188 protein-coding genes, 5 pseudogenes and 1 riboswitch (1 of these 194 running past the window's edge) are annotated in these 230686 nt (G+C 56.7%); of the genes and pseudogenes, 69 read left to right on the top strand and 124 right to left on the bottom strand.

Translation table 11 applies throughout. The features are described 5' to 3' along the window. Positions 1 to 576, bottom strand: partial view of a non-ribosomal peptide synthetase gene (locus tag LY284_RS29805; RefSeq protein ID WP_233389707.1) — the beginning only. The gene continues 8931 nt to the left of window position 1, outside the view; 576 of the gene's 9507 nt are visible here — the first part of the coding sequence; its start codon is at positions 574 to 576; the stop codon falls past the left edge of the window. Between the two features lie 219 nt (positions 577 to 795). Between LY284_RS29805 and LY284_RS29800 the strand changes: the two genes are divergently transcribed. Further along, on the top strand, positions 796 to 2544 hold the full coding sequence (locus tag LY284_RS29800) for a cyclic peptide export ABC transporter (protein WP_233389706.1): 1749 nt from the start codon (positions 796 to 798) through the stop codon (positions 2542 to 2544). A gap of 61 nt (positions 2545 to 2605) precedes the next feature. Here the strand turns inward: LY284_RS29800 and garD are convergent, their stop codons facing one another. Then, positions 2606 to 4198, bottom strand: a complete 1593-nt coding sequence (garD, locus tag LY284_RS29795) for a galactarate dehydratase (protein WP_014252709.1) — start codon at positions 4196 to 4198, stop codon at positions 2606 to 2608. A 203-nt stretch (positions 4199 to 4401) separates the two neighbouring features. Between garD and kdgD the strand changes: the two genes are divergently transcribed. Next, the gene (gene kdgD, locus LY284_RS29790; protein ID WP_014252710.1) at positions 4402 to 5319 is read left to right on the top strand and encodes a 5-dehydro-4-deoxyglucarate dehydratase; all 918 of its coding nucleotides are present in this window, start codon (positions 4402 to 4404) and stop codon (positions 5317 to 5319) included. Between the two features lie 55 nt (positions 5320 to 5374). Further along, positions 5375 to 6775, top strand: a pseudogene (locus LY284_RS29785) (MFS transporter); the annotation flags it as partial. A 62-nt stretch (positions 6776 to 6837) separates the two neighbouring features. On the opposite strand, the gene LY284_RS29780 reads toward LY284_RS29785, so the two are convergent. Continuing rightward, on the bottom strand, positions 6838 to 7170 hold the full coding sequence (locus LY284_RS29780) for a DUF2322 family protein (protein ID WP_233389701.1): 333 nt from the start codon (positions 7168 to 7170) through the stop codon (positions 6838 to 6840). A gap of 161 nt (positions 7171 to 7331) precedes the next feature. Here LY284_RS29780 and LY284_RS29775 point away from each other — a divergent pair, with 161 nt between their 5' ends. Next, the gene (locus tag LY284_RS29775) at positions 7332 to 8171 is read left to right on the top strand and encodes a MetQ/NlpA family lipoprotein (protein ID WP_045461467.1); all 840 of its coding nucleotides are present in this window, start codon (positions 7332 to 7334) and stop codon (positions 8169 to 8171) included. A gap of 6 nt (positions 8172 to 8177) precedes the next feature. Here the strand turns inward: LY284_RS29775 and LY284_RS29770 are convergent, their stop codons facing one another. The 3 genes from LY284_RS29770 to lhpH form a co-directional block, all read right to left on the bottom strand. Beyond that, positions 8178 to 8669 (bottom strand): MOSC domain-containing protein, encoded by a 492-nt coding sequence (locus LY284_RS29770; protein WP_233389699.1) that lies wholly within the window; start codon positions 8667 to 8669, stop codon positions 8178 to 8180. A gap of 13 nt (positions 8670 to 8682) precedes the next feature. Further along, positions 8683 to 8976 (bottom strand): DUF1330 domain-containing protein, encoded by a 294-nt coding sequence (locus LY284_RS29765; RefSeq protein WP_233389697.1) that lies wholly within the window; start codon positions 8974 to 8976, stop codon positions 8683 to 8685. A gap of 167 nt (positions 8977 to 9143) precedes the next feature. Then, positions 9144 to 10151 carry a trans-3-hydroxy-L-proline dehydratase gene (gene lhpH / locus LY284_RS29760; RefSeq protein WP_233389695.1) on the bottom strand — a complete coding sequence of 336 codons (1008 nt, stop codon included), beginning with the start codon at positions 10149 to 10151 and terminating at the stop codon, positions 9144 to 9146. A 219-nt stretch (positions 10152 to 10370) separates the two neighbouring features. Here lhpH and LY284_RS29755 point away from each other — a divergent pair, with 219 nt between their 5' ends. Together LY284_RS29755 and LY284_RS29750 are read left to right on the top strand one after the other, a co-directional pair. Then, complete coding sequence (locus LY284_RS29755; RefSeq protein ID WP_233389693.1) at positions 10371 to 10832, top strand: GNAT family N-acetyltransferase; 462 nt, start codon at positions 10371 to 10373, stop codon at positions 10830 to 10832. Then, the gene (locus LY284_RS29750; RefSeq protein ID WP_233389691.1) at positions 10829 to 11443 is read left to right on the top strand and encodes an FMN-dependent NADH-azoreductase; all 615 of its coding nucleotides are present in this window, start codon (positions 10829 to 10831) and stop codon (positions 11441 to 11443) included. The genes LY284_RS29755 and LY284_RS29750 overlap by 4 nt, the downstream gene beginning before the upstream one ends. Here the strand turns inward: LY284_RS29750 and LY284_RS29745 are convergent. Next, the gene (locus LY284_RS29745; protein WP_233389690.1) at positions 11440 to 12909 is read right to left on the bottom strand and encodes a PLP-dependent aminotransferase family protein; all 1470 of its coding nucleotides are present in this window, start codon (positions 12907 to 12909) and stop codon (positions 11440 to 11442) included. The two genes, LY284_RS29750 and LY284_RS29745, sit on opposite strands and share 4 nt — an antisense overlap. Before the next feature lie 104 nt (positions 12910 to 13013). On the opposite strand from LY284_RS29745, the gene LY284_RS29740 reads away from it, so the two are divergent. Beyond that, complete coding sequence (locus LY284_RS29740; RefSeq protein WP_233389688.1) at positions 13014 to 13763, top strand: SDR family oxidoreductase; 750 nt, start codon at positions 13014 to 13016, stop codon at positions 13761 to 13763. Between the two features lie 58 nt (positions 13764 to 13821). Here LY284_RS29740 and LY284_RS29735 read toward each other — a convergent pair whose 3' ends face one another. Further along, on the bottom strand, positions 13822 to 14823 hold the full coding sequence (locus tag LY284_RS29735) for a cation diffusion facilitator family transporter (protein WP_233389686.1): 1002 nt from the start codon (positions 14821 to 14823) through the stop codon (positions 13822 to 13824). Positions 14824 to 14909: 86 nt separating this feature from the next. Continuing rightward, complete coding sequence (locus LY284_RS29730; protein ID WP_375294304.1) at positions 14910 to 17204, bottom strand: heavy metal translocating P-type ATPase; 2295 nt, start codon at positions 17202 to 17204, stop codon at positions 14910 to 14912. An 87-nt stretch (positions 17205 to 17291) separates the two neighbouring features. Here LY284_RS29730 and cadR point away from each other — a divergent pair, with 87 nt between their 5' ends. Together cadR and LY284_RS29720 are read left to right on the top strand one after the other, a co-directional pair. Then, positions 17292 to 17723, top strand: a complete 432-nt coding sequence (gene cadR, locus LY284_RS29725) for a Cd(II)/Pb(II)-responsive transcriptional regulator (protein WP_014252723.1) — start codon at positions 17292 to 17294, stop codon at positions 17721 to 17723. Positions 17724 to 17896: 173 nt separating this feature from the next. Continuing rightward, positions 17897 to 18112 carry a hypothetical protein gene (locus LY284_RS29720; RefSeq protein ID WP_041733473.1) on the top strand — a complete coding sequence of 72 codons (216 nt, stop codon included), beginning with the start codon at positions 17897 to 17899 and terminating at the stop codon, positions 18110 to 18112. Positions 18113 to 18259: 147 nt separating this feature from the next. On the opposite strand, the gene LY284_RS29715 is transcribed toward LY284_RS29720, so the two are convergent. The 4 genes from LY284_RS29715 to LY284_RS29700 all read right to left on the bottom strand — a co-directional run bounded on the left by LY284_RS29715 (position 18260) and on the right by LY284_RS29700 (position 24421). Beyond that, on the bottom strand, positions 18260 to 20236 hold the full coding sequence (locus LY284_RS29715; RefSeq protein WP_233389684.1) for a PhoX family phosphatase: 1977 nt from the start codon (positions 20234 to 20236) through the stop codon (positions 18260 to 18262). 250 nt (positions 20237 to 20486) lie between these two features. Beyond that, on the bottom strand, positions 20487 to 21506 hold the full coding sequence (locus LY284_RS29710; RefSeq protein ID WP_233389682.1) for an alpha/beta fold hydrolase: 1020 nt from the start codon (positions 21504 to 21506) through the stop codon (positions 20487 to 20489). A gap of 61 nt (positions 21507 to 21567) precedes the next feature. Continuing rightward, positions 21568 to 23073, bottom strand: a complete 1506-nt coding sequence (locus tag LY284_RS29705; protein ID WP_233389680.1) for a M81 family metallopeptidase — start codon at positions 23071 to 23073, stop codon at positions 21568 to 21570. A gap of 34 nt (positions 23074 to 23107) precedes the next feature. Then, complete coding sequence (locus LY284_RS29700; RefSeq protein WP_233389678.1) at positions 23108 to 24421, bottom strand: MFS transporter; 1314 nt, start codon at positions 24419 to 24421, stop codon at positions 23108 to 23110. A 127-nt stretch (positions 24422 to 24548) separates the two neighbouring features. Between LY284_RS29700 and LY284_RS29695 the strand changes: the two genes are divergently transcribed. Beyond that, on the top strand, positions 24549 to 25523 hold the full coding sequence (locus LY284_RS29695; protein WP_041733477.1) for a LysR family transcriptional regulator: 975 nt from the start codon (positions 24549 to 24551) through the stop codon (positions 25521 to 25523). Here LY284_RS29695 and LY284_RS29690 read toward each other — a convergent pair. The 8 genes from LY284_RS29690 to LY284_RS29655 form a co-directional block, all read right to left on the bottom strand. Then, positions 25465 to 26682: an MFS transporter gene (locus LY284_RS29690; protein WP_233389676.1), complete on the bottom strand. Its 1218-nt coding sequence runs from the start codon at positions 26680 to 26682 to the stop codon at positions 25465 to 25467. The genes LY284_RS29695 and LY284_RS29690 overlap by 59 nt on opposite strands. A gap of 180 nt (positions 26683 to 26862) precedes the next feature. Beyond that, a complete protein-coding gene (locus tag LY284_RS29685; protein WP_014252730.1) occupies positions 26863 to 27504 on the bottom strand; it encodes a hypothetical protein in 642 nt (213 codons plus the stop codon). 41 nt (positions 27505 to 27545) lie between these two features. After that, the gene (locus LY284_RS29680) at positions 27546 to 29825 is read right to left on the bottom strand and encodes an EAL domain-containing protein (RefSeq protein WP_233389674.1); all 2280 of its coding nucleotides are present in this window, start codon (positions 29823 to 29825) and stop codon (positions 27546 to 27548) included. Between the two features lie 68 nt (positions 29826 to 29893). After that, complete coding sequence (locus tag LY284_RS29675; RefSeq protein WP_014252732.1) at positions 29894 to 30532, bottom strand: DUF5074 domain-containing protein; 639 nt, start codon at positions 30530 to 30532, stop codon at positions 29894 to 29896. A gap of 34 nt (positions 30533 to 30566) precedes the next feature. Then, positions 30567 to 31787: a helix-turn-helix domain-containing protein gene (locus LY284_RS29670; RefSeq protein WP_233389673.1), complete on the bottom strand. Its 1221-nt coding sequence runs from the start codon at positions 31785 to 31787 to the stop codon at positions 30567 to 30569. 618 nt (positions 31788 to 32405) lie between these two features. After that, positions 32406 to 33053, bottom strand: coding sequence for a M35 family metallo-endopeptidase (locus tag LY284_RS29665; protein ID WP_233389671.1), 648 nt, complete (start codon positions 33051 to 33053; stop codon positions 32406 to 32408). After that, positions 33054 to 33608 (bottom strand): PAAR domain-containing protein, encoded by a 555-nt coding sequence (locus LY284_RS29660; protein ID WP_233389669.1) that lies wholly within the window; start codon positions 33606 to 33608, stop codon positions 33054 to 33056. A 184-nt stretch (positions 33609 to 33792) separates the two neighbouring features. Next, the gene (locus LY284_RS29655) at positions 33793 to 34794 is read right to left on the bottom strand and encodes an FUSC family protein (RefSeq protein WP_233389666.1); all 1002 of its coding nucleotides are present in this window, start codon (positions 34792 to 34794) and stop codon (positions 33793 to 33795) included. Between the two features lie 200 nt (positions 34795 to 34994). Between LY284_RS29655 and LY284_RS29650 the strand changes: the two genes are divergently transcribed. Together LY284_RS29650 and LY284_RS29645 are read left to right on the top strand one after the other, a co-directional pair. Next, the gene (locus LY284_RS29650) at positions 34995 to 36554 is read left to right on the top strand and encodes a methyl-accepting chemotaxis protein (RefSeq protein WP_255724901.1); all 1560 of its coding nucleotides are present in this window, start codon (positions 34995 to 34997) and stop codon (positions 36552 to 36554) included. Positions 36555 to 36798: 244 nt separating this feature from the next. After that, entirely contained in the window at positions 36799 to 37719 is a 921-nt protein-coding gene (locus tag LY284_RS29645) for a dihydrodipicolinate synthase family protein (RefSeq protein WP_077161159.1), read from the top strand. On the opposite strand, the gene LY284_RS29640 is transcribed toward LY284_RS29645, so the two are convergent. Next, on the bottom strand, positions 37720 to 38646 hold the full coding sequence (locus LY284_RS29640) for a LysR family transcriptional regulator (protein WP_233391059.1): 927 nt from the start codon (positions 38644 to 38646) through the stop codon (positions 37720 to 37722). A gap of 93 nt (positions 38647 to 38739) precedes the next feature. Between LY284_RS29640 and LY284_RS29635 the strand changes: the two genes are divergently transcribed. Further along, positions 38740 to 39840, top strand: coding sequence for an NADH:flavin oxidoreductase/NADH oxidase (locus LY284_RS29635; RefSeq protein ID WP_233389661.1), 1101 nt, complete (start codon positions 38740 to 38742; stop codon positions 39838 to 39840). Positions 39841 to 39877: 37 nt separating this feature from the next. Here the strand turns inward: LY284_RS29635 and LY284_RS29630 are convergent, their stop codons facing one another. From LY284_RS29630 to LY284_RS29605, 6 genes are all read right to left on the bottom strand, one after another. Next, positions 39878 to 40570: a substrate-binding domain-containing protein gene (locus tag LY284_RS29630; protein WP_233389660.1), complete on the bottom strand. Its 693-nt coding sequence runs from the start codon at positions 40568 to 40570 to the stop codon at positions 39878 to 39880. Continuing rightward, positions 40570 to 41253 carry a 4-carboxy-4-hydroxy-2-oxoadipate aldolase/oxaloacetate decarboxylase gene (ligK, locus tag LY284_RS29625; protein WP_233389658.1) on the bottom strand — a complete coding sequence of 228 codons (684 nt, stop codon included), beginning with the start codon at positions 41251 to 41253 and terminating at the stop codon, positions 40570 to 40572. Before ligK ends, LY284_RS29630 begins: the two co-directional genes overlap by 1 nt. A 1-nt stretch (position 41254) precedes the next feature. Then, a complete protein-coding gene (locus tag LY284_RS29620; protein WP_233389656.1) occupies positions 41255 to 42280 on the bottom strand; it encodes an amidohydrolase family protein in 1026 nt (341 codons plus the stop codon). Positions 42281 to 42935: 655 nt separating this feature from the next. Further along, positions 42936 to 44288 (bottom strand): aromatic acid/H+ symport family MFS transporter, encoded by a 1353-nt coding sequence (locus tag LY284_RS29615; protein ID WP_233389654.1) that lies wholly within the window; start codon positions 44286 to 44288, stop codon positions 42936 to 42938. Between the two features lie 33 nt (positions 44289 to 44321). Further along, complete coding sequence (locus LY284_RS29610) at positions 44322 to 45623, bottom strand: gallate dioxygenase (RefSeq protein ID WP_233389652.1); 1302 nt, start codon at positions 45621 to 45623, stop codon at positions 44322 to 44324. A 1075-nt stretch (positions 45624 to 46698) separates the two neighbouring features. After that, the gene (locus tag LY284_RS29605) at positions 46699 to 47205 is read right to left on the bottom strand and encodes a hypothetical protein (RefSeq protein ID WP_008348618.1); all 507 of its coding nucleotides are present in this window, start codon (positions 47203 to 47205) and stop codon (positions 46699 to 46701) included. Between the two features lie 415 nt (positions 47206 to 47620). On the opposite strand from LY284_RS29605, the gene LY284_RS29600 reads away from it, so the two are divergent. From LY284_RS29600 to LY284_RS29590, 3 genes are all read left to right on the top strand, one after another. Further along, positions 47621 to 48535, top strand: a complete 915-nt coding sequence (locus LY284_RS29600; protein ID WP_033536240.1) for a hypothetical protein — start codon at positions 47621 to 47623, stop codon at positions 48533 to 48535. A gap of 198 nt (positions 48536 to 48733) precedes the next feature. Next, positions 48734 to 49057 carry a hypothetical protein gene (locus LY284_RS29595; RefSeq protein WP_008348621.1) on the top strand — a complete coding sequence of 108 codons (324 nt, stop codon included), beginning with the start codon at positions 48734 to 48736 and terminating at the stop codon, positions 49055 to 49057. A 1007-nt stretch (positions 49058 to 50064) separates the two neighbouring features. Beyond that, positions 50065 to 51144 carry a hypothetical protein gene (locus LY284_RS29590; RefSeq protein WP_008348624.1) on the top strand — a complete coding sequence of 360 codons (1080 nt, stop codon included), beginning with the start codon at positions 50065 to 50067 and terminating at the stop codon, positions 51142 to 51144. Between the two features lie 412 nt (positions 51145 to 51556). On the opposite strand, the gene LY284_RS29585 is transcribed toward LY284_RS29590, so the two are convergent. The 6 genes from LY284_RS29585 to LY284_RS29560 all read right to left on the bottom strand — a co-directional run bounded on the left by LY284_RS29585 (position 51557) and on the right by LY284_RS29560 (position 57485). Further along, positions 51557 to 51955 (bottom strand): hypothetical protein, encoded by a 399-nt coding sequence (locus tag LY284_RS29585; RefSeq protein ID WP_233389650.1) that lies wholly within the window; start codon positions 51953 to 51955, stop codon positions 51557 to 51559. Between the two features lie 543 nt (positions 51956 to 52498). Next, on the bottom strand, positions 52499 to 52879 hold the full coding sequence (locus tag LY284_RS29580) for a hypothetical protein (RefSeq protein ID WP_233389648.1): 381 nt from the start codon (positions 52877 to 52879) through the stop codon (positions 52499 to 52501). Positions 52880 to 53103: 224 nt separating this feature from the next. Next, entirely contained in the window at positions 53104 to 54717 is a 1614-nt protein-coding gene (locus LY284_RS29575; RefSeq protein ID WP_008348625.1) for an IS200/IS605 family element transposase accessory protein TnpB, read from the bottom strand. Further along, positions 54717 to 55313 carry an IS607 family transposase gene (locus LY284_RS29570; protein ID WP_008348627.1) on the bottom strand — a complete coding sequence of 199 codons (597 nt, stop codon included), beginning with the start codon at positions 55311 to 55313 and terminating at the stop codon, positions 54717 to 54719. The genes LY284_RS29575 and LY284_RS29570 overlap by 1 nt, the downstream gene beginning before the upstream one ends. A gap of 520 nt (positions 55314 to 55833) precedes the next feature. After that, positions 55834 to 56058 (bottom strand): hypothetical protein, encoded by a 225-nt coding sequence (locus tag LY284_RS29565; RefSeq protein ID WP_008348628.1) that lies wholly within the window; start codon positions 56056 to 56058, stop codon positions 55834 to 55836. A 602-nt stretch (positions 56059 to 56660) separates the two neighbouring features. After that, positions 56661 to 57485 carry a 3-keto-5-aminohexanoate cleavage protein gene (locus tag LY284_RS29560; protein ID WP_008348635.1) on the bottom strand — a complete coding sequence of 275 codons (825 nt, stop codon included), beginning with the start codon at positions 57483 to 57485 and terminating at the stop codon, positions 56661 to 56663. 760 nt (positions 57486 to 58245) lie between these two features. Between LY284_RS29560 and LY284_RS29555 the strand changes: the two genes are divergently transcribed. Beyond that, complete coding sequence (locus LY284_RS29555; RefSeq protein WP_008348637.1) at positions 58246 to 59157, top strand: hypothetical protein; 912 nt, start codon at positions 58246 to 58248, stop codon at positions 59155 to 59157. 108 nt (positions 59158 to 59265) lie between these two features. On the opposite strand, the gene LY284_RS29550 is transcribed toward LY284_RS29555, so the two are convergent. From LY284_RS29550 to LY284_RS29540, 3 genes are all read right to left on the bottom strand, one after another. Beyond that, positions 59266 to 60738, bottom strand: a complete 1473-nt coding sequence (locus tag LY284_RS29550) for an HNH endonuclease (protein WP_008348638.1) — start codon at positions 60736 to 60738, stop codon at positions 59266 to 59268. Positions 60739 to 60986: 248 nt separating this feature from the next. Further along, a complete protein-coding gene (locus tag LY284_RS29545) occupies positions 60987 to 61892 on the bottom strand; it encodes a HEPN domain-containing protein (protein WP_035473599.1) in 906 nt (301 codons plus the stop codon). Between the two features lie 228 nt (positions 61893 to 62120). Continuing rightward, a complete protein-coding gene (locus LY284_RS29540; protein WP_008348641.1) occupies positions 62121 to 63065 on the bottom strand; it encodes a TIR domain-containing protein in 945 nt (314 codons plus the stop codon). 161 nt (positions 63066 to 63226) lie between these two features. Between LY284_RS29540 and LY284_RS29535 the strand changes: the two genes are divergently transcribed. Continuing rightward, a complete protein-coding gene (locus LY284_RS29535; protein ID WP_233389645.1) occupies positions 63227 to 67300 on the top strand; it encodes a helix-turn-helix domain-containing protein in 4074 nt (1357 codons plus the stop codon). Between the two features lie 276 nt (positions 67301 to 67576). Here the strand turns inward: LY284_RS29535 and LY284_RS29530 are convergent, their stop codons facing one another. The 3 genes from LY284_RS29530 to LY284_RS29520 form a co-directional block, all read right to left on the bottom strand. Next, entirely contained in the window at positions 67577 to 69151 is a 1575-nt protein-coding gene (locus LY284_RS29530) for an IS66 family transposase (protein WP_041730090.1), read from the bottom strand. A 65-nt stretch (positions 69152 to 69216) separates the two neighbouring features. Continuing rightward, on the bottom strand, positions 69217 to 69585 hold the full coding sequence (gene tnpB, locus LY284_RS29525) for an IS66 family insertion sequence element accessory protein TnpB (protein ID WP_014194149.1): 369 nt from the start codon (positions 69583 to 69585) through the stop codon (positions 69217 to 69219). Continuing rightward, positions 69552 to 69938 carry a transposase gene (locus LY284_RS29520; RefSeq protein WP_014194150.1) on the bottom strand — a complete coding sequence of 129 codons (387 nt, stop codon included), beginning with the start codon at positions 69936 to 69938 and terminating at the stop codon, positions 69552 to 69554. The genes tnpB (LY284_RS29525) and LY284_RS29520 overlap by 34 nt, the downstream gene beginning before the upstream one ends. Before the next feature lie 135 nt (positions 69939 to 70073). On the opposite strand from LY284_RS29520, the gene LY284_RS29515 reads away from it, so the two are divergent. Continuing rightward, positions 70074 to 71249: a beta-propeller fold lactonase family protein gene (locus LY284_RS29515; RefSeq protein ID WP_008348645.1), complete on the top strand. Its 1176-nt coding sequence runs from the start codon at positions 70074 to 70076 to the stop codon at positions 71247 to 71249. Positions 71250 to 71377: 128 nt separating this feature from the next. Here LY284_RS29515 and LY284_RS29510 read toward each other — a convergent pair whose 3' ends face one another. Together LY284_RS29510 and LY284_RS29505 are read right to left on the bottom strand one after the other, a co-directional pair. Then, complete coding sequence (locus LY284_RS29510; RefSeq protein WP_008348647.1) at positions 71378 to 71875, bottom strand: 6,7-dimethyl-8-ribityllumazine synthase; 498 nt, start codon at positions 71873 to 71875, stop codon at positions 71378 to 71380. 100 nt (positions 71876 to 71975) lie between these two features. Then, positions 71976 to 72141: riboswitch (FMN riboswitch) on the bottom strand. Between the two features lie 363 nt (positions 72142 to 72504). Next, on the bottom strand, positions 72505 to 73068 hold the full coding sequence (locus tag LY284_RS29505; RefSeq protein ID WP_033536355.1) for an acyloxyacyl hydrolase: 564 nt from the start codon (positions 73066 to 73068) through the stop codon (positions 72505 to 72507). A 499-nt stretch (positions 73069 to 73567) separates the two neighbouring features. On the opposite strand from LY284_RS29505, the gene LY284_RS29500 reads away from it, so the two are divergent. Next, entirely contained in the window at positions 73568 to 73936 is a 369-nt protein-coding gene (locus LY284_RS29500) for a hypothetical protein (protein WP_008348650.1), read from the top strand. Between the two features lie 69 nt (positions 73937 to 74005). Here LY284_RS29500 and LY284_RS29495 read toward each other — a convergent pair whose 3' ends face one another. Then, positions 74006 to 75406: a sensor domain-containing diguanylate cyclase gene (locus LY284_RS29495; RefSeq protein WP_233389643.1), complete on the bottom strand. Its 1401-nt coding sequence runs from the start codon at positions 75404 to 75406 to the stop codon at positions 74006 to 74008. 407 nt (positions 75407 to 75813) lie between these two features. Between LY284_RS29495 and LY284_RS29490 the strand changes: the two genes are divergently transcribed. The 4 genes from LY284_RS29490 (at position 75814) to LY284_RS29475 (ending at position 79591) form a co-directional block, all read left to right on the top strand. After that, positions 75814 to 76095 carry a hypothetical protein gene (locus LY284_RS29490; protein WP_233389641.1) on the top strand — a complete coding sequence of 94 codons (282 nt, stop codon included), beginning with the start codon at positions 75814 to 75816 and terminating at the stop codon, positions 76093 to 76095. A 565-nt stretch (positions 76096 to 76660) separates the two neighbouring features. Next, positions 76661 to 76825: a carboxymuconolactone decarboxylase family protein gene (locus tag LY284_RS29485; RefSeq protein ID WP_080443024.1), complete on the top strand. Its 165-nt coding sequence runs from the start codon at positions 76661 to 76663 to the stop codon at positions 76823 to 76825. Between the two features lie 609 nt (positions 76826 to 77434). Next, positions 77435 to 77533: a LysR family transcriptional regulator gene (locus tag LY284_RS29480; protein WP_083909437.1), complete on the top strand. Its 99-nt coding sequence runs from the start codon at positions 77435 to 77437 to the stop codon at positions 77531 to 77533. Between the two features lie 1047 nt (positions 77534 to 78580). Then, positions 78581 to 79591: a hypothetical protein gene (locus LY284_RS29475; protein ID WP_140401997.1), complete on the top strand. Its 1011-nt coding sequence runs from the start codon at positions 78581 to 78583 to the stop codon at positions 79589 to 79591. Between the two features lie 325 nt (positions 79592 to 79916). Here the strand turns inward: LY284_RS29475 and LY284_RS29470 are convergent, their stop codons facing one another. The 4 genes from LY284_RS29470 to LY284_RS29455 all read right to left on the bottom strand — a co-directional run bounded on the left by LY284_RS29470 (position 79917) and on the right by LY284_RS29455 (position 83823). Further along, on the bottom strand, positions 79917 to 80558 hold the full coding sequence (locus tag LY284_RS29470; RefSeq protein WP_008348654.1) for a DUF1109 domain-containing protein: 642 nt from the start codon (positions 80556 to 80558) through the stop codon (positions 79917 to 79919). Next, the gene (locus LY284_RS29465) at positions 80555 to 81103 is read right to left on the bottom strand and encodes a sigma-70 family RNA polymerase sigma factor (protein WP_035473605.1); all 549 of its coding nucleotides are present in this window, start codon (positions 81101 to 81103) and stop codon (positions 80555 to 80557) included. Before LY284_RS29465 ends, LY284_RS29470 begins: the two co-directional genes overlap by 4 nt. A gap of 294 nt (positions 81104 to 81397) precedes the next feature. Then, positions 81398 to 82669 carry a nucleotide disphospho-sugar-binding domain-containing protein gene (locus LY284_RS29460; protein ID WP_008348656.1) on the bottom strand — a complete coding sequence of 424 codons (1272 nt, stop codon included), beginning with the start codon at positions 82667 to 82669 and terminating at the stop codon, positions 81398 to 81400. Positions 82670 to 82827: 158 nt separating this feature from the next. Beyond that, entirely contained in the window at positions 82828 to 83823 is a 996-nt protein-coding gene (locus tag LY284_RS29455; RefSeq protein ID WP_008348657.1) for a YiiX/YebB-like N1pC/P60 family cysteine hydrolase, read from the bottom strand. Positions 83824 to 84488: 665 nt separating this feature from the next. Here LY284_RS29455 and LY284_RS29450 point away from each other — a divergent pair. Further along, the gene (locus LY284_RS29450) at positions 84489 to 85628 is read left to right on the top strand and encodes a porin (RefSeq protein WP_008348659.1); all 1140 of its coding nucleotides are present in this window, start codon (positions 84489 to 84491) and stop codon (positions 85626 to 85628) included. Between the two features lie 204 nt (positions 85629 to 85832). Here LY284_RS29450 and LY284_RS29445 read toward each other — a convergent pair whose 3' ends face one another. From LY284_RS29445 to LY284_RS29430, 4 genes are read right to left on the bottom strand one after another with little or no spacing between them, the layout of a single operon-like run. After that, positions 85833 to 87386, bottom strand: a complete 1554-nt coding sequence (locus LY284_RS29445; protein WP_008343403.1) for an IS66 family transposase — start codon at positions 87384 to 87386, stop codon at positions 85833 to 85835. Positions 87387 to 87416: 30 nt separating this feature from the next. Continuing rightward, positions 87417 to 87761, bottom strand: a complete 345-nt coding sequence (tnpB, locus tag LY284_RS29440; RefSeq protein WP_008343402.1) for an IS66 family insertion sequence element accessory protein TnpB — start codon at positions 87759 to 87761, stop codon at positions 87417 to 87419. Continuing rightward, a complete protein-coding gene (locus LY284_RS29435) occupies positions 87758 to 88183 on the bottom strand; it encodes a transposase (RefSeq protein ID WP_008343400.1) in 426 nt (141 codons plus the stop codon). The genes tnpB (LY284_RS29440) and LY284_RS29435 overlap by 4 nt, the downstream gene beginning before the upstream one ends. Next, positions 88122 to 89090, bottom strand: a complete 969-nt coding sequence (locus LY284_RS29430; RefSeq protein WP_233389638.1) for a LysR family transcriptional regulator — start codon at positions 89088 to 89090, stop codon at positions 88122 to 88124. The genes LY284_RS29435 and LY284_RS29430 overlap by 62 nt, the downstream gene beginning before the upstream one ends. 333 nt (positions 89091 to 89423) lie before the next feature. Here LY284_RS29430 and LY284_RS29425 point away from each other — a divergent pair, with 333 nt between their 5' ends. The 4 genes from LY284_RS29425 (at position 89424) to LY284_RS29410 (ending at position 94657) form a co-directional block, all read left to right on the top strand. Then, positions 89424 to 90611, top strand: a complete 1188-nt coding sequence (locus tag LY284_RS29425; protein ID WP_008348663.1) for a M20 aminoacylase family protein — start codon at positions 89424 to 89426, stop codon at positions 90609 to 90611. Positions 90612 to 90654: 43 nt separating this feature from the next. Further along, positions 90655 to 91959 carry an MFS transporter gene (locus LY284_RS29420; protein ID WP_008348664.1) on the top strand — a complete coding sequence of 435 codons (1305 nt, stop codon included), beginning with the start codon at positions 90655 to 90657 and terminating at the stop codon, positions 91957 to 91959. A 124-nt stretch (positions 91960 to 92083) separates the two neighbouring features. Next, positions 92084 to 93337 carry an alpha/beta fold hydrolase gene (locus tag LY284_RS29415; RefSeq protein ID WP_008348676.1) on the top strand — a complete coding sequence of 418 codons (1254 nt, stop codon included), beginning with the start codon at positions 92084 to 92086 and terminating at the stop codon, positions 93335 to 93337. 279 nt (positions 93338 to 93616) lie between these two features. Further along, positions 93617 to 94657 (top strand): alpha/beta fold hydrolase, encoded by a 1041-nt coding sequence (locus LY284_RS29410; RefSeq protein ID WP_233389637.1) that lies wholly within the window; start codon positions 93617 to 93619, stop codon positions 94655 to 94657. Positions 94658 to 94700: 43 nt separating this feature from the next. Here the strand turns inward: LY284_RS29410 and LY284_RS29405 are convergent, their stop codons facing one another. From LY284_RS29405 to LY284_RS29395, 3 genes are read right to left on the bottom strand one after another with little or no spacing between them, the layout of a single operon-like run. Next, positions 94701 to 95669, bottom strand: coding sequence for a LysR family transcriptional regulator (locus LY284_RS29405; protein WP_008348678.1), 969 nt, complete (start codon positions 95667 to 95669; stop codon positions 94701 to 94703). A gap of 51 nt (positions 95670 to 95720) precedes the next feature. After that, positions 95721 to 97244, bottom strand: coding sequence for a mechanosensitive ion channel domain-containing protein (locus LY284_RS29400; RefSeq protein WP_233389635.1), 1524 nt, complete (start codon positions 97242 to 97244; stop codon positions 95721 to 95723). Then, a complete protein-coding gene (locus LY284_RS29395; RefSeq protein ID WP_255725017.1) occupies positions 97213 to 97863 on the bottom strand; it encodes an FUSC family protein in 651 nt (216 codons plus the stop codon). Before LY284_RS29395 ends, LY284_RS29400 begins: the two co-directional genes overlap by 32 nt. A gap of 47 nt (positions 97864 to 97910) precedes the next feature. On the opposite strand from LY284_RS29395, the gene LY284_RS29390 reads away from it, so the two are divergent. After that, entirely contained in the window at positions 97911 to 99008 is a 1098-nt protein-coding gene (locus tag LY284_RS29390) for an IS5 family transposase (protein ID WP_008348681.1), read from the top strand. 144 nt (positions 99009 to 99152) lie between these two features. On the opposite strand, the gene LY284_RS29385 is transcribed toward LY284_RS29390, so the two are convergent. The 4 genes from LY284_RS29385 to LY284_RS29370 form a co-directional block, all read right to left on the bottom strand. Beyond that, the gene (locus LY284_RS29385) at positions 99153 to 100604 is read right to left on the bottom strand and encodes an FUSC family protein (RefSeq protein WP_255724905.1); all 1452 of its coding nucleotides are present in this window, start codon (positions 100602 to 100604) and stop codon (positions 99153 to 99155) included. Between the two features lie 303 nt (positions 100605 to 100907). Then, the gene (locus tag LY284_RS29380) at positions 100908 to 101666 is read right to left on the bottom strand and encodes a S9 family peptidase (protein WP_008348683.1); all 759 of its coding nucleotides are present in this window, start codon (positions 101664 to 101666) and stop codon (positions 100908 to 100910) included. An 86-nt stretch (positions 101667 to 101752) separates the two neighbouring features. Next, entirely contained in the window at positions 101753 to 102136 is a 384-nt protein-coding gene (locus LY284_RS29375) for a DUF3331 domain-containing protein (protein ID WP_008348685.1), read from the bottom strand. A gap of 720 nt (positions 102137 to 102856) precedes the next feature. Then, positions 102857 to 103456 carry an isoprenylcysteine carboxylmethyltransferase family protein gene (locus LY284_RS29370; RefSeq protein WP_083909439.1) on the bottom strand — a complete coding sequence of 200 codons (600 nt, stop codon included), beginning with the start codon at positions 103454 to 103456 and terminating at the stop codon, positions 102857 to 102859. A 1055-nt stretch (positions 103457 to 104511) separates the two neighbouring features. Between LY284_RS29370 and sdhC the strand changes: the two genes are divergently transcribed. From sdhC to LY284_RS29350, 4 genes are read left to right on the top strand one after another with little or no spacing between them, the layout of a single operon-like run. After that, entirely contained in the window at positions 104512 to 104922 is a 411-nt protein-coding gene (gene sdhC / locus LY284_RS29365) for a succinate dehydrogenase, cytochrome b556 subunit (protein ID WP_035473608.1), read from the top strand. Between the two features lie 4 nt (positions 104923 to 104926). Beyond that, positions 104927 to 105295 (top strand): succinate dehydrogenase, hydrophobic membrane anchor protein, encoded by a 369-nt coding sequence (gene sdhD / locus LY284_RS29360; RefSeq protein WP_008348689.1) that lies wholly within the window; start codon positions 104927 to 104929, stop codon positions 105293 to 105295. A 5-nt stretch (positions 105296 to 105300) separates the two neighbouring features. Beyond that, on the top strand, positions 105301 to 107076 hold the full coding sequence (sdhA, locus tag LY284_RS29355; RefSeq protein ID WP_008348691.1) for a succinate dehydrogenase flavoprotein subunit: 1776 nt from the start codon (positions 105301 to 105303) through the stop codon (positions 107074 to 107076). Positions 107077 to 107094: 18 nt separating this feature from the next. After that, positions 107095 to 107796, top strand: a complete 702-nt coding sequence (locus LY284_RS29350) for a succinate dehydrogenase iron-sulfur subunit (RefSeq protein ID WP_008348693.1) — start codon at positions 107095 to 107097, stop codon at positions 107794 to 107796. A 317-nt stretch (positions 107797 to 108113) separates the two neighbouring features. Here the strand turns inward: LY284_RS29350 and LY284_RS29345 are convergent, their stop codons facing one another. The 9 genes from LY284_RS29345 to LY284_RS29305 all read right to left on the bottom strand — a co-directional run bounded on the left by LY284_RS29345 (position 108114) and on the right by LY284_RS29305 (position 121387). After that, on the bottom strand, positions 108114 to 110687 hold the full coding sequence (locus tag LY284_RS29345; protein ID WP_008348694.1) for a hypothetical protein: 2574 nt from the start codon (positions 110685 to 110687) through the stop codon (positions 108114 to 108116). A 996-nt stretch (positions 110688 to 111683) separates the two neighbouring features. Beyond that, positions 111684 to 112838 (bottom strand): porin, encoded by a 1155-nt coding sequence (locus LY284_RS29340; RefSeq protein WP_008348695.1) that lies wholly within the window; start codon positions 112836 to 112838, stop codon positions 111684 to 111686. Positions 112839 to 113158: 320 nt separating this feature from the next. Continuing rightward, positions 113159 to 114526 carry an MFS transporter gene (locus LY284_RS29335; RefSeq protein ID WP_008348696.1) on the bottom strand — a complete coding sequence of 456 codons (1368 nt, stop codon included), beginning with the start codon at positions 114524 to 114526 and terminating at the stop codon, positions 113159 to 113161. Positions 114527 to 115208: 682 nt separating this feature from the next. Further along, entirely contained in the window at positions 115209 to 116183 is a 975-nt protein-coding gene (locus LY284_RS29330; protein ID WP_035473615.1) for a LysR substrate-binding domain-containing protein, read from the bottom strand. Continuing rightward, a complete protein-coding gene (locus LY284_RS29325) occupies positions 116180 to 116968 on the bottom strand; it encodes a gamma-glutamyl-gamma-aminobutyrate hydrolase family protein (protein ID WP_035473617.1) in 789 nt (262 codons plus the stop codon). Before LY284_RS29325 ends, LY284_RS29330 begins: the two co-directional genes overlap by 4 nt. Next, a complete protein-coding gene (locus LY284_RS29320) occupies positions 116968 to 118224 on the bottom strand; it encodes an NAD(P)/FAD-dependent oxidoreductase (RefSeq protein ID WP_008348706.1) in 1257 nt (418 codons plus the stop codon). Before LY284_RS29320 ends, LY284_RS29325 begins: the two co-directional genes overlap by 1 nt. A 4-nt stretch (positions 118225 to 118228) precedes the next feature. Further along, positions 118229 to 118552 (bottom strand): 2Fe-2S iron-sulfur cluster-binding protein, encoded by a 324-nt coding sequence (locus LY284_RS29315; RefSeq protein ID WP_008348707.1) that lies wholly within the window; start codon positions 118550 to 118552, stop codon positions 118229 to 118231. A gap of 23 nt (positions 118553 to 118575) precedes the next feature. After that, positions 118576 to 120012 carry a glutamine synthetase family protein gene (locus LY284_RS29310; RefSeq protein ID WP_008348708.1) on the bottom strand — a complete coding sequence of 479 codons (1437 nt, stop codon included), beginning with the start codon at positions 120010 to 120012 and terminating at the stop codon, positions 118576 to 118578. Positions 120013 to 120067: 55 nt separating this feature from the next. Continuing rightward, positions 120068 to 121387 carry an aromatic ring-hydroxylating dioxygenase subunit alpha gene (locus tag LY284_RS29305; RefSeq protein WP_008348709.1) on the bottom strand — a complete coding sequence of 440 codons (1320 nt, stop codon included), beginning with the start codon at positions 121385 to 121387 and terminating at the stop codon, positions 120068 to 120070. Positions 121388 to 121752: 365 nt separating this feature from the next. Between LY284_RS29305 and LY284_RS29300 the strand changes: the two genes are divergently transcribed. Beyond that, a complete protein-coding gene (locus LY284_RS29300; RefSeq protein WP_008348710.1) occupies positions 121753 to 122484 on the top strand; it encodes a GntR family transcriptional regulator in 732 nt (243 codons plus the stop codon). Between the two features lie 48 nt (positions 122485 to 122532). On the opposite strand, the gene LY284_RS29295 is transcribed toward LY284_RS29300, so the two are convergent. The 3 genes from LY284_RS29295 to LY284_RS29285 form a co-directional block, all read right to left on the bottom strand. Continuing rightward, the gene (locus LY284_RS29295; RefSeq protein ID WP_008348712.1) at positions 122533 to 124248 is read right to left on the bottom strand and encodes a GMC family oxidoreductase; all 1716 of its coding nucleotides are present in this window, start codon (positions 124246 to 124248) and stop codon (positions 122533 to 122535) included. 83 nt (positions 124249 to 124331) lie between these two features. Then, on the bottom strand, positions 124332 to 125795 hold the full coding sequence (locus LY284_RS29290; protein WP_008348713.1) for a benzaldehyde dehydrogenase: 1464 nt from the start codon (positions 125793 to 125795) through the stop codon (positions 124332 to 124334). Positions 125796 to 125958: 163 nt separating this feature from the next. Then, the gene (locus tag LY284_RS29285; RefSeq protein ID WP_008348716.1) at positions 125959 to 126921 is read right to left on the bottom strand and encodes a helix-turn-helix domain-containing protein; all 963 of its coding nucleotides are present in this window, start codon (positions 126919 to 126921) and stop codon (positions 125959 to 125961) included. 277 nt (positions 126922 to 127198) lie between these two features. Here LY284_RS29285 and LY284_RS29280 point away from each other — a divergent pair, with 277 nt between their 5' ends. Beyond that, positions 127199 to 127756 (top strand): DUF4863 family protein, encoded by a 558-nt coding sequence (locus LY284_RS29280; protein WP_008348718.1) that lies wholly within the window; start codon positions 127199 to 127201, stop codon positions 127754 to 127756. A gap of 39 nt (positions 127757 to 127795) precedes the next feature. On the opposite strand, the gene LY284_RS29275 is transcribed toward LY284_RS29280, so the two are convergent. Continuing rightward, positions 127796 to 128593 (bottom strand): nitroreductase, encoded by a 798-nt coding sequence (locus LY284_RS29275; protein ID WP_309243223.1) that lies wholly within the window; start codon positions 128591 to 128593, stop codon positions 127796 to 127798. A gap of 312 nt (positions 128594 to 128905) precedes the next feature. Between LY284_RS29275 and LY284_RS29265 the strand changes: the two are divergent. Beyond that, positions 128906 to 129486 (top strand): annotated as a pseudogene (locus LY284_RS29265) (NADPH-dependent FMN reductase). Positions 129487 to 129733: 247 nt separating this feature from the next. Here the strand turns inward: LY284_RS29265 and LY284_RS29260 are convergent. From LY284_RS29260 to LY284_RS39115, 6 genes are all read right to left on the bottom strand, one after another. Beyond that, positions 129734 to 129985 carry a hypothetical protein gene (locus tag LY284_RS29260; RefSeq protein ID WP_233389633.1) on the bottom strand — a complete coding sequence of 84 codons (252 nt, stop codon included), beginning with the start codon at positions 129983 to 129985 and terminating at the stop codon, positions 129734 to 129736. A 437-nt stretch (positions 129986 to 130422) separates the two neighbouring features. After that, positions 130423 to 131976 carry an IS66 family transposase gene (locus LY284_RS29255; protein ID WP_008348724.1) on the bottom strand — a complete coding sequence of 518 codons (1554 nt, stop codon included), beginning with the start codon at positions 131974 to 131976 and terminating at the stop codon, positions 130423 to 130425. Positions 131977 to 132005: 29 nt separating this feature from the next. Beyond that, the gene (tnpB, locus tag LY284_RS29250; RefSeq protein WP_008348726.1) at positions 132006 to 132377 is read right to left on the bottom strand and encodes an IS66 family insertion sequence element accessory protein TnpB; all 372 of its coding nucleotides are present in this window, start codon (positions 132375 to 132377) and stop codon (positions 132006 to 132008) included. Beyond that, positions 132374 to 132760, bottom strand: coding sequence for a transposase (locus tag LY284_RS29245; RefSeq protein WP_233389630.1), 387 nt, complete (start codon positions 132758 to 132760; stop codon positions 132374 to 132376). Before LY284_RS29245 ends, tnpB (LY284_RS29250) begins: the two co-directional genes overlap by 4 nt. A 79-nt stretch (positions 132761 to 132839) precedes the next feature. Further along, positions 132840 to 133760, bottom strand: a complete 921-nt coding sequence (locus tag LY284_RS29240) for an SDR family NAD(P)-dependent oxidoreductase (protein ID WP_008348729.1) — start codon at positions 133758 to 133760, stop codon at positions 132840 to 132842. 80 nt (positions 133761 to 133840) lie between these two features. Further along, a complete protein-coding gene (locus LY284_RS39115) occupies positions 133841 to 134779 on the bottom strand; it encodes an AraC family transcriptional regulator (RefSeq protein ID WP_008348731.1) in 939 nt (312 codons plus the stop codon). Between the two features lie 1683 nt (positions 134780 to 136462). Here LY284_RS39115 and LY284_RS29230 point away from each other — a divergent pair. The 3 genes from LY284_RS29230 (at position 136463) to LY284_RS29220 (ending at position 141472) form a co-directional block, all read left to right on the top strand. Further along, positions 136463 to 137293, top strand: a complete 831-nt coding sequence (locus LY284_RS29230; protein ID WP_008348736.1) for a polysaccharide deacetylase — start codon at positions 136463 to 136465, stop codon at positions 137291 to 137293. 304 nt (positions 137294 to 137597) lie between these two features. Then, positions 137598 to 140012 carry a hypothetical protein gene (locus LY284_RS29225; protein ID WP_233389628.1) on the top strand — a complete coding sequence of 805 codons (2415 nt, stop codon included), beginning with the start codon at positions 137598 to 137600 and terminating at the stop codon, positions 140010 to 140012. 5 nt (positions 140013 to 140017) lie between these two features. Further along, the gene (locus LY284_RS29220) at positions 140018 to 141472 is read left to right on the top strand and encodes a triacylglycerol lipase (RefSeq protein ID WP_233389626.1); all 1455 of its coding nucleotides are present in this window, start codon (positions 140018 to 140020) and stop codon (positions 141470 to 141472) included. 104 nt (positions 141473 to 141576) lie between these two features. Here the strand turns inward: LY284_RS29220 and LY284_RS29215 are convergent. Continuing rightward, a pseudogene (locus LY284_RS29215) lies at positions 141577 to 141678 on the bottom strand (lipid A hydroxylase LpxO); the annotation flags it as partial. A gap of 116 nt (positions 141679 to 141794) precedes the next feature. Here LY284_RS29215 and LY284_RS29210 point away from each other — a divergent pair. Next, positions 141795 to 143075 carry an IS256 family transposase gene (locus LY284_RS29210; protein WP_008343776.1) on the top strand — a complete coding sequence of 427 codons (1281 nt, stop codon included), beginning with the start codon at positions 141795 to 141797 and terminating at the stop codon, positions 143073 to 143075. On the opposite strand, the gene LY284_RS29205 is transcribed toward LY284_RS29210, so the two are convergent. The 4 genes from LY284_RS29205 to LY284_RS29190 form a co-directional block, all read right to left on the bottom strand. Next, complete coding sequence (locus tag LY284_RS29205; protein ID WP_309243222.1) at positions 143057 to 143926, bottom strand: aspartyl/asparaginyl beta-hydroxylase domain-containing protein; 870 nt, start codon at positions 143924 to 143926, stop codon at positions 143057 to 143059. The two genes, LY284_RS29210 and LY284_RS29205, sit on opposite strands and share 19 nt — an antisense overlap. A gap of 444 nt (positions 143927 to 144370) precedes the next feature. Beyond that, the gene (locus tag LY284_RS29200) at positions 144371 to 145429 is read right to left on the bottom strand and encodes a phenylacetaldoxime dehydratase family protein (RefSeq protein ID WP_008348740.1); all 1059 of its coding nucleotides are present in this window, start codon (positions 145427 to 145429) and stop codon (positions 144371 to 144373) included. Continuing rightward, entirely contained in the window at positions 145426 to 146388 is a 963-nt protein-coding gene (locus tag LY284_RS29195) for a carbon-nitrogen hydrolase family protein (protein WP_083909440.1), read from the bottom strand. The genes LY284_RS29200 and LY284_RS29195 overlap by 4 nt, the downstream gene beginning before the upstream one ends. A 15-nt stretch (positions 146389 to 146403) precedes the next feature. Then, positions 146404 to 148041, bottom strand: a complete 1638-nt coding sequence (locus LY284_RS29190) for an MFS transporter (protein ID WP_008348742.1) — start codon at positions 148039 to 148041, stop codon at positions 146404 to 146406. Between the two features lie 620 nt (positions 148042 to 148661). Between LY284_RS29190 and LY284_RS29185 the strand changes: the two genes are divergently transcribed. Continuing rightward, complete coding sequence (locus LY284_RS29185; protein ID WP_233389624.1) at positions 148662 to 149354, top strand: pirin family protein; 693 nt, start codon at positions 148662 to 148664, stop codon at positions 149352 to 149354. A gap of 1 nt (position 149355) precedes the next feature. Here the strand turns inward: LY284_RS29185 and LY284_RS29180 are convergent, their stop codons facing one another. Next, complete coding sequence (locus tag LY284_RS29180) at positions 149356 to 150666, bottom strand: IS256 family transposase (protein WP_008345072.1); 1311 nt, start codon at positions 150664 to 150666, stop codon at positions 149356 to 149358. 836 nt (positions 150667 to 151502) lie between these two features. Here LY284_RS29180 and LY284_RS29175 point away from each other — a divergent pair. Next, positions 151503 to 153308, top strand: a complete 1806-nt coding sequence (locus LY284_RS29175) for a methyl-accepting chemotaxis protein (protein ID WP_008348746.1) — start codon at positions 151503 to 151505, stop codon at positions 153306 to 153308. A 146-nt stretch (positions 153309 to 153454) separates the two neighbouring features. On the opposite strand, the gene LY284_RS29170 is transcribed toward LY284_RS29175, so the two are convergent. After that, positions 153455 to 153922, bottom strand: coding sequence for a MarR family winged helix-turn-helix transcriptional regulator (locus tag LY284_RS29170; RefSeq protein WP_233389621.1), 468 nt, complete (start codon positions 153920 to 153922; stop codon positions 153455 to 153457). Between the two features lie 411 nt (positions 153923 to 154333). Here LY284_RS29170 and LY284_RS29165 point away from each other — a divergent pair, with 411 nt between their 5' ends. Beyond that, positions 154334 to 155107: a TrmB family transcriptional regulator gene (locus tag LY284_RS29165; protein WP_035473633.1), complete on the top strand. Its 774-nt coding sequence runs from the start codon at positions 154334 to 154336 to the stop codon at positions 155105 to 155107. Positions 155108 to 155298: 191 nt separating this feature from the next. Here LY284_RS29165 and LY284_RS29160 read toward each other — a convergent pair whose 3' ends face one another. The 8 genes from LY284_RS29160 to LY284_RS29125 form a co-directional block, all read right to left on the bottom strand. Beyond that, positions 155299 to 156048 (bottom strand): glutathione S-transferase family protein, encoded by a 750-nt coding sequence (locus LY284_RS29160; protein WP_255724913.1) that lies wholly within the window; start codon positions 156046 to 156048, stop codon positions 155299 to 155301. Between the two features lie 381 nt (positions 156049 to 156429). Further along, on the bottom strand, positions 156430 to 157359 hold the full coding sequence (locus tag LY284_RS29155) for a LysR family transcriptional regulator (protein WP_233389619.1): 930 nt from the start codon (positions 157357 to 157359) through the stop codon (positions 156430 to 156432). Positions 157360 to 157801: 442 nt separating this feature from the next. Beyond that, positions 157802 to 158890: an HPP family protein gene (locus LY284_RS29150; protein WP_008348755.1), complete on the bottom strand. Its 1089-nt coding sequence runs from the start codon at positions 158888 to 158890 to the stop codon at positions 157802 to 157804. A gap of 245 nt (positions 158891 to 159135) precedes the next feature. After that, on the bottom strand, positions 159136 to 159801 hold the full coding sequence (locus LY284_RS29145) for a TetR family transcriptional regulator (RefSeq protein WP_035473726.1): 666 nt from the start codon (positions 159799 to 159801) through the stop codon (positions 159136 to 159138). A 68-nt stretch (positions 159802 to 159869) separates the two neighbouring features. Beyond that, positions 159870 to 161792, bottom strand: coding sequence for a potassium transporter Kup (locus LY284_RS29140; RefSeq protein WP_008348758.1), 1923 nt, complete (start codon positions 161790 to 161792; stop codon positions 159870 to 159872). A 465-nt stretch (positions 161793 to 162257) separates the two neighbouring features. After that, positions 162258 to 163832 (bottom strand): efflux transporter outer membrane subunit, encoded by a 1575-nt coding sequence (locus LY284_RS29135; RefSeq protein ID WP_008348760.1) that lies wholly within the window; start codon positions 163830 to 163832, stop codon positions 162258 to 162260. After that, positions 163829 to 164872, bottom strand: a complete 1044-nt coding sequence (locus LY284_RS29130; RefSeq protein WP_008348762.1) for an HlyD family secretion protein — start codon at positions 164870 to 164872, stop codon at positions 163829 to 163831. The genes LY284_RS29135 and LY284_RS29130 overlap by 4 nt, the downstream gene beginning before the upstream one ends. Positions 164873 to 164880: 8 nt before the next feature. Then, positions 164881 to 166512: an MFS transporter gene (locus LY284_RS29125; RefSeq protein WP_051079019.1), complete on the bottom strand. Its 1632-nt coding sequence runs from the start codon at positions 166510 to 166512 to the stop codon at positions 164881 to 164883. 225 nt (positions 166513 to 166737) lie between these two features. On the opposite strand from LY284_RS29125, the gene LY284_RS39110 reads away from it, so the two are divergent. From LY284_RS39110 to LY284_RS29110, 3 genes are all read left to right on the top strand, one after another. Then, on the top strand, positions 166738 to 167511 hold the full coding sequence (locus LY284_RS39110; RefSeq protein WP_008348765.1) for an IclR family transcriptional regulator: 774 nt from the start codon (positions 166738 to 166740) through the stop codon (positions 167509 to 167511). Positions 167512 to 168081: 570 nt separating this feature from the next. Further along, entirely contained in the window at positions 168082 to 169338 is a 1257-nt protein-coding gene (locus tag LY284_RS29115; protein WP_008348767.1) for an MFS transporter, read from the top strand. A gap of 691 nt (positions 169339 to 170029) precedes the next feature. Next, a complete protein-coding gene (locus LY284_RS29110) occupies positions 170030 to 171109 on the top strand; it encodes a porin (protein WP_008348768.1) in 1080 nt (359 codons plus the stop codon). A 155-nt stretch (positions 171110 to 171264) separates the two neighbouring features. On the opposite strand, the gene LY284_RS29105 is transcribed toward LY284_RS29110, so the two are convergent. The 11 genes from LY284_RS29105 to LY284_RS29055 all read right to left on the bottom strand — a co-directional run bounded on the left by LY284_RS29105 (position 171265) and on the right by LY284_RS29055 (position 182893). Further along, positions 171265 to 171474, bottom strand: coding sequence for a dodecin (locus tag LY284_RS29105; protein WP_008348770.1), 210 nt, complete (start codon positions 171472 to 171474; stop codon positions 171265 to 171267). 187 nt (positions 171475 to 171661) lie between these two features. Next, the gene (locus tag LY284_RS29100) at positions 171662 to 172048 is read right to left on the bottom strand and encodes a Rieske 2Fe-2S domain-containing protein (RefSeq protein ID WP_008348772.1); all 387 of its coding nucleotides are present in this window, start codon (positions 172046 to 172048) and stop codon (positions 171662 to 171664) included. 12 nt (positions 172049 to 172060) lie between these two features. After that, positions 172061 to 172957 carry an intradiol ring-cleavage dioxygenase gene (locus LY284_RS29095; RefSeq protein ID WP_051078996.1) on the bottom strand — a complete coding sequence of 299 codons (897 nt, stop codon included), beginning with the start codon at positions 172955 to 172957 and terminating at the stop codon, positions 172061 to 172063. Positions 172958 to 173222: 265 nt separating this feature from the next. Next, complete coding sequence (locus LY284_RS29090) at positions 173223 to 174281, bottom strand: maleylacetate reductase (protein ID WP_008348776.1); 1059 nt, start codon at positions 174279 to 174281, stop codon at positions 173223 to 173225. 22 nt (positions 174282 to 174303) lie between these two features. Next, the gene (locus LY284_RS29085; RefSeq protein WP_008348778.1) at positions 174304 to 175767 is read right to left on the bottom strand and encodes an aldehyde dehydrogenase family protein; all 1464 of its coding nucleotides are present in this window, start codon (positions 175765 to 175767) and stop codon (positions 174304 to 174306) included. Positions 175768 to 175874: 107 nt separating this feature from the next. After that, a complete protein-coding gene (locus tag LY284_RS29080; RefSeq protein WP_008348779.1) occupies positions 175875 to 176870 on the bottom strand; it encodes a hypothetical protein in 996 nt (331 codons plus the stop codon). A gap of 34 nt (positions 176871 to 176904) precedes the next feature. Next, positions 176905 to 177396 (bottom strand): hypothetical protein, encoded by a 492-nt coding sequence (locus LY284_RS29075; RefSeq protein WP_008348781.1) that lies wholly within the window; start codon positions 177394 to 177396, stop codon positions 176905 to 176907. 319 nt (positions 177397 to 177715) lie between these two features. Next, positions 177716 to 179059 carry an NAD(P)/FAD-dependent oxidoreductase gene (locus tag LY284_RS29070; protein ID WP_233389617.1) on the bottom strand — a complete coding sequence of 448 codons (1344 nt, stop codon included), beginning with the start codon at positions 179057 to 179059 and terminating at the stop codon, positions 177716 to 177718. A 426-nt stretch (positions 179060 to 179485) separates the two neighbouring features. Further along, on the bottom strand, positions 179486 to 180112 hold the full coding sequence (gene wrbA, locus LY284_RS29065; RefSeq protein WP_008348785.1) for an NAD(P)H:quinone oxidoreductase: 627 nt from the start codon (positions 180110 to 180112) through the stop codon (positions 179486 to 179488). A 460-nt stretch (positions 180113 to 180572) separates the two neighbouring features. Further along, positions 180573 to 181787: an FAD-dependent monooxygenase gene (locus LY284_RS29060; protein ID WP_008348787.1), complete on the bottom strand. Its 1215-nt coding sequence runs from the start codon at positions 181785 to 181787 to the stop codon at positions 180573 to 180575. Positions 181788 to 182416: 629 nt separating this feature from the next. Then, positions 182417 to 182893 (bottom strand): heme-binding protein, encoded by a 477-nt coding sequence (locus tag LY284_RS29055; protein ID WP_008348789.1) that lies wholly within the window; start codon positions 182891 to 182893, stop codon positions 182417 to 182419. A 581-nt stretch (positions 182894 to 183474) separates the two neighbouring features. On the opposite strand from LY284_RS29055, the gene LY284_RS29050 reads away from it, so the two are divergent. The 4 genes from LY284_RS29050 to LY284_RS29035 all read left to right on the top strand — a co-directional run bounded on the left by LY284_RS29050 (position 183475) and on the right by LY284_RS29035 (position 186013). Then, positions 183475 to 183786 (top strand): DUF2282 domain-containing protein, encoded by a 312-nt coding sequence (locus LY284_RS29050; protein WP_008348792.1) that lies wholly within the window; start codon positions 183475 to 183477, stop codon positions 183784 to 183786. 75 nt (positions 183787 to 183861) lie between these two features. Beyond that, positions 183862 to 184725: a DUF692 domain-containing protein gene (locus tag LY284_RS29045; protein WP_008348794.1), complete on the top strand. Its 864-nt coding sequence runs from the start codon at positions 183862 to 183864 to the stop codon at positions 184723 to 184725. Continuing rightward, a complete protein-coding gene (locus LY284_RS29040; RefSeq protein WP_008348796.1) occupies positions 184722 to 185510 on the top strand; it encodes a DNA-binding domain-containing protein in 789 nt (262 codons plus the stop codon). The genes LY284_RS29045 and LY284_RS29040 overlap by 4 nt, the downstream gene beginning before the upstream one ends. Beyond that, positions 185507 to 186013: a DoxX family protein gene (locus tag LY284_RS29035; protein WP_083909441.1), complete on the top strand. Its 507-nt coding sequence runs from the start codon at positions 185507 to 185509 to the stop codon at positions 186011 to 186013. The genes LY284_RS29040 and LY284_RS29035 overlap by 4 nt, the downstream gene beginning before the upstream one ends. Before the next feature lie 269 nt (positions 186014 to 186282). On the opposite strand, the pseudogene LY284_RS29030 reads toward LY284_RS29035, so the two are convergent. Continuing rightward, positions 186283 to 186828: pseudogene (locus LY284_RS29030) on the bottom strand (ABC transporter ATP-binding protein); the annotation flags it as partial. 272 nt (positions 186829 to 187100) lie between these two features. Between LY284_RS29030 and LY284_RS38830 the strand changes: the two are divergent. Then, on the top strand, positions 187101 to 187223 hold the full coding sequence (locus tag LY284_RS38830) for a hypothetical protein (RefSeq protein ID WP_255727874.1): 123 nt from the start codon (positions 187101 to 187103) through the stop codon (positions 187221 to 187223). 224 nt (positions 187224 to 187447) lie between these two features. On the opposite strand, the gene LY284_RS29025 is transcribed toward LY284_RS38830, so the two are convergent. Together LY284_RS29025 and LY284_RS29020 are read right to left on the bottom strand one after the other, a co-directional pair. Continuing rightward, the gene (locus LY284_RS29025) at positions 187448 to 188821 is read right to left on the bottom strand and encodes a phosphoribosyltransferase (protein WP_008348801.1); all 1374 of its coding nucleotides are present in this window, start codon (positions 188819 to 188821) and stop codon (positions 187448 to 187450) included. 611 nt (positions 188822 to 189432) lie between these two features. Continuing rightward, positions 189433 to 189623: pseudogene (locus tag LY284_RS29020) on the bottom strand (tyrosine-type recombinase/integrase); the annotation flags it as partial. Positions 189624 to 189672: 49 nt separating this feature from the next. Between LY284_RS29020 and LY284_RS29015 the strand changes: the two are divergent. From LY284_RS29015 to LY284_RS29005, 3 genes are all read left to right on the top strand, one after another. Next, on the top strand, positions 189673 to 190188 hold the full coding sequence (locus LY284_RS29015) for a transposase (protein WP_080443120.1): 516 nt from the start codon (positions 189673 to 189675) through the stop codon (positions 190186 to 190188). Continuing rightward, a complete protein-coding gene (tnpB, locus tag LY284_RS29010; RefSeq protein WP_012250655.1) occupies positions 190169 to 190519 on the top strand; it encodes an IS66 family insertion sequence element accessory protein TnpB in 351 nt (116 codons plus the stop codon). Before LY284_RS29015 ends, tnpB (LY284_RS29010) begins: the two co-directional genes overlap by 20 nt. Before the next feature lie 96 nt (positions 190520 to 190615). Further along, complete coding sequence (locus tag LY284_RS29005) at positions 190616 to 192202, top strand: IS66 family transposase (RefSeq protein WP_060734303.1); 1587 nt, start codon at positions 190616 to 190618, stop codon at positions 192200 to 192202. Here the strand turns inward: LY284_RS29005 and LY284_RS29000 are convergent. The 8 genes from LY284_RS29000 to LY284_RS28960 form a co-directional block, all read right to left on the bottom strand. Then, positions 192145 to 192543 (bottom strand): phage integrase N-terminal SAM-like domain-containing protein, encoded by a 399-nt coding sequence (locus tag LY284_RS29000; RefSeq protein ID WP_309243219.1) that lies wholly within the window; start codon positions 192541 to 192543, stop codon positions 192145 to 192147. The genes LY284_RS29005 and LY284_RS29000 overlap by 58 nt on opposite strands. 220 nt (positions 192544 to 192763) lie before the next feature. Next, the gene (locus tag LY284_RS28995; RefSeq protein WP_008348805.1) at positions 192764 to 195616 is read right to left on the bottom strand and encodes a bifunctional diguanylate cyclase/phosphodiesterase; all 2853 of its coding nucleotides are present in this window, start codon (positions 195614 to 195616) and stop codon (positions 192764 to 192766) included. A gap of 158 nt (positions 195617 to 195774) precedes the next feature. After that, positions 195775 to 196071, bottom strand: a complete 297-nt coding sequence (locus LY284_RS28990; protein ID WP_008348807.1) for a hypothetical protein — start codon at positions 196069 to 196071, stop codon at positions 195775 to 195777. A gap of 13 nt (positions 196072 to 196084) precedes the next feature. Continuing rightward, a complete protein-coding gene (locus tag LY284_RS38985) occupies positions 196085 to 197899 on the bottom strand; it encodes a methyl-accepting chemotaxis protein (protein WP_304503017.1) in 1815 nt (604 codons plus the stop codon). Between the two features lie 368 nt (positions 197900 to 198267). Then, positions 198268 to 200091 (bottom strand): reverse transcriptase domain-containing protein, encoded by a 1824-nt coding sequence (locus LY284_RS28975; protein ID WP_233389615.1) that lies wholly within the window; start codon positions 200089 to 200091, stop codon positions 198268 to 198270. Positions 200092 to 200267: 176 nt separating this feature from the next. Beyond that, positions 200268 to 200570, bottom strand: a complete 303-nt coding sequence (locus LY284_RS28970) for a Dabb family protein (protein ID WP_008348813.1) — start codon at positions 200568 to 200570, stop codon at positions 200268 to 200270. Positions 200571 to 200972: 402 nt separating this feature from the next. Continuing rightward, positions 200973 to 201272 carry an H-NS histone family protein gene (locus tag LY284_RS28965; RefSeq protein WP_008348816.1) on the bottom strand — a complete coding sequence of 100 codons (300 nt, stop codon included), beginning with the start codon at positions 201270 to 201272 and terminating at the stop codon, positions 200973 to 200975. Between the two features lie 30 nt (positions 201273 to 201302). Continuing rightward, complete coding sequence (locus LY284_RS28960; protein ID WP_233389613.1) at positions 201303 to 201992, bottom strand: hypothetical protein; 690 nt, start codon at positions 201990 to 201992, stop codon at positions 201303 to 201305. Between the two features lie 347 nt (positions 201993 to 202339). On the opposite strand from LY284_RS28960, the gene LY284_RS28955 reads away from it, so the two are divergent. From LY284_RS28955 to LY284_RS28940, 4 genes are all read left to right on the top strand, one after another. After that, entirely contained in the window at positions 202340 to 202975 is a 636-nt protein-coding gene (locus tag LY284_RS28955; RefSeq protein ID WP_233389611.1) for a hypothetical protein, read from the top strand. 188 nt (positions 202976 to 203163) lie between these two features. Continuing rightward, positions 203164 to 203475: a hypothetical protein gene (locus LY284_RS28950; protein WP_083909448.1), complete on the top strand. Its 312-nt coding sequence runs from the start codon at positions 203164 to 203166 to the stop codon at positions 203473 to 203475. A gap of 2 nt (positions 203476 to 203477) precedes the next feature. Beyond that, positions 203478 to 204002 (top strand): AlpA family transcriptional regulator, encoded by a 525-nt coding sequence (locus LY284_RS28945; RefSeq protein WP_008348818.1) that lies wholly within the window; start codon positions 203478 to 203480, stop codon positions 204000 to 204002. Positions 204003 to 204135: 133 nt separating this feature from the next. Next, positions 204136 to 204690 (top strand): hypothetical protein, encoded by a 555-nt coding sequence (locus tag LY284_RS28940; RefSeq protein ID WP_008348819.1) that lies wholly within the window; start codon positions 204136 to 204138, stop codon positions 204688 to 204690. 847 nt (positions 204691 to 205537) lie between these two features. Here LY284_RS28940 and LY284_RS28935 read toward each other — a convergent pair. Continuing rightward, positions 205538 to 205777 (bottom strand): transposase, encoded by a 240-nt coding sequence (locus LY284_RS28935; RefSeq protein WP_075583636.1) that lies wholly within the window; start codon positions 205775 to 205777, stop codon positions 205538 to 205540. 1349 nt (positions 205778 to 207126) lie between these two features. Further along, positions 207127 to 207987, bottom strand: coding sequence for an H-NS family nucleoid-associated regulatory protein (locus tag LY284_RS28930; protein WP_083909442.1), 861 nt, complete (start codon positions 207985 to 207987; stop codon positions 207127 to 207129). Between the two features lie 605 nt (positions 207988 to 208592). Here LY284_RS28930 and LY284_RS28925 point away from each other — a divergent pair. The 4 genes from LY284_RS28925 to LY284_RS28910 all read left to right on the top strand — a co-directional run bounded on the left by LY284_RS28925 (position 208593) and on the right by LY284_RS28910 (position 211834). Next, positions 208593 to 209303 (top strand): DNA cytosine methyltransferase, encoded by a 711-nt coding sequence (locus LY284_RS28925; protein ID WP_085955303.1) that lies wholly within the window; start codon positions 208593 to 208595, stop codon positions 209301 to 209303. Positions 209304 to 209345: 42 nt separating this feature from the next. After that, positions 209346 to 209813: a transposase gene (locus LY284_RS28920; RefSeq protein ID WP_083909450.1), complete on the top strand. Its 468-nt coding sequence runs from the start codon at positions 209346 to 209348 to the stop codon at positions 209811 to 209813. Next, positions 209813 to 210166 carry an IS66 family insertion sequence element accessory protein TnpB gene (gene tnpB / locus LY284_RS28915; RefSeq protein WP_008348826.1) on the top strand — a complete coding sequence of 118 codons (354 nt, stop codon included), beginning with the start codon at positions 209813 to 209815 and terminating at the stop codon, positions 210164 to 210166. Before LY284_RS28920 ends, tnpB (LY284_RS28915) begins: the two co-directional genes overlap by 1 nt. 90 nt (positions 210167 to 210256) lie before the next feature. Further along, the gene (locus LY284_RS28910; RefSeq protein WP_035473649.1) at positions 210257 to 211834 is read left to right on the top strand and encodes an IS66 family transposase; all 1578 of its coding nucleotides are present in this window, start codon (positions 210257 to 210259) and stop codon (positions 211832 to 211834) included. 836 nt (positions 211835 to 212670) lie between these two features. Here the strand turns inward: LY284_RS28910 and LY284_RS28905 are convergent. Beyond that, entirely contained in the window at positions 212671 to 213858 is a 1188-nt protein-coding gene (locus LY284_RS28905) for a VWD domain-containing protein (protein WP_233389609.1), read from the bottom strand. A gap of 1616 nt (positions 213859 to 215474) precedes the next feature. Between LY284_RS28905 and LY284_RS28900 the strand changes: the two genes are divergently transcribed. Then, positions 215475 to 216905 carry an SIR2 family protein gene (locus LY284_RS28900; protein ID WP_008348829.1) on the top strand — a complete coding sequence of 477 codons (1431 nt, stop codon included), beginning with the start codon at positions 215475 to 215477 and terminating at the stop codon, positions 216903 to 216905. A gap of 1 nt (position 216906) precedes the next feature. Next, positions 216907 to 217395, top strand: coding sequence for a TIR domain-containing protein (locus tag LY284_RS28895; RefSeq protein WP_008348830.1), 489 nt, complete (start codon positions 216907 to 216909; stop codon positions 217393 to 217395). 292 nt (positions 217396 to 217687) lie between these two features. On the opposite strand, the gene LY284_RS28890 is transcribed toward LY284_RS28895, so the two are convergent. From LY284_RS28890 to LY284_RS28860, 7 genes are all read right to left on the bottom strand, one after another. Next, complete coding sequence (locus tag LY284_RS28890) at positions 217688 to 218311, bottom strand: hypothetical protein (protein WP_233389607.1); 624 nt, start codon at positions 218309 to 218311, stop codon at positions 217688 to 217690. A gap of 152 nt (positions 218312 to 218463) precedes the next feature. After that, positions 218464 to 218664, bottom strand: coding sequence for a hypothetical protein (locus tag LY284_RS28885; RefSeq protein WP_233389606.1), 201 nt, complete (start codon positions 218662 to 218664; stop codon positions 218464 to 218466). A gap of 854 nt (positions 218665 to 219518) precedes the next feature. Next, positions 219519 to 221465 carry a methyl-accepting chemotaxis protein gene (locus tag LY284_RS28880; RefSeq protein ID WP_008348832.1) on the bottom strand — a complete coding sequence of 649 codons (1947 nt, stop codon included), beginning with the start codon at positions 221463 to 221465 and terminating at the stop codon, positions 219519 to 219521. A 431-nt stretch (positions 221466 to 221896) separates the two neighbouring features. Continuing rightward, positions 221897 to 222439 (bottom strand): GNAT family N-acetyltransferase, encoded by a 543-nt coding sequence (locus LY284_RS28875; RefSeq protein WP_008348833.1) that lies wholly within the window; start codon positions 222437 to 222439, stop codon positions 221897 to 221899. 52 nt (positions 222440 to 222491) lie between these two features. Continuing rightward, a complete protein-coding gene (locus LY284_RS28870; protein ID WP_233389603.1) occupies positions 222492 to 223418 on the bottom strand; it encodes a hypothetical protein in 927 nt (308 codons plus the stop codon). Positions 223419 to 223560: 142 nt separating this feature from the next. Further along, positions 223561 to 224637, bottom strand: a complete 1077-nt coding sequence (locus LY284_RS28865) for a PepSY domain-containing protein (RefSeq protein WP_233389602.1) — start codon at positions 224635 to 224637, stop codon at positions 223561 to 223563. Between the two features lie 34 nt (positions 224638 to 224671). Further along, positions 224672 to 226822 (bottom strand): TonB-dependent siderophore receptor, encoded by a 2151-nt coding sequence (locus LY284_RS28860; RefSeq protein ID WP_083909443.1) that lies wholly within the window; start codon positions 226820 to 226822, stop codon positions 224672 to 224674. Positions 226823 to 227213: 391 nt separating this feature from the next. On the opposite strand from LY284_RS28860, the gene LY284_RS28855 reads away from it, so the two are divergent. From LY284_RS28855 to LY284_RS28840, 4 genes are all read left to right on the top strand, one after another. Beyond that, a complete protein-coding gene (locus LY284_RS28855) occupies positions 227214 to 227549 on the top strand; it encodes a hypothetical protein (RefSeq protein ID WP_008348837.1) in 336 nt (111 codons plus the stop codon). A 265-nt stretch (positions 227550 to 227814) separates the two neighbouring features. Further along, positions 227815 to 228855, top strand: a complete 1041-nt coding sequence (locus tag LY284_RS28850) for a hypothetical protein (RefSeq protein ID WP_051078998.1) — start codon at positions 227815 to 227817, stop codon at positions 228853 to 228855. 229 nt (positions 228856 to 229084) lie between these two features. After that, positions 229085 to 230161 (top strand): hypothetical protein, encoded by a 1077-nt coding sequence (locus LY284_RS28845; RefSeq protein ID WP_008348839.1) that lies wholly within the window; start codon positions 229085 to 229087, stop codon positions 230159 to 230161. 109 nt (positions 230162 to 230270) lie between these two features. Continuing rightward, entirely contained in the window at positions 230271 to 230540 is a 270-nt protein-coding gene (locus LY284_RS28840) for a DsbA family protein (protein ID WP_083909444.1), read from the top strand. Positions 230541 to 230686 lie beyond the last annotated feature (146 nt).

Here is a 230686-nt window from a genome sequence, read left to right as displayed (position 1 = left end):
GCTATCGCCTTCGCCGATGCCGAGCGCCTGCGCGAGCGCATCGCAATGCGCGGCGAGCGGACCGTGCTCGACCACGACGGCTTTCGGCGTGCCGGTCGATCCCGACGTGTAGATCATGTACGCGGCCGCGCGCGGATGCACGGGCGTGTCGCGATCGAGCGCGGGGGCATCGGCGCGGTCGTCCTGCACGTCGAAGCATCGCGCGAACCGCGCGCGCATCGCCTCGCCGGCGTGTTCATCGACGATACCGTGCACGAGGCCCGCATCCTTCGCGATCCAGTCGAGCCGCGCAGCGGGATGATGCGGATCGAGCGGCACGAACACGCCGCCCGCCTTCAGCACGGCGAGGAGCGCGACGAACAGTTCGCAGGAACGCTCGACGCACACGCCCACGCGCACTTCAGCGCCGACGCCCGACGCACGCAGCCGCGCCGCGAGACGGGACGCGCGGGCATCGAGTTCGCCGCGCGAAAGACGCGCGTCGTCGTGGGCATTGAACGCGAGCGCGGGCGCATCGGGTTGAACGCGTGCGAGCGCTTGAATACGAAGATGAAGCGCGGTCGGGAAACTCGTCATCGGCATGAATTCCTTGGGTTCTGTCCGCATCGGCAATTGCTGCGGCATGAACGGGGCGCCGCTCAAAATGCGGCTTCACTCGGGATGACGAATCGCGCGAAAGAATTTTTACCGCGCAGTTTTTATGCGCTCCATCCGCTAAAGATTCGCCGCGCTGAAACGTCTCTATGTAGAGGCGCATTCCAGCGCCGCCTTTCTTACTTCAGCGATGCCTTGCCAATGACCGCCATACACGAGCCTTCAAGTTCTTCCGCGACGCAAAAGCCCGCCGCGCGCCTGATCCTCGCGCTGCTCAAGCGCTCGCGCGGCGCATTCGGAGTCGCGCTCGTCGCGTGCGTGCTGAACGGCATCGCGAGCGTGATGCTCGTCGCGACGCTCAATCGCGCGCTATCGACGACCGCATCCGCCGATGCCTCACTCGCATGGCGCTTTGCGTTGTGCGCGGTGGTTGCGCTGATTACGCGCGTGATCTCGGGCGTGCTCTTCGCGCGGCTCTCGCAGGACACGATGGCGCAACTGCGCGAGCATGTCGCGCGGCGCGTGGCGGCAGCCGAATTGCGCGATGTCGAGCGTATCGGCGCGGCGCCCGTGCAATCCGTTCTGACCGACGACGCCACCAATGTATCGATGCTATTCTTCGCGCTGCCGAACATCGTCATGCACGGCTCGATCGTGTTCGGATGCCTCGGCTATCTCGCGTGGCTCTCGTGGCCGGTGTGCCTGCTCGCGCTCGCGGCAATCATCACGGGTTCGCTCGGCTATCACCTGGGCGACAGGCGCGCGATCGCGTCGCTCGAAGCCGCGGGGCAATCGCAGGACAAGCTCTTCGGCTATCTCGGTTCGCTCTTTGCGGGCGCGAAGGAGCTGAAGCTGCATCGCGCGCGCTCGCAGCAGTTCGTCGACGGGCAGCTTGGCGCGGCGATCGGTGAAGTGCGCGATCATCGCCGGCGTGCGTTCAGCGCGTATGCGGTCGGCGTCGGCTGGATCATCTTTCTGTTCTATGGCTTTCTCGGCGCGGCCGCGTTCTGGCCATCGCTCGGCGTGCGCGCCGATGCCGCCGCGACCGCGGGCTATGTCGTCGTGTTTCTCTTCATGCTCGTGCCGCTCGACGGCCTGCTCAACAACATTCCGACGCTGAACGCTGCGCGCGTGTCGCTCGGGCGCATCGAGAAGGTGATGGCGGAGTTCGGCAGCGTGCGCGTGCAGGCCGCGCCGGTTTCATCGGCGAAGGACGCGGCCTTCGAAACGCTCAGCATGCGCGGCGTCACGCATTCGTATTTTCATGAGCGCGACGAGCGCATGTTCCGTATTGGCCCCGTCGATCTGACGTTCAGGCCGGGCGAGCTCGTGTTCATCGTCGGCGGCAACGGCAGCGGCAAGACCACGCTCGCCAAGGTGCTGACGGGCCTCTACGAGCCGGAGTCCGGCGTGATCGAAGTCGATGGCAAGCCGGTGGCCGAACACGCGCGCGCGGCGTATCGCGAGCGCTTCACGGCGGTGTTCAACGATTTCCATCTGTTCGATGCGCTGCTCGGCATCGTCGATCCGAACGATGCGTCGCGCGCGGCGGCGGATGCGCGCGCCAATGCGCTCGTCGCCAGGCTCGCGCTGGATCACAAGGTGAAGGTGATCGACGGCGCGTTCTCGACGCGCTCGCTTTCCACGGGGCAGCGCAAGCGGCTGGCGCTCGTCGTCGCTTATCTGGAAGACCGCCCGCTCTATCTCTTCGATGAATGGGCGGCGGACCAGGACCCCGCGTTCAAGGCGGTGTTTTACGAGCAATTGCTGCCGGAGTTGCGCGCGCGCGGCAAGACGGTGATCGTCGTGACGCACGACGACCGGTACTTCCCGATCGCGGATCGCGTGCTCAAGCTGGAAAACGGCATGGTGGTGAACGAGACGCGCGGCGGCGGCGTGCGGGCCGCGGCGGTGGATGACGTGCCACAAGGAAACGGCACGGAGGGGTAAGCGAACACGAAAAGGGCCGCGCGAAGCGGCCCTTTTTGCATGCGCGACGTCCAGCGGCGGATTAGGTCACCGGCGCCGGATTGAACAGCACGAGCGCGTTATGCAGCTTGAGCGCCTCGGCCTTCGTCTGCTTCCTGCCGCTCGCCACATCGAGCATCAGCCGGAACAGCTCCCAGCCCACATCGGCGATGGTCGCCTCGCCCGTCGCGATGGTGCCCGCGTTCACGTCCATGAGATCGTGCCAGCGGCGCGCCAGATCGGAGCGCGTCGCGACCTTGAGCACCGGCACTTCGGCGAGGCTGTACGGCGTGCCGCGCCCCGTCGTGAAGACATGCAGGTTGATGCCCGCCGCCAGTTGCAGCGTGCCGCAGATGAAATCGCTCGCAGGCGTCGACGCGTAGATCAGGCCCTTCTGCTTCACCTTCTCGCCCGGCGACAGCACGCCGGAAATCGCCGAGCTGCCCGATTTGACGATGGACCCCATCGCCTTCTCGACGATGTTCGACAGCCCGCCCTTCTTGTTGCCCGGCGTCGTGTTGGCGCTGCGGTCCGCGCCGCCGCGCTTCAGATAGTCGTCGTACCACTGCATTTCGCGGATGATCGCCTGCGCCACTTCGCCGTTTGCCGCGCGCGCCGTCAGTTGCGCGACGCCATCGCGCACTTCGGTCACTTCCGAGAACATCACGGTCGCGCCCGCGCGCACCAGCAGATCGGTCGCGAAGCCCACGGCCGGATTCGCCGTCAGGCCGGAAAACGCATCGCTGCCGCCGCACTGCACCCCGACAACCAGATCCGCCGCCGGACACGTCTCGCGGCGGCGATTGTTCAGGCGCTTCAGATGCGTGTCGGCCATGCGCATGATCGACTCGATCATCGAGGCGAAGCCGACATGCGCCTCGTCCTGCAGCACGACCGTGCCGCCGTTGTCGTCGTGCGTGTTGTCGCCGATATCCGCGACGTCTTCGATTTGCGCCGACGCCGCCGCGATCGGAATCGTGCCCGGCGGCATCAGGCGCTCGGGCTGAAGCTTTTCGCAGCCGAGCGACACCATCATCACTTCGCCGCCGAAGTTCGGGTTCAGCGCGATGTTGCGCACTGTGCGGATCGGCACCATCGCATCGGGCGCGTCGATGGCGACGCCGCAGCCGTAGGTATGGCCGAGGCTCACGACATCGTCGACGTTCGGATACCGCGGCAGCAGTTCCGCCTTGATGCGCGTGACCGCGTGCTGCACGACGTCCGCGACGCACTGCACGGTCGTCGTGATCGCGAGGATGTTGCGCGTGCCGACGGACCCGTCCGCGTTGCGATAGCCCTCGAACGTGAAGCCTTCCAGCGGCGATTCGTCCGGCGCCTTGATCGTCGCCATCGGCAGATCGTGCAGTTCGGGCGAAGCCGGCATGCGGGTGACATGCTCGTTGATCCAGCTTCCCTTCGGCAGCGCTTTCGTCGCATAGCCGATCACCACGTTGTAGCGCATCACCGCGTCGCCTTCCGCGAGATCCTTCAGCGCGACCTTGTGGCCCTGCGGCACGCGCTCGCGCAGCACGAGGCCGTCGGCGAACGTGGCGCCTTCGCCGAGACCGCCGTCGTTCACGACGATCGCGACGTTGTCGTCCGGATGGACACGGATATAGAGGGGAGACTGATTCATTCTGACGAATCCTTGAGCAAACACACCGCGTGGCTGCGGCTGGAGTTATGTCATCCTACAACATAGATGGTCACAATTGGTTAGTATTTACCCGGATTCATTGATTTCAAAGCGTTAAATCGGTTGTCCGACGACGGTCTATGTTGTACGATGACTTACGAGATCGGCCATCGCCGGTCGCCGACCATCGAGACTTCATCACCATGACGACACCGCAAGAACTGAAGCAAATCGTTTCCGAAGGCCTGCTTTCCTTCCCCGTGACGGATTTCGACAGCCAGGGCAACTTCCGCGCGGACACGTACGCCGAGCGCCTCGAATGGCTGGCTCCGTACGGTGCTTCGGCGTTGTTCGTCGCGGGCGGCACGGGCGAGTTCTTTTCGCTGACGCAACCCGAATATTCGCAGATCGTGAAGACGGCCACCGAAGTGTGCCGCGGCAAGGTGCCGATTCTCGCGGGCGCGGGCGGCCCGACGCGCACGGCGATCGCCTTCGCGCAGGAAGCCGAACGCCAGGGCGCGCAAGGCGTGCTGCTCATGCCGCATTACCTGACGGAAGCCTCCCAGGACGGCATCCGCAATCACGCGGAAGAAGTGTGCAAGGCCGTGCCGAACATGGGCGTCATCATCTATAACCGCGCGAACTCGAAGCTCAACGCCGACATGCTGGAACAGCTCGCGGAAAGCTGCCCGAACCTGATCGGCTTCAAGGACGGCGTCGGCGAAATCGAGAACATGGTGACGATCCGCCGCCGTCTCGGCGATCGCTTCTCGTACCTCGGCGGCCTGCCGACGGCGGAAGTCTATGCCGCCGCCTACAAGGCGCTGGGCGTGCCGGTGTATTCGTCGGCGGTGTTCAACTTCATCCCGAAGACGGCGATGGAGTTCTACCGCGCGATCGCCGCGGAAGATCACGCGACCACGGGCCGCCTGATCGACGAATTCTTCCTGCCGTACCTGAAGATCCGCAACCGCAAGGCCGGTTACGCCGTGTCGATCGTCAAGGCGGGCGCGAAGCTCGTCGGCCACGACGCGGGCCCGGTGCGCGCACCGCTGACCGATCTGACCGGCGAAGAAATGGAACAGCTCGACGCGCTCATCAAGAAGCTCGGCGCGCAGTAAGCGTCACCAGCCGGAGACACGGGAAGCGCTTTGTGGCGCTTCTCGGACAAAGGGCCGCCATATGCGGCCCTTGATGTATCGAGAGTCAAGGAGAAAGGCCATGTCGATGAGCCGCGCCGCGAATCCCGCGGAGGTCATGAAGCGCACGCGCGTGCGCTATCTCATTCTGTTGCTGATCTTCGTGATCACGACGTTCAACTACGCGGACCGCGCGACCTTGTCCGTGACCGGCTCCGCGATGCGCGCCGAATTCGGTTTCGACGCGATCCGCATGGGCTACATCTTCTCGGCGTTCAGCTGGGCGTATGTGCTCTCGCAAGTGCCCGCGGGCTGGCTGCTCGACCGCTTCGGCGCGCGGCGCGTGTATGCGGCGAGCATTTTCCTGTGGTCGCTCTTCACGCTGCTGCAAAGCTCGATCGGCCTGCTCGGCAGCGCGGCGACCGCGGTGACGGCGCTTTTCGTGCTGCGTTTCGCGATGGGCGCGGCCGAAGCGCCGGCGTTTCCGGCCAACGCGAAAGTCGTGGCAAGCTGGTTCCCGACGCAGGAACGCGGCACCGCATCGGCGATCTTCAACTCCGCGCAGTATTTCGCCGCTGTCGTCTTCACGCCATTGATGGCGTGGCTCACACACGCGTTCGGCTGGCATCACGTGTATATCGTGATGGGCGTCGCGGGTCTCGCGCTCGCGCTCACGTGGCTCTCCGTGATGAAGAATCCGGTGGACCATCCGCGCGTGAACAAGCAGGAACTCGACCATATCGAGGAAGGCGGCGGCCTGGTGCGCGGGCATCAGCGCGCGGGAACGGGCGCGCGCGCGAAGTCGAACACGGTCGGCTGGCCGGTCGTGAAGCAACTGCTCACCAACCGCATGCTGCTCGGCGTGTATCTCGCGCAATACTGCATCAACGTGCTCACGTACTTCTTCCTGACGTGGTTCCCGATCTATCTCGTGCAGGCGCGTCACATGACGATCCTGCAGGCGGGATTCGTCGCCTCGCTGCCCGCGATCTGCGGCTTCACGGGCGGCGTGCTCGGCGGCGTGATTTCCGATGGCCTGATCCGCCGCGGCAAGTCGCTGACCTTCGCACGCAAGCTGCCGATCGTCGGCGGCATGCTGCTTTCGTCGTGCATCATCGGCTGCAACTATGTCGATACGGACTGGGTCGTGGTCGCGCTGATGTCGCTCGCGTTCTTCGGCAAGGGTATCGGCGCATTGGGCTGGGCCGTGGTCGCGGATACGTCGCCGAAAGAAGCCATCGGGCTGTCGGGCTCGATCTTCAACATGTTCGGCAACGTGGCGGGCATCGTGACGCCGATCGTGATCGGCTATCTCGTCGCGCAGTCGGGCTCGTTCAACGGCGCGCTGGCGTTCGTCGGCATCAACGCGCTGATCACGGTGTTCAGCTATCTCGTGATCGTGAAGGAAATCAAACGCGTGGAACTGCGGCCGGTCTGAGCGCCGCATTTTCTCTGATCGAAGAGGCAACCTTTGCGGGTTGCCTTTTTGTCTTTTTGGCTTTAGCTCGCGCGAATCACGTCGATGCGCAGCGGCTCGCCGCCATTGGCGATGTCGAGCAGGCGATCCACGTTCGGATGCGCGCCCGGCCGGTTGCGTGCATCGGCGGTATGTTCGGCGAACACGGCGAGACCATGCGCGGCGGCTTTGGCGTCGAGCGTGCCGAACGCCTGCTGCAGATAATGATAGACCGCGAGCGAGCCTTGCTTGCCCGGCTTGTTCTCGATGCTCGCGACGACTTCGCCTTTGCCATCGACCAGATCGATGCGCTCGATGCCTTCGATGGCGGGCATCTGGGCCAGGTTGTCCTTGAATACGTCGTTCGGCTGGATCACGGAAAGCTCCATGTTATGAGTGATGATTCGGGGCGCCGTATCTTAGCCGATCGCGGGAAGATCATTCGTCGAACGCTCATATCGATAGCGCTCGATATTATTTGGCGCGCCGCGCGCAGACCTCTAGCATCGGGGCTCTTTCCACTGCCGAAGTCCGCATCATGAAGCTCTCCACGCCAATCAAATCCGCACTGCTTTCCATGCTGCTCGCATGCGGTGTCGCCAGCATGCTGCCCGCCAATGCCGCCGACAAGACGGTTCGGGTCGGCATCATGTCGGGCGAAGACGAAGACGTATGGCGCGCGGTCGCGGCGAACGCGGCGAAGCACGGCATCACGGTCAAGGTCACGACTTTCGCGGACTACACGCAACCCAACGAAGCGCTCGCGCAACACGATCTCGACGCCAATTCGTTCCAGCACAAACCCTATCTCGACGCGCAGATTCAGGCACGCCATTACGACATCGTGCCTGTCGGCTATACGTATGTGCAGCCTATCGGCCTGTACTCGCGCAAGGTGAAATCCGTGGCGGATCTGCCGCAGAACGCGGCCATCGGCGTGCCGAACGATCCGAGCAACGAAGGCCGCGCGCTCCTGCTGCTTCAGGCGAACGGCATCATCAAGCTGCGCGACAACGTCGGCCTCTTGCCGACCGCGCGCGATATCGCGAGCAACCCGAAGCATGTGCAGATCAAGGAGCTCGATGCGGGCATCGTCGGGCGCGCGATCGGCGATCTCGACGCGGCCGTGGTCAACACGGACTGGGCGATCAAGGCGGGCATCAAGATTCCGCAGGAACGCATTGCGCAGGAGAAGGTGCCGGGCAATCCGTATCGCAACTTCATTGCCGTCAATGCGAAAGATGCGCAGGCGCCGTGGGTGAAGACGCTCGTCGAAAGCTATCAGCAGGCGAATGTCGCCTCGGCGATTCTGACCGTTTATCACGGCGCGACATTGCCCGCATGGGAAGGCGCGCCGCAGATCGCGTCAGGCAAATAAGCTCACTCAGCACGGCACGATCGCGTTCGCGAGCGCGATCGTGCCGCCTTCGATGACGCGCGCCGTGATGCCGCCAAAACCGCGCACCGCGTTATAGCCGCCCACGCCGAAGGTCTCTTCCATGCGCGAGCAGGGATGACACTCCCCGCTCGCTTCGAGCACCGCATCGCCGATGCGAAAGCGCCGGTCTTTCAGCGCGTTCAGATTGATGCCCGACGTGACGATATTGCGGCGCAGACCGCCGGGCGATACCTCGTCGAGCCCGAGATGGCTGGCGATCGCGCGCAGGCTTTCCGCCTGAATCAACGTGACCTGCCTGCTGCCCTCCTTGCGGCTGTAGTGATCGCCGTCGAGTCCCGCGCCCGCCAATGCCAGCGCCGATTCGACCACCTGCAACGGCGCGCGCCGCGACACGCGCAACCCGATCCAGATGACACGGCCCGGCTTTACCGGCGCATTCATGAGTCGTGCAAGCGGCGAATCGGGATTGAGCGGCATGGCGTCTCAACGGCTATGCAAGCTCGCCCGCGACGATGAGCAATTCGCGCTTCGAAGCCTGCAAAGCGAACTGCTTCGCTTCCTGATACGCGGGGTCTTCGTAACACGCGACCGCCGCTTCGTGAGACGGAAACTCGACGACGAGCACGCGCTGCGCATCGCGCGCCTCTCTCAGCACGGAAGACGCATCGACGGTCTTGAGCTTCGCCTGATACTTTTGCGCAATCGGCGCCCATAACGCGCCGTATGTCTTCTGCGCCTCCTGATCCGTGACGCTGGTGCCGAGAATGATCCAATAGCCTTTCATGCGATGTGCTCCGGAAAGAGATCGTCGAGTCGCTTCGCGCAAGATAAAGGGTTCCGCGATGCATGGCAACTTTCCATCAGCAATACAACGCCCGCCGATATTGTCGATCGCGAATCGTGATGAAGCGGGCCAATTCTTCGCGTCGGACTAAGGTCGCTCGATGAAGCCTATCGGACGAGAAAACCGTACGTCAGCGGATCGCGCTCGTCCACGATCCAGTTGGCGAAGCCGCACACATAGGCGTTGCCTTCGACTTCGGGAATCACCGCCTCGAAGTCGCCGACCGTCGTCTCGCCGAGCACCCGTCCCTTGAACACCGTGCCGATGATCGATTCGTTCACGAGCGTCTCGCCCTTGCGCAGTTCGCCGCGCAGATAAAGCTGCGCGACGCGCCCGCCGGTGCCCGAGCCTGTCGGCGAGCGGTCCACTTCCCGGTCGGCGAACACGCAGCAATTCGCCTGCGTGGACCCTTCATGCCGCGGCGCGCCGGCAATGATGGTGCCGTAGATGTGGTTGATCTCCGGAATGTCGGGATGCTCGACCGGATAGGCCTTGTTGGCGGCTTCCTTGACCTCGGCGCCGAAACGGATGAGCGCTTCGACGGACGACTCGCGAACTTCCAGACCGTGCGGTGCGCCATCGGTATAGAAGTAAAACGCGCCGCCGAACGCAATGTCGCCTTTCACCGTGCCGAAGGAAGGCGTTTCGACGGCGACATCCCGCTTCCAGATGAACGACGGCACGTTGACGAAGCGCACGTTGCCCGCATGCTCGCCGTCCCATTGCACGAACGCTTCGATAAAGCCGCACGGCGCATCGATGCCGATGCGCGTCTCGGGAATCTGCCGCTGAACCCAGCCCAGTTCGACCGCCGCGGTGGACAGTGCGATCACGCCATGGCCACAGTGATCGCTATATCCTTCGTTGTGAAGGAAGATGATGCCAAAGTCCGCGCCCGGCGTGACCGGCTCGGTGAGATAGCCGCCGTACATATCGGCGTGGCCGCGCGGCTCGAACATCAACGCTTTGCGGATCTCGTCGGCGTTCTCCTTGAGCCATGCGCGGCGCTTCACGATCGTGTCGCCCGGCAAACGCGGAAGCCCGCTCGTCACGATGCGGAACGCCTCGCCTCCGGTATGGACTTCGACGGTGGAAATGGTGCGTGAAATTTTCATGCGAGTTCCGTGGTTGCGGGGCAGATAGCATCGACCCTAAACGAGCTGGCGCTACGAAGTCAATCGTCGATCGGTTCGAGCAGCCGCCCTTCTTCTTTCATGACGACGAGGTCCGCCACCGCGAGCCGCATCTTGGCCCAGTCCGACGCTCGATTCTTGGCTCTTCAGCCTGTGTCATCGCGCCGCTATCGTATGTGATATGCAACGCGGAGAACACGCATGGACTCATCGATTACCTACCGGCATCTCGACACGCCCGACGACTGGACGCGCGCCTTCGACGTCATGAAGGAGCTGCGCCCGCACCTCACGGACGCGAACGCGTTCTGCGCGCAGATGCGCCGTCAACGCGAAGAGAGTTATCGTCTGCTCGCGGCCTGCGACGAAGACGGCGCGATTCTCGGCCTCGCCGGCTATCGCACGCAAACGAATACGCTGTACGGACGTTTCGTGTATGTCGACGATCTCGTCGTCACGTCGCGGCTGCAGCGCGGGGGTATCGGCGCGGGCCTGCTCGACCGCGTGCGCGAGATCGCGCGCCATTCGCGCTGCGCGCATTTCGTGCTCGACACCGGCCTGCACATGGCGCTTGCGCAGCGCTTCTACTATCGCAACGGCCTGCTCGCGAAAGGCATGCATTTCGTCGAACCCCTCGCTCAGCACGGGGAGAACGCGTCATGAAAGTGCTCTTCGTCAACGCCAGCCCGCACGGCGAGAACAGCCACGGTTATCGCCTCGCGCGCGAGATGCTCGGTGCGCTGGGCAAGAGCGCGCGCGCGGAAACCGTCGAACGCGATCTCGCCGCCATGCCGCTGCCGCCGCTCACGCAGGACTATGCGCGTGCCGTCATCTCGCGCGAACCGGATACGCGCTCGTTCGACGTGTCCGAGCAGTTGATCCGCGAGATCGAAACCACCGATGCGCTCATCATCAACACGCCGATGCATAACTTCACCGTGCCCGCCGCGTTGAAGCTATGGATCGACTACGTGCTGCGGATTCATCGCACGTTCGCGGCGACGCCCGAAGGCAAGGTCGGCCTCATGCGCGACCGGCCCACGTTCGTGATCGTCGGCTCGGGCGGTTTCCATTGCGGCGAGAACGCGCGGCAGCGGGATTTCCTCACGCCGTATCTGCGTTATGCGCTCGGTTCCATCGGCTTGCACAGCCTGCATTTTCTGCTGCTGCAAGGGCTGATTCGCGGCGACGATGCGGCGGAGCAAGCGCTGGACGCCGCGCGCGGCGAGATCGCGCGTCACGCCTTGTTCGCATCGGACGCCCTCGCGATCTAACCGTCGTATGCGCGCCGTAGCATGCGCGAAAGACGCGCGGCTTCGTCGGCATCGGCGACATTCGCGAAGCCGACGACGATCCCGCGCAACGTGTGCCGCGCGCGCGCATTCAGATACCACGCCGATAGCGCGAGCACCGCGAGCCCTGCTTCGCGTGCGCGCGCGGCCATCGCCATGTCGTCGACAGGCCCGTTGCGCCCCGCCCGGAAGATCGCGACGAGATGCATGCCGCCGGTCGGAAGGTCGATGCTCACTCTATCGCCGAACGCCTTTCTGATTGCATCCGCGAGCAGCATGCGCCGCTCGGCATAGAGCGCGCGCATGCGCTTCAGATGCCGCGCGAAATGCCCTTGCGCGATGAAGTCCGCTACCGCCGCCTGATAGAGATGCGGGGAGCCCGCGTTCATGTTCTTCGTGAGCTGGTCGAAGCGCGCGGCGGCCCGCTCCGGCGCGACCACGTAGGAAAGCCGCAGGCCCGGAAACAGCACTTTGCTGAAGGTGCCGCAATAGATCACGCGATCGTCGCGGTCGAGGCTCTTCAGCGCGGGCAGCGGCCGGCCCACGTAGCGGAACTCGCTGTCGTAATCGTCTTCGACGATCCAGCTTCCCGCGCGGCTCGCCCAGTCGAGCAGCTTCATGCGCCGCGCGAGCGACAGCGTCACGCCGAGCGGACTCTGATGCGAAGGCGTGACGAACGCGAAACGCGCTTCGTTACAGAGCGCGATGCCCGCATCGACGTCGAGCCCTTCGTGATCGATAGGGACCGGCGCGAGGTGCATGGCCGCATCGGCGAGAAAGTTACGCGCGAGCAGATAGCCTGGCTCTTCGAACCACGCGCGATCCTCCGGCTTCGCGAGACTGCGCAAGATGAGTTCGAGCGAGGCGCGATAGCCGTTCGTCACGAAGACCTGCTCCGGCACGCACTCGACGCCGCGCGACAGGCCGAGATACGTCGCGATGCGCTCCCTCAGCGGGCGATAGCCGGATGGATCGGGATACGTGAGCGTTGCGAGGTCGCCGCTTTTTGCGCGAGCTGAAACGAGCCGGCTCCAGACCTTGCGCGGAAAGGCATCGAGCGCGGGCAATCCGGGCCGCAGCGGCTTCGCGTCGTTGCCGATATCGGCGGTGGGCGCGGGCCGCCTGATGCGCGGCGCATGCGTGCGCTCGCGAGTCTTGCGCGCCGCACCCGCCGTAACCGCGCCCGGCAGCGACGACGACACGAACGTGCCCGCCGCGCCGCGCATCTGCAAATAACCCTCATCGACGAGAATGTTATAGGCCATTTCGACTGTGCCGCGCGCAGTATTCAGTTGCGTCGCGAGGCCGCGCAAGGCGGGCACCCGATCGCCCGGCTTCAGATGGCCGGCCGAGATCGCTGCTTTGAAGCGTTCGCATATCTGCAGATAAATGGGCGACGCCTCGTGCCGGTCGATTTCGATCGTCAGCGTGATTTCGGCTTTGGACATGGCGCGGTTCATGGACTAGTGCGATCGATGATTCTTGTCCCTTCTTGCTAAGCCATGATTCTCGCACAATGGCATCACTTTCACTTTTCTGAGCGAGGTGCATCATGAAGGTTGTCGTGATCGGCGGTTCGGGTTTGATCGGCGCTAAAGTCGTTGCGATTCTGCGTGAGAAGGGTCATGAGGCCATCGCCGCATCGCCGCGCAGCGGCGTAAATTCGGTGACGGGCGAAGGACTGGGCGAAGCGCTGCGCGGCGCGCAAGTGGTGGTCGATGTCGCGAACGCGCCTTCGTGGGCGCCGGACGACGTGCTGGCGTTCTTCCGCGCCTCGACCACGAATCTCGTGAAGGCCGAAGCCGAAGCGGGCGTCGCGCATCATGTCGCGCTGTCGATCGTCGGCACGGACCGCATGCCGGACAACGGCTACTTCGTCGCGAAAGTCGCGCAGGAAAAGCTCATCGAGACATCGGGCGTGCCGTATTCCATTGTCCGCGCGACGCAGTTCATGGAGTTCCTCGGCGGCATTGCCGATGCGGGCATGCAGGACGGCAAGGTGCATCTCTCGACGGGACAGTTCCAGCCGATCGCGGCGGACGATGTCGCGGCCATCGTGGCGGATGTCGCGCTCGAAGCGCCGTTGAACGGCATCGTCGATATCGCCGGGCCGGACCGTGCGCCGCTGCATCAGATCGTCGGCCGGTATCTGAAGGCGCAGGGCGATACGCGCGAGATCGTTCCCGATCCGAAGGCGACCTACTTCGGTGGCACGGTCGAGGAAGAGTCGCTCGTGCCGACGGGCATTGCGCGCCGTGGCAAGATCGCGCTGGCCGACTGGCTCGGCCGCGCGGGTTCGTAAGTCATGCCCTCTAACGCCTCGCCTCGCGCGAGGCGTTAAGCGCAGTCGGCCTAAACGCTCAGACGACCCTCGACGTATCGTTGCCATGACGCGTCGTCGAATGTTCGTCGACGCATTCGTCGTGTTCCACCTGAACCGTGACATGCTGAATGTTGAACTGCACCGCCAGTCTCCGCTGAACCGAAAGCACCACTTCGCGCGCATTCGTGCCCGCTGCCGGATGAACGTGCAAGGTCACCATGTGCTGCTCTCCGGTGATCGACCACGCGTGGATGTGGTGAGCGTTCTCCACTTCGGGCACGTTGCTCTCCAGATCGGTCTTGATGTCGATCAGATTCACGCCTTCCGGCGTACCTTCCAGCAGAATGTGCGCGGACGATTTAACGATGCCCCACGCGCTCTTGAGAATGATCACGGCGACGAAGATGGACAGCAGCGGATCGATAGGCGTCCAGCCTGTCCACAGAATCACGACCGCCGCGACGATGGCCGCCACGGAGCCCAGCATATCGCCGAGCACATGAAGCCACGCGCCACGCAGATTCAGGTTCTCCCGGTTCCCGCCATGCAGCACGGCGAATGCCGCGATATTGGCGAGCAGCCCGGCTATCGCAACAATCAGCATCGTCTTGCCGATGACCGGCACGGGTGAAGCGAAACGCTGAGCGGCTTCGATCACGATCCACGCGGCAATCACGAACAGCGCGCAACCGTTGACGAACGCCGCGAGAATCTCGAGGCGTTTGTAGCCGAACGAAAGTTGTTCAGTCGCGGGCCGTTTCCCATAGTGAATCGCGGTCCAGCTAAAACCCAGCGCCGCGGCGTCGCTCACCATGTGACCCGCATCCGCCAGCAGCGCCAGCGAACCGGAAATCACGCCGCCGGCAACTTCGACCAGCATGAATATCGCAATGATCACGAAGGCCCAGCCGATGCGCCGCTGGTCGCTCACGCCATGCAGATGGTTATGGCCGGCATGACCATGACCATGACCGTGCTCATGGTCATGGCCCTCGTGGCGATGGTCGTGTCCGTCCTCGTGCGTGTGTTGGGATGCCATTGGCGCGTTCCTTGAGCAAGCTCGAATCGATATTCTAGTTCGATCAGGAAGCGGCAACCGATCCGATTAAATCAATGCAGGCCGTTCTATTTCCGAAGCAATCGCAGTCCATTGGCGACGACCAGCAGACTCGCGCCGACATCGGCGAACACGGCCATCCACATGGTGCCCAAACCGGCGATGGTCAACGCGAGGAACACCGCCTTGATCCCCAGCGCCAGCGTGATGTTCTGCACGAGAATGCCGTGTGTCGCCCTCGACAGCCGGATGAACGTCGGTATCTTGCGCAGGTCGTCGTCCATCAGCGCGACGTCGGCGGTTTCGATGGCGGTATCCGTTCCCATCGCGCCCATCGCGAAGCCGATATCGGCTTGCGCAAGCGCCGGCGCATCGTTGATGCCGTCGCCGACCATGCCCACCATCGCGCCGCGGTTCGATAGCGTCTTCACGACGGCGAGCTTGTCCTCGGGAAGCTGATTGCCTTCCGCGCGATCGATGCCGACCTGCGCCGCGATCGCCGCCGCCGTGTGGGGATTGTCGCCGGTCAGCATCGCCGTGCGAACGCCGAGCGCGTGCAGACCGGCGATGGCGTCCTTGCTGCTGTCCTTCACGGTATCGGCCACCGCGAAGAGACCGAGCACGCGTGTCTGGTCGATCAGCATCACGACCGTCTTGCCCTCGCGCTCCAGCGCATCCAGACGGGCTTCGAGCTCGGTCGAGCAACGGCCGGACTCTTCGACGAGCCGATGATTGCCGAGCGCATAGCGCCGTCCATTCACGACGCCCGCGACGCCCCGGCCCGCAATGGCCTCGAACGCATCGACTTCCAGCCGGGCGACGCCCTGCGCAGCCGCCGCCCGCGCGATTGCCGACGACACCGGATGATCCGAGCGGCCCGCGAGACTCGCCGCAATCGAGCGTACTGTCGCGCTGTCGATATCGGTTGCGCGCAGTTCGAATTCGGTCTGCACGGGCTTGCCGTGCGTGATCGTGCCGGTCTTGTCGAGCGCCAGCCAGGCGAGCTTGCGGCCCTGTTCGAGATACGTGCCGCCCTTTACCAGAATGCCGTGACGCGCCGCGGCGGCAAGGCCGCTGACAATGGTGACGGGCGTGGAAATCACCAGCGCGCACGGGCAGGCGATCACGAGCAGCACCAGCGCCTTGTAGATCCAGTCGAACCACGCGCCCGCGAAGAACAGCGGCGGAATGACGGCAACGCCCACCGCCAGCATGAAAACGATCGGCGTATAGACGCGCGCAAACCGGTCGACGAAGCGTTGCGTCGGCGCCTTCGCGCCCTGCGCTTCCTCGACCGCGTGGATGATGCGCGCGAGCGTCGTGTTGTTGGCCGCCGCCGTCACTCGATATTCGAACGAACCTGCCTCGTTGATGGTGCCGGCGAACACGGCATCGCCCTCCGCCTTGTCGACGGGCAGGCTCTCGCCGGTGATCGGCGCCTGATTCACGGTCGAGCGGCCGCTCACGATCTCCCCGTCAAGCCCGATCCGCTCGCCCGGCTTGACGCGCACGAGCGCACCGGGCGCAATCGTCGACGCTTCGACCTCGATCCACGCGCCATCGGCCTGTTTCACGGTGGCTTTTTCGGGGGCGAGGCGCATGAGTCCCTGAATCGCATTGCGCGCACGGTCCAGCGACTTCGCCTCGATGAGTTCGGCGATGGTGAAAAGCACCATCACCATCGCGGCCTCGGGCCATTGGCCGAGCAGCAGCGCGCCCGTCACGGCGATGCTCATCAGCGCATTGATGTTGAGGTTGCGGTTCCGGACGGCGATCCAGCCTTTCTTGTAGGTGCCGAGCCCCGAACAGGCGACGGCCGCGAGCGCGAGCGCCGCGACGGCCCAGACGGGCGCGCCCGCCCAACTGGCGGCCTCGGAACCGACGGCGGCCACGACTGCCGTCGCGAGCGGCCACCAGGGCTTGCGGACTTCCGGCGCGGCCTGCGGCGCGTCGCCGAGCTCCGGCTTGAACCCGAGCGTGCCGAGCGCCTTGACGATGGCATCCAGCCCGTCGGGCTGGTGCACCACCGTCAAGACCCGCTGCATCAGATTGAACTCAAGCTCGGCGACTTCCGGCATGCCGCCCAGCTTTTTGCGGATGAGCGCTTCCTCGGTCGGGCAGTCCATCTGCAGGATGCGCATCTGGGTGCGAACCGAAGCGCCGACGGCAACGGTTCCGGCAAGCGCCTCGAAGGAGGCTGGCGCCGCGCCACCGCACTTATCGTCGTGACCGTGGCCATGCGAATCGTGCGAATGATCGTGGCCGTGATGATCGTGCGCGCCGTGCTCGTGCCGTTCGGCCGCGCCGCAGCACGCGGTTTCGCCGCACGCGTCTTGCCCCATCGTCTTGTCTTCGTGTGTCATGGCCGTATCCTTATTCTGCTGTATGCTCGCAGTACACACCTTGAAGTTGCTTCAAGGTCAAGGACTTTTTAAGGAAGGACGCCAACCATGAGAATCGGGGAACTCGCGAAACTGGCGAACTGCACGACCGAGACCATCCGTTTCTACGAGAAGGAAGGGCTGCTGGCTCCGCCCGAGCGAAACGGCGCGAACTATCGCAGTTACACCGCAAGCCACGTCGACCGGCTTCGTTTCATCCGGAATTGCCGCGCGCTCGACATGACGCACGACGAAGTGCGGGCGCTGCTGGTCGCATCCGACGACCCGTCCGGCACTTGCGAGAGCGTGAACGCGCTCGTGGACGATCACATCGTGCACGTGGATGAGCGGATCGCCGAGCTCACGCATCTGCGCCAGCAACTGACGTCGCTCAGGCAGCGATGCGGCGGCGGCGCGGCCGTCGAGCAGTGCGGCATCGTGCAAGGTCTGACATCGATGGAAACGATCGCGCCGAAGCCGCGCACGACTCATCTGGGCTAACCGCGCCAAAAATCATACGAAAACCCGCGTAAGTGTTCCCTGTAAAGAAACATTTGCCGATGCCGATAACTCGGAAACAGAAGGGGCCGGACGATCGTCCGGGTCTTCATCGACATCCGGGAAAGCGTTTTGCGCCGCCCGGCGCGCGCCGGTCACAATCGACAGAGAGAGCAATGGTTTTCAGCTACAGGGACATGATGGTCACGCCCGCAGCGGTTCGTCACGGCGACAGTTTCGCCGCGACGGCGCGCATTCAGGACTTGAACGGAATGGAGCGGTCCGTGAGACTGCCTGGCCACTTCCCCAACGTCGAGGAAGCGATCCGCTTTGCGATTGCCGCGGGCACCGAGTTCATCGATTTCGAGCAGGGATGCCGGGCTTTCGCATAGCGCGCCGGGCGCGTTTCGATCGGGTTAAATGGCGACGCCGCGACTACTGTTCGCGGCGTTTCTTTTTTCAGCGACGATCGAAAAGTACGCATTGAGGCTGCATCGGCCAAGCGAGGCGCGATGCCTCGCTGCCGCTGCGCCGCCTCGTCAGGCGAGCCTGATCGACGTCAAATCCGCCGTCAGATACCCCACCGCCGCGCCAAAGCGATCCTTGTAGTTCGCGCGGATGAGCGGATCGAGCGTCGCCTGCACCTTGCCATGCAGCGCGGCTTCCCAGTCGCCCGCGTGCTGGAAGTTGCTCATGATGTAGGTCCAGCCGTTGATCTCGTCGACCGCGTGCAGGCCCGTCGATTCCGCGCCCGACGGCGTCGACAGAATGCGCGTCAGCGACTTGGTATCGACGTTGTACGCCCACAGGAAGTTGTTGACGTGACGGCCGCTGTCCTCGCCGATGAAGAGCGTGCGCAGCTTCTCCGAGAACTTCAGGTTGTCGGGATTCGCGATGCGCTCCGGGTTCGACAGATTGCCGAGCGCATCGGCGGAAGCGAGATCCTCGCCGACGAGCGCGGCGGGCGCGGCCATGTCCACCGGCACCCATTCGCTGTCGATCGCGGCGCCCGCGAGATCGCGCTGGCCGCCCTTCAGGTTGAGCGCATACACGGCGCCCGCGTTGATGGCCTTGTCGAGCGCGATATCCACCGAATGCGCGTTGCCCTTGATCATCGACGAAACGATCTGCGACATGGCCGTGTAGACGACCTTGCTCTTCGCATCGACCGTCGTGCCTTCGAGCTTCGTGAAGCTCATGCTCGCGCCGCGCAGCGCGGCGTAGCGGTGCGTTTCCAGGAACGCGGCCGCCTTCTCCATGCCCGGTTTGATGCGAATCCAGTTGTACTTGCCGCTGAAGTGGATGCGCGTGTAGCTCGCATCCAGCGTCGCGCCGACTTTCTCGTCGGTGACGACATCCATGATATCGGCGATGGTCAGCGTGTTGGCGAGATTCTCGATCTCGTCGCTCGTCGCGTGACCGAGGTTCATCCACGTCAGCGTGGCCGAGCCCGCGCCCGCCGACGAGGTCTGCGCGCACTTCGCGACGTAAAGCGTGCCCGCGGAAAGATCCGCTTGGCGGTCCGCGACGAACATGAAGACGCCGCCGTTGGTGGCGTCGTCGCCCATCATCACGGTGCGCTGGTCGGGCATCACCTGAATCAGTTCGTGCGAAATGCGCCCGAGACAATAGTGCTTCTTGATCGTGCCCGTGCCGTCCGGATGCACGGTGACTTCGGGCACGTGGCCATAGTGATACGGACGCGCTTTGGTTTCGTCGCCATAGAGGTTCTTGCTGTAGGCCTTGAACTGAGCATCGGTCGAGGCGAGCGCGGCGTCCGGCTCGTACTCTTCGCTCGAAAGATGCGTGTTCCACGGCGAGAGGCTCGCGCCGCACGTGATCCACAGGCCGTGCGCCTTCGACGTGTCGACGTTCGCGTAGCTCACGAGCGTGAGCTTGCCCGTCGACGGATCCTGGTCGAGCGTGAGCACGGCGATCGGCGACGGCAGGCGGCCGTACATGCTGGCCGTGCTCTGGTCGCGCGTGGCGTATTCGAACTGCACGACCGCGAACACGGCGTTGCCCTTCACGCCTTTCACCGTCGCGTTGTCGATCTTGATGAGCGAGGTGCCGTCCGGGCAGTCCGAGAAGAACTGACGCTCCTTGCCCGCCGCCGAGCGGTCGATGATCGGCTGATTGGCGATATCGAAGTAGCCGCCCGCGACGATCGTGCCGCCCGCCGTGTTCGGCACGGTATCGCCCGTCATGAAGAACGGCTGATACGCGAGCTTGTACGCGCGGTTGCTGCCGTCGCTGAAGTTCACGGTCATCGTCGAGGCGACCGTGGTTTTCGCCATCGCGGCGGGATCGGCCAGCGAAGGTGCCGCCATGCCGGTGAACGTGGCCGTGGTGAACGCGGCGTTCGACACGGGCGCGGGCGTGGCGGCGTTGCTGTCGCTGCCGCCGCACGCGGCCGTGAGCAGCGCCGCGGTGGCCGCGCCGCCGAGCGGCAGCATCGGCGCGCCGGCGAGAATCTTCAGGGCTTTGCGGCGGGAAAGGTCGAGTGACTGCGCCATGTGTGGTTTCATTTCCTTGATTGTGGTTTGTGTACCGGCGATGAACGTCTTTCTTTCGGGCCGTTGCGGCCCGACGTGCCGGTTGACGCGCTACTGTAGGAAATGAATGTGAAAATCGTTTGACAGGCTGACGTAATAGTTCTGTTTATGGCCTGAAAGGGCTGCGCATCGGCTGCCCTGTCTTCAGTTCGCGAAGACGCGCAAGCCGAAGGCGAACAAAATCGCACTTCGGCTGACGTTTTGTGCTGGCTTACATGCGGTCCGCGTCGATCACCGCATCGGCGAATGCCTTGGGCGCTTCTTGCGGCAGGTTGTGTCCGATCCCGCCCGCGACGTTCCGATGCATGTACTTCCCCGTGAACTTCTTCGCATACGCCGCGGGATCGGGATGCGGCGCGCCGTTGGCGTCGCCTTCCATCGTGATCGTGGGCACGCCGATTGTCGGCGCGGTCGCAAGACGCTGCTCGAGCGCGTCGTATTGCGCTTCGCCCTGCGCGAGCCCGAGCCGCCAGCGATAGTTGTGAATCACCACGGCGACATGATCCGGATTCTCGAACGACTTCGCCGAACGGTCATAGGTCGCGTCGTCGAAGTTCCATTTCGGCGAGGCGAGTTGCCAGATCAGCTTGTTGAAATCGTGGCGATTCGCCTCGTAACCCGCCTGGCCGCGCTCGGTCGCGAAGTAGAACTGATACCACCACGCGAACTCGGCCTTCGGCGGCAAGGGCGCGCGATTCGCCTGCTGGCTGCCGATCAGATAGCCGCTCACCGACACCATCGAGCGGACGCGCTCGGGCCACAGGGCCGCGATGATGTTCGCCGTGCGCGCGCCCCAGTCGAACGCGCCGAACGCGGCCTTCTGGATCTTCAGCGCATCCATGAGCGCGATGATATCGACCGCGACCACCGCCTGCTGCCCGTTGCGCGGCGTGTCGGCGGAGAGAAAGCGCGTCGTGCCGTAGCCGCGCAGATACGGCACGATCACGCGATAACCCTGCGCCGCGAGCATCGGCGCGACTTCGGCGAAGCTGTAGATGTCGTAAGGCCAGCCGTGCAGCAGGATCACCGCGGGACCGTTCGCCGGCCCGGCTTCCGCATAGCCGACGTTCAGCGTGCCCGCGTCGATCTGGCGAAGCGGCGCGAAGTCGGCCTTCGCGGGCCGCGTGGTCTGCGCGCGCACGAGATCGCTGAAACCGAGCTGCATCGCGCCGACGCTCGCGATCGTCGTGCCGATGAAGCGGCGGCGCCACGCGTTGATCTGATCCGTCATATCGCATTTCTCCTTTTTGATGTTGTTCAGTTGGCGGGAAAGCACGTCACCTCACGTCACGTTATGCAGCCGATGCCCGCAGCGCCGCGAGCGTCGGTCCCATCGGGCGCACGCGCATGCGCGCATCGAGATTGCGCCACGGCAGATCGGCCGGATCGGCGGCCATCGGGCCGGGCGCTTTCGCCACGAGAATGCGCTCGGCGATCGGCTCGAAGTCCGCGCGAAAATGCACCGAGCTCTTGTTGACGAGAATCTTCATGCGCTCGGGCTCGATACCCGCAACGCGAAAGAGATTGCGGTCGAACACCTGCATCTTGATGCTGCTCACGGCGATGCGCACGCCGTCGATACGCAGGCACGCCGTCGGCCCGAGCTCGCCCGACATGCCGTTGAGCATCGGGCCGTCGAAGCGGAAGTGCCCGTCGGACAGATACTCGACTTCGAACTCGCCTTCGAGCGGTGAGTCGCCCGGCACGTTCGAGCCCCCGCCGAGCGCAAGCGCGATGCGCGCGCCGACGCCCGCACGATGCGCCGCCCGCGCCGCGCGCTCGTCCCAGATCACGCCGACTGCCGCGTCGCGCGCGCCGTTGCGCAGGAGCGCGCGGACCATGCCCATGGTGTTCGAATCGCCGCCGACGCCGGGATTGTCCTGCGTGTCCGCGATGATCACGGGCTTCGTCGCGGCGCGGCTCGCCTCGATGGCTTCGCGCGCGGCTTCGTCGGGCGAGAGGAACGGCACGTCCCAGCGTGCTTCGTTGTCCACGAGTTGCGTATACAGCGCGTCCACCGCACGTTCCGCCGCATCCTGATCGAGCGCGTAGCCCCAGAACACCGGGCCGCATTCATCGAAATCGGATGCCGGAAAACCCGGCGCGAACGAGAGCGACACCACGTCTTTTTCGAGCGCTTCGAGCATGCCGTACATGCCGCGCGCCGGCTCGACGAGCGTGCACATGCCGTTCACCGGAATCAGGAAGGGAATGCGGCGCATCGCACTCGCGAAGCGCTTGCCATGCTCGATCCGCTGCGCCAGCAGATGCGCGGCGCGCAAGCCCGTCTCGGCCATATCCACATGCGGATACGTGCGATACGCGACCAGCGCATCGGCCAGTTCCACCATGCGCGCGGTGACGTTCGCGTGAAGATCGAGCGAGACGACGAGCGGCATGTCGTCGCCGACGATGCCGCGCACACGCGAGAGCAGCTCGCCTTCGCCGTCGTCGAGATGCTCGGCGACCATCGCGCCGTGCAGATCGAGATAGATCGCATCGAAGCCGCCCGCCCGCACACGTTCCACGATCGCGCCCGCGATGCGTTCATAGGCGTCTTCCGTCACATGCGCCGAGGCGCTCGCGCCCGCCCAGATCACCGGAATGAGTTCGTGACCTTGCGCTTCGGCCCATTGAATGAAGCCGCCGATCGGCACGTTCACGTCGCGCAGCTTGAGCACATCGTCGCCGTGCGCCATCGGCGGGAAGCCTTCGCCCTGAATGAAGCTCTGATAGCTCGCCTTGGTCGGCGCAAAGGTGTTCGTCTCGTGCTGGAAACCTGCGATGAGGATCTTCATGGTGAGTGTCGTTTTCCGGTTCGATTGAATGATGTCAGGCCGTGCGGGTTTCCGCAGCAGCCCCCCTGCGCTTGTTCGCGAGGATCAGCACGCACGAGAGCGCGGCCATGCACGCCATCACGAGCAATCCGCCGTGCGTGCTGCCCGTTGCGGACTTGACCCAGCCGAACACGGCCGGACCCCAGAAGCCGCCCGACAGGCCGATCGTGTTGATGAGCGCAATGCCGCCCGCGGCAGCCGGACCGGAGATGGTCTCGGAGGGAATCGCCCAGAAGACCGTATAGGCCATCCACATGCAGGCGGTGGCGAGCGTGAGCAGCGTGAGCGTGGCGGCGAGATTGCCGGATGCGTACGGCGTCAGCGTCAGCAGCACGGCCGCGCCGAGCGCAGGCAGCGCGCTGTGATAGCGGCGCTCGCCGACGCGGTCGGAACGGCGGCCCGCGGCGTACATCGCGACGGCGGCCGCGACATACGGAATCGCGACATACCAGCCGAGGCGCAGCGTGTCGCTCACGCCCTGCTCCTTGACGAGCGTCGGCAGCCAGAAGCTGATCGCGTAGATCGGGAAGATGATGCAGAAGTACGCAAGCGCCAGCACATAGATGCGCGGATTCTTCGCGATTTCCGCGAACGATTCGATGCGATGCGACGCGTTGCCATGACCGCCGACTTCCACTTCGACGAGACGCTTTTCGTCCTGCGTGAGCCAGCGTGCATCGGCGGGACGGTTCGCCAGCTTGAACCACACGAGCGCGCCGAGCGCGAGGCACGGCAGCCCTTCGACGAGGAACATCCATTGCCAGCCGGCCAGCCCGCCGACTCCCGAGAGCGACGAAATCAGCCAAGCCGAAAGCGGCCCGCCGACCACGCCGCCGAGCGGCCCCGCGACGAACACGAGCGCGATCGCGCGCGCCATGCGCTTCGGTCCGTACCAGTTCGAGAGGTAGTAGATCATGCCCGGCGCGAAGCCCGCTTCGAACACGCCGAGCAGGAAGCGCATCGCGTAGAACGCGGGCACGTTGTGCACGAAGAGCATGCACGCCGACGTGATGCCCCACAGCACGAGAATGCGGCTGAAGGTGAGACGCGCGCCGATCTTCGGCAGCATCAGATTGCTGGGAATCTCGAAGAGCACGTAACCGATGAAGAAAATGCCCGCGCCGACGCCGTACGCCGCGTCGGAGAAGCCGAGATCGCTTTGCATCTGAAGCTTCGCGAAGCCCACGTTCACGCGGTCCAGATAAGCGAACATGTAACACGCGATCAGGAGCGGCAGGAGCCGCCAGTTGATTCTGCTGTAGAGCGCCGAAACGGCATCGCCGCCTCGCAGGGTCTGAATCGTCGACATCTGCGTCTCCTTGATTGTCTCCCCCGTTTTTCGGGTGAGACCATGTTGAGCGCGTGCGAGTATGTGAGCAAGAGCAACTAAGTTCACGTATCGTTGCTCTGTGAGCAACACACGGGATTCATCGACCATGCGCGAAATCAATCAGCAACGCCTGCGTTACTTTCACGAAGTGCTGGCGCACGGCACGATCCGCGGCGCCGCGGATCATCTGAACACCTCGCCTTCCGTAATCGCGCGGCAAATCAGGCTGCTGGAGGACGAACTCGACACGACGCTCTTCGAGCGCGAGGCGCGCGGCGTGCGGCCGACCGAAGCGGCGTTTCATTTGCTGGAGTTCTGGCGAGGCTATCGGTCGCAGCAGGAAAAGCTCGAAGACCAGTTGCACGCGCTGAAGGGATTGCAGCAGGGCGAGATTCGCCTCGCGGTGAGCGAGGGCTATGTCGATACGCTCGTCGATGACGTGCTCGCGCCCTTCTGCGCGCGTTACCCGCGTCTGGAGATCGACGTGCAGATGCTCGCCGTCGACGATCTGCTCGAAGAAGTCGCGCAAAGCCGCGCGCATATCGGGCTTGCGTACAATCCGCCGCCGCATGCGCGTATCGAGGTGCGCGCGAGTTCGCCGCAGCCGGTCGTGCTGCTCGCGCGGCGCGATCATCCGTTGGCGACGCGCGGCGGCGTCGCGCGGATCGGCGATCTGCTCGACTATCCGCTCGCGCTGATGCCGCCTACGTTCGGCATCGGCCATGTCGTGAAGATGCTGGAAACCACCGACAACCTCGCGATCCGCCCGACGCTCACGACGAATTCGCTCGGCGCGCTGAAACGCTTCGTCGCGGCGGAGAACTTCATGACGCTGATCGGCGAATTCGCCGCGTATCGCGAGCTGGCGAGCGGCGAGCTGACCACGGTGCCGATCGCGCATCCGCTTTTCGAAAGCGCGCAGGCGAAGCTGCTCGTGAAGACGGGGCGTCCACTCGCGGCCGGGCCGCAGGAATTGCTCGACTGGATTCTGAGCCGAATGCCGATGTTCGCGCGCGCGCCCGTCAAACCACCGCGCAATCGGGCACGTCGGCGAGGCGCGCCGCCGGCGACATCGAAATGATCCACGCCTGCACGGCGAACGCGAGCGCCGCCGCGACGAGGCACGGCCCCATGCCGAAGCGCGCGCTGATCGCCGCGCCCGCGAGCGCGCCGAGCGGCCGCGCGCCGTAGGTCGCCGTGCCGTTGAGCGCCGATACGCGGCCCAGCATGTGCGCGGGCGTGATGGCCTGGCGCAGCGTCGTCGAGCCGACGGTCCACAGGATCGGCCCCGCGCCGAGCAGAAAGAAGCTCGATGCGGCGAGCCAGAACGACGGCACAGCGAGCGTCGCGACCATCACGAGCGATGCGGCCAGCCCGCAGAACGGCCCGACCAGCAGCATGCGGCCGAATGCCATGCGCCGCGCGACCGCGGGCGCGGCGAGCGCGCCGCACACCATGCCGGCGCCGTATGCGCCGAGCGTCACGCCGACCGCCGATGCGCTCAGGCCCAGGCGCTGCACCGCATACGGCACGTACATCGACTGCAAGGTGAAGAAGCCGATGTTGAAGAACACGGCGGTGGCGAGCATCGGGCGCAGCAGCGCATCGCCGGCGACGAAACGCGCGCCTTCGCGCAGTTCCGTCAGAAAGCGCCGCGCGACGGCCGGACGGCGCGGCGGTTCGCGCAATCCCGCGAGCAGCATCGCCGCCGATGCCGACAAGCCCGCCGCGCAGCCATACGCCCAGCCTGCGCCGATCCATCCGACGATGAGCCCGCCCAAGGCCGGCCCCGCCGAATACGCGACGCTGCGCGCGAGCTCGATGCGCCCGTTCGCGGCGGGCAGCGCGGCGCGTTCGACCAGCGCCGGGACGAGCGCGGGCGCGGCGACGTTGTAGGCGACGGTGCCGGTCGCGCCGATAAAGCCCAGCAGCGCGAGCAGCGGCAGCGTCAACGCGTGCGACAGCGCGAGCATCAGCACGCAGGCCATGGCGAGCGCGCGGGCGCATTCGGCGGCGGTCATCAGCGCGCGGCGCGAGCGGCGATCGGCGAGCACGCCGAGGGGCATCGAGAGCAACAGAAACGGCAGCGTCTGGGCGCTTTGCAGCAGGCCGATGTCGGCGGCAGACGCGCCGAGCGCGAACACGGCGGCGAGCGGCGCGGCGGCGAGGCCGATCTGCTCCGCCGATTGCGCGAGCAGGTTCGACCAGGCGAGGCGTTGGAAAGCGGCGGGAAAGCGCATCGGGCGTGCTCCGTGGCGGGATCGGATGGCTTCATCGTCACGGATGCGCCGTGCGCCCGCACCCCAGTTCTTGCGCTGTGATTCGCGCGCGGGGTGGCGCTTGCTGCCTTATGTGATGAACCGCGAGCCGTCAGATGCCGTGGAGCGCGAGCACTTCGGAGGCTTGAACGAAGCGGCGCGTCACTGCGCGCCGCTTTCCATCTTGGTCTTTTGCGCCGCGATTTCGTCCGCGATCGCGCTTGCGAGCGCATCGAGCGATGAAATGGCTTCGGTCTTGTGGATGACGAAACGCGCCGCCGCGCCGTAGGGCTTGGGCGCCGCCGCCGATTTCTGTCCTTTGAGCTGGCTGCTGGTATCGATTTGCGAAAGCGGCGCGTCGGGGCTCGCCGCGAGATTCGCGAGCTGCACGGTGACGTGCGTGTTGGGCGATTTGTCCGACGAACCCATCGACGGCAAGGCGCCGCCGAATCCCGACGACAGCGTTTCGTCGAACTCGCCGGTCACGAGCCAGCCCGATGCGGGCGGCGCGGACGATCCGGCTTGCGCCGTCAGGTGGCACGCCGCGATGCCCTTCGCATTGAGCGCCCTGACGATGCCTTCGGCCAGCGCCGATGCGTTTTGTTCGATCTGCATCGTATTGCGCGCGGCGCGCAGCCGCGAGCCGGGGAAATGCGACGTACTGCCCGAAGAAACCGCGGTGAAATCGCGCACCTGAACGGACGTGCTCGCGCCCGTACACGGCGGCGCGGATTGCGCGAGCGCGAGCGCGCTGACCATCAAGCCGGACAATCCGAGCGCAACACGCAACGATACGGTTTTCATCGCTTTTCTCCGTAATGCGGCGATGATAACGCCGCGCGGCTTCAGCGCGCGAGCGCGATGTCCTGCTCCTCGGCCTGCGTCATCAACCTGTCCAGCGGCACGGGACGGCTCAGCAGGAATCCCTGCACCTTGTCGCAACGCACCGCGCGCAGCGCGTCGAGCTGCTCGCGCGTCTCGACGCCTTCCGCGACCACCGTCACGCCGAGCTTGTGCGCGAGATCGATCACGCCTTCCACGACCGTGCGCGCCATCGTGTCGGTCGCGATGTTATCGACGAAAGTCTTGTCGAGCTTCAGCACGTCCGGCCGGAAGCGCGCCAGATAGCTGAGGCTCGAATACCCCGTACCGAAATCGTCGATGGCGATACGCACGCCCATCGCCCGGACGTTCGACAACACTTCCTGCGCGTCGTCGACGTTGTCGATCAGCGCCGACTCGGTGATCTCCAGCGTAATGCGGTGCGACGCGATGGAGCCGCGCTTGATCGCAGCCTTGAGCACGGACACGAGACGCGGGTCGCGGAACTGCTTCGGCGACACGTTGACCGCGACCGAACGCACCTCGGGCAGCGCGAGCGTGAGGCGCGCCGCCGCCAGCACGGCCTCGCGGATCACCCAATGCCCCGCCTCGACAATCAGCGTGCTCTCTTCCAGCACCGGCACGAACGCGCCGGGCGCAAGTAGCCCCAACTGCGGATGATCCCAGCGCAGCAAGGCCTCCACGCCGACGAGCGCACCCGACTCCACGACATATTGCGGCTGATAGTGCAGCACGAACTGATTCTCGCGAATCGCGCCGTGCAATTCCGCTTCGAGATGCGCGCGCGCGAGATCGTCCTTTTCGCGGTCGCCGAACACGCGGAAGGTGTTGCGGCCCGCGCGTTTCGCGGCGTACATCGCCATGTCGGCGCCGATGAAAAGCGCTTCGGGCGTGCGCCCATGTTCCGGATACAGCGCGACGCCGATCGAGCAGGTCATCGTCAGGCTCTTGCAGTCGATGGCGATCGGACGATGGCACGCGAGCGACAGCCTGCGGCACGCGCGCGCGATGCTCTCCTGCTCGAACGCGCCGGGCAGGATCACCGTGAACTCGTCGCCGCCCGGACGCGCGGCCACGGCGCCGTCGGGCAGCGTCTCCTGGATGCGCCGCGCGATGGTGCGCAACACGGCGTCGCCCGCGATATGCCCCGCCGTATCGTTGATGGACTTGAAGCGGTCGATATCGACGAACAGATACGCGAACGGCGTCTCCGATTCGCAGCGCTTCACGAGCGCGTCCATCATCGCGTTGCGATTGGAGAGGCCCGTGAGGCTGTCGGTATTCGCGAGCCGATGCAATTCCTGAAGGCGCTGACGCTCGTCGGTGGCGTCGACGCACACGCTCACGACCCGCGAGACCGCGCCGTCTTCGGTGACCGGATAGATGTCCGCGCGCACCCAGCGCGTGCGGTCATGCGGCAGGCACAGGCGGAAATAGCTCTGCCTCGCCGCGCCCGTGTTCACGGCTGTGCGCATTTCGTCGCGCAAGGCGGGCAGATCGTCGGCATGCACGCGCTGCGACCACGCGGTCTGATCGGCTTCGAGCGCGGACACCGGCATTTCCCACATGCGCTCGAAGGCCGAGCTCACGTGCAGCAGTTCGCGGAAATCGTGCGTCGCGGTCCAGAAGACGGCATCGACGTGATCTTCCATGTCCTTTTGCACGCGCGCGTTGCCGCGCAGTTCGTCGATGAGCTTCACTTCCGCGGTGATGTCGCGCGACTTGCACAGCACGGCCGTGACCTGGCCGTGCTCGCCATAGACCGGCGCGAAGTTCGACGTCCACCATTTCAGCTTGCCGTTCAGCGTGCGGCACGCGCCGGAAAACGAAGTCGATTCGCCCGCCTTCGCGCGCTCGAACGCATGCCGCGCGTCGGGGCCGTCCCAGAGCGCGAGCCAGTCGACGCCGACGAGATCATCGGCGCAATCCGCTTCGATGAGACGCCGGCCGACCTCCGAAATGCACATGATGCGGCCTTCGAGCGAGATCAGCTTGAGGCAGTCCTCCGCGATGGACAGCAGGCCGTGCGCGACCTGACGCGCGACGAAGACGTCGCGTTTGGCCACCTGCATGCGATGCACGGCGAGCGCCATGCAGATGACCAGCGCGGCGAGCGCCACGTTCCACGGCAGCGGCACGAAAAAGGTGCCGCATGCGGCGATGAGCACGGCGAGCGACAACGGGCCGAGCGCATCGAAACGGCGCGCAAGTCCGATGGCTGGCAGGTTCCTGGCGACGTTCTCGCCAATGGTCCCGAGAAAATCGGTCGCTCTCGTCTGCACTGCTTTCGCCCTGTTCCGCTTGGTTCAATGCGTGTTTATCGGCGGAACGGGGAAAGTCTTTAGTAAGCTCAGCCGCGCTTGGGCTTGCGCACGGCGCGCACTTTGCCGGTGCGTCCGCCGCCGCAGAAAAAGCGCTCGTGTCCGTCCGATTCGAGCCCCGACACGCCGACGCCTTCGGGCATGTCCAGCCGCTCGATCACCTCGCCCGATTGCGGATCGATACGGCGCAGCTCGCTTTCGTCGCCTTCCCACGTGGCATGCCACAGTTCGCCCTCGACCCACGTGACGCCCGTGACGAAGCGATTCGACTCGATGGTGCGCAGGATCGCGCCGTTCTCCGGATCGATCTGATGAATCTTGCGCTCGTTGTACTGGCCGACCCAGAGCGTGCCTTCGGCCCACGCGAGACCGGAATCGGCGCCGCCGCCCGGCGCGGGAATCGTCGACAGCACGCGGCCCGTTTTCGGATCGATCTTCTGGATGCGGTCCTCGGCGATCTGGAACAGATGCTCGCCGTCGAACGCCGTGCCCGCATGCGCGGCGACCTTCAGCGAGCGCGCCTGCTCGCCGCTCTCCGGATCGAACGCATTGAGCGTGTCGCCGGCGGCGAACCACACGCGCTCTCCGTCGAAAGTCACGCCATGCACGCCTTCGATATCCGCAAAAGGCCCGTATTCGCGGATGATTTCCGCCTTCGCGCGTTTCATGTTCCCGTCCTCCGTGGTTGACCGTGCCTTCATGCTAGTCGCCCGCGAACTCGACGGGGAGTAACAAGGCCGTCGTGAAACCCGGCATCGGCGGCGTGGTCCAGCGGCGCGCGCGGCCGCGCCCGAACGATTGCACCTTGCCGCTTTGCGCGAGCGCATCGAGCGAACGCTGCACGGTGCGCTGGCTCGCGCCGAGCGCGATCGCGAGCGCGGAGCTCGACCACGATTCGCCATCGGCGAGACACGCGAGCAGCGGCGCGTATTCGTCCTCGACGGGCGGCGTGAGCACGGCGACCTCGCGTGCATGGTGCGGCGCCAGCCTGAAGCCGCGCGGCGTCGCATCGATGCGCGCGTGGGCGCTCAACATCGTGCGCAACCGGCCGATTTCGACGCGCAATCGCGCCCGATGCGTCTCGTCCGCTTCCCGTAGGCGAAACGCGCGCAGGATCAGCGCATCGCGTGGCGCATCGCCGGGCCATGCCTGCGCGAGCAGGCGCGCGAGCGTGAAAAGCACGGGCCGTGTGGCGAGCGCGATCGTCGCGCCGTTTTCACGCACGCATAGACGGCACGCATCCACGACGAATGCATGCGATGCGAGCAGCGCTTCCACTTCGTCGAGCAGAAGGGTGCGCTCTCTTCCATCCGCGATGAGACGCGCTGCGGGCGCGTGAAGGATGCGCCATGCGTTATCGACCTCGGCGGCCAATGGGGGAATGCGCGCCTCGCGGGCGGCGTGGGTCGCGCGTTCGAGCGCGGCGCGCGCTGTCCTCGTGTGAAGACGCCGCATCGCGATGCCTGCCGACATGAGTTCGTGCGCGGTGCGTAGTGTGGCGGGCAACGTGTCCGGATCGAGTTCGGCGAGCATGCGATCGGCGGCGTCGAGCCGTCCGATGAGGAGCGCGCGGCGCACATCCAGATAGCGCGCATGCGCGGCGTTCACGCGATCGCCATGCGCTTCGAGTGTGGCGCGCGCGTGATCGAGCGCCTTGGCGGGCCAGGCGAGATCGCGCGACGCCAGCGCGATCTCCGCTTCCGCGACGATGCAGCGCGAGCGGGCCAGTGTGGCTTTCGCGCCGAACGCGCGCGTCGCGGCTTTGAGGAGCGCGCGGGCGCGTGGGAAGTCGCCGAGTTGCGCCATCGCGATGCCGCGCAATGCGAGCGCGCTCGCGTCCTCGCGCAAGGCGATGCGGTTCAGCGCGCCGAGGGGATCGCCGGCGGCGAGGGCGTGGGCTGCGGCGGTGATCAGGGAGTCCATTGGGGCGTGGTCATCGCTTTCTGGCAGAGCGGATCGTCAGCTCGGGTTGTCTTCGAATTATGTGGTCTTGGTGATTTTTTGGCGTACGCTCATTCGACGCGAACCCACACTTTCGACTCCCAATTTTCCTTGAATGAAAAGGCCCGCACCGGCGGGCCGAGTATGTCACTCGATGCGAACGCATCGGAGCGCTACTTCGTCTCTTCGAGAGGATTCGAATTAGCAGGGCAGCATACGTTCGGACACGCGGGCAAAAACGATATCTCCACGCGCTTTCCGTCTACCAGTTTTGTATGCTCGTATATGTGTATATCGCTTTCCACTTCCCCTCTCAGAAACCCGAGTTGCTCCAGCAACCTTTTGCCAGCGACTAAGCGAGCTTCCGCCAGCTTTTGTGGATCATGTTCGGTTGTTTCCGCATGCCCGCTTACCTCCGTTATCTCCTTTGTGACGTGATTTGCATAAGCGGCCTGTTGTTTTGCTACCCAATTCGCGAGGCGGATAACTTCGTCCACGGGAATCTCGGCGCTGTTGCTCTTAAAGTAGATATCGAAATTCTCGCTGGGAACGCACGCGACCGCACCGGCCGATAGCAACACGAAAAGGCCCGAAATGAACTTACATACTGTAGATGACATAGCCCGCGACGCTGTCCGCGTTATCAATTGCTTGTTCCGGGTTTTCTTCGGCAAGCGGAAGGCACTCGCGCATGAAGTACTTCCAGTCTTTTGTCGCCATGGTGTCTTCGAAGTGACTTGCTTCATGGATCAGTGTCGAAACCATCGAATCTTTAGCATATGACATCGGACGCATATCGCAAAAGGCCTCACGTATCGCGATCGTGTGCGTCTCCGTATCAGGGGCGCAGACCTCGGCTACAGCGCCGACTGCGTTGCGCGTGTTCGGCGTGCATGAAATGTGCGTTGCGCGCGTCGGATCCCATCTTACGAAGTTATGGGCATTCAAACCTCGAAGAACGCGGGCGATCGCCGTCAGCCCTTTAATCAGCTTTCCGCGCGTAAACTCGTCACTTCGGCCGAACCAGACCTCAACCCGCACCTTGTCGACTTGCGACCAACGCATGAGGTCTGTTAGCCTCACATCGATCAATCGAGCGGCTTCGTCCCGGCAACTGAGGACCACCTCCCTGAACTTTGCATTAGTCATATTTGGACATATGCGTTCCATGTTCACGTCGACGATCACCGATGAACCTTCGATCGCATTGGTCATCGACGAATGAACTTCAAAAAGCTCTCTTGCCATTTATTCGGCTTCCCCTATCCTCACGGTGATCCTCTCGGCCGCGCTTGTCTTGATGCGCTGGGTCTTCCCTGATCGATCGGTCACACCTTCCACTACTGTTCCCCTGGTGCTCACTAAGCGATAAGCAACGTTCTCGAGCAGCTTGCCGGTTGCCCGGTCGCGCAGCACGTATGTTTCATCGAATTCGCAGCCAAGCGACGCCGCCGTCGCAGCACTGCGGCTCATCGTCTCGCGAAGGCTGACTGTTCCGAGTGTCTCAGCTAGATCGTCATACCAGGCTTCGCCCGCGAGAGTGGCGACAACGCGCGGATGTTCGGGGCACCCGCAGACCATCAAGTCCTGATCCAATGCAATTTCGCTACTGCCAAGCGTCATGCGACGCGGCCCGCCGTCCTTGGCGATGTAGCCCGTCGTCTTGCAGACCGGACAGTAAGCAGCGGCGTCGATGAGCGCAACCTGACGCCCTGCACTGCCGATCGTGAACATCATCCCTGTGTAATGGCAGACTTCGCCGTCGTTACTGAGCTTGTCGCCGACAACCGCAATTCGACGCATCACAAGCGACCCCGGTCATTAATTTCGTTATGCTTGCTTTTTGGCATATAACACAACTCCTTAGTTGGAACGAGCCAGCAAGGATACGAGCGCAGCAGGAACGCGCAAGCAGTCAATGACAGAGAAGCGGCGGGGTCGACAAATTTTGACTACGTCGGCGTTGCTTGCTTCGGTAGGCGCCCCCTCACCTCCCCACCCGCCCCACCACCGCATGCATCCCCAACACGCACGCAATCCCGATCACCCCGCCCGCGAGCACATGCGTGAGCCGCTCGAACGCTTCGGCGACGGACTGATTCGCCAGCATGATCGCGAGCGCCACGAACAGGCAGCGGAAGAAATAGCCGACGACATAGCGCTGAAACGCGACGAGCGTGAGGAACCCGGCGAGCGTCGCGAGCGTGACGGCCATGCCCGAATGCGGCAGAAGGTATCGCCCGAGCACAATGCCGATCGGCACCCCCGCCATCACGCCGATCGCGCGGTTCTGCAACTTGGCGCGTGCCGTATCCACCGCGCCGGTCACGATGCTGGCCGCGCCCCAGATCACCCATTGCGCATTCTCCATGCGCCAGTAGACGACCATCACCCCGGCGATGCCGACGCTCGCGAGCATCGCCGCGAGATCTTCGCCTAACGGCGTGCGCGCCCCGAAATCGTCGAGATTGGACCAGCGCGCCGCGGGCTTGCCGCGCGAGCGCAGATACGCCGATATCACCCCAGGCATGAGCGCCACGAGCAGATAAGGCAGATATGCGGGCGTCGCGCGCAACAACGCCTCGACCGTGCGCCCGCCATGCAGTTCGTTCGCGAGAATGAGCACCGGAACGAAGGTCCAGGTGCCGATCGTACGCAATCGCTCGCCGCGCGACGCGAGCAGAATCACGCCCGCCGCCAGCAGCATGCACGCAATGATGAAAAACGCCGGCACCAGCTCGGCAAGCAGCAGCAAATACGTTCCCGCGATGATCGCAAGTCCGTGCGCCGCCACGCCCACCGGCCGCAACGCGAGCCGGTCTTCCGCGATCACGGTGGAAATCGCCAGCAGCGACGCCTTCATCCACAGCGCATTGCCGGTCACGAGCGCGAGCACGACGAACGGCGACAGCGCCGCAAGCGCGCGCGAAAGCGGCCAGACCTTGATTTCGCTCGTCAGACGAAATTGCTGCGGCGCGTCAGCGGACATGCGCGGAAACCCTTTCTCGTGAGACGGATGAAGTGTAGGACGGTTTTCGGCGCGCGATTCCCAAGTTTTGGGCCGCCCCTAAAGGCCATCGCCGCACGGTCGTTATACAGGCCACCCGACGGGATTCGCCGGAGGCGCGCAGGCGGTGCATCGTCGCCGGCGCGCACGCGCACTTGCGATGCAGCCACCTTGAGAGAGCTATGTTTTCGACAATCAAAGGCCGACTGGCCTTGGCCATGATGCTGCTGAGCGCGCTTCTGATCGCCATCGGCCTGGTCGGACTGATCGGCATGAGCCGGTCCAACTCGGTCACTTACGACCTGTTTACGAATGAAATGCCGAGCGCGGTGTCGATCGGCAATGCGGAAATGTTCATGGCGCGCGAGCGTCTGAGCTTCGACCGCGCGGCGCTCAACGTGGGCACGCCGTCCGCCGCCGAAGACGCGATCGGCCGCGGCGCGCTGATGCGCAAAACCTCCGACGACGCATGGGCGAAGTACAACGCCCTGCCGCAAGGCCCCGGCGAAAAGCAGATCGCCGACAAGTTCAACGAGCAGCGTCTCGCCTTGCAAAAGCTGATCGATCAAGGCTATGCCGACGTGCGCGCGCAGGATCAGGCGAAGATCGTCGCCGATGCGGGCGCGATGCAGGCGGCCTTCAACGAGTTCGCGAAATCGGGCGCCGCAGTGCGCAAGCTGCAGTTCGAATCGGCCCAAACGGCCTACGACGAAGGCCAGGCGAGCTTCGCCCTGTTCCGCACCGGCAGCATCGTTGCGATCCTGGTCGGCGTGGCGGCCGCGTTCTACACGTGGATTTCGCTGCGCAGCCGTATTGCGCGCCCGCTCGATGCGGCGCTCGCCCAGTTCGACGCCATCGCGGCCGGCGATCTGCGCAGCAACGTGAAGGTCACGTCGAACGATGAAATGGGCCAATTGTTGCGCGGGCTGTCGACGATGCAGGCCAGCCTCATCGATACGGTGCGCACCGTTCGCAGCGGCAGCGAATCGATTGCCTCGGCGACCAAGCAGATCGCGGCGGGCAACGTGGATCTTTCGTCGCGCACGGAGCAGCAGGCGTCGGCCTTGCAGGAAACCGCGTCGAGCATGGACGAGCTCACGGGCACCGTCAAGCAGAACGCCGACAACGCGCGTCAGGCGAGCGTGCTTGCCGCCAATGCTTCGGAGATCGCGGGCAAGGGCAGCCAGGTCGTGTCGCAAGTCGTGACGACGATGGGCGAGATCAACCATAGCTCGTCGAAGATCGCCGACATCATCACGATCATCGAGGGCATTGCGTTTCAGACGAACATTCTCGCCTTGAATGCGGCGGTGGAAGCGGCGCGCGCCGGCGAGGAAGGTCGCGGCTTCGCGGTCGTGGCGGGCGAAGTGCGCTCGCTGGCGCAGCGCTCGTCGGCGGCGGCGAAGGAAATCAAGGAACTGATCGACAACTCGGTGGAACGCGTGCAATCGGGCACGGCGCTCGTCGACGAAGCGGGCCGCACGATGACGGAAATCAGCACGGCGGTGCAGCGCGTGACCGACATCATGGGCGAGATCGCGGCGGCATCGGAAGAGCAGAGCAGCGGCATCGACCAGGTGGCGCGCGCCGTCACGCAGATGGACGAAGTCACGCAGCAGAACGCGGCGCTCGTCGAGGAAGCGGCGGCGGCGGCGCAATCGCTCGAAGATCAGGCGGGCGCGCTGCGCACGGCGGTGGAGACGTTCCGTCTTCATGACGAGGGCATGCGCGCGGTGGCGTAAAGCTGAACGGTTGCAGGATGATGCGCGGCTCGCGTGCCTTCGGGACGCGAGCCGTTTTGCTTTCGTGACGGGCATCGGGTTCGAGTCGAATCGCGAATGCGCCGGCGGCGCTATCATGCGAGCGATAACCGCAGGAAATAGGGTGATGCAAATAATTCAATGGTCAGTTGTCGCGGAGTCTCGCACACTTCACGACGCGCGCCAGCGCTATCGCCTATAAACCGATCGAAGGAGACATACATCGATGGCTGCACCGACTTATCGCGGCGTATTTCCCGTTGCGCCGACCATCTTCGACGAGCAAGGCAAGCTCGATCTCGAAGGCCAGAAGCGTGCGATCGATTTCATGATCGACGCCGGTTCGAACGGCGTGTGCATACTCGCGAATTTCTCCGAGCAGTTCGCGCTGTCCGACGCCGAGCGCGATACCGTTCAGCGCACCGTGCTGGAGCATGTCGCGGGCCGCGTGCCCGTGATCGTCACCACGACGCACTTCAGCTCGCGTGTCTGCGCCGAGCGCAGCCGTGCCGCGCAGGACGCGGGCGCGGCGATGGTCATGATCATGCCGCCCTATCACGGTGCGACCATTCGTGTGGGCGAGCGCGGCATTCACGAGTTCTATCGCGAAGTATCGGATGCCATCGACATCCCTATCATGATTCAGGACGCGCCCGTCGCGGGAACGCCGCTGTCCGCGTCTTTTCTCGCGAAGCTCGCGCGCGATATCGAACACGTCTCGTACTTCAAGATCGAAACGGCGCAGGCGGCGTCGAAGCTGCGCGAGCTGATCGAACTCGGCGGCGAGGCGATCGTCGGTCCGTGGGATGGCGAGGAAGCCATCACGCTGATTCCGGACTTCGATGCGGGCGCGAACGGCGCGATGACGGGCGGCGGCTATCCGGACGGCATCCGCAAGATCGTCGACGCGTATTTCGCCGGCGATACCGACAAGGCCGCGGACCTTTATCAGCAATGGCTTCCGCTCATCAACTACGAGAACCGTCAGTGCGGTCTCGCGGCGTGCAAGACGCTGATGAAGGAAGGCGGCGTGATTCGTTCGGACGCGGTGCGTCATCCGCTCGCGCCGATGCTGCCCGCCGTGCGCGAAGGGCTGTTGAAGGTCGCGCGCAAGCTCGATCCGCTGGTGCTGCGCTGGGGGCATTGACTAGCGTTTCGTCCTGACCGGCCGCTTCTTTTTCGCCTCGGCCTTGATGACGGGGGGAGCGCTCACCCGTTCCCGCAGATACTCCACGGTCCGCGCGCAACGCGCGGGCAGCGGCCATTCCGCGCGGCGAATGAGCCACAGCGTATCGATCACGGGCACACCGCATTCGACGACGCCCACCGCATCCGACTTGCCGAACGCGATGCGCGCATAGCGCGGAATCACGGTGAAACCGAGCCCGCGCGCGACGAATTCCGGAATGAGGCTGATCTGGTTGCTGAAGCCCTGCCGCCGCAGGCTGCCCACGCCCGGATTGCCCGGAAACCGGCGGCTCAGCAAACGGCTCGCGGTGACGTGCGCTTCCGGATAGTCGATGAAACCGAGCCGCTCCAGATCGCTCCAGTCATGCACATCCGCGTTCGCGGGCACGACGAGTTCGAGCGGCTCTTCGATGAACTTGCTCGCGGCAAGACGCGGATCGTCGGGCTTCAGCGCAACGATGCCCAGATCGTAGCGGCTCTCCAATACGGCTTCGAGCACTTCCGAATCCGGCGCGAAACGATGACGCATCTTCCATTCGGGACGCTGCTGCTGCAGGTCGAGCAACAGCGGAAACAGCACGAGCCCGATGCTGCCCGGCGTGATCAATCCGATCTCACCCGCTTCGTCTTCGCTGTCCGACAAACGCGAAGTGAGGCGCTTGCCGGCAAGCTCCATCTCTTCGCAATAGTCGATCAGCGCGCGGCCCGCAGGCGTCAGTTCGATGCCGCGCGAACGGCGAATCACGAGCAGCCCGAGTTCGTCTTCAAGATGGCGCAGATGCTGGCTCACGGCGGCCTGCGTCAGATCGAGCCGCTCGGCCGCACGCGTGAAGTTGCCGAGATCGACGAGCGCGAGAAAGGTGCGCAGCCATTGCGGATTGAGTATCACAGAATTTTATCGAAACGATAACGGGCAGATAGTTTTCATTATGACACTGAACGGTTAATCTCGAAGCCTCAATTCAACAGAGATTCCCAGATGTCTGCACTCTTCACTCCGTTCAAACTGAAGGACGTCACGCTGCGCAACCGCATCGCCATTCCGCCGATGTGTCAGTACAGCGCTATCGATGGCTTCGTCAACGACTGGCACCTGAGCCATTACACGAGCCTTGCGCGCGGCGGCGCGGGCCTCGTGATCGTCGAGGCGACGGGCGTGTCGCCGGAAGGCCGCATCACGCCGGGCTGCACGGGCCTCTGGAACGATGCGCAGATCGAAGGCATGAAAAACATCGCCACGGCGATCAAGGCGGCGGGCGCGGTACCCGGTATCCAGATCGCGCATGCGGGGCGCAAGGCGAGCGCGAACCGTCCGTGGGAAGGCGACGACCACATCGCCGACGCCGACGCGCGCGGCTGGGACACGCTCGCGCCTTCGGCGGTCGCGTTCGGCGGCGGTCTGCCGAAAGTGCCCAAGGCCATGACGCTGGAAGAAATCGAGCGCGTGAAGGCGGACTTCGCGGCGGCTGCGCGCCGTGCGCTTGAAGCGGGCTTCGAATGGCTCGAACTGCACTTCGCGCACGGCTATCTCGCGCAGAGCTTTTTCTCGGTCGAAGCGAACCAGCGCGACGATCAATACGGCGGCGATCTCGCGGGGCGCAGCCGCTTCCTCGTCGAGACCTTCGATGCGGTGCGTGAAGTGTGGCCGCGGAACCTGCCGCTGACGGCGCGCTTCGGTGTCATCGAATACGATGGCCGCGATGAAGCCACGCTGAAGGAATCGATCGAACTCACGAAGACGCTGCGTCGCAGAGGCCTCGATTTGATGAGCGTGAGCGTCGGCTTTTCGACGCCCGATGCGCGCATTCCGTGGGGGCCGGCGTTCCTTGGCCCGATCGCGGAGCGCGTGCGCCGCGAAGCGGAGATTCCCGTTGCGTCGGCATGGGGATTCGATTCGCCGCCCAACGCCGAGCATGCGGTCCAGTCGGGGCAACTCGATCTCGTGATGGTCGGGCGCGCGCACCTGTCGAATCCGCATTGGCCGTATCAGGCGGCGAAGCAGTTGAAGGTCGAGCGGCCGTCGTGGGCGTTGCCCGCGCCGTATGCGCACTGGCTCGAACGGTACGCCGTGGCGGAGTGATGTTCTGATGCAGGAAAGCGCTCGGCGAGCGCTTTCCTTATCGTACCGATTCCATGCCGTGGCGCGTTTTGGTAGCGTCCGCGTCGGATGAAGTTGCGAACTTGAGAAAGTCGCGCGCAAGTCCCGCCGCGCTCGCGTTCGCGCATACCGCACCTTCGAACACCGTCAGCGCCTGAATCGCGGACGGCAACATGCCGAGCACGTCGATGCCCGCAACGCCGGTCATCTCGCTCATCTGCTGAAAGCCCAGCTCGACCTCGCCTTGCGCGATCAGCGTGCCCACCGCGACGCCCGGCGGCGCCTGCACGATGCGCGACGCAACGCGCGCTCCAATGCCCCAGCGCTCGAACAGACGCATGAGATGCGCGCCGCTCGGCCCCGTCGAATAGCCGATGCTGCGCGCCGCGAGTACCGCTTCGCGCACGGCGGCTTCGTCGTCGATGGAAGGATGCGGCGCGCCGCACGCCACCGCGATCGCGATACCCGAGCGCGCGATGCGCACGCGGCTATGCGCATCGACGCGCCCGCTTGCCGCGAGACGCGCGATCGCATCGGAGGCCAGCACGACGATATCGAAGGCCTCGCCTTCTTCGACACGCTTGAACGCCGCGACGCCGCCCGTCGATTCGAACGCCACGCGCTGCCCCGATCGCGCTTCGTAAGCGGAAGCGAGATCGTTGAGCACCTGGCGCGTGGCCATCGAGGAGATGCCGTTGATAGTCATCGGCATCAGTCGATATAGCGCAGGCCGGCCTTTTCGAGCGGCTCGCGCATCTTGTACATATCGAGGCCCAGCACACCGCTCGCGAGCTTCGCGCGCTTCTCTTCTTCGAGCGCCTCGCGCGCGATCGCCTTGTCGAGCACGTGCTGCGCGGCTGCCGAAGGCACGACGACGACTCCATCGTCGTCCGCGACGATCACATCGCCCGGCGTCACCCACGCGCCCGCGCACACGACGGGAATGTTCACCGAGCCGAGCGTGGCCTTCACCGTGCCTTTCGCGGAGATGGCCTTGCTCCAGACCGGGAAGTTCATCTCCGTCAGCACGCGCACGTCGCGCACGCCGCCATCGATGATGAGCGCCCGCGCGCCGCGCGCCTTGAAGCTCGTCGCGAGCAGGTCGCCGAAGAAACCGTCGGTGTTATCCGTCGTGCATGCCGCGACGACAATATCGCCTGGTCTGATCTGTTCGGCCGCGACGTGCAGCATCCAGTTGTCGCCCGGCTGCAGCAGCACCGTGACCGCGGTGCCGCTCGCCTGCGCGCCGGTGTAGATGGGCCGCATGTAGGTCTTCATCAGGCCGACACGGCCCATTGCTTCATGCACCGTGGCCGAGCCGAGCGCGCCGAGCTTCTCGGCAGCTTGCGCATCCGCGCGATCGATGTTGCGATATACCACTCCGAGTTCGTACATATCAGCGTCCCTTTGCCTTGAGCGCCGCATCCAGTCGCGGATACACGCGGCGCGCATTGCCTTCGTAAATCTTGTAGCGCGCTTCGGGCTCGATTTTCGCCGCCTCGACATAGCGCTTCGTGTCGTCGAAATAGTGGCCCGTTTCGGGATCGATGCCGCGCACCGCGCCGATCGTCTCGCTCGCGAACAGAATGTTGTCGACGGGAATCACGCGCGTCAGCAGATCGATACCGGGCTGGTGATACACGCAGGTATCGAAGAATATGTTCTGCAGCAGATGATCCTTGAGCAAAGGCTTTTTCAGCTCCTGCGCGAGGCCGCGGAAACGTCCCCAGTGATACGGCACCGCGCCGCCGCCGTGCGGAATCACGAACTTGAGCGTCGGAAAATCGCGGAACAGATCGGACGTGAGGCATTGCATGAACGCGGTCGTGTCGGCGTTCAGGTAATGCGCGCCCGTCGTATGAAAACACGCGTTGCAGCTCGTGCTCACGTGGATCATCGCGGGGATGTCGTACTCGACCATCTTCTCGTAGATCGGATACCAATAGCGGTCCGATAACGGCGGGCTCGTCCAGTGTCCGCCCGATGGGTCCGGGTTCACGTTGATCGCGACATTGCCGTATTGCTCGACGCACTTTATGAGTTCTGGAATGCAGGTCGCGACATCGACGCCTGGGCTTTGCGGCAGCATCGCTGCTGGGACGAAACTATCGGGGAACAATTGGCTCACGCGATAGCACAGCTCGTTGCAGATCGCGGCCCATGTGCTCGACACTTCGAAGTCGCCGATGTGATGCGCCATGAAACTCGCGCGTGGGCTGAAGATGGTGAGATCGAGGCCGCGGTCGCGCATCAGGCGAAGCTGATTGCTTTCGATCGATTCGCGGAGTTCATCGTCGGTGATTTTTAGCTCTGAGATCGCGGGTTTTTCCGATGGGCTGTTGATGGCGGTGATCTGGCGGTTGCGCCATGATTCGAGCGCCTTGGGGGCAGTCGTGTAGTGGCCGTGAATGTCGATGATCATGTTTTCTGTTTCCTCTGCTTTGCTTTGGTTTTACTTTCTTTGGCGCTTCTATGGAATCCTGAGTTTGTGTCGGTTTATTGGCGATGCCCCTCCCCGGGGCGGGGGTAACTTTCTTTGCTGCTGCAAAGAAAGTCACCAAAGAAAGCAGCTTTCTCACCGCCCGCGGTCACACGCACGTTGGCCATTTTTCTGCTCGGGGAACGGCCCTCGCCTAAAGAGTGCCCTCATATGCCCAATCGGGCTTGGATCGCGCACGATCCGTCACATCGCGCCACTTAATGTATTGGTACAGCCATTTCAAGTTCCGGCCCGCTTCGCGGCCGATGGGTTTCCCTTGCATCCCCAGCGGCAGCGCGTAGCGCTGTGCCGGAGCCATTTCGCGCTGAACCAGCGCGCTCGAAGTTATGGTTGGTCAGACCGTGCGCGATCCACGCCCGATTAGTCCTTCGAGGGCACTCTTTAGGCGAGGGCCATTCCCGGAGGAGAAAAATGGCCAACGTGCGTGTGACCGCGGGCGGTGACAAAGCTGCTTTCTTTGGTGACTTTCTTTGCAGCAGCAAAGAAAGTTACCCCCGCCCCGGGGAGGGGCAGTGCTAATAGACCAACACCAAAGCAAGTTCCACGAAAACCAAAAACCAAAAAAACCAAAAAACCCTCAACCCGCAATACGAGCCCGCGCCTGGGCCTCATCATCCCCCTGCGTCCGCTGCGCAACCAGAATAGCAACCGCAGCCAACGTAGCCGGCACCGCAAGCATCGCGAGAATCGCACCAAACTCCCACCCAAGCCCAAGCAACGCGCCACCGAATGCCGAACCGAAAATACTGCCAAACCGCCCCATGCCGAGCATCCAACTCACCCCAGTAGCACGCGCAACAGTCGGATACCGTCCCGGCGCAAACGCATTGAGGCCAGTCTGCGCCCCGCTCATGCAAAACCCCGCCGCAAACACAAGCACCGCCAGCGACGACGACAACGCGCCAATCCACGCGAGCCCGAGCACGCACACCGCGCCGCCGAGATACGCCGCGCTGATAACCGGCGCGGGACGCTGCTTGTCCATCACCCAGCCGACGATGATCGCGCCGATCGTGCCGCCGATCTGGAACATTGCGGTGACGTTCGCCGCCGCGGTCACGGTGAGGCCCGCGTCCTTCATCAACGTCGGCAGCCAGCCCGTCAGCAGATAGATCACGAGCAAGCCCATGAAATACGTGACCCACAGCGCCGCCGTCATCAGGCCATAACCCTGCGAAAACAAGACGCCGATAGGCTTCTTGGTCGGCAGTGGCGGTTCGTTCGATACGAACGTATGCGTGCCGTCGAAGCGCGCGCCGCACACGCGGCCGAGCACCTTGCCGATGCGCGCCGGCGTCGCGCCGCGCACCGCAAGCAGACGCGCCGATTCGGGCAGCAGCCAGATTTGCAGCGGAATCAGCACGAGCGGCAATGCGCCGCCGAAGATCAGCACCGAACGCCAGCCATGCGCCGGAATCAGCCAGCCCGCGACGAAACCGATCAACGCCGAGCCGAGATTGAAGCCGGTGAACATGACCGTGATAAGCAGCGCGCGCTTGCGTTGCGGCGCGTATTCGGAAAGCAGCGTGGTCGTGTTCGGCATCGCCGCGCCAAGGCCGATCCCCGTCAGGAGACGCAGCGCCGCCATGCTCGCAGGCGAATTCGTGAACGCGGTCGCAATGGTGAAGACGCCGAAGAGAAACACGGATGTAATCAGCACCCACTTGCGTCCGACGCGATCCGATGCCGGCCCCGCCGCGAGCGCGCCGATCACGAGACCGATAGGCGCCGCGCTCATCACGAGACCGAATGCGGGGCGCGAGATATGCCAGTCCGCAATGATCGATGGCGCAACGAAGCCCATGATCGCAACGTCCATGCCGTCGGCCATCACGATCAGAAAACACAGCGCCACCAGCAACCACTGGTAGGCGGAAATGGGCCGCTCGTCGATGAAGGCCTTGATATCGATGGTTTTACCGCTTTTCATATGTCGTCTCCTGTCCCCGTGCAATGTCTTGCGTTATTTCTTGCCTTCGTCCGCCTTGTCCCAGTCGAGCTTGCCGCCGCCCTTGCCGGCAACCGAATACAGCGCGCCGGGCGCGTTGCGCGTCTTCTGGAATGCTTCGAGCGTTTCGCCGCGCATCGCGGCATAGATATGCAGATTCGATACGCCCGTCACCGCGCCGAGCTTTTCGAGCATGAAAAAGATCACGCCGTAATGAAGCAGGCAGCGCCAGTCGCGCCGGCGAATGAGATCGCGCTCCTGCTCGGAGAGCCCGAAGGCTTCGTAGCTCGCCTCTTCATCGGCTTTGAAGGCTTCGCGATGCGCGGGCTCGACCATGCGATGCAGATAATCGTTGATGCGATACGCACGCACGGCCGTTTCGATCGAAAACGGATAGGTGCCTTCGAGCTTGTCGACATCGGCAAGCTGCACGGCCATCTTCTGACGATGCCGCTCGACGATCGCGGGCTTCGTCTCGCTGTCCTCGCCTTCATAGATGGCAGTTGCGATACCCGCCATCGACGGCAGGTAATAGCTGCGATGCTTGCAGACGACATTGCCAGACAAAGCGCCGCGCATCGTGAGCCACATGATCACTTCCGCGCCTTCGTAACCGCCGAGCGCCGCATATTCGGCGATGGTCATGTCCGCGAGCTGCTCGGGATCGCGCTCGAAGAGATCGAGAAAGCGCGCATCCCATTCCGTGTTGTTGAAGCCCGAACGTTCGCCATGCACCTGATGCGAAAGACCGCCCGTCGCGAGAATCGCAACCTTGATATCTTCCGGATAACTTTCGATCGCGCGGCGCAGCGCCTGACCGAGCTTGTAGAAGCGGCGCGCGCTCGGCACGGGCAATTGCAGCACGCCCATCTGCAACGGCACGAGCCTGACCGGCCACTCGGGCTTGTGCGGGCACAGCATGGAAAGCGGCGAAAAGCAGCCGTGATCCAGTGCCTTGTTCTGGAAGAACGACATGTCGAATTCATCGGTCATCAGCGAGGTGCCGATGTGCGCGGCGAGGGCGGGATGACCTTTGATCGGCGGCAGATCGCGCGCTCCGCCGCCTTCGTCCGCGACACGCCATTCGGGACCGACGCCCAACGCGAAGGCGGAGTAATGATCGAAGAAGAACGATGTGACGTGGTCGTTGTAGATCGTGACGATTACATCGGGTTGCTTTTCCGCCAGCCAGTTCGCGAGCGGCGCGAAGTTATCGAAGATCGGCGCCCAGACCGGATCGTCGCGCTTGTTCTTGTCGAATGCGAAACCGATAGTCGGCGTGTGCGATGCGGCGATGCCGCCGATGATCCGTGCCATGTGCGCTGCTCCTTGCTTCAGGGAAACTGAAGCCGAAGCGTAGGAGGAACGCGCTGTGGCGGGTACTACGCGTAAACCAGAGTTTTTGCTTTCTGTATGGGCTTCTGGTTTGATGAAAGCCAGATGGGAAAAGGCAGAGCGGGCACTAGCCGGCGCCCGTTCAGCCGATAGCCCGATAAATAAAACTGATGGCGCGTGAAACGGGACGCAAAATCGTCCGGTCCGGTGGTTGTTTGCAAAGAAAAACTGTTTCGGAGCAAATAGACCTGTTCTTGCGTTTTGATGCAATTGAAACTGTCCTGCCACCAATTCCCTCAGACCCGCATTTGCAAACAAACCTGATTTCAGCTTCCTAAACCGTTGAATCTACGTTATTTTTTCTTCCCACACCCCCGCTACGCTGACCTCTGTGCCCTCGTCAATCACACGCCCGTCTTCGCTTGCACGACACCTGACTGTTGCCGCCGGTTAAACCATCGCTTTCGTACTCTTTGAAATCAGCGACTTAGCAAAAACGGTGCAAACAAAACTGAACCCGTAGTTCGTGTTTGCAAAAGAAATCTTGACTACAGAGGTTGCAGCGATGCACTCAGCCCTGAAAGTCGTTTAACCCGACATTACCCCGTGTCGTGATGGCAGCGACGTTAGGTATCGCCCCTCTGTTAGATAGAAAGGTCTTCTCGCATGGAGCACGTCGAATATTGCGGATGCTCCGTCGGGACGAACGCTTGCACGCAACAACGCGGCGTTTAGGTCAGGAGAACCTTCAGCCTGCGACTCGCACGCGGTCCTTGATAAGTGCTCAGCGTAGAGCTCGTTGATGAGTTACGCTGCGGCATCTACGATATACGGATTGTCCAATCGGAAAACCTGTCGTTGAAGGATGTTCCTTTTCTGGTGCAGGCATTCCGTTTTGTTCGCCAAGTGGTGCTCGCATGACGGACTTGATCCCAGCATGCCTAAGAAATGCGGGCGCTTTTTCATCGCCATCTTGATGCAGACTCCCAAGCGCGCAGATGCCCGAAGATCTGATAAAGACGGTTTCGCGTGTTCAGTTGGAGCAAGCCCACCGACATCAGTGTATAGACCTCAAAAGTGCAATGCTGTGAGCAAGGCTATCGGCGGCTAGGCGCATTTGATTCGCATCGTGCTTGCGCAAACTGCGTTCATCCTCAGTCGCCGCAGGCTCGGCTAGCAGCCACTCCCTGATTGTTGCGCCGACTACGATTACGCATTGTTCTTTCAGCATCTTGATATTGTCAACGCTGGATGGGCTAATCACGGCAATCCCCTCTTTGTGAGACGTAGTCTCTTGCTCCCAAATCTCAAGACCTAGACGCCAAGGTTTTCGATTTCGCCAACAGCTGAGAATCGGCTGGTCCGTCAATGCCGCTCTCAAGGAATCAATCTCACAATCGCAAATTAGGGCAAGGCAATGTGCTACCACGGTCGCATCCGCATGCGCGAAGTTTGCAATGGCGCTAAGGGCGAACTGGTGCTTAAGGCTTTCAGCGGCGCCAACCGCTTCCGTTGCTTCGCTTGCTGCGCCCATCTTGCGGCGGTAGACCTCTTGAAGCGTCATAAGTACCTCCTTGCGCGCGATACAGAATTTGCAAACAAATCAACAGTTTGGCGTTGAATCTGTATAGCACGTACCCTACTCTCGCTTTCGATGCATGATTTAGAATTACGCTAGCCGCGCCTCGGAGGCCAAGAACAGAAGACCTGCCGCGTCTGGCTACAATATGCTTCGCACTGACACCAGATTCGCAACCGATCCGCAAAACCGGGGAACTCCTTTGGCAAGCTTCGATTTCATATCACTCAAAGGATTTAGACTTTCTCTTGAGCGCGATTTTTCCGAAATGAAGCGATGTCTAGAGGTAGGAGCGTGGAAGAGCGTCCAAGTACTCGCAGGCAGTGTTGTAGAGTCTTTGTTGATCGATTATTTGCTTTCAAGCAGCCATCCGTCGCGGTCTCCAAAAGACCCCCTTCGAATGGACCTTGCCGAAGCCATCACGATTTGTCGCCAAGAGAAAGTTTTGTCGGATCGGACCGCAGACCTGTGTAGTGTGATCCGATCGTACAGGAATCTAATTCATCCAGGCCGCGTGGTACGCCTAGAGGAGCCAGCGCCGGACCAGAGCAGTGCCACAATCGCGAAAACACTTATCGAGATGATTGTCGAGGAATTGGCTCGAAGCAGGAGGAAATCGGTCGGGCTGACCGCTGAACAAATTGTGTCGAAGGTGCGACGTGATGCGAACTCAACGACCATTGTTAAACACCTCATTCTCGAGGCAAACGAAAGTCAGCGGGAGCGGCTGGTTCTGAGTCTGATTCCGGACGCATACATGACGGGAAACTACGAATCAGATTTCTTCGATGACGAGCCGGAGCGGCTCCGTGGCGCGTTCCGAGTCGCGCTGGAGCAGGTATCACACGAAGTCCAAACCCGAGTCGCGGCGGAGTTTGTCAGAATCCTCCGTGAGGAGGATGGCGATTTCGTCGCCCGCTACTGCGAGGCGTTTTTCGTCGCGTCAGATATCGAATATGTGGCAAAACAACACCAACCGCTTGTCACGGAGTTCCTCCTTGGGCGACCTACCCGCGTCCATACTTTTGGAACACTGCGCGTCCTAAAGGGAATCGTTTCCTTTCTGACCCCGAACGAGGCCGAAATATGGGTCGATCCTTATGTCCGCACCATCACATCCGCTGAGACCCACAGCGGTTTGAAAGCTCGCGCGAAAGAACAATTCGGCGAAGAGTTTGTGCGCACTACCGGAACCTTCGATACAGCCGTGATGGCACGGCTTGACGCTTGGCGTCAAACGTTCCTTGAAAGCGGCCAGTCAAGCCGCGCCGAGAGCGCCGCTGAGATGATAGACCTTGTTGACATTCCCTTCTAGTTGCACGCGTCGTAACCTAAATCTGATGAACTTGCGTCGGAAATTGACGAATCCTGGTTACGGTTGAGCTAAGCGCATATGCAGCGTGACTGGACGTACTCGCGCACCATGCCCATGGTGCCGAGCGCGACGTACGCGGGTAAATCACGTCGCAGTAGCAGATGCAGCCAACAGCTCAACTAGACAGGACATTCTCAAATGCAGCACGCAAGTGACACGCTGTTTGCCTTCAGCGAACTCCGCCTTGCCCGTCACATAGGCATCGCAAACGGCCTCAAAGGCCGACTACCCTCGGACCTGCCGATTCTCACGTCGCCCACGAATGCCAAAACCTTCAAAGCGATTGGCACGGAACACGAGTCGACCTGTTTCGGCTTCGGAAAAATGGCGATCGACGACCTCGACATCCTTACACTTCGTCTTCAACTTGGCGGCACCCAGATTTATTGGCTTGCAGATGTGACCGATGCAGAGGTGTGGCAGGCGCTCGACAAATGGCTCAAGCGTCAGGTTGTTCCGTAGGCTTTTGAGGTGGTGAATGGTCTTGGTCGCAGCAAGACGGTTGCTTTCGGGAAAGCTCACATTTCGAGCGAAGCGCCGAAGACCAACTTGCTCAGAGGGCGGACTAGCACCAACACCCTCGAAGAGGGATGGGACAAAATGATTGATTTAGCTGCAAGCGGTATTGTCCAGTTGCAGGCAACCACAGACATTCCTGGAATTCCTCTTAGTCAGGTACTCGTCCACATCTTGGTAACAGAGCAGTATAAAGGCTCCGCTCAAGCCAAACTAGTACGCCGAGGGACGGTTCTGACAACGGCAGCTTCTGCAGGCGCAAGCAGTATCCACTGACGACTCGCGAAGAGAACTCTTCTACTGGTTTGATAAGGCACGACTTCTCGTCGTGCCTTGTTTTTGGGACGATCCTCGTCTGGTGCGCTCCAGGACTGCTCAAAATGCCCAGAGCGCAGAGCGTAACGCCTTACAACCCGGCGGATGGCGTGGTCCCGTGCTTGCCCACGGGACTACTCAAGCGCTAACCGCCTACTGACGAACCATGGGCATTCGATATGCCTAACGCCATATTGAGCTCCTCAGTCTTCTTTTTAAGAAGAAAGAATCTTGTCTGCACGGGAATAATAAACACTCAATTCGATAAGCATACTAATGTAATGTAGGTGGCGCTGACCTATCGAACCGAACTCAGTCTACGACGAACCGCGTCGAAATACGTCCGCGAGCTTCGTTCCGTTTTTTAAAATGGATTGAAGCGCGAACGCCTGCAAAGCGCAAATCGCGTGGTCAGCAATCCGATTGACCTCAGGTCGAGTGAACTAAATAAATGCGTGAAGCGCCAGAACGTACGGAATAAGAAGATGGCTAATGTAGAGCACCCTTGGGCGTATGTAAATGCCATTGGATCAGAGCATGTGAGCGCTTGTCAGGAACGCATTGCGCGAATTCCGCATGGGGGCAAGCCGCTTGGCAAAACATATTGGAGTCCGCACAGGTCGGGAGCGAGATTGCCAATGGACCACGTGGTTCTGAAGAGCGGCACGACATTTTTTAAATATCGAAACAAAGCTGACGAGTCCAAAGGTGGGCCGGGTGAATCACTGTCACATCTACTATTCAAGAAAGCGATCGCGAGACTGACAGAAACTGAGCTCAGGCTTGGTGACCTCGGCCGTCACAAAGTCAGTGTTGAACACGGTGAAATAGAGAAGAAAATCGAGCGTGATGGCAACGCTTACTTCGCTGATGCATACCTACGGTTCACTTCACCGACAGATCTGGCAATGCGGTGGGCCGGTGAAGTATATGTTGAGGTCTATCATCAGCACTTCGTGCCGGCAGAGAAGGAAAAGCGCTTAAGGGAGCTGGAGTTGCCTGTCGTTGAAGTCAAATTACCTGACTTCGCGAAATATCAATATGAAGATGAGAGCACAAAGGATCGAGAGGAGAAGCATATTGCCTGGGTATGTAGCACTCTTCAGAAGGGCGGCAACTTTCTGGCAGGAACCGTGATCAGCGACAGGCGCTCGAAACCCTATCTTGAAGTGTTGGTCCAGGGATTGGAACAGAAGCTACTCACGGCAAATGCAGACCTCCGGGCAGAGCGTGAACACGCCCGTAAACTCCTCGATAAGGCGGAGCAGGAAGCGGCGGGACTGAGAATGGCCAATACAGCCCAGCAGGAACGAGCAGACCAACTCGCAACCTCCTCGCAAACTATCCGCGGTGAGTTGAAGGAATTGCGCAATTTCGTGCACGCTCTGAAACTTCAGCTTATGTCAGCAAAGGTCGATGCTGCGCGGGCAAACGAACTAACCGCAAAGTCCGTGGCAGAACTCGCGGCATATCGAAAAAAACAACGTAGACGGCTTGTGATTGAGAGCGTGATCGGAGTGGCAGCCGCTCTTGTACTGATCTCGGGATGGTTGGTCTCCTGCGCCTCGTCTCGTGCACAGGCGCAAGCTGTTTCGAGTTCGGCGTCGAGTAAACCGTTGATCTCGTCCGCCGAGACGGGAACAGCTTTTAAAACTCCAAGAAGTAAAGTGCATCGCATAGCTGGTCGTCTTTCCGTTCCTGCCGGTCCGACCAAGTGATCAGCGACAAGCGACGTCAGCGGGTTGCGTGGCCGGCTCAAAAGCGAAGTAAATCGCTGCCTGAACTGGCGTTGCTATGCGAGGCCGGCAGCGATTATGGTGGAGCGGTTGGATTTCCGTGCATTTTGTTTGAGCCGGCGGTCAAAAACGCTGATGTCCAATTCCGGTCGCAGGTTCATCGTAAGCGTACATATTAAAGTGCAGAGATTAGGCGTTCACAGGCTATGGGCAACAGCGGCAACAAACTCGCTTGAACATGGGAAGACATTACAAAAATACAGGATCGGTTAGGGTTACAAACATTGCGGCGACACGAATCTATGAAGCGTCGCCGCAAGCGACCCGAAGTTCTCGGACTTTCAAACTCATGTATTGATCGTGCGCAATCACCGTGGGTGCACGATAGACATAACTATTTGTTTCGTCGATGAATTTGGCGAAGATCCCGGTACATTTTTAAAGCCACCTCTGGTGAGGTCCGGAGAAAGTGACTCTCCTTTTCTCCGGTATCGATACATGCAAAAATACCGTCTTTGGCTCCTCCATCGGCAGGTGGCGGGAGATTTTCCCAAAGGCTTGCGATACTCGAGAAAAATTCCTTCGCTTCCAAGCTCAAGTTGTTACTTGCCAATTCATCCAGGCAGGACGCCGTGCGGCCGAGATCCTCTTGGAGATAGGTCATGATATCTGCACCCTGTTGCCACGGATGTTCAACAAAATCTGAATTTACACCTGCCGGAAGATGATCGGTGTCGACAACGCTAGATGCAACGTGATCGGTTTTGACGACGACCAAGTAGATTTTCGCCATGAATCCCTTCTATGGAGTTTGATTTATAGAGGTTAACGGCTGGTCTAATGATTTTTTAAGTGTTCCACGAAATTTTTTCAACAGCCGCCAGTCGCAAACTTACATCCATAGAAGCAAAGCTTAGGAAACTTTCATCGCGTCTCGGGTTTCGCTGCACCAAGGTCATCGCCGTGTAACCATCCGAGCCGAATTCAGCCTGCGGAAACGTGGACGAAAACCGCAGCGCTCAGTCACGTTCAAGTGCCGGCAGGCCGGGCATCTTCAGCACGCCGACGTCAATGCAGCTCGGAGTCGGGGCCGGAGACGTTCTCCGGCCCAACAGATATCCGGAGGGCGTCGCGTGATTAACTCCTTTTGGGCTGGTATGCGAGCATGCTGAACGATTCGCCAAGCCGCAAGTAGTCCCGCCGACTCAAGCGTGTCCGATTCGTATTTCAGTGCATGAGCAGCTTCAGTGAAATGGAGCTGCGTGCGAAGCGGTTTCCACATGAAAGTCCGGATAGCCCGTCGCTGACAAACAGCACCAAGCAAAGCAAGCGGTCACTAGCGTACACCATTTATCATTGCCCATGCCTCATCGAAGGTGAGTCCACTTTTTTGCAGCACGTCCAGCGCTTGGTGACGCCTAGATTTTTCTTCAACGTAGTCTCTCAGGAAACCAGCTGCGAGCCGCTGTCGTAAAAACGCATGGTCAACGGGGCGACATATGGGCATTGCAACAAAGGAGTCGCCAGCTTCGTTCAGCGCCTTAAGGAATCCTGTAACGAAGCGCTCCCAGCGCTCAAAATTCGGGGTTGCACGCAGTTCAATATGCTGCTCCTCACATCCCGACCGCGTGTTGAACACAGCAAAGGTATAAACATCGCTAGTGGTCCAGTATTGATAGTGGCCTTGTTCGCAAGCCAGCATTGGCGTGTGGGTCATGATATCGAGGTCTGGCAGTTAAAGATGAAACGTATAGCGATGTTTTTAAACTCCGACCGCGTGTCGGCGGAGCCAGCATTTCGCTAGCTAGAGATCGACCGTTTGTGTGAGTATCGGGATTTTGATGTGAAAACGGCTTTACACGGGAACGTCCTTTAACCTCACCGAAGCAGGTGAAGTGCGGATATGTCCGCAGCGGCAGATTCACAGGCTTACCGTTTGTTTTAACGTGCATAAATCTGCTCACGCAATTTGATTTCGCAGGGCAGACGGTTGTCCCTGCTGAGGGGCGCGGCGCGTACGCCGCTACCATGGATGCCTTTCGCACTCCGGGACGGCAAGCCGTCCCGGGTGGCGAGCCAGCGCTCACGCACCACACCTCTGTACGCTGCGTGAACGTTGCGCCAGACAGCCTCACGCGAATCCCGGCTTTTCCTTGCAGGTAGCTCGAGGGGGTGATGACCACCTCGCACCGGAACACGGATCACCGTGCCGGCACGCGGCGCTCGTTCAGTCAACTTCTGCCCGCGACGGGCGATGACGCCCGCCGCAGCAGCATGCACACTCCAGCCCCGTCGTAATGCGTACTTCACTGCACCGATGGTCGACGTGTAGGCTGGATTAATTTTGATCAACTCGACACCCGCCCGACAGCATTTCGCTTCGAGCAGTTGCCGATATTTTGCGTAGAGCAGCCCGGAGAGCATCCGCGCGCCTTTCGGGCTGAGCTGGGCCATCGCCTTCTTCTTCGCCGTGAAGTCCAGGTCTTCGGCGACGACGGGCTTGCGGGCTTCCTTCGCCCAAGCGACCGCCGCACTCAGCGCGTCCGAAAGCACCGCATTGCGCTGCCCCGAGCTGGCATCCTCTCGCAGCAGCGGCAGCCGCTTCGTATGCAGCAGGTTGCCGAATGCATCGGTTTCGGTCACCGCCAGGTGGTCGACATTGAAGTCGATACCAACGGCGCCGTACTTCGCATCCAGCGAGACGGTTTGCGCAGGCTGATGGTTGAAGGACACAAAGGCACGCCAGCCACGCTCATCGCGGTGCAGGCGCCAGCTTAGGGCAATACCTGATTGAAGCGCCGCATCCAGTGCCTCCCGGTCGTAGCCGAACGTAACACTCTCAATGACAAGATACTTCGCCTCGCCAACGGCAAGCAGCCGGTCCGGCAAACGGATCTTCAGCGTATACGTGTCATCGGTCGCTTTCTGAAGCTGGCAGAGCTGGTTGCCGGCGGTTTCATCCTTTGAGCCAACAAAGAACACCTGATGCGAGCGGCTCGACTGCCACTCGCGCAGCCACGCTTCGCGGCTGTCAAAGTCCGCAAGTTTGAGGTGGTGCTGCTGCTGGAACAGCTTGCGCGTGCCGAAGCAGATCCCCGGCACGTTGGCCTCGAGCCGCTGCTCGACCGTCATCAACCGCGCGTTTAACCGTTCGAGCCGACAGCAATTCTGATGGACCGTGCGGCGCAGCTTTGCTTCGCGCTGCGGCTTCAGGCGCAGGCGGTCGGCGGCTATCTCGTCAAGCTGGGTTCTGCGCGTGCGATATTGCCGCTCGAGCCGCCCGATGCCGCCTTGCAGACTTCGACGTTCCTCCTTGAGCAGTTCGCGCGTGGCGTCGATGAGCCCCTGAAGCTCGATGGCGATGGCGTTGAACATGCGCGAGGAGATGCCGTGCTCCCGGCAGAACGCTGTCTTATGGGACTTCGCGTTGCCGCCGCGCGCGGCCATGCGCGCGTAGAGCTTGCGTTTCATCGTGCCGTACAGCGCAGCCACCTGATCAAGTAATTCCGCATCAGCTTTGGCCAGCGCGAGTCGGGTCTGCGTGGTCGACTGCATCAACTGGCCAGCGCCCGCAGGTTCTTGCGGCTCCGCGAGCCATACAGGCGCGAAGAGAAGACGGTCAGGATCTCAACCAGATCTTCGGTGAGCTGCTGCTCCCGGCTCACATCTGGCGCGGCATCAAGAATGATGACGTTGACGCCGAAGAATTCACAGATACGATACAGCAGCTCACTACCGAAACGTAGCAACCGGTCCTTCGTTACGACTACCAGCCGGGAGACGCGGCCCCGCAGGATCTCAAACAAAAGTCGCTGCATCCCCTTCTTCCGGTAATTCAGGCCACTGCCCAGGTCGGTAATAACTCCAACTTCAGCAAAGCCGGCGTCGGCACAATGCTGTTCCAGGCGGGCAGCCTGCGTTTTCAGCTGCTCGGCCTGGTCATGGGAGGAGACCCTGGCATAGCAGACGGTCTTGCCGGTCGACTCCGGTGTATGCCCAATACTGGACAGGATCGACCCGCGCTCATAGCGCCGATGTCCACCAGGCGTGCGCCCGGCAGGCGCAAGCTGCCCCCGCCGATGCCAGCGACGCAGTGTCCCGACGGCCACGCCGAGATGCGCGGCGGCTTTGCCAATTGATAAGAGTTGCATCCGATATCTCCAGTCCGATATCGGGTGTAGAACCTCTTTTAAGCGCCGTGTCAGATTTGTGCGGCTTTAGCGTTTGCTGCTGCACACCCCGCCCACAGCCTGAACGATGGCGCCCTCTGACGAGGTGATGCTCACCGCGCTGGTCGTTGACCATGTTCAATTGATGACAAGCCAGGACACCGCAGTCGTCTGCCCGATCGCGGAGCCCACCATTTGAACAGCAGGTTGGCATTGCCGGCGTGCGCAAGTCCGATGAGCACGGCAGATGCCTCCGGACCGAGCGCCGCCCTCACGATCTGCCGCTTGAAATCCACCGAGAACTTTGGCGTTTGATTCGCGTGGCTTACGTTGCCCTATCCGTGATGGTGTTCGCCATTTATATGGTGGGCGCCAACCAACCTCAAAACTCGTTGGTGTACGGTATCGGCGACACGCCTAGAGATCAATCATGGGTTACCGCATGTTGTTTGATGCATGAAAGAAGGCCGCACACGCGGCCTCTTCAATCATGTCGATTAGTTCAGAAATAACGATGTGGTTGTGGGCTAGGAATGACCGTCTGCTCACTCGCTATCCAGTTCGCCATTCTATTAACCTTTCTTTGGACATCAACTGGCCCTTCAACCACCATCATGCTGGCATTCCCTGCATCAATTACCTTGATGTCCGGGAGCGCCATGATGCGTTTTACATCGCCCGCCGGCTTCTCGCCGTCTCCGATGAACAACAGTACAAACCGTTTCATTTTTGACCTCGTGTTAGGAAGGTAGCTCCTTCGTGCCCTGCCGGGCCGCTTCCAGTCCAAGCGAGCTACACGCGGTGTATAGCAATCCTCTCAAAGCAACGGTTCCGAACCTTGTTCTCAGGTGATCCTAAAGATCTGCATTTCCTCAAGCTGACCTCGGACAGGCCACTTAGCTGCAACTGCCAGACAGGCCATAGCCGTCCTAACCCTTTGCCGAAAATAGCCTCCTGGCACTGTGGAGACCACTGTCAACATACCGACAAGCAGACCGAGGTAACTATCTTTGGGGGACGTCATAGAACAGCCCATTGCTTCTGCCGAAACAACCGTTCTCTCGCAACAGGGAAACCCAGTTGCAACGCTCCTTCATGGCCAGGAGCTGCAACACCCAAGCCTCCGCCATCATCGCTTTGCGTCAAGGCTGCTTCACCCGTTTGTCTCTTTCACCCAATTCGGTTGCAGTGCGCGAACAATCGCTAGAATTGCCCGCGGTTGAGCAGGGCCCCCCTGGGCGCAACTATGTAGAGAAGGCGGCAACGCTCAAATGCGTCGCCGAACCGCACGCCCCTTCCGCCCGACTCTTTTTCTGTTTCGGAAGTCACTCAATTTAGGCTTAAAATTTTTCGTGCTTGAGCCACAGTCGCAACTGGACGGCCAAGCTCTTGGCAGAGCTCAGCGACCTGACGAACGAGCGCTGCATTCGACGGCGCAAGTGTGTTCTTGTCCATTCGCACATTGTCCTCCAGCCCAGTTCGACAGTGCCCTCCAAGCTCCAGAGACCACCGAGCCATCGTCACTTGGTGCCGTCCGATGCCGGCGCCAGTCCAAGTTGAATCGGGTGAGAGGCGCTGTAGGGTTCGCACGTAAAACTCAAGCACCTCGCGATCAACTGGCATTGCGTTCTTAATGCCCATCACGAACTGGATGTGCAACGGACCAACGATGGCGCCTGCCGCCTGCATCGCAGCTGCGTGGAAGATCATCGATAGGTCGAATGCCTCCACTTCTGGCTTGATTCCGTAGGCTTTCATCTCCGAGGCAAGCCAATCGATCAAGTCCGGCGGATTGTCGTAGACCCGTGTCGGGAAATTGACGGAACCCGTCGCCAGTGACGCCATGTCAGGTCGCAACGAAAGCATGGCTCCTCTCTCATTGCCTGCACCGGAACGACCGCCGGTGGACACCTGTGTAATCATGCCTGGCGCGTGCTTACGGATTCCCTCCAGAACCAGCGCGAATCGATCTGAATTCGACGTGGGCGTCTCGTCATCGTTGCGCACATGGAGGTGTACAAGCGTCGCACCAGCCTCGAACGCCGCTTGAGTCGATTCGACCTGCTCACTCACCGTAACGGGAACTGCCGGGTTGTCTTTTTTGCGCGGCAGTGATCCTGTGATGGCAACCGAAATAATACAGGGCTTGTTCATGTCTCTTCTCGACAGATTGTGTATGGAGGTCGTGGGCGCGCGCGCGGATAGTGACGGAAAGCACTGCGGCAGACTTCCCTTCGTTTTTCTTCGGTCGACCCTGTTTGAACATGGTACAGCCGGCGCTTCGAACGCGCCCGATAACGCGCAGTCTTTTGGACGCAGTCGCTGACCGTCCATATCGCAGCGCTCCAAGTGAGCCTGTTTCTTGAGTGTGACACCGACGACACATGGGGTTTGTTGCAAGTCCCGAAATACTCACAAGATTGTTCGACTGTAGACGCGTCTATGGGCGGTTTCGCAGGGTCCGTGAAGGGGCAAATATCAACACTCGTGCAACGCATCTTCGAGACTTAAGAACGGCGCGTTCTGTTTTAACGAACGCCAGCGCGCAATGTTTTCCCGCGCTGGCACGTTACGACTTGTATGTATTCTTGGCTAGGTAGCGCACCTCATAAGCGAAGGAGGTGCTTCGCTGACGAAAGACATTCGCGGAGATCGAGCACGTTCTCTGCATCCCTTGCTCGTGCGAAATCGTCCTATGGGAGGTTGATGAAAAGTTTTCTATTGGTCCAAGACGTAAGCGAAAGCCAGCTGGACCACATCCGATCCCCGACAGATGGCTAAACCAGTGTGGTCCAAGCCTTCACGCTAGCCCTCAAACCCGCTGCTTTCCATAGGTGTGCTCCCCACAGAAACATTTTAACGGGCACACGACTTCACGGTAGGATTGAGAGAACATCAGCTCGGAGGTGATGCCGTGAAGCTTGAGCCGAAACGCCTTAAAACTGTCACCAAGGTTGCGGGCCAGTCACTTTCAAACGGCTTACTAGGTTTGGCAGCGAAGAACCCCGAACTTGGCTGGGTTGTGGCGTTCGCGACTCCTGTTGCCAACCAAGCGGTTGAAGGCGTTTCCGATTTCGTCGAGAACTATTTTCGCTCTCGTCTCTATCGAACTTCCCTCAATCAAGAAGTGTTTCGGGCGATCCCTTTAAGCGAAAAGCTACCTCTCGTGAAGGAAAAAGCAGACTTGCGCCTGATCTTGGAAGAAATGGACTTCAAGCGCGCCAACACGGCACGCTTAGCTGAAATAATTCGCCGAGGCAAAGACGAAGGACGTCGAGAAATGCTCCGTGAATTTCTATGCGATGTTTTGGATGACATTTGGGTCGCGGACGCTCGAACCGCACGTGTTGCTGCCGCTGTCCTTACCGGGCTAAGCCGCTTTGAAGGAGGAATGAAAGGATATGAGGCAAGATTTGGCAAATTCATTTCAGACGGGATTGAAAATAACGACGCTGAACGCTCTGGCGCAATCGAAAGCTTAGGCTTCAACTTCGCAGTCGTCGGCAATCAAGGAATTACCGAGGCCCTGCAAAAGTGGCGTATTGACAACATAATGATTCGAAAGAAGGACGCGCGTGAAGACCTCGCGTTCCTTGGAGGTAGCGAAGACGAGTACGAGGCCGCTAGACAGCGGCACTACGAAGAGCGGAAGGAATGGATGCTGGCGTCGAGCCACGACTGCTCTCGCACGCTACAGTGGCTTGTCGAGCGAGGCCCAGACTATTACAAAAAAAACGAAATCGGCCAAGAACTGCTCGAAAACATGATTGCGTCCTTGGACTGGAATCAGGGTTTAGTCGCGGTGGCCAAGGCGCATTTGCTATAGCTCTCGCGCTCAGTGAGCTTTGGATGTAAAGACAAATTCTACGCTGATTCCGAGCTTCGCACTGGCGGTCGCGCTGGAAGCGCGGCCACGCCGCTCAGAGTCAAGAAGCTACGAGTCGGTGTTACCTAGCAGTTCAACCCGCTGCTCGTACTTGAATGGAATCGTTTCGATCTCGCCTTTCACTCGCTCGACTCCGCTCAGGTCTACAGTTCGCACTTCGCTCCGGCCGAACTTTGCCTCGACCTCAGCTAAGCCCCCAATATGAGGGAATGGCATGATCTCAAAGAGTTTCCCATCGCAGAGAGCCTTATCCTGTTCGTGCATCGGCAACGCGATCTGCAGATGGAGGTGGGAAAATTGAAGCACGAACATCAAATACGGAACTCTGGTCGCAGAATCTGTTCTGCGAAGCACGGCGTATGTAATTGACCCATTTAAGGTTTGTACTGGAACAAACTGTAGCCACACGGACAGGGGCTTGAACTTATAACTTTCAAACGTATGGCTTTTTTCGAGAATCCACTTTTTAAGATGCTCACATTCAGACGCGTAGTCCGCGGGCATCACGGCCAGCGCCATCTTGACAATGCATTTATAGGCCGCCATAGGAACGTACGCCTGACGCTCTACCCTCAAATGGATGCGATTTTCACCAGACTCGATGAGGCCACTTTCGCCGATCGACGAAACATACAGCTTCAGATGAGTCACATCGTCCGCTTGAACACGCATCTTTCCGTCACCTGACTTGGATGTCGGAATACCTTTGCGCCCTGCTACGCGAAAGACTGAGCGCCAAGGCTGCGTCCACTTCGCAAAGTCGTCGTCAAGCATGTCTCCAAAATGGCGATTACACGCATCGCACTCCGCCAGGTCGACAAGCATCTTGTTCCCGATCTGTTCTGGAAATGCGTGAGACTTCCAACGGAACGTAGCATCCGGCGGCGAATTGCCACAATAGCGGCATCTCCCTGTGCCATCGTGCGGCACATATCGGCTCGAGTTTTCTCCTCCAAACGTATCGGACGCGACGACTTTATAAAACTGTCTGTACCAAGATAGCTTTTGCTGCAACACCGATGTACGAGCAAAACCTAATTCTCGCGACTGCTCTTCCTCCTTCCAACTTATCCGGTTCGAGTCCGGCGCCAAGCGCATATAAGCTTTAAGATCGCGTTCTCCAAGGGGCACGAAAATCAACGCGCCAGCTGTATCTAGTACTTGAGACGCCTCAAGCTCGAGCACACTCGTACCGAGCGCGACGATGGTCTCATGCTCGTATGTGACAAGTTTCGTCGTGTCGATCAAGTTGAACTGGACACCATCCGCGGCGCAGTGCCCTTCTCCAAGCAAATGGTCAACCAAGTCGACTGACATCGCGCTTTCGAGAACATCGCGCGCCGGCAGGTCATTGCCCATCCACAGCACAATGATAGGTTTTTCTTTCTTTCGAACCAACCACACCGCCGTCTGAAGCGCGCACGCTAAGGCAATCCCGTTAGATTTATACGGCGGTGTGTGGGCCCTAATGATTTTGCAGTCCGCGTGTTGCTTCAAATTAGCATCATTAGAAGACGTCACCGAATTGACTCCTCGTCAGAGCGGTCGAGCCAGTCATGTTCCATAATAACGGCTTGCAAGTCGCCTGTGTCCAAACGACGGCATCTGCAAATAAGCAGGCGTCTGTATTTTTGTGACGGTCCCATGTTAAAACTCACCCGATGTTGACTGACAAGAGAGCAAAGTTGCGCGATGAACTTCTGTCGCCGGCGAACATCTTGCGATATGTCGTGCATCCATCAATGGATATTTCAAGGCGATGGTGCATTTCAGACGTCAATCATGGCTTCGAAAATCCGCTGGCCGAGAAGCAAAGACCCGTAATGGGCTTCAACGGCTTCTTCGAGAGAAACCGACGTTTCACCGTAGCGTACGTCTGCAGGTGTTTGCAAACACCTGATAGCGAGTTCTTCAAGCGGCCGCATACCACCAGTTTCTGCAAGCCCCGCTAGCGTCCGAATGTTGTGGTTGCGCGGAAAGTCGATCAGCTTCATCTTTAAAAAAGATTTGAGTATTTTTTCCGCTGCCTGTGCGGACGACCATTTCGACTGCCCATAGTGCGGGGGGACCGAAAAAACGTGTTTGACCGCTGCGTGAATGTCCGAAAGGGCCTCAGGCACATACGCATTTTGCGACATCGATTCGATCGCTTGCATGCAGTTCAGTGTTCTTCGAAAGGTCTTCCCTATCATGTCACACTCGCTCGCCGTGAGCTTTGCGGCCAAGCCTGCAGGCAAGTCACTAATCAAAGGAAGAATATTCATAGTCGGAGGCGGCCCGCCAGCCCTCATCGACTGATTGTTCTCGTATTGAGTCAGATCTCGCTCGACGACGCACCGGATCTCACCGAAGATCCGAGGCAAGCGAAGTTCCCAAGGATCTCCCTTCAAAACAAGCATCGTTGAGCCTAGTCCCATAAGAATATTTTGCCGAGCTCCGTATCGCTCGTCGTACCAACTTTTGATGTGTGCAGCGGCGTCAACTCCAACATACACGCCATCTCGGCCAGGACGTGCCGGCAAATCCAGTGGGATCGATAGTCCGAAGGTCTTCGCATACTCAAAGACTGCGGTGAACGAGCGCGCATGTATCGCGACCTGGGCCTCTCGCAACCGAGCATCAATTCGTTCCATCTCGCGAACGAATTCTTCTTGCGTTGCAGGCAATACAGACATGGGCTATGTGAAGTCCGGTGAGAATGCGGAAAACAGCGAATCAGGACTGTCTCCGCGATAAGGTGGGGAGAACGCGACGTTTTACGCCTTTCGGCGCCTCACCAGTGGTCCCGACATCTGATGATCGTCAAGGTGCGTGACCGGAATTTTCAACGCGCACAAGCATTCACAATTGCGACCTTGTTTTCCGGGAAGCGGATCAGCGCCCTGTAACGCCTGACTAACCTATCATCGCCGTGCTTGAGCGATCAATAGTTCCCAAAGAAACTCCGCAGCACCCTCTTGCGAAAGATGCTTGTCCCGGGTACTACCGTACGACATACCCATGGCTTGAAAATATAGCGAATGCTCGCCTGCATGCGGCGTCAACATCTCATTGAAAGAGTTCTCCGAAGCTGACGCATCCTGCGAAAACGCAATCCCACCGGTCCGGCCCATCGAGCCCAGACGAACGGAACCCTCAGCGATTTTCTTACCGCCTCGATAAAGGATTGTAATCATCCGCCTGGAGTCAATTTGTTCAAACGTCCCCGTGACGCCAGGATTACGCTCACCGACAGCTTCAACGGAGCCTTGAAAAAATCGGCAAATGTAGCTGAAGGTAGTACGGATGAAATCGTCGAAATCCTTCTCCGTGAACTCCTCTGGTAGCCGCAGATTGCTTGATCGCGGAAGGTCAGATGCTAGCTTTGTCGGGGTCGTGACTGACGTTGAAAAAGTATTCGTACCGGTGCCTCCAAGCGCTTCCACTGCTTCCCGAATCTGACGAGCGACGTCGGCCAACGCTTCGTCGCGATCAGGCCAACACAATATGGGCTTACCGTCCCGAGGAGCAGCAAGCAACTTGCCAAAAGGTGTACGCATCCAATCGCAGTGCCGCACGATAATCGGAATGACCCGAGCCGTGCCAGCACGGTGCCGTTCCATCGCCCGCTCCATTTCCTTCGAGTAACAATAGGAAGAGTTGATGAAGTCAGAACTGACTAGAAGCAAAATAATGTTTGCAGACTCAAGTTTCGCAAAGATTGCGTTGTCGACTTCGTCGCCCGCAGTGATTCGGCGGTCATGCCACGATTCGATGAGCCCTTGGTGTCGAAGAGACGCCAAGTGAGCCTCCAGCTCGTTGCGGACAACTTCGTCCTTGTGGCTGTACGAGAAGAAAATGTTAACCATAAGTCTCCCTAGTCCCGATTTTGTGATGCTATAGCGGCACCCAATGAAAACTAAGTCTCGATAGCACACGCAGTACTTGCGCGACGTTGTCTTGCTTTACGGGCCCATCTACGCTTGAGCGTGACGCCGGACTGCTTTACGATGATAATACACGGTAAACTGTGTGTGAGAAGTGGCACTCGGGGATTTTTATTCAGATGAATTCATTACATTTTGCCTACGCCAACTTTGGGGAATTACTCGGGCGCTTGCGGCTCGGCGCTGGCTTCATCAAGCAGCAAGAGCTAGCCACAGCATTAGGAAGGACCCAACAATCGGTCAGCCGTTGGGAGAGCGGTGCTGCTCGCCCACGCGTGAGCGACATCCGCGCGCTTGAAAAGCTGCTCGGGGCGAAAGATGGTGAGCTCATGATCGCTGCGGGATACCAAACTGCGCCGCAAGAGGTCTCCTTCGAGACCTCGACATCGCTTGACCGGCCTCTTCCACTCCCTGCTCTAACGCCTGAGACTTTTGAGAGTTTCTGCGCCTCTCTGCTCGATGGTCTGTACAGAACTCGCGATGGCAAGGTGTGTCGATACGGCGGTACTGGTCACAAGCAGCACGGAATTGATATTGTCGCCACCGGCCCGTTTGGAATACATACATTCCAATGCAAGCGAGTTAGCGAATTCGGCGCCCAAAAGGTGCACGCGGCTGTTGCCCAGCAAACGTTCGTTTCTGATCACAAAGTTTTGCTTCTCTCCAGCGTTGCTAGCCCAAAGGCACGAGATGCAATCGCTCTCCATTCCGAATGGGAGTTGTGGGATCGAGAGGACATAACGCGAAAATTTCACCAGTTGTCCGCATTTGATCGTTTGGACCTAGTTGACCGCTTTTTCAACGGACAACGCCTCGACCTGCTTGGAGAGCGAGAAGCCGGCCCAATACAGACGGCGGAAGCCTTCTTCAAGCCGTTCTTAGTCCCTGGCCGATTTTTTAATCATTCGTGGGAGCTTATTGGACACGGCTCTGAGGTTGAAAAAGTTTTTGCTTCGTTGCGCGACGATTCAATCCTAGTGACTGGACTTGTCGGTGCCGCCGGATCTGGAAAAAGCCGAATTCTGTACGAGATAACGCAGAGACTCGCTGACGAAACCTCCTTCCTGATTGGATGTATTTCTCCGACAGAGGAGATAAAAGCTCACCACTTGGAAAACCTGCGTGATTCCAATGGTGGAAAAACCATTCTTATCATTGACGATGCACACGAGCGCGAGGATTTGGGAACACTTTTGCGTTATGCCTCGGTGCCCGAGAACAATACTCGTTTGCTCCTAGCGTTACGCCCCTATGGAAGAGAAGCGCTTCGACTCCAGGCTGCGGATGTGAGCTTGTCAGGTCCACTTGTCCGCTTTGTGGATGTCCAGCAGCAGACCCGCGAACAGGCACGTGCCCTCGCAGAATCTATCCTCGCGGCGTGCGGTGCACCTCCAACTTCGGCGTCTGACATAGCTGGTGCAACTTACACCACTCCACTTGCGACCGTACTGGCGGCACAATTGGTCGCTCGCGACAAAATTTCTCTACAGCTACTTGGGAACGCGGAAGATTTTCGGACTCACGTGCTTTCTCGGCTTCAAGACGTAGTTGCCCTCACTCTAGTAGCAGGTCAGGACGTTCAAAGACTTCGCGCTGTGCTTCGAATCATCGCGTTGCTTCAGCCCATTATCCCTGACGACCCCAGTTTTCTTAACATCCTCGCACAGGTCGAGGGTGTTGGACAGGCAGATGCTACCCGGTTAATTCGTCTTCTCAGCGAGGCAGGCGTTCTTTTTAAGCGCGGCGCTCGACATCGCCTTGCTCCTGACCTCTTGGCAGACGAAGTCATACGCGAGAACTACCTGGGAGCCAACGGCGAAGCGAATCAGGACGTCTCGAAAGTCTTCGACCTCTCCTGCGCGCATCTCTTAAAGAACTTGTTCATCAATCTCGGCAGATTGGACTGGCGCCTACGCGAAGGCAGAACTGACGACAGCTTATTGCTCAACAGTCTCAAGACAAAACTGCAATGGGGCACGAAGTATGACAACCCGCACGCGGAAGCTGTCGAGGCAGTAGCTTATTACCAACCTCGCTTGGCTCTAGACTTTGCAAAAAGGCTCATCGATGAAGGCCACGGAAACACCGCTGTCGTATGCAATATGATTCGAAATGCCTCGTACACGTACAACCACTTGAGCGAAGCATGCCACCTTCTTTGGATCGCGGGACGAAACGATTCTCGCCCTATAAACCAAGACACAAGTCACGGGATACGCGTGCTGAAAGAGTTGGCGACAGTGCAGATGAACAAACCGCTCGAGTATGTCCAACAAGTCGTCAGATTCGCGTTGTCGCTTTTGGAGCGACCTATATCTCTCAATTTTGAGCACGCACCATTCTCTGTTTTGGAAGGGGCGCTAGGCACTGAAATCGAAACGACCAACTATGCAAAGGCGACCTTCACATTTACGCGCTACCAGCTTCCGCTGAGTCAAGTTCAAGCTATCCGCGACGAGATAACTGACGCACTGCTCGGTTGCTTGCAAGAAAGGGCGTCCCGCAAAGCCTTTTTGGCAGCACAAACCTTGGCGCAGGCATTACGCGGTCCAATGCACGGCGATACGTCTGATCACGCTTGGCAAAAGGCTCACTATAAGCTGCTGCACGAGCTTTATCTCACTCTACAAGAATTCTATCTAGACCCGGTCGTCCTCGTGCAGGTCGCAAAATCCGTAGCCTGGCACGCTTTTCATGGTTGGAAAGACACGTCATCGGAAGCAAATGCAATTTTGGCGCTGCTGAACCGGGATTTGAGAACACGCTTGACCAGAGCGCTCGTTGACGGTTGGGGAACGGACACATGGAAGCTCCATAGTTCACTCGAGCGTGAGGAGCATCACAGTGACAAGCGATTGTTGGCTGAAGAGTTAAGGGCGACCTTCTCCAACTCCCATGACCTCCTCAACGAATTGGATGAATGCCTCTTGGATATTTCGAAGGTGACTCGCGGTGCACATGGAGCGCCCTTTCTGTTCATAAACCAGCTCATGGATTCCCAACCCGAGCTTGCCGGCGAGCTGGTGTTAAGAAGCCTCGAGCGTCGAGCTGGCCACCTGAGTCCATACGTAGGCCATGCGTTGTCGGTAATCCTGTCCAACGGTAATACAAGCCTCATAAACGATTACATCGCGAACGGAGAAAATTCATCGGAAGCTCTAGCCAAGGTTGCAGAAGCCTATGGGACATTTTCGACAACTCGACCTTACACGCCTTTTGAAATTTACCTGTTTAAGCGGATCTTCTCAACGACAGACTCGCAGGTATTGTTTTGTGCCTCAAGGCTGCTACGCCAGCTAGCTGAGCGTTCACCAGCATTAGCGCTTGAGCTCGTCTGCCTAGTAGATTTCCTTGTGGATGCCAGAGCTGTACACGACATGTTCATGTGGATGGCAGACGACAAGCTCATTCCCGCTGGGGAAGTCAATATCAGGCGGGCCGAGCTCTTGAGGAAACTGGTTGCATTAGACGATCTGGACGATCATTGGATTCGAGAGTTCCTGCTTTCATCGATGAAGCAGTCGCCCTCAAGTGTCGTTGAAATGGTTAAGGCGAGAATTGTCGAGGCTCTGCGCAGAAACGACTGGACATATACTCCACTTCAAAAGGACTTCAACGGCAAAGGCTTGGAATTATCGGAGATTGAAACAGGTCCTTATTTGCTCCGAGACCTTTTAGACTGGGCGCAAATCAATGCGTTTGAAGGGCGAAGCCTCCAACTCGTCGGTGAAGCAATCTCCGGACTTTGCGGTGACTTTAGTGAGCCTGTATTGGAGACCCTTCTTGCATGGACGTCGGGTGGAACGTCAAGCCACGGGACGCTTGCAGCATTCATCTTGGCCGAAAGCCAGCCCACAATCATCTATGAATTTCCGACGCTGATACGGAGATTTCTCGATGCGACCGAGCTGATCAGTGAACCCGTCATGAACAACGTCCGAACCTCAATATCGATGGCTGCACTCTCTGGAGGACGAATGGGTACCCCTGGCGAGCCGTTTCCCGAGGATATTCGCCTAGAGAAGCATTGCATCAATATGTTAGCCACGTTAAGTCGCGTGGAGCCTACGTTCGAGTTATACGACGGGCTGCTCAAATACGCTCGCCACTCCATTGCTCATCAACGAAGGGCCGATGATCTCGACGAGGACGACTAGAACGCAGATGTTGCTCTGTAATCCGGCGCCTACTCCCTCCCATCGATTTGGCGAAAAGCTCGGGGGCTTCCTGTGTTCCTCGTTATCCTTTCATTTTCATGAACTCGCATCAAATCCAAAGCGATTAACTCCCACGCTTTAGACCGCCAAGTCTCGCAGCTTTGATCGAAAAGTTTTTGTCCGCTTTTGTAACCATCTCGCGCTCGTCGACGAACTAGAGCGTGTGGCCTGACAAATTCGTAAGCGGCCAGCGAACCCGTCTTGACGGGCGAAGGGCTACGCGACAGACGTGAGAGGCTGCCAGTTATGAGGCAGCAAAGATGCGATATCGCACGCTTTGTGGGTCGGCAAGCGTGTCAGGATGTCTTTCAGATACGCGTGGGGTTCGTGCCCGTTCAGTTGCGCTGAGCGAATGAGGCTCATGATCACAGCCCCACGTTGGCCTGCGCGAAGCGACCCCGCAAACAACCAATTGGTCCTGCCGATGGCCCATGGGCGTATTTGATTTTCGACCCAATTGTTGTCGATTGGTACGTGCCCGTCATCGAGGTAGCGCGTCAGCGCCTCCCAGCGCTTCAGGCTGTAATCCAAAGCCTTCGCAATGGCCGATCCGTCAGAAACGAGTTTCCGCTGTGTGACAAGCCATTCATAGAGCGCGTCGCACACGGGCTTGGCTCGGCTTTTACGAAGTTGGCGTCGAGCTTCGACATCCAAGGTCGCGGCATCGCGCTCGATGTCATAGAGCTCGGTGAAGAACGGTAGCGCCTGCTCAGCAAGCTGGCTGCTGTGATTGGCGTGCAGTTCGAAGAATTTGCGCCTCGCGTGAGCTGCGCAGCCGATTTCGGTGATGCCCTGAAGAAATGAGGCCTTGTAACCGCCGTAGTCATCACACACCAGCTTGCCACGCCAGCCGTCTAAGAACGTACGGGCATGCTCTCCAGCTCGGCTGCCCGCGAAGTCGTACACCACCGCGCGAAGGTGACTGAATTGCGTGGACGTATATGCCCACAGATAAGCCCGATGCGTCTTCCCCTTGCCGGGGCTGAGCATCTGCACCGGCGTTTCGTCGGCGTGCAACACGCCTTGCTGCAAGATCTCTCGACGAAGGGCGTCGACCAGTGGCTGCAACTGCGCGCCACATGTGCCCACCCACGCTCCCAGCGTGGATCTCGGTATCGCCAGGCCCGCCCGAGCAAAGATCTGCTCCTGACGGTACAGCGGCAAGTGATCTGCGAATTTGTTGACCAGTACCGACGCTAGAAGTCCGGTGGTTGGGATGCCCTTGTCGATGACGTGCGCGGGCACGGGTGCCTGGATTAGCGTCTCACAGTGGCGACATACCCATTTACCGCGAATGTGTCGCTCCACCTTGAACACGCCCGGCGCGTAATCTAACTTCTCGCTGATGTCTTCGCCGATACGAACACGTTCGCATCCGCATTGGCACACCGTGTTGTCCGGTTCGTGACGGATGTCGACACGCGGCAACTGCGGCGGCAAGGGTGCGCGCTTGGACGGTTCGTGTTGGCGCTTGCGTGAAGGCTCGAGCTCTTCGAGCTCTATCTCAATGGCAGCCAGGTCGCCATCAATCGCCTCGTCAAGCAGGCTCATTTGCTCGCTGTTGAGCTGTTCGCTGCGCCGGCCAAACTGCTGGCGCCTGAGCACGGAGATCTCGTGAGTCAGTTGGTCGATGCGAGTTTGTCGGTAATGCAGCTCCCGTTCTAGCTCACCGAGCTCTCGCCGTTTCTCCGTTACCTCCAGATCCTTGGCGTGGACCTCGGCGAGCAGTTGCGCTGCGAGGGCGCGCAACTGCTCTGGATTGAGGTCGTCGAGGTCGGCCGGCGGGTTCATGCAGACCAGTCTGCCAGAACCCCGCAAACGCGAGAAGCAGAACTGTATACGTCGCCCTTAACGCGTCAGATTATGCGTATCACGCCATCTTGGCCGATGCGCTGCCACGGCAGCCCGAGCACCAAGCCCGCCAGTTGCTCGTGCGTGAGCAACTGCTGCTTGGGTTCGCTGCCAGCGTGCGGCCAGACGAACCGCCCCTCGTTCAGCCGGCGCGCTGCCAACCAGATGCCGATGCCATCGTGGACGAGAACCTTCAGTCGGTTGGCGCGGCGGTTGGTGAACAGATAGGCGTGGTGCGGATGCGCGGCGCCGAACACCTTCACCACGCGCCCCAACGCCGTGTCGAAGCCGGCCCGCATGTCCAGCGGATCGACTGCTAGCCAGATCTCGTCGACACGAATCACCGCAGCCACTCGCGCAGCCACGTCGCGCATTGCGCGGCTTCGGAGACCGGCCAGCTCACGGTTATCGACTGACTGCCCCGGCGAACTTCGACACGGATCTCCGTCGAGGCTACCTCCTTTACTCCCATAGCAACAGGGACGAACGCTGGTAGGGGTGTCGATTGAGCTTCTGCCGGGCCTTCAGACAAACGCTTTGGAAGTTTGCCTTCTGCCTGATCAAGCCAGCGGCGCAATAGATTCGCGTTGAGCCGATGTTCCAGCGCCACGGCCGACACTGACACGCCGGTGCCTTGGCAAGCGGCGACAACGCGCGCCTTGAATTCTTCGGTGTAGCGCCGACGACGGCGACGCGTCGGCAACGCCTCTTCTTCGATAGTGTTCACGTGTCCGCTTATTCGCTTTAGTGGACACGATACTCCCAACTGTTTCAGCTACATTCAAGGTGAGTTGCCGAGCCGCTTACACAAATTCAGACAACGGTCATGAGCAACATTTCCAACTGCGAGAGGTAACGAGGAATGAAGCAACATATTCTGCTGGCAGCAACTATGTCCGCCATGCTTGCTGCGTGCGGCGGCGGCTCCGACGACAATCCGGCACCCGTGCACCAACTGTTTGCACAAACTAACGACTCATCGAACACGGTTGTGCGCTTCGTGCGCAACGCAGATGGCACGCTTACGCCGAAGGGAACGGTCGCGACAGGAGGCAGAGGGACAAACGGCGTCAACTACTTCATGGGCAACATCGTGGCGCCGGACGCTTTGACCAGTAACAACAGTCTCATCGTCTCGCCCGATGGCACACGCCTCTTTGTCGCCAACGCGGGCGACAATACCGTAAGCACGTTCTCAATCACCAGTTCAGGCGACTTGTCGCTGTTGGCGGTCTCACCGACCGGAGGCGTACGTCCAACATCACTGGCGTTTTCGAACGGCGTGCTCTATGTGACCCATCAACAGGGTGCTCAGGAGCTTGGCGCCTATCGCGTCGGGTCCGATGGGAAACTCACATCACTCGCCCAGTACACCGTCGCTGTGCAAGATGCCCTTCCAACCCAAGTCGCCGTCAGCCCCGACGGGAAGTTTGTTGTCGTCAATGGGTTCCTGAAGACCGTCACTCCTGTCACGCCATTGAACATGCTTCTCGCCTATCCGATCAACAATGATGGAACGCTGGGACAGCCGGTCAGTAGTAAGTCAGCGGGGGTCGGGCCGTTCGGTGGCCGATTCGGTTCCGGCGCGCTGGCAGCCGCCTACATCGTCACAGAGGCAGCCGGAGGCACGGCCAGTTCATATTCGCTTTCCTCATCGGGAAGCTTTTCGACGCTAAGTGGACCTATCGCTGTCACCGGCCAACAAGCGCCGTGCTGGATTGCTCTGACGCCGGACAACAAGTTTGCCTACGTTGGCAACGGTAGTGGCGCGGTGTCGCTTTTCTCTCTCGACACTACCGGTAAGCTGACACTCGTCAACGCAGCGGTTGCGACAGAAACGGCAGTTGCAGGTCAAGCTTCCGCATTCGCTAACGACTCTTGGATTAGTCCGGACGGCAAATACCTATATCAGGACTATGCCGGCGACGACAAAATCGTGTCATACGCGATCGGACCCAACGGCACACTGACGAAGCTCGTTGAGCAACCTGCCAACACAGTGTCGAAGATCAGCCTCCAAGGTCTTACCGGTACTTGATTTCGCCGTGCTTTAGACGAGACCCGCGCCAACCGCGAAATTATTTCGCGAGATGTGCGAGCCTCGCCCTTGGGAAAGTGGCCCAACGCCGGGCCACTTTAAATCGCGTGTTCTTCAACTGACCGACGTCAAACTGGCAAGGCGCTCAGTTTGACCACCGTATCTGCGCACGCATGCGCGGCCTCGGCGCCCTTGACCACAAAATGTTCTGCAAAAAAGCTGATATGTTCTACGCCGCCGTGGAAATGATGGGGCGTCAGAACCGCAGAGAACACCGGCGTGCCCGTTTCGAGTTGCACTTGCATCAGCCCGTTGATAACTGCCGTCGCAACAAAATCATGCCGATAGATACCACCGTCGACAACAAGCCCTGCCGCGACGATGCCCGCGTAACGCCCACTTTGCGCCAACCGCTTGGCATGGAGCGGGATTTCAAATGCGCCCGGCACCTCAAAGAGTTCAATGTCTTCCAGATCAAAGCCCTTCTTGACCAACGACTCGACAAATGAGGCCTTGCATTGATCGACGATGTCTCGATGCCAGCAGGCTTGGACAAATGCGATACGGGGACGCTGAGAACCAGCGGAAGAGACTACGTCTGCTTCGATAGGGTTGGAGCTATTCATGAGCCTATGCCTGTTAGTGTGAACAGGGCGAAGGACAGCGAATGAAAACTAGGCGCGAACATGCGCACACATGCGCGAGCGCGCCTAATCTAACTAGCTATCCTGTTCTCTTTCATCCGGACTATACCGTCGGCCCCGGGATCTAACCGAGTCTGCTGACCCTATCGAACAAGCGATCATTCGATAAGCGCTCGCGGGCTACATCCCTTGGCAATTGCTGGATGATTACCGCCGGTGGGGAATCTCACCCCGCCCCGAGAACATGCTCTTCATGACATGAAGAACGAGGTGTACGGTACCACGAATCTACAATAAAAAACGCGCCCCAATTCTCACGCCTGGTGAGTGAAAGAGAGAGAATGACGCATTCGTTCCACGCACACCGTTCTCACTCGTGCGACAAAGCATGATTTGCATAAGCAATGAGAAAACGATTGCCAGACCGACTGCGATAACCGCGTGTAACGTCTCGGCCCAACAGCAGGAAGGCTTGGGGCGGAATGGCGCAAAGAGCGCAACTTATCTTCCAAACCAATTATTGGCACCGCTTCGCTCGAGGAGACGGCACGTGGACGACACCTCGCGACTTCCTGTTCGCATATTCAGAACGATGCGTTCGTGTTTTCTGATCAGAAATTGTATTGCAGATAAATCTGTTCAAAATTGATGCCAGGGTTCGGCTCTTTGATGCTCGCGTTCGATAGATGCTGAAAGCGGAACCCGGCCTGGTAGCTCTGCTTCTGCCCGAAGATCATGCCGACGCCAACCATATCGGCAAACTGGAAACCAGTCGATAGCGTGTAGTCTTGCGTTATTCGAGCATGCGACAGCACTCTCACGCCGACTCCGGCCTCAACGAATGGTCGGAAGTAGCCGGAACTCTTTATGAACCTCAGAACTGGAGTAAGGCCAAACTCCCACACGTTCGAATTCACAGCGTTGCTCTCGGTCGTATGCCAGTAGCCGATGTGCCCTTCACCGACGAGCGTGAAATGAAATCCACTAACTTCCCACCAAGTCAGGTTCGGATCCCACACAACCCCAACATCAGCCTTCTTGAAGTCGTGATTGGCTACGCCACCTGCGATCTGCAAACCCCAACGATCGGCATATGCTGACGTCGTGCCGAGGCTGAGTGCGACTGCGAGAGCGCTACGGAAGATTTTGTCACGCCAGAATGTTTTAGTTTGCATGAGCGTACTGAGGACGTTAGCGGCGGCCTTAGCCGAAGAAATGTCGAGCGATTGTAGTGCTACCCAGCTAACGTTGCATGGATCGCCATTCCTCAACCTACCATTACCATATCCAATCCCGTCTATCCAAATAGGATCGAGGTGGTAGTGATGCGCAAGGATGCTCCCGCCGCCCACTGAGACGTGCGAGTAGCCAAATCGAACTTCTGCTGACGGAGTCTTCGCTATTTGTTTAGTTGCTATGGAGAAACAAACTTACTAAACTCCCTACGCCGCTCATCTCAATTTACGCGAGTGGTTCTGTAATGTCGTATTTGAGCGCCGTACACGTTAAGGTCGGCATCGATTAGTGGCTTCAAAAACTATCAAAGCGGAAAGCGCCCGTTGGCAGTCGACGGCACTGAACCGGAAATCGGCCATGGCAATGAAATCCAAAGCGTCGTCCTCAATTCGACCTCCCCTAACACACTCCGAGATAGCCGATGGAAAGCGACGAAGCATGTTTGAGGTCGTGGCCGCCATCATCGCCTACCTTGCTTTCACCTCAGCAGTAGCGATTGCTGCGGTCAAGACTGACTCTCAGGCGCCCGCCTTTGCAGCCATCGCTACGGTGTTCGTGCTCGCGGGAATTTTGATGGTCAGCTTCGTGTTTCACAGGCTCGACAGGTACACCCCTGTGTCCGAGTGCGGTGTAAAAGAAATTGACGAAATTGCACGCCGCTGTCGGCAATGCGGAGAATACAAACTACGAGTCGTTGCCATGGGCCGCCCATTGCTTGGAGAGGATCTGCGGATCCTGTCTCAATTCCTACACGGGAAGACTTACGGCGACATTGATTCAAGTACGGACCCGGATGGCGCTGATTGAAAGGTCGTTGGCACGAATCCGCGGCGAACCTTATATAACACTGCTATTTGCACGACCATGCTAGGCGTATTAGTGTGTCTGAGCAGGCGGCATATATTTCTCTGAGATGCCTCTCATGTCTGCCTCTATGTCGATAACCCGGTTTCGCCCGGATGCCTTCGCTCGGTACAGGCCGGCATCCGCCGCGCCAAGAATACCCTTGGGCGATTTATCGAATATTGACGTCCAAGCGGCATGACCGATCGAAACTGTAATTGGCGCAGAGCATTGGGATGTGGACGGGAGCGAGGCGACCCTTTCGCGGATGTCCTCCGCGACACTCATTGCCGCCTTGGAAGAATGTCCAGGAAGCACGACGACAAACTCTTCGCCACCGAATCGTGCAGCGAAGCCCCCATATTTGTCGGTCGCGATGCTCAACGTGTGTGCTACTTGCTTCAGTGCCTCGTCGCCTGCAAGGTGTCCACAGGTGTCGTTATAACTCTTGAAATGATCGACATCAATCAGCAACACCGAGAACGGTCGTCTTCGTCCATCGGCAATAGCTATGAGCTTATCCAATTCCGCATCGAGATAAGAACGATTGAAAACGCCCGTCAAGCCGTCGCGTTGCGAGCTTGCCATGAGTTCCTGATGTGACTCGTTCAACGCGCGATACAACCTGTTCGTCTCGTGCATCAGCATCCCAAGAACCACACTCGACGACACCATGGAAGCTGCCTTAGCTGCATACCAGCCAACAGAAAACCGCGCGCCGCCGATGAGGGTAAGTATTACATCACCGAGATCAGCAAACAACACAACAGCGAGCCACAAATCCAACATCGAGCGCAGCCGAGTGAACATGATTTGGGCCCATAACGCCACGAGCGAGATAGACAGAACCAACACGGAAGCCGGACTCATCTGGAGACGCGCGTACGATCCGGTCGCCGAGACAATTTCTGGGAGATGAGTTTTACCTGCTATCGCTACGACTCCGAAGCCCGCAGCAAGTGCAAGCGCGCCGACGACGGAATACCGTCCGACGCCAACCTGGCTTTCGCTCACTCGACGCATCCGAAATGCGAGGGCAGTCGTAACAAGGGCCGGGAAGCCGCAGTGCCAAAAAACCCAGATCCAAAGCGAACTTTGAGAGCCAGCTCCAAGTAGCCCATTTGGGGCAAACACACCAGGAAAGGAAGCCAGCTGCAGAACAGCTGTTAAGCTAGCAAACGCATAAGCGCCGCTCAGCGAGGCAAACATCAACCGCCCAGTAACCTTGTACTCAGTCCATAAAAGATACGCAGTCAGCGATCCGGTAAGTGCCACCCAAGTTCCGAATATGGGCAGAAACTGAACAATAACAGTCGTTCGCTGCGAGGAGAAGTGCCAGACGATCGTTGTCTCAATCAGAACGACAAGAACAACGACGGCAGCCATCACGCGGTGCGCCTTACTTGAAGGCAATTGCAGGAGGGTGACTTCCATTGGACATCTAAACGGTAAAACTGATGAATGACGCAATCCCGAGAAGCGTCCCGCTTGTGGCGGCACTGCATATCGAAGAGCTAACGACGCGCGCTTGCCCATGCCGCCACAGAAGGTGTACTACGGGACCGGATAACATCTTAACGCTACGCCGTTATTGACGGCGCGATCTATTAGTTGTCGGCACTGATGCATTCTACTTTAGGTTGCCCACTCGCGAAGGCGCAGCAATCGAGAGGTACCGAGTCGAAAGCTGCGAAAAGCTAACGATCCTTTGCAGCGATAGTCCGCTCCCTTGGTGCCCCCAAAGGAAAAAACACGGTCAAACTGAAGACTTCGCGCAGGGAGATTCACTGCCATTCGACCTTGCAAATAAACAGCAGTTGACGCCTCCGAGGTACGAGCAAATGAAACTTGAGATACCTGATTTGCCGTTCTCACCATGGCGTGCGTGGAATCTGCGCGATCGGCCATCAGCCGACTTCGACGTTCCCCGTGAATTCGGCATTTTTGGTTTGTGTCTACTGGCGGACGGGCACGGAGACAGCTCCTGCAAACGTCCAAGCACCGGGCGGCATCTTTGCCCCAAAGTCATCTACATCGGCATGTCGCAACACGTCGATCGGCGTCTAAAGGAAGCACATCACCCGGTCAAAGCATACCGCCTGCAATATCGCGGGGAGATGTGAACGTCTTCACTCTGCGACCTGGCAATCCGAATGGAACCATCAGGGCAGACCGCCCTTAGGTCTACTGTCAGTGACCATCGCTTTTTATGAGAGGGCACTTATGCTCGACTTCTATCGCGTCCATGGAAGACTTCCGGCTCTGAACAGACTGTAAGAAAATGAAGCTTGACTCATGCGCGATTCGCTAAGACCTAGAACGCGTTTACCCTTCGTTCAGCTTTGGATACATGGTCAGATCCGCTGTTCAGAACACCCTACATCCATCACGCGTTCTGAAACTCAGAACAACGCGTTCGGCGCGCAAAAAACAACGACGCGGGTCGTCATTTACCTTTCGTCGCTGAAGTTTGAAGATAGGGGGTGTCTAGCGTCCTGAAATAATGCCAACGATATCTTCCAGACACACCCGTAGCAACAACCTATCGAACGAAGGGAGAAGCGAATGAGTAATCGACCTGCCTACGCGCAAGTCGCTGTAGGCGGTGTTAAAGCTCTCGGCGGGATCTACAGCGACGTCGCAAAGATGGCCCCATTGCATGTTCTAATCGATCTGTAGTACCTTCGGGTGTCGCAGATCAATAACTGTGCGTTCTGTCTCGATATGCACACCCACGATCTTCTCAACAAAGACATAAAGGCTGAGAGACAAGCGTTGATACAAACGTGGGCGGGATCCGACGACCTCTTTGCCGTACTCGAACGTGCTGCTGGGCACGGGCCGAAACGGTGACGCCGGTTGCAGGAACTGGAGTTACCGAGGTCGCGTACCCCTGATCGCGCTTTTGAATTGGCCGAAAAGCGCAGCGACTACCATCGGCCGTCTCCCGAAGATTCTCACCTATCAACATTTCTTCGTCCGGTCGCACTCGTACGGACCTTCGCGCAGCTGTCTTAACCCCCACCGTGGTTCGAGCCTCGATGCACATGTCTTTAAGGCGTTCATCTCGCCGTTGCCAACTCCCGCCTGATACGGACGATCCCGATTGAGGAAAAATCGCACAGGTCGAGATTGAAGTTTTCACTCAAGACACGCAGAGATAGTCGGAGCTAATATATTGGGCGATTTAAGCTAAATATAGCCTAACTGCGATGTGCAATTATGCGAGCTTCGTGAAACATCGTTGCCCTCATGTTGCTCTTTCGCATTAAAACGAGATTCCAGCATGAAGTATGCGTCTAGCGGTACAGATCGGTACGAGCTGCGAATTGTTTAAGGAGAGCGCTAGGTGATGCCTCAAGACTTCGCTCTACTTCTCGGGCGAGCATTCGTTGCAGTATCGGACATCCGCAATTTCACGCAAGCTGCGGCCCGTCTTCACCAAACGTAACAGCAGTGAGCATGAGGATCGAGCGTCTCGAAGAGCTTATCGGTCAACGCCTGTTTGCACGCGACACTACAATCGTGCGACTAACTTCTGTCGGCGAGAGATTATTGTGAGCGTGGCACAGCGCCTAATCGAGGCTCACGAAGACGCGTCCCTTGCACTTCAGCACGGACTCGCAGCCGGCAGCCCCAAGCTTGCCACGTGAGATCTTCGCGTCGTGTCTCATGCCGCCCATCCTGCGCACCATCAGAACAACATTTCTAAATATTGAGGTGGAAATTCGTTGAAGACATAGCTGGAAGCTGCTGAAATCAGCGGATTCCCACAACATCAACCTCGTCGTCGCCACGAAATTTCTGCGCACGAGCGACGGCGGCTCCTTGCAAGAGGGGCTCGCTCGGATGTGTCAGGAGAGCAGCCAAGTCTTTCGGCAAACTCCCCTCCCGCTAGCGGTATTTCCCGAAGCCTGCCTGGATCGCAAAGCAGGCATTGCGGCGTTTGGACAAGCAGAAAACGGATTGGCGATTTGCGTACACAAGCCTAAATCACGAGGGACTTCTCGCCGCAGTGGCAGCCGGAAGCGCCACTTCAGTCATGATCGAAAGTGCGGTCACGACCCATCACAAGTTTTTAATATCGGCTGATGGGTTCTCGACTCTCACTCCGACTGAGATATGCATAACACGCCTCGGCCAGAGATTTAGCCCATCGTGAACAGAGTCGCCAAAAGCACAGGACGCCATTTCGCAACTCGATCTGTCGAGCGCGAGGTCAAGTCGATTCGAGACCTGACTTGGACGGCAGAGTCCGCTTACGCGCAAAAAAGCGTACCTAAAAAGACCTCGGAAGCTGGCCAGCGCATGCTCCGCTATCAGGGATCGGACGGTATCGTCCCATCCCACGAACGCCGGCACTTTCGAATTGGTCAGGGCCAATCACCGCCTTCACAGCGGCTTCCAAGATTTTCGACGTCAGCGATCTTGATAGTCGACCTCACGTGGCTTCAGTGCTCCTGTCGCTACCTTATCATCAAGGTTGCATTCATCAGTCGTTCACAGGCATCCAATTTCTGATCACGTCGATGTCCGAATGTGAGCTGCACAACATACCGGCCAAAAATAACTCCTCAGTATCCCGAGAGCTAATCTCAGGGGGTCGTCATGCCACGGCAACCAGCGTTAAACAAATTGACGGCGAGCATCGTTTCAGCATCATTGCTGAGCGGCTGTCAGTTCCTGCATGTCGTAGGTGACGAGAAACATCCCTCCAGCGAGACTGGACAGGGACAACTCAAAGTCGAGCTCATGGGTAGCACGGACCTGCGCGGCGAAAGGCTCGGCAACGAGGATCCGCTAACAGACTTCAATAGATTCTGCAAGGCATCGCTTCAATCGCGGACGCAGCCCGTCCACAGCAAGGGACCGGACGAAGTATTTGTGGTACCGATACTTGTCGGCATCGCACTGGTCGCAGCGTTCTCGGTAGCAACAACGGAAGCGGAAACCTCGTTCGCTAGGTACGCAGACAAGAAAAAGCAGGCGTTCTCGTTCAACACAGAACATGCAGGAAACGTAGCTGCACTTGTGAGAGAAGGCCGCCCGACCTTCAATTGCTTGGTGATTCGCTTGCTAAACAAAGATAAACCTGCGGAAGCCGACTTGACTTTCGCGGCCACTTTGAAGATGAGCGGCGCGACACAGCCTATAGCTTGGCAGTGGGTCCCAACTTATTTCAAACTTACAAAGAGTTCGGCTCGAACCGATCGGTCGGGTCTTGTCGACGTTACAGTTGGTATCGCAATTTCAGGTGTGACGGAAAAAGGAAACCAATCCGTAGCTAACACTTCTATCGCGTTGAAGGGACTCTGCCTTCCCGGCGGTAGTGCGAAGGACTGCGCCCAAAACAGTGAGGGACAATGGCACGATGACAACACCAAGCTCCCTCTTGGTGTCTACAACGCTACGCCATGGTTCATCATTCCCGAGACCGACAAAGCCGGTGCTCAACAATGTAAAGGGGATTGCGTTCCAGGGACCATCACCGTCAGCGTCACTGAATCTGGAACAGGAGCGCCGGACTTTGGAGCGGCAAAGACAGAGCTCGAAAACACAGACAAAGCGTTAGCCACCGCTCTTGGCAAATACATCGACTCTCAAGCGCCCAAAAAGTAATTGGGTGCCCTCGAAGAGACGACTAAAGCCACCGCATCGGCATGTGACTTTGCTGCCAACAAAAAAACGCCGGCGTGTTGCCGGCGTGAAAAGTCCGTCTTTCCGAGGGGTGGCGACGAACCTGAGAGAACTCCGATCCCGAAGCATCGTTAGGACTTATTCTACAGAAATTTACGTGCTTCGAATCTTTGAATGAAGAAACGGATTGTTCAATAAAACTATGTAATTCATAATCAGCCTTGAGCCAGACACGAAGCGCGAAGAGCGTTAGCTTGCTGCAACGGCCGGGATCGTGCGTCTTCGATATTTGCTATGTCAGCGTTTTCTACCAATGCAAGAGCTTTGGACCCAGCCACGCACCAATCAGTGCTGGCAAGAGCATGCCCATTGCATACCAAACGCTCCAAAAAGCCGGGCTCATTTCAGGGCAGTGCAAACAATACACCACAGTAGCCATTGAACTTGCCAGCACGCCGCTCGCCGCGCCGGCCGTTCTCAAACGTGTGGGCGCTAGAGAATGCATCGCCCAGATGACTGCAGGAAAAAGTGGCAAGGACAAAAGGAGAATGTTAAAAGGACAACTCCGCCATGTATGGCCAAGCACAAGCGGCCAACGAGCGCTTGGGGTTGTGGTATCGAGCGTCATCCAGCCGGCAACTGACACGACCAAAAATGGCAGGACGAGAAAGCACCAGGTGAGCCCTATACGGGCCCCTGGACGCCCCACGCGCTCAATGGTTAGCAATGCGCCCAATGATATTGCTGACGGAAACGCGAGTTTCGCCCAAAACACGCCTGTGCGAGCAACGCTGGCAAGGTCATGACGAAAGCCAAATACAATGCTCATCACGAGCAGAGAGCCCGCGACACCGCACAGCAACGCCTTCGCGAAGCGCCGCCTAACCATAGTACGGTCAACTTCAACCACACCGCTGGCAAGAACATTGATGAGATCGTCAGTTTTCATCGGAGACCTCGAATTTTCGCGGCGAGGGCTTTTAATCCGCGATGCACTCCAACCTTCACGGCTGACTCCGAAAGTCCGGTCATCTGAGCTGTTTCGCTTACCGATAGACCTTCAATCTTTACGTGAACGATCGGCAAGCGCTGCTTATCTGGCAAAAACTCGAGGAGTTTGCTGATGTCGCGGCGAGCCTGTTCTGGCTCGTTGTCCAAACTTCCGAAGAGCTCTTCCGGGTCGCCAATTACGACATGGAGCGATTCACGCCGTGCTCGCGAGCGAAAGAAATCCATCAGCTTGTAGCGCGCAATGGCGTGCAACCAAGCCGTCAACGGTTCGTTCAGCCGGTATGTGTGACGAGCATTGTGGACTGCAAGCAGAATCTCTTGAGTTAGATCTTCAACGTCATCTTGATGTTGCGGAATACGTTTCCTAAGAAATGCTCGAAGGTGTTGAGTTAGGGCTTGAAGAAATCCACGATACGCGCTCTCGTCTCCGTCCAGGCCGTCAACAAGAAGCGCCCTTAAGCGTGTTTCTGCGTCATTCGACATGGGATTTTTAGAGCTTACGAAGCAGCATGCCGACAGTGTCGTCGAACGCGATGGCGAATAAATCGCAGCAGAATAGCCCAACCTATAGCGCGCTGCAACAGCGCCCTCATCGTTCATCTCATCCTATCTCCGTTACGCTCTTGATCCCATGCCGGTAGTTGGTGATCTTCGTTCTTTAAGGCTCGACTTAACAAAGTACCAAGATCCCAAAAAATCCCAAAAAAGCATTTGTCGTCTCAGACCGGAAGACCTTTCAAAATAAATGCGTATCGAAAGGTCTTATCAACTTTCTTATCAAATCATTGATTCGAGAATCTGAACGACGTCACCATTCGATGCGTGTCGCCGGTACTCTAAAGCGAGTTCACGGGCGTTAGCTCTATATCTCGCATCCGAAAGGATCTTCCGGACGGCATCTCGCAATGCCATCACTGTGGGAGTGTTGGTCTGCAAATCAATCCCTACTCCGGCCCAAGCGACCCGTGCGTTCACCTCTGCCTTATCTTCGGAGTTGCCTGCGCCAACTATTGGCACCCCGTAGCTAAGTGCTTGGTTTACGCTCCCATAACCACCATTTGTCACGAACACATCGACACGAGGCAGAAGCCATTCGAACGGCAGGTATGACGCGATTCGAGCGTTCGAAGGAATCGAGCCAGGTACGTCGTCAACAGATCGTCCGCCAGCGGTGACAACAACAAGCAAGGAGGGGTCGTCTGCCAATGCGTCAAGAGTTGGCCGAACTAGTTGCGTGAAGTCAAAGTTTGACAGCGTTCCCTGACTCACCAAGACGACCTTCTTTGAGCCATCCAAATCGCCAGCCCAGTCCGGCAACGGGGCTTGCTTGGGAACAATGGGGATTGCGCCAATGAAGCGGACAGAGTCAGGCATGTCACTTCTAGGATACTCAAACTGAGGCACTGTCGTTTGCAGGTGCAGGTCCGGCAGATGCACGACCGAGTCGAATATGCTGTCGTTCAGAGGCGAACTACATGTTTTCGCCAATATGTCGTTAAGATACGTCCGATATGGATCATCGAACGTCGCCTTGACTTCGGCTGCCAGCTCGTTATAGTGCCCCGGCGCTGCCAGCGGAAGCGCCATGTTACAAGGCGCTTCGTCTGCTCGGTGCCACAACAGAAACGTTATGCCGAAGTATGCGATTGGCGGGCGCTTCTTGCGTGCACCTAAGAGCAAAGGAAGCAGGCCGAAGAAGAGATTGTCCGACACAATCAGGTCGACAGGGAACTCATCGAGGACTTTACAGACGCTTGCGTATTGCGCCAACATAGGATCCGCGAACACCCGCTCAAAGTAAAATTTGTTGGTCTCAACGCCAGGCGGGATAGACGATATCTCAGGGAAGTATTGCACAAAGTTGCTGAGGTCCCTGTTCGCATTTCCTTCAAAGGCTCGAAAGGTCGCGCCGATAGCCTCCACTCGATGTTGGAAGCTTCGGGCTGACAGGCCTATTACTTCATGCCCGCGGTTCACGAGGCCTCGGCCAATAGACAGAATGGGGTTCAGATGGCCCATGAGAGGAACAGACGAGATCAAGACGCGCATGATATTCCTGCGTTGTGGATAGTCTTGATCTAGTTCGGCTCAGCCTGTCCCGCGGTTACAGAGACAATGAATAAATTGATTGCAGAAACATGATTTCGGTGGACAACAAGAAGGACGAGAACTGACAGAGAGCGCGCGTCAGCGCTAACGTCAACGTATCAACGGTCGTAGACTTTCAGCAGCATTTTCGCCGATTCCACCCGCTGTTGATGATAAAAGCAAAGCTTCAGATACAGATCCGTCTGAAGCTTGAATGTCTCAAGCGGCACCGTCTTCATGAGCTTCCCAAGCTTTCTGAGGTTGTCGTTCCAGTGTTCGAAATCGCCTTCAGCATCATGTCGAAGAGTGTCTCTGCAATACTGGAGAACCTCTTCCTTGTTTTCGACAGCATGATAAAGCTGGGCGAGAGCGACTGAATCATATCTCCACGGAAATCGCGCAACCTCCACTTGCCAGAACGTTGTGTATCCAGACTCGACCAAGGCGGACGCGAACTGACCGTCATACTGCGGATTTTTCAACAGGAAAGGCTCAATGTCGGTTAAAGTCCGAATTGACTTACTAAGTTCCCGTACGCGCTTCAGCAGAGCGCTCGTAACTGCACGCATCCCTTCTGTCGTGTCAAGCTCCTGCGCCAACGCCGCAACGTCTTCGGCACTGAGCGAGACGGTCACATCCTCTAGCTTGATCAGCTGAGTTGATTTCTGAATCTCCGCAGGTGTCAAGAAATCCGGGTTACTACCAATCCTCAGCCCGACTCTCGCATATGCCCGACCGATCAGCCGAGAACAAAACTGCCTAGTTCCCCCTCGCACATACGCCGCGACAGGCGATACGGTCGCTTCTGCTAACGAATAGGGCGCGCCCGTTTCAGACCGTACGTAGCCAACCACCATATCAAGAGTCGCTTCCGGCAGCTCGACAACGGGACGATAGGCGTATATCGCACAGCTCTCATGGTAGTGCATCTTGTCGATGTTTCTCGCTTGCACACCTTCGGACGTGGAGTCCATCACGGACGAGTTGGCGACATACAGCATCGCGTGCGATATATCGCTGTTGGTAAAGAAGCGAATGGCCGCACTAATCTTTCCGGTCGATGTCGAAAGAATGATGTCGCCCTTCTTAAGTTTTCTAACGTCGATCTTCTTCATGTTGTACCTGGTAAGAGAAACGTCATCCAAGCATTATCATACCGGGCGGTTCAGTGTCGCCGCCTGACGCAGTCCTAGCATAGAAACCAGTTGAAGATCGAGAAGCTGACGCAACCGGCAAGATAGTCGCGCCTTGATATGGGTCGACTCTTCCGCGGCACCGAACGTCCTTGCCAACCGACTTCTGAAAACGTTCGTGAAACTGGTTCAATGGCGGCGACGGCTCTGGACGCTCAAAGGCGCTCCTGATAATTGGCGATGGTCATTGGGCACCATACCGACGGTAACGGCGGCCGCTATGTTCGCGCAACAGGATGACACCTACACGGGCATGCGGCAGCCACGATCTTGAGCAGGACATTTCTCCGATTTCTCAGCGCAACCGTGCTGGTAGCCGTTCTTCGTTGAGTATGCTGGATCTCGATAACTCCTTGCTTTCCCGCTCTCGGCTTAGAGATTGGCAACGCAACGGAACATGGAGACTCCCCCGTCATCGATTCATGCGCGATAAAATATTCTTATCACGGTAAAAAAAATAGCATCTTTTTCGAGTCACCGTCCGCGACTAAACTCCGCTCATTCTTAATTTGCGTGTAGGCAAAATCCTCGCCTACAACCGCAGGCACCAGCAGGCAAAACGCTGCTCGGTGAATACAAGCGGAGACATGATGACGGCAAAAATCGCCCTGCTAACCGGTGCACTGTGTTCCGGCTTAGCTATGAACGCATACTCGCAATCAAACGTAACGCTCTACGGACTTATCAATTCTGGCCTCACTTATCAGAACAACGCAAAGGGGTCGCCATTATTCAAGGCTCAGAGCGGCGCGTGGGGCGGTAGTCGTTGGGGCATCCAAGGGTCCGAGGATCTCGGCGGCGGCATCTCAAGTATTTTCCTGCTAGAGAACGGTTTTGACGCCTATTCCGGGACGCTTGGGCAGAATGGGAGAATGTTCGGCCGCTCTGCGTGGGTCGGAATCGCCTCACCATGGGGCAAGGTTACCGCTGGCCGGCAATACGAGGAAACGACCGCGTTTTTGGGAAAAATCAGTGCCTCGGGCTTGTGGGCCGGGTACATCGGAAGTCACATTGGTGACGTAGACAATGTCGGCGCGACAAATCGGGTCGACAACACGCTTCGCTACGAGACACCCGACTTAGCGGGGTTGCGTGTAAGTGCGCTCTACCGTGTCGGTGGCACGCCGGGAAACATTGGGACAAACGAAATCTTTGGCCTCGGCGCATCATATGTGCGCGGAGGCTTGCAAATGGCCGCAGCCTATGAAAACGTGCACAATCCCGCGACGTCGCTCTACGACGGCACTGTGGTTACTCCCACGTTTGTCAGTCCCGCGAGCAACCCCATCTTCAGCGGATATGAGTCGGCATCGGACATGCGGGTGATTGGCGCAGGCGCAACGTATCAATTCGGCCAATTGACCGTTGGCGCCGTCTACACCAACACACAGTTCAGAGACGTCATTCGGACTGCCTCAACTCCACTTGCTGGAAGTCACACGTTTCAAGACGTCCAGGCCAACCTCGCTTACCGAGTCAGCACGAGCACGTTGCTGGGTGCAGCGTTCGACTATTTGAGTACAAGCACGGCGCATTACAGTCAAGCGATGTTCGGCCCCCACTACACGCTTTCAAAGCGAACTGAGCTGTACGCCATCGGTATCTATCAACGCGCTTCTGGAACGAATTCGGTCAATAAACCGGCGGTCGCGAGTATCAACACACTCACCGCCTCCTCAACACCGAATCAGGTTGCGGTGAATGCCGGCATCATTCAGCGCTTCTAACGCGCGACATACGAACCGCTGGAAGCGCAATTCCCGAACTTGTTTTTGAGCCTATTGCAACGAATCCGCCTGCTCGCGCGCCGCCTGACGCAAACACTCGCTGAATCGCAGAACCGTAAGCACCTCGCGACGGCCGTTGGCAACGGGACGTTCGCGTGAGGCATGATCGGGGAATCAGGCTACGTGCTTCTCACTGGCCGGCAATCAGGCAGTAGACGCGGGTAAGTCAGGGTGCGGGGGCAGCTTGCTGGCCATGTTCCAGGGCAGCAGTTCATCGACGCGGTTGATGGGATGGTCCGCGATATGAGTCAGGACGTATTCGAGGTAGGCGCGCGGGTTGATCCCATTGAGCTTGCAAGTTCCGATCAGACCGTAAATAGCGGCGGCTCGCTCGCCCCCGCTGTCGGAGCCCGCGAACAAGAAGTTCTTCCGGCCCAGACTCACGCAACGCAGCGCGTTTTCGGCCAAGGCGTTGCTGATCTCGGCGCGGCCCTCTTCGCCGTACAGCACGAGGGCATCCCACTGGTTGAGCGAGTAACGGATCGCTTTGGCCAGCTCGGATTTCTTCGACAGCGTCGTGAGCTTGTCCGTCATCCACGCCTTGATCGCCGCCAGCAGCGGCACGCTTTTCTCCTGTCTTAGTCGCAGCCGTTCAGCGACCGGTTTGCCACGGATGTGAGCCTCGATGCCGTAGAGCTCGCCGATCAATCCGAGCACCTGCCGAGTCGCTTCGGTGGGCGTGCGGGCGTGAACGTCGTATATGTACCGTCTCGCATGATCCCAACATGCAACCTCACGGACCTTCCCGCTCTCGTACAGCTCGTTGAAGCCGCCGTAGGCGTCGGCCTGCAGGATGCCCTCGAATCCGGCGAGATGGGTCTGTGGATGGATGCCCTTGCGGTCGGGCGAGTAGGCAAACCACACCGCAGCCGGCTCCGTCGAGCCCGAACGGCTGTCGTCGCGCACGTACACCCAGAGTCGCCCGGTCTTCGTCTTCTTGTTGCCCGGCGCGAGCACCGGGATCGGCGTGTCGTCCGCGTGCAGCTTCGACGTTGCCATCGTGTAGCGGCGCAGCGCCTCGGTCAGCGGCCCGCAAAGCGCCTCGCACTGGCCGACCCAGCGTCCCATGCTGGCCGGGTCGAGCTTCACGCCATCGCGCGCGGCAATCTGCGACTGCCGGTACAACGGAGTGTGGTCCGCGTACTTCGAGACGAGGATGTCGGCCAGCAGGCTTGGATGGGCGATACTGCGCGTGATCGGCAGGCCAGGCATAGGCGGCTGCGAGAAGTGGTGGCCGCACGGACAGACCGTCTTGTGTCGGATCGTGCGAATCACCTTGAACATCGCCGAGACGCGAGCGAGTTGCTCGGACACATCTTCTCCGAGCGGCTGCATGGCGCTGCCGCACTTCGGGCAGGTCGCGTCGGCTTCCAGCACGCGCTCTTCGCGTGGCAGATGCGGCGGCAGCGCTTCTTTCGGCGACGCGTCACCGACAGGCGTGCTCGCACTCGATTGGCGAGCACGTCGCACATCAGCGACGCCACGCTCACCGGTCAGATCCTCAAGGGCGGTCTCGAGCCGCGCGACCTCGCGGTCCAACTGCTCGGACTTGCGTCCGAACTGCATGCGCTTGAGCTTGTCGATCTGCGCCTTGAGTTGCTCGATCTCGAGATCGCGCTCGGCAAGCTGGGCACGGGCCTCGGCCAGCAAGGCCCGCAGGGTTTCGACATCGTCAGGGAGTTCGGCGCCGTTCGACATGCGGCGCAGTTTACGAGCCTTCCGGGCGGTTTACAACATCGACATTGCAGCGGTCCGACGCGGCTGCCGCCAATCGATGCCTTCGAGCAACATCGACAGTTGCGCCGCCGTCAGATAGACCTTGCCGCCATCGGTCTGGGGCCAGACGAAACGGCCTCGCTCAAGCCGTTTTGCGAGGAGCCAGAGCCCGTCCTCGGTCGCCCACAGGACCTTCACGAGATCGCCGCGACGACCGCGGAAGATGAACACGTTGCCGCCCAGCGGATTCTCCTCGAGCGCCGTTTGTACCTTCGCCGCCAGTCCCTGGAATCCGCAGCGCATGTCGGTGACGCCTGCCACCAGCCAGACGCGTGTACCCGTAGGCAGCGCAATCACGATCGCACGCTCGCTAGTACGACCCGTAGCGTATCGGCATCGACGACGCCGTCAACCTTGACGACTACGCTGCCGATTCGAATCTCGATCGTCCCGGCGAGTGGCGTCCGATTGCCAACGTCCCGTGCTTCCGGCGTCATCGCCACGTGCGCGGGCAGCGTATCATGGACCACCGCCACTGGAATCATGGAAGTCGTTTCGGCCTGCAATTGCTCGCGATACCGACGCCGCCATGTGAACAGCATGTTTGCATTAATGCCACTCTCCCGGGCCAGCTTTGCGACCGACACGCCAGGCTCACATGCCGCGGCCGCAAGCCGGCGTCGAAATTCCGGATCATGGTTCGGGCGTCCCTTGCGGCTACCCGGCTTGGCTTCCGACTCTGTCACAGTGGTGTCCATCAAATCGAAAATGATGGGCACTACTTTGATCTCGTGCCGCGCCGGCGTCTACGACGGCCGCCGCGAGGTGCTTACGCAGAACCGCCGGTGTCGGCGCAAGGTCTCGTCGAGAGATGATTGCGAAATCAAGTTCAGGAAGTTCATCTTGGATCGGTGCCATCGTGATTCCGAGCGGAATCATCGAACGGACCAAGGGTCGGGTATAGCAGCCAATCACGTCGGTTTTTGCAAGCAAACCGGCCCTCACGGCAAATGAAGAAGGTGCGTCAAGCATGCGTCTCGGAAAAGGAAGTCCCTGCGCTTCAAACATCGCCTTCATCACGCTTTGGGACAAACCCTCTGACGTCAGGGTTGCAATCCACTCTGCATCCAGCAATTCAGTGAGCCGAGTGGATTTAGCAAGAGGGTGCCCGGCCCGCATCGCGATCGCGAACCGGCAAGTAAATAACAAATCGTGTTCGAAGTCGCTGTCCAGCTCTGGCGCGCGGTGCGTTACCGCAATGTCCAGATCCCCGTTGCGCAAGCGGGCAAGAGTCTCGACGACCGAGAGCTCATGGATGCGCAGCTTCACCAAGGGCATCATCTCGCGAAACTTGAGCACCGCGTCCGGAAGGATCGTTAGCGCAATCGTCGAAAGCGTGCCCACTGAGACATTGCCGACGGGTCGATTTTTAACTTGCTCTATCGTTTCCCTAACACGCCTCATGTCAGCAAGAAGCTGTTCGGCGCGCGGTAACAACGCATCACCCGCCTCCGTGAGCTCGATGCCGCGGTTTGTTCGGGTAACCAGTTCGACATCAAGAGAACTTTCGAGCTCGCGAATCGTGTGCGTCACTGCCGGTTGCGTAAGCCCTAGCTGTCGTGCCGCTGCACGAAGACTACCCAACCTCGCGGCATACACAAATGCAAGCAATTGCTGCTGTTTCACTGCGTGCTCCATGCCTAACTGCAGGCGAACCCATGAGGTTAAGGACGGAAAAACAGGATCGGTACGTATTCGCGAACGCTCAGCGTCGGCCGGAAATTATAGATGAACCACTGCGCAATAAGCCGTCGCAAGAGGTCGCCATGATTGCGGTCATCGCAGCGATCACGTCAGCAATCCGCTCCGCGCGCCTTGATGTGTGGTGTTCCGAATCACAAATTGGATCTGCTCGTGTTGCCGCGAACACTCAAATGTTGAAGGCCCAAACGCTTCTTGATACACCACCTATCTAAGAGGGATTGCCGTCAAGGCTCTCCTCGAAAAAGGACTGATCGTATGTCGCACCTTGGATTTACCTCTATAGACGAGCTCGCGCCTCACTCTGGCGAGCTGTCTCACATCCGCCAACATCTTCATCAGCACCCTGAACTCGGGTTCCAAGAATTGCAGACGTCAGATCTGGTTGCTAGCAAGCTCAAGCAGTGGGGGTGGGACGTGACCAGAGGTGTTGGAAAAACAGGGGTCGTGGGGACGCTCAAGATAGGGAACAGTCATCGGAAGATTGGAATTCGGGCTGATATGGACGCTCTGCCCATCTTGGAAAAAACTGGTCTACCGTACGCCAGCGTCGAACCGGGAAAAATGCACGCCTGCGGCCATGACGGACACACAACCATGTTGCTCGGCGCCGCTCGCCATCTGGCGGCTACTCGCCGATTCAACGGCACGGCGCATTTGTACTTCCAGCCCGCGGAGGAACTGGGAAAAGCAGGAGGCGCGCGAAGCATGATTGCTGACGGCCTATTCGAGCGCTTCCCGTGCGACGCAGTCTTCGGGATGCACAACCATCCCGGTGTGACAACCGGTACGTTCTTGTTTCGCAGGGGCCCGTTCATGGCCGCCAGCGATAAGGTTTACGTCCATATCGATGGCGTCGGTGGCCATGCAGCGCGCCCGCACTTGTGCGTCGACCCCGTCGTGGTTGCGGCCAGCATCACCATGGCGCTGCAAACAATTGTGTCTCGAAACGTCGACCCGTCCCAACCTGCGGTCGTAACGGTCGGCGCTTTGCAAGTTGGCGAGACCCACAACGTCATACCTTCTTTTGCCAAGATGCAGTTAAGCGTGCGCTCGTTCAATGACGAGATTCGCTCAGTCATGGAGAGACGGATCCGAGAACTCATTCAATCGCAAGCCGAAAGCTTTGGCGCGAAGGCATCGGTCGACTATGTGCATGGGCCAGACGTAGTCGTGAACACCATTGAAGAAACGGATTTCGCCATCGCAGTCGCGAAGGAGCTCGTTGGCGACGAACACGTTAATACTCATGCGGACCTCGTGATGGCGAGCGAGGATTTCTCGTTCATGCTGCAACAGCGCCCCGGAACCTACCTTAGATTAGGCAACGGTACCGGAAAACGGGGTTGCTCCGTACACAATCCGCTCTACGACTTCAACGACGAAAATTTACCGATCGGTGCTGCCTTCTGGGCTCGGCTCGTCGAGCGATACCTCGCCCACTGACGACGAACGACCCTACCTAACAGATGTCAAGGATCGACAATTGATGCCTACCACGAACAACACGGATGCTGCAGCTACGGTTACTGTGCGCAGCGGTTCGAGAAAGATGATGATTGCCGGAACCGTCATCGGCAACTGTCTCGAGTTCTACGACTTCACGGTCTACACCTACTTTGCCGTCGTTATTGGGAAATTGTATTTCCCCTCTCAAGACCCGACGGTGTCTTTGATGTCCTCAGTTGCAACCTTCGCGGCGGGGTTCATTACTCGTCCGCTAGGCAGCCTGCTCCTCGGTCTCTATGCCGACCGGCGAGGTCGAAAGGCCGCTCTCAGCCTCACAATCTTGCTAATGGCATTCGGCACCGGTCTCATCGCCATCACGCCGACCTACGACCAAATCGGTGTCGCAGCGCCGATTCTCATCGTGCTTGCACGTCTCTTACAGGGATTCTCGCAGGGCGGCGAATTTGGAACGGCTACATCCACCTTGCTTGAGGCCGGTGACCAGAAAGCCCGTGGCCTTCGCGTGAGTTGGCAGCTTGCGACGCAAGGCACTGGCACGATCTTGGGTGCAGGCCTAGCAGCGCTGCTTTCGGCGACGCTCTCGAGAGAGGCCTTGGACGCTTGGGGCTGGCGCCTGCCGTTCGTATTTGGCGTTCTCATAGCGCCCGTGGGCATCTACCTACGGCGAAATCTCCACGAAGACTGGGTAGCCTCCGCCACCGAAGGGTCAGCCACAGGAATCCTGAGGGAGCTTTTCACCACGCACCTTCGCACACTGATATTGATCACTCTCACGGGGATGGGCGGAACCGTCACGGTGTACCTTCTCAATTTCATGCCGATCTATGCGATCAAGACTTTCGGTCTGCCAATGGCGACGTCCATGTTGGTCGGGGTGTCAACGGGCATGGTTACGATGTTTGCGGGTCCTCTGGCGGGCGCAACGTCCGATCGTTTGAGGAGCCGAAAGACGCTAATCTTCATCGGGCGCGGTGCGCTTCTCGTGGGGCTGCTTCCCGCATTTCTGTTTATCAATCGCACACCCTCCGTGAGCGTGATTCTCCCAATCACTGCTTGCCTGACTTTCTTCTACGCATTCGGTTCGGCAACCTCGTTCACCTTGATGTGTGAATCGTTGCCCCGTGCCGTGCGGGCAACCGGAATTTCGATTGCCTACGCCGTCAGCGTTTGCGTCTTCGGTGGCACCGCGCAGTTCGTTAGCGTATGGCTCGTCCGAATCAGTGGCGATCCTGTCGCGCCGGCCTGGTATGCAACAGCATGCGTGGCAGTGTCACTGCTCGCGGTCTCGTTGCTCAAGGAAACTGGGAACAAATCGCTGCGCTGAACGCAGGGCCTGAGCAGAGCAACGGGCTTCCTGCAGCATCATTCGAGGTTGCGCACTGTTACTAACACTGTTGTCGCGAGATCAGGCGTTCACGCCACCGCTATACAGAGAAAAGGAAACGAGTATGGTCATCATCCGAAAGCACTTGGCCACCGTATTGTTGACGCTTGCCTCAGCGGGTCTGTCCATCGCGTCGGCCGACTCATTGTCGGCACCCGGCGACGGGGGCGTGCCAGCTTTTTACAACTGGACGAAAGCAATACCCTCCAAGACAGGTCAGCTTCTGCGCACAGAGCCGTTGACGGGACAACAGGAATTGGCGTCCGCTCAGGAGAACATTCGGCTCCTATACGTTTCAACAGATGGCATCGATAATCAAACCCCCGTTGTCGTGTCCGGCGCCCTGTTTTTGCCGAAGGGAACGCCGCCACGCGGAGGCTGGCCGCTAATGGCCTGGGCCCATGGCACTGTTGGAAGCGCGGACATTTGCGCGCCGTCGTTCGCAGGTCGCAGCGACCGCGATATCCGCTATCTGAACTACTGGCTGGCGCGGGGCTACGCAATTGTCGCCACCGACTATCAAGGGCTTGGCACGCCGGGAATTCACCCCTACGGACTGACCCGCCCGCTTGCATACGACGTACTTGATAGCATCCGCGCAGTGCAAAACGGGAGCTTCCCACTTTCGAAGCGTGTTGTCGTTTTTGGACAATCTCAGGGCGGTCGTGCCGCATTCGCAACAGCCGTCTACGCGAAATCTTACGCGCCCGATCTCGATATCGTCGGCGTGGTCGCAACGGGAACCCCGTACTCGACCGGCCAGGATTTAGCAGCAGCAGAGCATGTGGAGGCACATCGGTCGGTTGTTCCGACATTTGCCTACAACGTACTTCGCCTCACCACAGCTGAGCGCCTGGACTCATCGTTCACTCCGGCCGACTATCTGAGCAGTCGGGCGATAGAGACGTTTCATTTGAGCCAACGTGCCTGTCTCCACGAAATCGAACGCGACATTGTGGAGAAGAAACTTACGTATAACGATAGTTTTGTGCGCTCTCCGTCAGCGGTGTTTAACAACATCGAACGGATGGCAGCCTACCCGACCTTAAACTCGGACATTCCCGTTTTCATTGGTACAGGCGGCAAGGACCGCGACGTGTTCGTTCCAAGCCAGGTCGCGCTGGTGACCAATGCCTGCAAAGCTGGAGACCGGATCGAATGGCATTTCTACCCTGCTCTCAACCATTCCGAGACTGTCAATGGCTCGCTTGTCGATTCGACGCGCTTTGTCGCCAGCGCGTTCGCAGGCCATCGCCTTGACGGTAACTGCGCATCGTCTATGGCAGATATCGCGAGAAATTTCCCGCCTCAGCAATGAGCGTTACCAAAGTGTATCTAGGGTTGGCGCATCGAAATTCCTCGTTTCGTTCGCCTCCATAGTACACACGCCCCCTTGTCAATCAAGCGTTTGCGACACATATCACGCGGAACGATGACAAAACCAGAATTTCGATGCTGCCTCCATTAATATTATCGGTCTGTTGAGCGCGTGTTTCCTTACCCTGTCCGAGTCAGAGTAATCTCACCCGTACGAGCGAGGCGCAGCGAATAGACGTGATTGTCCGATTGGCGTGCTGCGCTTTTCAGAAAATTGTTTATGCAAAAACGCAAAAACGAAAGCAGCCTAACTTCGCAAGCATCAAAGCGCGGGAACGAATCTTTGAATATGCGCCGAGACGTGCTGCGCGCTATCGCGGCGCTTCCTCTTGCTGGGGGCGCGATAGCGGCTCCGGCGGAACGGGAAAGTTTCCGTCCGAGCCAACCCGACGCAAAAGACTTCGTCTCGTATCGAACAGTAGACGTCAAGGGCGTAAAAATATTTTACCGCGAAGCAGGGCCGGAAAACGGACCGGTATTGCTGCTCTTACATGGCTACCCGTCATCATCGCGGATGTTCGAACCAATCATGTCAAAGCTTTCTGGGTGGTTCCGAGTCATAGCGCCTGACTACCCCGGATTTGGTTGGTCCGACGCGCCAGATCCATCAGCGTATGCATATACGTTCGAGAATTTGTCACAGACAATACTGGATTTTTCAGACCTCTTAAAGCTAGAGCGCTATTCTCTGTACATGCAGGACTATGGTGGCCCTGTCGGCTTCGGAATGGCAACCGCTCGTCCCGAGCGCATCCATTCCCTCGTCGTACAGAATGCAGTCATTCACGAGGAAGGTTTGACAGGGATGTGGGACGCAAGAAAGGCATACTGGACGAATCGCGATGCTCATGAAGCCGCGATCCGTGAAGGTATGTTCTCTGTGCCTGCCGGCATTGCGCGTCACGTCGGAGATCGGCCGCATCTCGAGCGTTACAATCCCGATCTTTGGATGGACGAAATACTCTCGCTGCGAAGGCCCGGGATTGATCGAATCCAATTGAATCTGAGCTTCGATTACCAAAACAATCTTAAGCGCTATCCGGAATGGCAGTCGTACCTGCGAACCAAGCGTCCACCACTTCTCGTTCTGTGGGGGCAGCATGACCCCCTATTTTCAGTGAAAGGTGCCTGGGCGATGCAGCGGGAGCAGCCTAAGGCGATCATCAACGTATTGGAAGCGGGACATTTCGCTACCTACGACGTTCCTTCAGAAATCTCAAAGCGCGTTCTCAGTTTCCATCACGACCTTGAAGTAGCCTAGACCACTTGCGCTATTAGCTTTACGCTTTAGCGCAAGATTCCTCTCAAACCGATGTTGCGCGATCAATAAGCTGCGACGCGCGTTCACTTTCGTTGAGCAACTCGACGTCCGCTTTGAGCGTCTCAGGTAGCACCCCTCTTAGGAAATCCAACCAAGTACGAACTTTCGCATCTAGATATTGACGGGAGGGGTAAAGAGCGTAGACATTCATTTCGAGCGTCGTGTACTCCGTCAGAACGCGGACCAGCGCCCCGGTACGCAATCCCGCCAATGCTGAATACGTTGGAAGCACGCCCACTCCCATACCTTGTCGAATCGCGTTCTCGATTGCTCCCGCGTTATTGACCGTTAAACTTGAAGGACCGATAGCCACGCTTTCCTGTCCTCGCGGCCCTTCGAATACCCACAAATCAGAAGTGAATTTGGGGTTCATCAAGTACAAACACTTGTGATGCAGCAGGTCCGCAAGTACTTTTGGAGCTCCGAATCGTTCGATGTAGGCCGGTGATGCGCAGGCAATGCTGAAAATCGAACCGAGTTTTGCCGACACCAGCGCGGAGTCAGGCAGGTTGGACGCAAGGATGACCGACATGTCATAACCTTCCTCAAGCAAGTCGGGTATCCGTTGCGCGAGCGTCAATTCGAACTGAACGCTGGGTTGCTGCTCTTGATACTGCGAGATCATCGGGACGATATGATGCTGCCCGAAACTTGTCATCGAGTGCACTCTTAGCTTCCCCATCGCCCGAGCGGTCGAATTTCCCGCCTCCGCTTCGGCTTGCTCAATACTAGAAAGAATCTCTTGGACGCGTTGCAAATATCGTTGGCCGGCGTCAGTTAGCGCGATGCGCCTAGTCGTTCTGTGAAGCAACCTTGTCTGCAAATGCGCTTCAAGATCCGAAACGGCCCGCGATGCGTTCCCCGTCGTCGTCTTTAGCAGCTGCGCGGCTGCAGTAAATCCTCCGGCCTCGACGACGCGGGCGAAAATTCGCATGTTCTGAAGCGTGTCCATCGTATCTCTTAAGTAGATCTTGCGATTTCAACATTATGCCGTGATCCCGACTCAACCACCATCATGTAGTGAGTGCAAATGCCGCACTTTTTCGACGAGCCAATGGAACAGTGAGTGCCCCTCTTCCCGCGCAGCCGACGGTGGCATCGCGAGCTTCCCAAGCTTGTCTTGACGGAAGGCCAATAGCAAACACATTTGCGTCGCGACGTCGGGAAACTCTTTTAAGAACGACGTCATATCCTCTTTACTGAGCTGAAAAAGAACACAAGGGGTGAGCGTTGTGATAGTCACGTTCATCGGCAGCCCGGCGAGCAGCCCAGACTCACCAAACGCCTCACCTGGCCCTACTCTATTTATTTCGCGTTCCCCAGTTCCACTATCAAACTTCACAGACAGCACACCAGAGTAGATAATGGACAGACTCTCTGGAATCGTCTCCGGTGCGAATATTCGATGGCCCGATTGATATTCGTGTCGCGAAAGCCGCTGAGCTAACCGTGATATTTCATCGCCAGAAAGGCTGCTGAACAACGGAACTTGCTTCAACAACGACTCGCGTTCATCCCGTGTAGTCGCACTAGGTGCCGGTACGCCGAGTGCGCGCAAGCGCACCCCGGATGAAGCCAAATGGCGGTAGCACAAGTCGAATAGTTCGTTCGATACGCGCATTTTCTTCCCCAAATCATCGACATACCCTACGAGCTCGTAATGTATTGAATTTAGGGTTGCACTTTTCACTCTCGAATATGGTGTGGGTGCCGACAGAATTTCGCTGCAGCCGGTCAGCGCAAGATTCATTGCGTCCAGCACCGCTTTGGGCCTAGCTTCAGGATCGATCTCAAGGACGATGGAAATGCCGTGAACTAGAGACGGTCGACTGTTATTCACAATCCTAGATTTTGATGCAACTGCGTTCGGTACGATGACAGAATTGCCTTGACCTGTCAGTAAATGGGTCGCACGCCAATTCATTTCGATAACTTTGCCCTCGACGTCGTCGAATGCAATCCAGTCACCGACTGAATATGGCTCAGTCACGTTCAGAACAATGCCAGCAAACACATCGCTCAGCGTGCTCTGAATAGCGAGGCCAAGCACAATCGCGAGCGCGCCCGATGTAGCTACAAGTCCACGAACCGGGAGTTCCAATACAAATCCGAGAGCTGCAACCGTCGCCGCAAGAAATACTACTGCACCAAAGATGTCGGAGAACAGTCGTTGCTTTCTCCAAGCACCAGGCAGCAGCAGGGAGTCGATGAACAAAGTGAGCAATCGCGCACCGAGGAACCACCACGCGACTTCAAGAAATTGCCACAACCAGTGGAGGTCCGGCGTTTCCAGGAACGGCGCTTGTGTGAATGGATTCAATCCGGATGAAAGAATCCCCCAACTGAGCGTCATGAACAGAACCACTCTGACAACAAGCCGAGCCAAGTCACGTTGAGGCACACGCATACGCCATATCAGCACTTCTATGGCAATGACAGAGAAACCAACAACCAGTCCTGTATTCACAATCCGCTCCAACGCGTCACAACCGCCATCAACTTGCAGCACCGTCAGCGTCCCACGCAAGGAATCGCCTTAGCCATTCTTTGCGATCAACCACGCTTGTGCTTGGTAGCTGACCAAGCTTGAAGTCGATAAAATGCAGGTACGCCGACAGTCTTCTCAGTTCGCGAACTTGTATGCGATCCGCTCGCGCGTCAAATTCCGCACGAAGGGCGAGGATGGCGTCACGTGACCCGCGCCGAACAACAATTACTTGATCGGCCGATGGTGTCTCGAACGTCGAGAAAATACAGTCCAGTAGACGCTGTACCGAGACACGCGTATCGTCTCGCAGATCCGATAACTTCTGCAACTCGACACGCAACTCGACGATCGAGTGCCCAAAGTCCAATATTGTGAACATCCAAGCTGCAGCCGATGCTTGAGCTTTCAACTCTCCTGCGGAAGCTACGTTTAGTTGATGGCCGAGATCTCTCGTGTGGCTTTCGAGATATAGGCGGGCAAGTGACAGCTTTGTAGAACACGCAAGCGATGCTTGCCTAAGAAGATCGCGCAGAAGCATGTTCCGCAACCACGGCCTAGCAGAAGGAAAAATAATCGTGCTCGCAAGAAGCACTATCACCATTGATATCACAAGCCCTAGCAGGCTGCGGAAGTACCGCTGAAACGCGTCATCGCGCAGGGTTCGTGAAGCGTTGATAGAAGGAGCCCAACTACCCGATGAAGATTATGCGCGGCGCCGACACATTCACCGAGAGTCTGTTTTCCATGCGCAAGCTGGACGACTTCATTCCGCCGTCACATCCGCTGCGTGCGATTCGCGTCATGGCGAACGAAGCACTCGCGAAGATGGATCGGCTGTTCGCCGGCATGTACGAAGCCGACATAAAGGGCGGGCGGCCGAGCATCGCGCCGGAGAAGCTGTTGCGGGCGATGCTGATCCAGGTGCTCTACAGCCTCCGCTCGGAGCGGCAATTGATGGAGCAGGTGCAATACAACCTCCTGTTTCGTTGGTTCATCGGCCTGGCAATGGATGACATGGTGTGGGTGCCCACGGTCTTCACGAAGAACCGCGAGCGGTTGATCAAGCACGATGCCGTGATCGAATTCTTCAACGAAGTGGTGGCCATCGCTCAGAAGAAGGATCTGCTTTCGGGCGAGCACTTCAGCGTAGACGGCACGCTGATCCAGGCGTGGGCGGGACACAAGAGCTTCGTTCGCAAGGACGATGACGATCAGGATGACGAAGGCAGCAGCGCGGGCGACTTTAAAGGTAGCAAGCGCAGCAACGAGACGCATCAGTCCAGTACCGATCCTGATGCTCGGCTCTACCGGAAAGGCAAGACGGGCAGCGAATTGCGATACATGGGCCATACGCTGACCGATAACCGTCACGGTCTGGTGGTCAACGCGCGCGTGACACGCGCTGACGGGCATGCTGAGCGTGAAGCGGCCAAGATCATGATCAACGACGCGCGGCAAGCACTACAGGATGCGGGCGCAGAGATCACGTTGGGCGCGGACAAGGGTTACGACGCACGGGAATTCATCGAGGCCTGCCACGAGATGAAGGTCACACCGCACGTAGCGCAAAACACCTCAGGGCGGCGTTCGGCGGTGGCCGATACGATTGCCTCGAGCGCGGGCTACGCCATTTCCCAGCAAAAGCGCAAGCTGATCGAACAAGGCTTTGGATGGGCGAAGACCGTGGGACGTATGCGCCAGGCAATGGTGCGCGGGTTAAAGAAGGTGGATCAGATGTTCGTGTTGAACATGGCCGCATACAACCTCGTGCGCCTGCGATCCTTGGCTCAAGTCCGTCCGTAGTGACGGAAAACGCGGAAATGAGGCCAGGAACTGGCCTCAAAACGCTTGAAGGGACGTTAAATTCGCATTGAATCGGCACAATGCGAAAAATCTTGCGACGAGAGTCGCGTAATTGGAGCGGGGCCTCTTTAACTCGGGTGTACTTCAGCAGCCTGCTAGAGCGTCGTTCAAAGTGCGTTCGACGTCGTAGACCATTGGATTGTCGGGGCCAGCGAGCAAACAGAAAGAAATGCAGTACCCCAATCCAAAGCCCATTCCCCCGGGACGTGTGCTGATATACACACCAAGAGCCAAAGGAGGGATTAGAACCGCGCAAAGCAGAGCGTAACCGTCTATAAGCGGATACACAAAAAATAGAACAGCAGGCGCCAATACGCATGCTGTAACGGTCCCCCATAACATCTGTCTAGAGGCCATGGCAGGATTGGGCATCGTTCCAGTGAGCGCACTATTTACTGCCGTGTTAACTACTGCTCCAGCGCCTGAAGGCCAGGCCGTCACGTACCAAATCATCGCACTCAGACATAGTGCAGCGGCAGCGCGAAGCCCCGACGCACTCGCGGCCAATAGGTTGGTTTTGGTCGCGAACCGTGCAGTTGCAGCGGGCCCATCGTACGCGTCTTCCGCTAGTGAAGCGTAGGCCTCGGTGTATCGGTGCATCTCGTCGACGAGCCTCTCTAGCAACTCAACCGAAATATCGAAGTCAGGGAGCATCGTCAGTGACGACTCTTCAATAGCTGACCGAGTGTTGGCCAACCGACTGGGCAATGCCGCGTTGAACGCAAGCAACTGCTCTGCGGCATATTTGGCTTCTGCGGCGTTGCGTACGGGCTGACCTTCTGCTGTCACCAGTAGCGACGGAATCTCTTGAAGGCAGCTCTCAATGAGATCCACCACGACACCCCCTTCGGTCGCTCGCAATCTGAGCAGCCACTGATGTAGAGCGCGCACTCGAGTTGTGACATTCATGAATTCCGTGTTCAGTTGCGACAGCCGGCGCGCACGCCACTTTGTCTCAAAATCCTCGAACACCGCGACACTACTCAGCGCTTCGAGCCCAACAACATCCGCTGCAAACAACGCGTGAAGTTCTGTTGGCGCACCGTGCACTGCCTGAGCGCCTAACACGTCACCGACAAGCTTCGAGAAACGTATAAAGCGGGTACGTACAACTTCTTTCAGCGTGTCAGCGACATGCTGAGGAAAAATCAAGGCGCTAACTGTTGCAGCACAGAAGATTCCCATCGATAGTTCGGAAAGGCGCGTCATCGCCGAAATGAACACTCCGTCAGGGTTTGCTAGCGCTGGTATGCCAATGAGCGCAGTCGTATAACCCGATAACACGAAGCCATAGGCGCGAAAACTTCGATTCAGTGACGCTCCGATAGTGCAGAGACAGATCCACAGTGTGATGGACAGGAGAAATAGCTCGGGAAATTGGCCAAAAAGTGCCGTCAATCCGACAGTAACCATCGCACCTACGATCGTCCCAATGAAGCGATAGAAGCTCTTGGCAATTACCATTCCGGTTTGGGGCTGCATCACAATGAAAACCGTGACCATGGCTGTCCGAGGTGACGAGAGCTCTAAGCGCATCTAAAGGCCCATTGCAATCAATGCCGCACCGACGGTCTTAAGTATGTGGACCCACACCCGTGCCTCTGTTTCCAAAGTCGCGCTAAAAAACTCACGCGCAAAGGCGATGGACCGCACAATAGAGGAAAGAGACATTTTTTTTCTCTACAGTATCGTGGTCGGACGAGCTTTGGCGTCAGCACTAGCATTAAACGCCCACTCAACACCGATGAGCCTAAGCTTCGTGTTCTTTCATCGACGCGGATGGTAGCTTCTATTAAAAAATAAATCGTTTATCTAAATTTTTAGGGTTGGTTATTGAACTTACTCTATGTATCGCGCGCTCCATGCTGAAATGATGCTTGCCGCATAAACGGCATCACGTCGTTTGCTCAGAAGATGATCCGATCCATCTAATGACACAAAGCTCTTCGGATGTTTCGCTGCAGAAAAGATAGTTGCAGCGTTCCGAGTCTCTACTGTCGTGTCCTGCGGTGAATGCATGACAAGTAGGGGCCGCTTAAGTCCCGCGACTTTCTTCGACAGATTGTGCTCAGCAGCGTCTTGCAGAAACTGCTTTCCAATGCGAAACGAACGACCTGCAATTTGGACGTCGGCTTCGCCTTCAGCCTCAATGCGCGGCACGTCCGACTTAAACAGCCCGATCACATGCGACGGATCGCTGGGCGCAGCTATCGTCACAACAGCTCTGACAACTCCGATATAGCCAGCAGAAGCGAGAACTGCAGCGCCTCCAAGACTGTGACCAATGAGGATTGATGGCGCGCGCCCCACCTCCTCAAGGTGGCCTGCCGCTGACACGAGGTCGTTGCAATTTGACGAGAAATTCGTATTGGCAAACTCTCCCTCACTCGCCCCGAGTCCCGTGAAGTCAAAGCGTAAAACTGCGATACCATGATCAGTTAAGGCTTGCGCTATTCGACTCGCAGCGAATACGTCCTTTCCGCACGTGAAGCAATGTGCAAAGAGTGCATATGCGCGAGGCTCATCGGTGGGCAGGTCTAGGCGTCCAGCCAATTTTTGCCCGTCTGCTCCGAGAAAATCAAATCGCTCGCTTGGCATCCCAAGTTCTACCGTGTAATGTTAATTAAAAAGTCGAGTATGAGCGCCACTGATTTGAAATGCCGGCTGCTACATAAATCACTGCCCTAGTGCATAAATTCATGAACGTGTTTTGCTAAAAGCATGGCTCTAGCGTTAGCCGGCGGCGTCTTTCCACATTTTGGCGCATAGATTAATTCTCCAGCCATTATCAACTGCCCCGTTAGCACGCATCTTCCGGATGCGCGTGCAATCTTGAGACGCCACGTCTGATAGCCGAAGTTTCCGCTGCAAGCGTCGCGCCAAGACACAGTCAAAGTTTTTTGCGAAGGAGCATCAAGAATCGTCACTACGGGGCGGCAATCTTGAAACTTTGACGGGCTTAATAGGCCTCTACGACCACACGCCTCAAGATAGCGGTTCTTGTCTAGTGTCTTTCCACTGATTGCAAATAAGGTATGTTGCCATGCTTCGCTTGTTTGCAGTTTCATGTTCTCAATTCCTAACGTTAGACGAAACCTCGGAATTTACTTTTAAGCTGTCTAACAGCGATGAAAGAGCCTTTTGCGGTGTTGATACAGTATCAATGGGACAATTAACGTTGCTAAAAGTATTTTAACCTTTCCACAAAAATAAGAGACTAAGTACGACCGCTCAATATGCCGAAGTTTTCTCCCCCGAAGACTTAACACCAATCGCTACTGCCAGACCAAGTTAAGGGTTCTTGTTTCTTTCGGCAAGCCAAAGGCTGTGCCAGTCGGAAGTTGGACTTATCGTCGAACAGATCAAAGCGAAAGTATAATTCGCTCATTCTGTTGCATTTGTTGGTGTGAATCTATCGTGTACTCCCACGGAATGATACAGGAGCTTGATCTTATAGGCTTTATGTAAGAGGCAGTAAGGGTTTTGATGCCAAATGTAGTTTCTGCATAATTGAATTGAATCAAATTCAAGTTGTTTTCTACATGGCATTTCCGTCAGATTCGAATATTCCAATAGCCCTTTTTCTGACGAATCGTGTTGCAGCTGATGACGGCAAGCGCTGTTTATCGAAACCTGCGTGGCGTACGCCGTCGCATCACGATTTGAAGCGAATCAACGACTTCTGACAGACAGAGATCGTCGCAAATACGTGGCGATATCGGGAAACGCCTGTACGACGCCGCGACGTCGTCCCACAGGTACTGGCTCCCACCGAAACATTTCAACGTCTAAAGCCAACGACGCACGCGAGAGCTATAATCGGCAAATTCTTTTGAAAAACATCGCTTCAAGTAGTCTTCTTCGAACCGGACTTGAATTTGGGCAAGTAAGTCACAGCAAACCGCAATAAGAGCAACTGGCCAAGTCTGAATTACAAGTACCTGAGCGACCAGAGAAAACCGTATGCCGAGATAAACCGGATTTCTCGAGAACCTAAATAAGCCGCTAGAAATTAATTCTCTTTGAGGAGTATCGTCAATACCCATTCGCCACGAATCTCCCATTGCTGACTGCGCGCTCAACACCCAACAAAGCGAAATGACAAGGGCAACGGCGCCCACTTTTCTTAGGACCGATATAACTCCGCTGTTAAATTCAAAACTTCCGTATGCGTCATTTGCAAGCACGTGCAGAACTAAATACGCCGCATCGACAAGTGGCAACCACAGATAAAAGCATCTTGCGACATAGCCCTCGGGTGATTGGCTTCGCGCGAAGGACAGAATGCGTCCACCTCGTTTTGCAGCGAAAAATAGTCGCATTGCGACGGCGAATATCACAAAAAAAATAGCGTGTAGAAGCGGGACAAATCGCCAGAGTTGACTCATGCTCAAGCAGAACCTTTAGGTTGATTATCACAAACGCCTGGAGAACAGTTGATCCTCTTAACTCTTTGCGCCATCAAAGACTTTTCTGTTTTACTGAACGCGTCCCGTGACTGATGTAGTGCATCACGATGACCGGTGGGCCCTACGCTGCCTGTGCAAATTCAAGGCGTTGAGCGCGATGTGTCCATCAGCGCTCTGAGTCACTGCGTCGCGCCGGATACGAATCGAACGGGAGGTTGGACAAGGTGCAGACACAAATTGTATTGAGATCGTCTCGTAACTGTCTAGGGACACGCCGGGATTTCTTGGTTAACCGACATAATTTCCGGACACCACGCATGCATGCCCTATTCAGCGATTTCTGACGGAAAACACATGACGCCGTTGGCCGAGATGTCTCACGATAGATTTGGCTCGGCCGGCCCGATGAGCATTGGTTTCTCGTATCACGAACTTAACGTTCTGTTTTTCCGAACGCACATGTCTATCTTTGCTCTCCGAACTCGCTTATATTCAATGTGACAGAATCGCGAATTTTTGCATTGCGACTTCAGAATTATGTGGTGCCTGACGCAAGGGTTGGACAAAAATAACAGATAGCGCATGGATGCTATGTGCGGGCTACCGGCAACGCTCCGAGAGAAAAATACAGTGAGACAAAGGTATGCAGACTGTTTCGCCCGTCATGCCCCCAATGTTCGACGAGAACTATGCGCATCAGCCACTGATAAACAATGCGAATATTGCGTGCTGCGGATGCCTATCAATCGATCGCTGGTCAGTGCCTTCCTCTCTTCCTGATCGTCTGATTCAATGAGTCATTGCTGTACTCGAATCAGACCAGCCCTTTGATTTTTCACTCTTCGTAGTATACACGGCCAGGGCCGTGCAGCAGATCATTTGCAATATGAACCATGTGCACTGACGAAGCGGATACGATCGTCGATGCCACCCCGACTTTTCTTGATAAGAATTACTAATTTGTCAGGTAAGACTTCTTGCTCCACTCGTATGATCGATGTGGCTATGAACGACGCTAACGAAAGGAGAATCGAATGCAGAGCCCAGTGACGGAGAGGAAGCGGGAGTTTCGAAATATTCAGATCGGTCAGTTAATGCACTATCGCTTGCCGCTAGCAGGGAAGGTCTCCATCCTGCATCGCATCAGCGGTTTGCTGCTGTTCGTCTCGCTGCCGTTCATTTTGTATCTCCTCGATCAGAGTCTCACGTCGGAAATTAGTTTCGACGCCTTCAAAGGCTTCCTGGCCAACCCCATCGTAAAAATCATTACGCTCGTGCTGTCGTGGGCGTATCTGCATCACTTCTGCGCGGGCATTCGTTTTCTCTTGCTCGATACGCACGTCGCAGTGAACAAGGAAGGCGGCAAGCAGACCGCTCTCATCGTGCTGGTCGTCTCGCTGTTGCTGACGCTCGCGATGGCCCTCAAGCTTTTCGGAGTGTTCTAAAAACATGGCAACCCACAATAAAGTCGGCCCGAAGCGTCATGTCGTCGGCGCGCACTACGGCCTGAAAGACTGGCTCGGCCAGCGCATCACCGCAGTCGTGATGGCCGTGTACACGCTCGTTCTTCTCTTCTGGTTCTTCGCCGCGCACAACTTCTCCTACGAAGGCTGGGCTGGCATCTTCGCGACCCAGTGGATGAAGCTCGCCACCTTTGTCGCCCTGCTCTCGCTCTTCTATCACGCGTGGGTCGGCATTCGCGACATCTGGATGGACTACGTGAAGCCGATGGGCATCCGCCTGTTGCTTCAGGTATTGACCATCCTCTGGCTCGTCGGATGCGCCGGCTACGCTGCACAGATTCTCTGGAGAGTTTAAAGAACATGGCTGCAATCAAGACTTCCCTGCCGCGTCGCCGTTTCGACGTGGTTATCGTCGGTGCGGGCGGATCGGGCATGCGCGCGTCGCTGCAGCTCGCGCGTGCGGGTCTGTCCGTCGCGGTGCTGTCGAAGGTGTTCCCGACGCGTTCGCACACGGTCGCGGCGCAAGGCGGTATCGGCGCATCGCTCGGCAATATGAGCGAAGACAACTGGCACTATCACTTCTACGACACGATCAAGGGTTCCGACTGGCTCGGCGACCAGGACGCGATCGAATTCATGTGCCGTGAAGCGCCGAACGCCGTCTACGAACTCGAACACATGGGCATGCCGTTCGACCGTAATCCTGACGGCACCATTTATCAGCGTCCGTTCGGCGGCCACACGGCCAACTACGGCGAGAAGCCGGTTCAGCGCGCCTGCGCTGCCGCCGACCGTACCGGCCACGCGCTGCTGCACACGCTGTATCAGCAGAACGTCGCAGCGAAGACGCACTTCTTCGTCGAATGGATGGCGCTGGATCTGATCCGCGACGCCGACGGCGATGTGCTCGGCGTGACCGCGCTGGAAATGGAAACCGGCGACGTCTATATCCTTGAAGGCAAGACCACGCTGTTCGCCACGGGCGGCGCGGGCCGGATCTTCGCGGCATCGACCAATGCGTTCATCAACACGGGCGACGGTCTGGGCATGGCGGCACGCTCAGGTATCGCGCTGCAGGACATGGAGTTCTGGCAGTTCCACCCGACCGGCGTGGCCGGCGCGGGCGTGCTGATTACCGAAGGCGTGCGCGGCGAAGGCGGCATTCTGCGTAACTCCAACGGCGACCGCTTCATGGAACGGTATGCGCCGACGCTGAAGGATCTGGCGCCGCGCGACTTCGTTTCGCGTTCGATGGACCAGGAAATCAAGGAAGGCCGTGGCGTGGGTCCGAACAAGGATCACGTCTTGCTGGACCTGTCGCATATCGGCGCCGAGACGATCATGAAGCGTCTGCCGTCGATCCGCGAAATCGCGCTGAAGTTCGCCAACGTGGACTGCATCAAAGAGCCGATTCCGGTCGTGCCGACCATCCACTATCAGATGGGCGGTATCCCGACGAACATGCACGGCCAGGTGGTCGGCACGGCGAAGGGCTACAACGATCCGGTCAATGGTTTCTATGCCGTGGGCGAATGCTCGTGCGTGTCGGTGCACGGTGCGAACCGTCTCGGCACGAACTCGCTGCTCGACCTCGTGGTGTTCGGCCGTGCGGCCGGCAACCACATCATCAAGCATGCGAAGGAACTGAAAGAGCACAAGCCGCTGCCGGCCGATGCCGCCGACTTCGCCATGGAACGTCTCGCAGTGCTGGAAAAGTCCACGTCGGGCGAGTACACGCAGAACATCGCGAACGACATCCGTGGAACCATGCAGAAGCACGCCGGCGTGTTCCGCACCTCGGCGCTGCTGGAAGAAGGCGTCGGGCAGATCGCGGAACTGGCGGAGCGCGCGAAGCACGTGCATCTGAAGGACAAGTCGAAGGTGTTCAACACCGCCAAGGTGGAAGCGCTCGAACTGGCGAACCTGATCGAAGTCGCGCGCGCGACGATGGTTTCGGCAGAGGCGCGCAAGGAAAGCCGCGGCGCGCATGCGCAGAGCGACTACGAGCATCGCGATGACGAGAACTGGATGCGCCACACGCTGTGGTTCAGCGAAGGCAACCGCCTCGAATACAAGCCGGTGCAAATGAAGCCGCTGACGGTTGAATCGGTGCCGCCGAAGGCGCGTACCTTCTAAGGCACAAGGAATATCGAAATGGCAAAGAGAATCTTTGAAGTCTATCGCTACGACCCGGACAAGGACGCAGCGCCCCGCATGCAGTCGTACGAACTCGACCTGACGCATGAGCGCATGCTGCTCGACGCGCTCGTCAAGCTGAAGGAAGTCGATGAAACGCTGTCGTTCCGCCGCTCGTGCCGCGAAGGCGTATGCGGTTCGGACGCAATGAACATCAACGGCAAGAACGGCCTTGCGTGCCTGACGAACCTGAACGAGCTGCCGAACAAGATCGTGCTGCGTCCGCTGCCGGGTTTGCCGGTCGTGCGCGATCTGATCGTCGACATGACGCAGTTCTTCAACCAGTATCACTCGATCAAACCGTACCTGATCAACGAAACGCCGCCGCCGGAGAAGGAACGTCTTCAGTCGCCGGTGGAACGTGACGAACTCGACGGCCTGTACGAGTGCATTCTGTGCGCGAGCTGCTCGACGTCGTGCCCGAGCTTCTGGTGGAATCCGGACAAGTTCGTCGGTCCGGCTGGCCTGTTGCAAGCCTATCGCTTTATCGCGGACAGCCGTGATGAGGCGACCGGCGAGCGTCTGGACAACCTGGAAGACCCATATCGTCTGTTCCGTTGCCATACGATCATGAATTGCGTCGACGTATGCCCGAAGGGCCTCAACCCGACCAAGGCGATCGGCAAGATCAAGGAATTGATGGTGCGGCGTGCCGTATGAACATCAAGCTTTGCGGTAAGCGACGCTAAGATGTCACGAAATACTGCGCGGATGTTCACGAGGGAACTACATGACGGCGCGCACCGGGCGGGCGACGCGCGATGCACTCCTTATTGCGTTGGTTCGCCGGCACATTGAGCGATTCGGCAGGCCTTGGGGTAGGACTGCCGACCCGAGACAGTCCAATTCGTACTTCTGTGCGTGGGCAGTTTCGGTAAGGTGAAAGGAATCTTACGTGTGACGCTGTTCCCGCACGAAAATCCGGATACCTAATTTCGAGTCAGGTCGCGCACGAAGATCGTCGTTCTCACTCTCCATCAGTTTGGATCGATTGGCACCGGAGGTTTTACCGATACCACAGGCACAGGCAGAGCTGGCTCATCCGAGTCGCCGTCCTCGTTCAAGTCCAGGCGCGGAGGATTTCTGCATTCAAGATTGACCAGACGGCATATTGATGGAACCTGCATCGTCACAGATTTCATGATTAGCGCAGCGGCGCGAGACCCTGTGTACCATCCAAGCGGTGGTACCTGAGCTTGATGCACGCGTGCACATTGAGTCTTGTCGTGTTTGGTCACCTTAAAAACCTGCTCTAGATCCAATGTAGCTTGGAGAGAGCATCGCCCTGAATTCTGGGCGTCGGCACTGCAAGGAGGAACGATATCGATGAGTTGCTGAGAGGCTAAGCTCGCGCGTGCCGAGCGCGATAACAGCAGCGCCTCGACCGCGACAGGAATGACGGATTCATGAGAACTCAGTCCGCAGAATTTGCCGTGTTCGGGCGGGTTCCCGTCGATTTCCAATAGCCTCGAATCGGAGTCCCGGAGTTTGTCTTCGCCGACCTGATAGCGCAGCGTTTGACCACCTGAATCATCTGCGTAGCCGCCATCAACTAACACCGCCAATTCTTCCTCTGCTGGGAAGGCTCCGGGCGGCGTGATGAGCGGAAAACGAGCACTATGTAGAACTGCTTGCCCCACAGTAAGCGCACCACACAAAGTCGGATCATCCTTGTAAGCATTCGGAACGGAGCCATATTCGCAGTCAGGCATGTCCGCAACCTTGTTTGAGAACCAAACTATCCCGCCGTGTTCCGAATCGGTTGCGTTGAAATAGACAGTGGGCTGGATCTGCATGCTACCGGTTAAATCTCGCAACGGCATGTTGAGCGCTTCGGGTTTGTCGTCCTTGAAAAATGGAAGGATGGCACGCGCGATCGTCGGTTCCTTCTCTTGCCGATAAAGATCTGACTGGACGATTGAAACTTTTAGTGCATCGTTCCAACTGTCGAGTAGCGCCATGCCTCGCCCCGGTTTCACGAATGGTACGAGATCAAGCGTGACACCTCGCACGATTGTCGCCGACAAGTGATCCTGTACCAGCGCACGGTTGACCGCGTCAAGCAGGGGCGTTTCCGTGGGCATGGCACCAGGCGTACAGTGGTCCCACATTTTTCGATTGGTTTGCCAGGCATGCTGCACGAGTTCCTGCCGTGTCACGAGATAAGCCGCTATGCCGAGACTACCGCCGGACACACTGCTGGTCGCAGCAATGTGCTCCCCGAACATTCCACAGGACGCGTCGTCAGCCAATGCGAGCAACTGAGCGGTAAAGATTGCAGCTCGCACGCCGCCGCCGGACGCTGTAATGTACAAGCGAGGATGGATCTCGATGGCCGCTTGGCGCAACGGCAATGATGGGAAAACGCGCGGATTATCGCGAGCGTCCAAGCTCTTTCCGTTGGATTCTCGGCCGGCCGCCGTAGCCTTCGACCCCCATACTGGAACTTCGCTCGCCGGGCCACGCGTACTTTCATGTGGCATTCGGCGAAGCGCTTGCTGCTCGAACGCTTCTCTGCCGATGTTCCGCTTGGCTACCATGCCGATGGGAACGATCAGGAGTAAAACAACAGCTGTCGTAAAGCCAGGGACGCATTGCGTGGCCCAACTCAGCGCGAGTTGCAGGCCCGTCAGGAACATCACGAGCGCAGCGAGGGAACCGATGATAGCGGATGCCGAACCGATGCTGCGCGCTATCCCGCTTGGCGAAAGCGCAAGGAAGCCTAGCGCAATGAACCCGGCGAGCGTGAGCACGCCGACGCGTCCAAGTACTCGACGCAGAGGCACGTCGCGAGTTTTGACAAGGGTGCCCTTGCCACGTCCATTGATTGCGACGCGTCTGAGAACTAACACTGCCAGCAAGCAGGCTGGGAGAAGCGCTGCGATCACACTGACCACAAAGACTTTACGCGGGCCATCAGCCGCAGCAAAACAAATTACCGACACTAAGTAAAGCAGCACAGCGGGCGTCACGGCGTATACCTGCCAAGATGACGGCCCATCCAGAAAGCGTTTAAGGGTAACCGCTGCAACCAGCATCGGAGCTATGAGTCCCAGTCCGACGATTGCAATGACAACTCTGCCCGGATAGTGGTTTAGATGCACGTAGTTAGCAAAGATTAGCGCACCCATTGACGCGGCCAGCGAGGCGACGCCCAGAGCACGCGGCAGCCACGTCACGGCGTACCTGATCTGACGGCCCGCATACCTGCCACCAGGTCTTGTCCACGCGGCCGGTGAAATCAATCTAAACTGCACCGTACATAAGAGTCGCGCCGAATACCATATTGAAAGAGCAAGTAGTATCGACGTTAGGAAATAGGACAGCAAAGCCGTTGCATTCACGATGCTCAGCAATGAGCGATGCACCTCTTGATGGGTATTGAAGTCAGCCTCAATCAAGCCGTGAAGAACTTCCCGGCTCTGCGGCACAGCATAAAAAAACACAGCTAGTACCACGCAAGACGTGCTGGGAATCATCGACCGTTTAAGTCCCAGAAAGAGCCACGGCATTACCACTGCGAAAAGTCTCACTATCCAGGTCGGCTTCATGGTTTTCCTCGTGTTAACGATCTCTCCGGAAGAGTTGGATTTTTTTCGACTGGGCCTATGCAGTTATGTGAAGCGACTACCATTCCGGAATAGAGCTATTCATGGATTCGAAAGCTGAAAAAGGATCGACGCAGGCTCGTTCTGCCCAAAACATAAATGAGGGCCTTGTCCCTTACGCGGATGTCCCTGCAGATCCGCCCGGCGATGGCGAAATGCCTATCGGCGCTTCAAGAGGGCGATGCGCTCGAAATGAAGGTGTACGATCGTTGGCAGAACGTCGCGCCAGCGGAGCCTGATGCGACCACGGCAGTTAGGAGATGTTTGGACATGGTAGGGCTCGCTCGATAATGAGGTTGGCGAGACTGATGCATGCCGACTGCCAAGCCTTCACGGCGGGCGAAAATCAATTGCGACATCGGTTTGCATGCATCCAAACGCAGGGCCGCGTCAGACAAACTTGACGTTAGTCAAACGGCTTCTTCGCAGAGTAGCGAGGACGCGCGATGCTTTGAGCGATGCGCGAGTGCGCTCGACAATTTGACTCCGATGGGTGCTCGCAAGAGTCGGACGATGCATCGGAAATTTCGGCGCGTGCTCAAACCTTAGGACTTTCCTCGAGTCGCTAAAACCCCCGTTAGAAGGGAGTCCAATACACCCATCGGGAGGGACATCGTATCGGGCAAGCAACACGACCGGAAAAGCGTAAGGATGGCGTCGACTGAGTCGAGTCAAGCACTGACAGGCCCGTGCGCTTCGCCGTCTGCTCAGTTCGAGAGGAGATTGGCTTGAGATTTGTGCAGACGCAACTTGATCATCAGATCTTCATTCAACCGAAAACTTGGTCCGAAGCGAATTCATGTACGTCCGACGCAACCCGAAAATCAGGTTGCGTCGGCGCCGAACAGGGCTGGTTCCCCTCTCTACGTCACGAATGGCCAGCAACAGCTGTTGCGCTGAGACGTTCCCCCAGATGAAACCGCGTCCCGCGAATCGTCGCTAGACGCACAGAATGTGGGATCGCTCAAAACTCTGCCGAATGCCCACCATAGCGCCAAGCTGACCAATACCAGGGGCCGGGGTCGTACCGCCACCTCCGGCGCTTACTGAAAAGCGCGCGCGTTCGCTGTTCCACAGATATGCGGCCTTCGCATACACAGCAGTCCGCTTAGACAGCAGATAAGTCGCGCGGATTGTCGTCATCGTTGCCCGCGCGTCTTGCTGTTGCACGATGTCCCGATAAGCCTCCCCGTCAATGATGAGCGAAGGGGTGACGGCATACTGCGCACCTAAATAAAAGAGATTCGACCGAACGCTTGCAATTGTTGTGTCAGGCTCGACGCGTCGACCAATCCAACCACCGCCAAGTTTGACGCCCCATAAGCGAACGTAGCCATTTGCCTGAATCCGACTGTCCTTGGCGTTGCTCGTCGCAATTGGGAAAGGTGTAAGACCGTCGAAAAAGTTTGCGGCGGCGTTTGTGCCGCCCCTTTGCTCATCGTACGCTGTTGCTAGACCGAAGTTCGCGCTGTCATACTTGAGCATCGCGCTCCACTGTCTACATTGATTCACGTCTCCTGGTACCTCGCCGGCACAAGTACCTTGCCCGGGGGAATTGCCTGTGCCAGCACTGTCGCGCCCGAACGAATAGGTTGCGCCAACAGTCAAGCCGTAAAAGGTTCCGCGATATGCGACGGTGTTGTCACTCCGCGCGTTAGGAAGATACGAATCAAGCGCTCCTATCCCATGAATGTCGGGACCAAGCATATCGGCGTCGGTGAGCACCCAGTAAGTCATGGTGTACTGGCGGCCAAAGGTTAGCGCCCCCCAGTTTCCCTGCAAGCCGACGAAAGCCTGCCGTCCAAACAACCTGCCGCCTTGACCCATATCCCCTCCACGCAAGTTGAATCCACTCTCAAGCGTGAAGATGGTAGATAGGCCGCCACCTAGCTCCTCCTTGCCTTGAATACCCCAACGTGACGGGTATTCCCCAGAAATACCGGGCATTCGAACCACATAGTTACCCGCGGGATTAGCATGTGAAACAAACTCCACACCGGTATCCACAATGCCATATAGAGTGACACTGCTCTGCGCAAATGCAGAGACACTGAAGACTTCAAGTGCCAAGAATGAAATTAAAGCCTTCTTCATACTATCTCCTAAACCGACTTGTTTGATTTATATATAAAAGAACAGGGAAAGCGGGCCGAGATCGGACACCACCCCCATCGCGCAACCGAGGCGCGCAGAGCCTTCTCCAAAGAGGATTTTTGAGAGCGAATCGAGGAAAAGATGCGCGCGCAGGATGCAGACAGCGAAGGGTCCTAGCGGCGCCGGACGTTTCAGTCCAATGCGCAAAAAACTCCTAAACTTCTTTCCGAGAGAGCGGAATGCTTAGTTTCGAGAATCCCTCGCTCCGAATGAAGCTACGGCATGGCTATAGATCACCAATTCAGCAATGCTCGTGGCATTCAGTGCGCAAGATACTTGCCCTCGTTCGACGTATCATCGTTCGCACCAAGCCGTCCCGAGATCGCACGTTTCGCTACAAGCGCGCCAGATGCGATTAAACCCGCAATGGCAACGACTGTAAAAATGCCTGCAAGAGTAAATTGGTGGCGCGATAGTTCAGCAACAAGAAACGAGCCGGCAATGCCGCCAAATCGCCCGACGCCCAGCATCCAGGCGACACCGGTGCCGCGCCCGGAAGTCGGGTAGAACGCTGCCGCGAGCGATGGCATGGATGCAAGGCTAGTGTTCACCAACAACCCCGCCACAAGTACCGCGAGCATCAACATCGCTGTCTGCCCCCCTAATGCGTGACCTACCGCATACACGCTAATCGCACCCAAAGCAAAACAAGTCGCGACGACGCGGTCGGCGTCGAAGCGGTCCATCAACATTCCGCACAAAACAGTTCCTACACCACCAAGCGGAAAAAGCGCCGAGATCATCGCTGCCTGATGCGGATTGAGGCCCGCATCTCTGAAGAGGAGCGGCATCCAGTTGACGAGTCCATAGAAAATGACCAGTCCCATGAAATAACAAACCCAAAGCATTACGGAACCAAAGATATGCTTCTTAGACAGGACCGTGGCGACCCCTCCCTTTTGGTCTGACTTTGCAGCCTCGGCCATGGTGAAAGATGTAGCGCTTGCCGCGTTGGAATTGATACGTACCAGGATCGATCGAATACGTTCGGCTGAAACTCTCTTTGACACTAGAAATCGGATTGACTCAGGCATAAAAGCGAGCAGCGCAACAGCGAGGACGAGAGGAACTGCACCACCGAAGATCAAGACACCTCGCCAGCCAAACAATGGAATCATCCATGCCGCCAGGAAGCCTCCAAACGCCGCTCCGAGCGGAAAACCGCAAAACATCAAATTTACGATCGTAGCGCGCCTGCGTTCCGGACAAAACTCGCTCATCACCGTGCAAGCATTTGGCATTGCCGCGCCGAGCCCCACGCCCGTCACGAAGCGAAGAGCGGTGAGCTCACTTAGATTATTGGCAAACGCTGACGCCAAAGCTGCCCCGCCAAACAGAAGTACAGCAATAACAAGGACCATGCGGCGCCCCCAAGCATCGGCGACAGGTCCTGAAATCAGCGCGCCTGCTGCCAAACCGAAAAGTGCAGCGCTTAAAACGGGAGCCAAAGCAGCCTTACTCAAATGCCACTCTGTCACAAGCGACGGAGCGATAAAACCGATCGCTGCCGTGTCGAACCCGTCCATCAACACGATGAGAAAACACATCGCAAAGATTAGCCATTGAAACGGTGAAAAACGGCTGCTATTAAGCAAGTCTTGAACATCCATTGTGCTCGTCTCTTCCATATGATCCTCACATTCAGGTATGCAGATCAACGCAGCGGTGCTGCGAAAACCTTCATTCGCTAAATTCGCTTAGTTTGATTCGCCCTTTTGCATCAAAGGTCTTTTGATGCGCAGAGCTTAGAGTTGGCTATTCTTTGCAACAACCGGGTGAAGCACTGCTCAATTGCAGGGGCGTATCTCGACACTCTTCGAGGACCAACGAATTGCGTGCAATATCAACGAAGAACTCCAATTTTGCGCGACGTTGACTTCAATTGCACTTCACCCCTGCCTTTAAGGAGACAGTTGAAATTTGAGCATCTTGCTTATGCATTGCCACACAGACTTCGAGTTTTATGAAGCAGCTTACTAACTTACCACCGAAGCTCAGGCGACAGGCGGTATTGGTGAAGCGACGGGCTTCCTCAATCGGGATGGCGCAGTTGAACGCTTCCCCTTTATATGCTTCTTGGGAGTCGAAAATTGCGTCAATTGGTCGTGGTCAAGCGAAAAGGCAGATAGCATTGGAGCCGCATTGAACCACTGTACCGCTTGGGGCAATTGATTTTAGCTAGCGACTTGGCGACACTCCATTCTGCCGATGGCACACTCTACAAGGCGCTGATGGACATCGCCTGGGCAGTTCGATCAGACCTCGTCATCGCACGGCCCATTGCGTCGCAATATTAGGTAATGTGCAACGCTATCGACCTCGAACCTGACGAGCTACATCCGTGAGCTGTTGCCTTAACCAGACCATTCCTGGGTCAGAGTCGTTACGCTCGTGCCAAACGGCAGTAACATCAACGTCGGGACAGTCGTACGGCATCTGATGAATCTTCAACTCGCCAAAACGTTCAAGTTCTCGGGCTAACGAGGATGGCAAAACCGCGATCATTTCGCTGTACGAGAGAAGCGCTGGCATCGCGAGGGAATGGGCAACCGACACACGGACGCGCGGTACCTCATCTTCGCCTGAGTAGCCTCTTTCAAGCGCTCGCCTATCGAACATCTCAGATTGTCGAGCCAAGCCACGTTCAAGAATGAAGCCGCCTACCGCGCCCTCTTCCTCCCCACCCAGCGAGACCACGACAAGCGGATACCGTAGAAGGTCCTCTTTGCTAAGCTCGCGGTCCGCAGCGGGATGATTTCGGTGCAACAAAAGGACATCAGTCTGTTGCCAGAGCTTCATCGATTGAAATCGTGAAGGAATGTCCGAGAAGATCCCGATGGCGATATCGATCCGACCAACATCAATTTGGCCAGCCAAGTCCAGGCGGGTTGATGGACGCACAACTAGGTCGACCATCGGTGCTTCGGCGCTTAGTCGCTGGCTTAGTCGCCCCACAAGCAGGGAGGTGATGTAATCGTTCGCTGCGACAACAAACTTTCGACGTGCTTCGGCGGGAACAAACAGGTCAACGCCAAGTGCTGCGCGGATTTGCGCCAGCGCTCCTCGAACTTGACCTGCCATTTTTGTTGCGCGCACGGTCGGCACCATGCCTTGCCCTGTGCGAACAAACAGATCGTCACCTACGACCTGTCGCATCCTCCCTAGCGCGTGGCTTATCGCAGATTGGCTAAGATTCAATCGCTTTCCAGCGAGAACAAGGTTCCTATCCTCATAGACAGCATCGAACACACGAAGCAGATTGAGGTCCATTCGGTCGAGACTCATTCCTTGTCCCCTCCAACCGAACCTTGCTTTTTCTCATGAGAGTAGTGTCGGCAACTATCGCCGAGTGCTTCAAAAAGTGCCTTTGAGACTCGGTCAGTTCCTGTCAAAACTTCGGGGTGCCACTGCACGCCGAGCGCAAAGTGATTACCCGGCAGACTGCAGGCTTCCACCAATCCGTCAGGCGACATAGCCTCAACGAATAACGGCGGGGCAATTTTCGCAATCCCCTGACGATGAAGCGAATTCACGTGCGCATGGTCACTTCCTGCCAAACGACTGAGAATGCCTCCGGTTGCCAGGGAGACGTCGTGTTTGTACCGGTACCGGGTCGGGATGTCTTCGTCGGCTTTCTCGAGATGGACCTCCGAGTAGCCATATAGTCGAATGTCTTCGAACAGGGTGCCACCGAAGGCAACGTTCATCTCCTGACAACCACGGCAGATCGCAAGAAACGGCATGGAGCGCCGTGCTGCTCCTTGAAAAAGGTGCAAGGCGACATGATCTCGGTCTCGATCAATGAGCGATTGGCTAGCGGAAAGACCGCCGTAACGCGCCGGATCGACATCGGAAGCGCCACCGGGAAACAAGAGCCCATCCAAAATATCGAGATACCCGTCGGTTGAAACCATTAGCTCCGTTGCAGGGACAAGAACGGGGTCGACTGCTGATATCGAAATCAATGCTCTCAGGTAGCTATGCTTCGAACCGTGGACATCATGACTGTCCGCCATGAAACGATCGCAGACAACCCCGACAATCGGTCTTCTTTTAACAACTTCTCGCATCAGATTGCCCCTGCGCCGTCATGCGGATGGCTCTTCGCATACTCCTTCAGACTGAAGCCCGGATGCTCGACATGTTTCACTCCAAGCTCGGCCCCCTGTGCGAGCATCTTACGAGCCATCATATGGTCTTGAGGACTGTTGACGCTGTCTACGGCGCAGAGTTTGCCATCGCGGAAGTAGAACAGCGAGAACTTGGCGTCCGATACTGAGCCGGAGATTGCAAAATCAGTGTGGCCGCTACTGATTCCAGCCATCTGCAGCTTCACGTCGTACTGGTCGGACCAAAACCAGGGCACCGAATGGTAGGGATGGGGCTTCCCGACGATAAATGCAGCGGCGGCCTTCGCCATATCGTTTGCGTTCTGTACCGATTCGATGCGACAAGGACGTCCTTCTTGCAGATCCCAGTACGGAACGAATGCGGCACAATCACCCACTGCAACAATCGACGAATCACTCGTACGGGTGAATGAGTCGACCAGAATTCCACCCTGGACCTCGAGTCCACACCCCTGCGCCAGCTCGGTATTCGGCTCGACACCGATGCCGACGACTACGAGATCAGCGGTGAGCGTCGTACCGTCGTTCAGGGTGACCCGTGCGCGGCCGTGGTCGTCCCTGATCTCGGAAATAGTGCGACCAAGCTGAATCGAGACGCCCTTTTCAGAGTGCAAACCTTCGACGAAAGAAGCAAGTGATGCAGAGGCGACTCGTGCAAGCAGATTTTTCTGGGCCTCTATTACCGTGACGTCAATGCCCTTCTGACGAAGCGACGCGGCGACTTCGAGACCGATGTATCCACCGCCGACAACGACTGCTGACTGGGTATCTTGCATACGGGCCACGAGCCGAGACGCGTCGTCCAGGTTACGGAGATACAAAACCGCCTCGTGAGCCGCTCCGGGACAGTTGAGCATGCGTGGCCGCGCGCCGGTCGCTATGCCTAGGAAATCGTAGCCTCGGCGCGAGCCGTCGTTGAGTTCGACCGTCTTTGAGCCCCGGTCGATAGCCGTCACGCGTGCGCCGCGCGTCAAGTCGATTCTTTGATCTTCGAAAAAGGCGTTCGACTTAAGCGGGAGCCGCTCACTGGTGAACGCGCCGCTCAAATAGCCCTTCGACAGAGGCGGTCGTTGATAAGGAGCGTAGGACTCGTCTCCGAGCAAGTCGATCCTCCCTTCGAATCCCAATTCGCGCGCTGACGCTGCAAGTTGCAGCCCCGCATAGGAGGCTCCGATGATCAGAAGTTGTTCGTTCATAGGATCAACCTTGCTTGTCTGGAATACGGACGACCAGGCCGGCGGTGGCTGGCTCGACAATAATCTGGCAGCTCAGCCTGCTCTCGGGACGACGCTGAGCAGCGACCCCATCGAGCAATTCCACCTCCAAGTCATCGGGAGGAGGCAACTGCGCAGTCGAGGTCGGCTCGACATAGACGTGACAGGTCGCGCACGACAGGCAACCGCCGCACTCTGCGTCAATGCCGCGCACGTCGTTCTGGATCGCCGCCTCCATCACACTGGTGCCAGGTTTGACGTCGACTTCGCGTGGCGTACCGTCGCGCAGGATGTATGTGACGATTGGCATTTGTTTCTCCTTTGTGGGTCCGCTTAGAACATCTCGAAATATTCTCGGTGCTCCCACTCCGTCACCTCGAGATTGAAGCGAGCCACCTCTGCCTCTTTCAGCTTGCAGAAGTAGTCGACGAACGCGCCGCCGAATCCCTCCCGCAAGCACTCGTCGGTCCGCAGCGCGTCGATTGCGACGTCGAGGGTTCGAGGCAAAGCTGCAGCTTGCGTCTCATAGGGCGTGTCGGCCGACGGCGGCAACTGTAATGCCCGGCGCATGCCGTCCAATCCAGAAAAGACCTGCGAAGCAAAATAGAGATACGGATTCGCAGTCGGCTCCCCGATGCGATTCTCGATACGACTCGCGGGGTCACCCGGAGCTCCAAGCACGCGAAGCATCACTCCGCGGTTATCGCGACCCCAAATGGCGCGGTCAGGCGCATTGGAATAGGGGCGGTAGCGTCGATATCCGTTGATCGTCGGCGTGGCAAGGGCCGTCGCGCCTTGCGCGTGAGCAAGTAGCCCGGCGAGATATCGCTGCCCGACGACTGAGAGCGGTGAGTCAACAGTCTCTGGCACAAACGCATTGGCTCCGTCAGACTTGCCAGTAAGCGATTGATGCAGGTGCCAACCGCTTGAGACAACGTTGGGAATGCGGGGACGACACATGAACGTCGCGTGGTATCCGTTGCGCTGGCAGATTTGTTTGACCGCGCTTCGGAAAAGCACCATGTCATCTGCCGCTTGAATTCCCTTCGTGGGCGCAAACGTAAACTCGAACTGACTCGGTCCATATTCGACTTCCAGCGACCGCAAAGGTAGGCCCAATGCCAAGACATCTTTGCGAATCTTTTCAAGCATTTCATCCGCGGCGTCGTAGCGCAACTCAGTCAAGTATTGATATCCCCGCGAGAGCAGCTCAATGTCGGGTGCGATACCCGGCTGCCCTGAGTGTTCAAGGCCCAGGTTCTCGTTCGTAATTTTGAAAACATGGAATTCGACTTCCAGACCTGAGACGAAGTCGTAGCCTTCGCCGCTCAACTGCTCGAGCGCGCGTCGGAACAGATGTCGCGTGCCAAATGGCACCGCATTCCCGTTAGTAAAGTAGACGTCACAGAGAATCCATCCTGTGTGTGGCGCCCACGGAAGGGTTCGAAATGTCTCCGGGTCTGCGACCATCAAGGTATCGCACGCCCCCTGCATCTCGGGCATATCGAAGCCACCGCCATTTTCATACACCGGAAAGACGGTGCGGTGCGATGTATCTTTTGCAAAAAGCGTCGTCGTGAGCGTCACACCGCTTTTAAGCGCCTTTATCGCCTCGTCAACGACCAACGTCTTGCCTCGCAGCAAACCGTGCTGGTCAGGAAACGAGAATCGTACGACCTCGATGTCCCCTTTTTTTAACCGTTCAAGCACCTGCAGGTACGCGTCCGACTGCGAACTCGTCCAGAGGCCGTGTGTATCGACGAAAGACATGTCTCATCCGCCGGGCGGGAAGCCCGGCGCTCCATTTCTGATATTGGATTCCTGCTTAGGACTGGGCAGCTGCGGGCCAGGGTGCGGCGTTGCGACGCTCGAGGTCCGACTCTTTCCAGTACTCGTCCCACCGGTCGATAGGAGCGATACCGTCGATTGATGCGGGCCCAGTCATCTTGGAAGCCTCCGCTTCGTCGATGAGCATGAATGTCTTCTCGCCGGCCTGAGCCTTCTCGATCGCGGCGATCAGAAGCTTGCGGTACGCAATGATTCCCTTGTCGGTCGTACCGAGATGCTCTTTGGTTCTGTCCTGAATAGCGCCTTGCGACTCAACCGCCCATTGGTCATGGACGTTGATGTCAAAACCCATTCCGGTATAGGTCTGGCTCTGTTGCTCGGCCAGGTTGAATCCGTAGTTGTTCCTCTTGTTTTTACGCGAGGTGTACTCCGGAAGCTCGTAGAGCTCCAACCGCTGCTCGCGCATTTGCTGCTTGTTCGTTGGCTTATTGAAACTGGTGAAAATGGCGAACCAGTAGCAATTTTCGTCGTCGACGGGCACATGCCATTGCGTGATCGTCATCTCCGAACTCATCGGAATAACGAATGCCTGAGGGAACACCACGTTCGTCACGCGAACATGCATGTGGGTGTCGTCGACAGCGCGCTTTGCAATAAGACGCAACCCGTAGTCCGCAGGATTAACCAGGATCTCGGGCGACTCGAACTCACGCAGAACCTTCGTAATTGGCATCTCCGAGTTCGCCGACGCTCCGCGGAACTGTTTGCCGTAACTGTCGCTTACGTCTTCGTCCTCAAAGAAGCGATGCAAGAAAGAGGCATGGGCCGGGTCAATGCCGACCTCGAGTGCCTGAAGCCAGTTGCACTCGAAAAGCCCCTTAAAGGCGAACGTATACTCGTCCGGAGCGGCAAAGCAGTCGAAGTGAGGAAAGGCAGGTGGCGTACCGCTTCCGATGTAGGCAAAGATCACCCCGGCACGCTCGATGACTTCATAGCTGCGCTGTTTAATGCGCTTGCACAGGGTGCTTCCCGCCGGCTCACCCGGCGTGGACGTGCATTGGCCGTTGACGTCGAAAAGCCAACCATGAAAAGCGCAGCGAAGCCCGCCGTCCTCAAGACGTCCCGCGGCCAAGTCGGCGCCACGATGTGGGCAGTCTCTATCGAGCATCCCTAGACGGCCTTGCTCATCTCTGAAGAGAACGAAATCCTCCCCCATCAGGCGAACCGCCTTCACGGGCCGCTCACTCGGCAGTTCCTCAGCCAATGCAACCGGTTGCCAATAGTTCCTTAAAAGCTGACCGGCCGGCGTCCCTTTGCCCACGCGGGTAATCACGTCGTTCTGCTGCTGACTCATCATGGCGAATTTCCTCCTGTACACAGAAAGATGACTTATGCATTCAGCAGAAGCCATCAACATGACGAGAGACTAGCCAACAAATCGCTGATGTTCAATATCTGCATGCAAATCGACGTCGCCTCGATGAAAACGCCAAGCGGCAAATACCATACATACCATTGATTTTAATATTGTTTTATTTGTATGTAAGCGTAAACCCGCTGTCGGCAAAATTAACGTTTGGTATGCAACTCTCTCATTAATGAATACCGTTTAATGTATAAATGCATACTCTTCAACTTCCTCGCTTACCTTGATGCATGCACTATTGCTAGAATGACTGTGGGAGTTAGTTGTCGTCGCGTCACGAGAATCGGAGAGAAGCAATGGAATCCCAGCAAGAGCGCGTGCTTGTGTACCTTCGCGATCTGATCCTCAAAGGGGAGTTTGTCCCTGGCGAACGGCTCGCAGAAGTGGCGCTTGCAGAGCGGCTTTCAGCGTCCCGTACACCCGTTAGGCTTGCGTTGACTACGTTGGAGCAGGAAGGACTCGTCGAGCAGTCGCCGGGAGGCGGATACGTGATGCGGCGCATCACCGCTAACGAGATTTCCGACGCAATCGCCGTCCGCGGGCACCTGGAGGGGATGGCTGCCCGGCTCATCGCCGAGCATGGCGTGCCGAGACAGCTAGCAAATGCGCTCCAGGAGTGTTTGCGTGCAGGGGACAGGCTCTTCGAAAAACCGGCGCTCGGCATCGACGATTACGCGGCCTACACCGATATGAACAACCGCTTTCATAAGTTGCTCGTCGAAGGTTCAGGTAACGCCGCGTTGATTAGAGCAATCGAAGTCAATAATCGCTTGCCCTTTGCTGCGGCGAGCGCCATGTTGCCCATGCAGTCCGCCCTCGAAGAGGGACGCCAATGGCTGTTTCTAGCGCACCAGCAGCATCACAGCCTCGTGAAAGCGATGCTGAAGGGAGAAGGGACGCGCGCGCAGGCGATTGCAACAGAGCACGTCCAAATTGCGCAGAGCAACTTGACCTTCGCCTTGGAACGACCGGAAGTGTTCCGCAAACTCGCCCCCGCTCTACATCTCGTCACTGAAGCTGTTCTATGACGAGCTTCGCAGGGCAGTGCGAAGGTGTCGTACTGCCCTGCTTCGAGCCTAGCTAGTTAACAACGCCGCGAGCCGCTCGCCGATGATGACACTCGGCGCCATGGTGTTTCCCGTGGTCAGATTCGGCATCACAGATGCATCGGCGACACGAAGATTTCGAATTCCTCTCACGCGGAGCTGTGGGTCGACCACCGAACTTGCCTCGCGCCCCATCGCACAACTTCCGGAAAGGTGGAAATACGTTCCTGCGGCGTTCCGAATGAAGTTCTCCGTAGCTTGACGATCGAGCCGACCAGGTGCCACTTCGCGCTTCACGTACTCCGACAGTTCAGGCGAACTGCCAATCGCGCGACAAATCTCAACGCAGCGGACCAGCGCCTTCATGTCATCAGGCTCAGCAAGGTAGTTTGGGTCCACGATTGCCATTTGCCGAACGTCCTTTGACCGGAGCGTAATCTGGCCGTGGCTCTTAGGCTGCACCAGGCCAGGGAGGAGCGACCAACCTGCCACCGGAATCGCATACTGTTTTGCGACCTCGTCGGTCGCATACGGCACCTGAATCTGGAATGGTTGCAAGTCAGGTACGGGAAGAGCCGAATCGCTCTTCCAGAAGAGCGTGCATTCTCCAAGATTGTTCCTCGGAGGCAGCGCTTCTTTATATTCGTAGATGCAGCCACCCATCAGGATGTGGTCCCTTAGATTCCTGCCGACGTTCGGCGAATGTACGGCGACATGAATATCGAGCTTGCGCAAGTCCTCACTGTCGCCAATGCCTGACAGCATGAGCAGTTTTGGAGTTGCGACTGAGCCCGCCGAAAGCACCAGCTCGGTACTTGCTTCGATCCGCTTTTCCGCTCCAGCATGCAGCAATCGAACGGCGGTCGCACGGTCGCCCGTCAGTTCGATGCCGATGACTGTGGAATCTGTCAGGACGGTGAGATTGGGGCGACTCAGTGCTGGATACAGATAGGCGTTCGCAATGGAGTATCTTCGCCCGTCCTTGATCAGCGTTTGCGCGACCCCACAACCTCCGTCCTCCTCCATGGTTTTTCCATTCAGATCATCAGTAGAAGGAATTCCGACGCTGGCCGCAGCCCGCATCATTGCGGGGACGATGGGATTGTTATGTCGATCCTTATCAACGAAAATCTCTCCACGCTCCCCGCGCCACCGGTTAGGGTCGCCCTGCCAATTCTCAATCTTCCGGTAGATGGCGAGCACCGAGTCGTATCCCCAAGACGAGTCACCCGTCAGCTCCGCCCATTGTTCAAAGTTCTCTCTGTGGCCGCGGGCCCAGACCATCGCGTTAATTGCGCTTCCGCCGCCAATCCCGCGCCCCATCGCCAAAGGTATCGTGCGGCCGTTGCAGTGAGAGGCCTTAACGTACGGATATACATAGCTCGCGGCGGTACCGATGTTCGTCGGCCAGAGTGCGGGATCCTCGACTGATTTGACCTCGTTCCAACCACCAGCTTCGATGAGAAGCACCTTTGCCGCAGGGTTTTCAGAGAGTCTCGACGCGACAACTATTCCTGCAGTTCCTGCCCCGACGATAACGTAGTCGTACCGCCGCGACAATGCTTTGACGTTGCGAGACTGATTCGCCACTGCATTTGCGGCGTTCGCAGCAAAGCTACTTGCACTTGCAAATGAAAGTCCGCCGGCAATAGCGACACGAATGAATTCGCGGCGCGTGATTTTTCCTCGCATCACATTTTCTTCCGCGAGAGCCAACATATCCAATGAGAATTGATCAATCGCCATGTTCTTGTTCAGGGGAAATTCCCGCCTAATTGACGTGTCTCCTCCAGTCTGGAGGCGCTAGACTCGAGTTGCTCAGACTGAAATCAGAAGGGATATTCGGACGGCGTTTCAACTGAACTGATCCACTGAGACGTCGTGAATTCTTCGATGTTTGCCGGTCCGCCAAAGCGGCTACTGTTGCCAGAAGCGCCCATCCCACCGAAGGGCACCTGCGATTCTGTGTTCACGGGCTGATCGTTGACGTGAACCATTCCGCAACGTAAGCGCTTAGCCAGTGCGATCGCAGCTGACACTGACTTCGAATGAATTGCCGCCGCCAGACCATAGTCACTCGCATGCACAAGCTCAATGGCTTCGTCTATCGAGTCATAGACCGTCACAGGCGCAACCGGTCCAAACAGCTCATCCGTGAAGGCCGGCATGTCCGCAGTAACCTCCATCAGAACCGTAGGTTCGAAGAAGTTTCCCGTTCGCTTTCCGCCTGTGACAAGCACTGCTCCAATATCGACAGACTCTCTGACGATAGTTTCAACTCGTGCGGCCTGCCGCTCGTTGATGAGCGGTCCCAGATGTACCTGACCTTTTGCTGGGTTCCCCACTGACAGGCGTCCGGCACGCGCGGCGAGCTTCGAGATGTACTCATCAGCGACGCTTCGGTGGACAAGGTGTCGCCCGGCTTGCATGCAGATTTGGCCTTGGTGAAGGAAAGCTCCCCATGCACCGCATGAGGCGGCCTTATTGACATCGGCGTCTGGCAGGACGATAAATGGATTATTCCCGCCGAGTTCCAGTGACGTCTTCTTCAGCATTCGGCCGCAAATCTCACCAATCTGGCGACCCACAACTGTCGATCCAGTGAACGAGATCATCTTAACCACTGGATGTTGAACCAACGCTTCCCCGGCCTCAACGCCACCTGGCAAGACATGCAACAGTCCTCTTGGAAGACCTGCGTCCTCGAACAGTTGGGCGACCAGCGCGCCCCCTGTCACTGCGCTGTGGGGATCCGGCTTGAGAATTACCGCATTGCCCAATGCAAGCGCTGGCGCAATCGTACGAATCGCAAGTACCAACGGAAAGTTCCAAGGCGTAATGACGCCAACGATCCCGACTGGGATACGATGCCACGCATTCACACGACCCGGCACGGAACTAGGAAACAGCATTCCGTTTGACTGTAGCGGGAGACTCGCCGCTGTAATCAAATGCTCCCTGCTCGCATTGAGTTCCCAGGAGGCCTTGGGCTCGATCGAACCACACTCGCGAACGTTCCAATAGTTGAATAATTTCGATCGTTCTCCGATGAGGCGCGCTGCATCATAAAACACTGCCGCGCGTTTATCGAAAGGAGTGTCGGCCCATCGACGCTGCGCAAGCCGCGCACTTTGAACTGCTGCATCAACGTCAGACGGCCCGGATACGCCAATACGAGCAAGCTCGTCGCCCGTTGCCGGCTCAACTACTGTCGCGATACCTCGCTGACCATCTACCCATTCGCCAAGGTAGATCTTCTCGGCCCAAGGTTCTCTCGATTGTTGGTCCATCATCGCTCCTCCAGTTAATTTGAAGAATCGCCTCGCCGTCCTTCCGCTGACGTCTGGCTTGGAAGATGATCGACCCGCTAAAAATATTTACCTTGTCCGGCTTTCTCCAACTTCTTGACTGGAACGATTCTATCTGTGACCGTGGAGCACTTTGGTCCCGACCGTCTCAGGATGAGGCGGAGACGAAACTTCCTGCGCGCTCGCGCCACTCCGTTGGACTATGGCCAAAGTGTTGGCGAAACCTTCGGCTGAAGTGCGCGGCACTCGCAAATCCACAACGCCACGCTACCTCCTCGATCCGAATCCCATCCTTGCAAATCCCCTCGATCAGTTGCCTTGCACGCTCCAGGCGCTGACCCCAAAGGTAGCGCATCAATGAGGTGCCCTCGTCGTGGAAAAGTCGGTTTAGGTAGCTCACTGACACTCCCGCCGCACTTGCGATAGCGTGTGCATCAAGGCTCTCCTCTCCCAAATGGTTGGCGATGTGGCGCTTAGCTCTGTGATAGGCCGCTGTCGTAGAACGAGAGCCAGCAGCGCCACTCGACTCGAGAAGCACGCCGAGCCAGTCAATGAGATGCGACCCGAGCAAAGCCTGGGTCGTGTATCTCATTTCAGCAAAATTTGAAGCGACTGCTCGGATCATGTCAAAAACCACGCTTACGTCAGCAGAACTCATATCCGGTTCAATACAGTGGCTCAGCTGGCAACGAAAGCCTCGCTCCTGCAGAGAGGACTTTTTGCATCTCAGAACGATCAAGCTTGTTTCGTCTTGAAATGTCTCCGTGAACGGCATCGACGGATCAACGATGACCAATTCGCCTGCCGCAACAATTTTCCGGTCACCATCCTGCTCAAAGAGCAACTTCCCTTGGGACACGAGCTTGACGTAGATGTGTTGACTGTGCTCCTGCGTAGAGTTGTCGGGAAACAGAGTCAGCGCCGTCATCCTGACGGTGGAAAACGCTGTTTCACCCAATTCAATGGCTCGGACTTCAGCGTTATAGGGTCGAAATTTATCGGGTTTGCAGCCTAAGCCGTGGCTCAACGTTAGATATGTCCTTAGCTCCGACAGCGCGAGTTGTCCTTTGATCTCAATCCGCCCACCGCCGGACCTATCTGGATGAAACATAGTCAAGTCCTCAAGCCGATTAATCGCTAGGGAAACTACTGATTTTTCTTGGCACGGCTGGATGCGGCGAGCAAGAGCTTCGGATGTCAAGCGTACTCTTCACTGCGTCAGACGGACCAATAGTTGCCCATGAATGTTATTCATCGGCAAGTTGAAAAGACATCCCTTCTGATTAGTTTCTGCGTATGTCAATGTGTTCGGTACGGTTTTCTCGCCTTAATCACGTTGGCAACGGGCCGAGACGTTGAAAGCTCAGCTATATCAGGAGATTTACATTATGGAAGCAACAGTAGCGGTCTCGCACAAAGACCAACTGGTAGCGCACGTTATTCCGTTTCTGGAAGAAGTCAAGGATCTGACTACCGGTACCGAAGTCGAGCGCTGGCTAAACGAGAAATATGGCGTTGACAGCGACTTCTATCGTGAGACCGCGCGGCTGATTAAGCTCGGGGTGCTTGAGGAGGGTTGGGCCGCCAACGTCGAGATTGCAGGTCGGCGCTACCGCCGCGCCCGACTAGTGGACCCGTCTGAAGAAACGTTTGGCTTTAGCATCACCACGGTGTACATGGATAGCACCGAAAATACTCAAAGCAACCCTGAACAATCCTTCCGCGGAGACTACCACTCTCATCCCTACGGCGAGTTCAATATGGTCTTCTCGCTCAATGATAACGCAGCGCTTGCCGGACCGAACGGATGGTGTTACGGGGGATGGACGGCACCTGCGCCGGGAAGCCACCACTATCCGGAGGCAAAAGGCGGAGCCGTAATCGCGCTGTTCTTCCTGCCTGCAGGACGGATTGCATACAACGTGAAAGCGCCGGACGCACAATAACCGCAGGGCGCCGGTCACCGGCGCCCTCCTTTTTACGAATCACTCGGCATCGAACCCGAAGAAGGTCGTAAATCCCTCAACCGGCTCCCGAGCCATCGCAAGGCTGTTAATGTGCGAGTCCTCCTCAGCGAACCCTAGACTCATACCGCACACCAATCGATAGCCTTGAGGGAATCCGAGTTGTCTCGAGATGATGTCTTCGTATCGCGCGAAGGATACCTGCGGACATGTCGCCAATCCGACCGCTCGCGCTGCTAGCATAAGCGACTGCAAGAACAGCCCATAGTCGAGCCAACTGAACTCGGTCAGCGACGGGTTAATTGCAAAAATCAATCCTACGGGTGCACCGAAGAAATCAAAATTTTTTGCTGTAACCGCTGCACGCTGTTTCACGTCGCTCTTCGAAACACCCAGCGCACCATAATAAACGCTCCCAAATGCCTCTTGCCGAAGTCGCATGACTTCAGGAAGCGGATCTGGCATATGACGCAACGGCGGGTGAAGATTGGCAGCGTGAGCCCGACCCAACTCTTCGCTCAACGCCGCTTTTTTTTCTCCGCTTAGCACATACACATGCCACGGTTGGATATTGGAGTTGCTCGGAGCGTATCTCGCCACATCTAAAATCTCTTCGATGACCTTACGTGGCACTTGATCAGATTTGAATCTTCTCACAGCGCGACGGGAGCGAATGATGGCGTCAATGACGCTGGCAGTTGGATGCGTGTCTCGATTAATCTTCATGGATGAAATCACTGGAAGGATTTCTACATCATGACATGGACCCAAAAAGCATCGCAGTGAAACATGTTCACCTGCGAAGTGAATCGAGTTCATGTTCTCTTTCCGCACTTCTACCCGCTCTCTCATCCGCCTGCAGCGTTAAACGCAGACACTTTTTAATACTGCTGCTGCGACGTAAGGCAATCGGTAGATTGAATCACGTGCAATAGGATATTGCACGTGATTCCCTTTGTCTGAGTTAGTACGACAACCATAATCGATGGGCACCTCCCACCGTCACCGTCGTCGTCCTTCCCCGACGCAACGTTTGGTCCTTCTTTCGCCTAACCTGGTGACGATTGCAACCCTCAACGGAATCCCACGTCCGTTGAGATCCCACCTCAACGCTAAGGGTAGACAGCCAAAATGAGCACGACAATTCTTGCGATTGCCGGCAGCACTCGGCGCGATTCGTTTAATCAGAAAGTTCTTGATGTAGCTGCGAGCGGAGCTTCTGCACTCGGAGCTCGAGTTCTCGATGTTCGTCTTGCAGATTACCCAATGCCGATGCCGAGTCCGAGGGCACAAGCGGCGTACCTGAGAACGCTTTGCGCATTCAGGATATGCTCGCGGAGAGCGACGCCATCCTCATCGCTTCACCTGAGTGTAACGGTGGTTACACCCCAATTCTCAAGAACGCGCTTGATTGGTGCAGCAGAGCGACGCGAGCCGGCACGCCCGGGCTTACCCTCTTCGCTAACAAACCAGTTGCAGTCGTCAGCGCTTCGCCAGGCCCACTTGGTGGCGCTAAATCGCAAATTGGTATCAAAATTGTTCTTGAGAGACTGGGACTTATCTTGATACCACAATCGTTCTCGTTGGGTCTCGCTGCATCTGCGTTCAATGAACAGGGAAAGCTAAAGGACACAAACGTGGAGAAACTCTTGCGCGCGGTCGGCGAGTCGCTTGTTGGTCTCACAAGCAAACTTCATACAGCTACAGTCTAGTGTCGAACTGCCGAGCGATGCACAGTAGTGCTCCACAACGGCCCGAGCAGCCATGCTAGGGCCGTTTTCGTAGCTACGAAGGCGGAATGTCTCGATGATTTTTTCCGCCCGAGTCTTTCAAGACACCATCCCAGTCAGACGCTCGCTTGCGGTCCAAAGACGTGCTGCAATGTCGGGATCAATCGCCCAGCTTTTTACACCCGGGTAAGCGTGTCTGCAAGGCCGTCCGATTGCACATCTTGAGGCATCACGTTGGCACGATGTTTACCGGTCCGCGTGTCCGTAACCGCAGCGATTTTTCAATCAGCCGTTGAAGCTCAAGGGAGTTTTCGAGAGTTTCTTCCATGATTTGCAGCAGCTGTTCGGCGGATGCTGTATCGGCTCCTCTCTCACGAAGCTTTTCGACTCGCTCAGTCTGAATGGCGATTCGGCGACGCCCCTCGGCGATATGTCGCTCGGTCAGCGCAAGGCGAGCAGCCTGGTGATTTTCGTTGTCCATTTCCGTCTCCTTTCGAACTGCCCGCTAGTGTCCACGAATCGCTGGCAATTCGTTAATCTGACGTTGTGAGCCAATACAAGTCGGCAGGATACCTGCGGTTCAGCGGGCGTGTAATAAGAGGTTGAAGATGAATCCGATACAGTTGCGTTTCCAAGAGACAGGATATCTCATGGCAGCCGATCGACTGCGATCGTCAATCATGAAGGGCGAGATAACGGATCGCTTCAAGATTCGTAACGAGATCCTGTTTCTGATCGAGGTAATCGATGCGCGGAAGTCCCCCTCGCTTATAGTTCAATCCGCCCTGAACGTTGCGCGCTCACACGCAGTGCTGGGTCAACCATTGCGGGCATTGGCTCGTGTAGAAACGTTGCTGACTGAGCATCGATAGATTTGCGTGAATGACGCCTCGCAACAGGTTTTATAGGTTGACGGCGTCAGGCAGTTGCTGTCCGCATCCTGTCGGCAACGACCCACGGTGTGAGTTCGTCGATGCGATTGACTGCGTGGTCAGCGATGCGAGCAAGCACGAAACGCAAATACCCTTCAGGATCGATGCCGTTGAGTTTTGCGGTGCCAACGAGGCTATAAATTGCGGCAGCACGTTCGCCGCCGGAGTCGGCTCCAGCAAACAAATAGTTGCGTCGACCGATGGCCACCCCACGCAATGCGCGCTCGACTGGCAGATTGTCGATTTCGAGCCGGCCATCCTCGCAGTATCGGGTGAGCGCTCTCCACCGGTTCAACGCATAGAGAATCGCCCGGCTCGTATCGGATTTGCGCGAGAGCGTTTCCAGCGTTTCTATGAGCCACGTATGGAATTGATCGAGTAATGGCCACGCATGCTTCTGGCGATATGCGCAGCGCTCGTCTGGCGGTTTACCCCGGATCGCCTCCTCAATTTTGTATAACGCGCCGATGCGTTCGAGCGCCTCGGTGTTCAACGCATTGGGGCGCGCCGCGTGCAGTTCGTAGAATTGTCGGCGAGCGTGCGCCCAACAGGCGGCCTCCGTGACGCGCCCTGTTTCATAGATGGCCTGGTAGCCGCCGTACGCGTCAGCCTGCAGCGTACCCTTGAACGCATTGAGATGCTGCTGCGGATGGATGCCCTTGCGATCCGGCGTATACGCGAACCATACCGCCGGCGGGGTCATGTCGGCCGATCCGCGATCATCGCGCACGTACACCCACAAGCGACCGGTCTTTGTCTTGCCGTTACCCGGTGCTAGTACTGGAACCGGCGTGTCATCGGCATGCAGTTTTGTGGCCGACATGACGTGATTACGCAGCGAATCTACGAGCGGACGCAGCAGCGTCGCTACGTGACCGACCCACTTCGCAAGCAGCGACCGATCAAGTTCGACGCCTTCTCGTGCGTAGATAACTGACTGCCTGTAAAGCGGCACGTGATCAGCGAACTTCGAGACCAGCACGTGTGCCAGTAGCCCAGGCCCGGCGAGGCCCCGTTCGATGGGACGGCTCGGTGCAGAGGCTTGGACGATGCGGTCGCAATACGCGCAGGCAAATTTCGGACGCACATGACGAATCACCCTGAAGCTCGCTGGAACGTACTCGATTTGTTCGGCGACGTCTTCGCCCAAGGACTTCATCTGACCACCGCATTCGGTGCATTTCGCGGCAGATTCGGGCAAGTGTGTTTGAATCTCGCGCGGTAGATGTTCGGGCAGTGAGTTACGCGGTGCTCGTTGTGCGGCCGTGCGCGGCGTCTTCGGGAGTTGAATCGGTGCCGCACCTTCGTCGGTCTCAAGCTCTTCAAGACGCAATTCGAGTTGCTCGATCTGTCGGTCCAGTTTCTCCGACTTGCGACCAAACTGCATACGACGCAGCTTGGCAACAAGCAGCTTTAGATGTTCGATTTCTGCTGCGCGCGACGCCAGCGCGGCTTGTTGCGAGTTGACCGTCTCTTGCAGACTGAGCAGCATCGCCTTCAGCGTTTCGACATCGTCGGGAAGTGGGTTCGCGCGCGTCATGCAGTCAGTCTACGCCCCACGAGCGACGTTTACAACGCTGAGCTTGGTCGCGCCGTTCTCGCCGGGTGCCGCCAGTCTATGCCCTCCAACAGCATCGATAGTTGCGCCGGACTCAAACAAATGACGCCACCGTCGGCCTGAGGCCATACGAAGCGTCCCTTCTCAAGTCGCTTCATCAGCAGGCACAGTCCATCACCACTCCACCACAGGACCTTGAGCAAATCACCGCGCTTACCTCGAAACACGAACACGTGCCCGTTAAAAGGATCGCGCTCAAGAACGGTCTGCACCTTGGCCGCAAGACTGTTGAAGCCCGCTCGCATGTCGGTGACGCCTGCAGCTAACCAAATGCGAGAGCCGAACGGTAGGCCAACGGCCGACGGCAACATCAAATAGCTCATCGGGCAAGGCCTCGCACGATCTTAACCAGTGTTGCGATTGGCGTGTCGATGTTCAGGCGTAGCCGGACTTCTCCGCATTCAATCTCGTACATACTAACGCTGCCCGACGATGAGCACGCCCCAGCGTCCGAAGCAGGCGGCGCGACTGCCACAGGCAGCCAGTTTAGTTCGCGCGCCTCAGTCGTAGAAACGTCGGGTAAGCCGAAATCGCCAGCCAGATAATGCCGACGCCACTTGAAAAGCAAATTGGCGTTGATGTCGTGTTCGCGAGCGATGAGTGCGGCCGATGCCCCTGGCCTGAGCGTTTCCTCAACGATCTGCCGCTTGAACTCAACTGAAAAGTTTGGTCGCTTGCATCGTTTGGATTGCGCGGCGTTGTCCACTATTGCGTCCACCATTTATTTGGTGGGCACCAAATTAGCCAAACTCAACGTCGAAATCTACACGGTGCTGGGGCCACGCTTACACACCCGGTCCAATTCCATCTTCAGCTGCCAACGACGCGACGTCACAATCTTCGCAGTAAAGGCCTCCCAATCCGTCAAGCTGTGAGCTGACTGCGCACCACAAGGTCGTAGCGGCGCCCTGCTCAACCGTCTTGAAGCCCGGGTCCTCGGCAGTTTTCAAAGTCCCGTCTTCTTTGACCGCCCCCATCAGACGGTAGTCATCGATGGTCATATGCCGCGCCAATGGCGTAAATATTGAACCTGGGTGCAGAGAGAAAGCCCTTATCCCCTCTTGTTTTGCAATCTGATCAAGGTGAAGAGCAAACAAAACGTTTGCAGTCTTCGATTGCGCATACGCTGTCCACTTGTCGTAACTACGTCGGCTGAAGTGCAGATCCTCAAGGTCTACGCCACAAAGTTGATGGGCTCGTGACGAGACGCTGATTACCCTTGCGCCTTCTGCTTTTCGCAAAGCCGGCATGAGAAGCTGAGAAAGCTGAAAATGCCCAAGATGATTCGCACTAAATTGCTGCTCAACGCCGCGATTATCGCGGTGGAGAGGTGCAGCCATCACGCCAGCATTGTTGATCAACCAGGCAAGTGAGGATCCCTTCGACAGAAAGCTGCGCGCAAAAGACTGGATTGAGCTTGGATTGAGGAGATCCAATGCGGCAACGCTCACATTTTTTATGCCGAGAAGTGCTCGCTCAGCATTGGCCGTATTGCGAGCCGGCACGACAACGTTCGCCCCTGCCGAAGCGAGGGTGCTCCCAATTTCAAACCCCAAGCCCGAGGATCCGCCAGTAACGATGGCAGTTTTGCCTGCTAAATCGAGCCCCGCCACGACCTCCCGAGCGGTCGTCGCTTCCCCGAACCCAGATTGCAGTGGTACTTGTTTCGAAAATTCGCTCATGATGTGCACTTGGTTGTATGACATCACGAGTTTCGCTGCTCCGAGCGATCAGCGGAATGCACTACCGTCCGAGATTTTGTCGCGATCGTCCAAAAGCAAATCGATCAACGCATCACGTTCATCGTGACCTCGGAGCCAGGATCATTCCTCGCACGCTTTCTGTAGTCTGTTGGCGAACAAGATGCACTCCGCTTGAACGCACTGCTAAAGGCGCTATCCGATACATAGCCGAGCTTTTCAGCGATCCAGGATATTGGTCGTTCGCTCTGACGAAGGTGTCGTCGCGCTAGGCGCATGCGATGCTCAATAACGTATTCGAGAGGGGCCATTCCTACATTTTTCTTAAATTGGAATGCGAATGTCGATCGTGACACGCCAGCCGCCGCAGCTAGAGACTCTACGCTCCAAGCTGCGTGTGGGCGGTCATGAATGGCCTCAATCGCCTTACGACACTTCTCATCCCGGAGCGCGCCCAGCCAGCCCGGTGGTCGGTCTCCGTCTCTACTTACGGTAACGCGTAAGACTTGTAGCAGGAGAATTTGACCTAGGTGCTGACGCATCAAAACGGTTCCAAGCGATGGAAATGCAAGCTCACGAGAGAGTTGATCTAACGCCCATCGGATCACTGGGGCTTCACTCGTTCCATCGCGCACAACCGTCGCAGGTTCGAGTTCTCCAACGGCTCGCTCGATTTCTTCACAGAAGTCGAACTCGCCACCGATAAGAAAAACATCCGCTCCGCAAAGCCGCGCCACGCCGTCCGGATTTTGAGCAAACAGGCTTGCCGCGTCCACGGTCGGTGCCAACATATCGCTTGCAAGTCGAAACGGCTTACGCTCTGCGAGCAAAAAGCAATCTCCTGCCGACAACAGCACCGGAACTTCTCCAACCACTCGAAGCAAACATTCACCGGTCACCACGGCGACAAACTTCAATCCACTCGGTGCGGGAAAGTCGACAGCCCACTCCACTCCCGCTTGCAGACCAGCGTAATGGGCGTTACGTGTCACTATCGTCGAGAGTAAGTCTGAAAGCGCGTCCACGTTATTTCCAACACCGGTGCGACATGTTGAAACTAGGAATAGCCAGCTTCAATCCAAGCCTCCGCCAGGCAAGCCTGAGGAGCAGCGAACCTTCCAGTGTCCTCTAACAAACAAAACATCGAACGAACTGCGCAAAGGGCGCCAATTCTCGCGCGGGTGAGCGTAGTTCCGGGTCAACGACGCAGTGGGATGGCCACCAGCGTCCTTTACGTTGACCGATACATAATCGTGGACCGCGCAACCAGCATGAATGGCCTTGTCCCTGTCTTGAGTAAACGCGGGCACCTCGTCAAGGTAACGCTGAACATAGCCACGGATAGACTCTTCATTCGCCATTGTTTTTCCCTTCCAGACATCCAGATCATCAGGAGATTGTCGACATACGAACCGCTTCGCATCTTGACACATCTATGAGAACCCGACATTCGTTCGCTACCGTAGTACACAGAAGCCCTCCATAAATCATCGAGTTATCGACGATTCTCTTCAAACGTCGAACGTTCCGCGAAATTTCGATGACTAACGGATAATCTTTACAAAAGCGTAGTGTCGCAGGGATCTTTATCAAACGGCGAGTACGAGCTCGTTTGACAGATTTCTTGGTCATATAGGGGCTTATACACTTTTCGGGAGAACACCGAAACCGTTGCTTTAGCGCCAGTGAGCGCGACTGCGCCAAGCCGCCGACGCTAGTGCTTAACGATTCGAAACAACCAAGCAAGACGATGTCGTCTTGACGATGTGAATCATGCGATGTCGACTTTCCACGTCGAGGTACAAGGAAATGAACCGCCTTATCAGTTGCTCAATGCTCATGCTTGCTATTGCAGCGTTCGCGCCAAACTCATCCGTCCCTGCACACGCGACCGAACCCACTATGAACGCAGGCCAGCATCTAGAGGCAACGAACCCGCCCGCTGCTTCTGCGACCTCGGCCGGAAGCTCGTCAATCCAAATTTCGCCGGTTCAGCAAGCAGGGATCGATACATCTGCGCCGCCAATCTCAAGGCGTGAAGTCACTCGGAGTTCTTACTCTCCGCCTATCGACGAATATAGTCGATGACCTGCACCGAGCGTTGTCGCACCGCTCGTAACTGTCATATGATGCGCTAAGCTGAATTGAATATTGTGCAGTGGTATCTTGCACAACGTGCGATTTGCCTACCAGCCAGGTTGTCAAATGCTAGGTTGAATGTTCTCAATGAAGGTGATGCATAACGTGGATCTCTGCGATCAATGCAGTGATATGTATCATCAGATACCCCCTTTACAACACGAAGGACTGGTTCCGTTTGGAAAGGCTCGCGGCTGCGCTCGCTCGGCAGGCCCGTCATCATAGTACGACACTTTGAATGCAAACACTGCAAGGCACATTGGATACAAGAAGTCGATGACGGTAACGGTATGTCAATGGACTGGATTTGTCTTCACGGCCGCGCAAGCATCCTTACGCCAGAAGTAGGCGCCGAATCAGCGACTCGTCCTCGCAGTGCCGCTTCTCGAACCGACCGGGTACTAAGGCGAGGGCCTGAAATACTCGCGGCCTTGCTACGCCGCTAGCCACATCGAGAGTAGCTAGGCGTTGGTGTCGGAGCTTCTGTCAATCGAGAAATAGTTGATTTGAGACAGCTTACGCATCGCCAGCACCGTCACGGGTTAGGTAAGGACACTAGAACCAACATCATGAAAGCACGTGTTTCGATTTCCTTTGGCATTGACACGGAAATAGTCCGTGCGCATGACAAATCGACGGCATCAGGAGCGCTTTCAGGCGCAGACCTGCTGCAATCGTCCGAATCACAGACGAACGTGCTCGCCATACTTGACCTTTTTCATAGGTATGCCATCAGGTCTACGTGGTTCGTTAATACGCGTTCCATCGAATTGCTGCCAATTCATGAGGTTGTCATCCGCGGACATGAAATCGCCGTCCGAATCCCAGACGCCTCTGAAGCCTCTCTCGCAGCCGATTGGATGAGCGAAAATATCGCGAGCGTTATCCGCCTAAGTGGGCGTGCGCCCGTGGGGTTCACCGAGCCCACGATCGCGACAACACCGACGGCGCGCGGCGCTTGGCGTACATATCCCTTCATGTACTCTTTTTCGAGGCGGTATGGCTACTACTCCTGCGCTGAAATCCGGTCGAGTGAGCGCTGGCACCTCGTTGACGCAAAAGCTGGGCATCCGTGGCGACGCGATGTTCACCGAAACCTAGAGACAGCAGTCATGACAATTCCCGCCAATTGGTGTCTCGACGAGCTTTCCAGCGCGCACGAGTTCAAGCACAGTGGCGACCACCATGGCACGCGTGACATAGCAGACATCATCAAGGTCTGGCAATCTCAGATTGCATACCTCGGCGATAGTGGGAGCGAAGCAAACATAACGTTCTGGGTCAAGCTATCGGTACTTCGCCATCTCGAGCCGTTGCTCATGCTTGAGCGCTTTGTTGAACGCGTGCGAACTGGTAACAGTGCTCAGTTTAAGACGCTGGAACAAGTCGCAAAAAGCTGACCGAGTGCAAAAGTGACACAGCTGCTTTCGTGTCGAATACGCAGATATTGCGCCAATTCGAATTCTCGTAACAAAGCGACATTCGGACTTTTGCCACAAAACAAACGTTCAAGCGAGTGTCGCGCCGTCCGCTAGCCGCTTAGCTGCTGCAGTCCGTCGCCAATTGCCCGAGTGAAAGAATCCCGCTCACCAACTCTTTGCCATACCGCCGCCGGTTGTCCTCGTGTCGCTTAGTGTGGAATACTCGCCGAGTCGCTTCGACGATCGCTCGATCCATCCAAGTTAACGCAAATGGTATGAACATATGGAAAAGTCCGATGACGACGCCTGCTCAATTGTCCGTGAGCGGAGCAGTGCCCTGACGCCTGTCGTCATTCAGCTTCCCTACGATTGCCACACGGGGCCGTGTTCGATCAAATCGAATTCAGAACTGTTCTCGAAGAAACCGGATGTTGAACAGCAAGCGGCATGGTGGAAATACGCTCTCCTGAATCGAGGACGTTGGTCTGGAACAAAGTATCTAAAGGAAGCACAGCAGTCTCGTGCCATGAAGCTTTGGAGCGAGTATTTCGAAACGTCTAATGCTTTCACCCTTAATCGACCGCTGCCGATTGCAATCGAGGTCGACCTGCATTCGACTTCTGAGCACGACAACACGCATCTGCGTGTGATGCCATGGGAATTTGTCGTCGACTCGGTTATCCAAGCCTATCGGCCGGCTGAATCCGAAAGAGAGCATCGAGTACCCGTGCTCCGTCATTGGAGCAAACCCGGTGCACAGCGACGGACATCACTTCCAGAAAATCCGCGCGACTGGAAGATACTTGTCGTACTCTCAGCCCCAGGCTTCATTAGTTCAGAATACCACCTCAAATCTGAGCGCGACTTTCTCTACGAGATCTTTTGTTCCGAGACTTCATCCGAGACAAAGTCAGACACCTCGTCTCCAGACACCGATTGCTTTAAGACGCTGTGGACACCGACATTCGACGAAATTGTCGAAGAACTCGTGGCGTTTGAACCCGACATTGTCCACTTTGCAGGCTGCGACATTCGCCAAGCTATCGAGCTGACGGCAACTCCGTACACCCGGGAACACGAGATGCGAATCAACCAGATGCGATTCGCTGATAACCCCGACGTTCTTAGGCCACGCGCAGTCGTCGAACTTGACGGGTATGCCCTTCTACATAAAGACTCGCCTGTTCTGCAGGGAGGTCAGGCCCAAATCGACCTAGTCTCTCAGGATCGACTATGGAAGCTCTTCGATCAGCATAAGCCCTTTCTGGTTTGCTGGAATTTGTACCATTCCGGACAGATTGCGGCGTCAGCGGTTGGCCTAGGCAAAGTGTGTACATCAGTTGGATTTCAAGACAGCATCGATGACGGACTTGCAGAAGAATATTTCGACGAATTCTATCGCGGCTTGGTGGCAACGAAGGGAGCCGTGGCGCTCGCACACGTACGAGGCTGGCAAGCCGTGTTGCGAATGAAGTTCAGCCTCAATGGTTCCGGCATCGTGTTTTGGACGTCACAGTCAAACGTTGAGGATCTGGAGCGGGCCAACGCGCGCGCTCTGGCAGAGCCGACAAAGACGACCGAGATTGAATGCCTGCCGGCATCGCCGAACAAGCCTGATGGCTTCTCCATTGATGTTAAGGTGCCAGAAGGTGGTTTGAACTATGCACAGCTCCACCAAAAGCAGTACCCCTTTAGCCGATTTCGAATTTATTTAGGTAAAGGGCAGAAACTCTCTGACGTCGACCTCGAGGTGAAGCTGAACGGCGAAGACCGCGAGTTGTGTTATCGAACTACCCTCAGTATCACCGCGCCGTTCGAAGATCTTCGAGAGAAGATTGAGTTTCCTTTGACGGCACCGCTCTCACGCTCATGCCGCGAGAGCGTGGCGACCACTCTTTCCGTAACGGTTGCAAAAGGCGACCGCGTTCTGCACAGCGATACGTATCCTACGCGACTGCTCCCCGCCGACCAATGGCGCTTCGCTGAGGGAAGCGCGTACACCCTTGCATCTTTTGTATTTCCTCGTGACGCGGAGACAGAGCGATTGATCCTAAACGCGCAGAAGTATGTTCGTGTTCTGCGTGACGATCCGATGGCCGGGTTTGACGGGTACCAGGCCTCTGACGTCGCTGGAGTCGATCTACAAGTGCGAGCCATTTGGTCTGCGCTGTTGCACGAATATCGTCTCGGCTATATCAACCCACCTCCCGCATACAGCCAGCAGTCCGATAGCCAACGGTTGCGCACTCCTACTATGGTCCTTACAGGCGGATGGGGCACGTGTGTAGATCTAGCGCTGTTGTTCGCGGCAGCGTTGGAATTAGTCGACATTTACCCCGTCATCTTCGTCTTCGAAGCTCATGCATTGGTGGGTTACTGGCGCAGTCCCGAAGCACACGACAGTTTTATTCGAATGGATCGTCGAGGCGATACCGATCCAACCGACTGGGAAGTAAATTCTCACGCAGATACGAGCGGGATGTTTCTTTCATCGTCGTCCGAGGAAATACTTAGCTATCTCGAAAGCGGCGAGCTAATTGCATTGGAGACAACTCTTCTTACGGCCTCGGAAGGCTTCGAACGAGCTATGCTAACGGGTGCGCGAAATGTCACTGACGCAGTAGATTTTGACTACATGATAGATCTTCTGAGTGCAAGAGCGGCCCAGATCACTCCCCTACCGCTACATGCGGTCTGAAAACGATGACTACATCTGCAGAAGAGAATTCAGCTGCGAGTGCCGCTCTCTTTCAAAACATGGCGAACGTGTCGCTCGCGCAAAGCGCGACCGTCACTTACGCCATCGCTGCAACCCCTGCTAGCAATCAGACGATCCAGTCGCCTCAAAAGCTACGGCGTCGGGGTTCCGCAAACTTGGGGGCACCCACTGCCCAAGTTCGGTTGGTAGAAGACAGTCAGGGGCTCCTGCATTGGGACTATGAGTCCACCCATGCGGAACGTGGTCTGACAACCACTGGTATCCGAGGAAGTTCTGCCAGGGGTCAATATCGCGCGAGTCAGAAGGCGGGGTCCGTAGTAGCCAGCACCACCGTAGCCGAGATCGGCGTCAACAAAGTAAACGCTGCGCTTGAAGGGCTTGATCGGTTGCTGACGCCCCGTCAAGGGCTACGTCAGTACGCGGACGGAATCCTTCGCGAAGACTATGTTGCGCAGCAGGGGCTGAAACTGGCGTCCCGGATACTCCTGTTCATTCATGGAACGTTTAGCAAGGGAGATATGTATTTTGAAGAATTTGCGGCAACGACGCACGGACTCGACTTTCTAAAGGCTATCGAGAAGAAGTACAGTCACGTTGTTTCTTTCGATCATCCAACACTGCATGTTAGCCCGGTTCTCAACGCAATCGACTTGGAGTTTGCATTGAGCCAAGCAGAGCTTGATTCGTCAACGCCAATAGACGTTATTTGTCACAGCCGCGGAGGATTGGTGGCAAGTTGGTGGTTGCGCACTACCAAGTTCAAGGTGGAGCGCATGGTAGCAGTGGCGTCGCCCCTACAAGGCACGAGTCTAGCCTCACCGTATCGAATCCGCTACTTGCTCGACTATTTCGCGAATTTCTCGAAGGTAATCAGCATGGGGTTGGCATCGGCAGCGGCGGTGCCTTCATTCGCTAGCAGCCTGATGATGGGAGCAAGCGGACTCGCAGGCGTGTTGGGTGGAGTGACCGGAGCGTTCTCCGCCACACCTTTTGCCGACGCTGCTATCGGACTCGTGCCGGGTCTCAATAGCATGTCAAGAGTGAGCAACAACGGAGAGTTGAACAGACTCTGGAATACGCCCTCCCGTTCCTTAGCATCCGTCAAAACCTTCGTAATCACATCGGATTATGCTCCAGCAGTCGGCACGGAAGCTCTTACGCTCTGGGAGCGCATTCGAAAAATGCCATGGCAAGTCGCCCACAACGTATCGGAGAAGCTTTTCCCCGGATCGAATGACATGGTGGTTGACACCAGTTCGATGTATGTGCCTAGCAGCAGCCTCGTCACCCCAACCGGGCTTCAAGTTCTGAAGGACGACCGTTTCGAATTTCAGCGCGAGCACGCGGTTCATCATTGCAACTACTTCGCTCACGAGAGGACGGTTGACAGACTCACCACCTGGTTTGAGCTTGCCGAAGGAGAGAGCAACGGCGCATAGACGTCGACACGGAGAAAGCGGTCGGTATCTCCACCGGAACGCAAAGTCATCCCGAACCGTGCCCTACGCCGAGCCTCCTTTTATGCCCGTCCATGCTTGTCGTCTCAATGCCAGAAAATGGCTAAAGCGACGCCGCCGAACAAGCACCATTTCATCACATAATAGACTGTGCGGTTCCACGCTTTCAATGACTTCCCGGCACGTCGTGAGTTATCGTCGGAAGTGGTGTATGCGGCGTAGGGAAGAGGCAGGAGAAGGCGGTGGCGATTGAAGGAGAATGTTGCTTCTCACGGTAACACTTCCTCAATCGAACTCCACCACCATGGCGAAACATACGCAGGAAACGAGCACCAGTCAAACAGCAGAAACGCAAATTGAGGGCGTGCCCGGCCTGGACGATCTGATCCAGCAAGGGGCGCGGCGAATCATCCAGCAGGCAATTGAGGCGGAACTGGCGGCGATGCTTGAGCAGTATTCGAATGTGAAGACGATGGACGGCCGGCGTGCGGTCGTGCGCAACGGCTACCTGCCAGAGCGCGAGATCGTTACGGCGGTGGGCCCGGTACCGGTCAAGGTTCCGAAGGTTCGCGACCGCTCGGGCTCGGGCATCAAGTTCAATTCATCGATCGTGCCACCCTATGTGCGCAAGTCACCGCGCGTGTCGTCGTCGTTGCCGTGGCTGTACCTGCGTGGGGTGTCGACGGGCGACATGGGCGACGCCCTGTCGGAGCTATTGGGCGAACAGGCCAAAGGGTTGTCAGCGAGCGTTGTGAGCCGCCTGAAGGCCGCCTGGGCAGACGAGTTTGAACGATGGAACAAGCGGGACCTGTCGAGCTCGCGCTGGGTCTACTGGTGGGCCGATGGCATCCACACGCAGGCACGAACGGAGGATTCCGACGGTCAATGCCTGCTGGTTATCATCGGCGTGAAGCCGGACGGCGAGAAGGAGCGCGTTGCGCTGTGCGACGGTTACCGCGAGTCGAAGCAATCATGGATTGAACTGCTGCTCGATCTGAAAGCGCGCGGCCTGCAGGCGCCGCCGCTGCTCGCGGTAGGTGACGGCGCGATGGGACTATGGGCGGCACTCGACGAGGTGTTCCCGCAGACGCGACATCAGCGCTGCTGGTTCCATAAGGTCGGAAATATCCTCAACGCGATGCCCAAGTCGCAGCACGGCAAGGCCAAGGCAGCGCTCGCAGAGATCTGGAATGCCGCGACACGCGCCGATGCGATTGTTGCGTTCAATCAGTTCGTCGACGTGTACGTGGCCAAGTACCCGAAGGCGGTCGAGAAACTCACGAAGGATCGAGACGCACTGCTGGCGTTCTACGACGTTCCTGCGGAGCACTGGCAGCATGTGCGGACCACGAATCCGATCGAATCGACGTTTGCGACGGTACGCCATCGCACGAGCCGCACGCGCAACTGTCTGTCGCGCTCGACCTTCCTCGCGATGGCGTTCAAGCTGATTGAAGCGGCCGAGCAGACCTGGAGGAGGATTCGCGGTGCCGAGAAAATTCATCAGCTTCTGAAGGGTGTTCTCTTCAAAGACGGAACCCCGGTGATTGACAGCACACCGGCTCCTCAAGCGCTGGCCGCCTGATCATGCCGTCCCGCCCGCATACACCAGTATTGACGATTGCTCGCACGTCGTACGGCATAGATGTAACGGAACGCACGATTCAAGCCACCCGTGCGGTCACCAATTTCATTTGGTGACGCCGCGGAGCGCATTAGAAAGCTGCCGACAACATTGATGACACTCTGCGTCCAGTAGTACCTCATTGGGCGTGCAATATCGCAGAAAAGGATAATGCGATCGTCGTTAGTGGTGTTTGCCGCGTGGTGCATGTAGGTTTCGTCGAACACCACATCCTCGCCGTCACGCCACGAGTAGGGAATCCCGTCGACCACAATCGCGCAGCCCTCATCGTTCGGTGTAACCAGACCAAGATGGTATCGCAGCGAACCTGCAAAGGGATCTCGGTGCGGATTAAGCTTCCCCCCGGCGGGAAGCATAGCGAACATAGCCGCCTTGACCGAGGGAATGTTCTGCAGTATCTCCACCGAACGTGGGCACAATGCCGAGGCAGACGGATGAGGTTCGTCATACCACTTCAGATAGAAGCGCTTCCATCCCGTCCGAAAGAATGAGTTGAAGCCGATATCGTTGTATTTTTCCGCGGCTTGAATGCGTTTCGCGTCTTCGAGAGCCAGTGCTTCTTCACGAAACACACGCCAGTTAGCTCTCAGGATGGCCAACTCGGTGAACGCCGCCGGTGAAACATAAGGTGTGTTCGGTACCTTCGAGAACAAATAAGCGAAACAGTTTATCGGCGCAGTAAATGTGGAATGGTCAAAAATTTGCCTGAAGAAACTGCCGTGCCGCGCCCTGCCTCGAAAGTGCGTGTAGGTAGCACACGTTAGAAAAAAAATTAGAAAAGCCCAACGCATGGCTCTGCTCGTTGCGAATTGATTGTCCCGAGTATATGGCCTCTTGTAGGGACCTGCAGGGAACAACGCATTGGTGCAGAGAAGCGGTCAGCGCCTTCGTGGAGCCTGCGAAAGCTCCCACCAGCAGGTGCTAACCCGTTGCCGAATCCGCATATGTTTTAGGGCGACGCTGCCCCCCGACGACGGGTCCGCGCTAATTATTGTTTAGAAAAACTATACAACTATCCTGTTTAAGTGAGAGGCCCTTTGGCTCTTAAAGTACTTACCCTGTCCGGTTTAACTGGACAGGGTTTTGTACATTAATGAGCAGCAGGATGGTCGTTGTTAGGACGAGGGGAAGACGCAATGGCAGCGGGCATCAAAAAGCTGAAGATCCTACAGGCACGGCGGCTTGTGGACGTGACACCCTCGCCCTGCGCCCAAGCCAAATGAATTAAGCGCTCTCTAGACGGTGCCCCAGATGTCTGCGAAGCGGAGGAGGCCGGTTCCGGCGTGACAGTTCACGTATTCGAAAGATGGGGTCGTCCCAATGACGAAGACCTCATGCCACGACACAAAATCTCTTTCCGCGCCATATTTACGACGCATGGCCAACGCATGTTTCCAAATATCAAGATGGCTTTTGTGACTCTCAGTCCAGTCCTCGAGATGCTTGAGCGAGAGGATGTAGACGTGCTTGCATGTCTCCCTGAGTTCGTCGCCCTTCTCGTTCAGATGAGTGATATGACGCATCGACAAACATCCAGTCTCCTCCGGGTGTTCGGAGAGATACGACATTCCAGTCTCGAGTTTTGGGCGCATGTTTTCATAGTAGTCGTCAAGCTGCTCTCCCTTAGCTTGTGCCCAAAACTGTCCCGACCGAATGCTCACGAGGTTAGGTGGTACATCCACGCGAACTCGTTTGCGTGCGCCGTCCCTAAAGTTGCCCACAGGCACGTTGTCGCCGTAAGGCGAATTCAACTCGTCGATCGCTGAAATCGGAAGTCGGTCGCGCATTGCACCGAAGTACCCCGCGACATACATCGCCTCCAGTTCGCAATCGTTCGTACGAGCAACACCACCGAAATAGTACGGCTCAGAGAAGATAGTTTCCATTCTGTCATAGGGAATAGCGAGTGTTTCTCGCCAATAGCCACACCCTTCCGTCTCACGATCGGCCGACTTGAACCATGCATTGACCGGGTTTGAGTTCTTCCAAAGTGCGAAACGCGTCAGTTCAGTCCAGTATGCGACAGCGATTGAGTTGACCACTCCTTCTGCGTCGACTTCGCGCATCTCTTCAAAACAATCGGGTCCGTATACGCTCCCGTAGGCGGCACGCATCCGCTCAAAGAAGGCTTGCTCGGCAGCGACATCGTCTGACTTCCTCTGAATCGCGAAGTAGTCGCAAACGATGGTGGTCACCGGAGTGCGCCAGCGAACTTGATATTTTGGCGTAGCTGGTTTGAAGTCTCCCGGACGCCTCGGGTCAATGACTCGTGGATACTCAAAGTGAAAGCTCATTCTTCACTCTCCGTCGTCGGAGATTGAGGCCAACCAGGCGTGCCGAGGTTTTGGCTCGATTCGTTGACTAGCAGCCGGAATACATCCGGTCGAGAATAGTGACCGACTGCATCGAGATCAAATTTTGCTCGTGTAATGTCGTCAAGATCGATGTCTGCGATCAAGACAGCTTCTCCATCGAAGTTTGGACCGGCTAGCACGTTTCCCAAGGGATCGATGATGCAGCTACCGCCCACGGTCACGATGCTATCACTCGCTTGATTCTGGAACGCCGGGTAGTCCTCCGGATAATCCGAACGTCGAGCGAATTGGTTACTGGACAGAACGAAACAACGCCCTTCGAGCGCGATATGTCGCATTGTAGGAAGCCATGTCTCGCGACCGTCGGCCGTGGGAACACACAAAACTTCGACTCCCTTTTGGTACATCGCGGCACGAAAAAGCGGCATATAGTTTTCCCAGCATATCGATGCGCCGATTTTTCCCACGTCAGTGGAAAACACGGGCATGGTGGAGCCATCGCCACGCCCCCATACCAGACGCTCTGCCCCCGTAGGTCCGAGTTTTCGATGCTTTCCAAGATAAGCGCCATCCGGGCCAAGGAAAAGCGCGGTGCAATATAGCGTTCCTCCGTCGCGCTCAATCACCCCGATCACGAGATGCACGCGATTCTCCTTCGCGATATCGCACAGCGTTTTTACTGCGGGTCCAGGGATGTCGACGGAACTGTCCCAATATCGGCGGTACCATTCGCGGCCTTCAGGGTCACGGTGGCCGACGACCGTGTTGAACGTTATGCCTCGCGGATAGGCCGACAAAAACGCTTCCGGAAAGACGACCAATTGGGCGCCCTGTCGCGCTGCGTTTTCAGTTAGATCTCGTACTTTAGCAAGACTTTCCGGAAGGTTGAAGGAAACAGGTGCGGCTTGAACGACTGCAACGCGACGATTTTTCGGCATGAGTTTCTCCTTGCTTCAATTTTTTACTGCTGCACGTGTCGAAGTTGTCGGGCTCTCTTCCTGCTGCGCATGTTCCCGGAGAAAAAGAGCACCGACTACGCATGTCAATGCTGCGAAAACCACTGGGTACCAGATTCCGAAATAGATGTCGCCGGTTGCAGTGACCATCGCAAATGCCACAGCAGGGAAAAACCCACCAAAAATCCCGTTTCCTAGGTGATACGGAAACGAGAGAGCGGTATAGCGGACTCTGACAGGAAACATCGAAACCAATGCTGCAGCCAGCGGCGAATAGACCATTGCGAAATAGGTGCAGAGTATCAACAGCATTACTACAACCATCGGCTTATTGACTTGTGCGGGGTCCGCCTTCTGACCGTAACCAGCGCCACGGATCGCACTTTGGAGCGCCTGCGCATCGTAGCCTTGTAAGAACTTTTGACCTATTTGGACGCTCGGCACCGAAGTCGACTCATCCGTGATATTTAAGTAGGGTACGCCGGCACGAGCAAGCGCCTCTTTGATCTTGTCGCATTCGCCAACCGGAGGTGTGTTACCTAAAAGATTAATCTGAAACCTGCACTCACCAGCGGCGGCACGGACTCTCACCGGATTACGGACCGTCGCCGACTCGAGCGCTGGATTGGCAAAGTGCGTGATGCCATGAAATATTGGAAACGATGTCAGTGCGGCCAGGAGACAGCCAGTTAAGATCACTTTCTTGCGACCGATCCGGTCTGAGATCGCCGCGGCCGTCCACATGATGGGGAGACACAGCAAGAACGCAGTCCCACTTAAGAAACTCGCCGTTCCAATGTCGAGGTGCAGCGTCTGCGTGAGAAAGAAGAACGAATATGTCTGACCTGTGTACAACACGGTTGTCACGCCCATTACCAAACCGAAGAGCGCGACAAGCATTGCCTTAATGTTTTGCCAGCTCCCAAAGGTCTCGCGAATCGGTTGTTTAGCAGTCTTGCCTTCAGCCTTCAGGCGCTCATACACTGGAGATTCGTGAAGAGTGGTGCGAATGTAGATAGAAACGGCCAACATCACAGCCGACAAAAGAAACGGAACGCGCCATCCCCATACTTCAAATTGATCGCCGAAGATGCTTCGGCAAGCAAAGACCACCACTAATGACAGAATGGTTCCCCCTGCGCCCGTCATTTGGATCCAACTGGTGTTACGTCCTTCTCTCCCCTTCGGCGCGTGTTCAGCAACGTAGATTGCCGCGCCGCCGTACTCGCCGCCGAGTCCGAGCCCTTGAAGCACACGAAGAGACAGAAGGAGAATTGGGGCAAGCACACCGGCTTGCGCGTAGGTCGGGAGTAGGCCTACGCAGAAAGTGGATCCGCCCATCAAGATGATCGTCATCAGGAAGGTGTGTTTTCGCCCAATCGTGTCGCCAAGCCGACCAAACAAGAGCGCCCCAAGCGGCCGCACAGCGAAGCCGATGCCGAAAGCTATCAAAGCGAACAGGTAGGCACTCGTTGGTGACAGCGCCGAAAAGAACTGCCTCGAAAATACGGACGCAATCGCGCCATATAGAAAGAAGTCGTACCACTCGAACAGTGTCCCGAGCGTAGACCCGATAATGACCATTCTCTCTTCAGATACTTCACGTCGATCTGACACGACACTTCGCATCTCCATCGCCTCCTCCTCGAGCTCAAGCTCTTGTTCGAAGTAGAAATGCTAGGCGACAGGAAACCTGCAGTCACAAAAACCGGACATTCTTTGTATAATTGAAGATAGATCGCTGAAAACATTGCATTTTTTATGTACCATTCGAGCGAACGAAATCGGCGTGAAGTCTTTCGCATCGCAACATTTTCAGAGGTTAACGGTTGGCCTCCTTAAGACGCTTGAATGTTTGGCTAACGTGAGGAAGAGGCTTCCCGCTTTTGGCCTTCAAAACTCTTGCTGGTTTCGATCGTTCGGGTCGCGACGAAAATTTGGACGTGGAGCTTACCTATTTTCCCCATCCGCAGACAAAAATCTAATTCAGTGCAAGGCTTTGGTGCTGGCCTCGCCAGTCCGCAATGTGGATATGCCCGTGAAGTTGTCATGTGTCGTTCGCTCCCGAAATAATAAGTAGGTCGCCGTTTGAGTTTAGGTTCGCATAACGAACCGGCTTTTTGGCAAGGATAGTTGCCCCCTCGATTACACCGATTGGCGGGATGGTGTAGTGCATCTGTGCGCGTTGTTCCCCTTATCAGGGACGTTTAAATTCTTGGTAGTGGATATCAACGCCTTGAGCAAGAGGGACAAACATGTTTGAAATTCGCCGTAGTAACGAACGAGGTCACGCCAATCACGGATGGCTCGATTCGTATCACAGCTTTTCGTTTGCCGGCTACTTTGATCCTGAGCACATGCAGTTCGGCGCGTTGCGAGTTATCAACGAAGACCGCGTAGCTGGTGGACAAGGTTTTGGCACGCACGGACACCGTGACATGGAAATCGTGAGTTACGTGCTCGACGGCGCGCTTGCACATCGTGACAGTATGGGCAATGGTTCTACGATTCGCCCTGGTGACGTTCAGCGTATGAGTGCGGGTACGGGCGTGCAGCATAGCGAATTCAATGGGTCCGAGACGGAAACTGCACACTTTCTGCAAATTTGGATCCTTCCGGATGTTCCCGGGAGCGCACCCGGCTATGAAGAGAAGCGATTTACTGAAGAGGAAAAGCGTGGCCTGCTCCGCCTGATTGCGTCTCCTGCTGGCGACGACGGTTCGGTAAAGATTGGCGCTGACACGCGCATCTTCGCAGGACTTTTCAATGGCAGCGAGCGAGCAGAATTCGATGTGCCGGCCGGCCGCCGAGTGTATGTCCATGTGGCGCGAGGAAACGTGAACGTCAATGGCAAGTCATTGAAGGCCGGCGACGCTGCCAAGATCGAAGACACGACTAAGGCGATGTCCCGAAGACAGTTGAAGGTTGGGACGGCGGGTGCGGCATAGGTTAGGCAACCTTCCGATCATGGTCAATTGATTTCGAGCGTGACCGTTTCAAGGCCGCAGCGAGAATCCAGAGTTCATTCACGCCGAGGATTTTTCGGAAGTGCTTCTCAGCTTCCAGGAAGCCCGCGGCTGTCCAGCGCAACGCCATGTCGGCGTCGCGATAGCGCTTCACGCGCCCCGCGACACGGCGCACCGCGCCGTTGGGATTCTCGATGATGTTGGTCGTCGACAGCCCGCGCATGAGCGCCGGCGTCAGGCCCAGCTTGTTCACCGTGAAAGTTTCCTCCAGCCCCTCGAGCAGTGCGGCCGAGGCGTCCGGATAGTCGGCCTTGAGCCACGCCGCGTGCGTCTTGAGCTTGGCGATGCCATCGTCGGTCGACAACTTGTAGGCGGCCTTCATGATCGCGGCGGTTTGCGAAACGCTCTCCTTGGGCAGGCGCTCGAGGACGTTGCGCTGCTTGTGCACACGGCAGCGCTGCACGTGGGCGCGTTCGCCGAAGAACTCCTCGATGGCCGAGCGCAGCGCTTTGGAACCATCGATCACGAACAGGTATTCGCGATCCGCAGGCACGCCGCGCTCGATCAGTCCGCGCAACAGATCCTTGACGACCTGGGCGTTCTCACTCGACCCGCTCGCGAGACCCAGGAGGTGTTTCTCGCCGGGGCTGTCCACGCCGATAGCGGCGATGATGTGACGTGAGTCGACGATGATGCCGTCAAGGTAGATCGCCAGAAAGTCCTTGTCATCGAAGCGCCGCCCCATCAGCTCGGTGAGCGCCGTCTGGCTGGCCTTGATGAACTCGCGCGAGACGCTGCTCTTGGAGATGCCAACGGTGCCGGCCATCTCGGGCAGGACCTTGGCATATTTGCGCGTCGACACGCCCGTGACCATGATCTCGTGCACGCGCTCGGCGAGCCGCGGATTCTCGTTCAATTGCTCGTAGGCGGGGACCGGCACTTCGCCGCCGCCACGACGCCGAAGGCGCGGCCGCTTCACGTTCAACTTGCGTTCGTCCATCACAATCTGGCCTTGCTGCGAGCCGTGCCAGCGGATCTCGCCGCCTCTGCGGCCCGGATGCTTCTCGCCGGCGACTTCCGTCGCCGAGATCACCAGCAGTTGCTCGACAAGGCTACGGCCGGCTTCGTGCATCAACTCGTCGATGCTCGCGCGGGTGTTCTGAATCAGATCGAGCATGGGCAACAGGAGCTGACTGTTCTCGGCAAAACAGGCACGCAGTCCTTCCGGGTCCTGCTTGGGCACCACGTGCAACGGCGCGCTGGCGCTTTGGGGCTTCTTCTTGGTACGCTTCATTTGGCGGTTCTCCTTGGTTCCCTGTCCGGGAAGTTGGTCGTCGAAACCCGATTCTCTCGGATTTCCAACGGGGAACCGCCGCCTTCAACCTTCAACTACGCCCGGGACATTGCCCACGACTAAGGTGACTCTTGATAAAGGAGAGAGCGCGGAAGTGCTACTGTTCGATCTCGCTTGAGGCAATCACGAGTTGACGAGGAACGAGTGGCCCACGAGGATGGTCGGCCGACCCATGCGCTCAAACTGCAAAGCAAATTGCTCGCTTTGCAGTTTTTTTTTCGTCACCGCTCATTTGGGGATCCACCGATCGCCGCCGGACATGCGCTCGCTCTCACGAGCTCCAGTCTAAGTGGTGAACCAAAGACGACGGACGCGACCTCGCTCGCGCTAAAAGTGTCGTCACGCGCGCAGTTTTCATCCGATAGTGTTCGGCATTCACATTTAGGTTTCTTCGGCTGTCCACCCACTTTCTGACAAATGAGAGTTTCTTCATTTCAGAGGGACTTTCTCGATGTTCGAGTGGGCGACATTTCTTGCCAGCAGCGTCCGTCTGCAAAAAAATTTGGCCTAATCGTCCAAAATAATTTAAGACCTTGAGGTGTATTACTGTCACGACATACACAAAGACTAGTTCATCGGTAACTCTTTGAAGCATTTGTATTTGTGCGAGGCTCATCCAGAGGGTCAACGGTGCGTGGCAACGCGGGGAAAAGGCACTTGAACAGTTTTCGTGCGTCCGTTTGAGAAAGCCCGTGCATGTGTGCCGAAACTCTACCGTAAAGAGCAGTCGCGACCTGTCGTTAACGGAGAGATTCTCTCTTAATACGTAAGGTGCCATGTTCTCCTCCATCCGCAATCGAATCCTCGCCGCATCGGTGTCTATCGTTGTCGGCGCTCTGTCGGTCAATACGGGGGTCAACTACCTGGTTGCTCAACGGTACAACACCCAAACCATTAATGACGCGCTAGGTGCCGTACTCACCGGACATGAAGTTGGCATCGAGGAATGGGTTGCATCAAAGACGAAAATGATCGTGTCAGTGGAAGACGCTGCGTTGAGCGCAGATCCTGTACCTGCGTTCAAGCAATTGGCGGCGTCGGGCGGCTTTACGAACGTGTACGCCGGGTATGCGGACAAAACGGCGAAATTTGCAGACGCAACCGGTATCCCAGGGGACTATGATCCGACCGGACGACCATGGTATCGGCAGGCGGTCGAAGCAAATAGGCCGGTCATTACGCCGCCCTATGTAGACGTCGCAACTGGCAAACTGGTTGTGACGTTCGCTGCGCCGATTGTGCGCAACGGTGCGGTCAAAGGAGTCGTGTCGGGCGACGTTGCTATGGACAGCGTGGTTGCAAGCGTCAAATCGATTCAACCGACACCAGCGAGCTTTGGCCTCTTGGTCGACCGCACCGGTACCATCATTGCGGCCGCCGACGCCAAACTTACGCTTAAGCCTACGACTGACGTTGCGCCCGAACTATCGGCGAATGCACTTGCATCTGCCGCCGCGGACGCAAATGCCCCGACCCTTGAAGCTACCGTCGCGGGTGCGCCCAAACTGGTGCGTGCACGTGCGGTACCAGGAAGCGACTGGGTAACCCTAGTAGCGCTTGATAAAGCGGAAGCCAATGCGGGCATGCACTCCACCTTGCTTGCATCGTTCGGCTCGTTGGCACTGATGACCCTCCTTACGGCAGCAATCATCGGCGCCGTAACGGGCGCAGCCTTCAAGGGCCTCGCTCGGATTCGCGACGCGATGCAGGCTATTGGCTCAGGCTCGGGCGACTTGACGCAGCGCTTACCTGCTGCTGGTGACGACGAAGTCGCTCAAATTGCCCGCTCGTTTAACGCCTTTGTAGGCAAGATTAATGAAGTCATGGTGCAAATCAGAGACACCAGCGACGCTGTACGCCATGCGGCGGATGAGATTGCATCTGGAAATCACGACTTGTCTCGGCGCACTGAGTCGGCCGCTGCAAGTCTTGAGGAAACTGCTGCGTCCATGGAAGAAATCACGTCCACTGTGAAGCAGTCCGCAAGTGCAGCGCGCCAGGCAGACCAAACCGCAGCGACTGCTGCAACTGCAGCGTCTCGGGGCGGTTCGGTAGTCGCGGACGTCGTTTCAACCATGCGCACCATTGAAGGCGCATCGGGGAAAATCAGCGACATCATCGGTGTAATCGAAGGTATTGCCTTTCAGACCAATATTCTTGCGCTGAACGCCGCGGTTGAGGCGGCACGTGCAGGCGAAGATGGCCGCGGCTTCGCCGTCGTTGCAGGTGAAGTACGTACGCTTGCTCAGCGAAGCGCCCAAGCTGCCAAGGAGATCAAGGAGTTGATTGATTCGAGCGTCGTTAGCGTCACGGCGGGCGCATCGCTGGTACAGCAGGCTGGCGAAACCATGAACGAGATCGTCGGCCGCGTAACGAATGTCACTACAATGATGAGCGAGATTACTAACGCTGCGGACGAACAGACCCGAGGTATCGACGAGGTGAACCGTGCTGTCGCTCAGCTCGACGAAATGGTTCAGCAGAACGCAGCGCTTGTTGAGCAATCTGCGGCAGCCGCTTCCGCTCTGCAATCGCAAGCGACCGAGTTGACGGATGCTGTTGGCCGCTTTCGCATCGCGTAAAAAGCCGTACAAAACGGATCCGGGGAGGAACAAACCGCCATAAGCGCCTTTCGCTTTACTCGCGCTCGTCAAACGAATGCACAATCGGCGCGGCAGTGGAGAACGTGTCGACTCAACCTTTAACTGCAAGATGCGGTGCTTTGAGCCTAAGTGCCGTCTTGTCCGATCGCGTCAGTACAGGGAGAGTGATATCGACGAAGCTTGCGCAGAATATGCAACGCCTGTTTCTTCTCTTCCGCCGTGAGCGGCGCAGTGAATTCCTGCTCGCACTGCTTCGCGATCCGTCTGTACTCAGCCAATGCCGCACGACCTTCCACAGTAATGTCGAGGGCAATTGCGCGACGACCGTGCGGAGAAGGTGCCCGCACCAGTAACCCCTCGCTGACAAGGTCATCCACGATCCGCGTCATTGCAGAGCTGTCTTGCCCAATTAGCTTTGCAAAAACGGACAGAGTCACACCAGGATTGAGGGAAGCGACAACGAGTGTGGTCAACTTAGCGTTGCGCCGTTCGATTGGTGTTCCCTCGAAAAGTCTGGCGTGCAAACGCGCCAGATCAAAATTGAGCAAATGGTAATGATGAACGATATGCTCAGGAAGGAAATCGAGGTCCATCTCTGCATCCAGTATCAAGAAACTAAGCCTTTTGAGCCGATAGAACTTCGGTCTGTAAGGCGAACGCAGCTTAACACAGCAAGTGCATCTAGGCGCATGTCGAACGCTCGCTGACGCGCCAATTGATTGCAGGCTTTTCTGTTACACCGCCGAGTCGGCCCTTCATCCCTCCACGCTCGCGGCTTATCCTTCAAGGCATGTACGTCATCGGATGCGTTACCGGCTTCTCCACAGTTCGCCTGAGAACAATGCCCAATGCTGCCGGGCGAATAAGCATGTTATAAAGCCATCGGACAACGAAGTGACAAGCCAATAAATTCGCTCGTGTTCGAAAAATCAGAACGACCCGTTCGTCGTTTTTGGATTGACAAATATTGAAAGATTTCGCTCTTATATACGTAGGAACTTGCGATGAATCTAGTGGAAATGCTACAGGCGGCAGGCGTAGATGGTCACAAGGCTGATTTTTATCTCGCATCGCTGGAGCTCGGGGAAGCGACCGTTGCCACCATCGCGCAAAAGGCGGGGATCGGTCGCACAAATGCTTATGAAGTGCTCGATCGTCTTCTCGCAACAGGCCTTGTTGCAACTGTTCAAAAAGGTGCTCGCAGCTATGTCATTCCACAAGATCCGATAGCGCTTCTTCGACGCGTTGAATGCCAGCGCCAAGTTGTGCAAGACGTGTTGCCACAGTTGCGTGCTTTGCATAATTCCTCCGGAGGGAAACCTCAAGTTCGCTTCTTTGTCGGTGTCGAAGGTATCAAGACTGTCCTCGACGAAATGGTCGAGTCCGGAACTCAAGAGCTTCGTGCAATCATGTCGAATAGCGAACTGTTCAGAATGCCGGGTTACGAGACCATCGCGAGCGTTGTTGCCAAGCGCGTCAAGTCCGGGATCCCGCTTCGGATTATTCGCTGCGGCCCGCCTGACAATCGTGACCTCTGGCGTAGTTCGCAGCGAGAACGCCGGACGTTGAGATTCGCCCCTGAATCCTTTGATGCCGGCGTCACTACCTATCTCTATGACGATACGGTTGCTTTTATCTCGTCAAAAGCCGAACATTACGCTCTATCGATCCAGAGCGCGGAACTCTGTGCGTTTCAAACGAATTTCTTTGAGATTCTCTGGGCTTCTAGCTCGCCCGATGAAGAACGCAGCGAATTGAGCCTCAGGAGCCTGCCGTAGTGCTAGTCTTCGATTGTCCGCCCGCGTGACGATGGTTCTCGACGAGCAATTCTATCGATCCACTGACAGAGTGGCATACCGCAGAGGTGTCACAAAAATTTACCTACCTAACCAGTATGCGGATCTTAGACAACACCGCGTAAGTCTTGACGCGGTGAATTTTGGCCCGTGCAGACAGACAATCGGCCTCTTCATGCCTCTTCAAGCGACGGCTCTGGTGCTCGAGGCATCCGGACAAATCCCGGCAAATCTTCAATGCGACCAAGCCAATCCGTTAGATTCGGATATGGTTCCAACGAAATGCCGCCTTCGGGTGCGTGAGCGATGTATGTGTAGGCAGCGATGTCGGCTACTGTCAACACGTCTCCGATGGCATAAGCGTGATTTGAAAAATGCTCCTCAGCAACCAAAAAGAATTTTGTCGCGATATCGATAGCAGTGACGAACGGGACCAACTCTTCATCGTAGACCACCAGGCGCCGTGCAGCGCAGGGTCCGTGCGCTATTGGCCCAGAGCAGTAGGAGAACCATTGCTGAACTAATGCTTCGCGCACCGGGTCATCAGGCAACCAGTTGTTGCCATAGGTCCGAGCGAGGTAAACAAGAATGGCTGTGGACTCATGCAGTGTAACGTCTCCGTCAACTAATACCGGCACGAGGGAGTGTGGATTAAGTCGACGATATTCGATCTGTTTTAGAAAACCACTTTTCGGGTCCACATTTATCTTTTCATATGGAAGACCTAGAAGCGACAGAAACAACTCGACGCGATGCCCATGCCCTGAGTAAGTCATCGAATAAAGACGGATCGGCTTGTCCGGCCACTTTTCTCCTCTTAAGACGCAATGCTGAGATGCTGAGGACAGCAGGTTGTCACCCTCCGCGCCATTGTCATACATAATTTCTTCCTCTCTAAGAAGTCGCGAGATCTTGCGTTGCATAGCTGCATCGCTAGCCCCTGCACAACCACGGAGATCAAAAATCCAAGAGACGTCTGCCAAACGGTGTCACGACCGTTTGTCTTGGAGTGTTCTGAATCAAGGTGCCGCAAGTGCGCCGTTCTCGTGACTGAAATGACCTCGATTATTCAGCCGCTTAATCGTAAGCGTCGCGTCATAGAGTGTCGCGCACACCCGTATTTTTCAGAGAGCACTTGGGTGTATATCTTTGTTTTAATTATATTTTTTGTGTATTATTGTTGCGAACGACTAAAACCGCATCTGTGTTGGGTGTTACGACAGGACGGGTCCATGGAACACTTAGTTGCGTATGCCAAACGCTCCACGAATTGCATGCGTCGCTCCGGCCTACTTCTGGTGCTGTCACGCTACATCTTCGGACAGTCCCAGCGCACGGTCCCATTCGGGCTCCATGGCGAATGTAGCTGACAAAAGATCCAAAAATAACTTGACCTTCGCTGTCGCGCGATGCGACGTTGGGTACACCGCCGAGAAGTAGGGAACCTCAGTCCGATACTCGGGCAAAACTCTCACGAGAGTCCCGTCCAGTAAGTCTTTCCAGACTATCATCGTTGGAAGATATGCGATTCCCATCGCGCGATGAGCAAACTGGTTGACTAAGTGAACGCTATTGGAACGAAGCGCGGGGGTCAACGTCACCTCCTCGTGCTGAGAGCCATTGTGCAGGATCCATCTATTTCGCCAAGGATAGTAACGATAACAAGCGAAGTCATGCACACAAAGATCATCCGGGCTCGAAATAGGTGCGATGTTCCTTAGATATTCCGGTGAGGCGACAAATACACCTCGCATTCTGAAAAGTCGGCGTTCTATCAACGACTCGGACGCTGGCGGAAAAATCTGTAGCACAAGGTCGAAACCTTCCTGCACCGGATCGACAACTTGATCGTTTGCGAAGATGTCAAACTCGACATGCGGATGACTTTTTCGGAATGTTTCAATCACAGCAGGTAGGTGCTGTAGCGCGAATCCATTGAGCGCAGCGACGCGTAGCGTGCCAGTAAGTGCTGCGGTAATATTCTTTGATCGCTGAGAAAGCGCTTGCATGCGCTCCATCAAATCATGGCAGTCTCCGTAGTATGACAGGCCAATCTCTGATAACTTAACAGCTCTGCTCGAGCGGTGAAACAGCGACACGCCAAGATGTTCTTCAAGCTGTTTCACGCGCGTGCTGATGACGGACTTTGCTACATTGAGCTGCTGCGCTGCCGATCCGAAACTACCGGATTCGGTAACCCTCACGAACGCTTCAATGCTTAAATATAGGTCCACCGTAGTCTCCTGCTATTGTTGTGTTCGTCAGTACTCGTTGCGCTACGATAGCGCCGAATTCAGCGCGTCGACCGTCGTAAGCTTCGTGACGATTAAATGAAAACCTTATCACGTCGGCATATCGCTCGCTATGCTCGATGTCCCGCGTTAGGGGCGCCTTTGAGGTAAAAACGCCTTGCAAACGGCCGCCGCAATAGGCGTCTACATAGTCTCTAAGTGCCAGTTGAGAAGGACTGTTCCAGCTACGACAACGCCGATCGACAGGGACAACACTCATCACTCGCGCAAAAACTCACGCGTATCAGCCTCGAAAGGCAAGCAAGCCAGAATTTCTGACGCGACGGATCTTTGCGTCGAGATCGTTGTCGTCATTGCGGAAGCGGTGACGTAGGCTAACCCACCAAAATTGTTCGACACAGCTGATGAACAAGTTTTCGCTTCATCAAGCGGACTGTTGTTCAGCCGTGAGAGTTTGGCGATACAGACCTGAGATGAGGTCCGTCTCAGTGATCATTCCGACCAAGTGCTCCTCCGGATCAACCACGGGCACATGGTGGTGCCCGAAGTGAGCGAACATAGGTACCAACTCTGCGATCGCAGTATTCGTATCGACAGAACGGACCTCCGTGGTCATGAGCGAACTAACGACTGCGTCGGTTCTCGAGGAGCGACCGAAAAGGCGCTCAACAATTCTCGCTCCTCTGCTTCGCGGGACAACCACAAGATCTGGTCGAGTTACGATCCCTCGCAAACGATTCGAGGCATCTACCACAGGGAGAGCTTTCACTCGATGGCGCACCAATAAGCGCAGCGCGCTGCGGGCACTTGTGTCGAGACCTACAGAGACCACCTGGCGGGTCATAATGTCCGCACACGTGAACTCTTTGAAGCGACGTGCGTAAGCCTGAAGTTGCGTCTCTCGCAGCAATGTCTCCAGGTCGTCGGGGTCGACGTCTAACCAGTCCTTTTGACGTGCGAGCACGGCTTCCAGATCTGCTCTTAGAAATGCAGCTGCGTCTGGCACGTTGCCTTGTACTAGGTTAGAACCCGCATCGGTCTTGGGCACTGCGTGGCCATGCGGGTAACGATGCCCCGTCAACGCATGAAACGCGATTGCACTCAACAAGAGAACAACTGATTGAACGCCCACCGGAGCAACTACGAAACCATAGCCGAGGGTGTGTATTGACGGTCCGCCCAGCACCGCAGTCAGCGCGACAGCGCCAGAGGGCGGATGCACACAGCGCAATGCGAACATTGCGCAGATAGCCATTCCTATCGCAAGCGCCGCGGCATCGACGGGATCATGAATCAACATCGCACAGGTGACGCCCACCGTCGCCGAAACAAGATTTCCTCCGATGATGGACCAAGGCTGCGCAAGTGGGCTTGCAGGTACCGCGAATAAGAGCACGGCAGAAGCACCCATCGGCGCGATCAAGAATGGGATGACCGACGCATCGCGGACCAGCAGGTGAGCGATACCACCTGTAAGAGCGATGCCGACGAGCGCACCAACTCCGGCGCGCAAACGTTCGGTCCACCGAAGAGTAACCGGGGCGGGGATGAACCCTCGCAACCAGCGGCGTAAATCGAAATAACGGCACGATTTTCAGCTCCGAGAGATGCTCGTCATGTAGTCCGTAGGCTGTGCACGGAGGTTAGTCGAGAGATTGCAGGCGCGCTTTTCGTACGCGCCTCGAGGTTGCTACTGCCGCTACAAGCAAGTCATTCCAACATGCTTGCCGAAGAGGGGAAAGTGCGTAGCTCACGTTACTAAGAGGTCAAATCGGCACCGCTTGAACAATCTGCATGTGGTTGCAGATATGACAACAACATCTCCACGTGCATTGTCGAAACTTTCTCATGTCTGGCCTTGTCCGAGTAGTCTCGACCTACCAAAGCAAGCAGACTGGATCTGTTCGATACAGTGAAATACCCCATTCCAATCATCGTCACAGCGAAGTCCAGCGCATCAACTTTTGCCCGGAATACACCCATCGCCACACCACGAGCGATGGTCACACGAATGGTTCGCACCAGCGGCGATATTGCTTCGCGAACCTGCGTCGATTTCTTTAAATATTGCCCTTCGTGCAGATTCTCGTTGTTTATCAGACTTGTCCAGTGCGGATTGTCTCGAAGATGCGCCCACATCGACAGCGCAAGCTTACGAATAGCGATCGCAGGTGAGACATCCTGAAGATCCAACATTGCTTCTCTTGCAGAAAATTCGGTGTACATCGCGTCGAGGACGGCGATGTAGAGTCCTTCTTTGTTTCCGAAGTAGTAGTAGAGCATCCGCTCGTTAACTTCTGCTGCTTCTGCAATGCCGTCAACCCGTGAACCAGCTAAACCAAACATCGCAAATTGGTTTATAGCCGCGTCAAGGATGCGCTTTCGTGTCCCCTTAGGGTCCCTCTTGACTCTTTGCTGTCTCATTTTTTCCTTCTGTTCGAGTTCACTCTGCTGGAGCCCTCGATTTTTCGTATATATGTCGTACAGCGCGGTCACCGCGGCTCAGATGCTTTCCGCAGCGAGAGATTGATTTGGCCACCGAGCTCCACTACCCGGCTTGCAGGCAAACTGTAGTACTCGGCGGCATGAGCAGTGTTCCGGGCGAGAAATGCGAAAAGCTTTTCTCGCAACGAGGTCACCACCGAGGTTCCGCCTTGAGCCCGAATTGAATCTCGTGCGAGGAAGAACGATGTTTCTGCGACGTTGTAATGCCAACACGGGATACGTCCTTCCACGAGGCGCAGCGCGGCTGGTAGATCCGGAACTTCCATCCAACCGTGGCGAACTCTGACCTCAAAGCATCCTCGGCCGAGACTTTCAACGATGGCCTTGTCTGGTCCGTCAACGAATGGCATCGCCTCGGTTGTTCCTGCGATGAAGATGTTCGTATCATGAAGGACACGGTTATGTTTCAGGTTATGCATGAACGCGGTTGGGGTTACGCCGACGACGCTGGTCGGAAATACAGCGGTACCCTCCACCCGCGTCGGTCTATCACTGCCATGAAGCAGCGAGCGCAGGACTACTCGCAGCGGCGGGTTCTCTTTTTTGATGTGTGCAATAAGGATCGCACGCCCGTGATGCCATGTCATGAGGACTGTGAACAACACGGTCCCAGCGAGCAGCGGGAACCAGCCCCCTTCGACCACTTTCCTCGCGTTGCTCGAGACAAAAAGCACGTCAACCATTGCCAAGGGGCCGATGATTCCTAAAGCCTTGCGGCGACTCCAGCACCATGAGGTTCGCGCGATGACGAACATGAGAACAGTGGTGAGAAGCATTGTCGAAGCCACGGCGATGCCGTAGGCCGAGGCAAGACTGCCCGACGAGCGGAACAACAACACCAATAAGATCACAGCCAAACACAGCGAGCGATTCACGAATGGAACGAAAACCTGCCCCAAGGCTTGCGTAGAAGTGTGTACCACCGACAATCGAGGAAGCAGACCGAGTTGCACCGCTTGATTGGTCATGGAGAACGCACCGGAGATGACCGCTTGCGAAGCGATGACTGTGGCACCAGCCGCTAAAGCTACGAGCGGTATCAGAGCCCAACCAGGCGCCGACATGAAGAAGGGCTGCTGAGCGACAGATGGTTCGCTTAACACCAATGCTGCCTGGCCGAAGTAATTGATGACAAGACTAGGAAGGACCAGCGCAAGCCACACTAGGCGGATTGGCTTCTTCCCGAAATGCCCCATGTCAGCATAGAGCGCTTCGCCACCAGTCAGCGCGAGGAACACCGATCCCAAAACGACAAACGCCGTCTTCGGGTTGTCCGCTACGAAATCGAAAGCGTAACTGGGCAAAGCGGCCTCAAGCACCGTGGGATGCTGAACCACGTGTAACACGCCAAGCGCAGCGAGGATCAGGAACCACGTGACCATCACTGGGGCAAACAACTTGCCTACCAACCCCGTTCCAAACCTTTGAATAGCAAACAGACAGATGAGAATCGCAAGGGATACCGGAACAATCCAATGCGTCAGCGACCTGCTTACAAGCGAAAGCCCCTCCACGGCCGAGACCACTGACACGGCGGGCGTGATCATCGAGTCTCCGTAGAACATCGCCGCACCGAAGACTCCAAGGACGAGGAGCACGCTTCGTAGATGCCGAGGGGCTGCTCGCGAAGACAAGGTGGCCAACGTAAGTATGCCCCCCTCCCCGCCACTATCGGCGCGCATCACGAAACAAACATATTTGAATGTGACGACGACGAGTATCGACCAAAGGATCAGCGATACCACTCCGAACACGTTCGTCTGAGAAACCCCTCCTGCGGCCTTTAAACACTCCCGCAGCGTGTAAAGCGGGCTCGTACCGATATCTCCGAAAACGACTCCGATGGCACCAAATGCCAACGCAGAGGTTCCCTGTTTGGGATGCGACATGTTCAGAGTGGATACGGACATAAATCCTCGCCGATATCTGATGTGTCTCTAGGTTCGACAGGTCGCTACGTCACGTCCGCTGAAAGCAGTAAGCTTCACGTGTTTGCGGTAGTTGCCGAACGTTGTAGGGCTTCGTCGCATTCGCATTAAAGCGCCCAACTAAGACCAGAGGGTGTCCTTGACGCGCTGACACTCTCACCAAGTCCAAATTCAATTCCGCTGCTACGAGCGTTCGCCGGTCTTTACCGCGGTAGCAACGACTGCATCTGCTGCTGCCATCGCCTCTTCGCGCGATAGCGCTCTTCCACTGGCGACATTCCCGCTGCCGTGAAACGACTCGATCTCCCAGCACCATTCACCTGTCAACTCGTCCTGCCAAACGCAGGCGCGTCGATGGGCCATCGAGTGCAAATTAGGATCAAGCTCTCGTATCCACGACGGAAAATCTGCCTCTTCACTACAGCACCAACCACTCATTCCCCGCTCCTATTTCGGACTTGTGACGTCCGTTTGTCTATTACCTTCACTAGTGCTGCTCACCGTACTAACGGCTGAGTCGGTTTCCCAGCCGCCGCCCAACGCATTGAAAAGCCGTATCGCTGTCAACGACACATCACCATTCGCGCTGACCCAGCGCGTCTGTGCGTCGAGAAGAGCCTGCTGTAACACAAGGACATCGAGGAAGGTGCTCGCACCCGCCTTGTATCGGTAGATCGCCGCGTCATAAGCAGCACGACTGTGGTCGAGAGCTGAGGCCAGATTCTTGCGCTTGCGTTGACGCGCATCGAAATCGATTAACGCATCATCGATTTCATGCCACGCGCCTAAGACAGTCTTTTGATACTCGAGCGCAGCCTCTTGTTGCTGCGCCTCACGCAGGTGCAACATCCCTGTGAGACGACCGCCTTGGAAGATCGGCAGATTTAGCGTGGGGCCAATCGCAAACTGTCGGGCAGCCCATGTACCCAAGGTTGCGAAGTTCAGCGACTGCATGCCAAAGCTTCCACTCAAGGTGACGGACGGATAAAAGTCGGCCTTCGCGGCGCCAATCCCAGCAGTTGCCGCGTGAAGACGCGCTTCAGCCTCCCGTATATCTGGGCGGCGCTTGGCCAGCTCAGACGGCAGGCCCATCGGCACCTCTGAGGGCACAGGGGGTATAGGCTTGGCTGTTTTGAGCTCGTCCGCCAAGGCGCCCGGCTCAGCAGCGACGAGCAGGCTCAAGGCATTGATCAGCTTATCTTCCTGCGACTCGAGGTCAGGGATACGCGCCGATACTGCTTGCACCTGTGCGGCAGCCTCGGAGACCTCAAGCGACGTGGTTGCTCCGGCTTTCTGACGCGCTTGCGTGAGCTCGAGACTATGCTTAACCAACCCAAGGGTCTCGGTCGTATTTTTCAGTGTTGCCTGAACAGTCCGCAATTGAACATAGTTGGACGCGGTTTCGCTAAGCACCGCGAGTATCACTCCGTGACGTGTTTCGTCTGACGCCGAGGTCAATGCATCGGCGGCCTCAACCGAGCGACGCGTCTTCCCCCAAATATCTAACTCCCACGAAGCATCGAATCCGTATTGATATAGATTCATGGGAGCACTGATGTCCGCTCCGCTGATGCCCGCATTGCCATTTCCAACGCCATTGGCAAGGCTTGACGCCGGGGGCTGCGAACCCACACCGGTCAAGCTCATCAGACCGTTTTCACTGGCACCCATCCGTTGCGCACTTGCGTTTGCTCCAAGCGACGGCAGCCCCGCGGAGCTCACGATTCGCCTCTGCCATCGACTCTGTTGCAGCCGGCTCGCTGCGACTTGAATATCGAGGTTTTGGGCTGCCGCTCGGTCTACCAAACCGTTGAGGATTGGGTCATCGAAGATCTTCCACCAGGTTGTCAGAGCGGCGGCGTTCGTTGGGTGGCTCTCGCTACTGTCCACCACGTGATCGCGCCATGCTTCAGGCGGCTTCGGGTCGGGTTTGACGAAGTCCGGACCCACCATGCATCCGCCGAGCAGCGTGGCAATCTGGACTGCTATGATGGTCGCGCACAGCGGCTTGAAGTTCATCATCTCGCAGCTCCACTACGCGCGCTGACATCGACCTTCGGCACGACGGACATACCGACCTTCAGCAGACCTGCTGCCGGTTGATTCGCGTCAAGCACGATCTTCACTGGCAGACGCTGCACTACCTTTGTGAAGTTGCCCGTCGCATTATCGGGAGCCACGGGCGCGAACGTCAGACCCGTTGCTGGCGACACGCTGTCGACGTGTCCAGTCAGTTCCACACCCGGCAACGCGTCGATCTTCACGCGAGCCAATTGACCCGGTCGCATATGCGTGAGCTGAACCTCGCGAAAGTTGGCGACGACGTAAGCTTCGGATAGAGGTACGACCGCGAGCAGGGTGGTATTCGGGCCAACGTACGCACCGACACGCACCGAACGTTGTCCAATCACGCCGTCAAACGGCGCCAAAATCTTGGTGTACGAGAGGTTGAGTTCAGCCTGATGTACCGCCGCGCCTGCCAGCGTTACCGCCGCTTGCGCCTCTGCGTCTTCGCTAGCCAACACGCCAAGTTCCTTTTCGGCAGCGGTAAGTGCTGCGGCGTCGCGATCGCGGATAGCCGCTTGCTGACGCTGAGCGAAGCTCGTCTGTTGCTGTTGCTCCTGCGTGCCGGCGCCTTGTCGCGAAAGGTCTGCATAGCGCTGGGCGTTCTGACCTGCGAACACGACGGCAGCGTCATCGGCGCGAACGGCTGCTCGTGCCTGATCGATGGTCGCGTGCTGTCTCGCCTCGCGGGCCTGAGCATTCTTGAGTCGTGCTTGCGCCGCACTCAGCTGACTCTGCGCCGTTTCGAGCGCCACCCGGTAGTCGCGGTCATCAATCGACGCAAGAAGGTCACCCGCTCGCACATGCTGGTTGTCTTCGACCGCCACCTTTGAAATCAACCCTGACACTTTCGGGGCGACGAGCGTGAAGTCTGCGGTGATGTAAGCGTCGTCGGTCGACTGCATGCCTCGCTCGAACAACCCGGCCACGCGGAACATGGCAACCGTTCCGATTACGACAACGACGGCAACCACGCCGATAACTATCCATTTCTTCATAATTGCGTTCACTTGGTGAGCCGAGGATCTGTACCCGGCGGATATGTACGTTGAGGCAGTAAGACAAGCACCAGTGCGAGCACAACTGCCATTGCCCCAAGGACGAGGTACACGTCGGCAACGCCCATGAGGAGGGCCTGACTTCTGATTTGCTCAGCCAGCGCACCGAGTCCTTCTCCGGACATCGGGCGACCAGGTTCAAGATGCAAGACATTAGGTCGACTCAAGATGTCCGAGCGGGCAAGCAGATGAACCCTGCGGCCAATCTGGTCGAGGAGCACGTTCGAATGAAAATGCTCCCGATGTGTAAGAAGCGATTCGACAAACGCTGCCCCAATCACGGTTGCCATCCCACGGGTCGTGTTGAACATCGCCGAGGCAAATGGCCCCTCTGGAGGCTGCACCGCGCCGGTGGCGCCCATGAGCACTGGCAGCACGGTCATCGGCTGCCCGAGCGCATGCATCGCCTGAAGCAGATAGAAGTTGTCGCGTACCCAATCATCGGTTAGGAATGAGCCGCCGATGCAAGCGGCCAGGAGCAACGCTAGGCCTGTAGCCAGCACAATGCGACTATCCAGCCATCTGATATTGCAAAGCATCGCTGCGAACGGGGACGCCACCAGCTGCGGAATCGCGATCGTCAAGGCGAGAGGCCCGATCTCAAGCGGACGATAACCGCGCACCTCGGCCAGATAAGTGGCCGGTAGCATCGATGCAGACAAGAAAATGATCAAGATGCCCGCAAGCGTGAGCAATCCATGAGCGAAATTGCGTCGACCAAGCATCTGTAGCTTGAACAAAGGCAGCGGATGGTTCCATTCGTTGATGAAGAAGAGAACCAGCGAGGCCGTACCGCAAATGAGTAACGTGCATATCAGAGGCGAAGCAAGCCAGTCGAGGCGCTCGCCTTGCTCAAGTGCAAGCACGAGCATCGCCACGCCACCACATCCGGTGAGCACGCCGCGCCAATCAAATTGACGGAATCGCTCGAGGCGAACAGGGTCCTGCTGCAGGCCCCACCCCATCAGCAAGGCAGCAAGCAGACACGGGGGAATCACCTGCCAGTACACAAACTGCCAACCGACCGTGTCGGTCCAAAGGGCAGCCAAGGGAGTTGCGAGATTTGGGCCGAAGGTCGCCGTCAGCGCGTAGGCGCTCATGCCGTAAAGCTTGATTTTCGGCGGCAAGAACCGAAGTGCCGCAGTCATCAGCAACGGAGGGAGTAGTCCACCGACCACCCCCTGCACCACTCTCAAAGCCAGCAATGTCCCGTAGTCGCTAACAAAAGGAAAGACGACGGCCAAGGCCGCAAAGGCGACCGACACCCCAACTGCAAAGCGCCTGAACGACAGCGTGACGGCAAACCAGGCCGAAATCATCATCCCCGCAACCTCGCCTGCCTCATAGACCGCAGCGATCCACGTCCCTTCGTCGTGACCCATCCCAATCTGGCCGCGCCAATCAACGGAGGCGATGTCGGTCACCCGATCATTCAGTCCTGAAGCCAGGGATGCGATAAGGATGCCAAGCAGTCCGACCATCAACCGGGCATTGAACACATGCGTCGGCGCAGCAGCGGGCTTCGGACTGCTCGCAGGCGCGGGGGCACTCACTGTCGTCGGTTCCGCTAGCGTACTCATCCACCCACCTAAGAGAAATTGGCACATCACCCGCATGGCAGACACCCAAACCACCATGCGATGCAGTAGACTGGATTCTACAACGCGATTCAATGTACTGCATTGCGGGTTTTGGAATACATGTCGCACGGTGCGATAAAATTCCACATCGTGGTAAGAAACAACATTGGGTGCCTTCTAAGCGAGATGCGCCGGGAGGGTCCTTAATTTATCAATGGGGAAACCGTGAGCGACGCAACGGGCGAGGACAAGACGGGCGGTATTCAGGTGATTGCCCGAACCGCAAAGATTCTCAATGCTCTTAGCGAGAGGCCCGGCGGCATGAGCCTCGCCGAGATTGCCAAGGAGGTAGAGTTGCCTCGATCGACGGTCCAGCGGATTGTCGCGGCTCTTGGCCAAGAAAACCTTGTGCGTGCAGATCGAAGTGACGGAGTACGTCTCGGACCAGCGCTACTTCGGCTGGTCGGTCGCGTTCATACGGACGTCATCTCGATCGTGCGGCCGCATTTGGAACAGCTATCGGCGGAGATAAACGAGACAACCGTTTTGGCGCGCATGAGTGGGCGCGATATGGCCTTCATTCATATTGTGGTCGCCGAACACGTTCTGCGCGTGATGCCTCGCGTAGGTGGCGATCTTCCGCTCCACAGCACAAGCGGCGGCCGAGCCTTGTTGGCTCTGCATACTGACCTCGATGTAAAAGCTCTGCTCGGCGACGACTACAAGCAAGTCACCCAAAGCACGGTCCATTCCGCGAGCGGACTTCTGCGCGCATTGGCTCGGATCCGCGCTCAGGGCTACGCCTGGGAGTCGAATGAGTCCATCGAAGGTGTGTCCTCGGTGGCAATTGCGATCGACACGGTCCTTGGACCTTATGCTATCTGCATAGTCGCGCCAACAGCGCGCGCCGTCGAGCAGCGAGAACTTTACGCAGACCGGGCACTTCGCTTAAAGGAAATCCTACAGGCGGAGATTGGACGCAGTTCGATCGGCGCCTGAGCAAGCATCTTCGAACGTTATTGTTGGCGTACAGCGAACAGAGTACCTGGAAGTCAATCAGTGTCTCTGGCAGTGTTGTTTGCCTTTCCTAAGTAAATCCCCCAAGCGAAGCGTCTGAAATCGCTGTCGCGAGCGTATTCGAAGAAAAGTCTACGAAATCGCCTTCCGCGCAAACTGTCCTACGCACTCAGACGACATCACGTAGCGAGCGGATCAATGAGCGAATGTGTTCATCGCACCGACGCTGTACGCACCACCACTTGCTAACCACATTTTGCTCGAAGTGCAGTCGTGCCCCTCTATACCTCTCCGTTTCGTCGGTTCTTCCAACCGTTGTTGCTTCGTTCTGCTCCTGCGACATAACACGAACGATTGACAGCGCCGACGAAAGATCATGTCCCACGGGAGGTCTCCCTCACACAATCGAATGTTCGCGAGCCTGATCGTTTGGTTTTTGCGAATGACCCGTTCGCGCAATCTGATTATTTCCGATAAGCGCTTCCCACTATTCTAGGCTCGTTAGCAAAGGACTAATGCAATTTACGCAACGATGTAGATTTGGGAGGAGACATGCAAGGAAAAGAGTGGGACACATCCTATGAATGGAAAGCAGTGACACTGCTGGCGCTTGGATTTGGCCTCGTCGGTCTCGATCGGTGGCTCATTGCACCATTGTTCCCCTCAATTATGAAGGATTTGGGGCTGACCGCTCAGGATGTCGGGAACTGTATTGGCATCCTCGGCTTGTCTTGGGGTGTGTTCGCAATCATCATGGGTGGCTTATCCGACAAGATCGGCCGACGCAAAGTACTGATCCCTTCGATCATCGCCTTTTCGCTGTTGTCCGGGTTCTCGGGCGTCTCCGGTGGACTGGCTTCGTTGCTTGCAATTCGCGCGCTGATGGGCGTTGCAGAGGGATCGTTCTGCCCAACAAGCTTCGCGGCGACGGCTGACGCGTCGCATGCAAAGCGACGCGGATTCAATCTGGGCTTGCAACAGAGTGGCTTTGCCCTCTTTGGACTTGCACTCGCACCTATCATTGCCACGCAACTTCTAGGCGTAATGTCGTGGCGATGGGTCTTTGCGCTTGTTGCCCTTCCGGGACTCATTCTTGGCTTATTAATGTATGTCGTCATCCGTGAGCCGAAAACGCAGCAGGTGACTGAAAGCGAGTTTCCGACTCGCGCTGGAAGCTGGAAAGATGTCATCAAAAGCCGCAACGTCATGCTCGCGATGATCGCACTTTTCTGTGCGATGACTGCTGTCTTCGTGCTTGGAGCAATGTTGCCGCTCTATCTAACGCAATACCTGATGTTGGACATGCGGAGCATGGGCTTCGTCGCGTCTGCGATTGGTTTTGGCGGCTTCTTTGGTCAATTCGGTCTTCCGGGAATTTCGGACATCATCGGTCGTCGCACGGCAGGTATCATAGGGTTCGTCGCCACGGCGTTCATGCTTTTCTTCTTCCGAGGAATCGGCGCGCAGCCTGTGCTCCTCTTCGCTGTTCTCTTCGTGATTTCTTTCTTCACTCTGGGTCTCGTCGCATTGCTGTCTGGCCCGATTGCTACGGAAGCGGCACCTGCCGGAATGGTTTCGACGTCAATCGGCCTGGTTGTAGGTGCCGGTGAAATTTTTGGTGGGGGCGTCGCGCCAGCGTTAGCCGGATTTGTAGCGACTCATTTCGGAATTCACAACATCGTTTGGCTTCCGATTTACGGAGTCCTGCTCGGCTTCCTGGTCTGCCTTTTCCTAGTTGAGACGGCACCCAAACGCGCCCGTCAAATCAAGCAAACATTTCCTGCTGTTGAGCTTCCCCAACAAGAGTGAGCAATCAGATGCGTCGACGAATTAAGTCAACTTTTAGCTTAGTTCGTCGCCCGTCTAGACTCGGCTTAGGGCAGTCGAAATTGAACTAGATGCCCTATGTTCGGCGTTGGTGGGCAACAAACGAATACAAAACTTCCGGTGCCGAATGATTTTGAATGGAGACAAGATCATGTTCAGCTTAAAACGAAAGTATCGAATTACGCCCAAATATCGGTCGCGTCATTCGTCAAATTTTCGAACGCACCGCGAGAACCATCGTCAGCGAAACTAAAAGTCGCGTCTACGTTCCCTATGTCAATCTAGACCATGAACCAATCCCGCTCTCTGCAGGGGTAGTTCGTCAGGGTCAGAGGGATATTTGGCGACCTACTCGTATAACCGCGCGCTCTTGTCTTGAATCTCAGCCATCTGGCGCGTAGGCGAATCGCATACCCGAAAAGCCGTCAAGCCGTACCGAGTTGTTGTCCTGATGCCTTTCGTGAGGCTTAGGAGGATTAATTACGCCCATTGATACCAGTATCCATCGACGGTCGTCATCTTTGACTCACACCAGCGCGCCAGCAACGCACTGGATTTTCTAGAAACGCTGCTTTCCAAAGTTGAGCACTGGCATTGCTCGGTTGAATGCACGGGAGCATGTCATATTGCTTGAGGCGGATATGCACAATAAGTTTTATTGGAGACTTTCTAAATGACGTTCAAACCTAAACTCCGCCTCCTTGTCGCACTTTTACTTGGCTCAGGTATTGCAACGATTGCCAAGGCACAAAGCTCAGTCACGCTCTACGGTGTCGTCGATGGTGGCGTTATGTACGTCAGCAAAACGCTCAATGAAAAGACAGGGCAGAATGGTGGAAAACAGTTTTCTTTCACAAACGGGAATCTGCAGCCGTCCACGTTCGGTTTATTGGGAACTGAAGACTTGGGTGGAGGCCTTCACGCAATCTTCAACTTGGAAAGCGGTATCGATATCTCGAATGGCGGCTTCGCAGACTCCACCGGAAACCTATTCGGACGTCAGGCTTGGGTTGGCTTGGAAGGCGGCTTCGGACGGGTACAGGTCGGCGTTCAATATTCCCCGTTCGTGCTGTCACTGATTGCTTCCGATCCGCGCAACATTTCCTTCTTCGGCAGTGAAGTTCCGATTTACGTCGGACAGCTTTTCGCTACCGGCGCCTACAATCCCAACGCAATCGGTTATACAAGCCCTTCGTTCTTTGGTTTGCAGGGGCGAGCGATGCTGGCTCTGGGCGGCACGGCGGGAAACTTTCAAGCTGGTAGACAGTACGCAGGAAGCCTTACTTATGCCAATAGTGGCGTTTTGCTCACCGCCTCGTACTATGACGGAAACGCAGGAGGCTCAGCCGCAACGACTCCCATCCCGAGCACGGTTCCGTTCATTGGACGTACCATCGGCGCTGGTTACGACTGGGGAAGTTGGGGCGTCAGAGCAGTGTTCGTCAACTATAAGCTGCAGGGCTCGTTTGACAATCGGGTCTTCGGTGCCGGCTTCAACTACAACATCACCCCTTCCCTGAACGTTAATGCTGGTGGTTGGTTTATCCGAGACGGGAATGATTCCAACAACCGGTCGATTATGGCCGCCGCCGGCGTCGTCTACTCGTTGTCTAAAGCGACCGCACTGTACGGGCAGTACGGGTTTGTCAATAACAAGGGCGCAGAACATATTGGGCTGTCGACCAACGGCGCGCTGTACGCACCTGCAGGTAGCACTAACGGCGTAACCCTGGGCATCCGCCATATGTTCTAAATTCTCCGGTTGCGTCAGTCAATCAAACTGTCTTACCGCAAGAAAATCGCCACCGGAACATCAGCAGGACGCTGTGGTTCGGTGGCGCTGAGAACTCTTAGAGGCAGGACACCACAACGTGTGGCGGAGAACCATACACTCAGTTTCGTTAGCAATCAGTCGTCGATACGCAAGCCGGCCTTGATGGTCACTTGCCAGTGCAGAATCTTTCCATCCTCTACATGACCTCGCGTTTCCACAACTTCGAACCAGTGGATGTTATGGAGGGTCTTTGCCGCCTTCGCCAACGCGATACGGACAGCCTCATCGCTCGACTGCGGCGACGAACCGGTGAGTTCAACCTGCTTGTAGACATGCTCCGACATGGGCTTCTCCCTAATAGGATGGACATGATGAGGTCGCCTTAGCGACAGGACTGCATCAAGCGATGCACTCCAACATTAAGCAGCAAGACACGAGCCATGGCGAGTATTTTCTCCAATTAACCGCAAGCCACGCCTCCGAAGCAGCCGGGCGTCGACTATCTAGCTCAACGCTCGATGCGAGATAGTCTCAACGTTTGAGCGGATTCATGGTGCTAGCGCGACGAGGCATCTCGCCATAGATCTTTCGATCCTCGATGACGATTTGAACTGGCCGGAGAGTCGCCCCTTTACAAGGTCCATCGACGCACAATCCGTCTTCGAACCGAAACATGGCGCTGTGATGTGCGCACATGATGACTTCGCTGTCGTAGGTCCAGAAAGTATTTGGCTCGTAGTTCAAAGGAACCGAGAAATGTGGACATAGGTTCTGATATGCCCAGACTTCATCGCCGCGGCGAATGATGACGACGTCTGTCGTTGCGGGATCAGTCGCCTTGATTTCAATGGCACCGTTGTCCGGTACGTCGTCAAGAGCACAAAGAAGCACTTGTTGTTCGCCGCTAATAGAGCTCATCTCTTCGTCTCTTTAAGCGTTTGCTCGACTGAGCACGAAATCCCGCTTGACGTCGAAAAAGGGACTCGGCAAATCCCATTTCTTCGCCTCTTCCCGGTTAACATTCCGTACGTAATCGACCACCAACGACGATTTCACGCCGAAGACTGCATCCGAACGGACATACGGGTCGTCTGCGCTGTACAGCGCAGTAGTCAGAGTCTCGTATCCAGGTGCTTGAATAAGAAAATGCACGTGTCCCGGTCGCATCGGATGACGACCTACTGCCAACAGCATTTGCCCAACTGGCCCGTCGGTCGGAATTGGGTAAGCCGTAGGCTTGATTGCGCGAAACGCGAACTCGCCTTCCGGCCCGGACCGGAAGCGGCCGCGGAGGTTACTCTCCGGTTGGTCCGGGTCCTGCCCTTCGTACATTCCGTTGTTAGCGGTTTCCCACACTTCGATGAGAGCGTCGGCGACCGGCTCACCGCCGTCGTCCACCACACGACCATGAAACAGCGTCGGCTCGCCTTCGGTACGCGCGATGTTCGCACCATATTCTTCGTCGAATGCGCCCTCTCGATAGAACGGCCCCAAGAGACTGCTTTCGGTTGTCGCTGAATCCGCAACGCCGTCCCGTTGATTGATTTCATCGAGCATGATGGACAAGCCGAGCGTGTCTGACAGCAGAATGAATTCCTGCCGAATGCCGTCGCACTTCTTCCCAGTTGCGGTCAGGAATTCAATACCTTTGCGCCATTCTTCGCCTGTCAACTGCACCTCTTGGGCAAAAGCATGCAGATGTCGAATGAGAGCTGTCATCAACTGCCGCACGCGGGCATCGGTACAACTTGACAGTGTCGCCAGCACAGTGTCGGTAATGGGGTGCACTGCTTGCCCGGCCATAGGGCGCTCAGTTGTCGTATTCATGATGTCCTCACGCGATCGACGCGTTTGTGTATTTGTGAATCGTTTCCGTCCTGCTTTAGACGCATGCCAACCGATGAGAACTAAACGTCCTTCGATGACACGATCGTCTAACCCTACCCAACATGTTGTTACTTTCAACCGGCACCTCGGAAAGCGGCGCCGATTGATGATTTACTCACTGAGCGCGACGAACCCTACCGCCTCAATGCATCCGATGCTGGCACAACAATCCCGCCTACCCGCCTTGCTCATGCGTTTGCCGCGACTACCTCGGTGCCCGCCCTTCGTAAGCGTCAACAAGCAGCGCACGCAGCGGCTCACGCTCAATCGCACGAGGATTCCAATAAGGCTTGTCCAGTGCGATGTTCAATGCGATATCTATATCGGACTCTTTCATCCCGATGTCTTTCAATGCAGTGGGCGCTCCGTTTTTGCGCGCCAGTTCGAAAACAGCCTGCGGACCATCTTCGGCATGAAGCGCGCGAGCAATCCGCGACATCGCCTCCGGGGCGGCCTCGCGGTTGTATGCCAATGCGTGAGGCAGCACGATCGTATGGGTCTCAGCGTGAGGCAAGTTAAAGCTGCCTCCTAGCGTATGACATAGCTTGTGATGCAATGACATGCCAACACTACCCAAGACCGCACCACACAACCACGCGCCGTACAAGCAAGCACCACGTGCGTCAAGATCGTTCGGCTGATCCACCACCCCTGGCAGACCCTCTCCCAACGCACGAATTCCCTCTTCAGCAATGAGGTTCATGATGGGATTCGCGTCTTGCGAGTACAGGCCTTCCGCTGCGTGCGCGATTGCGTTGATGCCGCTTGTGACTGAAAGACCTTTGGGCAGCGATACCGTTAGCGCCGGGTCATAAATCACTGTCTTCGGCAAAACACGAGCATCGCGCCCCGTCTTCTTGATTCCGTTTTCCGTCAGTCCGTAGATGGGGGTCATCTCCGAACCGGCGTACGTGGTCGGGATCGCAATGATAGGGAGCGCCGTCTCAAGGGCAATCGCTTTACCAAGGCCTGTTGTCGATCCTCCACCGATGGCAATGGCACAATCTGCCTTGACGCTCGCCGCGAATTCGCGCGCCTTGCGCGCAGTCTCGATGGGAACATGCATGACGGCTTCGGCAAACACTCCGGCGGCTCCCTTGCCGAGTCGTTCGGCAAGCTGCTCTGCTTGTGCACGCTGCTCCGGCGTCGAAAGCACAATCGCTCGCCTCGCGCCAAGCAGATCAATCTCACGGCTAAGGTGGTCCAGACTGCCAACACCGAACACCACGCGTGAGCTTAGGCTTTGATATACGAAAGGTTCCATAGAACTAGCGCTCCGTGATCTATCAGCGGGGGAAGTACGGGGGGATCTTTGCGTCGACGTTCACCCAAACCGACTTCGCCTGGGTGTATTCGCGCATTACTTCGAAACCCATCTCCCGGCCGTATCCGCTCGCACCCACTCCGCCAAAAGGCGAACCAGGGCTGACTCGCTTGTAGCAGTTGATCCACACCATGCCGCTTCGGATTTCACGTGCCATTTGATGGGCTCGTTGAAGATCTCGCGTCCACAGTCCTGCCCCAAGTCCATATTCCGTACCGTTCGCAATAGCAAGCGCTTCTTCATCGGTGCGGAAGGTCGTCACGGTCATGAACGGCCCGAACACCTCTTCTTGCGAGACGCGATCGGTCGGTTTGGCGTGGACGATCGTCGGTTCGACGTAGCAGCCTTTCGCGAATCCCTCACCATCGGGTGCCTTGCCTCCAGTCAACACGTCACCGCCCTGTTCGCGAGCGATGTCAACATAGGACAACACGCGGTCGCGATGTTGGAGAGACGTAAGAGGACCCATTTCGGTCTTGGGATCGAGCGGATTGCCCAGCTTGATGGAGCGGGTGAGCGCCACGAACTTCTCGAGCACCTCGTCAGCCACCGACTCGTGGACAATCATTCGGGACGCAGCAATGCACGCCTGACCTTGGTTATGGAAGATACCAAAGGCCGAACCTTGGACGACAGCAGCGATGTTCGCATCAGCGAACACGATATTCGCGCCCTTCCCTCCAAGTTCGAGCTGCACTTTTTTCAGATTGCCGCTCGAGGCTTGGACCACTTTACGACCCACAGCCGTCGAACCTGTAAATGCGACCTTGCTAATTTCCGGATGCTCTGCGATGTACTGGCCAGCAATATGACCGAGCCCCGGCAAAATATTGACCACGCCCTTCGGGAAGCCGACCTCTGCCATTAGTTCAGCAATTGCCAAGCTTGAAAGCGGCGTGAGCTCTGCTGGCTTCATGACCACGCAGTTGCCTGCGGCGAGTGCCGGTGCCATCTTCCAGCTTGTGAACATCAACGGGAAATTCCAAGGCACGACTTGACCGACGATGCCAACCGGTTCACGTGTCAAGTAGTTCAGAAAACCCGTGTCAACCGGGATGACTGACCCTTCGAACTTATCAGCCATACCGCCAAAATAGCGGAAAGTTGCGGCAGTACGTGGGACGTCAAGAAAGCGCGTGTCACGAATCGGATGACCAGTATCGATCGACTCGAGTTGCGCGAGACGGTCCGCATTTGCCTCGATTGCGTCGGCGAGTTTAAGCAGCAAGCGGCCGCGATCCGCCGCCGCCATATTCTTCCATGCGGGGTAAGCGGCTTTTGCCGCAGTTACGGCACGGTCGATGTCGGCGTGATTCGCCATCGCGATATCCGCGATTACCGTGTTGTCGTGCGGATTCAACGTTGCAAGCGTTTCGCCTGAGAGCGACGGAACGAAATTGCCGTCAATGAAGAGTTGGGTTTGCATGACAGTCCTACTTGTTATATTGCCGAGACGCAATTGCCCCGCGGCGCCACAAACTTGTGGCGCCGTTGGTTAAAGACTGGGGCAGCGGAGGAAGTAGAACCGGATCCTTAGAACTGGATCGGATTGGCAGGCAGTTCACCGCTTTCGTAACGCTTCGGCAGGTCAGGCGTTGCGTTTTCCCAAACCAGCAACATCGAGCGCTTTTGGGAGAAGCCCTTGTGGCGGATATCTGCCGGCATTGCAGCGACGTCACCCGGATTCATCGTAATGCGCGCACGCGGCTCGCCCGTATCCTTGTCGGCGATGTCCCAGATGATTTGGTCGGAGAGTTGCAGGAACCATTCAACACGGTCATTGCCATGGAAGACCGGGAGCACGAACTCTTCGGTGGTCGGGCAGAACAGGCTCTGCTGGCAAACAGACGTCACCGACGGATTCCACGTAACGTCCGAGCGCGACAGATACTTGAAGAGGCTGAATGCGTGGAGCGACTTCTCGTAACCCGGCTCAGCGTAAATCTCCGGCTCCGACTGCGACACGTCGGCGAAGTGACGATTTACCGGCAGGTCTTCGCGCAGCGGCGAATCGCCTTCGAGGCCAGGCATGCGCTTGGTCGCAATCCGGAAGCGCTCGATTGCTTCGAAGTTGTCGCCATGCTTGCTACCGTAAGCCGAGCCGGTTTCGCCAGGTGCTGCGAACGGATCGAAGCCTTCATTGACCCAATCAGCCAGAATCGCCTTGAACGTCGCCATGATCAGCGGCGTTTCGAATTGCTCGGTGTAGTCGATGCCGGCCGCCTTGAAGCTGGCGTTGTACGAGCCAGCGTACAAATCGACCTTACCATAGTGGTTGCGGGTACCAATCACCGGGTCGAAGTTGACCCAACCGTAAAAGAAGCCCCAAGCGACGTCGCGCATCATCGCACGAAGGAACTCATCAACGTAAATCTGGTGCGTCCGAATTTGTCCATTCGACGGCCACTTGATAGTGGCAAAGTACGAATCACGGCTGAATTCAAACTCGCCGAGTTTGAAAGCGCGATAGCCAGTGACTTCATGCGGTTCGCTCGCAACGACATCTACTTGAATGCTTTTCTGTACCATTATGAACTCCGTAATGTGCTAGTGAGTGGTGAGCTTAGCGATCGCAGATATCGGCCCAGCGTTCCACCGAATTCTCGCCAAGGATGGTTTGCAGGAGAAGTACGCCCATCTTGACGGCAGTGAATCGATAGGCCGCGCCAGCGGGAAGCAACACTTGATGGCCGCGTTGCAGGTGAACACGCCCCATCGGCTTTCCCTTCGGCTCACCATCAAGACGTACGGTTCCCTCTTTAGCACTGTCGACAAGCGGGCCATCCGTCGGATCGATGAACTGAACGTCGACCTCGCCGTCCATGACCACAGCGAACTCATCATGCGCTGCGCTGAACCACGGCGACGTACCTTCCGCACGAAGCGTTTCGATGACGTACTTCAGGTTCTTCGCGACTACCACCTTCTCATAAGGCAGTGCGCCAGCGGCCACGGCAAACACGTTCGACTTCGCGTAGTGCTCTGCCTTGCCTGTGATGATTTCGATCGAGCCTTTCGAGTAACCGTTCAGACTTCCGAACACCGTTTCTTGCATGATGTGCCTCCAGTTAAGTTATGAGATGCGTAAATACAGGGTAAGTCGTGAAGGCCGCCATATCAATGTTCAAGCTGTTCTGGAATCGCGAACCGAATGTCCGTAAAAAACCTCCAGTCCTGCTCCCTACTTACACCTGCTGCCCGCCTAAGGGCATCGAGATTGCCTTGCAGCGCTGCGCTCGCCGCTGACGGACGCGATTTCTAAGCGTTGCCCACACGAGTATGGCAATCACCAGTTCTGGCCTGACATCGACAGCACTCTGAGTTGCCTGCGAGTGGACTGAATACGAAAGGGCATTCGTTCCGAAGGCAAACGCTCACTTCAGGACGACTTGCGTATTCAAAGACTCTGCTCTGAATGTTTTCCGAAAATTCGGTTTAAGACGACGAAGCGACGTCATTACTCTGACTGACATCGATTCAACGAACTTACGAATATTCGATCCGACTTCCGGCGCGCACAGCCGCGACGGTCGTGGCACGCCGTTGAGCTTGTCAAAGTTAAGGAGCATCTCCCGCATGACAGCTCGATCTGCAATGGCGGATTGCAGCATCGCTGTGTCCTGCGCCCGCTTAGCGGGGTCACTTTCCTTCATCCAGTTGAAATTCGCTGTCGCCGTGGGCGATGTGAAGTCTAAGAAGACTCTTCTGCGTTCTGCCGCGTACTTGTCCAGTACTCTCTTCGATGCCGACTCTTTGATGACTGCGATTAGAGCAGTTGCCAAGTGTTCCGCATCGAGCACTCCGCCAGAAAGCCCGAGCCCTCCAATCGGATTCGTGATGTGCGCTGCATCACCCGCTAAGAGCACGCGACCGCGACGGAACTCAGACGCGCAACGTTGATGTACCCGGTATGGATTAATGTGGTCAACGCGATATTGGTCGGGATTCGGCGCACCCGGCAAGATCTTCCTAAATCGCTCGGGCATGCGGCGGCGCACTTCGTCCATCGAGATATCTGGATCCTCACCGTAGCAGACTCTCCACAATCCGCTCTGATCAAGCTGCACCACTACGGCCCAATCCACAGGATCATGCACAAAATTCGCACGAGAATACCCATGGAAAGAGAAATCGTAGAAGATGTTCGTTGCCACCAGCCTTTCATCCCAGGTGGTGCCATCAAAAGTTAACCCCAGCTGCTCACGCACCGTGCTGCGCGCACCATCGGTTGCCGCGACCCACCGTGTTCGAATGCGGGATAGCCCGCCAGGCATGCGGGTTTCAATCGTCACATAGGCAGTATCTTGCTTGATGCTTTCGACGCGATGATTCCAACGGATATCAACGTTAGGTAGCGCCTGAAGGTGTTGGACAATCACGTTGGAGACGTGATTCTGTCCCAACAAGAGCATATACGGGTGCTCCGTATCCTCGTCGAGCACACCCCAATCCAAAGTGGAAAACAACGTACCGTCGCCGTGGCGATAGTTAATCTCCTGGGACCAAACAGCACGTTTTCGCACATCGTCTAGCAGCCCAAAGCGCTCTAAAGCGGCGACGGTGGGCGGCATGTAGGCTACTGCTCGCGGAGACGGCGAGACGCTAGGCTCCGATTCCAACACCACCACTTTTACCCCGGCACGGCCAAGTTTCAGGGCGGTGAGCAAGCCGACGGGACCTCCGCCAACTACGACCACGCCTTCTAGCGTCTCCATCATGTGTCTCCTTTCAACTCGCGTTTCTCAAGGAAAATAGCCTCTGAATGGGCTATGTCGCGCGTGTTCAAACCAAATAACCTACAGTGTCTCCTTCTGCAAAGTGCCGAGCGTTTGAGCGCGACACGGCTATCGATCCATGCGTCTAGATGCCGGATGTCAAACCGCGAAAGCGGCTTTAGCAGATCGATATAGGTACTCATGCGATTAATGAACGGCTTGACGCTACCGTCCTTCACTGCCCATGTGCCCTATTATTGTTTTGCGTTAGGAGGACAACTGCAGCATGCTTACCGCGGCGAGGCCGTTTTACTCATTCCGCCTACCTTTGGTGATTCGTGCAAGAGTGCATTCGGGCATATCGACGGCCTATGCGCGAAGCACCCTTTTTCGGCCGGCACGCAAATCATTGGCTACCGGCCAGCCTACTTACTTGGACTGCGCGACCAGCTTCTTGGTGATCGTGGCAACATGCTGACCTTGGAAGCGAGCGATTGCCAGTTCGTTTTCGCTCGGTTGACGCGAACCATCTGCACCCGCAAGCGTCGACGCACCGTAGGGCGTGCCACCGGAAATCTCGCTCATGTTGACCAGTCGCTGCTCCGAATACGGCACACCAACGATGACCATACCGTGGTGAAGCAAGGTCGTATGGAAGCTGCTGATGGTCGTTTCTTGACCACCGTGTTGCGAAGCGGTGCTCGTGAAGACGCTACCGACCTTGCCAATCAGGCCACCGTTCATCCACAGACCACCCGTTTGGTCCAGGAAGTTGCGCATTTGAGCGCACATGTTGCCGAATCGCGTCGGCGTACCGAAGATGATGCCGTCGGCTTCCGCGAGAATCTCCGGCGTAGCAACCTGAACACTTTCGAATGCAGCGCGATAGCCCTTCATTCCGCTCTTAACCAGGACTTCTTCGGGCACGAGTTCCGGAACCTGGAGCAACTTCACTTCAACGTCTTCAACTTCTCTGACGCCTGCCGCGATAGCTTCGGCCATCTTGTAGATGTGGCCGTAGCCGCTGTAAAACACAATCTGAATCTTAGTTGCCATATCGTTTCTCCGGGTTGGTTCTCTTAAGAGACAAAACTCAAGTTCAGACGAACTTCATGTGTAGCGGCGACTGACTTTGTACGCTGTGGTGACTAAACACGCGTTTGACGGTTGCGCGAAAGACAAATGCAGGTAGACCCCTTCCTGTTCGCATAATCGCGAAACCTGAAAATCATAGAGGAAATGCATTCCTGGTTCGTTCCGGTTTCGCAAACGAGTCGATCGCCAAACACGAACAGCATTACGCACGACGCAACACCCAGCATGACAGTAGTGGCCTATCAACCTAATATGAGTCGACACAATCTTTAAGCGACTCAATCGCGCTGGTCGCTACCTCAACCACACTGTCTAAGTCAGAAGAGGCCAATTTTCTCGCCCCTTCGTAGCGCGAGGTGCGTCGGACCGAAAGTCGCACGGAACGGCAGACCTTCATGCCGTCCCAAATTGCGGTCAAAATTTACGCTGCAAGCTTAAGAGGCGGGGCCGGGCGGCTGCTGCCGTTGAGCTTCTCGAAGCTCAGAAGAACCTCGCGCATCACAGCGCGGTCCGTGCCTGCGTGTGTAAGCAGTTCGGTATCACGGGCGCGTTGCGCAGGGTCGCTTTCCTTCATCCAGTTGAAGTTCTGCGTTGCCGTCGGCGACGTGAACTCAAGGAAGACCTTTCGACGATCAACCGAGTAGTCGTCGAGCACCTTGACCGGTGCGGAGTCGTTGACGACCGAGATCAGCGCACGAGCCAGATGTTCTGCATCAAGCACACCACCGGACAGACCCAGGCCACCCATCGGATTTGTTGCGTGCGCGGCGTCACCCGCGAGAATCACACGGCCTCGGCGAAACTCGGCAGCACAGCGCTGATGTACGCGGTACGGATTCAGGTGGTCGACGCGATAACGGTCAGGTGTCGGGGCTCCCGGCAAGAGACGTTTGAAACGCTCGGGCATACGACGACGCACTTCCTCCATCGAGATCGACGGATCTTCGCCGTAACAGACGCGCCACAAGCCGCTTTGGTCAAGCTGCACCACCACTGCCCAGTCAAGCGGGTCATGCACGAAATTGGCACGCGAATAGCCATGGACGGTGAAGTCATAGAAGACATTCGTTGCGACGAGTCGCTCTGCCCAAGTGATACCGTCAAAGCTCAGGCCAATCTTCTCGCGCACCGTGCTGCGTGCCCCATCGGTCGCCGCCACCCAGCGAGCGCGCAGTCGCGAAATGCCACCCGGACAACGCGTTTCAATCGTCACGTAGTTGGCGTCTTGATCGATACTCTCAACGCGGTGATTCCAGCGAATATCTACGTTGGGCAACGTTTGAAGGTGCTGCTTAATGACGTTGGATACATGGTTCTGGCCCAGCAGCAACATGTACGGGAACTCGGTGTCCTCAGCAACAGCACTCCATTCCAGCGTACTGAAAAGCGTGCCGTCGCCGTGACGATAGTTGATGCTCGGGCAATACACTGCACGCTTGCGAATATCCTCAAGCACGCCAAACCGCTGCATCGCAGCGATGGTTGGGGGCATATACGCGACAGCGCGGGGCGACGGCGAAACGCAAGCCTCCGATTCGAGCACAATGACCTTGACGCCAGCGCGACCCAGTTTGAGCGCGGTGAGCAGGCCAACGGGACCTCCACCAACAACGACCACTCCTTCAAGCGTTTCCATTTTTCAGTCTCCTGTCACAACGCGTTTTCAAAAAACCGGCCTTCGCTCAGACTTCACTGTGGGGCCGAATAATGGAAGTAAGCGTAACCAACTGAATTTCCGAAGGCAATGCAATGAGGTTTGCATATCACGAACAGTTCGATCGGCGATTTATGCCCTCGAATACGCCGACGCGGCGGTTTACCCTTGTTGACATCACGGCCGGGCCTGTTTTTTTTCAAAAAAGACGAGTGCTACGCGTTTCCTATCGATAGACGAGACCGACGGGTAGTCACGTTCCTAAATGTCTTGGCAACTGGACATCTAGAACCGCAGCGCGAGCGCTAACAACTCATCACCTGCCCACTGCCAAAGTCGTGGCACTGATTGCCTGTATTGCCACGACAGACCACGACAGACCACGACAAGAACTTGCTGAAAGCACTCCGATGCGTCGCTTCCTGCGGGGTATGCCGCTCCGGAGCATGCACCATCTTTCGCTGTTAGACGCTGGCTTCGCTACTCGACTGCCAATGAACAGCGAAGCGGACAAAAAAAAACGCTGACCGGGGAGTCAGCGTTAAAGGTCGCCAATGCTAGCTGACGAACCTGAGAGTAGATTCTTTGCGTACTCCGATAGACCCCAGCTACTAAACTTGCGCCCCACCTTTGCTGTCAAACCGCACTTGGACATCGAGCTGTTGAGTACCGGAGACGATATTTGAGAGAACCTCTGCGGATAGATCCGCAATTTTTTGATCATCCGACGCAGAAAGGTCGCTGCTTACCCCTATGCCGCCGATGATGGCCCCGCCGCTGTCCCGCACAGGCGCGCCGCCCGGGATAGAACTTAACAAGAAATCGTAGTAACCAAGGTTTCGAGCGTCATTACGCTTCCAGGCTTCTATACGGTCTAACGTACTGCTCCCCAGTTGAACCGCGGTGAAAGCCTTTCTCTGCGCCGAATCGATCGTGCTGATTTTTGCTTCACGATCTCGTGCGAAACCGATTAGAAACCCTCGACGATCACAAACCGCGACGCTCACCGCCAACTTAAATCGACTTGAGGCTGTCTTTAAGGAGTCTTGAATCATCCAAGAGACAACCTCGAGGTCTAATGCGCTCATGCGTACCCTTCTTTCCCGATTTCGTCCACGAGTATTCTGCTGTAATGTTGACGCCTAATGGCTCAAATCTCTAGAGGAATCCGAGGTCCGCTTTAAGAGTATCCTCGGTCCTCTTTAAACAATCGAAATAACCCTAGCGAATGTGCTCAAGAAGCAAAGGACAGCGCCGATCCTCGCGCATGCACGCTCTTGCGTCAAATGTGACAGTTCAAAAAAGCGAAAAATTCCGCAGACATCCCGCGCACACAGGCGCAGCGCTGTACTACGTGACCGTACGACATTCCATTTGTAATCGCTCAATGGATGTAATCCCGTCGATCTTCCCAAACCGTCAGGACTCTACACGCTCGACACGCAATTTTACGAGCTAGCACGGTGAAGGAGTTGCATATCGAAGTTGAGCCTGATGCAGCACATAACAACCCGTCAGCGATCATACGCTGGGCGCAGCCGCGGATTTAGGACCGCGAGACAGCTTGACCAAAATATTTTCGATGAGGTGTAACCGTGCCACCGTCCAGTGCGAATTAACTAGCGTACCTCCAACAGGTACCGTCTAGATAACCCACTGGAGAATCCCAATGTCTTCGAAGACTTCTGTCACGACCGCTCTCTTGGCAGGCGCCGTTGCGAGCCTAATGGCATCGGTCGCTCATGCTGCGCCTCTGACAAAGGCGGAGGTAAGCGCTGCCACTGCTGCTCACAAAGAGAAATGCTATGGCGTGGCCCTCAAGGGAATGAACGACTGCGCCGCGGGCCCGGGAACTACGTGCCAAGGAACTTCAACGGTTGATTTCCAAGGCAATTCGTGGAAGTTCGTGCAGGGTGGTACGTGCGCGAGTATCCAAACCCCAAGCGGCGGTCACGGCTCGCTTTCCCCCGTGAAGTCCTAACCTAAAACGTCAGCAGGAGAGGATGATGCCTCCGCGCCGTTGTGGCGCGTGCGGAGGCTTTCATCGAAATCGGCCATGCTTACTTTGTCTTCAATGTCTGGCGTCAGCTTTAAGCACGAGCACTTCGCTGCGATCACGGAAAGTCGACCGCATAGACTTTTCTTTGAAGTCCATGCCGAGAATTACATGGGTGCAGGTGGTCCGAGCCATCAGATGCTGTCAAGCATTCGACGAGACCATCCGATCTCGATTCATGGCGTGTGCATGTCCATTGGCGGCGCAGAGCCTCTTTGCGCGAGTCATCTCGAAAGACTTGCGGGAGTGGTCGAACGGTACGAACCCGCACTTGTTTCCGAACATCTCGCTTGGTCTACGCATGCGGGCACCTACTTTAACGACCTTCTGCCGTTACCGTATTCGGTAGCCACATTAAACACCGTGTGCGACCACGTTGACCACGTTCAACAGGTGTTGAAGCGTCAAATCCTCCTTGAGAATCCGTCAACCTACCTGTGCTTCGCTTCATCCACGATGAGTGAGACTGACTTTCTTCGAGCAGTCGCGCAACGCACCGGATGCGGCATGCTACTTGATATCAACAACGCTTTCGTATCCGCGGTCAATCAAGGGTATTCAGCAACTGAATATCTCTCTGAGTTCCCGATTGACTATGTCGGAGAGATTCACTTGGCGGGACATGCTGAGCAACGTGACCACGAGAATACCCTTCGTCTCATTGATAGCCACGATCGCAAGGTTTCCGATCCTGTTTGGGATCTCTACGCAAAGACGCTCTTGCGAATCGGAGCCGTACCAACACTCATTGAATGGGATAGCCACTTGCCAGATTGGCCGGTTCTTGTTAAAGAGGCACGGCGCGCCCGAAGCGTCATGGCCCAGACCCCACAGGCCCGCACTGAGGGAGTTGCGTTCTCGTGAATTTCGAACCGCAATCCGCACAGCCGTACGCTCAGCAATTTGCTCGCGGACTCATTAATCCTGCGTTTGAAACGCCTGAGGGGCTCGTCGTACCGTTCGGCAATGACGTAGATATGCGATATAACATCTATCGCAATAATGTCGCGGTTAGTTTAATTGAGGCGCTTGCTGCCGTATTCCCTGCTGTGCAGCGAATTACTGGAAATGAGTTCTTCCGTGCAATGGCACGCTTCCACCTCCGCGCAACGCCGCCCAAGTCTCCATTGCTGTTCGAATATGGACAAGATTTTCCGGACTTCATCGAATCTTACGAATATGCTCGCTTCATGCCGTGGCTTGCTGATGTTGCGCGGATCGAACGAGCATGGCTCGACGCGTACCACGCGGAAGACCTCCCTGTACTCGAGACGCACGCGTTCGCTAGCGTCGAAGCGGCAGCGTTGACGTCCCTTCGCTTCATCCGACATCCAGCATCACATATTGTCCGCTCCTCTTTTTCCGCGGTTTCAATCTTCGCGATGAACCGCAGCGATGAACCCATAACGCACCTAGACGCAAGCGAGCCTGAAGACGCGCTCATTACTCGTCCAGACTTCGATGTCACCGTAACGCGACTGCCGCCTGGGGGGGCGACGTTCATATCGCAGCTTTTCAATGGTGAGTCGCTTGGCGACTCTGTTGCCGCCGCACTTAACGACTCACCCGCCTTCGACCTTCCTGCGAATCTCAACGGCGTCATTTCGGCAGGCGCTTTCACCGCGATGCGAATTGGAGATCACACATGACACACGAACACTCAGCCAATGGCTCCCTGCCAACAACTCCGCTTGTGAGAATTTATGGCAGAGCGACCCACGCGGTGGCCTCGCTCGCACAGCCGTGGTTGGTTCAATTCATACTGCGAGTCGCGTTAGCAGTCCCGTTCTGGAAATCGGGAATGCTTAAATGGCATGGCTTCTTGCAATTAAACGACACTGCAATAGATCTCTTCACCGATGAATTCAAGATTCATTTGCCTGGAGGTCCTTATCCGTTTCCCGTACCAGCCCTCTTCGCGTTTCTCTCTGCATGCGGTGAAGTCGGATTTCCTGTTTTGCTGGTTTTGGGGGTTGGCACTCGCTTCGCTGCTCTTGGCATTCTCTTGATGACGTGCATAATTGAGCTGACAGTGCCGGAAGGTTGGCCAATCCACATCACATGGGCTGCAATGGCACTCGGAATCGTCGCATGGGGTCCGGGCTTGCTTTCAATCGACTATGCCATAGGCGACCGGAAACCCAGGTCATGAGCACGGTGACACATTGCAAGGAATAAATCCTACGGTGGCGCATCAATGCTCACGACATCGCGCCACATGCACTTTTCGCGTCAACAGTGGCTCAGAGCCGCGATCCACAGGTATGCTGGTCGGCACGAATCGTACGAAGACGCACGAGCAATCTGCGGGCAACTTGGTCACCCATCCTTAATCGGCGGTACGGGTCCTTCAGCAGGTCGGCAGACGCGACCTCGCAAACGTTGCATCCGCACATTGCGCTGCGCGCCCGAAGCGACTCTCTATTCGTCCAGATACGCCGCTCTCACCTTCGGATCATCCAGCATGGTCTTCGCGTCGCCGGTCATGGTGACCGTGCCCGAATCCATCACATAACCGCGATTGGCCGCCTGCAACGCCAGACGCGCGTTCTGCTCCACCAGCAGCACCGTCAGCCCTTCCTTCGAAATCTCCCGCACCACCTCGAAGATCTTCTCGACCATGATCGGCGAGAGACCCATCGACGGTTCGTTGAGCAGCAGCAGCTTCGGACGCGACAACAGCGCGCGCGCCATCGCCAGCATCTGCTGCTTACCGCCCGACAACGTGCCCGCGTACTGCGAGGCCCGCTCCTTCAGACGCGGGAAGAAGCCGAACATGCGCTCCGTGTTCTTCTGGATGCCGTCGGTATCGTTGCGCAGATACGCGCCTGTCTGCATGTTTTCGAGCATCGACATGCGCGCGAAGATGCCGCGGCCTTCCGGCACCATCGCGAGACCGCGCTTAAGCAGTTCATGCGTCGGCACGCCCTTGATCGACTGGCCCATGTAGTCGATATCGCCGCCATTTCGATAAATTAAGCGAAATCCGACACGAGCTGCGCAACTTTACGGCACATGGTGCTTTTGGCAAGCGGGGTGAAGCGTATCGATTTTACTCAGGCGCTGGAGCAGTGCCTGTATTTTCACCTCACAAGGCAGGAAGCTAAAAATACCGATTAGGGGCGGGAATTGCATTCCGGTAAGAGGACGCCCTCATCCTCATCGATTTGTTCATTGATCATGTTTGGTCTGATGGGCGCGAACCTGCGCGAGCGTATCTACACGATACCGAATTGCCGGTGATCCTGACCTATGCAGCCGATGGGACCTACGCGGCAGCGATGACATCAACCGAGGACATGAATGCCTTCGGAGAGCATGAACAATCGGCTTGGGATCATGCTGCTGACGTGGATTTTTAGCATCTGATCGTGTCGCCATAAGCGACATTTGTATCTACAGAAATTGAGACAATCGTCGAACTTTCCACGTTTGGAAGGGCTCGCAAGCGGCTTTACTACCTGCCTGCGAGCGGAAACGTCTAGTTGTCGCTCGCGTGCAATGCACTCGAAGCATGCGACTACCTTTTCACCGGTGCGACCTTTCGCGGAGGCCTTAGTTGTAAGGTCGGCAATGCTTCTCGATCCTAGGTCACTCCAAGCACCATATCCACATTCTTTTTCAGGTCGTTAACAAAATCGTCATACTTCGTGACGTCAAGGAATTCGGAAATAATCTGGAAAATTCGCTCTGCGTTTGCTCCGATTGGCCCACGCTTTAGTAGAGCCATTTCGACTTGGTGTAGCCAGCGGGAATCGTCGACGAAGCCGGTTTGTTCGGGCAGACCCGGAAATCGGTCGCGATTTTCATAAATTTTGCTGATATTCAGCATCCCGACAAACGTCGGCTTCAAATACATCACCTGGACGCCCTCAAGCGCTGCTAGTCGAGCCGAGGCTCGTCGTGAAGGATCATCATCATCAAGAACGAATATTGCCTCCTTTTTGCTCGCGCGTAGAAGCGCTAGCAGTCGGTCTGATTGATACAGTCCGCCCAACGCTACGGACCGAACATCCTTGACCTCAAGCTTGCTCGCTAAACCTCGATCTTGACGCATGAAATCGATAAACAATTCATCGACCTTCCCCTCTACGAACAACGTAATCTCGACTTCGTCTCGTCCAATGTTACCTCCCGCAGCGGGCCGCTCATTATCATCCTTACCCCGCTCCGCTTCAGCACTTTTTAGTATCTTTGCCGATCCAGGTATGCGCGTTGACCGAGGGAACAGGGGAAGCCAACCCCTGCCCCGATGCCAGATAATCGGTAGCGTGGTATTTGGAGTATTATGATCAAATACCAGTAGGCCGCCTACACCGCCGAAACCAAGTTCCGATGTCGATATGCTGCGACAGTACCGTCGAATTCGTTCTAGCATAGCTTCACGCTCCGACATTGGAAGCCCCGCATAGATTGCGGCATCCATATTGGTGACTGTATCTCTAGAACTATATTCCAACGCTGTCACGACAGATGCTCCCGAGTCCTCCGTGACATGCTGGATGCCGTCTTCGTATCCCGCCACTGTCAGCACAAATATCTGGCGCGGTTTCACCAACGAATGCACCTCCTCCGCCACCTTTTTTACCTCTTTGCCAATGGTTTTTCCGGTTCCAATGACGTCATCGACTAGTACGATGTTGTCAATATTCGAAAGATCTAGTTTGTCCTCGTCGTCACCAAAATAAAAGTCATCTTCGGGGATGTCAGCCGTAACCCTATAGTGGTATGAAATCAGCGCTCCGCTTTTCGCTGCATTTCCAATTCCAGCGTAGAGTGTATTATTTCCTTTGACAGCTACCCCCTTCTCCGAAATTCGCCTCTGTAGCTTTGCGTGAGCCACTTCTAAGGCGGATCTAATCTGCGGAGAGCCGAGCACATCCAAATTCTCTATGATTCTGACAGCTAACGGGTAATCGGCAACGTCAAACTGTAGGACCCACTTAATGGCGTGATCCATGGCGACCTCGACTGGCCAACTTTGAATGGCAGCTTGAATGCGATCGGTGTATATCTGAATAGACGACGGAAGCACGTTTCTCAATTTTTCCCCGGACTTTGTTGACTGTGCAAGGGGCAAAGATTACCACTTCCGCAGCGATGTCTGCGATCAAAGCCCTTGTTGCCGAACCTACTTGATGGACTGCAAGCAGGGTTTCACTTCGAGCGATGAAAACGTTTCGTCTTTTGAAAATCCGATGGCCGTTCCGGATGCAAAGCGGACACCCAAGTGTCCGACCGGCGAAACAGATGAACGGCCGTTTCTTTTTAGGGTTGTAGGACGCCTGCCCTGATCCATCGGCACGTCAACTCTCCCAAACCCCAGCGGGCAGGGCGTCCTACAAGCCCCAAGGGAGGAAACCGCGGAGTGCCCCGAACTGGTCTGAACCTTTCACCGCTATGGCGATTCGTTCAGTCTCATTGACGGCACGGCGGATATAAACGCGGGCAAATCAGAGCTTCGGCAACCGCGATCGCATCAGCGACGCTGCTGCGCGTTGCTATATGCCGGGCCGACTAGCACCGGACTGCCTGCCGGGAGTCGTAGGCGCAAGCGTCCCCTATGAGCTCCCTTTCAACGCGCAGCGTCATACGCTCGCTATCGATGTCACCGACCTTCAGGGCTGTTACCTCGCCGGCGCGTAATCCCGTTCCGTAGGCGAGCGCCAGCGCCGTTGATGCTTCAGGTTGGTTGCCGCCGCGATCAGCCGCCCAACTTCTTCGCGGCTGAGTATTACCGGCAAGGTACGCGGTAGATAAATCGTAAGCGGTCCGTTGTCGGCGTCCTTCCCGCGCGATGAGTGATAGGCGATGCTGGTGTCCACTTCAACTTTCAAGTGGACACTACCCATGGCAGAGGACAGGAATCTGAAGGAGCGGCTGGTAAGGGGCTTTGAGCGTGATGGCAAGCGCCGTTGCTTTGACGAACAGGCCAAGCGTGAGCTGGTGCTGGCCTGTCTGCGACCAGGGGTGTCCGTCGCCGGGATGGCGCTGGAATACGGCCTGAACGCCAACCTGTTGCGTAAATGGATTCGTCAGTATCAAAGCGATGCTACCAGTGAGGGGGCGCCGAACGGCGTGGCCAAGGCAATGCCGACGTTCATCCCGGTTGTTCAGCCGGGACATGCCGATGTTACGGCATGCGAGGCTCATGCGGCACCGGTTGCGCTCGCACGGCAGGCGCAACGCGTCACGCTGCCGTCGCAACTGATTGCCGAACTGCCTAACGGTGTCAAGCTCATCCTTGAATGTGCCGGCGACGATTCAAGCCTGGTGATGACGATGATCGAGACGCTGGGAAGGTGCCATGTTCCGGTTCGACGCTGATCTGAAGGTTTACGTTCACCGCGATGCCGTCGATTTCCGCAAGGGCATTACGGGCCTTTCGACGATCGTGGAGCAGGCACTGGGACTCGATCCGTTCGCACGGGCGGTCTACGTGTTCCGCAACCGGCGTGCCGATCGCCTGAAGCTTCTGCTATGGGAGCGTAACGGGTTCTGGTTGATGCTGCGCCGCCTGGAGGCTGACCGCTTTGCCTGGCCGCGCAGCGAACCAGTACTGGAACTGAGCGTCGAGCAACTGCATTGGCTGCTGGAGGGCATTGATCTGACAGCGATGCGCAAGCACCCGGCGCGATACTATGCACGCGTGAGCTGAGGAGGATGTATCGCTGTCGCGCGAGCGCGGCGCGCGCACAACAATTTGCGCGGTGACGTAAACCCATTTCGCAGCGCAAGCCGGTATGGTTGTGGCATGAACCGCATTTTGATCACCGCCGCAGAACTCGCTGCCCTCATCGCCGAACGCGATGCGATGCTCGCCGAGCGCGACGCGCTGCGTGGCGAACTGCGGGTCACGAAGGTCGAGCGTGATTTGCTCAAGGAACAGCTGAAGGCATTCGAGCGACGGCTGTTCGGGGCGAAGAGCGAAGCACGCAGCGAGGCCCAGCGGGACCTGTTCCTCAATGAAGCGGAAGCGCTGGCTCCGACGACCGCCACGTTACCCGCCCAGGAAGACGACACAGACAGTACGTCGGTGGCAGGCCACAAGCGCGGCAAGCCCGGGCGCAAGCCGCTGGACCCGGCATTGCCACGCAAGGTGATCCGTTACGAGCTCACTGAAGAAGAACGGGTGTGCCAGAACGACGGCAGTGTGCTCGTGGAGATCGGCGTCGAGGTCAGCGAACAGCTGGACATCATCCCGCAGCAGGTTCAGGTGATCCGTCACGAGCGCGTGAAGTACGCATGCCAGCAGTGCGACCAGGGCATGAAGGTGACGCCGGCGCGAGCACGCATCATCCCCAGGGGCCTGTTCACCGAAGCGGCGCTGGCGTGGTTCGTCGTCTCGAAGTATATCGACGGCCTGCCGCTGTACCGGATCGCTGCGCTGCTGCGCCGCTTTGGCGGCGACATCTCGCGAAACACGCTGGCTGCAAGCGTAGTGCGCCTGGGACATTCGGTACAGCCCGTCATCAACCTGATGCGTGATGTGATGCTCGACAGCGAGATCGGGTTCGGCGACGAAACCACCGTGCAGGTTCTCAAGGAGCCAGGGCGCGCACCGCAGACAAAGAGTTACGTCTGGGTCCAGATGAACGGCAGTGGTCCACCCGTGCGCCTGTTTACCTATGCGCCGGGGCGCTCCCAACAGCTTGGTGCGGACGTGTGGGCCGGCATGCGCCATGGCGCCGTGCTGATGACCGACGGGTACAAACCGTATGACACGATCGCGAAGGCTAATGCACTCGTGCATCTTGGTTGCTGGGCGCACTGCAGGAGGTATTTTGTGGAAGCCGAGGCGGCATTGCCCAAAGATGCCCGTGGCCGCCATCAGCCGTCCACCCAGTTTATCTACCTGATCGGCAAGCTCTATGCGGCCGAATCGCATGCCAACAAGAAACCGCACTGGCGAGCGCGCCTGCGCCGCCGCTATAGCCGTGCGGTGCTCACGAAGATCAGGACCCTGCTCGATGAGTACCTGGAAACAACCGCGCCCACAGGGCTGCTGGGCAAGGCCTTGAACTACACGGCGGGACAGTGGCCCAAGCTGATCCGTTACGTCGAGAATCCGGCATGGCCCGTTGACAATAATTTATGTGAGAACATGATCCGCCCGTTTGTCCTGGGGAGAAAGGCATGGCTTTTTTCGGACACCGTAGGAGGTGCAAAGGCCTCGGCAAACCTGTATTCACTCGTCCAGACCTGCGTCGCGAATCGCATCGATATCTACGCGTATCTTGTCGACCTGTTCAAGGCTCTGCCGCTCGCGAAGACCGCAGAGGATTACGAAGCTCTACTTCCTTGGAGACTGGGCAAGGTCCTTTTAGAAAAAAATCGATAGGTCAAGTTGGCGGGCAGGACGTGCTTCACTGACCGCTTACGATAAATCGGACGCATCTTCGCCATCGACGCTTCTTGAGCGAGCATCGTACCGAAGAAGAACTTCAGGCCGGTGATCGCGGCGTTCAAAGAAACTGGCGACACGCTGTGATCAACCAGAAGCAGTTGATAGTGACGCAAGTCTTCTACGGTGGCAGTGTCGGGCGAACGTCCGAGGAAGACGGTGAACGCTCGTACCACACGAAGATAATTGGCGTGCGTGGTTGGTGCGAGGCGGCGCATGCGCATGTCGTCCATCATGCGCTGACGCAACGGACTGGTAATTTGGGTGGGAGATGTCATGGCCAGGTTCCTCCTGGGTAACGAGGCGGATCGCCTCATCACTCAACATAGGAAACCGGACGGCTTTACCCTTTCCCAACCAATTACTTTGAACGGAGCACATACCGCGCGAGCGGTTTAGTCCCATGGCCGACTCCGGCCGCAATAATTTGCAAGCGGATACTCTCGGCTCAGCGCAAAAGCCAGCGGAAGCGGTGAGACAGGTCACTGCCCCTTTTTTCTATCGTGCTGCCGCGTCTATCAGTTTCTGCTCGCAGACCTTTTCTCCCTTCCGGCCTCCCAACATTTCGGCCACTTTCAGAGGAGAGGTTGGCGCGCTGAACAAAAACCCTTGTGCCGCAGTACAACCATGGCTGACCAAGAAGCTTCTGTGAACATCCTGCTCGACCCCTTCTGCGAGAACCTCGAACTTAAGCGCGTTGGCGATTCCAATGACCGCAAGGGCTAGGGCCTCAGACCCCTCGTCCATGCCCACTTCTCGCACAAAGGCCCGGTCAATCTTGATGCGGTCAACACTAAATTTTTTGAGATAGCTCAAGCTCGAATAGCCGGTGCCAAAATCGTCGATGGCGATCCTCACACCCAATGACCGGAGCTCGCAAAGCGTTTTCGCTACATCTTCAACGTTGCGCATGAGCGCTCCCTCCGTAACTTCAAGCTCAAGACTGCTGGCAGGCAAACAGGCATCATGCAACGCATTTCGCACAACATCGACGATGTTCGAACGCTCGAGCTGCCGGGGAGACACGTTCACCGAGATCCTTATTGCTCGCAGCCCTTCGTCTAACCAGCTTTTGGCTTGGTAGCACGCTGTGCGGAGAACCCATTCTCCGATGCTTTCAATCAAGCCCGTTTCTTCAGCTACAGGGATGAACACCGCCGGCGACACACTTCCCAGCTCTTCGTCATCCCAGCGCACCAGCGCTTCCGCGCCAATTACCAGTCCGGTGAGCATGTCGACCTGCGGCTGATAAACCACGCGTAATCCTTGAGCCTTCACCGCGCGGCGGAGATTGGTAGACATCCGCAAACGCTCCGCGGCAGCGATATTGAACTCAGGTCGATAGAACTGGTACCCGTTACGGCCGCTTGCTTTGGCAGAATACATCGCAGCATCTGCATTTCGGAGAAGCGTGTCGGAGTCAAGTCCGTCTTTCGGATAAGAGCTGATGCCAATGCTTGCTTCGACATAAAGTTCTCGCTCCTCTAGATCAAAAGGCTCTTCCATCGCGGCAACGATTTGCTCGAGCAATGAGACCACTTCATGCGCGCCGGAGCGCTCAATGACCATGATGAACTCGTCGCCGCCGTATCGAGCGACAAGATCCGAAGGTCGAACAAGGCCACGCAGTCTGTTTGCAACGAGTTTTAGCAGCGCATCGCCCACGCGATGCCCCAGTGAATCGTTCACTTCCTTGAATCTGTCAAGATCAAGGAAAAATAGCCACACCTGCTTACCAGTGGTTTTTGCCCGCAAGATGGCGCTTTCCAGCGACTCATCCAAACTTGTGCGATTGGGTAGACCCGTCAGCGAGTCGTACTTTGCCTGGTGCTCTAAGCGCTCCCGGTAGTCGACGAGCGCAGTCACGTCCGTCATGACGCCAACGTGGTGTGTGACACAATTGTTCTCGTCACGAACGGGCGCTACAAATACGTGGTTCCAGTAAAGTTGGCCGTCTTTTCGTTTGCTTCGCAGGGTCGTGTTCGCTTCACTTTTGGTGGCAAGTGCGTTCCGAACTACTTCCCAGTTATCTGGTTGACCATCAAGCGCGAACAACTGCTCACAATCAGCATCGAGCACATCGTTTTCGCTATATCCCGTCATTTGCTCAAAGGCTTGATTCGCGAAAATGACAATATGCCGGTCACCACGGACCTCCGAGATAATAATTCCGTTAATGCTCGCTTCTAAGGCTCGACCTTGCAATCGCAGCGCGATCTCTACCTTGCGCCGCTGAGTGATGTGTTCGTAGGCTCTAAGAACTCCGACAATCTCGCCGCTTTGGTCCTCCAGAGGTACTTTTGTCTCTGAAATCCACACTTCCTGACCGTCGGCACCGAAAGCTCGACGCTCTACGTACGCGCAAGAGAGTTCACCTGCCATCACGCGCCTATCCTCTTCCTGCGCCGCGCTCGGATCATCGCCCCATCGCAAATCGAAATCAGTGAGCCCAACAAGCTTTTGCTTGTCTGGTAACCCGGCGTCTGCTGCAAAAATCTGATTCCCACCGACGTAACGATGACCCACGTCCTTCCAGGCGATGCCTTGCGGAACGTGGTCGAGCACGAATTCGAGCGTTTGCTTCGATTGGTAAAGCTCGTTCTTTGCTAAATCCGCCGACGCCAACGCTACTCTGAGGTCCTGTGCGAACCGAGCACTGCGACGCATGACGATGAGAAGCAGTACAGCCGCAATGAAACCGCAAGCGAGAAGAACCGCCGACACCCATTTGACACTGTTAGCGGACTCAGCTATGACAAAGTCCACTGATATATCTGCCTGAACACGGGCCGCAACGACATGCTGCATCATGCTGTAGAAGCATGCGTCTATCTCGCTCAGCGAGGAGTCGCCAAGCCTGACACCATCAGGATGGTCTCGGATCACCTCGCCCAACTCGTTGCTTCGCTGAGCGTTAAGGTGCAGCATTCCCTCCAAATCAGCCAGTTGTGGCTGACACCCGATTCGACCACTACATGCGGCGCGTGCGTCCTTTAACAACGCAAGTAACTCGTCCAGATGGAACCTATAATCTTGCCTGTGATAGAACGGCTTGGTGCCAATCAGCGTATAAAGGTCTCCGTGCTCTTCCAGCATCAACTGTTGGAACCGATCGAGATCGCGTTTCAGCCGACTCGACGATTGGAGCGCAGTCATGGCGATATCTTGCTCAGCGGTCTGCTTCAGAGCAAGGAAGGTGCTTGTCCCAATTGCGGCTAGGATTGCTAACACCGATAGTGCAGAGCGAACGCCTTCCCAAAAGTTTCCTGTGGGATCGTTCAGCAAGCGCCGGAGCGCTGAGACGTAAATAGGACTAGACCGAGCGACGAACTCGGCGTTCTGAGTGGACATAAGGGCTTCCAAAAATCGAAAGGCGCTTGCGGTCCAACACTCTTCGTCTGATCAAAAAGCCTTGGACGCAGCGCCTATCACGGGCAAGTTTGTGCTTGAGCGTTGACCTTGAAGGCACCGCGATTGCACACCAGCATTGGCCCCCGCTCGTTTACCGACTATCCCTGCACGTCGCAGCCCCGCTCGAGCTTTTCGAGCAGTTCATTTACCAGTTGCAAGAGCGCTGAATGGTACTCACCAGGTAGGGTTACGTCGTCCATAAACGAGAGAACGTCTTCGACCCCTTCACGGAACTTGTGGGTGACTTCAGAGCGCTGCAACCACGTTAGTTGAGGAAGAACTGCTTCGACGAATTTCTCCAGCACCACGCTCCGTGCGCCAAGTCTGCTAAGCGATTTAGTGTTGGAGGAAACAACCATCGCCATCTCACTCAAAACCTTGTCAGCTTCGTTCATTTAATAGTTTGACTCAGAATGATTGCCATGCATCCGCATCTGCTGCCGCCGCAACTCGCTCGCTTCGATGAATGAAATTTGTTGCGGACGGACTTTGACCTTTAGCTGTAGCGGAAATTTTTTTCAAATGTACTGAACGGACCGCGCTTCGCGCAGGCATCGGCACAGATGCCGGACGCGCGGAATCGGCCACTTTGAAGATCGCTACCGCGTCTTGCAGGTCGCGGGCTTGTTGAGCCATCGCCTGCGTGGCAGCGGCGGCCTCTTCTACCAAGGCAGCATTCTGTTGAGTCACTTCATCCATCTGACTGACAGCAGTGTTGACTTGCTCGATTCCAGTGCTCTGTTCTTCGGATGCCGAGGAGATCTCGCCTACGATATCCATCACGCGCTTCACCGAATCTACGATTTCGTGCATCGTGCTTCCGGCTTCCTGAACAAGTTCGGACCCGGTTTGCACGCGACTGACCGATTCACTGATGAGATCTTTGATCTCACGCGCGGCGGAGGCGCTTCGTTGAGCGAGCGTTCGAACCTCTCCCGCGACGACTGCGAAACCGCGGCCCTGCTCGCCAGCACGAGCGGCCTCAACTGCAGCGTTCAGTGCAAGTATGTTGGTCTGAAATGCGATGCCCTCGATCACACTGATAATTTCAGCCATTTTGGCCGAACTGCTTGAGATTCCTTGCATCGTGTCAACCACGCGTCCCACAACCTCGCCTCCACGCTCAGCGATTGCCGTAGCAGTCCCTGCAAGGGTCGATGCTTGCTTCGCGTTGTCCGCATTGTGGCGAACGGTGCTCGTTAACTCTTCCATACTCGACGCAGTCTCTTCGAGCGAGGCTGCCTGCTCTTCGGTCCGCTGCGACAAATCTGTATTCCCTTGCGCCAGTTGACCTGCTGCGACCGAGATGGATTCACTGGACGTCTGAATACCGCGAACAATTATCGTCAGTTGCTCTTTCATAGCGCTGAGGGAATACATCAGACTGCTCTGATCCCCACCTTTGAGGCTTACCGCGGTACCCAGCTCACCAATCGCTATAGCATGCGCAATCCTCGCAGCATCGGTGGGTTCACCTCCAAGCTGCGCTCCCAGCCCGCGTGCGATGACTGAGGCTACAATCATTGCGACCATGGTTGCCGCCAAAATCAACAAAATGGACATGACAATGGATCTAGAGTAGGACGCCTCCGCCGCGATCCCAACTGCCGTCGCTCCCGAGGTGTTAAGAGCGACGATAGATGCAATGTTTTTATCTAATTCATCGCGAAGCGTCACTTGACTCCGTACCAAGGTCATCGCTTCAGCGGACTTACCGCCTCTGGCCATCGCGCGCACGTCTCGGTCGGTCGCCAAATATTTCGACATGAGCGCCTGCAAGTCGGCGTACTGGGCCTTCTCGTCAACAGTCGACATCAACTTCTCATATTCGACGCGTGCCTTGTCATAGTTTGCAATACCGATGTCAATCCGTCGGTCGCCCTCTGCGACCTCATCTGGTGTTTGAGCCGTGACAATCCGAAACTCACCAAGACGGATGTCGCGCATTCCGGCTTGAATCTGCAGAGTACTGCGCACTGCAGGCAGCCATCTATCCCGCATCTGAGCAACGTGATCATTCTCAGCATGGACCTCTATAAGACTAAAGACCCCAAGACTGACGAGCATGGCGATAACTATTGAGAACCCAAACATCAGTTGGGTCCAAACTCTCATCTTTTGCAGAAATTTCATGGTCAACACTCTTATTGTTTTCTTGATGCCTTGGCTTAGAACATCACGCGCAACGCTTCGAGTCGATCCGCTCGGTGCGTCGAGAAGCATGACTGTTTGCACAAGGGCTAAGCCTCACGCGGCTAATACTTCTTAACGGCTTAGCACGGCGCTACTGTACTCTTAATGCGACAACGCACTGTTGCGAGGTGGACAATAACTCTTGCGCGACGATTTCTGATTTGACAAGTCGCCGTCACATTAATGTGAGTTAAAGATAGAGATTATTGAAAAGCAGTAATGTCGTATTAGACCGTACTATCGCTTAACGCCTTTATGGGCATCGCGCGATGCGATAGCAGCGCAGAAAACGCTGTAAGAAATAAAGGGCGGCTCGAACGATCACCAGAGATTTGCTGGGCTCTAATCGACGTTTTTGGATGCAATCAAGCAAGTCGCTCGAGTGATAACGTCCAGTACTATGCATCACCTTGGATTTGATTATGCACGAACTGCTGCAGGACTTCGAACACTCCTTGGAATCCATCCAGTGAAGGCGACTGAAATGGTGCTACTGCCTGTTCAACATAGTCCGCGAACTGCTTTTTACTCAAGACGACGGGCTTCCCGCGCAATGAGCCGATTCCTGACACGTTCGAGTCGACTATGAGCGTCGCTTTCGAGTATCGACAGAAAACGTCTTCATGGCGCACATGATTTCCGTCCTGTTCAAACTCTTCTCGCGCAAACAACCTTCTTCCTTGAGTGTCTTTCTGAAAAAGGAACTCATCGTGGTACAGATGTTCGATGCATATCTGTGTCCGATCAACCCTGTGCGCCGGCACAGGCAGACAGAAAGAATAAACGTTGTTCCCATGATGCTTCAGCTTTCCTGGCTTACTTTCCGCCTTCTTCGCGAAGTCGCTGTCGCGGTCGAACAGGAAAATCTGGGTCTGGTGTCGGAATTCTTCTCGTTTCGCATCGCTCAGACAGGTCTGCCATAGCTTTCCTTCTCCGGTCGCACGGTCAGTATGGTCAGCCCAATCGATGTTTAAATCGGTGAACAGGCCGTCCGCTTTGAACTGATGCAGGGCATGGCGCAGATGCATGGCGTCAGTCACGCCTTCCGTGTAGACCATCAGACGAGGTGACTCCGCCTGTTGCTGCTCGGCTTGACTCAGTTTGAAATTGTCATCAAGCAATGACAGTTTCCTTGCCAGGGTCAAATACGTAGTGTCTTCGGCGCCCTTTACAGAACGAACAAAGCCGAGCTTTCCACGTATGACCTCACGAAAGTCTGGAGGGTCAGGCCTCCAGCCCGGACGATTGCGATGGTACTCGTTCGAGAAGAACCAAGCCGCAGCATGCGGCTCGCCATGCTTGCTCCACACGTGCAAGACACTGCGGAGACCGCGGATGTATTCCCGACTCACATTGAGCTTCTCGTTAACTGTGATACCTGTGACTTGCTGCCGGCCACTTCGATCGAAGATCCGCGTCTTGATGTCGTTGACTGAAAAGCCTTGCTTTTCAATGATTGCTCGGAGACCGTCACCCACGTGAGCTTGGACGGATACGCCTTCCGGCGCCGCAGGCACACAAATCTGAGGGCTGAGACGCTTTAGATTGGTCGAGAAAATAAGGTCGTCGGCGTATCGCGTGTAGAAACAGCGATGCTCCTTTGCCATCTGTTTGAGCTCCAAATCTAAACTTCGGCAAATGAAGTTCGAGATGATGGGCGACGTAGGCGCACCTTGCGGCAGTTCGTTCTGGTCCGTAGCAATCTGGGCAAGCAGAGTCGCGACTTCGTCATTGAAGTGAAATGGGTGGCCCTTGAACACTCCATGCGTTCGTCCGAAGTTGATCGACGGGAAAAAATCTTTGAGATCGATGCGGGCCACCCATCTCTGCGCTAAATGCACTTGAGCATTCTGGATGATGCTTTTGCCTTTCACATATCCATAGACGTGCTGTCGCGGCCGATACAGATTCGACAACTCCCCCGCAATCACTTTCTGAATCTTCTTAAGTGGCGCGATTGGGATGCGTAGCGTCCGCGGTGAGCCATTCCGCTTCTTGATGACTTCGGTCTTATAACGCTCCGCAGACGTGAGCTTGTAGAGAAGGAAGTTCAGCTTGCTCTCAGAAAGACCAAGGAACGCGCAGAGGTCCTGCTTGGAGCCAACTTCGAGGAACGAGCCGAAGAGCGTCGTTTGATTTGTGGTGCCCATCCGGTTCAACCTACCGATCGTTGCCGACAATCCCGCTACTCGGCGATCCGGCTGCTCGGTCTCTCGGCTCACTTTTGGAGCTCAATCGGAGCAGTCTTGGGATAAAGTTCAAGAACCGTGACGAATGCATCACAGAAAAACAACCGAACGGGCGCCGTATTGTATCGAAAATACTCGTGGAGTGACAATCGAATTCAAGTCGTCAGCTTCCCGATAACACGGCGCGATTCTTCGATAAGGCGAAGCTTTTAAGCTTCGTAGTCGAGAACTTGTCGATCTTCACGAATCGGAGCAGCAAAGTCCGCAAGCGCTTGATGCTTGGGGTGCGCAAGATAGGATTCCAAGGCAGCTACGTCATCGAAGTCAGAGACCAACACCACGTCGTAGGTGCAATTAAAACCAGGCTTTGCGGTTCCGACTTCGAAGAGCCCCTGCCCGTTGACGATGCTGCGGCAGGTTTCGAGCTTCGCTTTGAATCGCTCAGCATTCTCAGCGCGCGTCGCGCCCTCGGCAAACTCTTTCAGCTTCCACATGACGATGTGACGTAGCACGACAGCTCCTTAGGTCGATAGGAGCGGCAAGGATAGCAAACATCATCTTGTGACTTGATTGAGAAAGCGTTGCAGAAATCAGCCTTTAAACCCTTTTCACCTTGAGGGAATTATCTAAAAGTTGTCGCATCGTTTGGATGTCTGGCGCGAAGATTAAGGCAAGGGTCGACTGATGCACCCCCCGCCCACAAAGGGTTACGGGCGTCTGCTCCGCAATCCAGACATCATTGAGCCGGCCTGTTGCGTCAGAGTCTCGCCAAGAATTTCGGCGTGGGCGCACGTTCTTGTTCGTAATTTCCGAACGACCTGTTCGGGAATCACAATCAACGACTGAGCACTTCGGTCGTGCTCTTGGCTTTGTTACGTTCCAAGCGAACTGTTGCCGGCAGCGAGTAGCGACTTCTAGCGCTTCTCCACCCGGAATATGTCCCGGTCTTTGCCTGCAATCCAATGAGGCGCGCGTCCCCTACCGCTCCACGTTGCGCCGCAGAGTGGGTCTCGATATTGAGCCACGGCCCCCACAGGCTGACTATCCGCTTTTCGCCCCATCAGCTCATTTAAGCTGATGCCGTACTCACGCATTTTTTGAACAATTTCGCGCAATACATGTCGAGTTTCGAGCTCTTTGGCCTCAATCAGCTGTTGTTCGACTTGTTGTTGTCGGGTAAGAAGTTCAGCGATTTCAGGACTTTGATATGGCATGGTATTGGAGCCTTTTCTTGCGATTGCGGGCTACTGGCTGATAACAGAAGCGCCACTTGTTGTCACTGGAAAAGTCGATGAAGACTTACTGCGATGCGAATGCGTCCGAGTTCGACTATCTCGTTCTTGTAATTCGGCGATGATTGCCTGCAAATCCCGGCTCAGATCTGCATCCTTCGCGCCGGGGCGCCAAGCGACGCACGCGTGCTTCCGTCGCGTCTCTCTGGCCAACTCCAAGGCGTCCCGTGCAGCCGTAGCGCTTTCGAATTCGACCTCTTCGCATAGCGATATTGGTGACGCGTAGGTAGAGAACGGGCTCAGGTCCTCGCGGGCGGCATGGATTCGCGCAGGAAAATCTCGAAGATGAGAAACCACTTTGTGGCTCAGGCTAGACCATTGCACACGCTCCGGGAACACGAACTCTGGCAACATAACCGTGTGCGTCGGCTGCAGCGTTCCAGCACGCTCCGCTTCAGCTTTCGCCCAGTTAGCGCGATGCATAGTGGCGCGACACAGGCGTCCGTAGCCCTCGAGTGCAACGGCAACATCCAGGGCCGCATCTCGACGCTTGCGCTTCGCGTCAACTCGGTTCTTCAATCCCTGCATCAGCAATACGACCACCGAACTGATTGCACTTGATGTTCCGACTATCGCAAGCCAATTGGGCCAATTTGCATCTTTCAGTAGAACCGCTACGTTTTGCAACTGGCCTTGCCACATGGAGTGTGTCCTACAAGCTTTAACAGTTTGATTATAAGGACTCTAGCGTATCGCAGAAGCTAAAAGGCTCTTCGAAACTACGGCTGTATTCATTGCGCCACAAGCGCCAACGATCGTGGGGCTCAAGCTGCGACGCCGCAAATAGCAGGCTTGATCAGCGACTAAAGCTTTTCTCGACGCTGCCGATAGCTCGACCAAGACTTGCTGACAACAGCGCTATGCGAACAGTCATAAAAAACGGTGTTGTACATACGACTCTATCCCCAATCGCACGAGACGGCCTCGCCACCATCATCCGCTCACTCAGTCGTCACGCGAAGGTGCCAAAGATTGGGGCTTGGCAGGACATGACCAGTGATGCGCTTTGGGCACGCCTTGTGTCACAGGTATGCGTGATGGGTTCTGCACGCGGGATGGAATCGCTTCAGGAAAACCCTAAAAGCCTCGCCGCCTTTCAGGCTGACACGTCACTTAGAGCGGTCGAGAGACATAAGTACGAGGTCGACTCCCTTGAGTACGTTCTACGCAGTTATGGTGCAACGCGCTTTCCCGCTAAGGCTGCAAGCACACTACTCGCGCTGCGAAGCAATAAGCAAGTAGTACGCGGACGGCGCGTCGTCTTGTTGGATGGTATCGACGCATTCTACGGAGCGCAGGACATCAGGAATGAACTCATGCGTCGCTGTACCTTGTTCGGGATGAAGAGTGCGTCTGATTTCATGATTGAATGCGGCTTAGCGGATGATGTCGTTGCGCTAGATACTCGGCTCGTGAGTGTTTTCAGCAAGCACTTTGGCTACAACCTTAAGGCTTCGCAGTTGCAGTCAAATCCGCAAGCCTATCGCTCCGTCGAAGAAGCGTTAGAACGGTTCTGCAAGCGAGAGTGCGTCACGCTCGCCGAGCTTGATCGACTGCTGTTCAAGTTCAGCAGCATCAGCGTTATTGCGCATCTGCTTACGAGCACGCGATCCACGAAACGGTGATGCGACCCCGGGCGACTGCCAACAGCGAAGGTCAACATCGCAATTAGGTAATTATTACCCATCTATCGCATATCAACCGAAGATTTTCAGCAAAAACCCGTAATATTTAGGTGATTAACCGGTGCTACACAAACTCTGAACTGGCGCCTTGCAGATGCACACCTTGGGTTGTCACTTGACAACTGAGTCTGCTATACGAAACTGCAAACGTTGATGAACAACAGCATCCCAAAAAAGAGATTGAGGAAGCCCTAGACTACGTTACGGAAAATGGTTGGCGCGTCGAACCGGCAAAGGGAAATGGCCATGCTTGGGGTCGCATCTACTGCCCTTTCAATGACAAAGAGTGTCGGTGTGGAGAGTTCTGCATCACAAGCGTATGGTGCACGCCTCGCAGCGCTGGAAATCATGCGAACCTACTCAAACGAGTAGTCGACAACTGTACATCTCATCGAAAAAATGACGCCAGTAGTGGCGACGACTCAGAGAAGCTGGAGTAACCATGGAATACGTGTTCACACTCAAATACCAGCTGGCGCCAGACGATTGCGACCACGAGCAGCTCGTGGAGCGTCTGGCCGAGGCCGGTTGCGACGATGCGACCATTGGCATTGGACAGCCCGGACGTATTGCGCTCGCGTTTTCGAGAGAAGAGACTAATGCATGGGGCGCGATTCTCTCGGCGCTTCAGAACGTCAAGCAGGCGATTCCCTCTGCCCGACTGGTCGAAGCTGCGCCAGACTTTGTAGGCCTCACAGATGTTGCAGACGTGGCAGGAATGTCGCGTCAAAATATGCGAAAGCTGATGCTCGCAAACCCAACAAATTTTCCAGCACCGGTGCACGAAGGAAACCCGTCCGTATGGCATCTGTCTGACATCCTCGGATGGCTGAATAACCGAGGCGATTACCGCATCGACGGCGACTTGTTGGAGGTTGCGAAGTCCGCTAAGCAAGTGAACTTGGCGAAGGAAGCTCGTGAAATCGAACCGCAGGTCACCCAAGAGCTAGAAGCGCTTGTCGCTTGACCCCAAAAGGCGTTTTGGCTTATTCATGAGGCGGAGATTGCGATCTCCGCCTTTTTATTTTCTGCGTCCAAGGTAGCGGACTGTACAAAACCTGAAGGGGTGTCGGTTACACACCTATCTTGCCTTCTCTGTCATGAACTTCCTAGATTCGGCGTTCTCCCAACTCGCCTTTGCCGCCAAGCTTCTCGAATATGTCGAGCAGGGAAAGCTTCTTCTTGACGACCTTGACCAGCCTCTGACGATCGTAGATGGATCAAGCATCTGGGTTCTGCCTGACCGGCTCTTCCATTCGGACAATGACCTACACATTGCCTGCGCCAACCAACTGTCGGTCGCCTTTGGTGCTGCTGCGATTACGCTTAACCGATGCAGGGAGGAATTCGAAGCAGCACGTAATATCCAGTTGCTCGCGCGGAATGGAAACCCACCAACAACCGAAGATGAGCACTTCGCAGAACTCGTCTACCAAATTAGAAACGCTTTTGCGCACGACATTTCGGAACCACGCTGGGAGATTCGGGGCGACGGTCGTCGGCGCCCGTATCTCGTCGACCGCTTTGAAAACGGCGCACGCATAACCGCTGATCTAACGAACTTGCACGGGCAGCCGTTCGAATATGCCCAAATCGATGGCATTGAGACATTACACCGTCTGCGTGAATTCGGGCAACAGCGCTATTGGGGATGACTACTTTGACGCGCGAGACTCCCACGCGGCCTCGCGTAACCAAATTTCGAGGTTTAGTTGCTACCTAGCGTGAGCGCCTAGGCAACGCATCTAGACAGCCTGTCGTCATTGGACCCTTGAGCTTGCCAAACTGACGCGTTGTGATAGCGTGTCGACTACCCAAATTCGCCTTCCGAATCGTCTGATTCCTGTGAGCTACCCATGCCTCTTACCGTTGCCCAAGCTAACCACGTTGCGAAGGTTTTCCCGGAGTGCCGTGCTGAGATGATTGAGTTCCTTGAGACAGGTGCGGAAGTCGTGATTTACAAGCAGGACGAATGCGGCAACGATGTCCTGCCCTATGCAATAGCGGTTGCGGGTACCGCTTTCTGGGTTGATTGCTGCGCGACACCTGGAGAGGCGACAGCGCTGGCTTCCTCCCTCGGGCTTAAGGTCGTAGATGTATGCCGTTAACTCCTTCTCTGCGCGCTTTTCGGTACCAACCTTTAGCCAAGGGTCGGCGCACAATTATGCGGAAGTAATTGCGAGCTGTCGTTGGCGCGACGGGTGAGCAATCGCGCTAACCCATCTCTTAGCTTCCTGTTCGGATCACGCGCGTTAAGCATGCGCCATGCGGATCGAGCTCATGATCGCAGCACCACGCTTCCTCGCCATCAATGACCTCACGAATACCAGTCGACCCTGCCTATTGCGCATGACCGTAACTGATTTGACCTAGTTGTTATACTTAGACTACAGCCTGAAGCGCTGGCAAATGCTGACGCTTTTTGGCGACGACAGGCCGTACTTATCGCTTGGCTCGGCTATGTCGAAGCAGGTGACAGACATCGGAATCCAGAATTGCGGCCTAGCGCTCGATGTCATAGAGCTCGGTGAAGAACGGTAGCGCTTGCTCAGCGAGCTCGCTGCTGTGATTGCGTGCAGTTTGAAGAAACTTGCGCCCCACGCGAGCCGCATAGCTGAGTTCGGTGACGCTCTGAAGGAATAACACCTCATAGCCGTGGTAAAGACCACGCATCAGCTTGCCGTTCTCACCCTCTAGAATGATTGAGCACGCTCTTCCGCTCCGCTGCCGGCGAGGTCGCAAAAGTTGGCTAGCCGCTTACCCCCTAGCAGTTTTCGCGGACATTGAGCTCGACAGCCTTACCATATCTCCTAGGTACAAAGGGCGGCCATGACCACGACGTGTCCGACCAGGACCGCAAACTGCCTGTGATTACGCCGATGCCAGTTCACGACGATCGACCCATACGGATAGATAGATGCCTGCACATGTGTCGCGTTGAAACGCTCACGCATTGCATCTCAACACGCCGTGCTACCGCGGCGTCTTGAGGGCTGTGCGTGAAGCTCGACTGCTCCTCGCTGCTAGCTCGAAGGCGTGGCAACTGGCTCTGATTGCCGGAGGTACATGCGCGTCACCGAACGCAAAGCGTTCCCTCGACTTCCGACATTGACGAGCAATCCAGACTAGCGCAGCGGACCTTACTGTCAACTCTCCAGAGACTACTTGCCCGTCACGATAGCACTCGGAGTTAGACCAAAAATTTTCATTTGCGCAAGTTACGGTTTTTGGTAAGCCTAGCTTTCCTTCAGCAACCAACTCATCTTTTAGGTGGAAATAGGCTCACCTACGTAAAACGAAGGAAGGTACGTTAAAAACTGGATAGAGATGGGACCTTGAGTTGAAGGGCAAGACTCCCCCTAAGCGACCCGAAGGTAGCTAGAAAGAGTATTGCCCGGGGATAAAAACTGGACAGCGGAGCCGACCCATCACCTTAGGCACCACGGCCGGGTGCATTGCCGTGATTTGACTAGACTCTTCCCTCGCATGCACGCTCGGCTGCATAATGCGATATTCAGATATCGATGTCCGTCTCGGATCACCTCCTTTCAATTCTTCGGACAGAATTCGACAGACCGTTTCTGGTCAAGTACTTTTCGCTGCACACAAGGATATCTCCCCTGTCAGAGCGCGAACGCAGACCCCTTGATGTTTTCTTTGACGGTTTGACGAGAGGGCGTCTCAAATTAAAAGGACACGTCAGATCGAATGTCTTGGCAAATCTCCTCGCGCACTTGACTAGCTGGGAGTATTTCGATCTGAATGATCTCATCGAGGACTTCAGAAAAATACGGCACTGACGCCGAAAGAGAGCTGTGGGCTGTACATCGGACGCTCTGATCGAGCAAATTGCCGGTGAACTGGATGTACTCCAGCAACGGTTAGCGCCCGAGTATCGGGAGCTTAGCCGTGTTTGGATGCAGCTATTAAACCAGAAAGAGAATAGTTCCTGACCATGCGCGATCAGGAGCTATTCTTTTCCGTCAGACCTGCTGGTGTAGAACCAACTTTCCCCAAATACGAATTCACTGAGTCAGCTAGTCAACTTTCTAATCGAGTTGATCTGCAGGTGCTGTTGTTGTCCAATAGCGTTAGGAGGTGATGTTCTCAACAGTCGAGCCGCTGGCCTGAGGAGCTACGTCTACCGTCGGAGGTGTACTAGCCGACGTCTTTTTTGCCACCGCGTTCTTCGAAGCGGCTTTCTTAGAGGCTGACTTCTTGGCCGGAGCTTTAGCCGTCACTGTTTTCGCGGCAGATTTCTTTGTCGCCGTCTTTCCAGCCGCTGTTTTCTTTGCGGCCGTTTTCGCAGCTGTTTTACTCGCAGATGTGCTCTTCACCGCTGACGGTGCTTTCTTTGCAGCGACCTTCTTCGTTGCAATTTTCTTCGCCGAGACACTCCTTGTTGTCGACCCTGGGTGCTTATCCGACTTCTGTTGTGAGGCGGGTTGACCAGGAGCGTCAATCAAAAACGCAGTACGATCCTTTGCGGAGGCAAGCCAGCTTGGAGCTTTTCCGCGACCGCTCCATTCGGCGCCTGAGGCCGGATCGCGATATTTTGACGGTTGCGGTCCGCGCGGGTAATTACCCGCTCTGACTGCCTTTTTGGCTGGAGCCACCGCCGATGAATCGCCATCAAAGAGAAATTTATCGCGATTCTTGGCGTTTGCAATCCACCCAGGAGCGCGACCATGTCCGCTCCACGTCGCACCACTTTTAGGGTCGCGGTAGCGCGCGACCGAGCCCTTGCGAGTCGCGTCGCTTGGTGAGACCGACGAGTGCGCCTGGTCCGTAGTTACACGTTTGTAGGAGGCAAGATCCTCCATCGTAATTTCGTGATCATCCATTAGAGCGTGAATCTTCGCGATGATGCTCGCGGATTCTTTCTGCGCAATGACTTTTGCCTGTGCTTGCAGATGCGCAATCTTGTTCTTCAAACTCTTGAGAGTAACCATAATCTTTCCCCATAGTGGTTGTGAACGCACTATGCCACACATGCATGTGCAGACGCGACTAGATTATCGAATTCCACACCTTTACACCGGCCGCTTCCGTCGTTTGCTCCTGTCAAGTATGCAGAAAAGCGGTTGGTTTCAAGTCAGGCGGAAGTCTGCACCCGCCAGAAACGGGAATACAGCCGCTTCGAAAAGGTGTCCCCACCTAACTATTGGTAAAGAAGAACCGAAGAGATTCGCTAAGTTTCAGCACCCCGCCAGCAAACTAACTGCCTGTCACTCCGATCGTAACCGGCCTATCTGGATCGGCTCGGTGTCACGCCTCCAACGTAGACCAAACTGCAGCCTAGAACAGTTCCTCTCGGTGGTGTCCAAGCGCGCCGCCCATACCCAGCAAAACCCGACCCGAACGAACTAGCTTTTTTGACGACGGCACCAGGTTTCGCCGTTCGCGCACCTGTTCGCAGCCTTTGTTTTGCCTGCAACCAATCTTCGACTTCCCTGACCGACAAGCCAACAACGTGCAATTTCTTAAAAAATTTACACGACGTACGAATAAATGCTGATCGCTTGACTGAGCACCTTTCTTTGCTTTTGGAGCGACGGTGCATTTAGTCGAATCAGAGGAACAACTCAACACGATTGAGCTGTTCGCAGGTGTTGGCGGCTTCAGACTTGGTCTTGAAGGTGTTCACGGAAAGCCTTTCCAGGTCACCGTGAGCAATCAGTTTGACCCTAGCCGAAATGTGCAGCACGCAAGCAACATCTACCGGACTCGGTGGGGAGGCGACGGGCATCTCAAGCAGGACATCGCCGCCGTCTTGAATTCCAAGGCCGGCCAAGAAGTCATCCGACTGGCCCGTCCCGACGTGATTGTCGGCGGTTTTCCGTGTCAGGACTACTCTGTCGTCAAACCACCTTTGCAGGCGCAGGGCGTCGTTGGCAAGAAAGGCGTGCTCTGGTGGTCGATTGCGGAACTGCTTAGACAACGGTTGTCTGATGGTGAGCCAGTCAAGTACCTCATTTTAGAAAGTGTCGAGCGTCTAATATCTTCGCCAGCGATGTGCTGCGGGCGCGATTTCGCCATGGTCCTTTCAACGCTCTATCAGTTGGGCTATGCAGCAGATTGGCGCGTCGTCAATGCAGCAGACTATGGATTTCCCCCGCGGCGGCGTCGCACGTTCGTCGTCGGGTACCACGAAAGCACTGGTGTGCATCGACGTGCAAAGGAGGAACTCAGTGATGGGTCATCGGTCTGGTTCGACCGCTCAATCGTAAGCGCTAAAACGAGCACACCTTTCTTCGAGGGGCGTTAAGAGCGACGATTGCGTCCGCAACCCACATTGCGGACGCAGACCATGAGCGACGATGAGTTTGACTTTCTGCCACTCCGAGTCATCCGAGAATGCTCCAACGGCAAACGAAGGTACGACCCTGAAGGCAAGCGCCGACTGATTCAGGCGTGCTTGCGACCGGGGGCGTCAATTGCCGGACTCGCACTCAGGGCACAGGTAAACGCAAACCAGCTTCACAAGTGGATAAGGCTACATGAGAAGGCCAACTCTGCTCGTGCAGCACGAAACACGGTTGAGCCGTCAGCGGCGGCCTTCATCCCGGTCCTTGCTATCGAACCGAGCTCTACGCAGCCCGCCCTCGAGCTCGCGAAGTTGCCGGCGTCATCGAGTCCCACGCAACCTGCGACTGCGTCGCGACCAACGGCGCGCCTGTCAGCGCACCTCCCGAACGGGGTAACAGTCGAACTTGAGTGCTCACGGCACGATGCGCCGCTCGTCACGGCCTTGATCGCCGCGCTGGGAGAGCGTTGATGTTCCGCCTTGATTCCGACCTCCGCGTTTATTTGCATCGCGAACCGATTGACTTTAGGGCGGGAATCAACAGCCTCACGGCGTTGGTTGAGCAGTCGATGCAGCTCGACCCCTTCGCTCGCGCCGTGTTCGCGTTCCATAATCGCAAGCGCAACCGCGTCAAGCTCTTGTTGTACGAGCGTTCGGGCTTCTGGCTGATGTTGAAACGCCTCGAGGCAGACCATTTCGTGTGGCCATCCCGGAAGCAGCCTGTGATCGAGTTGACGACCGAGCAGCTGCATTGGCTTTTAGACGGCATCGACATCGACGCTGTCCGACGTCATCCGGCCCGGCAGTACCATCATACGAGCTGATGCGGCGCGCCTCGTGCAAGCGACGGTCCCAATAGCTGTTACAAATTTCCGTAAACCCATCGAGCGTTGCCATTCGCTACTGTGGGTACCATGGATGAACGCGAATTCTCCCAATTGCCTCCTGCCGCGCAGGCTTACATACGCGAGCTCGAGGCCAGCAACCGCCAGTTGGGCGAACGCGTTCGCCATCTCGAGGAACAATTCCGGCTCGCGCAACACAAGCGCTTCGCGCCAAGCAGCGAGAAGCTCCAAGATCGGGTGTTCGACGAGGCCGAGCAGATCGCCATTGAGGACCTTGATGAGGACGTAGACGAACTCGACTTACCAGACACAGGTCTGCCGGAGGCGGCCGAGCCTGCTCGCCGCAAACGAGGACGCAAGCCTCTGCCTGCAGATCTTCCGCGTCAGCGAATCGAGTACGACTTGCCCGTGGAGCAGAAGATCTGCCCCTGCTGCAGCAACGCGATGCATCGTATGGGCGAGGAAATCAGCGAACAACTGCATATCGAAGTGAAGGCTTCAGTCCTGCAGCATGTTCGGTTCAAATATGCGTGCCGTCATTGCGAGCGTGTCGCTGAACGTACGCCGATTCTTACCGCGCCGATGCCGGCCCAACCATTGCCAGGCAGTCGGGCGAGCGCGGCCTTGATCGCCACGGTGATGACGGGTAAATACGTCGACGGCACGCCGCTATACCGGATGGAAGAGGCGCTCGGGCGTGCGAACATTCCGGTGGGCCGAGGCACGCTGGGGCACTGGGTCATTAAGCCAACGCAATTGCATCTCGACCGCCTGTACCGGGAGTTACGCAAGACGTTGCTGTCGCAGCCGCTGATTCATGGCGACGAGACGACCGTTCAGGTGCTGAAGGAACCGGGTAAGGCCGCACAAAGCCAGTCTTACATGTGGCTGTACCGCAGCGGGCAGGATAGCGAAGAGCCTGTAGTGTTGTTCGACTATCAACCTGGACGCGGCAAGCAATACCCTCAGGCGTTTCTCGCGGACTACAAAGGCGCGGTGATGTCCGACGGTTATAGCGCCTGGCGAACAGTCAAAGGTGTGACCCACTTCGGCTGCCTTGCTCATGCGCGACGCGGATTCGTAGATGCTCTGAAGACGCAGAAGAAATTAGGCAAACGCGCGCAGCAAGCACTCGAATTCTTCCAGCGACTTTACCGCGTCGAAGCACTCGCGCGAGAGAAACCTCCGAGCGGGGAAACGCCTGCTAGCTATACCTTACGACTGCGACAGCAGCACAGCGTTGCGCTGCTTGAGGCATTCAAAGCTTGGCTGGATGAGCAAGCACCTCAAGTGCCACCCGAAAGCGCGCTGGGCGATGCGATCAACTACACGCTTAACCAATGGGAGTATCTCAGCCGTTACGTCGGCGACGGGCAAGCCCCAGTGGACAACAACATCGCGGAACGGGACATTCGCCCGTTTGCCACCAGCAGAAAGGTTTGGCTCTTCAGCGACACGGTCGCCGGAGCAAAAGCCAGCGCCGTCATCTACAGTCTCGTGCTTACATGCCGCGCGTGCAACGTCGAGCCATACGCGTACCTGCTTCACGTACTGACCCAACTGCCTCAACGAGCACAAGACGCCGACATAAGCGACCTACTGCCATTTCGGTTCATGCAGTCTCGGGTTCCGATCGACGCCGGCTGAGCAAAGAAAATCACACGCAATCGTCACGCTTCCACGCAAACAGATTTGCGGCGCTCGGCGAAATTCATGCGCGCGCCGATGCGCTCAAATTAGCGCTTACGCTCAATCCTTTCTCGCGCTTTCCCCGGGCATCTCACCAATAGCTACCACGGCCTTCCCTGACCGGCTCGACGACTCGTCAAGAACCATCACTACGTTACAAGGTGATACATCGCTCACGCCTACGGAGCACGCCGTGACCGGACCATCTGGTCGACTGCGTAGACTCATCCCAGAAGAACTTGAAGAGCTCAGCGGTTTCCAACGCGGTTTCACTGACGTAGCTGGCGTCAACGACGTGACGAGGTCAATGTTGATGCGAAATGCGCAAGACGTGAGGTTGATAACACGTATTGGAAGCGCACTTTTTCATGCTCACATCGGTCACCACGCGACTTCAGGCTAGAAAACCGCGTCCGAGAGATTGTGATTTTGGAAGTGAAAATCTCCTAAACTTTGGGAACATTTATTTTCAGTCGAGCGGCTCTCCGTTCCTAGCCGCTCCTTGACAACTTAAGGCTGCGGCTAAGTGTCGAGGAAAGCACTTGCCGATGTCCCCGAGGTAAGAACACCTTGAGCGATTTGTCGAGCGTCAAGCGGGTTTGAGGCGGCCAGATGCGCACTTCGCACCGAAGAAGCCTTGACGAAATTCAAGAAAACCCGACCTTGAAGCAGTTTCCACGCGATCGACAGAACCCTCTTTCGGAGAGTGACACGTTGACGCGCAGCCGCACGATTTAGTGAGCAATTGAAGCCAGTAACATGTGAAATCTTTTACCCGTAACCCCCACCAAGATTCATCTCTTTCGCGCGTCTCCCACTGCTACAGGGGGAACCCTTCCCACGAAGATGCTGGCTGCCTGGGGACCAATCATTGCAACGTCAATCATGCACGCATCCAAGTAAGTCTTGTCCCTAACGCCAGCTTCCATGCAAACAGCTTGGTTGCGTTTCGCTATCTGTGCGCTGAGATCAGAAGCAAAAAACGGTTTCGTTGGAACCACCGCCCGCACTCCTTCGCCGCACAAAGACAAAGCCGAGTCTTTCGCGGGCACCCTCCAACTGGCTGCGTAATGCCCGTAAAGTTTGTCGAAGGGGAATGGGCTAGTTATTACCTCGCCATCGCGCGCTGAGAGTGAATTGATTTTTCCGGGAACGTTTGCGAGCAAGCCACCAAGTTTCGAATCTGGCCATCGACCAAGGCCTACCGACACGTCAATGTAGGCAGGATTAAGCGTAGCTCGAAGACTGTCTCCGCTTGGCGCCAAAACTACATAAACGTTGCCCTTTCTCATGACACTTCCACCGTCGGCGAGCTTATGTTGATCGCCGTCGGCCAATTGCACTGGCCTACCGTCAATGATAACTCTTTCAGGAAGGCAGATCGCCACGCGGTTGCTGCGAGATTTGACTCCGACCGCCTTGTTCACGGTCGCATTTGGCCAGGTTGGTGCTCCTGAGACTTGTCGGGTCTGGACTTGAAAGTCTCGGCTGGTACTAACAAGCACAAAATCCCCCGCAGCCTGAAAATCGTAGAGAAGTCCCGCGAAAGTTGTCAAATGGGTGTCACCAAGGCTCGCCGCATCCTTGCACGTTGCCAGCGGGCCGGCGGGTGCCGGGTTTGTCTCCGAGAAGACTAGCGCTGGGCCTGGTGCCGGGGAAGGACCCGAAGGGGCTGAATTTACCAGCGTCAGATTGGTCGACTCGCCTGTGAAGGTTCTCAGATCACAGCCAGGGCCATCACGAGTGCCGCTCGTCACTTCTGTGCGTACAACAAGAGTCGCCCCGCTATTGAAGACTGCTTGGCCCGCATTGCCATCACCAAACACGTTGAACTCAGCTTCCTTCCATTGATTGGCCAAATCAGGAAAATAGTTACTACCGGTTGCGCCATATGGGGTACCAGCGACCGAAACAGTTATCGAGTCATGGGCACCGCCGGTTCCGGCTGCTCCTGCAACCCTTAATTGGCCTAAAGATGTCATGGCCGTCGCCGGAGCCGGTGCCTCGTTTGCGGCATTCACAACGCAGTAGACAGGCCCAGTGGAGCTGAATTGAAACGGACACCATCCGTCAGAATATGAGAGGCCAGCTTGGCAGTTTGCATGCCTAGGTACTGGGCATTGCGTACCCGCCGGCCCTAAACTCAACAACCAGTACTGCATAAATCCGACGCCACTCGACTCATAGACAAACTGCTCCCAGCCTTGACAGGTTGTTGATCCGTTGCACGCAGAAGTTGAGAATGGCGCGGTGTTTAACTGCAATGAATAGGCGCCATTGCTAGTCACGCCAGTTACGCTGTCAAAGGATCCCTCTGCTTGGGAAATCTGTCCCGTTACAGTGGCAGAGAAGTCCGGACCACTGCCCCCAACAACATCAGCCTTGCTAGCCCCCTCTATCTGAGGAAGAAATAGCTTGTGAGGTGTTGACGGCTTGCAAGGCGCAGCGTGCCACGTCCTGTCAGGGTATGTCGCGGTGTAGCAGCCATTCTTTGGTTTGGGTGCCACTGCCATCGATTTTCTCCAAGCTTCTCGCTCTGCGGCTTCTGCTTGGAAAGAACTTGTAGAGGATGCGTCTGTCTTGGTAGAAGCCGCCTGCTGGGCAAAGACTTGGGAAGGTACTGTGAGAAACAGCGTACAGCCTCCTACGCTAATAGCGACTTCACAGCACCAACGAAGAAAAGCAACAGTCGAGGTCATCAATTTTCTCCGACTTAAACTTCCTCTCAATTCGACGAAGTCTAACCGAACAATAGAATAACTTAGTTGTATTTACTATCTAGCTTATCTAAAGACAAGCATAAAACATCCGACGCGCCATTCGCGCGACATTCTAATCATCATGCAAAATGGTTTGCGGCAGTGCGTTATCGTCTAATTCTCTTCGTTATAGGCACCGAACATAGCAAAGTCAATTCAATTTCAAAAGCTAAATGTACTCCTCAATTATTTACCTATGTAGTAACGCGAAAGATAAATCGAGCATGACTGCCGATGTTCCACACATGGATTAAAATGCTGTGCCAGGCCGGCGTTCTCCCGCGCGGGCAGCGCGGGAGAACGCCCGTATCGAAACCCAATGAATGTACTTCGCCCGTGGGCATGAGAGGTCGGGCACCCTCTTATTTCGGCTCGTAAACTAATACCCGTCGAATCCTTAGATGTTGTTCCTCACTCCGGGATGTTCGGCTGATAGGCGGCGCAGGCGCACTTAAAAGCCACGCCCAAGAAGATTCCGCCAGAATCTCTGACGCTGAATGAATGTGATAAGGCGTTGGGCATTGCCATGGCTCCGCGTGGGTTGACCGAGGTACAGTCGGTCCGGGCTACAAGTTAGAGCTCTTTTTATTTTCAAAACTTTCGTTTCAATAGGCGCACGGGCTTGATTGCGCTGTCAAGACAATGCGACAATTGCTGTTCTCGTCGGTGTCACATAGCGCACTATTCGCGCCGACATCGCACGCGGGTCCCAAGCCAATTCGAAACTTCAAGGCGTTCGCCAGCGCGAGCGATCACCTTGCGGGATTCGTTCGCGTTGGCATCGGAAGTTGACGTTTATTCATTATCGAATTGAATGCTATGCATTCAGAAGGCGAGCAATGGCGTTCAGCAAAGAAATCGAGGCGTTCATCCGCGAATATGTGAAGGACATCGCGGAAGACAATGCGGCCATCTTCGCCGGAGCGGGCATGTCAAAAAGCTCCGGATATGTCGATTGGGCAGAGCTTCTGCGTGACATCGCGGACGAGATTGGGCTGAAAGTGGAAATTGAGCACGACCTTATCGCGCTTGCTCAGTTTCATGTGAATGAGCACAAGGGATACGCAAAGCTTTCGCGCAAGATCATTGAGGAGTTTTCCGAACAAGCCGAGCCTTCTGAAACCCATGCTGTGCTTGCCCGATTGCCGATTCGCACCTATTGGACCACGAACTACGACACGCTCATTGAGGACGCGCTTAAGAACGCATACAAAGTCCCTGACGTCAAGCACAGCATCGAGCAGCTAAATACCACACGACCGAAGCGGGACGCGGTCGTTCATAAAATGCATGGCGATGTCACCCACCCTAATAGTGCTGTGCTCTACAAGGAACAATACGAGCGCTATCATCAAACGCACGCGCCGTTCGTGACCGCCCTCAGCGGGGATCTCGTATCGAAAACCTTCCTTTTTATTGGGTTCAGTTTTACGGATCCGAACCTAGACTACGTGTTGAGCAGGCTACACACCACGACGAAGAGACATCACTACTGTTTCATGAGACGTGAGCAAGTCCATGCTGGCGATGACGAAGACGTCAAGAAGTACAAGCGTCGGAAACAGGAACTTCGGGTCGATGATCTGAAGCGGTTTGGTATCCAGACGTTGTTGATTGACGACTACAAAGAGGTTCCGCAAATTCTTGCAGCAATCGAATCTCGCTTTCTCAAGCGAACGATCTTCGTTGGCGGTAGCGCCGAAGAATTTGGCACCTGGGACAAGAAGGAAGCGCTTGACTTTATACACTCGTTGTCGAGCAGCTTGGTCAAAAAGAACTATCGTGTCGTCAATGGTTTCGGGTGGGGTGTCGGCAGTGCAATTATCAACGGAGCGCTTGACGCCATCTACTCGAATCCCGGGAAGTATTCCGAGGACCAGTTGGTCATGCGCCCGTTTCCTCAGTTCGCTAGCAATGACCAGGATCTAGCGACGCTCTGGGAGGATTATCGCCAACGTATGATTGGGCTCGCGGGTATTTGTATTTTTCTCTTCGGAAACAAGCGAAACGATGCCGGAGAGATCGTCATTGCGAGCGGGATGATCCGCGAGTTCGAAATTTCCCGAGAACTGAACCGCATTCCAATTCCGGTCGCTTCGACGGGTTATGCCGCACAGGAAATCTGGAACCAGATTTCCCCTCACGTTACGGAAATCTACCACGGCGTCGAGTGGGCTATCCCGCTCATAAAGGAAATTTGCGATGTAGGTGTTGACCGGACACTCATCATTGACAAGCTCGTTGCAATACTTAACCGATTAGGAAAATAAAATGACCAAAATTAAGCGAAAAGTGTTCTACAGTTTCCACTTCGACAATGACGTGATGCGTGTGCAGCAAGTGCGAAACATGGGCGTGCTCGACGGGAATACCCCCGTGTCTCCCAACGAATGGGAGGAAGTAAAGCGCAAAGGTAAGTCCAATATTGAACAGTGGATCGAAGACAACATGCATGGGAAGTCTTGCGTAGTTGTTCTCATTGGCACAAAGACCGCTGAACGACCGTGGGTAAAGTACGAAATTGAGAAAGCGTGGAAGGATGGGAAAGGCCTGCTTGGCATCCATGTTCACAACTTGACTTGCCCCAATAATGGGAAGTGCCTACAAGGCGTCGACCCGTTCGCGCAATACACATTTAGGATCGGCGAACGGATTGTGAAGCCTAAAACATACAATCCAAAAAGCTCCGACGCCTACGGTGACATCGCCGCGAATCTGGACGATTGGGTTGAAGAAGCGATCAAAATCCGTAACAGTTGATCGCAAAACGCTTTGAGCAAGGGACGGGGACGGCAAAGCCGTTCCCAACTTCACTGTAGAGTGACGTAATCCACATGGACTATCTAGAAGCACGCGTCGGCCGTCCCCGGTCATAACCGCGCACCACTTAAATTTGCATCTCCGAAGGGACAGCCCACGAAGCAAGGTTCTAAACTTTGCCTTTACGAGCCTACATCGCAAATGGAAGAGCAAGAGAGCAGGCGTCATTTGCCCGTGTCATCGCGCGCAAGCACGCCTTCAATCTCCGCCAGACGGTTGAGGCGGATGAGCATCACCGTCGGTTTGTACTGCACTGAGGGGCCGGCGAAGTTATGCTTACGCTCGTAGCCAAGATCAGGCCAGTGCGTTGTAGAGAATTCCCGACTGCGTTGAAATGGTCGTTATCTTCGAATATTCGTGGCACCAGCTCTGAGCGCGCCACGGTGTTTGCAGCCAGCCTCGTCGAAGAATCAGCACCCGGCTTGTCTGGATGGCGAGCCGATGTGCGCAATATCGTGGCAAGCAAAATCACTTCGTCTCGTCGAAGGGACGCAAGCATGTCGGCAAAGTACAGAAAATCATCTGCGGCGAACGATCGTTCATGAATTTGGCCAGCGAAGACCGCTGCTAACAATCGAAGGTTTGGCCGAGCGGCGCCCTCCTCTGCTGCACGAAGGTAACGCTGAAGGATGGCCACCGATTCTTCTAACTCTTGAACATTCGACGAGTCGAGCGTTACGTGCCCAGCCTTCAACTCGGCAATCATAATCTCTCTTGCGCGCTCAATCCGCTTCTTCTTCAGACCATCAAGCACGCTTGTTGCGACCGCTCCGATGCTGCTCGCACCTGGAACTGAAACTAAGGAAGCCAGGTCGGCCGCCGCTGCACCCATTACGCTGCTCAAGAATTCCGACATGAATGTCGCCCGTTACTTGTTGAACGCGATAGGCCGTTCGAGAGTTATAAAACCGTTGGGGCAGTGTTTTTTTTGATAGTACGCCATCAATTTTTGTCCTGCCGTGATGCACGCAGACCAAGCGCAAACCGACGAATCCGCCGCAGCGTTTCTCAAGCGTAATGAATGACCAAGTCTTCGATCTTTGCGATTCCCGAGATCTCGTTCCTTAGATAGCTTTCGATATAGTCGCGCAGGTCTTCGCCGGCTAAATTGTCAGGTACGCCCAAAACCGAATGCATAACGACGAATATGTCGACCACATCTGGCGTTGCAGTTGTGCTGTGCGCAAATTCAACGTCGTAGTTAGCCACTTTTATCCCCAATGTGAGTGGTCAGGCGCATGAGGCGAGCAGGATGCGTAACATCGTGCTCGCGCAAACAAGTCTTCATATGCAGCGTACACGAGTAGACAGAAAATTTGCCCTCAGATTCCGTCGATTTCATGTCTACAACGTCTTGACGTGACAATGAGTGAACAACATAAAATCGCCAGCGCGTCAATGGCCCCTATCGAGATCATGTCCGAAGTCGCGATATTGGCACTCAGGGGTAACGAGCGGCTTATAAGGAGACTTGATATATTCGGGGCTTGCGAGCGCGAAGGCCTCTTTACCTCAGCTTCATTTCGATGTCCCCAACAGTCCCCTTCACCCACTCTTCGCAGGCGGCCCGTGCGCGACTGGCCAAAGCGCAGTTGCTACCGGTTCCTCGCGCGATGGTAGGCGAACTCGCGCTCCGCGCGCACCTATCGTTAGAGGCGATACGCGCGGGCGCAGATCAAATTGTCCCTGCGCAGCACGTTGCGCACGTAATTCTACTCACGAATCTTCTGGTCGAATCAGGGCATGGGCAACTCGATCAAGCGTCGTTGCTGGCTGCGAATCGGGCAATGGCCGAACTATTTCACAGTGGGCAAAAGACCGGAGTTTGGCGTATTTCCTCGAAGGCCGTCTTTTGCCTGCTGTCCGAAATAGTCTCGATGCACGATCGACAGCTTCAATCAGCCAGCCTCGGTGCATTAACCGAGGCAAACGACCGACTCGAGCGGTTCAAGGCGGGCGAACGGTATCGCCCGTTACAGCGGCGCAAGTGATTCACGACGTGGAGCATCCTCGCCCGGTGATCGCGCCACGTTGAATGTGATGGAGTTTAGCCCCCTAATACATCACGTGAGCGACAGTTCAGTTGGTAGCAAGTGCGTCGGAGGCAATTCGAATTTCGCCACCGCTTCAACGAGTGCCAGTGCTTGCTGCTCCATGCTCGCCGCTGCTGCTGCTGCCTGTTCGACAAGCGCTGCGTTCTGCTGTGTCACAGTGTCCATTTGGCTAACGGCCTGGTTCACCTGCTCGACGCCGACACCCTGCTCCAGGCTCGCACCAGCGATTCCCGATACGACTGCAGAAACGCGGCCAATCGATGAAACGAGTTCTTGAATCGCCGATCCAGCGTTCTCCGCCACTGACGAGCCCTCGACTACTTGCTTGACGCTATCGGTGACCAGTACTTTGATTTCCTTGGCTGCACCTGCACTACGCTGAGCAAGCGCGCGTACCTCTGCCGCCACAACCGCGAATCCTCGTCCTTGGTCGCCGGCTCTCGCCGCCTCTACCGCCGCGTTTAGAGCCAAGATGTTCGTCTGGAATGCAATGCTCTCGATAACGCCGATGATTTGAGTAACTTCCGTGGACGTGTTGGCCAAGAATTGCATGGTTTCTACGACCTGATTGACCGCAGCGCCACCCTCTGTTGCCGATTGGCTGACGGTCTGTGCCAAATGACTCGCTTCCGTTGCACTCTCCGAATTTTGCTTTACCGCGTTCGCCAGTTCACCCATAGACGCTGCAGTCTCTTCAAGCGACGCAGCCTGTTGCTCGGTGCGGCTTGAGAGGTCTTGGTTGCCGGAGGCAATTTCTCGGCTCGCCAAACCAATGGTTTCAGCGTTATGGCGCACGTTGGCGACGATGTTGACAAGATTCGAGTTCATGTCACGCAATGCAGCGAGCAACATCCCGATCTCGTCGGTGCTCGATACCTTGACTACAGAGCGAAGGTCGCCCGATGCGACACGTCTCGCAACGTCTACTGCTTGATTCAACGGCCGAGTGATTGAAAGGACAATGGTTCGCGCAAGCAGGCCAGCAATGCACGCGAGCACGAGTATCGCCATCATCAACGTGATTTCCGTTCGACGTAGATCACTGTGTTGCTCATCGAGCAACCCCTGCAAGGATTCGACGCCCGTTGCATTGAAGGCGAACTGTGCATCGATTGCTGAGGTCATCGCCTGCCGATACTCGCTCGCGGTTACTTTGGCTGTCTCAGCGTTGACAACACTCTCGTCGGTCATCTTGATTGCATTCGTCGCGGCATCCGAGGCGACCTTGAACGACGACGACAGGCGCTCTCGAAGACGCGGGTCAGCTTTGAAAGCTTTCTGAATAGCGCCCGATATTTCCTGCTGCCGTTCGCGGCTGCGCTCGGATAAATTCCGAATTACCTCTCGGTCAGCCGGGGTCAGCGTGGCGGTTGATAGCGCTCCGACACCGCGTGCGCGAAGCTTGCCGAGCTCTTCAGAGGCGGCCGGCAGTCCAACGAGCACGCCAGCGATGAGTTGATAGGTGTTGAGATTGGAGTCCACGCTGAGCTCGTAGTTGTCCAAGAGCAGTTCGTTGACCGTGAAAAGCCTCGATATCAAGGCGCTGTGAAGCGTGTACACCTCGAGCGCCGTCGGATGGTTATTGGCCACGCTAGATTTGACCGCATCCCAACCGCTCTTAACGTCTTGAAATGCCGCATTGAGATCCTGATTGTTCGTCCCAGCAATCGATTTCTGAAGTGCAGCCAAGGAATCGTCGACCTGCGATGCTTTCGCGTCTCGGGCTGCCCCGGCGGACGGGTCAATGGCCAATGCACGATGTTGTTGCATGCCTTGCAGCACGGAGAGCCACGCCTGGGCAGGCGCAAGGCCATCCAGCTCGTGCCGAATCTGCGACACAGACTTGTTCGCTTCGTACAGGTAAAACACTGTTGGCACGGTGACCAATACGCCTGCGATTGCACCCAAGATCGAGAATTTTGCCCACAGGCGCAGCCTGCCAAGTACGTTGCTCATTCAGCTTACCTTCTGAAATCAATGAGCCTGTGTATCGGCAAAACGCTGGCATCCTTTGTCCGGAAATTCAGAACGGTTCGTTCGCTTCGCTTGTTGTTTTTCTGAGACGCATTCCTGCTGAAGCGGCCGGCTCGCGGGATAACGGACTCTTCTAAGGGCAGGACTTAGTCCCTTAAGAATAGACGAGCCGTGCACGTGCATCCGGTGTCGAGATTCACTTAACTCTGAACTCTCGTATCAGGGCGCGCCGTGCTTTCCAACGCCCGCGCTCATCTAAGTCCGAACCGCCGGTTCACTTAAGGTTGAACTATTCGGCTTTTGGTTCTCTTTCCAGCTACGTTTCCACCGTCAGAAAAGCACGATCCGGCCGTCATCGACCCGTTTCCGCCATTCGCTTCCTCGGAAAAGCGGACCTTCAACGGTTCCGCGCATCAGTGACGGAGATTTTTATGGTCCTGTAGTTGAACGCTAGTAGGCGAATTTTTCGTACAGTGACCAGACATAGCCGCCGGGACCGGGTTCCTTCCACAATCCTGCGCGAACAAAACCAACCGACTCGTACAACGCGCATAGTTTTTGTTGTGAGCTGGGCAGTCGAGACGGACATAGCGCCGTTTCAAGCTGCGTACTTCACTCGCACAGCAGTCAAGCATGAAGCCGCCGAGTCCTCGCCCGTTGAAACCTTCGCGCACACTGAGCCCATGCACATAAGCCGCGACCGGCTCTTGGGGCCTCCAGCGTTCGTCATCTTCCAGATCAAGGAAAAACATGCCCACTGGAGTGCCATCCAGCTCAGCGACATACACTTCCTTTTGATCGATAGTGGTGCGCATCCATCCCTCAGAAACGCCATCTCCTTCGTTGCCCCATGCGTAATCGCGGTGCGCTATCTTCCATGCACGTGCTTCATTTCGAATCTGTGTGAGGACCGGGGCATCTTCTCTCGTTGCCCGGCGGATGCTTTTTGAGTCCATTGCTCATATCTCCGTTGAAGAGCATCCGTGAAGAAAAAACGCGCTTCGCCGTTCACGGCCGAACCGATAACTGCAAAGCGTTCAAAATTTGGCTCTCGTAGGCTGGCCAGTCTCTTCTGGAATTCTCGATCGCGAGCTTGGCCAGCGGTAGATGGTCAAACAGATCGTCGGTGATTCGCCGATAATCCCGATATAAGGAGGTCAACCCTTCGAACCCTTGGTAACCTTTTCGAACACAGTACGGGCTTGCGAGCTTCCAGTTCACCTGATAATCGATCCACTCGGAGCCGCGTTCAGTACAGACGGTTCGAACAGCTTGTTCCACATCTTCCTGCCAAAGGTAGAGAACGAATGGATTAAGCGGCGCAATGATTGCGGCCAACGCGCTTACGTAGTTAAAAATCAGTGCTGATTCGGCGTCCATCAGCAGCAGGTGAGTTAGGTCTCCATGAAACAGTTGACCATCCATCACCGGGATTGGTGAATCCCTCTGTGTTGCCTCGACAAAAGCGGCCCATCTACCGAGTGCGCGGTCGGCGAGATGCTGCGGTGTCGCGTCCCTCCACGGCTCGAACCAGTGTTCAAGTTCGTCCGTCGCTCGCACCGGGTGGGGGTCCGTCCTTTCATGTAACGGCGATGCCAGCTGCCCCGAGTCTTGCAGATTCTTGGCAACGAATCGCATCGTCGTTGACTTGCCCGAACCCATGATGCCCTCGATGATAACGAGCCGATGAGCGGGCGTTTCTGAACTGCCGGGATTTGCTGGGATTGCCATTTGTGCTGACAACGCCTTGTAAGGTGACCTGCACTCGGACCTACGGTGCGAGATTTTCAACGATTTAGACGCTGTCGTCAGCGACCGGTTGTGGCCGGCTTCAGCCGGATGCACCTCCCCGTACCCCGCGCCTTCTAGAACCGGTCCCAAAACCAACGAGGCGCCCGCGGCAAATACTCCCGCTGCTCCACGACGCTCGATCAAGGTCGCCGCTCCTCGGACGGAGTTCAGACTTGAGCGAACAAAGTTCAGAGTTAAGCGAATCTCGACATCCGGCACGAAACGAAACGCGAAACTGTCGCCATGTCGCCGATTAGACAGAAAACGCCACCCACACACCAACGCGTCACCTTCGCCTTTGACACCCGCGGCGTGCCCAGTGCCATAGGCCGGTCACCCAAAGCAAAACGAGCGTCAACGCACCAACGGTCAGGAGAATTTTTAGAAGCAACCCGCCAATTTCTCCCGTATGCAGCGGGTAAATTACAGAGGCGGCGCGCGCGCCAGGATCAAGCTCGTTCCACCGGCGTGCCATGAGAACTTCCCCGGTGGCTGGGTTGAGCCATACGGAAGTCAACCCGTTCGGGTGCGGGTCATCTGGAGAATGCAGGCGAACGCGTGCAGGTTCACCTGGCTTCGAAGGAAGTTGCAGAAGGCTTGGCCGAGCATCCGGAAATTGTTCCTGCGCACGAGCCAACAATTCGTCTAGGGAGCATGTTGCCCCGGCTTGAGTCGTCCGGGCCTTGGGCGCTGACGCAGCTTTGACGCCAGCTATCGAATTGATCCACCCGCCAAGCGGGCGATAGGCCATGAATGCACCTGTCGCAACCGATATTGCTATCAAAAGACCGAAGACCGAGCCCCCGACACGATGTAAATCGTAAAGTGCAATGGCCCTGCCTCGACTCATCTCGAGTCTGAATACTGGAAGACCTCGCCTTGGCCACCATAAGACGACGCCGGACAGCAGCAGTAAAAGGTAGCTCAGCGCAACCCATGCAAGGATCGCTTTACCCGTAGCTCCCCAGGCAAGCGAACTGTGAATGTTGAAGATGAAATTGACGAAACCTTCGTTTTGCGATCGTCTTCCGACCTCGACGCCGGTGTAGGGATTGACATAGGCTGTGCCCTTCCAGCCGCTCTTTATATTCACTGCGAGCGTTTCGGTCGACACGCGCGGCAGCCTGAGAGACGTTATCGCATGGGCGCCAAACTCTGCCTCTATATGAAGACGCACAGCTTCGAGACCGACCCGTTCCTGCGATGTGGGTTGCGGAACCTCGAAAAGATTACGATTGAGCCTTTCATCGACTGGAACGCCGACCATCAGCAGGATGCCCGTTAGGGCGGCAAGGGCAAGAAGCCACCCTACTGACAGCGCGAGCCATCGATGCCCAACAAGCCAGTAGCGACGCAACCTCATTAGGCTGGTTGCAGGTGCACCACTACGCGAGCGTTCAGTAGACAAAGTGTCCCTGCACGTAGACCATGCGTGGAGCGCCAACCATCCGGCCTGCGTTGCTGTCAACGTTTCGAGTGTAGTACCGCTTGTCAAATAAGTTGTTGACTCCCAGCGTCAAGTCGCTGCCCTTCCAACCGGGAATCTTCCAGTCCGCTTGAATATCCCACACCCGAAACCCGGGAACGCGGCCGTTACTGCCATCAGCGGGCTCAGCGACAGTGTTCTGTAGGTCAGAGTATTGAGAGCTCTGGTGAGTGGTCGAAAAATTGAACGTCCATTCAGCCTTCTGATATCGCAGTCCCATCGTGTCGGTGATGCGCGAATAGAACGGAACATCAAGGCCTGCCGTTGTGCCTGATTTCTGAATCGCCTTCGTGTACGTAAAGTTGGCATACGCATCAAGCCCGCTAAGTACAGAATCGCTTGCAAAGGCGTAGTCGATAGCCGTCTCTACGCCTTGATGCTTGGTCGCGCCAATGTTTTGGAACGTTGGCGGCGCTATACCCGGCACCTGCAAGATTTGATTGTCGAAGCGCATATTGAACGCTGTGACCTCAGCGTGAACTTGTTGGCTCGTCCATCGCGCGCCAAATTCGAACGTCTTTGCAACTTCGGACTGGAGCGGATTGGTTGCCGATTGCGAGTTAAGCTGAATGTTCTGAACCGGGCCGAAGGACGTACTGTAGTCAGTAAACAGAGTTAGCGTAGGACTGACTAGATAGGACAGACTCACCGCAGGCAGCGGCTTATTATTGGTCGACTCATACAACTGATTGAGCGAAACGTTGTTGCGCTCAGACGAAATATGTTCGAACCGGATGCCAGGTGTCAGGCGCCAACGCCCCCACGCAATCTTGTCGTCAAGATAAACGGCATGCGCGTCCGTCGAATTGTCGAAGGTGCTAGTGGGTCCAATAAGACCGGTTGCGATCGTCTGGTTATAGCTGTTGTCGTCGCCCCGCTCACGGACGTAACGATATCCGATCGTCACGTCCTGTTGGACAGGCCCGATGGTGAAGCGTTGGGTATAGTGTGGCTCTACGCCGGTCGTGTTGTAGTTCCTTGGCTGATAGGCAAGTTGCGTGCGCGGGTTATTGATGAGCACGCTGCTTCGATAGCTCTCGTTATAGAACGCGCGGACTTCAAATTCCGAGTTGGCAGAGATTGTGTTCAGGTAGCCAACGTCGACCGCTTTCCGCTCGCCGGTCCAATAATCCGTTGGACGCGTGTTTTGAAAAGGGTCTTGGTTGTATTGCGCGACGGTCAAACCGCCGGGCGTGCGCGAGGTCACGTCGTAGTATGAGAACTTGCCGTAGAGCTCAGAGCTAGGAGTCAGCTCGAAGCGCCACTTTAATTGCAGATCGTTGACATGCTCCTTGCTTCCGGCGCGCCAGTCCTGACCATGCATACCTGAATAGAGCAAGGCGACGCCGAGGCCGTTGTCCATCTGTGTGCCAAGGAATGTCGAATATTGCGTGTTGGTGCCACCACCTGTGGTATAGAAATTTTCACGCACGGACGCATCGGCCGTGAGCCCTGACTTGGTCGGAATCTCTCGGGTTCGGAAATTGATCACTCCGCCGACGTTTTGTGGGCCGTAACGCACCGAGCCACCGCTGCGCACCACATCGATTGTCTCGATGTTGCCAAGACTGATCGGCGCGAACGAAAGTTGTGGCTGTCCATAGGGCGCGACGGCAAGCGGAATGCCGTCGAGGAGCACGGTGGAGCGTGGAGTGTAACGCCCGGTGAGCCCGCGCACACCGATGTTTAATGAGATCGTGCTCCCTGCCGTACCGGAATTGTCCGTCGACTGCACGCCAGGAATGCGGCGCATCACATCGCCGATGCTCGCCGCCCCCGACTGATTGATTTCTGTTTTATCAACGACCGACCGAGCACCGGCAAAGGTCTTCACGCTGTTCTGTAACCCGCTGCCAAGCCAATCGGCCGAAACCTTAATTGCGTCAAGCGTTGTGGTGTTCTTGTCCTCTGCCGCTTTTGTACCCGCGGCTTCTGCCTCTTGCGCCGAACTTACACTCGGCTGCGCGAGGAATAAAACTGCAATCGCCAAAGCCAAGTGATCGGGTCTTGCAGTGAAGCTAGTTGCGCGGGTATCGACGCGCGATGTTTGGTCGAATGTCATTGTTTAGCAGGTCAAGCCACCAAGGCTGGAATAACTTGTAATGAAACGGACGCGAGTATAAACGAGAATCATTCACGATTGACAGCGGAATGTTAGTCGGTGGATTCAGGATGCCGATTTCATCCAAACGGCTTGTAAGCCGTGAAAGGTTGTCCGCTAACGTACGACATGTCTCGAATTCGCGGCATGCAGTTCAGCTGAATTGACGCGCACGAGACGTAGAAGCAGTCCGCAGATTCTCGTTCTGCCGCGACGCCAGCGTCGACTCGTAGCCACGAACGTTTGTCAAGCTCGCCCGACATTTCACAGACAGAACAGACCGTTCGCCTATTCAAACTGAGTCATTCCAAATCGAAGCCGTTAACTCGCGTGATTAAGTGAGGAGACAGCGATGCTGATTTTCGGAAGCCGTGGAAAAGCGCAAGGCTTGGGGCAAATGGCCACACAGCACTGCCAAACCTGCGAGAGAGAGCGTTCCTTTAGCCTTGGTATCACCTACCGGTATTTTCACCTCTACTTCTTGTTTGGGGCGGTGACCGACAAGCGGTACAGCATCGCCTGCGATGTCTGTCATCGAGGATGGGAACTGGAGTCAAAGGAAGTTGAGTCGCAGCTAAAAACGAATCCGATTCCCTTCATGTTTCGATACGGGATTGCGATGCTAATCGGTGCTGTGGCAGTGGCAGCAACGGCTGGCGCGGCCGCATCGCGCCTTGGAGTTGGGTGAAGCAGACCATTCCAGCCTTAAAAATCCTTAAAAATAAGGCTTTAATGTAGCCGGGGCTTTAAAGCTCCCACGAATCCTGCCGACAATAACGATGCGCGCTTCTCGCACTCGTAGCGGATATCGTGCGGTACCAAGGCGCCATTAGCCTATTGGTCAAAAGTTGCCGTCGCTCGTCGCGCGTTTCAACCCGGGCTCCAACCAATTCTTGGGATCAAGCCGTAGGTTGTTCCACGAAACACACTAAAAGAAACACAAGGAAGAGAGTATGAACAGTCTTGAAAAATGCGCGACGATGTTCTTTGCGCTTTCGGTAATGGTGACTATTCAAGGATGCGGAGGAGGAAGTTCAGCGCCGACGCCTTACGTGAGCGCAGCGCAGAAAGACTTCGAGACCTTCGCTTTGTCTCCATCGGCATCCTATGTGCTCGATTGGGAACTTCCATACACTGGTGTGCCGCAACCGGGCACGCACTATCTGACGGAAACGCACGCTTCTCTCGCAGTCTCGCCCTCAAATGGAAGTAGTCAGTCAATGAACGCCAGTGCTCCTAGCTCCATTGCTGCTACGCTGCCCGCACCAGCGGTTGCGTCTGTTACCCGATTCTTAATAAACGGGAAAATTGTCGTTGGATCGAACAGCCTGAAGCGCGTAGGCTATCTTGGTGACGCGATTGAAGTGGACACGCTTTCAGAAGACGGAAACACGACCGTTGAGAAGCGCATGCGTCACGGCATCGTAAAGGTCCCACTTTCCGGCGCGGTCGCTTCTGCTCCGACTGAACTAGCGCAAAATCTGAACTCCTTGTATTTCAATCCTGCGCTCTTGAGTGCAACCGCAACTTGGAAGAGTGGCGCGGCCTACCTTCGTTATCAGCAGCTAGAGATGGGAGACTGCTATACGGTCATCGACTATGCCGCAGCCACGACCGGAAGCCTCCCCACCCCTGTTGCGTCAAACACAACGATCGCGGTACTCATGCTGAAAGGCGGCATTTATTCTAGCGCTGACGCCAAAACCTACAAGTCCACCGACGGCGTGGTTGGAGTTGTGAATGGAGTCAACATGTTTGTTGCTAGCGCAGCCCGTCCGAACTTGACGACCACTGAGTATCGGATCTATTTCGAGCTGAATGGCAATGTTTACGATGGCTCGTTGATCAAAGCAAATACGGATGTCGGTGGCAACTCCTATCCGGTGGCGTCGTCTACCGCAACGAGCGGATATGTGCTTAATTACTCGCAAAATTACCGCATCCTGTTCAATCAAGCGGCGGTAGATAGCATTCATGCTGCCTTGACGTTCTAGCCTGACATCAAAGAGTCGGAGCAACAACTCCCGATTGGCAGCTCCGATCGAACACGCGTTACGGAGGGTTTCCTGTTCGATTTGTGTTGTATCGTCCCGCAACTTAAAACAAGACTGAGCGAAGCTAGAGCGGCTGTTCGTTGATTGAAGGAATCTACGAGCAGTCGCTGAGACTTTTTAAGCTCGCGTCCATCGGAGACATCCTCTGAGTCTTTATTTCCCTTTAAGCATGAGCATCGAACAGCACATCCGCTCCCGCCAAATCGAACTCGGTCGAAAGATCTGCCCTCGCAGGAAAATATATCTGGATGCTCGCTTCTGGATCTTCATGCGTGACGCCGCGCTCGGCGTTCGATGCGACACTGCATCACAGGCTTTGCTTGCCTATCTCCGCCGCGGCGTCACCGAGGGAAGCCTCCTGTGTCCAATCAGTTCCGCCATGTTCCTGGAGCTAATGAAGCAACCTTACAGCCCTGGACGTCGGGTTGGCACTGCGCGCGTTATCGATGAACTCAGTATGGGTATCGGCTTGATTGAGCCACATACGGTCCTGGGGACGGAAATCTACACGTTTTTGCTCAAAGGCCAAGGATGCATTGAGCTTTTCCCAATCGAAGAGCTGATGTGGACGAAAGTCGCAAACATCCTCGGCCCATCCATCCCGACACTAGCGGCACGTCCACTTGACGAGGAACTTGCTATCCAAAAAGCGTTTCACGACTACCTGTGGAATCTCTCTCTCAACGAGATGGTCGAAATTTTTGGCGATAAACCTTTCGGACCGAACGATTTCGTGGAGTTGGCGGCTCAGACCAACGATATGAACGCGCTGCATAAACGCGAGCTTGGATCCTTCGCTCAAACGTACGATATTGAACTTATGGGGAGCATCGAGCTCGCGGGAGAGGTGACCGCCGACATCATGCATGAGCTTGCTGAGAAGCAGGCCGCCCGTTCGCTGCCGCGCACACCAGAAGAGCGTGCGACATCGGTCAATATGTGCCGTAACGCTTTGTATCTCGCGTTTGAAAGACCCGAGACCAGACGTATCCTTCGGTCTATTCATATCGGTGCGTCCCTCCACGCAGCGATGCGCTGGGACAAGAGCCGGAAGTTCAAACCAAACGACTACTACGATTTTCAGCATGCAGTCGCCGCACTAAGCTACTGCGATGCCTTCCTGACCGAGGGTCCCTTGCACACGCTGGTTACGCAGCCCCACACGAATCTAGAGAGTATCAATGGCTGCCGCGTATTCTCGGACATTGGAGTGGCGGCAGATTTCGTCGAAACACTTTTGAAATAGCCCTCGGACATCCGCACGCCAACAGACTGCGGCAGGATCGTTAAAATGCGTGTGCCGGTCACTGCGGCTACACTGTGATTTACTTTGCAATTTGGTCCACAGTCACGCCATGGCTACGATCACACATTGGTACGACCTGACTTGTCCGTTCTGTTACATCGCTCAGTCGCGCAATGCCGTCCTACTAGCTCGCGGCGTATCGCTTGACGAACTTCCATTTCAGGTGCATCCCGAGATTCCTGTCGAGCGCATGTTTGTAGGCGCACGCTCCGGTGCAATGCACGACATGCTGGCAGCTGAGGCCGAGCAAGCACAATTGCCGCTCAGTTGGCCCGATCGGCTGCCGAACTCGCGACGAGCCTTGGCTGCAGCCGAATGAGTGCGCTCATATCAAAGATATGGATAACAGAATTAGAGGTATTTTTTGATACGCGTGCAAAACTGACCCATCATCGCGTAGGAAAACCAAGTCGAACCCATTCTATACATCAGCAAAAAACAACCTAGCCGCTGACGGAGACCCCG

This window comes from Caballeronia sp. PC1, from assembly GCF_021353155.1.
GTDB lineage: Bacteria > Pseudomonadota > Gammaproteobacteria > Burkholderiales > Burkholderiaceae > Caballeronia > Caballeronia cordobensis.
The sequence above is the reverse complement of the archived record's forward strand: the minus strand, read 5'-3'. Positions and strand labels throughout refer to the sequence as shown.

Excerpts from the sequence above, each read along its gene's own strand:
- LY284_RS29420 (WP_008348664.1), top strand. The coding sequence starts at position 90,655 with ATGCCTACCACGAACAACACGGATGCTGCAGCTACGGTTACTGTGCGC.
- LY284_RS29670 (WP_233389673.1), bottom strand. The coding sequence starts at position 31,787 with ATGGACTCCCTGATCACCGCCGCAGCCCACGCCCTCGCCGCCGGCGAT.
- LY284_RS29695 (WP_041733477.1), top strand. The coding sequence starts at position 24,549 with ATGCGCGAAATCAATCAGCAACGCCTGCGTTACTTTCACGAAGTGCTG.
- LY284_RS29580 (WP_233389648.1), bottom strand. The coding sequence starts at position 52,879 with ATGACCCACACGCCAATGCTGGCTTGCGAACAAGGCCACTATCAATAC.
- LY284_RS29470 (WP_008348654.1), bottom strand. The coding sequence starts at position 80,558 with ATGAAAACTGACGATCTCATCAATGTTCTTGCCAGCGGTGTGGTTGAA.
- LY284_RS28940 (WP_008348819.1), top strand. The coding sequence starts at position 204,136 with ATGAACTTCCTAGATTCGGCGTTCTCCCAACTCGCCTTTGCCGCCAAG.
- LY284_RS29200 (WP_008348740.1), bottom strand. The coding sequence starts at position 145,429 with ATGAGCTTTCACTTTGAGTATCCACGAGTCATTGACCCGAGGCGTCCG.
- LY284_RS29740 (WP_233389688.1), top strand. The coding sequence starts at position 13,014 with ATGAAGGTTGTCGTGATCGGCGGTTCGGGTTTGATCGGCGCTAAAGTC.
- LY284_RS29650 (WP_255724901.1), top strand. The coding sequence starts at position 34,995 with ATGTTTTCGACAATCAAAGGCCGACTGGCCTTGGCCATGATGCTGCTG.
- LY284_RS29610 (WP_233389652.1), bottom strand. The coding sequence starts at position 45,623 with ATGGCACGGATCATCGGCGGCATCGCCGCATCGCACACGCCGACTATC.
- LY284_RS29230 (WP_008348736.1), top strand. The coding sequence starts at position 136,463 with ATGAAAGCACGTGTTTCGATTTCCTTTGGCATTGACACGGAAATAGTC.
- LY284_RS29005 (WP_060734303.1), top strand. The coding sequence starts at position 190,616 with ATGAACCGCATTTTGATCACCGCCGCAGAACTCGCTGCCCTCATCGCC.
- LY284_RS29035 (WP_083909441.1), top strand. The coding sequence starts at position 185,507 with ATGACACACGAACACTCAGCCAATGGCTCCCTGCCAACAACTCCGCTT.
- LY284_RS29135 (WP_008348760.1), bottom strand. The coding sequence starts at position 163,832 with ATGATGAACTTCAAGCCGCTGTGCGCGACCATCATAGCAGTCCAGATT.
- LY284_RS29705 (WP_233389680.1), bottom strand. The coding sequence starts at position 23,073 with ATGAAGATCCTCATCGCAGGTTTCCAGCACGAGACGAACACCTTTGCG.
- LY284_RS29300 (WP_008348710.1), top strand. The coding sequence starts at position 121,753 with ATGGAATCCCAGCAAGAGCGCGTGCTTGTGTACCTTCGCGATCTGATC.
- tnpB (WP_014194149.1), bottom strand. The coding sequence starts at position 69,585 with ATGCGCGACGTGGCTGCGCGAGTGGCTGCGGTGATTCGTGTCGACGAG.
- lhpH (WP_233389695.1), bottom strand. The coding sequence starts at position 10,151 with ATGAAAATTTCACGCACCATTTCCACCGTCGAAGTCCATACCGGAGGC.
- LY284_RS29075 (WP_008348781.1), bottom strand. The coding sequence starts at position 177,396 with ATGCAAGAAACGGTGTTCGGAAGTCTGAACGGTTACTCGAAAGGCTCG.
- LY284_RS28845 (WP_008348839.1), top strand. The coding sequence starts at position 229,085 with ATGAGCATCGAACAGCACATCCGCTCCCGCCAAATCGAACTCGGTCGA.
- LY284_RS29450 (WP_008348659.1), top strand. The coding sequence starts at position 84,489 with ATGATGACGGCAAAAATCGCCCTGCTAACCGGTGCACTGTGTTCCGGC.
- LY284_RS29715 (WP_233389684.1), bottom strand. The coding sequence starts at position 20,236 with ATGGCGCAGTCACTCGACCTTTCCCGCCGCAAAGCCCTGAAGATTCTC.
- LY284_RS28910 (WP_035473649.1), top strand. The coding sequence starts at position 210,257 with ATGGATGAACGCGAATTCTCCCAATTGCCTCCTGCCGCGCAGGCTTAC.
- LY284_RS29370 (WP_083909439.1), bottom strand. The coding sequence starts at position 103,456 with ATGAGTCAACTCTGGCGATTTGTCCCGCTTCTACACGCTATTTTTTTT.
- LY284_RS29305 (WP_008348709.1), bottom strand. The coding sequence starts at position 121,387 with ATGATGAGTCAGCAGCAGAACGACGTGATTACCCGCGTGGGCAAAGGG.
- sdhC (WP_035473608.1), top strand. The coding sequence starts at position 104,512 with ATGCAGAGCCCAGTGACGGAGAGGAAGCGGGAGTTTCGAAATATTCAG.
- LY284_RS29590 (WP_008348624.1), top strand. The coding sequence starts at position 50,065 with ATGGACCACGTGGTTCTGAAGAGCGGCACGACATTTTTTAAATATCGA.
- LY284_RS28955 (WP_233389611.1), top strand. The coding sequence starts at position 202,340 with ATGACCAGTGATGCGCTTTGGGCACGCCTTGTGTCACAGGTATGCGTG.
- LY284_RS29285 (WP_008348716.1), bottom strand. The coding sequence starts at position 126,921 with ATGTTTCATCCAGATAGGTCCGGCGGTGGGCGGATTGAGATCAAAGGA.
- LY284_RS29205 (WP_309243222.1), bottom strand. The coding sequence starts at position 143,926 with ATGCGTTGGGCTTTTCTAATTTTTTTTCTAACGTGTGCTACCTACACG.
- LY284_RS29425 (WP_008348663.1), top strand. The coding sequence starts at position 89,424 with ATGTCGCACCTTGGATTTACCTCTATAGACGAGCTCGCGCCTCACTCT.
- LY284_RS29615 (WP_233389654.1), bottom strand. The coding sequence starts at position 44,288 with ATGAAAAGCGGTAAAACCATCGATATCAAGGCCTTCATCGACGAGCGG.
- LY284_RS29380 (WP_008348683.1), bottom strand. The coding sequence starts at position 101,666 with ATGCCAAGCGAGCGATTTGATTTTCTCGGAGCAGACGGGCAAAAATTG.
- LY284_RS29180 (WP_008345072.1), bottom strand. The coding sequence starts at position 150,666 with ATGAAGCGTACCAAGAAGAAGCCCCAAAGCGCCAGCGCGCCGTTGCAC.
- LY284_RS28880 (WP_008348832.1), bottom strand. The coding sequence starts at position 221,465 with ATGAGCAACGTACTTGGCAGGCTGCGCCTGTGGGCAAAATTCTCGATC.
- LY284_RS29460 (WP_008348656.1), bottom strand. The coding sequence starts at position 82,669 with ATGCGCGTCTTGATCTCGTCTGTTCCTCTCATGGGCCATCTGAACCCC.
- LY284_RS29800 (WP_233389706.1), top strand. The coding sequence starts at position 796 with ATGACCGCCATACACGAGCCTTCAAGTTCTTCCGCGACGCAAAAGCCC.
- tnpB (WP_008348826.1), top strand. The coding sequence starts at position 209,813 with ATGTTCCGCCTTGATTCCGACCTCCGCGTTTATTTGCATCGCGAACCG.
- LY284_RS29195 (WP_083909440.1), bottom strand. The coding sequence starts at position 146,388 with ATGCCGAAAAATCGTCGCGTTGCAGTCGTTCAAGCCGCACCTGTTTCC.
- LY284_RS28840 (WP_083909444.1), top strand. The coding sequence starts at position 230,271 with ATGGCTACGATCACACATTGGTACGACCTGACTTGTCCGTTCTGTTAC.
- LY284_RS29775 (WP_045461467.1), top strand. The coding sequence starts at position 7,332 with ATGAAGCTCTCCACGCCAATCAAATCCGCACTGCTTTCCATGCTGCTC.
- LY284_RS38985 (WP_304503017.1), bottom strand. The coding sequence starts at position 197,899 with ATGCTTCTCGACGCACCGAGCGGATCGACTCGAAGCGTTGCGCGTGAT.
- LY284_RS29480 (WP_083909437.1), top strand. The coding sequence starts at position 77,435 with ATGAGGATCGAGCGTCTCGAAGAGCTTATCGGTCAACGCCTGTTTGCA.
- LY284_RS29125 (WP_051079019.1), bottom strand. The coding sequence starts at position 166,512 with ATGAGTACGCTAGCGGAACCGACGACAGTGAGTGCCCCCGCGCCTGCG.
- LY284_RS29050 (WP_008348792.1), top strand. The coding sequence starts at position 183,475 with ATGTCTTCGAAGACTTCTGTCACGACCGCTCTCTTGGCAGGCGCCGTT.
- LY284_RS29255 (WP_008348724.1), bottom strand. The coding sequence starts at position 131,976 with ATGACGCGCGCGAACCCACTTCCCGACGATGTCGAAACGCTGAAGGCG.
- garD (WP_014252709.1), bottom strand. The coding sequence starts at position 4,198 with ATGAATCAGTCTCCCCTCTATATCCGTGTCCATCCGGACGACAACGTC.
- LY284_RS29165 (WP_035473633.1), top strand. The coding sequence starts at position 154,334 with ATGAATCTAGTGGAAATGCTACAGGCGGCAGGCGTAGATGGTCACAAG.
- LY284_RS29315 (WP_008348707.1), bottom strand. The coding sequence starts at position 118,552 with ATGCCAATCGTCACATACATCCTGCGCGACGGTACGCCACGCGAAGTC.
- LY284_RS29225 (WP_233389628.1), top strand. The coding sequence starts at position 137,598 with ATGGAAAAGTCCGATGACGACGCCTGCTCAATTGTCCGTGAGCGGAGC.
- LY284_RS29325 (WP_035473617.1), bottom strand. The coding sequence starts at position 116,968 with ATGCGAGAAGTTGTTAAAAGAAGACCGATTGTCGGGGTTGTCTGCGAT.
- LY284_RS29130 (WP_008348762.1), bottom strand. The coding sequence starts at position 164,872 with ATGAAGAAATGGATAGTTATCGGCGTGGTTGCCGTCGTTGTCGTAATC.
- LY284_RS29405 (WP_008348678.1), bottom strand. The coding sequence starts at position 95,669 with ATGGACACGCTTCAGAACATGCGAATTTTCGCCCGCGTCGTCGAGGCC.
- LY284_RS29210 (WP_008343776.1), top strand. The coding sequence starts at position 141,795 with ATGGCGAAACATACGCAGGAAACGAGCACCAGTCAAACAGCAGAAACG.
- LY284_RS28865 (WP_233389602.1), bottom strand. The coding sequence starts at position 224,637 with ATGAGGTTGCGTCGCTACTGGCTTGTTGGGCATCGATGGCTCGCGCTG.
- LY284_RS29410 (WP_233389637.1), top strand. The coding sequence starts at position 93,617 with ATGCAAAAACGCAAAAACGAAAGCAGCCTAACTTCGCAAGCATCAAAG.
- LY284_RS29070 (WP_233389617.1), bottom strand. The coding sequence starts at position 179,059 with ATGATGGAGACGCTAGAAGGCGTGGTCGTAGTTGGCGGAGGTCCCGTC.
- LY284_RS29160 (WP_255724913.1), bottom strand. The coding sequence starts at position 156,048 with ATGCAACGCAAGATCTCGCGACTTCTTAGAGAGGAAGAAATTATGTAT.
- sdhA (WP_008348691.1), top strand. The coding sequence starts at position 105,301 with ATGGCTGCAATCAAGACTTCCCTGCCGCGTCGCCGTTTCGACGTGGTT.
- LY284_RS29545 (WP_035473599.1), bottom strand. The coding sequence starts at position 61,892 with ATGTCTGTATTGCCTGCAACGCAAGAAGAATTCGTTCGCGAGATGGAA.
- LY284_RS29595 (WP_008348621.1), top strand. The coding sequence starts at position 48,734 with ATGCAGCACGCAAGTGACACGCTGTTTGCCTTCAGCGAACTCCGCCTT.
- LY284_RS28960 (WP_233389613.1), bottom strand. The coding sequence starts at position 201,992 with ATGTGGCAAGGCCAGTTGCAAAACGTAGCGGTTCTACTGAAAGATGCA.
- LY284_RS29515 (WP_008348645.1), top strand. The coding sequence starts at position 70,074 with ATGAAGCAACATATTCTGCTGGCAGCAACTATGTCCGCCATGCTTGCT.
- LY284_RS29375 (WP_008348685.1), bottom strand. The coding sequence starts at position 102,136 with ATGAAACTGCAAACAAGCGAAGCATGGCAACATACCTTATTTGCAATC.
- LY284_RS29110 (WP_008348768.1), top strand. The coding sequence starts at position 170,030 with ATGACGTTCAAACCTAAACTCCGCCTCCTTGTCGCACTTTTACTTGGC.
- LY284_RS29045 (WP_008348794.1), top strand. The coding sequence starts at position 183,862 with ATGCTTACTTTGTCTTCAATGTCTGGCGTCAGCTTTAAGCACGAGCAC.
- LY284_RS29170 (WP_233389621.1), bottom strand. The coding sequence starts at position 153,922 with ATGGACCTCGATTTCCTTCCTGAGCATATCGTTCATCATTACCATTTG.
- cadR (WP_014252723.1), top strand. The coding sequence starts at position 17,292 with ATGAGAATCGGGGAACTCGCGAAACTGGCGAACTGCACGACCGAGACC.
- LY284_RS29655 (WP_233389666.1), bottom strand. The coding sequence starts at position 34,794 with ATGTCCGCTGACGCGCCGCAGCAATTTCGTCTGACGAGCGAAATCAAG.
- LY284_RS29320 (WP_008348706.1), bottom strand. The coding sequence starts at position 118,224 with ATGAACGAACAACTTCTGATCATCGGAGCCTCCTATGCGGGGCTGCAA.
- LY284_RS29500 (WP_008348650.1), top strand. The coding sequence starts at position 73,568 with ATGTTTGAGGTCGTGGCCGCCATCATCGCCTACCTTGCTTTCACCTCA.
- LY284_RS29080 (WP_008348779.1), bottom strand. The coding sequence starts at position 176,870 with ATGGTACAGAAAAGCATTCAAGTAGATGTCGTTGCGAGCGAACCGCAT.
- sdhD (WP_008348689.1), top strand. The coding sequence starts at position 104,927 with ATGGCAACCCACAATAAAGTCGGCCCGAAGCGTCATGTCGTCGGCGCG.
- LY284_RS29690 (WP_233389676.1), bottom strand. The coding sequence starts at position 26,682 with ATGCGCTTTCCCGCCGCTTTCCAACGCCTCGCCTGGTCGAACCTGCTC.
- LY284_RS29350 (WP_008348693.1), top strand. The coding sequence starts at position 107,095 with ATGGCAAAGAGAATCTTTGAAGTCTATCGCTACGACCCGGACAAGGAC.
- LY284_RS29490 (WP_233389641.1), top strand. The coding sequence starts at position 75,814 with ATGAAACTTGAGATACCTGATTTGCCGTTCTCACCATGGCGTGCGTGG.
- LY284_RS29260 (WP_233389633.1), bottom strand. The coding sequence starts at position 129,985 with ATGGACAACGAAAATCACCAGGCTGCTCGCCTTGCGCTGACCGAGCGA.
- LY284_RS29330 (WP_035473615.1), bottom strand. The coding sequence starts at position 116,183 with ATGAGTCTCGACCGAATGGACCTCAATCTGCTTCGTGTGTTCGATGCT.
- LY284_RS29390 (WP_008348681.1), top strand. The coding sequence starts at position 97,911 with ATGCGCGGCGCCGACACATTCACCGAGAGTCTGTTTTCCATGCGCAAG.
- LY284_RS29290 (WP_008348713.1), bottom strand. The coding sequence starts at position 125,795 with ATGATGGACCAACAATCGAGAGAACCTTGGGCCGAGAAGATCTACCTT.
- LY284_RS29530 (WP_041730090.1), bottom strand. The coding sequence starts at position 69,151 with ATGAACCCGCCGGCCGACCTCGACGACCTCAATCCAGAGCAGTTGCGC.
- tnpB (WP_008348726.1), bottom strand. The coding sequence starts at position 132,377 with ATGAGCTATTTGATGTTGCCGTCGGCCGTTGGCCTACCGTTCGGCTCT.
- LY284_RS29115 (WP_008348767.1), top strand. The coding sequence starts at position 168,082 with ATGCAAGGAAAAGAGTGGGACACATCCTATGAATGGAAAGCAGTGACA.
- LY284_RS29605 (WP_008348618.1), bottom strand. The coding sequence starts at position 47,205 with ATGACGCTTCAAGAGGTCTACCGCCGCAAGATGGGCGCAGCAAGCGAA.
- LY284_RS29575 (WP_008348625.1), bottom strand. The coding sequence starts at position 54,717 with ATGCAGTCGACCACGCAGACCCGACTCGCGCTGGCCAAAGCTGATGCG.
- LY284_RS28850 (WP_051078998.1), top strand. The coding sequence starts at position 227,815 with ATGAACAGTCTTGAAAAATGCGCGACGATGTTCTTTGCGCTTTCGGTA.
- LY284_RS29185 (WP_233389624.1), top strand. The coding sequence starts at position 148,662 with ATGTTTGAAATTCGCCGTAGTAACGAACGAGGTCACGCCAATCACGGA.
- LY284_RS28860 (WP_083909443.1), bottom strand. The coding sequence starts at position 226,822 with ATGACATTCGACCAAACATCGCGCGTCGATACCCGCGCAACTAGCTTC.
- LY284_RS28945 (WP_008348818.1), top strand. The coding sequence starts at position 203,478 with ATGGAATACGTGTTCACACTCAAATACCAGCTGGCGCCAGACGATTGC.
- LY284_RS29060 (WP_008348787.1), bottom strand. The coding sequence starts at position 181,787 with ATGGAAACGCTTGAAGGAGTGGTCGTTGTTGGTGGAGGTCCCGTTGGC.
- LY284_RS29000 (WP_309243219.1), bottom strand. The coding sequence starts at position 192,543 with ATGACATCTCCCACCCAAATTACCAGTCCGTTGCGTCAGCGCATGATG.
- LY284_RS29475 (WP_140401997.1), top strand. The coding sequence starts at position 78,581 with ATGCCACGGCAACCAGCGTTAAACAAATTGACGGCGAGCATCGTTTCA.
- LY284_RS29105 (WP_008348770.1), bottom strand. The coding sequence starts at position 171,474 with ATGTCGGAGCATGTCTACAAGCAGGTTGAACTCACCGGTTCGTCGCCG.
- LY284_RS29585 (WP_233389650.1), bottom strand. The coding sequence starts at position 51,955 with ATGGCGAAAATCTACTTGGTCGTCGTCAAAACCGATCACGTTGCATCT.
- tnpB (WP_012250655.1), top strand. The coding sequence starts at position 190,169 with ATGTTCCGGTTCGACGCTGATCTGAAGGTTTACGTTCACCGCGATGCC.
- LY284_RS29660 (WP_233389669.1), bottom strand. The coding sequence starts at position 33,608 with ATGCGTCGAATTGCGGTTGTCGGCGACAAGCTCAGTAACGACGGCGAA.
- LY284_RS29560 (WP_008348635.1), bottom strand. The coding sequence starts at position 57,485 with ATGAACAAGCCCTGTATTATTTCGGTTGCCATCACAGGATCACTGCCG.
- LY284_RS29145 (WP_035473726.1), bottom strand. The coding sequence starts at position 159,801 with ATGAGACAGCAAAGAGTCAAGAGGGACCCTAAGGGGACACGAAAGCGC.
- LY284_RS29295 (WP_008348712.1), bottom strand. The coding sequence starts at position 124,248 with ATGGCGATTGATCAATTCTCATTGGATATGTTGGCTCTCGCGGAAGAA.
- wrbA (WP_008348785.1), bottom strand. The coding sequence starts at position 180,112 with ATGGCAACTAAGATTCAGATTGTGTTTTACAGCGGCTACGGCCACATC.
- LY284_RS28895 (WP_008348830.1), top strand. The coding sequence starts at position 216,907 with ATGACCAAAATTAAGCGAAAAGTGTTCTACAGTTTCCACTTCGACAAT.
- LY284_RS29385 (WP_255724905.1), bottom strand. The coding sequence starts at position 100,604 with ATGCGCTTAGAGCTCTCGTCACCTCGGACAGCCATGGTCACGGTTTTC.
- LY284_RS29765 (WP_233389697.1), bottom strand. The coding sequence starts at position 8,976 with ATGAAAGGCTATTGGATCATTCTCGGCACCAGCGTCACGGATCAGGAG.
- LY284_RS29275 (WP_309243223.1), bottom strand. The coding sequence starts at position 128,593 with ATGAACTCGATTCACTTCGCAGGTGAACATGTTTCACTGCGATGCTTT.
- LY284_RS29635 (WP_233389661.1), top strand. The coding sequence starts at position 38,740 with ATGTCTGCACTCTTCACTCCGTTCAAACTGAAGGACGTCACGCTGCGC.
- LY284_RS29540 (WP_008348641.1), bottom strand. The coding sequence starts at position 63,065 with ATGGTTAACATTTTCTTCTCGTACAGCCACAAGGACGAAGTTGTCCGC.
- LY284_RS29340 (WP_008348695.1), bottom strand. The coding sequence starts at position 112,838 with ATGAAGAAGGCTTTAATTTCATTCTTGGCACTTGAAGTCTTCAGTGTC.
- LY284_RS29755 (WP_233389693.1), top strand. The coding sequence starts at position 10,371 with ATGGACTCATCGATTACCTACCGGCATCTCGACACGCCCGACGACTGG.
- LY284_RS29100 (WP_008348772.1), bottom strand. The coding sequence starts at position 172,048 with ATGAGCTCTATTAGCGGCGAACAACAAGTGCTTCTTTGTGCTCTTGAC.
- LY284_RS28995 (WP_008348805.1), bottom strand. The coding sequence starts at position 195,616 with ATGTCCACTCAGAACGCCGAGTTCGTCGCTCGGTCTAGTCCTATTTAC.
- LY284_RS29600 (WP_033536240.1), top strand. The coding sequence starts at position 47,621 with ATGGACCTTGCCGAAGCCATCACGATTTGTCGCCAAGAGAAAGTTTTG.
- LY284_RS29415 (WP_008348676.1), top strand. The coding sequence starts at position 92,084 with ATGGTCATCATCCGAAAGCACTTGGCCACCGTATTGTTGACGCTTGCC.
- LY284_RS29565 (WP_008348628.1), bottom strand. The coding sequence starts at position 56,058 with ATGAAACGGTTTGTACTGTTGTTCATCGGAGACGGCGAGAAGCCGGCG.
- LY284_RS28990 (WP_008348807.1), bottom strand. The coding sequence starts at position 196,071 with ATGAACGAAGCTGACAAGGTTTTGAGTGAGATGGCGATGGTTGTTTCC.
- LY284_RS29190 (WP_008348742.1), bottom strand. The coding sequence starts at position 148,041 with ATGGAGATGCGAAGTGTCGTGTCAGATCGACGTGAAGTATCTGAAGAG.
- LY284_RS28890 (WP_233389607.1), bottom strand. The coding sequence starts at position 218,311 with ATGTCGGAATTCTTGAGCAGCGTAATGGGTGCAGCGGCGGCCGACCTG.
- ligK (WP_233389658.1), bottom strand. The coding sequence starts at position 41,253 with ATGTACGAACTCGGAGTGGTATATCGCAACATCGATCGCGCGGATGCG.
- LY284_RS28930 (WP_083909442.1), bottom strand. The coding sequence starts at position 207,987 with ATGGTTACTCTCAAGAGTTTGAAGAACAAGATTGCGCATCTGCAAGCA.
- LY284_RS29280 (WP_008348718.1), top strand. The coding sequence starts at position 127,199 with ATGGAAGCAACAGTAGCGGTCTCGCACAAAGACCAACTGGTAGCGCAC.
- LY284_RS28900 (WP_008348829.1), top strand. The coding sequence starts at position 215,475 with ATGGCGTTCAGCAAAGAAATCGAGGCGTTCATCCGCGAATATGTGAAG.
- LY284_RS29220 (WP_233389626.1), top strand. The coding sequence starts at position 140,018 with ATGACTACATCTGCAGAAGAGAATTCAGCTGCGAGTGCCGCTCTCTTT.
- LY284_RS29770 (WP_233389699.1), bottom strand. The coding sequence starts at position 8,669 with ATGCCGCTCAATCCCGATTCGCCGCTTGCACGACTCATGAATGCGCCG.
- LY284_RS29240 (WP_008348729.1), bottom strand. The coding sequence starts at position 133,760 with ATGTCATACAACCAAGTGCACATCATGAGCGAATTTTCGAAACAAGTA.
- LY284_RS29570 (WP_008348627.1), bottom strand. The coding sequence starts at position 55,313 with ATGCAACTCTTATCAATTGGCAAAGCCGCCGCGCATCTCGGCGTGGCC.
- LY284_RS29505 (WP_033536355.1), bottom strand. The coding sequence starts at position 73,068 with ATGCAAACTAAAACATTCTGGCGTGACAAAATCTTCCGTAGCGCTCTC.
- LY284_RS29335 (WP_008348696.1), bottom strand. The coding sequence starts at position 114,526 with ATGGAAGAGACGAGCACAATGGATGTTCAAGACTTGCTTAATAGCAGC.
- LY284_RS28965 (WP_008348816.1), bottom strand. The coding sequence starts at position 201,272 with ATGCCATATCAAAGTCCTGAAATCGCTGAACTTCTTACCCGACAACAA.
- LY284_RS29055 (WP_008348789.1), bottom strand. The coding sequence starts at position 182,893 with ATGAGCGCATTAGACCTCGAGGTTGTCTCTTGGATGATTCAAGACTCC.
- LY284_RS29510 (WP_008348647.1), bottom strand. The coding sequence starts at position 71,875 with ATGAATAGCTCCAACCCTATCGAAGCAGACGTAGTCTCTTCCGCTGGT.
- LY284_RS29730 (WP_375294304.1), bottom strand. The coding sequence starts at position 17,204 with ATGACACACGAAGACAAGACGATGGGGCAAGACGCGTGCGGCGAAACC.
- LY284_RS29455 (WP_008348657.1), bottom strand. The coding sequence starts at position 83,823 with ATGAAGAAGATCGACGTTAGAAAACTTAAGAAGGGCGACATCATTCTT.
- LY284_RS29445 (WP_008343403.1), bottom strand. The coding sequence starts at position 87,386 with ATGTCGAACGGCGCCGAACTCCCTGACGATGTCGAAACCCTGCGGGCC.
- LY284_RS29665 (WP_233389671.1), bottom strand. The coding sequence starts at position 33,053 with ATGGCAAGAGAGCTTTTTGAAGTTCATTCGTCGATGACCAATGCGATC.
- LY284_RS29025 (WP_008348801.1), bottom strand. The coding sequence starts at position 188,821 with ATGGATCACGCCATTAAGTGGGTCCTACAGTTTGACGTTGCCGATTAC.
- LY284_RS29095 (WP_051078996.1), bottom strand. The coding sequence starts at position 172,957 with ATGAATACGACAACTGAGCGCCCTATGGCCGGGCAAGCAGTGCACCCC.
- LY284_RS29140 (WP_008348758.1), bottom strand. The coding sequence starts at position 161,792 with ATGTCCGTATCCACTCTGAACATGTCGCATCCCAAACAGGGAACCTCT.
- LY284_RS29310 (WP_008348708.1), bottom strand. The coding sequence starts at position 120,012 with ATGTCTTTCGTCGATACACACGGCCTCTGGACGAGTTCGCAGTCGGAC.
- LY284_RS28855 (WP_008348837.1), top strand. The coding sequence starts at position 227,214 with ATGCTGATTTTCGGAAGCCGTGGAAAAGCGCAAGGCTTGGGGCAAATG.
- LY284_RS29465 (WP_035473605.1), bottom strand. The coding sequence starts at position 81,103 with ATGTCGAATGACGCAGAAACACGCTTAAGGGCGCTTCTTGTTGACGGC.
- LY284_RS29745 (WP_233389690.1), bottom strand. The coding sequence starts at position 12,909 with ATGTCCAAAGCCGAAATCACGCTGACGATCGAAATCGACCGGCACGAG.
- LY284_RS29630 (WP_233389660.1), bottom strand. The coding sequence starts at position 40,570 with ATGCCGATGACTATCAACGGCATCTCCTCGATGGCCACGCGCCAGGTG.
- LY284_RS29090 (WP_008348776.1), bottom strand. The coding sequence starts at position 174,281 with ATGGAACCTTTCGTATATCAAAGCCTAAGCTCACGCGTGGTGTTCGGT.
- LY284_RS29175 (WP_008348746.1), top strand. The coding sequence starts at position 151,503 with ATGTTCTCCTCCATCCGCAATCGAATCCTCGCCGCATCGGTGTCTATC.
- LY284_RS29085 (WP_008348778.1), bottom strand. The coding sequence starts at position 175,767 with ATGCAAACCCAACTCTTCATTGACGGCAATTTCGTTCCGTCGCTCTCA.
- LY284_RS29345 (WP_008348694.1), bottom strand. The coding sequence starts at position 110,687 with ATGAAGCCGACCTGGATAGTGAGACTTTTCGCAGTGGTAATGCCGTGG.
- kdgD (WP_014252710.1), top strand. The coding sequence starts at position 4,402 with ATGACGACACCGCAAGAACTGAAGCAAATCGTTTCCGAAGGCCTGCTT.
- LY284_RS29750 (WP_233389691.1), top strand. The coding sequence starts at position 10,829 with ATGAAAGTGCTCTTCGTCAACGCCAGCCCGCACGGCGAGAACAGCCAC.
- LY284_RS29735 (WP_233389686.1), bottom strand. The coding sequence starts at position 14,823 with ATGGCATCCCAACACACGCACGAGGACGGACACGACCATCGCCACGAG.
- LY284_RS28920 (WP_083909450.1), top strand. The coding sequence starts at position 209,346 with ATGAGCGACGATGAGTTTGACTTTCTGCCACTCCGAGTCATCCGAGAA.
- LY284_RS28875 (WP_008348833.1), bottom strand. The coding sequence starts at position 222,439 with ATGGACTCAAAAAGCATCCGCCGGGCAACGAGAGAAGATGCCCCGGTC.
- LY284_RS29720 (WP_041733473.1), top strand. The coding sequence starts at position 17,897 with ATGGTTTTCAGCTACAGGGACATGATGGTCACGCCCGCAGCGGTTCGT.
- LY284_RS29685 (WP_014252730.1), bottom strand. The coding sequence starts at position 27,504 with ATGAAAACCGTATCGTTGCGTGTTGCGCTCGGATTGTCCGGCTTGATG.
- LY284_RS29495 (WP_233389643.1), bottom strand. The coding sequence starts at position 75,406 with ATGGAAGTCACCCTCCTGCAATTGCCTTCAAGTAAGGCGCACCGCGTG.
- LY284_RS29710 (WP_233389682.1), bottom strand. The coding sequence starts at position 21,506 with ATGACGGATCAGATCAACGCGTGGCGCCGCCGCTTCATCGGCACGACG.
- LY284_RS28905 (WP_233389609.1), bottom strand. The coding sequence starts at position 213,858 with ATGACATCTTTAGGCCAATTAAGGGTTGCAGGAGCAGCCGGAACCGGC.
- LY284_RS29620 (WP_233389656.1), bottom strand. The coding sequence starts at position 42,280 with ATGATCATCGACATTCACGGCCACTACACGACTGCCCCCAAGGCGCTC.
- LY284_RS29015 (WP_080443120.1), top strand. The coding sequence starts at position 189,673 with ATGCTGGTGTCCACTTCAACTTTCAAGTGGACACTACCCATGGCAGAG.
- LY284_RS29700 (WP_233389678.1), bottom strand. The coding sequence starts at position 24,421 with ATGTCGACGATTCAGACCCTGCGAGGCGGCGATGCCGTTTCGGCGCTC.
- LY284_RS29675 (WP_014252732.1), bottom strand. The coding sequence starts at position 30,532 with ATGAAACGCGCGAAGGCGGAAATCATCCGCGAATACGGGCCTTTTGCG.
- LY284_RS29645 (WP_077161159.1), top strand. The coding sequence starts at position 36,799 with ATGGCTGCACCGACTTATCGCGGCGTATTTCCCGTTGCGCCGACCATC.